This window comes from Glutamicibacter sp. NPDC127525, assembly GCF_042672105.1.
Lineage (GTDB): Bacteria > Actinomycetota > Actinomycetes > Actinomycetales > Micrococcaceae > Glutamicibacter.
The window spans coordinates 1-229,012 of record NZ_JBHXVN010000003.1 but is presented as its reverse complement, the minus strand read 5'-3'; the positions used below and the strand labels follow the sequence as shown (position 1 = coordinate 229,012).

The 229,012-nt window shown below is 61.4% G+C and carries 214 protein-coding genes and 2 tRNA genes (1 of these 216 cut by a window edge); 144 read left to right on the top strand and 72 right to left on the bottom strand.

From position 1 onward, the window contains the following. Positions 1-184, top strand: the final stretch of a protein-coding gene (locus ACFVHU_RS09115; protein ID WP_388023999.1) for an SLC13 family permease. 1,376 nt of this gene lie to the left of the window's left edge; only the last 184 of its 1,560 coding nucleotides appear in the window; the start codon falls outside the window, past its left edge; its stop codon occupies positions 182-184. A gap of 58 nt (positions 185-242) precedes the next feature. After that, complete coding sequence (locus ACFVHU_RS09110) at positions 243-1,469, top strand: glycerate kinase (protein WP_388023998.1); 1,227 nt, start codon at positions 243-245, stop codon at positions 1,467-1,469. A gap of 44 nt (positions 1,470-1,513) precedes the next feature. Here ACFVHU_RS09110 and ACFVHU_RS09105 read toward each other — a convergent pair whose 3' ends face one another. Beyond that, positions 1,514-1,888, bottom strand: coding sequence for a PH domain-containing protein (locus tag ACFVHU_RS09105; RefSeq protein WP_013348303.1), 375 nt, complete (start codon positions 1,886-1,888; stop codon positions 1,514-1,516). Between the two features lie 136 nt (positions 1,889-2,024). On the opposite strand from ACFVHU_RS09105, the gene ACFVHU_RS09100 reads away from it, so the two are divergent. Then, positions 2,025-2,681, top strand: coding sequence for a DUF6308 family protein (locus tag ACFVHU_RS09100; RefSeq protein ID WP_388023995.1), 657 nt, complete (start codon positions 2,025-2,027; stop codon positions 2,679-2,681). 96 nt (positions 2,682-2,777) lie between these two features. On the opposite strand, the gene ACFVHU_RS09095 is transcribed toward ACFVHU_RS09100, so the two are convergent. The 5 genes from ACFVHU_RS09095 to ACFVHU_RS09075 form a co-directional block, all read right to left on the bottom strand. Beyond that, the gene (locus ACFVHU_RS09095) at positions 2,778-3,215 is read right to left on the bottom strand and encodes a 6,7-dimethyl-8-ribityllumazine synthase (RefSeq protein ID WP_388023994.1); all 438 of its coding nucleotides are present in this window, start codon (positions 3,213-3,215) and stop codon (positions 2,778-2,780) included. Positions 3,216-3,325: 110 nt separating this feature from the next. Further along, positions 3,326-4,348: an LLM class flavin-dependent oxidoreductase gene (locus ACFVHU_RS09090; RefSeq protein WP_388023992.1), complete on the bottom strand. Its 1,023-nt coding sequence runs from the start codon at positions 4,346-4,348 to the stop codon at positions 3,326-3,328. A 55-nt stretch (positions 4,349-4,403) separates the two neighbouring features. Then, complete coding sequence (locus ACFVHU_RS09085) at positions 4,404-5,156, bottom strand: NADPH-dependent F420 reductase (protein ID WP_388024191.1); 753 nt, start codon at positions 5,154-5,156, stop codon at positions 4,404-4,406. A 16-nt stretch (positions 5,157-5,172) separates the two neighbouring features. Continuing rightward, entirely contained in the window at positions 5,173-5,499 is a 327-nt protein-coding gene (locus tag ACFVHU_RS09080) for an ArsR/SmtB family transcription factor (RefSeq protein ID WP_388023990.1), read from the bottom strand. 104 nt (positions 5,500-5,603) lie between these two features. Beyond that, positions 5,604-5,897: a helix-turn-helix transcriptional regulator gene (locus ACFVHU_RS09075; RefSeq protein WP_388023988.1), complete on the bottom strand. Its 294-nt coding sequence runs from the start codon at positions 5,895-5,897 to the stop codon at positions 5,604-5,606. Positions 5,898-5,943: 46 nt separating this feature from the next. Here ACFVHU_RS09075 and map point away from each other — a divergent pair, with 46 nt between their 5' ends. Next, the gene (map, locus tag ACFVHU_RS09070; RefSeq protein ID WP_388023986.1) at positions 5,944-6,720 is read left to right on the top strand and encodes a type I methionyl aminopeptidase; all 777 of its coding nucleotides are present in this window, start codon (positions 5,944-5,946) and stop codon (positions 6,718-6,720) included. Between the two features lie 27 nt (positions 6,721-6,747). Here the strand turns inward: map and bioB are convergent, their stop codons facing one another. From bioB to ACFVHU_RS09045, 5 genes are all read right to left on the bottom strand, one after another. After that, positions 6,748-7,980, bottom strand: a complete 1,233-nt coding sequence (bioB, locus tag ACFVHU_RS09065) for a biotin synthase BioB (RefSeq protein ID WP_388023984.1) — start codon at positions 7,978-7,980, stop codon at positions 6,748-6,750. 181 nt (positions 7,981-8,161) lie between these two features. Beyond that, positions 8,162-8,929, bottom strand: a complete 768-nt coding sequence (locus ACFVHU_RS09060) for an ABC transporter permease (protein ID WP_388023982.1) — start codon at positions 8,927-8,929, stop codon at positions 8,162-8,164. Next, positions 8,926-9,717 carry an ABC transporter ATP-binding protein gene (locus tag ACFVHU_RS09055; RefSeq protein WP_388023981.1) on the bottom strand — a complete coding sequence of 264 codons (792 nt, stop codon included), beginning with the start codon at positions 9,715-9,717 and terminating at the stop codon, positions 8,926-8,928. Before ACFVHU_RS09055 ends, ACFVHU_RS09060 begins: the two co-directional genes overlap by 4 nt. Position 9,718: 1 nt before the next feature. Then, complete coding sequence (locus tag ACFVHU_RS09050; protein ID WP_388023980.1) at positions 9,719-10,090, bottom strand: DUF1048 domain-containing protein; 372 nt, start codon at positions 10,088-10,090, stop codon at positions 9,719-9,721. Between the two features lie 2 nt (positions 10,091-10,092). After that, positions 10,093-10,437, bottom strand: a complete 345-nt coding sequence (locus tag ACFVHU_RS09045; RefSeq protein ID WP_105661795.1) for a PadR family transcriptional regulator — start codon at positions 10,435-10,437, stop codon at positions 10,093-10,095. Between the two features lie 208 nt (positions 10,438-10,645). On the opposite strand from ACFVHU_RS09045, the gene ACFVHU_RS09040 reads away from it, so the two are divergent. Continuing rightward, a complete protein-coding gene (locus ACFVHU_RS09040; RefSeq protein WP_332486647.1) occupies positions 10,646-11,293 on the top strand; it encodes a maleylpyruvate isomerase family mycothiol-dependent enzyme in 648 nt (215 codons plus the stop codon). A 54-nt stretch (positions 11,294-11,347) separates the two neighbouring features. On the opposite strand, the gene ACFVHU_RS09035 is transcribed toward ACFVHU_RS09040, so the two are convergent. From ACFVHU_RS09035 to ACFVHU_RS09025, 3 genes are read right to left on the bottom strand one after another with little or no spacing between them, the layout of a single operon-like run. After that, positions 11,348-13,696 (bottom strand): GNAT family N-acetyltransferase, encoded by a 2,349-nt coding sequence (locus tag ACFVHU_RS09035; RefSeq protein ID WP_388023979.1) that lies wholly within the window; start codon positions 13,694-13,696, stop codon positions 11,348-11,350. Between the two features lie 10 nt (positions 13,697-13,706). After that, a complete protein-coding gene (locus ACFVHU_RS09030; protein WP_388023978.1) occupies positions 13,707-15,053 on the bottom strand; it encodes a lysine N(6)-hydroxylase/L-ornithine N(5)-oxygenase family protein in 1,347 nt (448 codons plus the stop codon). Beyond that, positions 15,050-16,543: a pyridoxal phosphate-dependent decarboxylase family protein gene (locus ACFVHU_RS09025; protein ID WP_388023977.1), complete on the bottom strand. Its 1,494-nt coding sequence runs from the start codon at positions 16,541-16,543 to the stop codon at positions 15,050-15,052. The genes ACFVHU_RS09030 and ACFVHU_RS09025 overlap by 4 nt, the downstream gene beginning before the upstream one ends. A 353-nt stretch (positions 16,544-16,896) precedes the next feature. Here ACFVHU_RS09025 and ACFVHU_RS09020 point away from each other — a divergent pair, with 353 nt between their 5' ends. The 7 genes from ACFVHU_RS09020 to ACFVHU_RS08990 all read left to right on the top strand — a co-directional run bounded on the left by ACFVHU_RS09020 (position 16,897) and on the right by ACFVHU_RS08990 (position 23,013). Continuing rightward, positions 16,897-18,150, top strand: a complete 1,254-nt coding sequence (locus ACFVHU_RS09020; protein ID WP_388023975.1) for an MFS transporter — start codon at positions 16,897-16,899, stop codon at positions 18,148-18,150. 42 nt (positions 18,151-18,192) lie between these two features. Further along, entirely contained in the window at positions 18,193-19,266 is a 1,074-nt protein-coding gene (locus ACFVHU_RS09015) for a glycosyltransferase family 4 protein (protein ID WP_388023974.1), read from the top strand. Between the two features lie 139 nt (positions 19,267-19,405). Then, positions 19,406-19,481, top strand: a tRNA-Asn gene (locus tag ACFVHU_RS09010). 273 nt (positions 19,482-19,754) lie between these two features. After that, entirely contained in the window at positions 19,755-20,600 is an 846-nt protein-coding gene (locus ACFVHU_RS09005; protein WP_181149034.1) for a phage holin family protein, read from the top strand. A gap of 86 nt (positions 20,601-20,686) precedes the next feature. Then, a complete protein-coding gene (locus ACFVHU_RS09000; protein WP_388023973.1) occupies positions 20,687-21,598 on the top strand; it encodes a DMT family transporter in 912 nt (303 codons plus the stop codon). Positions 21,599-21,649: 51 nt separating this feature from the next. Beyond that, complete coding sequence (locus tag ACFVHU_RS08995) at positions 21,650-22,837, top strand: glycosyltransferase (protein WP_388023972.1); 1,188 nt, start codon at positions 21,650-21,652, stop codon at positions 22,835-22,837. A gap of 99 nt (positions 22,838-22,936) precedes the next feature. Further along, a tRNA-Ile gene (locus ACFVHU_RS08990) sits at positions 22,937-23,013 on the top strand. A gap of 251 nt (positions 23,014-23,264) precedes the next feature. Here the strand turns inward: ACFVHU_RS08990 and ACFVHU_RS08985 are convergent. Continuing rightward, positions 23,265-23,798 carry a M23 family metallopeptidase gene (locus ACFVHU_RS08985; protein ID WP_388023970.1) on the bottom strand — a complete coding sequence of 178 codons (534 nt, stop codon included), beginning with the start codon at positions 23,796-23,798 and terminating at the stop codon, positions 23,265-23,267. A 396-nt stretch (positions 23,799-24,194) separates the two neighbouring features. On the opposite strand from ACFVHU_RS08985, the gene rpsB reads away from it, so the two are divergent. The 6 genes from rpsB to ACFVHU_RS08955 all read left to right on the top strand — a co-directional run bounded on the left by rpsB (position 24,195) and on the right by ACFVHU_RS08955 (position 29,869). Beyond that, on the top strand, positions 24,195-25,046 hold the full coding sequence (gene rpsB, locus ACFVHU_RS08980) for a 30S ribosomal protein S2 (RefSeq protein WP_105661810.1): 852 nt from the start codon (positions 24,195-24,197) through the stop codon (positions 25,044-25,046). Between the two features lie 145 nt (positions 25,047-25,191). After that, entirely contained in the window at positions 25,192-26,028 is an 837-nt protein-coding gene (gene tsf, locus ACFVHU_RS08975) for a translation elongation factor Ts (protein WP_105657303.1), read from the top strand. Positions 26,029-26,232: 204 nt separating this feature from the next. Then, positions 26,233-26,955, top strand: coding sequence for a UMP kinase (gene pyrH, locus ACFVHU_RS08970; RefSeq protein WP_105657240.1), 723 nt, complete (start codon positions 26,233-26,235; stop codon positions 26,953-26,955). A gap of 78 nt (positions 26,956-27,033) precedes the next feature. Beyond that, complete coding sequence (frr, locus tag ACFVHU_RS08965) at positions 27,034-27,591, top strand: ribosome recycling factor (protein ID WP_105657241.1); 558 nt, start codon at positions 27,034-27,036, stop codon at positions 27,589-27,591. Then, positions 27,591-29,147: a phosphatidate cytidylyltransferase gene (locus ACFVHU_RS08960; RefSeq protein ID WP_388023968.1), complete on the top strand. Its 1,557-nt coding sequence runs from the start codon at positions 27,591-27,593 to the stop codon at positions 29,145-29,147. Before frr ends, ACFVHU_RS08960 begins: the two co-directional genes overlap by 1 nt. A 149-nt stretch (positions 29,148-29,296) precedes the next feature. Then, entirely contained in the window at positions 29,297-29,869 is a 573-nt protein-coding gene (locus ACFVHU_RS08955; RefSeq protein WP_105657242.1) for a DivIVA domain-containing protein, read from the top strand. Positions 29,870-29,973: 104 nt separating this feature from the next. On the opposite strand, the gene ACFVHU_RS08950 is transcribed toward ACFVHU_RS08955, so the two are convergent. After that, positions 29,974-30,477: a MarR family winged helix-turn-helix transcriptional regulator gene (locus ACFVHU_RS08950; protein WP_105657243.1), complete on the bottom strand. Its 504-nt coding sequence runs from the start codon at positions 30,475-30,477 to the stop codon at positions 29,974-29,976. 39 nt (positions 30,478-30,516) lie between these two features. Here ACFVHU_RS08950 and ACFVHU_RS08945 point away from each other — a divergent pair, with 39 nt between their 5' ends. Then, entirely contained in the window at positions 30,517-31,467 is a 951-nt protein-coding gene (locus tag ACFVHU_RS08945) for a DMT family transporter (RefSeq protein ID WP_388023967.1), read from the top strand. Here the strand turns inward: ACFVHU_RS08945 and ACFVHU_RS08940 are convergent. The 4 genes from ACFVHU_RS08940 to ACFVHU_RS08925 all read right to left on the bottom strand — a co-directional run bounded on the left by ACFVHU_RS08940 (position 31,464) and on the right by ACFVHU_RS08925 (position 35,284). Beyond that, a complete protein-coding gene (locus ACFVHU_RS08940) occupies positions 31,464-32,939 on the bottom strand; it encodes a cation acetate symporter (RefSeq protein ID WP_388023966.1) in 1,476 nt (491 codons plus the stop codon). The genes ACFVHU_RS08945 and ACFVHU_RS08940 overlap by 4 nt on opposite strands. Then, positions 32,932-33,231, bottom strand: a complete 300-nt coding sequence (locus tag ACFVHU_RS08935) for a hypothetical protein (RefSeq protein WP_286172046.1) — start codon at positions 33,229-33,231, stop codon at positions 32,932-32,934. The genes ACFVHU_RS08940 and ACFVHU_RS08935 overlap by 8 nt, the downstream gene beginning before the upstream one ends. A 125-nt stretch (positions 33,232-33,356) precedes the next feature. Next, the gene (locus tag ACFVHU_RS08930) at positions 33,357-34,073 is read right to left on the bottom strand and encodes a LytTR family DNA-binding domain-containing protein (protein WP_105657247.1); all 717 of its coding nucleotides are present in this window, start codon (positions 34,071-34,073) and stop codon (positions 33,357-33,359) included. Positions 34,074-34,102: 29 nt separating this feature from the next. Beyond that, positions 34,103-35,284: a sensor histidine kinase gene (locus ACFVHU_RS08925; RefSeq protein ID WP_105657305.1), complete on the bottom strand. Its 1,182-nt coding sequence runs from the start codon at positions 35,282-35,284 to the stop codon at positions 34,103-34,105. 197 nt (positions 35,285-35,481) lie between these two features. On the opposite strand from ACFVHU_RS08925, the gene ACFVHU_RS08920 reads away from it, so the two are divergent. Further along, a complete protein-coding gene (locus ACFVHU_RS08920; protein WP_105657248.1) occupies positions 35,482-35,826 on the top strand; it encodes a DUF485 domain-containing protein in 345 nt (114 codons plus the stop codon). Next, entirely contained in the window at positions 35,827-37,452 is a 1,626-nt protein-coding gene (locus tag ACFVHU_RS08915; protein WP_133833001.1) for a cation acetate symporter, read from the top strand. It begins immediately after the preceding gene. A gap of 85 nt (positions 37,453-37,537) precedes the next feature. Here ACFVHU_RS08915 and ACFVHU_RS08910 read toward each other — a convergent pair whose 3' ends face one another. Continuing rightward, complete coding sequence (locus tag ACFVHU_RS08910; protein WP_388023964.1) at positions 37,538-38,011, bottom strand: Lrp/AsnC family transcriptional regulator; 474 nt, start codon at positions 38,009-38,011, stop codon at positions 37,538-37,540. Positions 38,012-38,161: 150 nt separating this feature from the next. On the opposite strand from ACFVHU_RS08910, the gene pdhA reads away from it, so the two are divergent. From pdhA to ACFVHU_RS08855, 11 genes are all read left to right on the top strand, one after another. Beyond that, on the top strand, positions 38,162-39,277 hold the full coding sequence (pdhA, locus tag ACFVHU_RS08905; RefSeq protein WP_105661813.1) for a pyruvate dehydrogenase (acetyl-transferring) E1 component subunit alpha: 1,116 nt from the start codon (positions 38,162-38,164) through the stop codon (positions 39,275-39,277). 14 nt (positions 39,278-39,291) lie between these two features. Next, positions 39,292-40,281 carry an alpha-ketoacid dehydrogenase subunit beta gene (locus ACFVHU_RS08900; protein WP_105657306.1) on the top strand — a complete coding sequence of 330 codons (990 nt, stop codon included), beginning with the start codon at positions 39,292-39,294 and terminating at the stop codon, positions 40,279-40,281. Beyond that, on the top strand, positions 40,281-41,630 hold the full coding sequence (locus tag ACFVHU_RS08895) for a dihydrolipoamide acetyltransferase family protein (RefSeq protein ID WP_105657252.1): 1,350 nt from the start codon (positions 40,281-40,283) through the stop codon (positions 41,628-41,630). The genes ACFVHU_RS08900 and ACFVHU_RS08895 overlap by 1 nt, the downstream gene beginning before the upstream one ends. A gap of 196 nt (positions 41,631-41,826) precedes the next feature. Further along, a complete protein-coding gene (locus ACFVHU_RS08890) occupies positions 41,827-43,458 on the top strand; it encodes an ABC transporter substrate-binding protein (RefSeq protein ID WP_105661815.1) in 1,632 nt (543 codons plus the stop codon). 190 nt (positions 43,459-43,648) lie between these two features. Then, positions 43,649-44,575, top strand: a complete 927-nt coding sequence (locus tag ACFVHU_RS08885) for an ABC transporter permease (RefSeq protein ID WP_105661816.1) — start codon at positions 43,649-43,651, stop codon at positions 44,573-44,575. Then, a complete protein-coding gene (locus tag ACFVHU_RS08880; protein WP_286134595.1) occupies positions 44,568-45,590 on the top strand; it encodes an ABC transporter permease in 1,023 nt (340 codons plus the stop codon). The genes ACFVHU_RS08885 and ACFVHU_RS08880 overlap by 8 nt, the downstream gene beginning before the upstream one ends. Positions 45,591-45,593: 3 nt before the next feature. Beyond that, on the top strand, positions 45,594-47,237 hold the full coding sequence (locus tag ACFVHU_RS08875) for an ABC transporter ATP-binding protein (RefSeq protein WP_105657255.1): 1,644 nt from the start codon (positions 45,594-45,596) through the stop codon (positions 47,235-47,237). 437 nt (positions 47,238-47,674) lie between these two features. Beyond that, positions 47,675-49,483, top strand: a complete 1,809-nt coding sequence (locus ACFVHU_RS08870) for an ABC transporter family substrate-binding protein (protein ID WP_105661817.1) — start codon at positions 47,675-47,677, stop codon at positions 49,481-49,483. Between the two features lie 141 nt (positions 49,484-49,624). Beyond that, complete coding sequence (locus ACFVHU_RS08865; RefSeq protein WP_105661818.1) at positions 49,625-51,142, top strand: ABC transporter permease; 1,518 nt, start codon at positions 49,625-49,627, stop codon at positions 51,140-51,142. Between the two features lie 51 nt (positions 51,143-51,193). Beyond that, positions 51,194-52,264 (top strand): ABC transporter permease, encoded by a 1,071-nt coding sequence (locus ACFVHU_RS08860; protein ID WP_105657258.1) that lies wholly within the window; start codon positions 51,194-51,196, stop codon positions 52,262-52,264. Continuing rightward, a complete protein-coding gene (locus ACFVHU_RS08855; RefSeq protein ID WP_388023962.1) occupies positions 52,261-53,958 on the top strand; it encodes an ABC transporter ATP-binding protein in 1,698 nt (565 codons plus the stop codon). Before ACFVHU_RS08860 ends, ACFVHU_RS08855 begins: the two co-directional genes overlap by 4 nt. A gap of 445 nt (positions 53,959-54,403) precedes the next feature. On the opposite strand, the gene ACFVHU_RS08850 is transcribed toward ACFVHU_RS08855, so the two are convergent. Continuing rightward, positions 54,404-54,865, bottom strand: coding sequence for a GNAT family N-acetyltransferase (locus ACFVHU_RS08850; RefSeq protein ID WP_105657260.1), 462 nt, complete (start codon positions 54,863-54,865; stop codon positions 54,404-54,406). A 69-nt stretch (positions 54,866-54,934) separates the two neighbouring features. Next, positions 54,935-55,555 (bottom strand): TetR/AcrR family transcriptional regulator, encoded by a 621-nt coding sequence (locus ACFVHU_RS08845; RefSeq protein ID WP_105657261.1) that lies wholly within the window; start codon positions 55,553-55,555, stop codon positions 54,935-54,937. Between the two features lie 237 nt (positions 55,556-55,792). On the opposite strand from ACFVHU_RS08845, the gene ACFVHU_RS08840 reads away from it, so the two are divergent. From ACFVHU_RS08840 to ACFVHU_RS08770, 15 genes are all read left to right on the top strand, one after another. Continuing rightward, positions 55,793-56,947, top strand: coding sequence for an acyl-CoA dehydrogenase family protein (locus tag ACFVHU_RS08840; RefSeq protein WP_105661820.1), 1,155 nt, complete (start codon positions 55,793-55,795; stop codon positions 56,945-56,947). A 76-nt stretch (positions 56,948-57,023) separates the two neighbouring features. Beyond that, positions 57,024-58,247: a 1-deoxy-D-xylulose-5-phosphate reductoisomerase gene (gene dxr / locus ACFVHU_RS08835; protein WP_388023961.1), complete on the top strand. Its 1,224-nt coding sequence runs from the start codon at positions 57,024-57,026 to the stop codon at positions 58,245-58,247. Further along, complete coding sequence (locus tag ACFVHU_RS08830; RefSeq protein WP_105661822.1) at positions 58,244-59,593, top strand: RIP metalloprotease; 1,350 nt, start codon at positions 58,244-58,246, stop codon at positions 59,591-59,593. Before dxr ends, ACFVHU_RS08830 begins: the two co-directional genes overlap by 4 nt. 23 nt (positions 59,594-59,616) lie before the next feature. Next, positions 59,617-59,916 carry a YciI family protein gene (locus ACFVHU_RS08825; RefSeq protein ID WP_105657265.1) on the top strand — a complete coding sequence of 100 codons (300 nt, stop codon included), beginning with the start codon at positions 59,617-59,619 and terminating at the stop codon, positions 59,914-59,916. 114 nt (positions 59,917-60,030) lie between these two features. Beyond that, on the top strand, positions 60,031-60,453 hold the full coding sequence (gene arfB, locus ACFVHU_RS08820) for an alternative ribosome rescue aminoacyl-tRNA hydrolase ArfB (protein WP_388024189.1): 423 nt from the start codon (positions 60,031-60,033) through the stop codon (positions 60,451-60,453). Between the two features lie 121 nt (positions 60,454-60,574). Continuing rightward, the gene (locus ACFVHU_RS08815; RefSeq protein ID WP_388023959.1) at positions 60,575-61,129 is read left to right on the top strand and encodes an NAD(P)H-dependent oxidoreductase; all 555 of its coding nucleotides are present in this window, start codon (positions 60,575-60,577) and stop codon (positions 61,127-61,129) included. A 139-nt stretch (positions 61,130-61,268) separates the two neighbouring features. Beyond that, positions 61,269-62,435 (top strand): flavodoxin-dependent (E)-4-hydroxy-3-methylbut-2-enyl-diphosphate synthase, encoded by a 1,167-nt coding sequence (gene ispG / locus ACFVHU_RS08810; protein ID WP_105657267.1) that lies wholly within the window; start codon positions 61,269-61,271, stop codon positions 62,433-62,435. Between the two features lie 37 nt (positions 62,436-62,472). Beyond that, positions 62,473-63,285, top strand: coding sequence for a GNAT family N-acetyltransferase (locus ACFVHU_RS08805; protein WP_332502584.1), 813 nt, complete (start codon positions 62,473-62,475; stop codon positions 63,283-63,285). A 516-nt stretch (positions 63,286-63,801) separates the two neighbouring features. After that, positions 63,802-64,596: a hypothetical protein gene (locus ACFVHU_RS08800; RefSeq protein WP_332486590.1), complete on the top strand. Its 795-nt coding sequence runs from the start codon at positions 63,802-63,804 to the stop codon at positions 64,594-64,596. Between the two features lie 51 nt (positions 64,597-64,647). Next, entirely contained in the window at positions 64,648-65,388 is a 741-nt protein-coding gene (locus ACFVHU_RS08795) for a hypothetical protein (RefSeq protein WP_332486588.1), read from the top strand. Positions 65,389-65,757: 369 nt separating this feature from the next. Further along, complete coding sequence (locus tag ACFVHU_RS08790) at positions 65,758-66,498, top strand: hypothetical protein (protein WP_105657272.1); 741 nt, start codon at positions 65,758-65,760, stop codon at positions 66,496-66,498. Positions 66,499-66,610: 112 nt separating this feature from the next. Beyond that, positions 66,611-67,780, top strand: coding sequence for a GAF domain-containing protein (locus tag ACFVHU_RS08785; protein ID WP_388023956.1), 1,170 nt, complete (start codon positions 66,611-66,613; stop codon positions 67,778-67,780). Positions 67,781-67,904: 124 nt separating this feature from the next. Continuing rightward, the gene (locus tag ACFVHU_RS08780) at positions 67,905-69,695 is read left to right on the top strand and encodes an NAD(P)/FAD-dependent oxidoreductase (protein WP_105657274.1); all 1,791 of its coding nucleotides are present in this window, start codon (positions 67,905-67,907) and stop codon (positions 69,693-69,695) included. Positions 69,696-70,300: 605 nt separating this feature from the next. Next, a complete protein-coding gene (locus ACFVHU_RS08775) occupies positions 70,301-72,088 on the top strand; it encodes a proline--tRNA ligase (RefSeq protein WP_388023954.1) in 1,788 nt (595 codons plus the stop codon). Positions 72,089-72,125: 37 nt separating this feature from the next. Continuing rightward, complete coding sequence (locus ACFVHU_RS08770; RefSeq protein ID WP_181148826.1) at positions 72,126-72,938, top strand: TSUP family transporter; 813 nt, start codon at positions 72,126-72,128, stop codon at positions 72,936-72,938. A gap of 5 nt (positions 72,939-72,943) precedes the next feature. Here ACFVHU_RS08770 and ACFVHU_RS08765 read toward each other — a convergent pair whose 3' ends face one another. Continuing rightward, on the bottom strand, positions 72,944-73,375 hold the full coding sequence (locus ACFVHU_RS08765; RefSeq protein ID WP_388023952.1) for a hypothetical protein: 432 nt from the start codon (positions 73,373-73,375) through the stop codon (positions 72,944-72,946). A 465-nt stretch (positions 73,376-73,840) separates the two neighbouring features. Continuing rightward, positions 73,841-74,914, bottom strand: coding sequence for a hypothetical protein (locus tag ACFVHU_RS08760; RefSeq protein WP_388023951.1), 1,074 nt, complete (start codon positions 74,912-74,914; stop codon positions 73,841-73,843). A gap of 175 nt (positions 74,915-75,089) precedes the next feature. Between ACFVHU_RS08760 and rimP the strand changes: the two genes are divergently transcribed. The 6 genes from rimP (at position 75,090) to ACFVHU_RS08730 (ending at position 81,418) form a co-directional block, all read left to right on the top strand. Continuing rightward, positions 75,090-75,656, top strand: a complete 567-nt coding sequence (gene rimP, locus ACFVHU_RS08755) for a ribosome maturation factor RimP (RefSeq protein ID WP_105657278.1) — start codon at positions 75,090-75,092, stop codon at positions 75,654-75,656. A 2-nt stretch (positions 75,657-75,658) separates the two neighbouring features. Next, positions 75,659-76,642: a transcription termination factor NusA gene (nusA, locus tag ACFVHU_RS08750; RefSeq protein ID WP_105661830.1), complete on the top strand. Its 984-nt coding sequence runs from the start codon at positions 75,659-75,661 to the stop codon at positions 76,640-76,642. A 141-nt stretch (positions 76,643-76,783) separates the two neighbouring features. After that, positions 76,784-77,104: a YlxR family protein gene (locus tag ACFVHU_RS08745; RefSeq protein WP_105657280.1), complete on the top strand. Its 321-nt coding sequence runs from the start codon at positions 76,784-76,786 to the stop codon at positions 77,102-77,104. A 176-nt stretch (positions 77,105-77,280) separates the two neighbouring features. Beyond that, a complete protein-coding gene (gene infB / locus ACFVHU_RS08740) occupies positions 77,281-80,247 on the top strand; it encodes a translation initiation factor IF-2 (protein WP_332594938.1) in 2,967 nt (988 codons plus the stop codon). A gap of 101 nt (positions 80,248-80,348) precedes the next feature. Next, a complete protein-coding gene (gene rbfA / locus ACFVHU_RS08735) occupies positions 80,349-80,783 on the top strand; it encodes a 30S ribosome-binding factor RbfA (protein ID WP_105657282.1) in 435 nt (144 codons plus the stop codon). Positions 80,784-80,971: 188 nt separating this feature from the next. Continuing rightward, a complete protein-coding gene (locus ACFVHU_RS08730; RefSeq protein ID WP_332727082.1) occupies positions 80,972-81,418 on the top strand; it encodes a YdeI/OmpD-associated family protein in 447 nt (148 codons plus the stop codon). Between the two features lie 114 nt (positions 81,419-81,532). Here ACFVHU_RS08730 and ACFVHU_RS08725 read toward each other — a convergent pair whose 3' ends face one another. From ACFVHU_RS08725 to ACFVHU_RS08710, 4 genes are all read right to left on the bottom strand, one after another. Then, on the bottom strand, positions 81,533-83,017 hold the full coding sequence (locus tag ACFVHU_RS08725) for a molybdopterin-dependent oxidoreductase (RefSeq protein ID WP_105661832.1): 1,485 nt from the start codon (positions 83,015-83,017) through the stop codon (positions 81,533-81,535). 199 nt (positions 83,018-83,216) lie between these two features. Beyond that, positions 83,217-84,059 carry an anti-sigma factor domain-containing protein gene (locus ACFVHU_RS08720; protein ID WP_105657284.1) on the bottom strand — a complete coding sequence of 281 codons (843 nt, stop codon included), beginning with the start codon at positions 84,057-84,059 and terminating at the stop codon, positions 83,217-83,219. Beyond that, a complete protein-coding gene (gene sigK / locus ACFVHU_RS08715; RefSeq protein WP_286134161.1) occupies positions 84,059-84,640 on the bottom strand; it encodes an ECF RNA polymerase sigma factor SigK in 582 nt (193 codons plus the stop codon). Before sigK ends, ACFVHU_RS08720 begins: the two co-directional genes overlap by 1 nt. A gap of 171 nt (positions 84,641-84,811) precedes the next feature. Then, positions 84,812-85,474, bottom strand: coding sequence for a fasciclin domain-containing protein (locus ACFVHU_RS08710; protein WP_105657286.1), 663 nt, complete (start codon positions 85,472-85,474; stop codon positions 84,812-84,814). Positions 85,475-85,753: 279 nt separating this feature from the next. Between ACFVHU_RS08710 and truB the strand changes: the two genes are divergently transcribed. From truB to ACFVHU_RS08675, 7 genes are all read left to right on the top strand, one after another. After that, positions 85,754-86,677: a tRNA pseudouridine(55) synthase TruB gene (gene truB / locus ACFVHU_RS08705; protein WP_105661834.1), complete on the top strand. Its 924-nt coding sequence runs from the start codon at positions 85,754-85,756 to the stop codon at positions 86,675-86,677. A 17-nt stretch (positions 86,678-86,694) separates the two neighbouring features. After that, on the top strand, positions 86,695-87,057 hold the full coding sequence (locus ACFVHU_RS08700) for a hypothetical protein (RefSeq protein WP_105657288.1): 363 nt from the start codon (positions 86,695-86,697) through the stop codon (positions 87,055-87,057). A gap of 10 nt (positions 87,058-87,067) precedes the next feature. Then, complete coding sequence (locus ACFVHU_RS08695) at positions 87,068-87,535, top strand: hypothetical protein (RefSeq protein ID WP_181148828.1); 468 nt, start codon at positions 87,068-87,070, stop codon at positions 87,533-87,535. 64 nt (positions 87,536-87,599) lie between these two features. Beyond that, positions 87,600-88,553, top strand: a complete 954-nt coding sequence (locus ACFVHU_RS08690) for a bifunctional riboflavin kinase/FAD synthetase (protein ID WP_105657289.1) — start codon at positions 87,600-87,602, stop codon at positions 88,551-88,553. Between the two features lie 5 nt (positions 88,554-88,558). After that, positions 88,559-89,344, top strand: coding sequence for a class I SAM-dependent methyltransferase (locus ACFVHU_RS08685; protein ID WP_388023948.1), 786 nt, complete (start codon positions 88,559-88,561; stop codon positions 89,342-89,344). Between the two features lie 107 nt (positions 89,345-89,451). Then, complete coding sequence (gene rpsO / locus ACFVHU_RS08680) at positions 89,452-89,721, top strand: 30S ribosomal protein S15 (RefSeq protein WP_013348393.1); 270 nt, start codon at positions 89,452-89,454, stop codon at positions 89,719-89,721. Between the two features lie 446 nt (positions 89,722-90,167). Beyond that, positions 90,168-90,662: a hypothetical protein gene (locus ACFVHU_RS08675; protein ID WP_388023947.1), complete on the top strand. Its 495-nt coding sequence runs from the start codon at positions 90,168-90,170 to the stop codon at positions 90,660-90,662. Between the two features lie 190 nt (positions 90,663-90,852). On the opposite strand, the gene ACFVHU_RS08670 is transcribed toward ACFVHU_RS08675, so the two are convergent. After that, the gene (locus tag ACFVHU_RS08670) at positions 90,853-91,584 is read right to left on the bottom strand and encodes a type 1 glutamine amidotransferase domain-containing protein (protein WP_388023946.1); all 732 of its coding nucleotides are present in this window, start codon (positions 91,582-91,584) and stop codon (positions 90,853-90,855) included. 304 nt (positions 91,585-91,888) lie between these two features. On the opposite strand from ACFVHU_RS08670, the gene ACFVHU_RS08665 reads away from it, so the two are divergent. Beyond that, positions 91,889-93,559 carry an amidohydrolase gene (locus ACFVHU_RS08665; RefSeq protein WP_388023945.1) on the top strand — a complete coding sequence of 557 codons (1,671 nt, stop codon included), beginning with the start codon at positions 91,889-91,891 and terminating at the stop codon, positions 93,557-93,559. A gap of 96 nt (positions 93,560-93,655) precedes the next feature. After that, a complete protein-coding gene (locus ACFVHU_RS08660; RefSeq protein ID WP_388023944.1) occupies positions 93,656-94,876 on the top strand; it encodes an MFS transporter in 1,221 nt (406 codons plus the stop codon). 206 nt (positions 94,877-95,082) lie between these two features. Here the strand turns inward: ACFVHU_RS08660 and phnE are convergent, their stop codons facing one another. Genes phnE through ACFVHU_RS08640 form a run of 4 tightly spaced genes read right to left on the bottom strand, consistent with a single transcriptional unit; the run spans position 95,083 to position 98,883 of the window. Next, a complete protein-coding gene (gene phnE / locus ACFVHU_RS08655) occupies positions 95,083-95,958 on the bottom strand; it encodes a phosphonate ABC transporter, permease protein PhnE (protein WP_388023943.1) in 876 nt (291 codons plus the stop codon). Further along, positions 95,955-96,731, bottom strand: coding sequence for a phosphonate ABC transporter ATP-binding protein (locus ACFVHU_RS08650; RefSeq protein WP_388023941.1), 777 nt, complete (start codon positions 96,729-96,731; stop codon positions 95,955-95,957). The genes phnE and ACFVHU_RS08650 overlap by 4 nt, the downstream gene beginning before the upstream one ends. 2 nt (positions 96,732-96,733) lie before the next feature. Further along, a complete protein-coding gene (locus tag ACFVHU_RS08645; protein ID WP_388023940.1) occupies positions 96,734-97,654 on the bottom strand; it encodes a phosphate/phosphite/phosphonate ABC transporter substrate-binding protein in 921 nt (306 codons plus the stop codon). A 29-nt stretch (positions 97,655-97,683) separates the two neighbouring features. Next, a complete protein-coding gene (locus ACFVHU_RS08640) occupies positions 97,684-98,883 on the bottom strand; it encodes a TIGR03364 family FAD-dependent oxidoreductase (protein WP_388023939.1) in 1,200 nt (399 codons plus the stop codon). 168 nt (positions 98,884-99,051) lie between these two features. Between ACFVHU_RS08640 and ACFVHU_RS08635 the strand changes: the two genes are divergently transcribed. From ACFVHU_RS08635 to ACFVHU_RS08625, 3 genes are all read left to right on the top strand, one after another. Further along, entirely contained in the window at positions 99,052-99,810 is a 759-nt protein-coding gene (locus ACFVHU_RS08635; protein ID WP_388024187.1) for a GntR family transcriptional regulator, read from the top strand. Positions 99,811-99,838: 28 nt separating this feature from the next. Next, the gene (locus ACFVHU_RS08630) at positions 99,839-100,531 is read left to right on the top strand and encodes a phosphonatase-like hydrolase (RefSeq protein WP_388023937.1); all 693 of its coding nucleotides are present in this window, start codon (positions 99,839-99,841) and stop codon (positions 100,529-100,531) included. Positions 100,532-100,640: 109 nt separating this feature from the next. Next, complete coding sequence (locus ACFVHU_RS08625; RefSeq protein WP_332730822.1) at positions 100,641-101,738, top strand: alanine--glyoxylate aminotransferase family protein; 1,098 nt, start codon at positions 100,641-100,643, stop codon at positions 101,736-101,738. A gap of 89 nt (positions 101,739-101,827) precedes the next feature. Here ACFVHU_RS08625 and ACFVHU_RS08620 read toward each other — a convergent pair whose 3' ends face one another. Then, positions 101,828-102,844, bottom strand: a complete 1,017-nt coding sequence (locus ACFVHU_RS08620; protein WP_388023936.1) for a S66 peptidase family protein — start codon at positions 102,842-102,844, stop codon at positions 101,828-101,830. Between the two features lie 179 nt (positions 102,845-103,023). On the opposite strand from ACFVHU_RS08620, the gene ACFVHU_RS08615 reads away from it, so the two are divergent. Further along, complete coding sequence (locus tag ACFVHU_RS08615) at positions 103,024-103,422, top strand: DUF4282 domain-containing protein (RefSeq protein WP_105661845.1); 399 nt, start codon at positions 103,024-103,026, stop codon at positions 103,420-103,422. Between the two features lie 69 nt (positions 103,423-103,491). Here ACFVHU_RS08615 and ACFVHU_RS08610 read toward each other — a convergent pair whose 3' ends face one another. From ACFVHU_RS08610 to ACFVHU_RS08595, 4 genes are read right to left on the bottom strand one after another with little or no spacing between them, the layout of a single operon-like run. After that, a complete protein-coding gene (locus ACFVHU_RS08610) occupies positions 103,492-103,893 on the bottom strand; it encodes a universal stress protein (RefSeq protein ID WP_105658224.1) in 402 nt (133 codons plus the stop codon). Further along, positions 103,890-105,476, bottom strand: a complete 1,587-nt coding sequence (locus tag ACFVHU_RS08605) for a tripartite tricarboxylate transporter permease (protein WP_286134293.1) — start codon at positions 105,474-105,476, stop codon at positions 103,890-103,892. Before ACFVHU_RS08605 ends, ACFVHU_RS08610 begins: the two co-directional genes overlap by 4 nt. A gap of 21 nt (positions 105,477-105,497) precedes the next feature. After that, entirely contained in the window at positions 105,498-106,001 is a 504-nt protein-coding gene (locus ACFVHU_RS08600; protein ID WP_105658222.1) for a tripartite tricarboxylate transporter TctB family protein, read from the bottom strand. After that, the gene (locus ACFVHU_RS08595) at positions 105,998-107,011 is read right to left on the bottom strand and encodes a tripartite tricarboxylate transporter substrate binding protein (protein ID WP_105661846.1); all 1,014 of its coding nucleotides are present in this window, start codon (positions 107,009-107,011) and stop codon (positions 105,998-106,000) included. The genes ACFVHU_RS08600 and ACFVHU_RS08595 overlap by 4 nt, the downstream gene beginning before the upstream one ends. Before the next feature lie 229 nt (positions 107,012-107,240). Here ACFVHU_RS08595 and ACFVHU_RS08590 point away from each other — a divergent pair, with 229 nt between their 5' ends. Both ACFVHU_RS08590 and ACFVHU_RS08585 read left to right on the top strand, forming a co-directional pair. Further along, positions 107,241-108,851 carry an ATP-binding protein gene (locus ACFVHU_RS08590; protein WP_388024186.1) on the top strand — a complete coding sequence of 537 codons (1,611 nt, stop codon included), beginning with the start codon at positions 107,241-107,243 and terminating at the stop codon, positions 108,849-108,851. Between the two features lie 10 nt (positions 108,852-108,861). After that, positions 108,862-109,536, top strand: coding sequence for a response regulator (locus ACFVHU_RS08585; RefSeq protein WP_102598037.1), 675 nt, complete (start codon positions 108,862-108,864; stop codon positions 109,534-109,536). Positions 109,537-109,585: 49 nt separating this feature from the next. Here the strand turns inward: ACFVHU_RS08585 and ACFVHU_RS08580 are convergent, their stop codons facing one another. The 4 genes from ACFVHU_RS08580 to ACFVHU_RS08565 form a co-directional block, all read right to left on the bottom strand. Beyond that, positions 109,586-110,446, bottom strand: a complete 861-nt coding sequence (locus tag ACFVHU_RS08580; protein ID WP_105661923.1) for a prephenate dehydratase — start codon at positions 110,444-110,446, stop codon at positions 109,586-109,588. Between the two features lie 125 nt (positions 110,447-110,571). Then, positions 110,572-111,579, bottom strand: a complete 1,008-nt coding sequence (locus ACFVHU_RS08575; protein WP_332728085.1) for an NAD-dependent epimerase/dehydratase family protein — start codon at positions 111,577-111,579, stop codon at positions 110,572-110,574. After that, complete coding sequence (locus ACFVHU_RS08570; protein WP_388023935.1) at positions 111,576-114,164, bottom strand: alpha/beta fold hydrolase; 2,589 nt, start codon at positions 114,162-114,164, stop codon at positions 111,576-111,578. The genes ACFVHU_RS08575 and ACFVHU_RS08570 overlap by 4 nt, the downstream gene beginning before the upstream one ends. After that, positions 114,161-115,186 carry a 3-oxoacyl-ACP synthase III gene (locus tag ACFVHU_RS08565; RefSeq protein ID WP_013348415.1) on the bottom strand — a complete coding sequence of 342 codons (1,026 nt, stop codon included), beginning with the start codon at positions 115,184-115,186 and terminating at the stop codon, positions 114,161-114,163. The genes ACFVHU_RS08570 and ACFVHU_RS08565 overlap by 4 nt, the downstream gene beginning before the upstream one ends. A gap of 417 nt (positions 115,187-115,603) precedes the next feature. Between ACFVHU_RS08565 and ACFVHU_RS08560 the strand changes: the two genes are divergently transcribed. Further along, positions 115,604-116,923, top strand: a complete 1,320-nt coding sequence (locus ACFVHU_RS08560; RefSeq protein ID WP_388023933.1) for a YjiH family protein — start codon at positions 115,604-115,606, stop codon at positions 116,921-116,923. A gap of 825 nt (positions 116,924-117,748) precedes the next feature. Beyond that, positions 117,749-118,723 (top strand): ADP-ribosylglycohydrolase family protein, encoded by a 975-nt coding sequence (locus ACFVHU_RS08555; RefSeq protein ID WP_388023932.1) that lies wholly within the window; start codon positions 117,749-117,751, stop codon positions 118,721-118,723. Positions 118,724-118,745: 22 nt separating this feature from the next. Here ACFVHU_RS08555 and ACFVHU_RS08550 read toward each other — a convergent pair whose 3' ends face one another. Beyond that, a complete protein-coding gene (locus ACFVHU_RS08550) occupies positions 118,746-119,057 on the bottom strand; it encodes a DUF1883 domain-containing protein (protein WP_166650648.1) in 312 nt (103 codons plus the stop codon). 473 nt (positions 119,058-119,530) lie between these two features. On the opposite strand from ACFVHU_RS08550, the gene ACFVHU_RS08545 reads away from it, so the two are divergent. Beyond that, positions 119,531-120,133 carry a hypothetical protein gene (locus ACFVHU_RS08545; protein WP_388023931.1) on the top strand — a complete coding sequence of 201 codons (603 nt, stop codon included), beginning with the start codon at positions 119,531-119,533 and terminating at the stop codon, positions 120,131-120,133. Between the two features lie 95 nt (positions 120,134-120,228). Here the strand turns inward: ACFVHU_RS08545 and ACFVHU_RS08540 are convergent, their stop codons facing one another. Continuing rightward, positions 120,229-121,272, bottom strand: coding sequence for an NAD(P)-dependent alcohol dehydrogenase (locus tag ACFVHU_RS08540; RefSeq protein WP_133832979.1), 1,044 nt, complete (start codon positions 121,270-121,272; stop codon positions 120,229-120,231). 558 nt (positions 121,273-121,830) lie between these two features. Here ACFVHU_RS08540 and ACFVHU_RS08535 point away from each other — a divergent pair. Both ACFVHU_RS08535 and ACFVHU_RS08530 read left to right on the top strand, forming a co-directional pair. After that, positions 121,831-124,062, top strand: coding sequence for a polyribonucleotide nucleotidyltransferase (locus ACFVHU_RS08535; protein WP_332731277.1), 2,232 nt, complete (start codon positions 121,831-121,833; stop codon positions 124,060-124,062). Between the two features lie 620 nt (positions 124,063-124,682). After that, entirely contained in the window at positions 124,683-125,564 is an 882-nt protein-coding gene (locus tag ACFVHU_RS08530) for a PaaX family transcriptional regulator C-terminal domain-containing protein (protein WP_332502873.1), read from the top strand. Here the strand turns inward: ACFVHU_RS08530 and ACFVHU_RS08525 are convergent. Further along, positions 125,541-126,284, bottom strand: a complete 744-nt coding sequence (locus tag ACFVHU_RS08525; RefSeq protein WP_332595228.1) for an alpha/beta hydrolase — start codon at positions 126,282-126,284, stop codon at positions 125,541-125,543. The two genes, ACFVHU_RS08530 and ACFVHU_RS08525, sit on opposite strands and share 24 nt — an antisense overlap. Positions 126,285-126,357: 73 nt before the next feature. Further along, a complete protein-coding gene (locus tag ACFVHU_RS08520; protein WP_105658208.1) occupies positions 126,358-126,846 on the bottom strand; it encodes a cupin domain-containing protein in 489 nt (162 codons plus the stop codon). 227 nt (positions 126,847-127,073) lie between these two features. Here ACFVHU_RS08520 and ACFVHU_RS08515 point away from each other — a divergent pair, with 227 nt between their 5' ends. Beyond that, complete coding sequence (locus ACFVHU_RS08515) at positions 127,074-128,108, top strand: MBL fold metallo-hydrolase (RefSeq protein ID WP_388023929.1); 1,035 nt, start codon at positions 127,074-127,076, stop codon at positions 128,106-128,108. Beyond that, entirely contained in the window at positions 128,105-129,580 is a 1,476-nt protein-coding gene (locus ACFVHU_RS08510) for an MFS transporter (RefSeq protein WP_388023928.1), read from the top strand. Before ACFVHU_RS08515 ends, ACFVHU_RS08510 begins: the two co-directional genes overlap by 4 nt. Before the next feature lie 391 nt (positions 129,581-129,971). On the opposite strand, the gene ACFVHU_RS08505 is transcribed toward ACFVHU_RS08510, so the two are convergent. Beyond that, on the bottom strand, positions 129,972-131,315 hold the full coding sequence (locus ACFVHU_RS08505) for an aromatic acid/H+ symport family MFS transporter (RefSeq protein WP_332489234.1): 1,344 nt from the start codon (positions 131,313-131,315) through the stop codon (positions 129,972-129,974). A gap of 113 nt (positions 131,316-131,428) precedes the next feature. On the opposite strand from ACFVHU_RS08505, the gene ACFVHU_RS08500 reads away from it, so the two are divergent. From ACFVHU_RS08500 to ACFVHU_RS08490, 3 genes are all read left to right on the top strand, one after another. Beyond that, entirely contained in the window at positions 131,429-131,908 is a 480-nt protein-coding gene (locus ACFVHU_RS08500; protein WP_388023927.1) for an acyl-CoA thioesterase, read from the top strand. A 209-nt stretch (positions 131,909-132,117) separates the two neighbouring features. Then, positions 132,118-132,933, top strand: a complete 816-nt coding sequence (locus tag ACFVHU_RS08495; protein WP_105658204.1) for a cyclase family protein — start codon at positions 132,118-132,120, stop codon at positions 132,931-132,933. Beyond that, positions 132,930-134,582, top strand: a complete 1,653-nt coding sequence (locus ACFVHU_RS08490) for a thiamine pyrophosphate-binding protein (RefSeq protein WP_105661852.1) — start codon at positions 132,930-132,932, stop codon at positions 134,580-134,582. The genes ACFVHU_RS08495 and ACFVHU_RS08490 overlap by 4 nt, the downstream gene beginning before the upstream one ends. Here ACFVHU_RS08490 and ACFVHU_RS08485 read toward each other — a convergent pair. From ACFVHU_RS08485 to ACFVHU_RS08460, 6 genes are all read right to left on the bottom strand, one after another. Next, entirely contained in the window at positions 134,579-135,916 is a 1,338-nt protein-coding gene (locus tag ACFVHU_RS08485; RefSeq protein WP_388024184.1) for an amino acid permease, read from the bottom strand. The two genes, ACFVHU_RS08490 and ACFVHU_RS08485, sit on opposite strands and share 4 nt — an antisense overlap. Before the next feature lie 256 nt (positions 135,917-136,172). Then, entirely contained in the window at positions 136,173-138,569 is a 2,397-nt protein-coding gene (locus tag ACFVHU_RS08480; RefSeq protein ID WP_388023925.1) for a bifunctional salicylyl-CoA 5-hydroxylase/oxidoreductase, read from the bottom strand. A gap of 63 nt (positions 138,570-138,632) precedes the next feature. After that, on the bottom strand, positions 138,633-140,264 hold the full coding sequence (locus ACFVHU_RS08475; RefSeq protein WP_388023924.1) for an AMP-binding protein: 1,632 nt from the start codon (positions 140,262-140,264) through the stop codon (positions 138,633-138,635). 34 nt (positions 140,265-140,298) lie between these two features. After that, the gene (locus tag ACFVHU_RS08470) at positions 140,299-141,189 is read right to left on the bottom strand and encodes an acyl-CoA thioesterase II (protein WP_105661855.1); all 891 of its coding nucleotides are present in this window, start codon (positions 141,187-141,189) and stop codon (positions 140,299-140,301) included. Then, a complete protein-coding gene (locus ACFVHU_RS08465) occupies positions 141,186-141,668 on the bottom strand; it encodes a cupin domain-containing protein (protein ID WP_388023923.1) in 483 nt (160 codons plus the stop codon). Before ACFVHU_RS08465 ends, ACFVHU_RS08470 begins: the two co-directional genes overlap by 4 nt. Positions 141,669-141,709: 41 nt before the next feature. After that, complete coding sequence (locus tag ACFVHU_RS08460) at positions 141,710-142,570, bottom strand: fumarylacetoacetate hydrolase family protein (protein ID WP_388023921.1); 861 nt, start codon at positions 142,568-142,570, stop codon at positions 141,710-141,712. 145 nt (positions 142,571-142,715) lie between these two features. On the opposite strand from ACFVHU_RS08460, the gene ACFVHU_RS08455 reads away from it, so the two are divergent. Continuing rightward, positions 142,716-143,135: a RidA family protein gene (locus tag ACFVHU_RS08455; protein WP_105661857.1), complete on the top strand. Its 420-nt coding sequence runs from the start codon at positions 142,716-142,718 to the stop codon at positions 143,133-143,135. Between the two features lie 73 nt (positions 143,136-143,208). On the opposite strand, the gene ACFVHU_RS08450 is transcribed toward ACFVHU_RS08455, so the two are convergent. After that, positions 143,209-144,081, bottom strand: coding sequence for a PaaX family transcriptional regulator C-terminal domain-containing protein (locus tag ACFVHU_RS08450; protein ID WP_388023919.1), 873 nt, complete (start codon positions 144,079-144,081; stop codon positions 143,209-143,211). A gap of 74 nt (positions 144,082-144,155) precedes the next feature. Next, positions 144,156-144,716: a purine-nucleoside phosphorylase gene (locus tag ACFVHU_RS08445; protein WP_332499029.1), complete on the bottom strand. Its 561-nt coding sequence runs from the start codon at positions 144,714-144,716 to the stop codon at positions 144,156-144,158. Positions 144,717-144,837: 121 nt separating this feature from the next. On the opposite strand from ACFVHU_RS08445, the gene ACFVHU_RS08440 reads away from it, so the two are divergent. The 3 genes from ACFVHU_RS08440 to ACFVHU_RS08430 all read left to right on the top strand — a co-directional run bounded on the left by ACFVHU_RS08440 (position 144,838) and on the right by ACFVHU_RS08430 (position 147,400). Next, positions 144,838-145,329, top strand: coding sequence for an S-ribosylhomocysteine lyase (locus ACFVHU_RS08440; RefSeq protein WP_105661860.1), 492 nt, complete (start codon positions 144,838-144,840; stop codon positions 145,327-145,329). A gap of 28 nt (positions 145,330-145,357) precedes the next feature. Further along, the gene (locus tag ACFVHU_RS08435) at positions 145,358-145,852 is read left to right on the top strand and encodes a hypothetical protein (protein WP_146112930.1); all 495 of its coding nucleotides are present in this window, start codon (positions 145,358-145,360) and stop codon (positions 145,850-145,852) included. Positions 145,853-146,029: 177 nt separating this feature from the next. Then, a complete protein-coding gene (locus tag ACFVHU_RS08430; RefSeq protein WP_332487865.1) occupies positions 146,030-147,400 on the top strand; it encodes a pitrilysin family protein in 1,371 nt (456 codons plus the stop codon). 70 nt (positions 147,401-147,470) lie between these two features. On the opposite strand, the gene ACFVHU_RS08425 is transcribed toward ACFVHU_RS08430, so the two are convergent. Both ACFVHU_RS08425 and ACFVHU_RS08420 read right to left on the bottom strand, forming a co-directional pair. After that, positions 147,471-148,181, bottom strand: coding sequence for an alpha/beta fold hydrolase (locus tag ACFVHU_RS08425; RefSeq protein ID WP_388023918.1), 711 nt, complete (start codon positions 148,179-148,181; stop codon positions 147,471-147,473). Positions 148,182-148,296: 115 nt separating this feature from the next. Next, positions 148,297-148,707 carry a hypothetical protein gene (locus ACFVHU_RS08420; RefSeq protein WP_388023917.1) on the bottom strand — a complete coding sequence of 137 codons (411 nt, stop codon included), beginning with the start codon at positions 148,705-148,707 and terminating at the stop codon, positions 148,297-148,299. A 195-nt stretch (positions 148,708-148,902) separates the two neighbouring features. Between ACFVHU_RS08420 and dapB the strand changes: the two genes are divergently transcribed. Further along, positions 148,903-149,661: a 4-hydroxy-tetrahydrodipicolinate reductase gene (gene dapB, locus ACFVHU_RS08415; RefSeq protein ID WP_105658191.1), complete on the top strand. Its 759-nt coding sequence runs from the start codon at positions 148,903-148,905 to the stop codon at positions 149,659-149,661. Further along, a complete protein-coding gene (locus tag ACFVHU_RS08410; protein ID WP_133832973.1) occupies positions 149,658-150,110 on the top strand; it encodes a tetratricopeptide repeat protein in 453 nt (150 codons plus the stop codon). Before dapB ends, ACFVHU_RS08410 begins: the two co-directional genes overlap by 4 nt. A gap of 57 nt (positions 150,111-150,167) precedes the next feature. Here ACFVHU_RS08410 and ACFVHU_RS08405 read toward each other — a convergent pair whose 3' ends face one another. Next, on the bottom strand, positions 150,168-151,340 hold the full coding sequence (locus tag ACFVHU_RS08405) for a heparan-alpha-glucosaminide N-acetyltransferase domain-containing protein (RefSeq protein ID WP_388023915.1): 1,173 nt from the start codon (positions 151,338-151,340) through the stop codon (positions 150,168-150,170). A gap of 67 nt (positions 151,341-151,407) precedes the next feature. On the opposite strand from ACFVHU_RS08405, the gene dapA reads away from it, so the two are divergent. After that, on the top strand, positions 151,408-152,319 hold the full coding sequence (gene dapA, locus ACFVHU_RS08400) for a 4-hydroxy-tetrahydrodipicolinate synthase (protein WP_332499033.1): 912 nt from the start codon (positions 151,408-151,410) through the stop codon (positions 152,317-152,319). 19 nt (positions 152,320-152,338) lie between these two features. Next, positions 152,339-154,045, top strand: a complete 1,707-nt coding sequence (locus ACFVHU_RS08395) for a ribonuclease J (RefSeq protein ID WP_105658187.1) — start codon at positions 152,339-152,341, stop codon at positions 154,043-154,045. 90 nt (positions 154,046-154,135) lie between these two features. On the opposite strand, the gene ACFVHU_RS08390 is transcribed toward ACFVHU_RS08395, so the two are convergent. Next, positions 154,136-154,426 (bottom strand): hypothetical protein, encoded by a 291-nt coding sequence (locus tag ACFVHU_RS08390; protein ID WP_388023913.1) that lies wholly within the window; start codon positions 154,424-154,426, stop codon positions 154,136-154,138. Between the two features lie 221 nt (positions 154,427-154,647). Here ACFVHU_RS08390 and ACFVHU_RS08385 point away from each other — a divergent pair, with 221 nt between their 5' ends. From ACFVHU_RS08385 to ACFVHU_RS08285, 21 genes are all read left to right on the top strand, one after another. Further along, positions 154,648-155,475, top strand: coding sequence for an ABC transporter ATP-binding protein (locus tag ACFVHU_RS08385; protein ID WP_105658185.1), 828 nt, complete (start codon positions 154,648-154,650; stop codon positions 155,473-155,475). Next, positions 155,472-156,158: an ABC transporter permease subunit gene (locus ACFVHU_RS08380; protein WP_332731422.1), complete on the top strand. Its 687-nt coding sequence runs from the start codon at positions 155,472-155,474 to the stop codon at positions 156,156-156,158. Before ACFVHU_RS08385 ends, ACFVHU_RS08380 begins: the two co-directional genes overlap by 4 nt. Further along, positions 156,155-156,889: an ABC transporter permease gene (locus tag ACFVHU_RS08375; RefSeq protein WP_388023910.1), complete on the top strand. Its 735-nt coding sequence runs from the start codon at positions 156,155-156,157 to the stop codon at positions 156,887-156,889. Before ACFVHU_RS08380 ends, ACFVHU_RS08375 begins: the two co-directional genes overlap by 4 nt. Continuing rightward, positions 156,886-157,788, top strand: a complete 903-nt coding sequence (locus ACFVHU_RS08370) for an ABC transporter substrate-binding protein (protein ID WP_388023907.1) — start codon at positions 156,886-156,888, stop codon at positions 157,786-157,788. Before ACFVHU_RS08375 ends, ACFVHU_RS08370 begins: the two co-directional genes overlap by 4 nt. Before the next feature lie 236 nt (positions 157,789-158,024). After that, on the top strand, positions 158,025-159,044 hold the full coding sequence (locus ACFVHU_RS08365; RefSeq protein ID WP_105658181.1) for an ABC transporter substrate-binding protein: 1,020 nt from the start codon (positions 158,025-158,027) through the stop codon (positions 159,042-159,044). Next, complete coding sequence (locus tag ACFVHU_RS08360) at positions 159,044-159,958, top strand: hypothetical protein (RefSeq protein WP_388023904.1); 915 nt, start codon at positions 159,044-159,046, stop codon at positions 159,956-159,958. Before ACFVHU_RS08365 ends, ACFVHU_RS08360 begins: the two co-directional genes overlap by 1 nt. Next, positions 159,951-160,784 (top strand): class I SAM-dependent methyltransferase, encoded by an 834-nt coding sequence (locus ACFVHU_RS08355; RefSeq protein ID WP_105658179.1) that lies wholly within the window; start codon positions 159,951-159,953, stop codon positions 160,782-160,784. The genes ACFVHU_RS08360 and ACFVHU_RS08355 overlap by 8 nt, the downstream gene beginning before the upstream one ends. Positions 160,785-160,787: 3 nt before the next feature. Next, the gene (locus ACFVHU_RS08350) at positions 160,788-162,083 is read left to right on the top strand and encodes an opine metallophore biosynthesis dehydrogenase (protein ID WP_332727689.1); all 1,296 of its coding nucleotides are present in this window, start codon (positions 160,788-160,790) and stop codon (positions 162,081-162,083) included. Further along, positions 162,080-163,333, top strand: a complete 1,254-nt coding sequence (locus ACFVHU_RS08345) for an MFS transporter (RefSeq protein WP_388023901.1) — start codon at positions 162,080-162,082, stop codon at positions 163,331-163,333. Before ACFVHU_RS08350 ends, ACFVHU_RS08345 begins: the two co-directional genes overlap by 4 nt. Continuing rightward, positions 163,330-164,436 carry a FecCD family ABC transporter permease gene (locus tag ACFVHU_RS08340; protein ID WP_388023899.1) on the top strand — a complete coding sequence of 369 codons (1,107 nt, stop codon included), beginning with the start codon at positions 163,330-163,332 and terminating at the stop codon, positions 164,434-164,436. The genes ACFVHU_RS08345 and ACFVHU_RS08340 overlap by 4 nt, the downstream gene beginning before the upstream one ends. 30 nt (positions 164,437-164,466) lie before the next feature. Further along, on the top strand, positions 164,467-165,264 hold the full coding sequence (locus ACFVHU_RS08335; RefSeq protein ID WP_388023896.1) for an ABC transporter ATP-binding protein: 798 nt from the start codon (positions 164,467-164,469) through the stop codon (positions 165,262-165,264). 78 nt (positions 165,265-165,342) lie between these two features. Then, positions 165,343-166,746, top strand: a complete 1,404-nt coding sequence (gene mtr, locus ACFVHU_RS08330; protein ID WP_388023894.1) for a mycothione reductase — start codon at positions 165,343-165,345, stop codon at positions 166,744-166,746. 95 nt (positions 166,747-166,841) lie between these two features. Further along, positions 166,842-167,303: a hypothetical protein gene (locus ACFVHU_RS08325; protein WP_388023892.1), complete on the top strand. Its 462-nt coding sequence runs from the start codon at positions 166,842-166,844 to the stop codon at positions 167,301-167,303. Between the two features lie 135 nt (positions 167,304-167,438). Further along, a complete protein-coding gene (locus ACFVHU_RS08320) occupies positions 167,439-167,690 on the top strand; it encodes a hypothetical protein (protein WP_105658172.1) in 252 nt (83 codons plus the stop codon). A gap of 97 nt (positions 167,691-167,787) precedes the next feature. After that, on the top strand, positions 167,788-170,778 hold the full coding sequence (locus ACFVHU_RS08315; protein ID WP_388023889.1) for a DNA translocase FtsK 4TM domain-containing protein: 2,991 nt from the start codon (positions 167,788-167,790) through the stop codon (positions 170,776-170,778). A gap of 5 nt (positions 170,779-170,783) precedes the next feature. Beyond that, a complete protein-coding gene (pgsA, locus tag ACFVHU_RS08310; protein WP_388023887.1) occupies positions 170,784-171,386 on the top strand; it encodes a CDP-diacylglycerol--glycerol-3-phosphate 3-phosphatidyltransferase in 603 nt (200 codons plus the stop codon). A gap of 10 nt (positions 171,387-171,396) precedes the next feature. Then, positions 171,397-171,879 carry a CinA family protein gene (locus ACFVHU_RS08305; RefSeq protein WP_105661877.1) on the top strand — a complete coding sequence of 161 codons (483 nt, stop codon included), beginning with the start codon at positions 171,397-171,399 and terminating at the stop codon, positions 171,877-171,879. 196 nt (positions 171,880-172,075) lie between these two features. Next, entirely contained in the window at positions 172,076-172,489 is a 414-nt protein-coding gene (locus tag ACFVHU_RS08300) for a helix-turn-helix domain-containing protein (RefSeq protein ID WP_105658240.1), read from the top strand. Between the two features lie 111 nt (positions 172,490-172,600). Further along, positions 172,601-172,825, top strand: coding sequence for a DUF3046 domain-containing protein (locus ACFVHU_RS08295; RefSeq protein ID WP_105658168.1), 225 nt, complete (start codon positions 172,601-172,603; stop codon positions 172,823-172,825). Positions 172,826-173,066: 241 nt separating this feature from the next. Next, entirely contained in the window at positions 173,067-174,119 is a 1,053-nt protein-coding gene (gene recA / locus ACFVHU_RS08290; protein WP_105658167.1) for a recombinase RecA, read from the top strand. A 131-nt stretch (positions 174,120-174,250) separates the two neighbouring features. Then, positions 174,251-175,006 (top strand): regulatory protein RecX, encoded by a 756-nt coding sequence (locus tag ACFVHU_RS08285; RefSeq protein WP_181148895.1) that lies wholly within the window; start codon positions 174,251-174,253, stop codon positions 175,004-175,006. Here ACFVHU_RS08285 and ACFVHU_RS08280 read toward each other — a convergent pair. Then, the gene (locus ACFVHU_RS08280; RefSeq protein WP_133832956.1) at positions 175,000-175,308 is read right to left on the bottom strand and encodes a hypothetical protein; all 309 of its coding nucleotides are present in this window, start codon (positions 175,306-175,308) and stop codon (positions 175,000-175,002) included. The genes ACFVHU_RS08285 and ACFVHU_RS08280 overlap by 7 nt on opposite strands. 174 nt (positions 175,309-175,482) lie before the next feature. Between ACFVHU_RS08280 and miaB the strand changes: the two genes are divergently transcribed. The 3 genes from miaB to dapF are packed head-to-tail and all read left to right on the top strand — an operon-like array spanning position 175,483 to position 178,887. After that, the gene (gene miaB / locus ACFVHU_RS08275; RefSeq protein WP_105658164.1) at positions 175,483-177,012 is read left to right on the top strand and encodes a tRNA (N6-isopentenyl adenosine(37)-C2)-methylthiotransferase MiaB; all 1,530 of its coding nucleotides are present in this window, start codon (positions 175,483-175,485) and stop codon (positions 177,010-177,012) included. Between the two features lie 4 nt (positions 177,013-177,016). Beyond that, positions 177,017-177,919, top strand: coding sequence for a tRNA (adenosine(37)-N6)-dimethylallyltransferase MiaA (gene miaA / locus ACFVHU_RS08270; RefSeq protein WP_133832954.1), 903 nt, complete (start codon positions 177,017-177,019; stop codon positions 177,917-177,919). 32 nt (positions 177,920-177,951) lie between these two features. Beyond that, a complete protein-coding gene (gene dapF, locus ACFVHU_RS08265) occupies positions 177,952-178,887 on the top strand; it encodes a diaminopimelate epimerase (protein ID WP_133832953.1) in 936 nt (311 codons plus the stop codon). A gap of 69 nt (positions 178,888-178,956) precedes the next feature. Here dapF and ACFVHU_RS08260 read toward each other — a convergent pair whose 3' ends face one another. Then, positions 178,957-179,562 carry a class I SAM-dependent methyltransferase gene (locus tag ACFVHU_RS08260; RefSeq protein ID WP_105658161.1) on the bottom strand — a complete coding sequence of 202 codons (606 nt, stop codon included), beginning with the start codon at positions 179,560-179,562 and terminating at the stop codon, positions 178,957-178,959. 326 nt (positions 179,563-179,888) lie between these two features. Here ACFVHU_RS08260 and hflX point away from each other — a divergent pair, with 326 nt between their 5' ends. From hflX to ACFVHU_RS08245, 3 genes are all read left to right on the top strand, one after another. Then, positions 179,889-181,550 carry a GTPase HflX gene (gene hflX / locus ACFVHU_RS08255; protein WP_388023879.1) on the top strand — a complete coding sequence of 554 codons (1,662 nt, stop codon included), beginning with the start codon at positions 179,889-179,891 and terminating at the stop codon, positions 181,548-181,550. Further along, complete coding sequence (locus ACFVHU_RS08250; protein ID WP_388023877.1) at positions 181,543-183,540, top strand: ATP-dependent DNA helicase; 1,998 nt, start codon at positions 181,543-181,545, stop codon at positions 183,538-183,540. Before hflX ends, ACFVHU_RS08250 begins: the two co-directional genes overlap by 8 nt. 105 nt (positions 183,541-183,645) lie before the next feature. Beyond that, positions 183,646-184,725, top strand: a complete 1,080-nt coding sequence (locus tag ACFVHU_RS08245) for a glycoside hydrolase family 76 protein (RefSeq protein WP_388023874.1) — start codon at positions 183,646-183,648, stop codon at positions 184,723-184,725. Positions 184,726-184,781: 56 nt separating this feature from the next. On the opposite strand, the gene lexA is transcribed toward ACFVHU_RS08245, so the two are convergent. After that, positions 184,782-185,501, bottom strand: a complete 720-nt coding sequence (gene lexA / locus ACFVHU_RS08240; protein WP_388023871.1) for a transcriptional repressor LexA — start codon at positions 185,499-185,501, stop codon at positions 184,782-184,784. Between the two features lie 258 nt (positions 185,502-185,759). Between lexA and ACFVHU_RS08235 the strand changes: the two genes are divergently transcribed. From ACFVHU_RS08235 to ACFVHU_RS08200, 8 genes are all read left to right on the top strand, one after another. Beyond that, complete coding sequence (locus ACFVHU_RS08235; protein ID WP_388023869.1) at positions 185,760-186,113, top strand: LysM peptidoglycan-binding domain-containing protein; 354 nt, start codon at positions 185,760-185,762, stop codon at positions 186,111-186,113. 81 nt (positions 186,114-186,194) lie between these two features. Next, entirely contained in the window at positions 186,195-187,301 is a 1,107-nt protein-coding gene (locus ACFVHU_RS08230; protein WP_388023867.1) for a histidinol-phosphate transaminase, read from the top strand. Between the two features lie 22 nt (positions 187,302-187,323). Beyond that, positions 187,324-187,944, top strand: coding sequence for an imidazoleglycerol-phosphate dehydratase HisB (gene hisB, locus ACFVHU_RS08225; protein ID WP_013348471.1), 621 nt, complete (start codon positions 187,324-187,326; stop codon positions 187,942-187,944). After that, the gene (hisH, locus tag ACFVHU_RS08220; protein ID WP_105658154.1) at positions 187,945-188,580 is read left to right on the top strand and encodes an imidazole glycerol phosphate synthase subunit HisH; all 636 of its coding nucleotides are present in this window, start codon (positions 187,945-187,947) and stop codon (positions 188,578-188,580) included. Positions 188,581-188,582: 2 nt separating this feature from the next. Beyond that, positions 188,583-188,732 (top strand): hypothetical protein, encoded by a 150-nt coding sequence (locus tag ACFVHU_RS08215; protein ID WP_166650645.1) that lies wholly within the window; start codon positions 188,583-188,585, stop codon positions 188,730-188,732. A 27-nt stretch (positions 188,733-188,759) separates the two neighbouring features. Next, entirely contained in the window at positions 188,760-189,497 is a 738-nt protein-coding gene (gene priA / locus ACFVHU_RS08210; protein ID WP_105658153.1) for a bifunctional 1-(5-phosphoribosyl)-5-((5-phosphoribosylamino)methylideneamino)imidazole-4-carboxamide isomerase/phosphoribosylanthranilate isomerase PriA, read from the top strand. A 221-nt stretch (positions 189,498-189,718) separates the two neighbouring features. Beyond that, a complete protein-coding gene (locus ACFVHU_RS08205; protein WP_105658152.1) occupies positions 189,719-190,600 on the top strand; it encodes an SseB family protein in 882 nt (293 codons plus the stop codon). Positions 190,601-190,641: 41 nt separating this feature from the next. Further along, positions 190,642-191,979 carry an MFS transporter gene (locus tag ACFVHU_RS08200; protein WP_388023862.1) on the top strand — a complete coding sequence of 446 codons (1,338 nt, stop codon included), beginning with the start codon at positions 190,642-190,644 and terminating at the stop codon, positions 191,977-191,979. On the opposite strand, the gene ACFVHU_RS08195 is transcribed toward ACFVHU_RS08200, so the two are convergent. Then, complete coding sequence (locus ACFVHU_RS08195) at positions 191,976-192,521, bottom strand: GNAT family N-acetyltransferase (RefSeq protein WP_388023859.1); 546 nt, start codon at positions 192,519-192,521, stop codon at positions 191,976-191,978. The two genes, ACFVHU_RS08200 and ACFVHU_RS08195, sit on opposite strands and share 4 nt — an antisense overlap. Before the next feature lie 104 nt (positions 192,522-192,625). After that, a complete protein-coding gene (locus ACFVHU_RS08190) occupies positions 192,626-192,991 on the bottom strand; it encodes a DUF1844 domain-containing protein (RefSeq protein ID WP_013348478.1) in 366 nt (121 codons plus the stop codon). 330 nt (positions 192,992-193,321) lie between these two features. On the opposite strand from ACFVHU_RS08190, the gene infC reads away from it, so the two are divergent. From infC to ACFVHU_RS08145, 9 genes are all read left to right on the top strand, one after another. Beyond that, positions 193,322-193,972: a translation initiation factor IF-3 gene (gene infC / locus ACFVHU_RS08185; RefSeq protein WP_388023856.1), complete on the top strand. Its 651-nt coding sequence runs from the start codon at positions 193,322-193,324 to the stop codon at positions 193,970-193,972. 165 nt (positions 193,973-194,137) lie between these two features. Next, positions 194,138-194,332, top strand: a complete 195-nt coding sequence (gene rpmI, locus ACFVHU_RS08180) for a 50S ribosomal protein L35 (protein ID WP_013348480.1) — start codon at positions 194,138-194,140, stop codon at positions 194,330-194,332. Positions 194,333-194,436: 104 nt separating this feature from the next. Further along, complete coding sequence (rplT, locus tag ACFVHU_RS08175) at positions 194,437-195,087, top strand: 50S ribosomal protein L20 (protein ID WP_105658148.1); 651 nt, start codon at positions 194,437-194,439, stop codon at positions 195,085-195,087. Between the two features lie 111 nt (positions 195,088-195,198). Further along, the gene (locus ACFVHU_RS08170; protein WP_388023852.1) at positions 195,199-196,113 is read left to right on the top strand and encodes a TrmH family RNA methyltransferase; all 915 of its coding nucleotides are present in this window, start codon (positions 195,199-195,201) and stop codon (positions 196,111-196,113) included. Further along, positions 196,103-196,543, top strand: coding sequence for a (deoxy)nucleoside triphosphate pyrophosphohydrolase (locus tag ACFVHU_RS08165; RefSeq protein ID WP_105658146.1), 441 nt, complete (start codon positions 196,103-196,105; stop codon positions 196,541-196,543). Before ACFVHU_RS08170 ends, ACFVHU_RS08165 begins: the two co-directional genes overlap by 11 nt. Positions 196,544-196,615: 72 nt before the next feature. Further along, on the top strand, positions 196,616-197,257 hold the full coding sequence (locus ACFVHU_RS08160; RefSeq protein WP_388023849.1) for an LppM family (lipo)protein: 642 nt from the start codon (positions 196,616-196,618) through the stop codon (positions 197,255-197,257). Between the two features lie 142 nt (positions 197,258-197,399). Next, positions 197,400-198,479: a phenylalanine--tRNA ligase subunit alpha gene (gene pheS / locus ACFVHU_RS08155; protein WP_105661889.1), complete on the top strand. Its 1,080-nt coding sequence runs from the start codon at positions 197,400-197,402 to the stop codon at positions 198,477-198,479. Positions 198,480-198,482: 3 nt separating this feature from the next. Then, positions 198,483-201,026: a phenylalanine--tRNA ligase subunit beta gene (gene pheT / locus ACFVHU_RS08150; RefSeq protein ID WP_388023845.1), complete on the top strand. Its 2,544-nt coding sequence runs from the start codon at positions 198,483-198,485 to the stop codon at positions 201,024-201,026. Positions 201,027-201,178: 152 nt separating this feature from the next. After that, a complete protein-coding gene (locus ACFVHU_RS08145; protein ID WP_388023843.1) occupies positions 201,179-201,388 on the top strand; it encodes a hypothetical protein in 210 nt (69 codons plus the stop codon). On the opposite strand, the gene ACFVHU_RS08140 is transcribed toward ACFVHU_RS08145, so the two are convergent. Both ACFVHU_RS08140 and ACFVHU_RS08135 read right to left on the bottom strand, forming a co-directional pair. After that, positions 201,385-201,867: a GNAT family N-acetyltransferase gene (locus tag ACFVHU_RS08140; protein ID WP_388023841.1), complete on the bottom strand. Its 483-nt coding sequence runs from the start codon at positions 201,865-201,867 to the stop codon at positions 201,385-201,387. The two genes, ACFVHU_RS08145 and ACFVHU_RS08140, sit on opposite strands and share 4 nt — an antisense overlap. 207 nt (positions 201,868-202,074) lie before the next feature. After that, positions 202,075-202,596: a phosphoribosyltransferase gene (locus ACFVHU_RS08135; protein WP_105658140.1), complete on the bottom strand. Its 522-nt coding sequence runs from the start codon at positions 202,594-202,596 to the stop codon at positions 202,075-202,077. A 294-nt stretch (positions 202,597-202,890) separates the two neighbouring features. Between ACFVHU_RS08135 and ACFVHU_RS08130 the strand changes: the two genes are divergently transcribed. Further along, on the top strand, positions 202,891-204,405 hold the full coding sequence (locus tag ACFVHU_RS08130; protein ID WP_388023838.1) for a DUF5129 domain-containing protein: 1,515 nt from the start codon (positions 202,891-202,893) through the stop codon (positions 204,403-204,405). Then, positions 204,405-205,085 (top strand): 4'-phosphopantetheinyl transferase, encoded by a 681-nt coding sequence (locus tag ACFVHU_RS08125; protein ID WP_105658138.1) that lies wholly within the window; start codon positions 204,405-204,407, stop codon positions 205,083-205,085. The genes ACFVHU_RS08130 and ACFVHU_RS08125 overlap by 1 nt, the downstream gene beginning before the upstream one ends. A 22-nt stretch (positions 205,086-205,107) precedes the next feature. Here the strand turns inward: ACFVHU_RS08125 and ppk2 are convergent, their stop codons facing one another. The 4 genes from ppk2 to ACFVHU_RS08105 all read right to left on the bottom strand — a co-directional run bounded on the left by ppk2 (position 205,108) and on the right by ACFVHU_RS08105 (position 212,631). Beyond that, positions 205,108-206,004: a polyphosphate kinase 2 gene (gene ppk2, locus ACFVHU_RS08120; protein ID WP_105658137.1), complete on the bottom strand. Its 897-nt coding sequence runs from the start codon at positions 206,002-206,004 to the stop codon at positions 205,108-205,110. Between the two features lie 131 nt (positions 206,005-206,135). Further along, positions 206,136-207,437 (bottom strand): M1 family metallopeptidase, encoded by a 1,302-nt coding sequence (locus ACFVHU_RS08115; protein WP_388023835.1) that lies wholly within the window; start codon positions 207,435-207,437, stop codon positions 206,136-206,138. Positions 207,438-207,450: 13 nt separating this feature from the next. Further along, positions 207,451-211,386 carry a Pls/PosA family non-ribosomal peptide synthetase gene (locus ACFVHU_RS08110; RefSeq protein WP_388023833.1) on the bottom strand — a complete coding sequence of 1,312 codons (3,936 nt, stop codon included), beginning with the start codon at positions 211,384-211,386 and terminating at the stop codon, positions 207,451-207,453. A 276-nt stretch (positions 211,387-211,662) separates the two neighbouring features. After that, the gene (locus ACFVHU_RS08105; RefSeq protein ID WP_181148893.1) at positions 211,663-212,631 is read right to left on the bottom strand and encodes a quinone oxidoreductase; all 969 of its coding nucleotides are present in this window, start codon (positions 212,629-212,631) and stop codon (positions 211,663-211,665) included. A gap of 181 nt (positions 212,632-212,812) precedes the next feature. Here ACFVHU_RS08105 and argC point away from each other — a divergent pair, with 181 nt between their 5' ends. From argC to ACFVHU_RS08070, 7 genes are all read left to right on the top strand, one after another. Further along, entirely contained in the window at positions 212,813-213,844 is a 1,032-nt protein-coding gene (gene argC, locus ACFVHU_RS08100; RefSeq protein WP_388023830.1) for an N-acetyl-gamma-glutamyl-phosphate reductase, read from the top strand. After that, positions 213,841-215,055 carry a bifunctional glutamate N-acetyltransferase/amino-acid acetyltransferase ArgJ gene (gene argJ / locus ACFVHU_RS08095; RefSeq protein ID WP_388023828.1) on the top strand — a complete coding sequence of 405 codons (1,215 nt, stop codon included), beginning with the start codon at positions 213,841-213,843 and terminating at the stop codon, positions 215,053-215,055. The genes argC and argJ overlap by 4 nt, the downstream gene beginning before the upstream one ends. A 21-nt stretch (positions 215,056-215,076) precedes the next feature. Then, entirely contained in the window at positions 215,077-216,012 is a 936-nt protein-coding gene (gene argB, locus ACFVHU_RS08090; RefSeq protein ID WP_105658132.1) for an acetylglutamate kinase, read from the top strand. Next, positions 216,009-217,268: an acetylornithine transaminase gene (locus ACFVHU_RS08085; protein WP_388023825.1), complete on the top strand. Its 1,260-nt coding sequence runs from the start codon at positions 216,009-216,011 to the stop codon at positions 217,266-217,268. Before argB ends, ACFVHU_RS08085 begins: the two co-directional genes overlap by 4 nt. A 52-nt stretch (positions 217,269-217,320) precedes the next feature. After that, a complete protein-coding gene (gene argF, locus ACFVHU_RS08080; RefSeq protein WP_388023822.1) occupies positions 217,321-218,280 on the top strand; it encodes an ornithine carbamoyltransferase in 960 nt (319 codons plus the stop codon). 1 nt (position 218,281) lies between these two features. After that, entirely contained in the window at positions 218,282-218,785 is a 504-nt protein-coding gene (locus ACFVHU_RS08075; RefSeq protein ID WP_105658129.1) for an arginine repressor, read from the top strand. Positions 218,786-218,884: 99 nt separating this feature from the next. After that, the gene (locus tag ACFVHU_RS08070; RefSeq protein ID WP_388023820.1) at positions 218,885-220,738 is read left to right on the top strand and encodes an HNH endonuclease signature motif containing protein; all 1,854 of its coding nucleotides are present in this window, start codon (positions 218,885-218,887) and stop codon (positions 220,736-220,738) included. A gap of 80 nt (positions 220,739-220,818) precedes the next feature. Here ACFVHU_RS08070 and ACFVHU_RS08065 read toward each other — a convergent pair whose 3' ends face one another. Then, positions 220,819-221,370: a macro domain-containing protein gene (locus ACFVHU_RS08065; RefSeq protein WP_105661899.1), complete on the bottom strand. Its 552-nt coding sequence runs from the start codon at positions 221,368-221,370 to the stop codon at positions 220,819-220,821. A 252-nt stretch (positions 221,371-221,622) separates the two neighbouring features. Here ACFVHU_RS08065 and argH point away from each other — a divergent pair, with 252 nt between their 5' ends. The 5 genes from argH (at position 221,623) to tyrS (ending at position 228,584) form a co-directional block, all read left to right on the top strand. Next, positions 221,623-223,038, top strand: coding sequence for an argininosuccinate lyase (argH, locus tag ACFVHU_RS08060; protein WP_105658126.1), 1,416 nt, complete (start codon positions 221,623-221,625; stop codon positions 223,036-223,038). Between the two features lie 119 nt (positions 223,039-223,157). After that, on the top strand, positions 223,158-223,898 hold the full coding sequence (locus ACFVHU_RS08055) for a maleylpyruvate isomerase family mycothiol-dependent enzyme (RefSeq protein ID WP_388023815.1): 741 nt from the start codon (positions 223,158-223,160) through the stop codon (positions 223,896-223,898). 105 nt (positions 223,899-224,003) lie between these two features. Next, complete coding sequence (locus ACFVHU_RS08050) at positions 224,004-224,543, top strand: adenine phosphoribosyltransferase (RefSeq protein ID WP_388023813.1); 540 nt, start codon at positions 224,004-224,006, stop codon at positions 224,541-224,543. A 248-nt stretch (positions 224,544-224,791) separates the two neighbouring features. Then, positions 224,792-227,074: a HelD family protein gene (locus tag ACFVHU_RS08045; RefSeq protein WP_388023810.1), complete on the top strand. Its 2,283-nt coding sequence runs from the start codon at positions 224,792-224,794 to the stop codon at positions 227,072-227,074. A gap of 190 nt (positions 227,075-227,264) precedes the next feature. Beyond that, positions 227,265-228,584: a tyrosine--tRNA ligase gene (gene tyrS / locus ACFVHU_RS08040; protein ID WP_105658122.1), complete on the top strand. Its 1,320-nt coding sequence runs from the start codon at positions 227,265-227,267 to the stop codon at positions 228,582-228,584. The last annotated feature ends 428 nt before the right edge of the window (positions 228,585-229,012 follow it).

Genomic DNA, 229,012 nt, shown 5'->3' with positions numbered 1-229,012 from the left:
CTGCCACACACTGACCAGCAGCGCGAAGCCGGTGAACCTGTTCTCCGAGATCGAGGGCATCGAAACCTATAAGCCGGCAGACCTGCTGCGCCTGAGCGCGGTGCTCGGACCGCTCATGGTCCTGCTGGTCCTGGTCTTCGCCTTCTGGATCTGGCCGGCTATGGGACTGCCGCTGTTCCTCTGAACCACCTCGTAGCTTCACATCTCATCGCATTCATCCTCACTGAAAAGGACAACGAATCATGGCACACGCACTTCCACAACGCATCCTGGTAGCCCCTTCCGGATTCAAGGAATCCCTCGACGCGGCGGCAGTCGCGGCGGCCATCGGCGCCGGGGTTCGCCGGGCCTTGCCCGGAGCCACGGTCAAGGCAGTGCCCATCGCCGATGGCGGCGAAGGCACCGCAGAAACCCTGGCGTGCGCTACCGGCGGCCACCTGGTGCCAATGGCAGTCACCGGTCCGGTCGGCCAGCAAGTCGAGTCCCACTACGCCATGCTCGGTGGCGAAGCGGCCGGAACGGCAGTCGTCGAAATGGCCGCCGCTGCGGGCCTGCGGCTGGTTCCCCGCGACCAGCGGGATCCGGGAACCACCACCAGCTACGGTGTGGGCGAGCTGATCGCGGCCGCCATTGATGCCGGGGCCTCCAAGATCCTCGTGGGCTGCGGCGACTCGGGTACCTCGGATGGCGGCATGGGGGCATTGCAGGCGCTGGGTGCACGAATCCTTGATGCCAACGGCCATGAGGTCAAGGCCGGCGGCAACTACCTCGGATCGGTGGACCGGTTGGATCTGTCCGGCCTGCACCCGGCCCTGGCTGCCGGGAATGTCCGGATCACCATGGCGCTGAACCCGCACAATGTGCTGACCGGCCCACGCGGAGTGGCCCGCATTTTCGGTCCGCAGAAGGGGGCAACTCCGGAACAGGTCGAAATCATGTCAGCAGGTTTCGAACGCTGGGCCTCGATCCTGCGCCGCGATGCGCTGGAGTCCTCGCGCTCCACGGATTTCGCTTTGGCCCCGGGGACGGGTGCTTCGGGCGGGCTGGGCGCTGGCTTGGCGGCGGTGGGGGCGGTGCTCTTGCCTCGCTTCGAGGCGATCCTGGACTCGGGCTTGGCCGGCATCGATCTGGACTCGATGCTGCGCGGAGCGGATCTGGTCATCACCGCAGAAGGCGCCATCGACTTCCAGACGCCCAAGGGAAAGGTGCCTGCGGAGGTAGCGCGGCGCGCGGCGCTGCATGGGGTGCCGGTAGTGGCTCTGGCAGGAACTCTGGGCCGCGGCTGCCGAGACGTGCACGATATCGGAATTGACGCCATTGCCTCGATCATGCCCATCCCGATGACGCTGCAAGAAGCAGTGGATGACGGGGAGCGGCTGCTGATCGAAGCGGCCGAACGCTTCATGCGCACCATCATCCTGGGTGCATCAATGGCAGCAGCCCGGCTCAGCCCGCGCGAGGCCTGGTAGCAGCCAGCGGTCTCGCCCTGAATAGGAACAGGCGTGCTGTCTTGCTAGAGCACGTAGGAGGCGATGAGCTGAGAGAGGGCCCGGACATCAACTTTGCCCTTGAACTCCAGACGAACTTTGCCCAACCCGCTGAACCACAGGTCCAGCTCCGCATCCAGATCGAAGGTTCCAGCTGTTTCAACGGAGAACGACTGGACTTTCGAATACGGTAACGAGGTGTAATCCCGCTTTTTGCCGGTCATGCCTTGCACATTGACGGCGATGAGTCGCTTGTTGCTGAAGACCACGTAGTCGCGTGCACCCTTGAAAGCGCTTAGTAGCTCTTCGCCAGTGACCATCATGGGTACGATCTCCGGTGCGACTTGTGAAAGGTCCCATGGGCCCAATTTGAAGACAGAGGAATTATTGAAATCAATCATGTAAAGAGCGTACGAAGAATGAGGGACAAATAGGCGACGACTAATTTCCCGAATCGTGGCTGAGAGCCCAACTTGTCGGTACTTTCAGGTACGGTGAAATAATCAAATCTTCAACCAATAATGGGGGTCAGCGTAAATGCAACTTCGATCAAAAGTAGACTTCAGCACTGCGGTAGAAGATGTAAGGGACTATTTCGGGACCATGGGAAACGGTCGGCCCAAGTATTCTGGATCGCGCTTTGAAACTCTGGGTGAAGGTGTCGATACTGATCCACATCGAATCACTGCGACCGACTTGGTGGCGGTATCGATGCTCTCCGTTGACGTGCCAGCGCAGGCTTCCTTGGGAATCCTCGAAACGCTAGCCGAGCAAATCAGCGAATTGCTGTCCCAGATTCCGCAGGACTTGAAGTTTGAGAATTTGACACCAGAATCATTCGAGAAATATCTCGCTGAGGGATCGCCTGCGGATAAATTGTGGTCGCTTCTACGGCAACATGAAGACCCTTGGAAGGTTGGCCAAACCATGGCAAGCAAGATCATGGCTCGCAAGCGGCCGGACTTGATTCCGGTTTACGATTCGGTTGTCGAAGCAGTTGCCGGGATCAAAGGCAGTGGAGAACAGTGGATCGTTTGGTACTCCGCCTTCCACGACGGTTCTTCCGAGGCCGCGGAATTTGTAGACAAGCTCGGAGCGATCAGGGCTGAGGCTGGCCAACCTCACTTGTCGTTATTACGAGTTTTGGATATTGCATTATGGAAGCAAGGAAAGCGCGAAATAAGGCATTCGTAGATCGCGCCTAGGGCTTGGCCCAGAATCGGCTCAGGCGTGCTGCCTTGACCGTTGACAACGGCGTTCAAGGCAGCACGCCTGTTTTTCGCGTATTCCCTAGAGCTCGATAGCCGCCACGGCCTGAACCGCGCGTGCCGCCTCGGCGCCCTTCTTCAGGAAATGCTCGAAGTAGAAGCCCTGGTGCTCATCATTCGAGTGGAAGTGGTGCGGGGTCAGGCTGACCGAGAAAGTAGGTACATCGGTATCCAGCTGGACCCGCATCAAGCCGTCCACTACCGCCTGGGCAACGAAGTCGTGGCGGTAGATGCCGCCGTCAACCACGAGGGCTGCGGCTACCACTGCATCGTACTTGCCGGTCTTCGCCAGGCGCTGGGCCTGCAACGGCATTTCGTAGGCGCCGGGTGCGCTGACGACATTGATGGTGTATTCCTGCCCGGAAGAATCCATCTCGGCCTTGAAGCCGGCCAGGGCCTGATCGACGATATCCGCATGCCAGCTGGCCTTGATGAAGGCGACGTTCAATGGCTTGCTCATGAGTTGCTCCCTGATTCTGCGTGCAAATGTCTAAGTCTTTTGATCTACCCTAGTGGCGTGGGTCTCAATGGAATAAATGGGGAAGGGATCCGCGTAACGAATGAGCCGGTTCAGCGCCAGCCCATCAGCGGGGCCACGTGCTTGAGCACTGATTCGATGACGTGGGCGTTGTAGTCCACGCCCAACTGGTTTGGAACGGTGAGAAGGAGCGTATCCGCCGCGGCGACGGCTTCGTCTTCGGCCAGCTTCTTGGCCAGTTCATCTGGTTCCCCGGCATAGGACTTGCCGAAGACCGCACGGGTCTTCTCATCGATGTTGCCGATCTGGTCCGAGCTGTAGCGGTCGCGGCCGAAATACTGCCAGTCGCGCTCATCGGTCAGTGCGAAGATGCTTCGGCTCACCGAGACGCGCGGTTCGCGTGAGTGGCCGGCTTCCTTCCACGCATCGCGGTAAAGCTGGATCTGCTCGGCCTGCTGGACGTGGAAGGGCTTGCCCGATTCATCGTCCTTGAGCGTGGAGCTCTGCAGGTTCATGCCCAGCTTCGCGGCCCACACTGCAGTGGCATTGGATCCGGAACCCCACCAGATGCGTTCGCGCAAGGTGTCCGAATGCGGCTCGATGCGCAGCAGGCCCGGGGGATTGGGGAACATCGGGTTCGGGCTAGGCTCGGCGAAGCCTTCCCCGGAAAGCACCTCGAGCAGGCGCTCGGTATGCCGGCGGCCCAAATCGGCATCCGATTCGCCCTCGCGCGGCTCGAAGCCGAAGTGGCGCCAGCCGTCAATGACCTGCTCGGGCGAACCACGGCTGATGCCCAGCTGCAGGCGGCGATTGGAAATCAGGTCGGCGGAGCCTGCATCCTCAGCCATGTACAGCGGGTTCTCGTAGCGCATGTCGATGACGCCGGTACCGATCTCGATGCGGCTGGTTCGCGCGCCGATGGCAGCCAGCAGCGGGAACGGGGAGGCGTATTGCTGGGCGAAGTGGTGCACGCGGAAATAGGCGCCGTCCGCGCCGAGCTCCTCGGCGGCGACCGCCAGATCGATGGCCTGCAGCAGGGCATCGGAGGCGGTGCGGGTGCCTGATTGCGGGTGGTCGGTCCAGTGGCCGAAGGACAAAAATCCGATGTTCTTCATGCTTGAGGCAACAAGTAGTCTCGAATGGTTATTCCAGTCCTAGCCTCGTGGTCTGCTAGAACTGGCGGGCGGCGACGTCGGCTCGATGCGCAGTGGCGAGCGCCTCTTCGAGCTGCGCGATAGTCACTGGCTGACCGCGATCGGCAAGGTGCGCGGAGTAGAAATTAGCGGGATCCTGGGCGTAGACGTGAGTGTAGCCACCGGATTCGGGCTCGGCGCGCCACGAATCAGCCAAGGTTCCGGCATTAACCGTGTCGAAGCCCAACGCTTGGACAAGTTCCAGCACTTCGGTCTTGGCAGCAAGGTCATCGCCATATATTGGCAACGCGGTCCTCGGAGCTGAATTGACCAGAAGCGGGATGTGATGCGCCACGATGTTGTTGAAGGCTTTGGTGATGCGGGCGCCGGGAAGGAGCGATGCTTCCAACTGCGCAGTAGTGGACTTCAAGGAATCGAGAACTTCTATGCGCCCGTCGCGGGATGGGTAGTAGTTGCCGGTGGATAGGACCGTCTTGTTGGCAAGCACCTGGGTTGGAAGGTCCGAATAAGCCGACAGCGGGATGGCCAACACGACGATATCGCCATATTCAGCGGCTTCAGCAACGGTTGCCGCGTGCGCGTTGTCGCCGAGTTCTTCCACCACGTCGGCGAGCGAGGCGGTGCCGCGTGAGTTCGCGATGGCCACGGTGGCGCCAGCGGCCACAGCTAGGCGAGCAATGGCCTGGCCGATATTTCCGCTACCGATAATCCCGATCTTGGTTGTGCTCATGGGTTGCTCCGAATTCTTATCTTGTGGTCGATGAGGTATCTAAGGGTGAAGAATTTTATGTGGTGCGGGCAAGTTCCTGGCGAACCGTATCCATGAGTCCAGGGAATCGATGATCCAGTTCTTCGGTGCGCAACCAGTTGCGGTGCCGGGTGCCATCAACCTCTTGCCTGATCAAGCCGGATTCCCTGAGGATGCGCCAGTGCCGGGTGAGTGCCGACTTTGAGACACCAAAGTCCGAGCTGCTGCACGCGCCACCGGGGGTTGCGCCAATGTGAGCGATGATGGCGCGCCTGACCGGATCGGCCAGAGCGGCCATGATATCGAATAGGTCCATTTCCTCTTCGGAGGGAATGGTTAGAGGTCGAGTGAGGCGGCTTGCCACGTTCATTTCCTTAACTCCGAAAGGCGTGCATGTACGCAAAAAAGTGTACATACTAGTTATGTACGCGTCAACATGTACATGCAGAAGGGATTAGGCCCTGCGAATTAGCGGTGCGATAGCTGTGAGGGGTGAAGTGCTGGAGAGCCGCAGGTTTTCTGCGAGTTGATGGTTGACCAGATCTCATCGAGCGATAGGCTCAGCGCGGCCGCGACGGCGGCGATGGTGGAAAAAGCGGGAGTGGAGACGCGGCCGGTTTCGATTTTCCGCAGGGTTTCGGGGGAGAGGCCGGCTTGGCTCGCGACGTCGAGGATTGTTCGTTCGCCGCGTGCCTGCCGAAGCAGCGCGCCGAGGTTCTTGCCCTGTTCGATTTCCCGGGCGGTAAGCGGCAGTCTAACCATAATGAGACCATTATACCGGTATTAAAATACCGGTATAGTAATTGGAATGATTGAGATTCTCACAGCCAGCGAAGTAGAACGCGCCCGCGAGACCGGACGCCTTGTCGGAAACATCCTCAATACGCTCAAGCACCGCGTGCAGGTCGGCACCAATCTCTTGGAAATCGACGCCTGGACCAAGGAAATGATCGAGGAGGCCGGCGCAGTGTCCTGCTACGTCGACTACGCCCCGTCCTTCGGCAGCGGCCCCTTCGGCCATTACATCTGCACGGGAGTCAACGATGCGGTGCTCCATGGACTGCCTCGCGACTACCAGCTGGCCGATGGCGACCTGCTCACCCTGGATCTGGCTGTCACCTTGAAAGGCATCGCCTCCGACGCGGCGATCAGCTTCATTGTCGGCACGGCTGCGCGTGCAGAAGACCTGAAAATGATCGAGACCACGCAGCGCGCCCTGGCCGCCGCCATCGCCGAGGCGCGTCTCGGAGCCAAGATCGGCGACCTGTCCTTCGCCATCGGGTCGGTGCTGACCGCCGAAGGGTACAAGGTCAACATGGAATTCGGCGGCCACGGCATCGGCAGCACCATGCATCAGGATCCTCACGTATCCAACGACGGCCGCCGCGGACGCGGGTACACGCTGCGTCCCGGTCTTCTGCTGGCCATCGAACCGTGGGTCATGGCCGATACCAGCAAGCTGGTGACCGACCGCGATAGCTGGACCCTGCGCAGCGCCACCGGCTGCCGCACCGCGCACACCGAGCACACCATTGCCATCACCGAAACTGGCGCGGAGATTCTCACCCTGCCCACCGACCTCTAGGCATAGGCAAAGGCCGCATGGTCGCGATCAGGCGTTCGGGCTTTCCCCGGTCCCGGCACCGCGGCGGCGGAGCACCGGTTCGGCCGTGCCGGTGCCGCAGCCCGAGGAGGCGCTGCCGCAGGCCGGGGAAGCAACGGAGGTGCAGCACGATCCGCTGCACCCGCTGGCCCCGGCGTTGCCCGCATCCTCCGGCTGGCGCGAAGCGTGGCCGGCGGCTTCGCGCAGCGTCCTGGCCAGCTGCGCCGGGTCCTGGCCTTCTTGGCCCAGCACCACGAACCCCGCGTCGGCAATCATCGCCAGGTCGGCTTTCGCGTCCTGGCCTTCGCTGGTCAGGTAGTCGCCGAGGAACAGCGAATTGGCCACTTCCAGGGCGTTGGCCTGCAAGGAACGCAGGTGCATTTCGCGTCCGCCGGCCATCCGGATCTCCTTGTCCGGGCAGGCTAATCGCACTACGGCCAGGATCCGCAGGCACGCGCGCGGGGTCAGGTTCCAGGTGCCTTCCAGCGGGGTGCCGTCGAAAGGCATCAAGAAGTTCACCGGAATGGAATCGGCCTCCAGCGCGCGCAAGGCGAAGATCGCCTCGACCAGCTGCTCAGGAGTTTCGCCCAGTCCAACGATGAGCCCCGAGCAGGGGGAGAGGCCGGCGGACCTGGACTGCTGGACGGTGGAGACGCGCTCGGCGAAGCTGTGGGTGCTGCAGATTTCCGGGTAGAGGGACTCGGCCGTATTCAGGTTGTGGTTGTAGGCGTCGGCGCCGGCCTCCTTGAGCCGCTGGGCCTGCCCCTGCTTCAGGATACCGATGCAGGCGCAGACCTCGACCTGCGGATGCTCTTCCTTGAGTGCGCCGATCATGGCCGCGACGCGTTCCACATCGCGGTCTGTGGGCCCCTTGCCGGAGGCGACCATGCAGACCCGCGAGGCGCCGCCGGCGATGCCCAGTCCTGCCTGGCGCACCGCTTCGCCGGGCTTGAGCCAGGTGTATTTCAGGATTTCGGCCTTGGAACCCAGGCGCTGGGAACAGTAGGTGCAGTCCTCGGGGCACAAGCCGGACTTCAGGTTGACCAGGTAGTTGACCTTCACGGTGTTGCCGAAATGCTTGCGCCGCAGCACCCCGGCCGCACTAACCAGCGCCGACGTCTGCGCGTCGCTGGTGGCCAGCAGCTCGAGGGCCTCTGCTGCGGTGAGCTGGTGGCCAGCGGAGATGCGTGCGGCCAGCTCGGTGAAACCTGCGGTGTCGGTGCGCTGCGCGGGGATGCTCATGGGTTCCTTCGCCTGGTTGGATGGCTGCCTGCCAAGGTGCAGCCATTCTTGAACGGTGTTCAATTGCTGGCACCAATGTACACGAAAAGCCCCCGACTTGAACAATGTTCAAGTCGGGGGGCTTGCGCTGCTTTCCATGGCAGTTGCAGACGACGCGCGTCCCGTGCCGCGCGCCCGCCGCTCAGCTGGAGGTCTTGCTCCGGTAGATCCGCGTGGCCAGCGCCCAAGCCAGGATCAAGATGCCTGCCAGCCAGGCCAGGGCGATCCAGAGCTCGGAACCCACGGGTTCTTGCGACAGCAGGGCGCGCAGCGAATCGACGATGGCAGTGATCGGCTGGTGCTCGGCGAACCAGGCCACCGGCCCGGGCATTGACTCAGTGGGAACGAACGCCGAGGAGATGAAGGGCAGGAAGATCAGCGGGTAGCTGAAGGCGCTGGCGCCATCCACCGATTTCGCGCTCAAGCCGGCAAGCACCGCTACCCAGGTCAGACTCAGGGTCACCAGGCACAGCAGCGCGAGCACGGCGATCCACGCTGCCATGGAGGCGGAGGAGCGGAAGCCCATGGCCAGGGCGACCCCCAGTACCAGCGCCAGGGACAGGAGGTTCGCCGCCAACGAGGTCGCCACATGGCTCCAGAGCACGCTGGAGCGGGAGATCGGCATGGAGCGCAGGCGCTGCACCAGCCCATCGCGCAGGTCCAGGAACAGCCGGTAGGAGGTGTAGGCGACCCCGGAGGCGATGGTGATGACCAAGATCCCGGGCAGCAGGTAGTTGATATACGGCCCGGTGGCGCTGGTGCCGATGGCCCCGCCGAAGACGTAGTTGAACAGCAGCATCATGGCCACCGGGGTGATGGCCGTGGTGATGATGGTGTCGGGGCTGCGGACAACGTGGCGCATCGAGCGCCCGGTGAGGATTCCGGTTTCCTGCAGTGCCGCGATGCTCATGGCTTGCTCCCTTCGGTTCGCTGGTGGTGGCCGATCAGTTCCAGGAAGATCTCCTCCAGGCTCGGCCGCTTGGCCACCAGCTCGGTGGTGGCCGGCGGCAGCAGGGCCTGGAGCTCGGCCAACGTGCCCTGGTGGATGATGGTGCCCTCGTGGAGGATAGCGATTTGATCGGCCAGGTGCTCTGCTTCATCCAGGTACTGGGTGGTGAGCAGGATCGTGGTGCCGGACTCGGCCAAGTCGCGGATCACTTGCCAGGTCTCGCGGCGCGATTGGGGATCCAGTCCCGTGGTCGGCTCATCGAGCAGGAGCACCGGCGGGTTACCGGCCAGTCCCATGGCGATATCGAGGCGCCTGCGCATCCCGCCGGAGTAGGTTCCTGCGGGCCGGTCCGCTGCGTCGCAGAGGTTGAAGCGCTCCAGCAAGCCGTTGGCGATGGACCGCGGATTCTCCAAGCGGAGCAGCCGCGCGATCAGCAGCAAGTTTTCGCGCCCGGTCAGGACCTCGTCCACTGCGGCGAATTGCCCGGTCAGGCCCAGCGACCGGCGGACCTGGGCCGGGTTCTCGCGCACTGCAGCTCCGCAGACCCGGGCGGTTCCCGCATCGGCGGGAAGGAGGGTGGCCAGGATCCGCACGAGCGTCGTCTTGCCGGCGCCATTGGAACCGAGCAAGGCGAAGATGCTGCCAGGCTGCACGGTGAAGTCCAGTCCGCGCAGCACGGGCAGCTTCTTGAATGACTTGACCAGTCCGGTGACCTCGATGGCCGGTTCCGGGGCCAATGCGGTATTCATGTCATTGCTCCTTCGATTCGTTCTCTGCTTCGGAAATGGTGTCGGCCAGGCGGGTGCGTTCCTTGTCGGTCCAGCGCTTGCCCCCGTAGGCATGGGCGAAGTCATCGGCGAATTCCGCCGGGTCCTGGCCAAGCAGTTCGCGCAGCGCGGTGCCGTTGGCGGCTGCTCCTTCGAAGAGGTCGGCCAGGTCCGAATACATGGAGATCATCGTTTCGGCGTCGGTGATCCCGCTCTGGTTCAGCAGGTAGCGCTGCACTCCTGCAGCGGCCTTGGCATAGGGCTGGGGCAGGGCCTTGAGGCGTGCCATGCTTTGCTTGTACTGCTTCTTCTGCTCCAGTGAGCCGGTGAAAGCTTCAATCCATTTGGCGACCATGATCAGTGCCCTTTCTGCGGGGTGCTCGGGTGGGGGAGGTTGTTGATGCGGGAGACGAGCAGGTTCCAGGTGGTCCAGAAGTCGTCGAGCTGCTGCTTGCCGCTGGGGTTGAGGGTGAAGACCTTGCGGGGAGGCCCTTTTTCGGACGGGACTTTCTCCACCGAGACGAGGCCTTTCTGCTCGATGCGCACCAGCAGCGCGTAGATCGTTCCCTCGGCCAGATCGGTGAAGCCGCGTTCGCGCAGTTCCGTGGTGATCTCGTATCCGTAGGCCGGGCGTTCGGCCAGGATCGCCAGGACGATCCCTTCCAAGGTGCCTTTGAGCATCTCGGTCATCTGTGTGGCCATGCTGCACCCCTCTCTACTTAGTGTCATTGAGTACAAGTAGATAGTAGAACTAAGTAGCGGTATTTAGCAATACTTAGTACCAAGATTTTCCAGATATTTTTCGTGGCTTTGGAGAACCGTCATTTGACCAGTGGCAAGATGGCACAACCGGAAATCCGGTATGCTCCTGGAAGCTGAGCCGGTACTGGATCTATGGGGATGAGGCGCCATGAAGGATGCGAGATGGCATTGGGAGCTGGTCCATGCCGAGCGTGCGCGGTTGGCAGGATTGCTGGGCAGCTTGGCTCCGGAGCAGTGGAACGCCCCATCGCTATGCGCGAACTGGCAGATCCGCGATGTGGCGGCGCACCTGGCGGCCGCCGGATCCACTTCGACCGCCCGCTGGCTGGTGAATATGGCTCGTTCCGGATTCAATGCCGACCGGCACAACGAGCGGCTGCTGCGCCCGCAGCTCGGGGACGGCGCCCGGCAAACGCTGGATAATTTCAATCGTTCTGCCAGCAAGTCCATTGCCCCGCTGAACTCGGTGGCCGGTTTGCTGGGCGAAGTGGTAGTGCACGGTCAGGACATCGTCCAGGCACTCGATCTGATCCTGCGGCCTGAACCCACGGCACTGCGAGCGGTGGCAGGATTCTTCGCCTCCAAGGACTTCGCAGTCAATAGCAGCACCCTGGTCAAGGGGTTGCGGATGTCGGCGGTGGACGACGCTTTCAGTTGCGGGAACGGTCCCGAGGTGCGTGGCGAACTGCTGGATCTGGTCCTGGCGATGGCCGGAAGGGAACAGGTCCTCCCGCGGCTTCAGGGCGCAGGGGTCGGCGAGCTGGCACGCAGGATCACGGCACAGCCGCGGAAATAGCAAGCATCGCGCCGCACGATGACTGTACGGCGCGATGCTGGGGAAGCCGGCAAATCAGCCAGCGGGAATGAGGGCGGTGGCCAGCGGGTTCTCCAGATCGCCTGCGTAGAGCAGGCCTCCGGACTGGTCGGCGAGATCCAGCATCTGCTGGTTGTTGCGCAACTGCAGGCGGTTCAAGCACGACAGCGGGAAGCTCTGCGCGAAAAGTCCCAGCTGATCAAAGCGTTCAGCGAACTGCGGATGCTGCCCGCGATAATCCAGCAGCCGTTGAACTACGGTCTGCCAGAAATCTGCTTCGGAAAGCAGTTCTTCGGCATCCAGCAGCGGCGCGAGGAAGCGGAAGAACGAATCAAAGACATCCGTGAAGACCGACAAAACCGGATCTCCACCGGTGCGTACCCGGCGAATCTCCTCCGGGAGTTCCACCCGGTCCGAGAGCACGGCAATCTCTTCGCCCAGATCCTTGAGCAGGACCTTCTTCACAGCACCGTTCTCAAGCACCATGATCACGTTTTCGCCATGCGGCATGAACACCAAATCATAGGCAGCCAGGCAATGCACCAGCGGAATGAGGTAGGCATCGAGGTAACGGCTTAGCCAGTCGGCCGGTGCTAGCCCGCTGCGGCGAATGAGGGCGCCGGCAAAGGACCTGCCGGACGCATCGACATGCAATAGGCTGGCCATCGTAGCCAACTTTTCTTCCGGGCCCAGCAGGCTGATCGGGGACTCCCGCCACAGCGCAGCCAGCATCTTCCGCTGCGGATCGCTCTTGCCGGTGGCTGCTTCGAACTGCGGGTTGCGGTAGCCTACGGCCGCAATTTCACGCAGCAGGGCGACCGGCTGGATCGAGAGCACCGGGTCCTTTGCGAACAGCTCGCCCAACCACTGGTTGATCGCGGGAGTCACCTTCATGTACTCGGCACTGAGCCCGCGCATGAACCCCATATTCAAGATCGACATTGCCGTCTTGACGTAGTGTCGTTCCGGGTTGGACAGGTTGAAGAAGGTGCGGATCGACTGCTGCGCCTGGTACTCGTCAACGCTGGTGCCCAGCCAGATCAATTGCTTGCGGGCAATATCATTGGCGAACGTGATCGACAGGCGGTTCTCCCATTGCCAAGGGTGCACCGGAATGAAGATGTAGTCCCCGGCTGCATAGCCGGTGCCGAACAAGGAGGCCTCCAGGGCCGCATCCAAGCGCTGGCGCTCGGCTGGATCCAGCTCGGCGGCCAGCAGCCCTTCGTAATCCAGCGAATCCACGGCGTCGAATTGTGCTCGGGACTTGTGGGCGGCAGCCCAGCCAAGGTGCAGGGCGGAACCGGTTTCGGGGGCGTACCTCAGGTAGTCGGTGCGCCCGATGCCCATTCTTCCGTTGTTGGCTATGAAGCACGGGTGGCCCTCGGTCATGGAAGATTCGATGAGCTGGAAGGACTGTGCGGCTGTGCCGTCGAACCGGGCCAGCTGTGCTGAATTATGGGTTGCATGAACCTGCTTGTAGCAGTGGCTGGCCAGCGTGGATGAGAGCTCTTCAAGGTAGGTGGGCAGCTGCACCGGGGAAAGCGTGAGTTCCTGGCAGAAGTGGGTGATGAACTCAATGGCGTCCACCTCTGCCTGCTGCCAGCTGCCGTCAACGAAGTGGTGGTGTTCCACGGACTGCGGTGAAACCAACCAGTGGTTCAGCTGGTACCGCTGGGCGCTGAAGCTGTAGCGGTGGCCATCCTTCTGGACTGAGTAGCGGTTTTCTCCATGGCCGGCAGGCTCCAGGAGGCGCTCATGCGAAAATTCGCCTAGGGCTTTGGCCAAGACATGGCGATTGGCGATGTCCCAACGTGCAGGGGAGAGGAATGAGGATTCCAAGCCGCGGCCGGTAGCGGTTTCGAAGTCCTGGCGAGTGCAGATGGACAGAAGTGCCTGCTTGATTGAGCCGTCTGCTTCGGAGAGCTCCACTGGACGTACCGGGCGGAAGCCAACTCGGGCATTCAGGGCATGGATGGCTTTGTTGCGCAGGTCAGGTTCCACGATGATTCGTTCGGTTCCGGGCAGGGCGAAAGCCTGGACCATGGCCGAGGAGAGAGCTTCGAGGGTGAACCCAGGCTGCGGCTCGGTGGCTGCCGGAGCCAGGAAGTGCAGTCCACGGTCGCCGCGGACGCAGTTGTATGCATCGGCCAGGGGCGATGCTGCGGGGTCGTAGAGCTCGACAAGGAATTTCTCGTCCCCTGATGCGTCGATGCCGAAGAGGACTTCGTAGCCTGGGGTGCCAAGCAATGTGCGGTATTCTGCTTCGATTTCCTTTTCGGTTGCGTTGGCCATGCCCCAGAAGGAGGCACGCGCGGTGGCAATCCACGAATGCAGCAGCGCAGTATCCCCGGGCAACGTCACGGAACGGAAAGTGTAGTTGGTCATCGGAAGTTCCTTAGGCTCGTGCGCTGGCAGTGGCGGAAGTGGGCAAGCCGCTGAGTTCGGCGGCGCCGAATCGCTGGAAAGCGATCCGTCGCTCGATCGGGTAGACCTCGCGTCCAGCCAAGCGGTTGATAATTACTGAATTGCGGTAGGCTCCCATGCCCAGATCCGGAGCGGTGAAGCCGTGGGTGTGCAGTTCAGCGTTCTGCACGAAGATGTCCTGGTCCAACCCGATGGAATATTCGCGATCTACATTGAAGCGGCCATCGGGAAGGTAATCGATGCGTTGGCTGATGCCTTGCAAGAAGTCCGGAGTGCCTGCGCGGTAGCCGGTTGCCATGACAAGGTGGTCGGCGAGGAATTCCAGGTCTTCACCGGTGCGTTCATGGCGCAAGCTGATGGCCAGGTGATCCGTGTCAGCGCCGATGCTCGTGGCCGCGCAGCCGGTACGCAGGTGCACATTCGCTGCGCCATTGACGCTTCGCTGGTAGAGCTCTTCGTGGATTTCGTTGATCAAGTCCGCGTTGATCCCCTTGTAGAGCCCCTTTTGCTCTGCTGACAGGACATCCCGCTGATCCATGGGCAGGGCATGGAAGTGGTCGATGTATTCCGGAGATGTCATCTCCAAAGTGAGCTTGGTGTATTCCAGCGGGAAGTAGCGTTCTGAACGCGTTGCCCACACCAGATGATCCTCTTCTGGCAAGCTGCGCAGAAGATCCAAGAAGATTTCTGCGGCGCTCTGGCCGCTGCCGAGCACAGCAGTTACTTTCGGGCCGGAACCTGCGGTCCGGGAGGATAGGAGTTTCTCGCGGTGGAAGGCGTAGTCGCTTGAGTGCACCACGTTGCCGGTGGCTTGTGCTTCCGTGGTGAGAACCGGCGGCAGATAAGGCTGGGATCCGGTGCCCAGCACCAACTTGTCTGCGGTGAATCGGGTCAGTCCTGCGGCAGTGAGCACCGACAACAGGTAGACCCCGTCGTGGTATTCGGCTTCGAGCACCCGGTGCCCGAATCGTACGCTTTGAATATTTTCTGCGGCCCACGCCAGGTAGTTGGAATACTCCTCGCGCAGCGCGTAGAAGTCTTCGCGGATATAGAACGGGTAAAGCCGCTGTTTTTCCTTGAGATAGTTCAAGAACGAATGCTTGCTGGTCGGGTTCGCCATGGTCACCAGATCTGCCATGAAGGGAACCTGGAGATGGGTTCCGGGAAGCATCATGCCAGGGTGCCAGACGAACTTCTCTCCGGCTTCCAGAACTGCAACGTGCAGATCATCCAATCCATCGGCCGAGGCGGCAAAACCCAGATTGAAAGGGCCAGCGCCAATAGCGATGACGTCAAAGTGCTCGGTAGGTTCAATCATTTCTTCTCTCCAAGGGTGCGTTCGGCCAAGATTCCGGAACCAATCCGGCAGATAGCGTCGAGGATCTCGCTGATATCGGCCAGGGTCGTATTCGGATTGAGCAGCGTCAGTTTCAGCAGGCGTTTGCCTTTGACTGTGGTGGCGGCGATCATCGCTTCGCCGCTGGCATAGAGGCGTTGGCGGATCTGGTTGGCCAGGGCATTGTGCTCGTCCAGTTCCAATGGGTGCTGTGGATCTTCAAAGGAGAAGACCAGCGTGCTCAGCTGCACGTCGGCTGCCATCCGTAGCTGGGCGCGCATGGCAACTTCCTGTTGAGCGTCCTCTGCCAAGGCGATGACCTGGTCGAACATGGCACCCAAACGGCTGGCACCCAAAGAGCGCAACGTGACCCACAGCTTCAGCGCATCGAAGCGCCGTGTGGTCTGCAGGGACTTCGAGACCTGGTTGGGGGTGGACTCGGCCTCCGCACGCGGGTTCAGGTACTCGGCATAGTGGGCGATGGATTCCATGGAGGCCGCCGAGCGGACCACCAGGGCGCTGGAGCCGATGGGCTGGAAGAAGGACTTGTGGTAATCCACGGTGACCGAGTCGGCCAATTCAATGCCGTCCAGCCGGTGGCGGTGGGAGTTGGAGACGAGCAGGCCGCAACCGTATGCGGCATCCACATGGAACCACGCGCCTACTTCTGTGGCGATAGCACGTAGCTGGGGCAACGGATCGATGGCCCCGAAGTCGGTATTCCCGCTGGTGGCGGAGATGGCCATGGGCACCAATCCGGCGGCGAGGTCTGCGTCCAGGCGCACGCGCAATGCATGCGCATCCATGCGGTGCTGGGCGTCTGTAGGGATCGCCACGGCCGCGTCGTAGCCCAGACCAAGGAGCATCGCGGCGTTGCGAATCGAGAAGTGCGCATCTTCCGAGCAATAGATCCGCAGATTAGCCAGCCGTTCAGGCAAGGTGCCCCGCAGCTTTGCGGTAGCGGTGTTTCGTGCGATCAGCATGGCCTGAAGGTTGGATTGAGTTCCGCCAGAGGTAAAGATTCCGTCGGCCTGCCCGGTCCCGAAGCCGATCAGATCGGCGGTGAAATCGATGAGCTTGCGCTCGATCAGTGTTGCTCCAGCGCTCTGGTCAAAAGTGTCCATCGAGGTGTTGATGCTCGTGACGAAGTTCTCGGCGACCACCGCAGGGATCACGACGGGGCAGTTCAAGTGCGCCGCGTACTTCGGATCGTGGAAGTAGACCGCGTCGTTGAAATACAACTCATTCAGCTCGGTGAACGAGTCCTGGGTTGAACCCAATGGACTATGCAGGTCGACCAGGTCGATGCGTTCCTGCAACTGCTGCGGAGTCGGTCCGGTCGTCGGCGCGTTCACCGATGCCAATCGGTGGGCCACGCGTGAAATGGCTTCACGCGACTCGTTTTCGTAGACACGGGCGGTGTCTGCGCAGAGCAACGAATCATCGTAGATCGGCAGTGGTAGATCAGGCATTTGCAGGGTAGACAGTGAGGCACCCAAAAGCATGCTCCTCAGATAGAGACAATCAATAGTTGGTCAGGCTCACCTAACAAGAATCTATTAACATCACACTTCAATTAGTTAATGCAAGCCGAGTAATTCACTCTCTCCGCCAGGAGAAAAGTTTCTACATTTTCCTGCGGGTGGCGCCCGGCTGTGATAAGTTACCCGCTGACCTGCATCTGAGCGAGGCTGAAGCTGGACCGCTGCGGGGTTGAAGTGGAGAGAACTTCTCGACTTCCAATGTCCCGGAATTATCACTAATCGTTTGATTGCACTTTCAAGCTAGAACTGTATGATCAAACAGTTAGAGCAAGGGAGGGCAAGTGGCCACGGTAAGCCCAGGAAAAGTCCAGCGATCCCAGCGTCTGCTCCTCGGGTCGAACGCAACGGACGCGGCAGGACGCTCACTTTCTGATATCACGATTGATCTGCTGTTCGTGGGTACCCTTGGCGCAACTGCCATGCAGATGGGAGTGCTCAATGCGCTTGGTTCCCTTTCCTTTGTGCTCGCGAGCATCCCCGCGGGCCATTTGGTCGACAAGTATTCCGCGTTGCGGGTCCTGCGCATCGGTCTCGGGTCCAAGCTTTTCCTGCTGGGGTGCCTAGCGGCGCTGTCCTTCGCCGAGGAGCTAACGATCCCGCTGGGGATGCTGTTGTGCGCATTGCTCGGCTTCTGCAATGTTTTTTCCGAAACGTCCCAAACCACTGCCGTTCCGCAGCTCATCGGAGATGAGCCTGAAGTCCGAGCGGCGAGCATCAGCAAGCTGATCGCCTCGCTGGGAGCTGCGGACCAGTCAATGACCGTGATTGTCCCGGCCTTGGCGGGAACCGGCTTCGCGCTGTGGGGAGCGCCAGCGCTGCTGAGCATCTCGGCGGCTCTGGGCCTGCTGGCAATGCTGATGGCGCTGCAGGTGCGTTCCTATCGCCTGTCGCAAGGCCCTGGCCGCCGCCCCGGGCCGTCGACCGAAAAGGGCGGCATCCTGGCTGGCCTCAGGTATCTGGCCCGGCACCGCCTGCTCTTGGCAATTACCGTTGCAGTGATGTTCTCCAACTTGGGGCTGGCCATCGGGTCATCGGTAGAAGCGATCTTCATTATCAACGAGCTCGGCTTTGGCGAATTCGGGTACGGCCTTTTCGCCTCGGTGAGTGGCGTTGGCGGGCTAATTGGAGCTGCTATCGCAGGAACGCTGGCTGGAAAATTCGCTCCGGCAACCTTGCTGATCTACACCGGTTCGATGCAGGCAGTTTTGGCGGGCTGCGTATTGGGCGCGGCTTATGCAACCGAAATGTGGTCCATGGTGCTGCTGGGAATTTTCGCGCTGGGATGGGGAATCGTCGTGCTGCTCTTCAATATTGCTGCCTCGTCCTGGATTGTGCAGATCGTTCCGGAGCAGCTGCTGGGCCGAGTCTTAAGCGCACGCCGGTTATTCACCTTTGGAGTAGTTCCCGTTGGCGGATTAGTTGGTGGGGCAATGGCCAGCGCGTGGGGGATTACCGCTGGACTGCTTGCCTGGGTCGTTGCCGCAACCCTCTCAGTTATTAGCTACCTAGTGATGCGCGGCCCGGCAAGCCGTTAGGCTGGAAGGCATACGCACCACGAAGTAAAGGCAACCGCGCACGTGAAACTCGTTATCGACGCTCGATACACCCGCATCACCCACCATGATGGCATTAGCCGGTATACCGCCGGGTTGATCGAGGCCGCCAGCAAGCTTGCCGAGGTCACGATGCTGGTCAACGACACCAGGCAGCTGGCAATGCTCCCCGATGTTCCGTATCTGAAGATTTCCGGGCCCACGAGCGTGCTCGAGCCATTCGTCGCCCTGCAGATCAACAAGCTCAAGCCGGATGTCGTGTTCTCGCCCATGCAGACCATCGGATCGTTGGGGCGGAAATATCCCTTGGTCCTGACCTTGCATGATTTGATCTACTACTCGCATCCGCATGCACCGAAGTTCCTGCCTGCTCCGATTCGCGCTGGATGGTACTTGTTCCATCAGGTCTACTGGCCGCAGCGGATGCTCCTGAATCGTGCCGACGCGGTGGCTACCGTTTCCAACACCACAGCCGAACTCATGCGCAGGCATCGACTGACCAAGAAGCATATTGGACTGGTGTTCAACGCCCCCACCGGAAATTTTGCTCGTCGAGACCAAGCGAAGCGCCCAAAGAAGACCTTGGTCTATATGGGTTCCTTCATGGAATACAAGAACGTCGAGACACTCATCCGCGGCATGGCGCACCTGCCGGACTATGAGCTGCACCTGCTAAGCGGGATCAACGAGCAACGTCATGCTGAATTATCCAAGCTCATCCCCTCGCAATCCACAGTGGTATTCCACCGCGGTGTCAGCGATGAGGAATACGAACAGCTGCTCAGCGAATGCACTGCCTTGGTAACCCTTTCGCGAGAAGAAGGCTACGGGCTTCCCCTGGTCGAAGCGATGAGCATGGGAACTCCGGTGATTGCCACCGATATGCCGATTTTCAGGGAAGTCGCGGATGACGCCGCGCTGTATGCTTCGGCAGATGATGCACAAGGCTTCGCGGACCAAGTACGCACTTTGGATGAGCAGGCTACCTGGAGACAGTATTCGCAACGCGCCGTGGAACGAGCCGGGCACTACTCATGGGAACAATCAGCCCAGCAGCTGCTGGATTTGGCCAGATATGCGGCAGATCACAGAAAATAGTTTGCTGCTGCCTGGTGGATAAGCATCCGATCTCGCCCGGAAAATGGCGGAAATTCGGGGCAGGGAACGCATGCTCCGCAACGGGAACTTCCGATTTGAAAACCGCACTTGGCCAGTGCTAAAGTATTACTCGTTGCATTCCTCCATAGCTCAATTGGCAGAGCATTCGACTGTTAATCGAAGGGTTACTGGTTCAAGTCCAGTTGGAGGAGCCAAAGAAACCTCCCAGCTCCGCAAGTAGCTGGGAGGTTTTGTTTTACCCAAAAGCGGTCGTTGCCATGCGCAAATTCGAAGTGAAAACCCAGCAACACCCGAACCTCCTATAACCACAGGTGATTAGACGATAGACTTTCGAATCGTTAACAGTTACACCCACAGCATGAGATAAAGGCAGTGGGTTTTACGCCTGAAGACTGAGTCGTATGCGGCAACCGGGGTGTTAGCGTTTGATGTACCGGTTGCTGAGCGATCGAGAATATGGAGAAACCATGTCTGAAGCTGAATCGACGCAAGCTGACGAAAGCCTTAAGTCGAGTGTCAAGAGTGCTAAGACGCAGGTTGATGGTCTCAAGGAGCTTGTTCCACAACAGCTCTCGGACGAGATCAAACTCGCGACTACGGTACTCAAAGGCAAGGGAATCAGCATTGGCATGGCGGCGGCGCTCGCCGGAGCTGCACTGCTCGTAGTGTTGCTCTTCGTCATTGCTGTTGTCGTTACCCTGGTCAATGTATTGGCTCTCTGGTTGCCCGGTTGGGCAGCCGCATTGATCGTTGCAGGATTCTTCTTGCTGGTTGCTGCCATCTTGGGATTGGTTGGATATGCCAAGGTCAAGAAGGCACTGCCGCTGAAACCGGAAGCAGCTATTCGCGGACTCCGCCACGACTTGGGCGTGCTCAAGGACGGCAGCGCCTTCGATGTCAGCACTCTTGATGAGCCGCTGAAGAAGAAGTCGGCTGAGGATGACGAGAAGGCTGAAAAGAAGAAGGAACCGAAGCCTCCGGCACCAAGTGCCGATGAGCTGATCCTTCGCACCAAGCGTCGCCGCCGCCAGATCCAGGCTCTGCGTGACAACCTGGGCGAGAGCGTGCAAGCGCCACTGGCCAAGATCGACAAGATTCGTTCCTTCACCCAGGGAGCTGGGGAAAAGTTCTCCGGAGCAGCCGCCAAGGCGAAGGGATTCGTTCGCCCTTCCTCGTCTTCGTCTTCCGAAGACCAATCGGAGGCTGACAGAGCCGGCTCAAACCGCTTAGAGCAGGCACGACCGTATATCGTGATGGCAGGTTCCGGGCTGGCGCTGATGGCTGTAGTCCGCGCATTGTTCAAGCGCTCCTAGGTCTTTCGCCGACGGGGCCAGGCATTAGCCGTACCAAGCGTGCGCGTGCCCCGTCGTATGAAAACTTAGGCTAGAAAGGCACTGACATGGTTTGGATCGCTATTGCAGCGGCACTATGCAGTGCCTTTTGTCTTGCCTTTGGAGCGCACTTCCAATCGCAGGCAGTCCGCAGTGCTGTTGGCGGTCTGGACCTGACAATTAAGAATGTCGGGAAGCTGGCCCGCAACAAACGCTGGATGAGCGGACTGGGGCTGATGGCTCTTGGCATGGCCTTGAATGTTTTCGCGCTAGCCAGCGCGCCCTTGACGGTGGTGCAGCCAATTGGTGCCATTGCATTGGTGATCACTGCGATGGTCAATGCCAAGGAAACCGACCTGACGATGAATCGTCCCACCGTATTGGCGATCATCAGCTGCATGGTGGGTTCGGTTGGCTTCGTGCTTCTGGCCGTCACTGCCACTAGCAGCAACCAGGAGGTAAACGACTACGAAGCGCACTTGATTGAAATGATCTTGGCGGTAGTCGTTGCCATCGTGGGATTGGCCACCATCTTCTTCCACAAGAAGCTCGGTGCGTTCTTCTTCATCCTCGGTGCTGGCGTCCTATTCGGATTCGTCGCCGTACTGGTTCGAACCATTGCAATCGCCGTGATGAATATCGGCGACGGCAGCTTTATCCAGCTGCCTTGGCTGGCTGGCCTAGCGGTAGTTGTAGCTGGCCTTCTCGGCTCATATTTTGTGCAAAAGGCCTACTCAAAGGGACCTCCTGACCTTGTCATCGCAGGGTTGACGGTGATTGACCCGATAATTGGCATTGCCATTGGAATCGGCATCCTCGGGGAGCTGCGTCCTGATGTTCCGGTACTGGTCACCGTACTGATGCTGGTGGCTGCTGGTTTGGCTATCGTCGGTGTGACCGCACTATCCAGGCATCACCCGGACGTAATTGAACGCCGGAACCAGACTGAAGCAGAAAAATCCATGCCTGATTCCAAATAGACTGAAGCTGCAGATTTTAATAGAAACTACAACGCGTGTGAACGCCGAAGGATGCTCGTGGCCAAGGAAAAACCGCTGACCATCGTCATTGCTGCTGACACTTATCCGCCAGACGTCAACGGTGCAGCGATGTTTTGCTACCGGTTGGCTACTGCGATGCATGCACGCGGCCACCGGGTGCATGTGCTGGCGGCCCGTGGAGATAAGGGCAAGACCTACACCGAGATCCGTGATGAAGCAATTGTGCATCGTCTGGAATCGCATTCGGTACCTACCCACGAGTACTTCCGCATCGTGTTCCCGTGGGAAGTCAATCGGCAGATCAGCAAGCTGCTCTCGGATATCAAGCCCGATGTAGTCCACGCCCAGAGCCACTATATGATTGGCCAGCGCACGATCGGATGGGCTCGCAAGAACAAGGTTCGTTCCATCGCCACGAACCACTTCATGCCGGAAAACCTTGACCCATTCCTGCCTTTCCCGCAGTGGTTCAAGCGAATTGTCGCGCAGAATTCGTGGAGAGACATGGGGAAGATCTTTGGGCGGGCAGACGCCGTCACGACCCCGACTCCACTGGCGGCCAAGGCAATGCGTGAGCGTGCCAAACTGAACCGGGTGCTTCCGCTGTCTAACGGGATCGAGATCGGCAACTACGAGCTGGCGGCCGGGGAAGAAATCATTAAAAACGAGTTCCCCACGATCTTGTTCGCAGGCCGTCTTGCCGTTGAGAAGAACATCAATGAACTCATCGAAGCATTGCCTTTGATGAGCCAGGTGCCTGATGCCATCATTGAAATTGTGGGCGGGGGAGAGCAACGCGCTCACTTGGAGAAGATCGCCGACGAATTGCAGCTGCGAGACCGTGTCCGTTTCCTCGGGCATGTAAGTGATGAACAACTGCGCCAGGCCTACCTGCGTTGCGATGTGTTCTGCCAACCAGGCACCGCCGAACTGCAGTCATTGGTAACCCTGGAAGCACTCTCGGCTTCCAAACCCGTCGTTCTGGCCAACGCGATGGCCCTGCCGCACCTGGTAGACGAAGGCATCAATGGTTACATGTTCACGCCGGGAGACCGGCAGGATCTGGCCAACAAGCTAGACCAGGTTCTGGCCCTGGATGAGCAGCGCCGTGCCAAGATGGGTGAAGCCGGGCACGAAAAGGTGAAGAACCACGCGCAGGAAAAGACGATGAACTCCTTCGAAGCCCTTTACCGCGGCCACGAAGTTTCCACCCATTAATAGGTTCATCGTCATCGGGTGCGTCAAATCGGTGTTTCGGCTAGTGATGCCCTAGAATATTTCGAGTGTGGTTACACCGCTTCGGCGATGGGCCCATGTGGGGAGTTAGCTCAGTTGGTTAGAGCAGGGGACTCATAATCCCTTGGTCATGGGTTCAAGTCCCATACTCCCTACCAAACAAGATCGTCCAGCAGCTTATGCAAAATAAGCCGCTGGACGATTTTTCGTTCCGGGGTATGGAAACTGGAAGAAGCCAGTTCCCGGCCCATTGCGCGGTACCAACTTGCAACTCTCATGGCAGTCCAAGGAACAGGCTGCGCGGCTGGGCACGATCTCGCCAGGGGCAAGAACACGCAGAGGATCCGGTCTACAAGACCCGCGACAGTAACCGTGGCTCTTCATGGTGCACCGCCGGGAGATTTCACGGTCATTCGTGCAGCGGCAAGAGAATTGATGGACGCATGTCGCGGATCAGCAACACCGGGTCAATGTATTCTCCTTCGAGCCGCACGCCCCAGTGAATGCATCGGCCCGAGCAGTGCGCCCCGGTTGCTACCTGTCCCACCTTCGCGCCAGCCTCGACCCAATCGCCCACCGAGACTCCGGCGGCTACCGGTTCGATGCTGGTCTTGAATCCGGAACCGTGGTCGATGACCAGCACGGGTCGATCCACGATCACTGAAGCGAAGGCGACTTGGCCGCGCTGGGGCGCGAAGACCGAGTCTCCGGAGCTGGCAACCAAATCCACGCCGCGATGACCGGGAAGCCAATTCTCCTCCGGCTTATCGAAGGGCTCCAGAATTTCCGGTTCGCCAGCTAGTGGCCAACGCCAGCCGTTGCCGGCGGCGAGTGCAGCTTGTGCTTGGACTGGTTGTGGCGCCGCAGTCAGGGGCGAGGCCGGAGGACCACTGAAGGCCAGCAGCAAAACCTGCAGCCCGGCGACTAGATACTTGGATTTCATCCTCTCAGGCTGGACCCAATAGCCGGATCTTGAGCAGTTGGAAGAGCGAATTGTGGGCAAGCGAATGGGCTGCAGATCACCGATATCGCCGTGTAAAGCGTTGAGTTCTCTGTAGTACACTTGAAACAGCAGTGTCCTGTCACAGGTGTGTCCAAAACTGGGTGCGTCGGGCAGGGGATTGACTTCGCGTATGAGTATCCACAGCTTCATGAGCTGTGGCCTGAGGTTCCAGTGGTCCGAGAGAATCGGTGGACCGAAGGCGAGATGCCAAGCATCTATCGGTATTCATGCTAGGGCGGATATCCACAATGGCTATCTGCATCAACCCGAACAAACAAGAGCAGTTACCGCGGGCGCATGCGCGCCCGGTCCGCCACTGCTGAAAGGAGTTGCGACATGCCAGTCGTAACCATGCGAGAGCTGCTTGACAGCGGCGTCCACTTCGGCCACCAGACCCGTCGCTGGAACCCAAAGATGAAGCGCTTCATTTTCACCGAGCGCAACGGCATCTACATCATCGACCTGCAGCAGTCGCTGTCGTTCATCGACCGCGCTTACGAGTTCGTCAAGCAGACCGTTGCCCACGGCGGCACCGTACTGTTCGTCGGTACCAAGAAGCAGGCTCAGGAATCGATCGCCGAGCAGGCTAACCGCGTTGGCCAGCCATACGTGAACCAGCGTTGGCTCGGCGGTATGCTGACCAACTTCCAGACCGTCTCCAAGCGCGTTCAGCGCATGAAGGAACTGGAAGAGATCAACTTCGAGGACGTTGCTGGCTCCGGTCACACCAAGAAGGAACTGCTGCTGCTGAAGCGCGAGCTGACCAAGCTGCAGAACAACCTCGGTGGTATCCGTAACCTGACCCGCACCCCTTCCGCTATCTGGATCGTTGACACCAAGAAGGAACACTTGGCTATCGACGAAGCACAGAAGCTGGGCATCCCAGTTGTGGCCATCCTGGACACCAACTGCGATCCGGACGAAGTTACCTACCCAATCCCAGGCAACGACGACGCAATCCGCTCCGTCAACCTGCTGACCCGCGTTGTTGCTGACGCTGTGGCCGAAGGCCTCATCGCCAAGAACAACAAGGCTGCCGGCAAGACCGAGGGTGCTGCTGAGCCAATGGCTGAGTGGGAGCGCGAGCTGCTTGAGGGCGAGAAGGCCAAGGCCGAAGCTCCAGCTGCAGAAGCTGCAACTGAAGCACCAGCTGCAGACGATGCAACTGAGGCACCAGAAGCCAAGTAGTCACCTCGGTGACTCCAGAAGTTTGCCTGGGCGCACTAGCGTGTAGCTCGGGATGAACTTCACCAAGTCTTGTGGGACGGGCCGGAAATCCGACCCGTCCCATAAGCAAAATAAACTTGAAACTCCTAGCTGAATGGGATTGCACGTGGCAAACTACACCGCTGCTGATATCAAGGCACTGCGCGAGCGCACTGGCGCCGGCATGATGGACGTTAAGAAGGCACTGGACGAGGCTAACGGCGACGCCGAGAAGGCCATCGAGATCATCCGCGTCAAGGGCCTGAAGGGCGCTACCAAGCGCGAAGGCCGTTCGACCGCTGAAGGCCTGGTTGCTGCCAAGGTTGAAGGCAACGTCGGCGTCATGATCGAGATCAACTGCGAGACCGACTTCGTTGCCAAGAACGAGAAGTTCATCGCACTGGCCAACAAGGTCCTGGATGCCGCTGTGGCTTCCGGTGCTGCAGATGCAGAAGCACTGCTGGCTTACGAGCTGGACGGCAAGACCGTTGGCGACATCGTTATCGAAGAGGGCGCAATCCTCGGCGAGAAGGTTGTTGTACGCCGTGTTGCACGCATCGAGGGTGCCAAGGTTGCTTCGTACCTGCACAAGACCAGCAAGGACCTGCCAGCTCAGGTTGGCGTTCTGATGGCTGTTGACGCTGACAGCGAAGCTGCCGCAACCGTCGCACACGACGTTGCTGTCCACACCGCTGCAATGGCTCCTACCTTCCTGTCCCGCGAGGAGGTTCCAGCTGACAAGGTTGCCGACGAGCGCCGCATCGCAGACGAAACCGCTCGCGCGGAGGGCAAGCCAGAAGCTGCACTCACCAAGATCGTTGAAGGCCGCCTGACCGGTTTCTTCAAGGAAATCGTCTTGGTTGACCAGGCTTTCGCCAAGGACGCAAAGAAGTCCGTAGGCAAGGTCTTCGAAGAAGCTGGCACCAAGCCAGTTGCCTTCGCACGCTTCCGCGTTGGTGCCTAAGCTTTTACAGCTCTAAGCATTAGCCGTACGCATTAAGCGAACCGCGTTCAGGGCAACCTGAGTGCACAAGATCAAAGGGAGGTGAGCACCGAGAGAAAACTCGGTGACTCGCCTCCCTTTTCTTGAGCCCGGATCTCACGATAGCTTGGGATCTGGGAAGTAATACCCCCAGCTTGATTCCGACCTCCAGGAGTAAGACACCTCATGCCAAGCACCCCAGAAACCAAACGACGCCGCGTACTGCTCAAGCTCTCCGGTGAAGTATTCGGCGGCGGCAAGATCGGCGTTGACCCGGATACCGTTCGCGGCATCGCCAAGCAGATCGCTGAAACCGTAGGCGAAGTAGAGGTCGCAATCGTGGTTGGCGGCGGCAATTTCTTCCGCGGCGCAGAACTCTCGGCCTCCGGCATGGACCGCTCGCGCGCAGACTACATGGGCATGCTTGGCACCGTCATGAACTGCCTGGCACTGCAGGACTTCCTGGAACAATGCGGCGTCGAAACCCGCGTCCAGTCGGCCATCGCCATGGCCCAGGTCGCAGAAAACTACATCCCACGCCGTGCCATCCGCCACATGGAAAAGGACCGCGTTGTCATCTTCGGCGCTGGCGCAGGCCTGCCGTACTTCTCCACCGACACCGTGGCCGCGCAGCGTGCCCTGGAAGTCGATGCTGACGAAGTTCTGATGGCCAAGTCGGGCGTCGATGGCGTGTACACCGCGGATCCGAAGAAGGATCCGACCGCCAAGAAGCTGGAGACCTTGACCTACAGCGACGCGCTGGTCAACGACATCCGCGTGATGGACCAGACCGCCATGACCATGTGCCAGGACAACAAGCTCAATATGCTGGTCTTCGGCATGGAAGGCGAAGGAAACGTGGCCGCGGCAATTCGCGGCGAGCGGATTGGCACCACCGTCACCGTCTAATCGGTGATCGTGGCTTAGGATTGAAGTAGATTTAATTTCCCGTAGCGGAAACACAGATGAAGTACTTGAGGAGTACCGGTGATTGACGAAACGCTGGCGGAAACCGCCGAAAAAATGGAACGCACCATTGAGGCCGCCAAGGAGGACTTCGCGACGATCCGTACCGGTCGCGCCCACCCAGGCATGTACTCGAAGGTCATGGTGGACTACTACGGTTCCCCGACCCCACTGCAGCAGTTGGCTTCCTTCGCAGTGCCAGAAGCACGCACCATCACCATCACCCCATTCGATGTGACCGCTATGCGCGCAATCGAAAAAGCTCTGGGCGATCCAGAAGTTGGGGCAAACCCATCTTCGGACGGAAAGATGATCCGCGTTGTCCTTCCAGTGCTGACCGAAGAACGCCGCAAGGAATACGTCAAGCTGGCCAAGGCCAAGGGTGAGGACGCCCGCGTTGCGCTGCGTAACCACCGCCGCAAGGCCAAGGACTCCATCGACAAGTTGGTCAAGGATGGCGAAATTGGCGAGGACGAGGGCACCCGTGCGGAAAAGGACCTCGACGCGCTGACCAAGAAGCACGTTGACGCAGTTGACGAGATCTTGAAGAAAAAAGAAGCAGAGCTGCTGGAAGTCTAATGCCAGGCTCGACAGACAACACTGAGGGCAACGCTTCGGCGGTGCCCTCAGTGGCATCCGGAGAATCCCAGCCCCTGACCCGACGTGAAGCTCGTGCCCAGCGCGAGGCTGCCGCCAAGGGGAAAAAACGCGGTTTCATGAAGAACCGCGCGGCTAGGGAAACTCCAGAACCTGCCACTGGAATCCAAGAACCGGTCACGACTGAACCGGCCAATCCGGTAGCTGCTCCAATGGCCACGCCAGCACTGGCACCAGCCGTGGAGCAAGTTGCCGGCACCGATGGCGTTTTGCCGACCCCTCAGCCAGAGGCTGGCGCGAACCCGGCAGCCGAGGTTTCCCCAGGCAAGGATGCAGCCGCTACGGCTGATACCGGGCAAGCGAAAGAGCGTGCCAAGGCAGCCTTCATGGCCGATACGTCCAAGCCAGTGACGGCTCCGGGGCCGGTAGCTGCCCAGCAGGCCGGACCAGCCGAGGAACCGGCTGAGCCCGTAGAACCGGCGGAACCCGGCAAAGCCAAGATCTTAGCGGCCCCAGCTGCCCAGGGTGGTATGCCAGCGAAGGGCGAAGCGACCAAACCGGACGCCGAATCAGCGGCGCAGAATCCAGCGCCTGCCGAGGGCAAGGTGCCTGCTCCACCGGTTTCCGACTCCACGGACCTGGCCGAGACCGGCCAGCCCGACGCGGCAGAAGCAGACATCCCTGCCGAGCTGTTGATAGGAACCCCGGAGCCGAAGAAATCGCGCGCCGGACGCAACCTGCCCGCGGCAATCGGCGTAGGCTTGCTGATGCTCGGCGTCGTCCTCGTTGGCCTGATGTGGTCGCAGCCATTGTTGGTCATCGCGCTGATTGCCCTCAGCGGCATTGGCTGCTGGGAAGTTGCGAGAGCTACCACTCACGCCAAGACCGCGGTGCCTCAATTGCCGTTGTACCTGTCCTCGGTCTTGCTGCCGGTCAGTGCCATTTGGGGCGGGGTGGAAGCCCTTGGATTCAGCTACATTGCCTGTATCCTCATCGCTTTGCTCTTCCGGCTCATGGAAGGACTCAAGGGTGCTGTGGCCTCGGTGATGAGCAGCGTGTTCATCATCAGCTGGGTGCCGCTGCTGCTTTCCTTCGCCCTGCTGATTCTTGATTCCGAGAATGGCCAATGGCTCATTGCCACGCTTTTGCTGCTCGCGGTCGCCAACGACACCTTCGGCTACATCGTGGGTGTGCTAATAGGCAAGCATCCGATGGCGCCAAAGATTTCTCCGAAAAAGTCCTGGGAGGGCTTCGCCGGATCAATGATTGGTTCGATGGCTATTGGTGCTTGCGCAATGCACTTCTGGCTGGAAATGCCATGGTGGACGGGCGTCATCTTGGCGTTCTTCACCACCATTGCCGCGACCACTGGCGACTTCGCGGAATCCATGGTCAAACGTGAACTGGGCATCAAGGACATGAGCAACTTGCTGCCGGGCCATGGCGGAATCATGGATCGCTTGGACTCGATATTGTTTGTCATTCCTCTGGGCTACGTGATTTCGCATGTGTTGGCCTGGAGCGTCGAAGTCTTCTGACCGGTCCCGCCAGCGGGTGTGATCCTCTACTGGAATGCACTGGCTGGTGTGGCCATTAAGCCAACTATTGGCCCAAGCCAATAGAATATGAGGGGTATCGCCTTACCGGGGTACCCAACTGATATCTCTCTAGAGAAAAAGGAACTGTCGTGTCGCAGCAGCAAGATGCTCCGTTTTCCCGCGTACCGGACTCGGAATTCGGCTACAACGCAAAGCAAGTTGATGCATTCCTGAGCCGTGCCCGCGCCACCTTCAACGGTGGAGGAAACGACGACAGTGTGGTCACCAGCCACCTGATCCGCCGCACCACTTTTGCGCCGCAGAAGGGCGGGTACCAGGCCCGCGAAGTCGATGGTGCGCTGGACCGCTTGGAAGATGTCTTTGCCAAGCGCGAGCGCGACGACTTGATTGCCCATCAGGGCGAGGAGGTCTGGCTGCAGCAGGTAGGCCGCCTGGCCGCGATCCTGCGTGGCCGCCTGCACCGTGCCAAGGGTGAGCGTTTCCGTCGCCCGTCGCGTTCCAACGCGTCGAGCTACAACATCGAAGATGTCGATCGCCTATGCGATCAGCTCATCGACTATTTCGAGAACGACGTGCCCATGGCCGTTGACACCGTACGCCGCGTGGAATTCCGCTCTTCGCAGGGAACCGATGGCTACGAGGAATCGCAGGTCGATGCATTCCTTGACCGCGTGGTCGAGCTGATGGCTTCGATCGACTAGCAGCTGTCTCCAGCGCAAACGCATTGCCGCGCAGGGCAGTGGGAAATTCTTCCCGCTGCCCTGCGCGGCTTTTTGCATTCTTGGCGACGCGCTGGCCGATAAGGCTAGGGCCGGGTCTGTTCATAGTGGGCCAACCAGTTTCGCAGCATTTCTTCGAGCGCAGGACGATCAGCGGGGGCCAGCTGGTCCACGAGGCGCTTTTCGTTGCGCATGTGGGCGGTAAACGCTTCATCGATTTTCTTCTTGCCGCTAGCCGTCAAGGAGATGCGGCGCCCACGCCTGTCATCACCGGATAGCGCGCGGGTGACCCAGCCGTTGCTGACCAGCTTGTCGAGCCGCTTGGTCATGGCTCCGGTGGTCACCATCGTCTGCTGTGCCAGCTCGCCGGGGGCCAGGGAGTGGGGTTCTCCTGCCCGCCGCAAGGCCGCGAGCACATCGAATTCAGCTTCGGTCAGCCCATGCTCTGCATAAACCGTGCAGAGCTCCTCGGTCAGGTAATTAGCCAAGCGATGCAGCCGGCCGATGATTCCCTGGGGCGCTGGGTCGAGATCCGGCCGTTGTTCTGCCCACTGCTGTTGAATGCGCGATACGTGGTCGTTTTGCTCCATGCCTTTATTATATCTTCCAAGGAAGCTAAAGTATCTTCCATGGAAGATATTTTGAATTCCGCGGGGCACCGGCTTCGAACGCTGGGCTGGGTAGCACTGACCGCGATAGCCCCGATCGCGTGGGGCTCCAATTACTATGTCACCAAGGAATTTCTTCCCGACGGCTCAGCGCTCTGGGGTGCGGCGATCCGCGCATTGCCGGCGGGCTTGGTGTTGCTGGGGCTAGCCAGGAAACTCCCGCAGGGCAGCTGGTGGTGGAAATCCGCGGTTCTGGGCGTGCTGAATATCGGTGCCTTCTTTGCCCTGATCTACGTGGTGGCGCAACTTTTGCCATCGGGTGTCGCTGCTACGACCATGGCGATTTCTGCCGGTGTGCTCATGCTGTTCGCATGGCTATTGCTCGGTGAACGTCCTGCACGTTGGCCTTTGGTTGGGGCCCTCTTGGGCTTCGTCGGCGTGGGCATCATGGTATTCGATGCACAGGCCGGCATCGATATCCTGGGGATCGTCTTGTCGCTGGTAGCAATGGTCCTATCCAGTGCCGGGTTCATCTTGACCAAACGATGGTCTGAAGGGATGCCGATTATCCGTGTCACCGCGTGGCAGCTGGTGGCCGGAGGGGCAGTACTGGTCCCCTGCGCGCTGTTCGTGCATGGAGCACCCCCTGCGCTTGACCTGCAGGCGATGGCGGGCTTCGGCTATGTCAGCCTCATTGCCACCGCGGCTGCCTATCTTGCCTGGTTCACCGGGCTGCGCCATCTCCCTGCATCGTCAGTTGGCCTCATTGGCCTGCTCAATCCAGTGACAGGGGTCCTGCTGGGAACATTGCTGGCAGCGGAAAGCCTCGGCCTCAAAAGCCTCATCGGAATGGGCTTGGTTCTCGGCGGAGTCCTTCTGGGGCTGGCCAAGGGATCCCGGCGCAGATCAGCTTCGGCGCGCGAAGCATCTGGCCGCGACGCGCCTGCCGGAGAATCCGTGGAGACTGGCTAGAACTTCGCCCGCCAGTCCGGGACATGGAGCAACGCCATGACGCGTTCAACGTTGGCGGGCACGCTCCGCTTGGTGCTGCGCGATACGAAGATCATCACCATGAAGGCCAAGGGAACGCTCCACGCCGCAGGCTGGCGCAAGAGGTGGATCCAGATCTCATCTTCTTGGGGCAGGAAGGCACCGGTCATCAAGGCCAGTCCGCAGGAGATGCCGCCAGCCAGCAGGCCGGCAACAGCACCTCGTGCGGTCAGCGAACGCCACCAGATGCCCAAGAGCAGCAGCGGGCAGATCGTGGATGCAGTGAAGGCGAAGACGTTGCCAATGGCGCCCGCCAAGGCCAATGAATTGGTCACCACCGCGACCAGGACGGGCAGGGCGGTGGCCAGCACGGTAGAGATCCTGAAGCCCCGCACGGTACCCGAGAAGAATTCCTGGGACAGCGCGCCAGCCAGGGATACCACCAAACCGGAGGTGGTGGAGAGGAAAGCAGCGAATGCGCCACCGACGACAATTGCGGTCAAGGCGTCGCCCAGGAATCCGTCGAAGAGGCGTCCGGGCAAGAGCAGGATGGTGGCATCGGTTTCATTGGTGGCACCGAGCTCCGGGGTGTAGAGCAAGCCCAGCACGCCCAAAGTCGTCGGCAAGAGGTAGAACGCGGAGAGCAGGCACAGCACAATCACCGTGGTGGTACGCGCAGCCTGGCCTGTGGGGTTCGTGTAGAAGCGCACCAGCACATGCGGCAACCCCAGGGTGCCAAAGAGCAAGGCCAAGATGATGGATACCGTCTCGTAGAGGTTCATCGCGTTCACGGACTCCAGCTGCGCATACAGCGCCTGGGCATGCCCGGATGCCGAATGCTCGGGGATGGCCCGCCCCAGCAGGAAGATCGTGGGAATAACCAAGGCCGCCAGCTTGAACCAGTACTGGAAGGCCTGGACGAAGGTCACCGAGCGCATCCCGCCGGAAAGCACCGTCACGCAGACAACCGCGGCAACAATGACCGGACCGGCCCAACTCGGGAATCCGGTAGCGATGGATAGGGTCAGGGCTGCTCCGTGCATTTGCGGAACGATATAGAGCCAGCAGATCACCACCACCAGGTAGGTGGTGATTTTCCGCAGCATCGGCGAGCCTTCGAAACGGATCTGCGCGAAATCGGGAATTGTGTATGCCCGGGAACGTCGCAGGGGAGCGGCAACAAACAGGAGCAGCATCAAGTAGCCTGCGGTGTAGCCGATCGGGAACCACAAACCTGATTGCCCAGAGAGCACAATCAGTCCGGCAACGCCCAGGAACGAAGCCGCCGACAGGTATTCGCCGCCAATAGCAGAGGCATTCCACCACGGGCGTACGGTGCGTGAAGCTACGTAGAAGTCGGAAGTTGTACGGGACAGGCGCAGGCCGTGGAAGGCAATCAGCATGGTGGTGAGGCAAACGATCACCAGGGAGGAAACGGACAGCAGGCTAGCCACGGCTGATGCTCCGATACCGTTCTTCATTGCGTCCCGCGGCCCTGTTGTAGAGCATTCCGGCCACGATGATCAGTGGATACATGCCGATGCCCAAAACCCACCATGGCAGGGGCAGGCCCAGCAGATGGATGTCCTCGAAGACCGGCCAAAAGACGAGCAATGCACTGATGCCTACCAGCATCGCCAGCAGGCCCGCCGCCACGGCACAGGCCAGCCGCAGCTGGGAGCGGATCAGCTGGCGAACATAGAATTCTTCTGCTGTGTGCTCGGGACGGTCGGGGGAGACAGTCAAGGATGCATCCTGCGGAGCCTGGACACGCACGCGTTTTGGACGCTGCTCAGCGAACCGTCCGGGCATGAGGGGCTCTCGCCGGCTGTTGTCTTGGGGAAGTTGCTCCACGGAAGGCCAGCAGCTTCCTACAGCGGGCGGACGCGGTTGGCAGCCAAGCGTTCCCGCAGGTATGGCAACGCGCGACGAGAAATCGGAAGTTCGGTGCTGTTGACCAGCACAGCGGCCTTGCCGGTCTGCAAGCGAACGGTTTCGATCTTATCCATGCACACCAGGTAGGAACGGTGGATCCGAACGAAACCGGACTCGCCCCACTGCTGTTCCAGATCGTTGAGCGGAACCCGGATGAGATAGCTCGAATCCTTGGTGTGCAGCCGGGCGTAGTCTCCCTGGGCTTGAACGTAGGCGATATCCGCCCGAGGGATCAGCTTGGTGATGCCTCCCTGGTCCACGGTGATCATTTCCGGCTTGGCAGGGGTCTCCTCGACCAGCTCGCAGATGCGGCGAACGGATTCGGCCAGGCGCTGCGGGCGAATGGGCTTGAGCACGTAGTCGATGGCGGCCAACTCGAATGCTTGCAGCGCTTGATCTTCATCGGCGGTGACAAAAACAATCAGTGGGGGATTGGTGAACCGGGAGATGACGCGGGCAATGTCCAGGCCTGACAAAGCCGGCATGTGGATATCGAGGAAAAGTGCGTCGACAGTATTTTCCTCCAGCGCCTTCAGCGCCGCGGCACCAGAGGTGGCGCGGTGAATTTTCCCGATGCGGGAATCCTGGCTGAGCAGAAAAGCGATTTCTTCTACCGCTGGAAGTTCATCATCGGCGACCACCACGTTAATCATGCGAAAATTCTACCGTTTATTGGATTTTTCTATGCATCTGAAGTGATCGTGTTGGGCGGACGGAACTTCGGGACACGCAAAGTGATCAGCGTTCCGGCCCCCGGCGCGGTCTCCACCACCAGTCCATTGGAATTGCCGTAGAGCTGGCGCATGCGCAGGTCGACGTTGCGCAGGCCTACGTGCATATTCGGGGTATCGCCAGCTAGCACACTGGACAGCTGCTCGGGATCCATGCCCATGCCGTCATCTTCCACGCTGATGACTGCGTGCATTCCGTCTTCGGTCGCCGTGATGGAGATGACTCCGCCATCTGGCCGGGCTTCGAGTCCATGGCGTACCGCGTTTTCAACCAGCGGCTGCAAGGCCAGGAAGGGAATTTGCGTGGGCAGCACCTCGGGAGCGATCTGCAAGGAGACCTTGATGCGCTCACCGAAACGGGCCTTTTCCAGCAACAGGTAGCGGTCAATCGCTTCCAGTTCTTCGGCCAGGGTGGTGAATTCACCGCGGCGGCGGAAAGAGTACCGGGTGAAGTCGGCGAATTCTATGACCAGCTCACGGGCTCGAGCGGGATCAGTATTGATGAACGAGGCGATCGCATTCAGCGAGTTGTAGATGAAGTGCGGGGAGATCTGAGCGCGCAAGGCACGCATCTGCGCTTCGAGCAGCATGGCCTTGGATTCATCGAGCTGGGCGGTGGAAACTTGCGCGGATACAAAGACCGCTACCTCGGAAACTGCCCGAACGAAGCTGGCGCCGGCCCTGCGTGATAGCGCGGTCACCGTTCCCACGCTTTGATCTCCTACGGTGATCGGCGCGGACACGAAGTCCATGCCGGAGGAACGTTCTACCTGGGTTTTGCCGGTTGCCAGCGCGCTTTTGGAAACCTTGGAGGCTGCTTCTTCGAGTTCCGCGGTGAAATCGGCCCCTGCATCGGTGGCCAGCACATGGGTGGTGTCGCTGATCAGCAATACCTGGCAGTTCAAGAGCCTGCGCAGCGCCTTGGCGCTTTTGGCCGCCCCGTCCTCAGTCAGGCCGCGCTCCAAATGGGGAACCGCAACGGACATGTGGTGCAACGTCTTGTAGGTGGCTTCCTCGACGTCGGTACCCATTTCCTTGGTGGAGCGGGAAATCCTGAAACCGATGTAGCCGACAAGAGCGATTCCGACCATCGCAATGGCGACGATCAGGGTGACTTGCAGCGCTGGAGACATGTATCCCATCTTAGGGCCCTGCCTGATCTGCCGACCGTTCAGCGCGCCATGCTGCGCCGTTGGGCGCAGAAAGCAGTCCGTTGAGCCACGAGCTGTGCAAGCCCCCTAGTCGCCAACGGGTTTATCGCCAATAGTGAACTTAGTCACAAAACCGATGTGCGCCCAGTCACATCATCAACTCGCTCAAGGAGGGCATCATGAGTGCCAACCCGGAACACGGCGTCGCTGCTGACGTTGATTTCGTCAAGGAGAGCCAATCCGAGGAATTCCAGGAACTGCGAAAGACCCACCGCAGTTTTGTTTTCCCGATGGCAGTCTTCTTCCTCGTCTGGTATTTCGCCTATGTGCTGCTAGCCGACTACTTCCATGACTTCATGTCCATCAAGGTTCTCGGCAATATCAACATGGGTATTGTTCTCGGGTTGCTGCAGTTCGTGTCGACCTTCGCGATCACCGCGGCCTACGTCAGTTTCTCGAATAAGAAGCTCGACCCCAAGGCAACCAAGATCCGTGAACGCCTAGAGAGCGAGGGAGTGAACTAAATGAACCAGCTCAGCATCCTGGCCCAGGCCGCGGGAGAGTCGACCCAGGTCGGCAACCCCTTGGTCAATATCGCCATCTTCCTGGCCTTCGTGGGCGTCACCATGGTGATCGTGCTCCGCGCCTCCAAGAACAACAAGACCGCTGCGGATTACTATGCAGGCGGCCGTTCCTTCACGGGAACGCAGAACGGCACCGCAATTGCCGGTGACTACCTCTCGGCAGCCTCCTTCCTGGGCATCGTTGGCGCTATCGCCATCCAGGGCTACGACGGCTTCCTCTACTCGATCGGCTTCCTGGTTGCTTGGCTGGTTGCCTTGCTGCTGGTTGCGGAGCTGCTGCGCAACACCGGCAAATTCACCATGGCCGATGTGCTGTCCTTCCGGCTCAAGCAGCGTCCGGTGCGCATCGCCGCGGCCATCTCCACGCTGGCAGTGTGCGTCTTCTACCTGCTGGCGCAGATGGCTGGCGCCGGCGCGCTGGTTTCCCTGTTGCTGGGTATTGACGAGAAGCTGGGACAGTCGCTGGTGATCGTTATCGTTGGCGCATTGATGATCCTCTATGTGCTGGTTGGCGGCATGAAGGGCACCACCTGGGTGCAGATCATCAAGGCCTGCCTGCTGATCGCCGGCGCGCTGATCATGACCGTGTGGACGCTGGCCATGTTCGGCTTCAACTTCTCCGACCTGCTGGGCAAGGCAGCTGAAGTAGCCGGCAACCCCGAGATCCTGAATCCGGGCATGAAGTACGGTGTTTCTGAAACTGCCAAGCTGGACTTCATCTCGCTGGCCCTGGCCTTGGTGCTTGGCACCGCCGGCCTGCCGCACGTGCTGATGCGCTTCTACACCGTTCCTACCGCGAAGGAAGCCCGCAAGTCCGTCGTCTGGGCTATCTGGCTGATCGGCGCCTTCTACCTGTTCACCCTGGTGCTGGGCTTCGGCGCCGGTGCACTGATTGGCCCGGATCGAATCCAGGCGGCTCCAGGCGGCGTGAACTCTGCGGCACCGCTGCTGGCCTACGAATTGGGCGGCACAGTGCTGCTGGGCCTGATCTCTGCAGTGGCCTTCGCAACCATCCTTGCTGTGGTGGCGGGCTTGACCATCACCGCGGCGGCATCCTTCGCCCATGACGTGTACGCGTCGGTGATTGCCAAGGGCAAGTCCACTCCAGAGAAGGAAATGAAGATTGCCCGCCGCACGGTCTTGGTTATCGGAGTCTTCGCTATCGCTGGCGGCATCGGTGCCCAGGGGCAGAACGTGGCCTTCCTGGTGGCATTGGCCTTCGCGGTGGCCGCTTCGGCTAACCTGCCAACCATCTTGTACTCGCTGTTCTGGAAGGGCTTCAAGACCCGCGGCGCAGTGTGGTCCATGTACGGCGGCCTGGGTTCGGCTTTGCTGCTGATCATCTTCTCGCCAGTGTTCTCGGGCTCGGAGACCGCAATGATCCCAAGCATCGATATGGTGATCTTCCCGCTGGCTAACCCGGGTATCGTCTCCATTCCGCTGGCCTTCTTCCTAGGCTGGCTGGGCTCGGTTACCGACAAGCGTTTCGAGGACATTACCAAGCAGGCGGAAATGGAAGTTCGTTCGCTGACCGGTGTCGGTGCCGAGAAGGCAGTCGACCACTAAGGCGAAGAATACATAAAACGCAATAGCGAAGTTCCGGGAACCAGCCAGCAGGCTGGTTCCCGGAACTTTTTTGCTGCCCTGAGTGCTACGCGTTGTCGGCTAGCGAGTGCTGAAGCAAAGCGGTGGTGCGATAGGGGACGAGCTCGGCCATGGATAGTGCCGAGTCGGCACGATTCACTCCGTCTATATGCAGCAGCTGTCCATGGACCCGAAACAGCTCCTCGGCGTCTTTGGCCGCTACCCGCACCAAGATGTCGGCAGAGCCGGTGAGCCCGTGTGCTTCAAGCACCTCGGGGATGGCTTCGAGCTTGGCGGCGATGTCCCCGAGATGGCGTTGCTCAACATGCAGCTCGACAAAGGAAAGCAGCCCGTAGCCCAGCACTTCGGGCGGGATGCGGCGGTCAATGGAATCAAGAACTTCATTCTCCAGGCGGGTCATCCGCGTCTGCACGGTATTTCGCCCGAGGTTCAAAGCCGTGGCGATAGCCGAGCCGGTGCGCTTGGCTGCGGTCGAGAGGGCCAGCAGGATGCGCCGGTCGGTAGTGTCCAGAAGTTGCATAATGTGCACGTTAGCACTGACCGGTTCTCATAAACAGTGCGTTTTGCTCTAATTCCAAAAACACCATTGTGCATCCTGCCTTGCGTGAGTAGCATCACATTAAGCGGTGTTTGTGAATGAAAACCCGCAACCGACTACGTGAGAGTAAGGATGCCGATCGTGTCCACACAGCACATTGACGTAGCCGCCGGATGCCTACCCACGCATCAGCTGCTGAACGTCGACGGGAAACGAATCCCGGACGAAGAACTTGACCATTATCTGAAGGACCTCAAAGAAGCGGACCTTGCAGATTTCCTTCGCGACATGGTGGTCCTGCGCCGCATGGACAATGAAGCCACCGCATTGCAGCGCCAGGGCCAGCTAGGACTCTGGGCCCCGTTGCTCGGCCAGGAAGCCGCACAAATCGGCTCGGTCCGCGCCACCGAAGCGGATGACTTCATTTTCCCTTCCTACCGCGAGCATGGCGTCGCATGGGCCAGGGGAGTGAAAGCAGAAGATCTGCTCAGCGTGTGGCGCGGGGCCCAGGCCAGCGGCTGGGATCCGAATGAAGTCAATATTGCTTGCCAGCAGATTGTCATTGGCTCCCAGGCTTTGCACGCAGCCGGATACGGAATGGGAATCAAATTCGACGGGGGCAAGCAAGTTTCTGTGGCCTACTTTGGCGATGGCGCCACCAGCCAGGGCGACGTGAGCGAAGCCATGGTCTTCGCCGCCAGCTACCAGGCGCCAGTGCTGTTCTTCTGCCAGAACAACCAGTGGGCCATTTCCGAACCAGTCCACCTGCAAAGCCGCACCCAGATTGCCGACCGTGCCCACGGCTTCGGGCTGAAGACCTGGCGGGTGGATGGCAATGACATCCTTGCAGTCTACGCAGCCACCAAGGCCGCCCTGAATCACGCGCGCAACGGCCTGGGCCCAACCTTCATTGAAGCGGTCACCTATCGCATGGGGTCGCACACCACCGCCGATGATCCAACCCGCTACCGCAAGAGCGAGCAGCTCGAAGAGTGGAAAGCCAAGGACCCTATCGACCGCCTGGTGAAGTACCTGCATGAGATGGGTGCCGATGTGCAGTCCTACGAGCAGCGTGCCCAGAACGCAGCCGATGATCTGGCCGCGAAGCTTCGCGCCGCGATCACCACCATGGAGGACCCCAAGGTGGAAGAGCTGTTCACCAATGTATATGCCGAGAAGCACGAACCAACCGAACGCGCAGCCAAGAACTATCTGGACTACTTGGCAGATTTTGAAGGTGGAGAGTAACTGTGGCAACCACCATGCTCAAGGCGCTGAACAAGTCGCTGCACGATGCCCTGGACGAGGACGAGAAAGTCATCCTGCTCGGTGAAGACATCGGAACCCTCGGGGGCGTCTTCCGGGTCACCGATGGCCTGAAATCCAAATTCGGCGAGCACCGCGTCGTCGATACCCCGCTGGCAGAATCCGGCATTGTCGGCAGCGCCATCGGCCTGGCCTACCGAGGCTATCGCCCAGTAGTGGAGATCCAGTTTGACGGCTTCACCTACCCGGCCTTTGACCAGCTAGTATCCCAGCTGGCTAAATTGCATTACCGTTCCCGGGGCCGTGTGAAGATGCCGGTGACAGTTCGAATTCCCTACGGCGGAGGAATCGGTTCACCGGAGCACCACTCCGAATCGCCGGAAGCATATTTCGCCCACACCGCCGGTCTGCGCGTCTTCGCGCCTTCAAGTGTCGAAGATGCCTATAGCATGTTGCGCCAGGCCATCGATTGCGATGATCCGGTCATCTTCTTCGAGCCGAAGCGCCGCTACCACGAGAAAAGCACAGCTGAACTTCTGGCTCCAACGCCAGACGGATCGCCAAAGGCCAAGATCATCCGACCCGGTGAAGATGTCACCGTGGTCGGCTATGGCCCGACCACCTACACCTTGGTGGATGCGGCCAAGGCCGCAGAAGATGAAGGCACCAGTCTGGAGGTCATCGACCTGCGCACCTTGGATCCGTTGGATATCGACACCGTGGCCGAATCCGTCAAGCGCACCGGCAAGCTGGTTGTAGTCCATGAAGCCAGCCGCACCAGCGGTATCGGTGCAGAAATCTGTGCCGAAATCACCGAGCGCTGCTTCGACTATCTGGAGCACGCCCCATTGCGCGTCACCGGATTCGATATTCCGTATCCGCCATCGCGGCTCGAAAGCCACCACCTGCCCGATTTGGATCGAGTGATGCACGCGGTCGATACCGTGATGCGCCACAACGAGGCAACCGAAGGAGCTGCCAAGTGATGACCGCCCACACATTCAAACTCCCGGACCTCGGCGAAGGGCTCACCGAGTCCGAGGTGCTGAATTGGAAAATCAAGGTTGGCGAGCATGTTGCGCTCAACCAGATCATTGCCGAAGTTGAAACCGCCAAGGCAGTGGTTGAACTGCCCTCGCCGTATGCCGGCTTCGTTCAGGCTCTGCATGCCACCGAAGGTGAAACAGTACAGGTTGGCGGTCCGCTGGTCACTTTTGATCAGGAGCCAGGCGCTTCCGGCGGGCAGCCGCCAGCAGCAGGTCCCGGAAATCATGGGGAAAGTGCGGCCGTCGAGCGCACCCCAACCCTCGTTGGCTACGGTGCCCCGGCAGACACCGGCAACCGTCCAACGCGAAAAGCTCGTGGCTCCCGCAACGGGGGAGCGGCGCAATTGGCGGAACCAGTTGCATCCGCACCGGATGCCGCGCCGGCCAGTCCTGAGCGCGAACAACATGAGACGACTCGATGCACACCGCCCGTACGCAAGCTGGCACGCGATCATGGAGTCGATATTTCGGCGCTCGCCGGCAGCGGCGAGGGTGGGCTGGTGCTGCGTAGGGATGTTCAGCAGGCCATCGATTCCGTAGGTACCAGCACCTCATCGGCAAGGGGAAATGAGCCAGCGTCCTCGCCGGATGTGGACCGCCATGTGAAGATCACCGCCGTCCGCAGAGCCACAGCCAAAGCGATGGTGCAGTCGGCGTTTACTGCACCGCATGCCACCGAGTTCCTCACTATTGACGTCACCGAATCCATGGCGTTGGTGGAAAGAATGCGTTCGCATCGCTTGCTGAAGGACCGGAAACTCAACATCACAACGTTGGCGGCGCTCGTGGTGACGAGATTGCTGAAGACTTATCCTGCGCTGAACTCGACGTGGGATGAAAAGGCTGACGAAATCATTGAGTTCGGGTCAGTGAATCTGGGCATGGCTGTGGCAAGTGACCGCGGCTTGCTGGTTCCGGTGCTGAAAAATGCCCAAGCCAAGACGTTGCCCGTATTGGCAACTGAACTCAGCGAGATTATTCTCCAGGGCCGCGAAGGAACGTTGTCACCAGCCCAATTGACCGGTGGCACATTCTCCATTACCAATGTGGGGGTTTTCGGCGTGGATGCCGGGACCCCGATTCTACCTCCGGGGCAGGCTGGAATCCTGGCATTAGGCCAAGTGAAACGAAGGCCTTGGGAATACCAAGACCAAGTTGCCCTTCGCCATACCATGACTTTGGCTTTGTCCTTCGATCACAGAGTGGTTGACGGCAAGGAAGCAAGCGAGTTCCTCGCAGGTGTCGGCTCGGTATTGGAAGACCCCGGAATGATGAATATTTTTATTTGAGCTTAAATAAAAACTGACCCGGCTGAAGTTATTTCAGTCGGGTGAGTAACCCGATTTCAAGCATTGCTTTCATGACTATTCATTGGTTGTTTCGCAATGTTTGATGTAATCTCATTCACTACGTGCTATAGCTCACGCTTGCCTGCACGGCTCTGCGAAATGCAGAAGCAGCAACGATCTGTTGAGGAGAAATAGGATGCGATACTCGCACGCATCTAAGGCTGTCGTTTTATCTGCAGCCTTGGCGCTGACCCTGTCCGCTTGTGGCGGCGGTTCAAATGAAACCGCCGGTGGCGAAGGTGACGGCTCGTACGTCGTCACCGCAAACACCACCGAACCGCAGAATGGCCTTCTGCCGGCTAACACCAACGAAGTTGGCGGCGGCCGCGTAATGGACCTGATCTTCACCGGTTTGGTCAGCTATGACGCAAAGGGCGCTCCGGTCAATGAACTCGCTGAGTCCATCGAAACCGAAGACTCCCAGAACTACACCATCAAGCTGAAGGCCGGACATACCTTCTCGGATGGTTCCCCAGTAACTGCTGCTTCGTTCGTGGATGCCTGGAACTTCGGCGCCGCGGCAAAGAACGCACAGCTGAACTCGTACTTCTTCGAATCCATCAAGGGCTTCGATGAGGTCAACAAGGAAGGCTCCAAGAAGGAAGAGATGGAAGGCCTGAAGGTAGTGGATGACACCACCTTCACCGTCGAGCTGTCCCAGCCTGAGTCCGACTTCCCGCTGCGCTTGGGCTACACGGCGTTCATGCCGTTGCCTGAAGCGGCCTTCGAAGATCCAAAGGCCTTTGGCGAAAAGCCAATCGGCAACGGCCCATACACGTTGACCGAGTGGAACCACGATGTGAACCTGAAGCTGGACGTCAACGAGAGCTACGACGGTCCACGCAAGGCGGCTAACGCCGGCATCGACTTCAAGGTCTACCAGTCCACCGACTCGGCGTACAGCGATCTGCAGTCCAACAACTTGGACGTCCTCGACCAGATCCCGCCAAGCCAGCTGGCTTCCTACGAGTCTGACCTGGGCGATCGTTCAGTCAACTCGCCATATGCCGGCAACGCAACCATCACCATCCCGGGCTACCTGGACCACTTCAAGCAGGACGAAGAGGGCAACCTGCGCCGTGCCGCGATCTCCCGTGCCATTGACCGCCAGCTGATCATCGACAAGGTGTACCAGGGTGGCAAGGTCAAGGCCGATGACTTCACCGCACCAGTGCTCGAAGGCTACAGCGCCGACGTTCCAGGCAGCGAAGTCCTCGACTTCGACGGGGCTGAAGCCAAGAAGCTGTGGGAACAGGCTGATGAAATCAGTAAGTGGGAGTCCGGCGATGAATTCTCTGTCGGCTACAACGTTGATGGCGCGGGCAACAAGGAATACGTCGAAGCTGTCGTCAACCAGCTGAAGAGCAACCTGGGCATCAACGCAGTGGCTCAGCCATTCTCTTCATTCAAGGAATTGCGCGAGAAGGTCACCAGCTACAAGATGACCGGTGCATTCCGTACCGGTTGGCAGGCCGACTACCCGTCGCTGTACAACTTCCTTGGTCCACTATTTGGCACCGGGGCCGGTTCGAATGACGGCAAGTACTCCAGCAAGGAATTCGATGACAAGCTGGCCGAAGGCCTGTCTGCCACGGATCCGGCCGAGGGTGCAAAGATCTTCAACGAAGCACAGGAGATCCTGTTCAAGGATTTGCCGGCCATCCCTCTGTGGTACCAAGCAGTCCAGGGTGGTTGGAGCGAAAACGTTGATAACGTCGAGTTCGGGTGGAACGGTGTTCCTATGTACCAGCAAATCACTGGCAAATAAGTTTCCTTCAGCATTTGGCCTAATCAGAGCGAATAGAAGCTGAAAACTCGTCAAGGGAGATCCGAGCAGCTCAGGGTCTCCCTTTGGCGTGTCCGTCCTGCCTCGCAAAAATAAACGTCGAGATATTTATCGACGGAAAGAGGATGAAAATGGCCCTGTGCCCTCATGTGTCTCGAGGTGAGATGCAAGCATGTTAAGTTTTACCCTGAAGCGAATCGTGCAGCTGATTCCGGTGTTCATCGGAGCTACGCTGCTGGTGTACTTCCTGGTTTTCGCAACACCGGGTAACCCCATCGCCGCACTTTCCGGTGGCAAGCCAATGAGCCCCGCTACCGAAGCGGCCCTGACCGCACAATACAACTTGGATAAGCCTTTCTGGGTCCAATATGGCCTGTACCTGAAGAATCTGGTGACCTTGGATCTGGGAACCTCGTTCTCCGGCCAGGAAGTTCGAGACTTGCTGGCTCGGGCCTTCCCGGTCACCGCACGCCTGGCGATCCTCGCGTTGTTGATCGAATCTGTCTTCGGCATCATCTTCGGAGTCATCGCCGGCATGCGCAAGGGCAAATTGTTCGACTCGACCGTCCTGATCGCATCGCTGCTGGTCATCGCAGTTCCAACCTTCGTACTGGGCTTCCTGCTCCAGTACGTGGTCGGAGTCAAGCTCGAATGGGCAAAGCCAACCGTTTCCGGTTCGGCAACCTGGGGCGAACTGATCCTGCCGGCCTTGGTCCTGGGACTCGTTTCTCTGGCTTACGTTTTGCGACTGACGCGTACCTCCATCATTGAGAACAAAACCGCTGACTATGTGCGCACCGCAACTGCCAAGGGCCTGAGCCGCAACCGCGTTGTCACCGTGCACATCTTGCGCAACTCGCTGATTCCAGTCGTGACCTACCTTGGCGCCGACTTGGGCGCACTCATGGGCGGCGCCATTGTTACCGAGGGTATCTTCAATGTCCCCGGTGTCGGCCACTTGCTCTACCAGGCAATCCAGAAGGGCGAAACCCCGACGGTGGTTGCCGTTGTAGGCGTCTTGGTGATCGTCTTCGTGATCGCCAACCTGATCGTGGATATGCTGTACGCACTGCTTGACCCAAGGATCCGTTATGCCTGAGAACCAGAACTTTAATCCCGAAGACGGCCTTCCCATCCGAAACACCCGTGCCGGCAAAGTTTCCAAGTACAAAATTGAGCACTACGTGGCCCCATTGGAGGAGACTCCGCTGCAGGCGGTGGATTCTGTCAAGGAAACCGGCAAGCCATTGTCCATGTGGGCTGAAGCATGGCGTTCACTGCGCAAGCAGCCGCTGTTCATCATCTCCACGCTTCTGATCATCGCCGTCATGGTTGTAGCTGCGTTCCCGCAGCTGTTCACGTCCATTGATCCGACTGGCAACCAGGCATGCTTACTGGAAAATTCCAATGAGCCAGCACGCCAGGGACATATCATGGGCTTCAACCTGCAGGGTTGCGACATCTACGCCCGTACGATCTACGGCACGCGTGCTTCGCTGCTCGTAGGCGTATTCACTACCCTCATCGTGGTGCTGCTCGGCGGTGCCATTGGCGCGCTGGCAGGCTACTACGGCGGCTGGATCGACACCATCCTGGCTCGTCTGGGCGATATCTTCTTCGCGCTGCCGCTGATCCTCGGAGCCATCATCGTGATGCAGCTTCCTGCCTTCCGTGAAAACCGAAGCGTTTGGACGGTTATCATCACCCTTGCGATCTTCGGCTGGCCGCAGCTGGCACGCATTACCCGCGGCGCAGTGATCGAGGCCCGCAACGCGGACTTCGTGAAGGCCTCGCGCGCGTTGGGCCTGTCCAAGTTCAGCGCTTTGGTCAAGCACGTCATCCCGAACTCGTTGGCACCGATCATTGTTGTTGCCACGGTGAACCTCGGCGTATACATCGTTGCCGAGGCCACGCTGTCCTTCCTGGGCGTCGGGCTTCCGCCAGACGTCATGAGCTGGGGCAACGATATTTCCTCCGCACGTACCCAGCTGCGCAATAACCCGACCATGCTGATGTGGCCAGCACTGTTCCTTTCGGTAACGGTATTGAGCTTCATCATGCTCGGCGATGCAGTGCGCGACGCACTGGATCCGAAGGCCCGGAAGGGAGCCTAAGCAATGACTCAGAGTGCAACTCCCAAGCCTCTGCTGGAAGTCAAGGACCTGGCGATCACTTTCTCCACTCCTGACGGTCCAGTGCACGCAGTGCGCGACGCCAACTTCACCGTGATGCCCGGGGAAACCGTGGCCATCGTGGGCGAGTCCGGTTCCGGCAAGTCAACTTCGGCACTGGCTGCTATCGGCCTGTTGGCCGGCAACGGCAAGGTCTCATCCGGCCAGATTCTTTTTGACGGCGAGGACATCGCCCAAGCGAGCGAAAAGCGATTCGTAGAGCTGCGCGGCAACCATATTGGCATGGTTCCGCAGGATCCGATGTCCAACTTGAACCCGGTCTGGAAGATCGGGTTCCAGGTCAAGGAAACCCTGAAAGCCAACGGCTTGGCGGGGGATAACCCGAACAAGCGTGTAGCCCAGGTCTTGGCCGATGCAGGTTTGCCCGATCCGGAGACGCGTGCGAGGCAGTACCCGCACGAATTCTCCGGTGGCATGCGTCAGCGTGCGCTGATCGCCATTGGCCTGGCCTGCCGCCCGCGCCTGCTGATTGCCGATGAGCCAACCAGCGCACTGGACGTCACCGTGCAGCAGCAGATCCTGGACCATCTGGACACCATGACCAGTGAACTGGGCACCGCCGTGCTGCTGATTACCCACGACCTGGGCTTGGCAGCAGAGCGTGCCGAGAAGGTCGTCGTGATGTACAAGGGGCGTGTCGTCGAATATGGCCCAGCGCTGGAGATTCTGCGCAACCCCAAGCACCCGTACACCCAGCGCCTGATCAACTCGGCTCCATCGTTGTCAGCACAGCGTGGAGACAAGCACGAGGCGATTGTTGATGAGGTAATTCCGGGCAAGGCCGAGCCGCTGCTGAAGGTCAGCAACCTGACGAAGGTCTTCGATATCCGCAAGGGGTTCGGCAAGAAGGAGAAGTTCACCGCGGTGGACAACGTGTCCTTCGAGATCCCCAAGGGCACCACCACCGCCGTGGTAGGCGAGTCCGGTTCCGGCAAGTCCACCATCGCCCAGATGGTGCTCAACCTGTTGGACAAGACCGAGGGCGAGATCATCTTTGATGGCGAACAGATTGGCAACCTGAGCGAGAAGCACTTGTTCAAGTACCGCCGACGTGTCCAGCCGATTTTCCAGGATCCGTACGGATCCTTGGATCCGATGTACTCGATATTCCGAACCATCGAAGAACCACTGCGCATTCACGGTATTGGTAACGCGGCATCACGGGAGAAGAAGGTCAAGGAACTGCTGGATCAGGTTTCCATGCCGGCATCCACCATGCACCGCTTCCCGAACGAGCTGTCCGGCGGACAGCGCCAGCGCATCGCGATCGCGCGTGCTCTGGCCTTGCAGCCGGAAATGATCGTTTGCGATGAGGCTGTTTCGGCGTTGGACGTGCTGGTGCAGGCCCAGGTGCTTGAGCTGCTTGATGAGCTGCAACGCGAAATGGGCCTTACCTACCTGTTCATTACCCACGACCTGGCTGTAGTCCGCCAGATCGCGGACAACGTATGCGTGATGGAACACGGAAAGATCGTCGAACAGGGAACGACGGACGAGATTTTCGATGCGCCAAAGAGTGCATATACCCGCAACCTGCTGGCTGCGATCCCTGGAGCTTCGCTGATCTAGCAGCTCGGAAATCCGCTGAATGGGACGGTGAAACCGTAAGGTTTCACCGTCCCATTCTGCGCTTAACCTGAGCTCAAGCAACGTCATATTCAACGAATATTTCAGATTTAATCAATCTGAAACAAACGTTGCAAAAATGTTATAAATCACTCCGCGAGTCAACATGCACGAAACAGTTGCCCGATTGATTTTTCCCAATCTGAAAGAAATCCTTGAAATCTCGGGGATGTGAGCTGGATCTCGTAAACCCGCGGGTAACAAGCGCGTTGCGAATGACTCTCAGGGGGAGGACTGCAGCAATATCTGAAGCGCTTCTTTCTATATCCAAGCCAGAAAATTCGGGTTAGTCTATTGCTCAATGGACTGATCATGTGATCTGGTCCACATTGGATCCCCCGATCCAGCACTCGTATCGTTCAAGAACTCAAGGAGGCGAAATGCGGTTTCAGCGCGTTTCGAAAGCAGTAGCTGTAGGCGCAGCACTGGCCCTGGCCCTTTCGGCTTGTGCACCAGGCGGCGGAGACACAGGCGCCGATGCATCAAAGGATGCTGGCGCAGGTGGCGGCAACGGTTCGGCAGAAGCAGCAAACAGCGGCAAAGCCGATCTGGGTGATATCAAGACTGCCGAAGACAATATCAACGTCACCGTAGGTGCCCCGGAATTCCTGAGCTACAACGGCTTTACTCCGAACACCTATTCCACCTACAACTCGGCCATCGTGGACCGGATGTTCGCTGGGTTCAGCTACTTCGGTACTGACGGCACGCTGTACCCCAACGAGGCCTTGGGCAGCTATGAGAAGGTGAGCGACGATCCGCTCACCATCAAGTACACCATCAATGAAGAAGCCAAATGGTCCGATGGCACGCCGATCACCGTAGCCGACTCCGTGCTGGCATGGGCAGTGCAGAACCTGAACCTCAACGAAGGTTCCAAGGACAAGCCGCTGTTCAACTCGGTCTCAGTTGATCTCGGCGACACTGTTCCAGCTGGTCCGCAGGGCGACTGGGATGGCAAGGAATTCACTGTTGAATTCGCCGAGCCTGATCCGGACTGGGCCCTCCAGTCCTGGATGCTCCACCCAGCACATGTGGTGGCCGAAGAGTCGGGCATGAGCACCGAAGAGCTCGTCAAAGCCATTCTCGCTGGGGAATCCGACAAGCTGAAGAAGGCTGCCGATTTCTGGAACGAAGGCTGGATGACTGACCCGGGCAAGCTGCCCGATGAGAAGATCTCGCCTGTATCCGGCCCCTACAAGCTGGGCAGCTGGAAAGCTGGAGAGTCCGTAACCCTGGTTGCCAATGAGAACTACTATGGCCCCGCGCCTGCAACCAAGGAACTGACCTTCCGCTTCCTTGAAGACGCAAGCATGGTCCAGGCATTGCAGAATAAGGACGTTGACGTCATTAACCCGCAGCCCACCGTTGATACGCTCGCGCAGCTGGAGAATCTTGGCGACGCTGTAGCAATCCAGAAGGGCGACACCCTGACCTGGGAGCACCTTGACTTCAACTTCGCCAAGGGCAACGAAATGACCAATCTGGAACTGCGCAAGGCCTTTGCCATGTGTGTTCCACGTCAGCAGATTGTTGACAACCTGATCAAGCCGCTGAACCCCGACGCCATCGTGATGAACTCCCGCGAAGTCTTCCCGTTCCAGGATAACTACCAGGAAGTAGTGGACGCATCCTACGACGGCCGCTATGACCAGGTGGATATCGAAGGCGCCAAGAAGATCCTTGAAGAGCAGGACGCTGTGGGTACCGAAGTACGCATCGGCTACTCGGCACCTAACGAACGCCGCGCCAACCAGGTCTCGGCCATCAAGTCCTCCTGCGATGAAGCGGGCTTCAAGATCGAGGACACCGGTTCGGCTGACTTCTTCTCGCCAAACGGTGCGCAAGACCGTGGCGACTACGAAGTAGCACTGTTCGCTTGGGCAGGTTCCGGCCAGATCAGTTCCGGCCAGAACATCTACGCCACCGGCAAGCCGCAGAACTTCGGCCAGTACTCGAACGCTGAAGTCGATGCAGCATGGGCGACCCTGGCAAGCTCGCTGGACCCGGCTGTCCATGCCGAGCAGACCAAGAAGATCGAGAAGCTGTTGTGGGATGACCTGTTCGGCATCCCGGTATTCGCCCACCCAGGCTTGAGCGCCTCGGGTTCGGATATCCAGAATGTCCGTCACACCGCAACGCAGGACCAGATCGTCTGGAACGCCGAGCAGTGGGTACGTGCTGAGTAATTGCCCCTAGGCAACGTACTTGCACAATGTGAGTGAGCACATGTGGGGCCCGATCAAAAATCGGGCCCCGCAGTGTGTTCAAAGGTCCCCAACCTCAAGGGCCGGCTCACTTCCGTGAGATGAAAGTAGGACATTAGAACCGTGTGGAAATTTATCGCCAAGAGACTAGGCTCAGCACTTGCCGTGCTGTTCGCCGCATCGCTCTTGCTCTACGTACTGGTAATCAATTCAGGTGACCCGCTCAAGGACCTCCGCGAAAGCAACGCGGATAACCGCGAGTACTTGATGGCCCAGCGTGTGGAATACATGAACCTGGATGCACCCTGGTACGGACGCTACTGGGACTGGCTGACCGGCGCCAGCAAATGCCTGATTGGCCAATGCGACCTGGGACAGAATATCAACGGCGTAGAGGTCTCCGGCTTGCTGGCCAACGCCGCATCGTCCACCTTGCGGCTGGTAGTGCTCGCTACGGTGATCGCCGCGGTTCTGGGTATCGCCATTGGCGTTTTGACTGCAATCCGCCAGTACTCCGGCCTGGATTACATCGTTACCTTCATGACCTTCCTCTTCTTCTCGCTTCCCGTCTTCTGGGCAGCTGTGCTGCTCAAGGAGTACCTGGCAATCAGCTACAACGACTGGCTGGCGGATCCGCAGATATCCCTGGGGTCATCCATAGCCATAGGCATCGTCGTCGGACTCGTCCTGCAGATGTTCCTCGGGGGCTCCTTGAAGCGCCGTGGCATCACCTTCATAGCTGCCGCTGTTTTCGTCCCGCTGGTGCTGCAGTACAGCATTTGGCTGAATTTCTACCGCTACCCGCAAATGGGCCCCGCAATCATCATCGTGCTGACGGCACTCGTGGCCTTGAGCGCCACTGCCATGAGCGTTGGCCTGAAGGAAAAGCGCGTGCTGTACCCGGCGCTGATTACCGTCGTACTGGTCTTGGCCATGTACTACGCGACCTTCTACATGCTGCTGGAACCAAACGCATGGATCCTCTTGTTCGGACTGGTCCTCGCGGTAGCGATTCCGGCAGTAGTCGGGCGCTTCATGGGCGGCCGCTTGCGCAAAGCAGCGATGTCCGTCTCCGTAGCCACCGGTGTTGTCGGTGCAGGATTGACCGTTGTCGATCACATGTTCCGCGCTTGGCCTGGTTTCCTGGACGTCAAGGGACGCCCCATCGCGACCATCGGGTCGTCCACTGCTAACCTCGAAGGCGGTTTCTGGGATCACTTCCTGGATAACGGCACCCAGTTGCTGATGCCGACCATCCTGCTTGCAGTGATTTCTTTGGCTAGCTATTCGCGCTACACGCGTTCTTCCATGCTCGAAGTGCAGCGCCAGGACTACATTCGCACCGCCCGTTCCAAGGGATTGAGCGAACGCACCGTGATTTTCCGGCACGCGTTCCGCAACGCGATGATCCCCATCGCCACCATTGCAGCCTTCGACTTCGCCGGCCTGATCGGCGGTGCCGTGATCACCGAGCGCGTCTTCGGCTGGAAGGGCATGGGCGAAATGTTCGCAACCGGCCTGGATCATGTCGACCCGGCACCTGTGATGGCGTTCTTCCTGGTTACCGGTACCGCCGCAATCATTTTCAACTTGCTGGCGGATATCGTTTACGCCCTGCTTGACCCACGAATCCGAGTCTAGGAGGCATGGACCAATGAACATCCTTCATGCCTGCAACCCTAAGGACCAGCGATGAGCACCCCGAACAAGAACTTGAACGAGAACGAGCCGCAGAACCTGAATTCCGTGGCCGAGGTGGAAGACGCCAAGCTGGCCCAAATCCACGAAAAGCCGAAGAGCCAGGGACGCATTGTTCTCGAGCGCTTCGTCAGCCACAAGCCGGCGATGATTTCCGCGGTGATCCTGGTCGTCATCACCGTTTTCGCTTTCAGCTCCATTGGCTGGGGACCGATCCCCGGCTGGTGGGGACAGAACTTCTACCACGCTGGTGCCGTTGTGGATGGCGGCAAACCGACCTTGAGCCTGGTCCCCGCCTGGCTCGGCGGCGAAGGCATCCGCATCGGAGAGCACCCCTTCGGGCAGGACTCGGTCGGCAAGGACTACTTCGCCCTGGTCATGAACGGCACGCAGAAGTCCATCATTATCGGCGTTGTGGTTGGCTTGGTCGCCACTGTCCTGGGAACCGTCATCGGTGCTGTTGCCGGCTACTTCCGCGGATGGGTCGACGAAATCCTGATGCGCATCACTGACCTGTTCATCGTGATCCCATTGCTGGTCCTGGCCGCTGTTCTGGGCAAGATGGCTGGTGCATCCACCGGTTCCATCATCATCCTGGCCCTCGTGCTCGGCCTGGTGACCTGGACCGGCTTGGCCCGACTGGTGCGCGGTGAAATCCTTTCGCTGCGCGAACGCGAATACGTTGCTGCCGCCCAGGCCATGGGTTCGAAGACCAGCCGCGTGATCTTCAAGCACCTGATCCCCAACACCATGGGTGTGATCATCGTGAACGCAACCTTCGCGATCGCTGGCGCGATCCTGCTGGAGTCCTCGCTGTCCTACCTGGGCTTCGGCGTGAAGGCTCCAGAATCCTCGCTGGGCCTGCTGATCAGCCAGTACCAGAACGCCTTCACCACCCGCCCGTATTTGTTCTGGTGGCCAGGCATGATCATCGTTACCATCGCCCTGTCGGTGAACTTCTTGGGTGACGGCTTGCGCGATGCGTTCGACCCGCGCCAAATCGGAAAGAAGCGCCGCCGCCGCGCCGGCCTGTTCGCCCTTCCAACCCGCAAGGAGAAGCCATGAGCCACGCAGCACCAATGAACGAACAAGGCTCAGACGGCTACGCGCTGAGCTTCACCGACCTCAACGTCGTCTTTGCCACCGGTGGTGCAGACGTCCACGCAGTCAAGGGCTTGTCCTTGACCGTCCGCCCCGGGCAGGTCGTGGCGCTGGTTGGCGAGTCCGGTTCCGGCAAGTCCGTCACCTCAACTGCGGCGATGGGCCTGCTGCCGGAAAACGCCAATGTCTCAGGTGCCGCCAAGGTCGGCAACGTCAACGTGGTTGGCCTGGACGAAGGCAAGCTGCGCAAGATGCGTGCCACCGACATCGCGATGGTCTTCCAGGAGCCCATGACTGCGCTGAACCCGGTGCTGACCATTGAGCGGCAGTTGACTGAAGCGCTGGAACTGCACGACATCGCCTATGGCAAGGAAGCAACCGACCGGGCCATCGAGCTGCTGGACATGGTGGGCATCCCGGATCCCGCCAAGCGCGTCAAGCAGTACCCGCACCAGTTTTCCGGCGGCCAGCGCCAGCGTATCGTCATTGCCATGGCGATATCCTGCGATCCCAAGGTGATCATCGCCGATGAGCCAACCACCGCACTGGATGTAACGGTGCAGGCAGAAATTCTCGATCTGCTGCGCGAGCTCAAGGATCGACTGAATACCGGCATCTTGCTGATCACCCACAACATGGGTGTTGTCGCGGATATGGCCGATGAAGTGGCCGTGATGTTCCAGGGCAACCTCGTCGAGACCGGCACCGTGGAGCAAGTTCTGCTGCGCCCGGAACATCCATACACCCAGCGTCTGCTGGCCGCGGTACCGCGCTTGTCTGCTCCGGCTGTTACTACTGCGAGGCCCCCGCACAGCTCCGAAACTGCGCCTCCAGGACGCGAGCTGGTGCTGGAAGCCAAGGACCTCGTGCTGGAATACGACATGCGGGGAAAGATCTTCCGCGCCGTGGAAGAGGTGAGCTTCGATATTGCCAAGGGCGAAGTCCTAGGCATTGTGGGCGAGTCCGGCTCTGGCAAATCCACCATCGCCAAGGCGGTGCTCGGCTTGTTGCCTGTGGCTAGCGGCAGCTTGTCGGTCCAGGGCCATGATCTGCCGAAACTTTCCCCGAAGGAAGCCCGTGCGGTTCGCAAGAGAATCGGCGTCATCTTCCAGGACCCGGCAGCATCCTTGAACCCGCGTTTCCCTATTGGCGATTGCATCACCGAACCAATGGTGGTTCACAAGGTTGGCAGCAAAGCAGGGCGCATCAAGCGTGCTGAAGAACTGCTCGATGCGGTGAAGCTGCCGCGCAACGTGATCAACCGATACCCCCACGAGCTCTCAGGCGGCCAGCGTCAACGTGTTTGCATTGCTCGCGCGTTGACCTTGAACCCCGAGCTGCTGATTGCCGATGAGCCAACTAGTGCTTTGGATGTTTCGGTTCAGGCAGTCGTATTGGAAATGCTGCAGGACCTGCAACGGGACTTCAACTTCGCGTGCCTCTTTGTCAGCCATGATCTGGCTGTCGTTGACATGCTGGCTGATGCGGTCGTAGTGATGCAGTCAGGCAGGGCGGTTGAGCAGGGCATGGTGGATACCGTGCTGCATGCCCCAACGCACGACTACACCAAACGCCTGTTGGCCGCGGCTCCGGTGCCGGATCCGCATGAGCAGGCAGTACGCCGTGAGGCTTGGCGCTTGCTGAACAGCACGAAGTAGATGCTGAGCTGAACGACGAATAAGGGGGCTCGTTTCCAGATCTTTAACTGGAAGCGGGCCCCTTCCGTCTGCCCGGGAGAGCTGGACATGGCGAAAGCCGATTCCCCGGATCCGGCCTCGGTCCGGGAAAGCGATACAAGTACTTGCGGGCCTACGAGCAGGTGCTGGGCGGCGGAACTTGGACCAGCTGAACGAGAGGGAATGCCTCGGGCTCAACACTCATCGCTGCAGGAATCACAGGATGACCCGCACTGGCGTTCTTGCACGGATCGTGCAGCAGAAAACCAGCTCGGGCGGAACCCGCAGACGCCTGCCTGGGGCTTTGCGCCGGGCGCGGGACGATGCTGATCCAGGAAAGGACCAAGGGAACCTCGGCGGTAGAGGCCCGTTAATAGGCAAAAGCTGGCTCTCTGCCGAGAGCCAGCTTTTGCCTATCTTTTGGAATCTAGTCCAGCTGCATGACGTTTTCGGTAACGACCTCTGCGCGGGCGTTGGAGAAGATCTGCTCGGTGCCAACGGTCTTGAACCCTCGGCGTTCCAGGACCTTGATGGAACCTAGATTGTCCTGGACCACATGCGCGGTCAATGGGCGCTTGGTGTATTCGGCGAGGAAGGTGTCTACCGCGCTGGTGGTCAGTCCCTTGCCCCAGTACTTGGTCGAAGTCCAGAAATTGATCTCTGGTACTTCGCCGTCGAAGACCAGAATGGATCCAACGACTTCGCCCTCATGCTCGATGGTGCGAACCAGAACATTCGGATCGTTCAGAATCGAGTTCCAGTGGTGGTCGAATACCGCGCGGTCGGCTGGGTTACGCGCTTGATAAGCGGCCATGAGGTTCGCCTCGGGTTCTTGCTGATGAGCGAAGAATGCGTCCAAGTCGGAAGGGCGGACTTCTCGTAGCTGCACGATAAAGGCCTTTCAATCGTGTGGGTCAGCGTGCCGGTATTGGCACACCAGTGAACAATGGCTTGAAACCTACACTACCGGGGAAGTGAGTGCGGCGAGTGCCATGTTGGACAATAACGGCTTCAGGCCGGACTTTTTAGTCCTCGGCGAGTGGGCGGAATGAGCAGTCGAGTTCAGCAAGCCGAAGACGGCGTGCGCGCGGAATCTGTGCGACTGCTTGCTTCCGGTGGGATGCAATTTGGCCAGTTCCGTAGTCCAAAGCCCGATATAGGAGTTCTGGAGTTTGCGGACTAATGCCAGTTCGGCCTTCGGGAGCGATTTCAAATCACGGTCCTGGACCTGCAAAATGTCCGGGCGGGACAGCGAGAAGTCAGTGTGGAAATCAACCAGACGCGAAAGCACCTCCAGGGGAGTGCCGCCGGCTTCCGTGGCCGTGCAGCCCCCGGCATAGATATCTTTGGACATATCTACTAGCAGAGCGATAAGCACTGCCTGCTTGCCGGCGAAATGCCGGTACACGGCCGGACCGGATATGCCGCAGGCAGCGCCCAGATCCTCCAGCGAAACACCCGCGTAGCCATTCAAGGCGAACAGTCGAGTGGCTTCGCGCAAGAGTGCTTCTCGTCGTTCAGCTTTGGCGCGCTCACGCTCTGTTGGTTCATTGAGCGACTGGTATTTGCTCGCCAACACAATCAACTCCTTACGTTTGCCAAGCCTCGGTCTGGACAAGTGTGACCGCTGCCACTAATGTCAAAAATGTAGCTGTTTACCCACCCGTAGGCAGCAACCAGTTAATAAATATTAACCATACGCGTCGCGGCGTGTGCTTCCAAGAAACTCACGCACCTGGCGCAGAACATGACCGCCACCGGTTTATGCACATCCCGCAGCCGATGCCGGTTCGTCCCTCAACGAAGAGAGAGCCTGATGATTGATCTCGAACTCGACGACCAGTATCAAGACCTGGTCGACATGGTCCGCGAATTCGCCCAGGAAGTCGTAGCCCCGCAGAGCGCGCAGAACGATGCCAACCATGCGTTCCCCTATGACATCGTCAAGCAAATGGGGCAGATGGGTCTCTTCGGGCTGCCAGTCTCCGAAGAATACGGCGGTTCCGGCGGCGACTACTTCCACCTCGCGCTGGCGCTCGAAGAACTGGGCAAGGTAGACCAGTCGGTAGCCATCACTCTCGAAGCCGGCGTCTCCCTGGGCGCGATGCCGATCTACCGCTTTGGCGGCGAGGGCCAGAAGCAGAAGTGGCTGCCAGCCCTGGCCGCCGGCGAACGCTTGGCCGGTTTTGGCCTGACCGAACCCGGTGCAGGCTCCGACGCCTCAGCTTCCTTGACCAAAGCGAAACTGGAAAATGGCGAATGGGTTATCGATGGCGCCAAAGAATTCATAACCAACTCCGGTACCGACATCACTTCCCTCGTCACGGCCACCGCTGTCACCGGTGTCGACGAAGCAACCGGCAAGAAGGAAATCTCGGCAATCATCGTGCCGACGGGAACCGAAGGATTCACCGCGGAGAAGGCCTACGACAAGGTGGGTTGGCGTGCCAGTGACACCCATCCGCTGAGCTTCAGCAGCGTGCGAGTTCCGGAGGAGAACCTGCTTGGCGAGCGCGGACGCGGATACGCCTACTTCTTGGAAATTCTCGATGAGGGACGTATCGCCATCGCGGCGTTGGCCACCGGAGCCGCCCAGGGTTGCCTCGATGAGGCGGTGAAGTATGCCAAGACACGGACTTCCTTCGGCCAGGCCATCGGCCAGTACCAGGGCATCTCCTTCATGATCGCTCGCATGGCTTCGCGCGCCCACACGGCCCGTCTGGCCTACTACGCGGCGGCGGCGAAGATGCTCGCCGGCAAGGACTTCAAGATCGAAGCCGCGCATGCCAAGCTGATTGCCAGCGAAGCGGCGATGGATAACGCCCGTGATGCTACCCAGATCTTTGGCGGCTACGGATTCATGAATGAGTCATTGGTTGCACGGCACTACCGCGATTCGAAGATCCTGGAAATCGGCGAAGGAACCACGCAGGTCCAGCAGATGCTCATTGCCCGCAGCTTAGGTCTCTGATTCTTGCCAGAGGGGGCGCTGCATCCTGATTTTGGGGTGTGGCGCTCTTTGGGCGCTCACAGTAAAACGAACCATAATGGGTAGGGTGAGCTCCCAGAAAACTTTCATTCCAGCCGGACATCCCCGTCGCGTCAGCCTGATCGGTTCCACCGGTTCCATCGGCACGCAGGGACTGGACGTCATCGAAAACGCATCCGGACAATTCTCCGTGGCAGCGCTGTCCGGTGGGTACAACCTTGAATTACTGGCTCGCCAGGCAATTAAGCACCGCCCTGCGCTCGTTGGCAGCGCCGTGGAATCCAAGGAGGAGCTTGCAGCGGCCATTAAGCGAGCCGCAGAAGATGCATCGGTAACCGGATACACTCCCGAGCTGGTGGCCGGCGCGCATGCGGTAACCGAGGTTGCCGCTTTCGCCGAGGCCGACGTGGTGCTCAATGGCATCACCGGTGCCATTGGCCTAGCCCCGACCATTGCTGCCTTGGAAGCCGGCCACCTGCTGGCACTGGCCAATAAGGAATCCCTGATCATCGGAGGCCAGGTAGTCAAGCGGATCGCGGCACCAGGCCAGATCTCGCCCGTTGATTCCGAGCACTCCGCCCTCGCCCAGGCCCTGCGCTCTGGCGCGCCCGAGGAAGTGGCCAAGCTGCTGGTGACTGCCTCTGGCGGTCCATTCTTCGGCTACAGCCATGAGCAGCTGCGTGATGTCACCCCCGCCCAGGCGCTGGCTCATCCAACCTGGGACATGGGACGCATGGTCACCACCAACTCGGCCACCATGGTCAACAAGGCTTTGGAAGTCATCGAAGCCCACCTGCTGTTCGACGTGCCACTGGAAAAGATCGAGCCTGTGGTGCATCGCCAGTCAATCATTCACTCGATGGTGGAGTTCATCGACGGTTCGGTGATCGCCCAGGCATCGCCGCCGGATATGCGCCTGCCGATCGCTTTGGGCATTAATTGGCCGCATCGGGTTGCCGGTGCCGCGAAGGCTTGCGATTTCTCCACCGCAGCAAGCTGGACCTTCGAACCACTGGATGAGGAGGTCTTCAGCGCTGTAAAGCTTGCCAAGCAGGCCGCAGCGTCGTCGGGAACGCATATGGCTGTCTATAACGCCGCCAACGAAATTGCAGTGGATGCCTTCCATGATGGAAAGATCCGCTTCACCGACATCGTTGAGACCGTGGAACGGGCCTTGGACGAGTACACCCCGATGAGCGCAGCGCTATCGGTCGAAACAGTGCTGGAAACAGACCGCTGGGCCCGCGCCCATGCAACGAAGATCATCGAGGCCAAAGCATGAGTGCATTGCTGTTCATCGGCGGCGTCCTATTCATGGTGGTAGCCGTCGGGCTGTCCATTGCGCTGCATGAAATCGGGCACCTGGTACCCGCGAAACTGTTCAAGCTGCGCGTTCCGCAGTACATGATCGGTTTCGGCAAAACGCTGGTTTCCTTCAAGCGTGGCGAAACGCAATACGGCATCAAGGCCCTGCCCCTGGGCGGCTACATCTCGATGGTGGGCATGTACCCGCCACGCGACCAGGTCGTCTCGGATGCTTCCGGGAAGAAGCCGAATCTCTTCCAGAAGGTCTTCGGACAGATGGTGGATGACGCACGCTCGCAGGCCAACGAGAACGTGCTGCCCAGCGATGAAGGCCGGCTGTTCTACCAGCTGCCGATCTACAAGCGCGTCATCATCATGCTCGGTGGCCCAATCATGAACCTGGTCATCGGGTTCGTGGTGATCGGCATCGTGCTGACCAGCTTCGGCCAGGCTACGCCAACCACCACAGTCTCCGAGGTGTACCAGTGCATTGCCAGCGCACAGAACGCAGAGCAGGCCGAATGCACCGACAAGGATGTCCCAGCGCCGGCTTACGAGGCAGGCCTCCTGCCAGGGGACACGATCACCGCCGTAAACGGCACCGCTGTTGCGGAAGCTGAATGGAATAAGCTCACCGATGTCATCCGCGATCATCCAGGAGAACCCATCACCCTGGACTATGCCCGCGACGGGCAGATTCGCACCACCGAGCTGACTCCGTACCTGACCGAACGCCCGGCGACCGACGAAAATGGCTACGTGCTGCTCGATGAGCAGGGCGAATACATCATGACCAAGGTCGGTTTCGTCGGGATGGGCTCCTTGCAGCGGGACCTGACCCAGCCGCTGAGCGCGGTTCCCGGCGTGATCGGGGATCAGTTGCTGAGAATTGGCGATGTCATCCTGCACCTGCCCCAGCGCATGGTGGATGTCGCCCAAGCTGCTTTTGGCAGCGAGGAACGCGACCCGAATGGGCCGGTGTCCATCGTGGGCGTTGGGCGCATTGCCGGAGAGATCAGCGCGGAGGATTCCATCTCGGTAGCTGACAAATTCGCAACCTTGCTGTCATTGGTGGGCGGTTTGAACTTGGCCCTGTTCGCCTTCAACCTGATCCCGCTGCTGCCGCTGGATGGCGGCCACGTGGTGGGCGCGCTGTATGAGGGGCTGAAGCGCACAGTTGCCAGGATCTTCAGGATCAAGAAAGTACGGCCTGTGGACACGGTCAAGCTTTTGCCGCTGACTTATGTCGTGGTGGTAGCGATGCTGGTCATGGGCGGGCTCTTAATATATGCGGATATCTTCAAGCCGATACAGCTGTTCTAAGCAGGGAGAAATATGCTGTAGGCATGACTGTTTTTGCTGTTGAATACGCGTACGCCGAGAACTCCACCGAGCTGCGCAATGAACACCGTCCAGCACACCGCCAGTACCTTTGCGGCTTCCTCGGCGAAGGTGCGGTACGCCTTCTTGCTTCGGGGCCGACCCCGGTCAACGACGGCGCGCTGTTGATCTTCGCGGCAGAATCGCAAGCTGCGCTGGACGAAGTGCTTTCCAATGATCCTTTCCAGAAGGTTGGCGGAATCGGCGCGGCCACCGTCACCGAATGGAACCCGGTAATTGGCCTGCTGGAGGATTTCGCGTCCTAGGCGATAGGTACCTTGCACCAGCCTCCGCTGTTCTTTTCCGAGAACAGCGGAGGCTGCCTGCATTAAACAGCTCGGATGGCGCAGACTGGTAGGGGAGAGGAAGTGGAAAACATCATGTATGTGCAGATCACGTCAACGCTGGCGATCCCTGCAGCCGAGCTGAACTGGCATTTCTCCCGTTCCTCGGGCCCCGGCGGGCAGCATGTGAATACCTCGGACTCACGGGTGGAACTCACCTGGGTAATTGGCGCTTCGCGGGCCTTGTCCGACTGGCAGCGTCAGCGCTTGCTGGCGAAGCTCGGACCTCGCTTGGTGGCCGGGGCCATCGTCGTGACTGCTTCCGAAGAGCGATCGCAATGGCGCAACCGCCAGCTCGCCCAAGAGAAGTTGGGGCGCATCGTGGAAAAAGCGCTGGCGCCGGATGCACCGGCACGCAAGGCAACGAAACCTACCCGCGGTTCTCACCGGCGCAGGCTGAGTGCCAAAGCTACTCGCTCAGCCACCAAGCAACTTCGCCGCAAACCAGGGATGGACTGATCCCAGCGATCAGCTACTGTGCTTCATGTCACTTTGCTGCACGGAATGGTTGGGGTGGGGAAACGGTTGAAAGTAGGTGAAGCGTCAGCTTTCTATTATTTTGCCTTTAGGAGAACACCCTATGACCACCAAGGTCCTCACCCTCGTCGGTTCCCTGCGCAACGGTTCGACCAACCAGCAGCTGGCCGAAGCCACTTCGCACAACGCACCTGAAGGCATGGAAGTTTCCGTGTTCAGCGGCTTGGAGAACATTCCTTTCTACAACGAGGACCACGACGTGGAAGGTGGCGTTCCTGCCGCCGCCCAGGCCCTGCGCGACGCAGCCGGTGACGCCGATGCGCTGATGCTGGTCACTCCTGAGTACAACGGCACCATGCCAGCTGTCCTGAAGAACGCCATTGACTGGCTGTCCCGCCCCTTCGGTGCCGGTGCGCTCAAGGACATGCCAACCGTGGTCGTTGGCACCGCTTTCGGACAGTACGGTGGCGTCTGGGCGCAGGACGAAGCGCGCAAGGCACTGAACATCGCCGGCGCCAACGTGCTGGAAAACGTCAAGCTGGCTATCCCTGACTCGGTAGTACGCTTCGCTGAACTGCACCCGAAGGATGACGCTGAAGTTGTCGAGCAGGTCTCTGGCGTGCTGAGCAGCATCAAGGAAATCGCCGAAGCCAACTAGGTTTTCACGATCCCCGGAAGCTCAATAGTGCAAGAAAGGCCACGGTAACCGTGGCCTTTCTCGCATGAGTACCCGCTCACCGCGATACGGTGACATACTTGGACTAGAGAAATACCCACAATCTATTCGGAGGCGTCCATTGACTTCGGTCAGCCTAGGCATGCCGGCAGGCCCACCGCCGGTACTCGCACCACGTCGCAAGACTCGCCAGTTCCAGGTTGGATCCGTAGGTGTCGGCTCCGACTCGCCGATTTCGGTTCAGTCGATGACTACCACCAAGACCCACGACATCAACGCCACCTTGCAGCAGATTGCCGAGCTGACCGCTGCCGGCTGCGACATCGTGCGTGTGGCCTGCCCAACGGATAAGGATGCGGAAGCGCTGAAGATCATTGCGATGAAGTCGCAGATCCCGGTGATCGCCGATATCCACTTCCAGCCAAAGTACGTCTACGCTGCCATCGAAGCAGGCTGTGGCGCGGTGCGCGTGAACCCCGGCAATATCCGCCAGTTCGATGACCAGGTCAAGGAAATCGCGCAGGCCGCCAAGGACCACGGCACCTCCATTCGCATCGGCGTCAATGCTGGCTCGCTGGATCGCCGCTTGCTGCAGAAGTACGGCAAGGCCACCCCTGAAGCGCTGGTTGAATCAGCTGTTTGGGAAGCTTCCCTGTTTGAAGAGCATGGATTCCATGACTTCAAGATCTCGGTAAAGCACAACGACCCTGTGATCATGGTCCGTGCCTACGAGATGCTGGCCGAACGCGGGGACTGGCCACTGCACCTGGGCGTGACCGAAGCCGGTCCAGCATTCCAGGGCACCATCAAGTCCGCCACCGCTTTCGGTGCACTGCTCTCCAAGGGCATTGGCGACACCATTCGCGTATCGCTGTCCGCTCCACCGGTAGAAGAGGTGAAGGTCGGCAACCAGATTCTGGAATCGCTGAACCTGCGCCCCCGCAAGCTGGACATCGTTTCTTGCCCGTCCTGCGGTCGTGCCCAGGTGGATGTTTACACCTTGGCCGAGCAGGTTACCGCTGGGCTCGAAGGCATGAAGGCTCCATTGCGCGTGGCAGTAATGGGCTGCGTTGTCAACGGACCGGGCGAAGCCCGCGACGCTGACCTCGGCGTTGCCTCCGGCAATGGCAAGGGGCAGATCTTCGTTAAGGGCGAAGTCATCAAAACCGTCCCGGAAGATCAAATTGTTGAGACTTTGATTGAAGAAGCCAACCGTTTGGCAGCAGAAATGGGACTGGACAATGACGAGAATCCTTCCTCGGGTTCTCCCATGGTCTCCGTCAGCTAGAACTAGCCGCCGGAGCGTCGAGGGAGAGCCGCGCATCTTGGGCCGTCGTGATACGACAGCCCTCATTGAGCTGCTCGATCGCGACCCCGTCGCCAATATATTCACCCGTTCGCAGGTGAGCATCCACCGGTCAGCAGTCCCAGACGGGTTTGCGCACATCGTTGGCTTGGACGGCAGCGAAGGTCTTGAATCGGCATGCTGGGTGGGCGCTAATATGGCGCCCACCGCCATGCCGGAGTCCGATGCCCAGAAGTACGCCATGCATGCCATCGATTCCCGACAGCGATTCGCCTCGGTATTCGGACCGGCAGAAACAGTTCTGGCCATGCATGACGTCTTGCGGGATGGTCCGCAAGAAATTTTTGATGTCCGGGAAAATCAGCCATTAATGGCCATCACCCAAATCCCGGAGGGAATTCGCCGCAACCGGATTCGGCCGGCTCAGGTTCAGGAATTCGACCTAGTCCTGCCTGCCAGCGCTGCCATGTTCGAAGAAGAACTTGGATATTCGCCGTTGGAAAACGGGGGAAGCTTCTACCGCAACCGTGTACGCCAGTTAATTCGTGAGGGGCACACGCTCATGGACTGCGACCAGCGCGGCAACGTGATTTTCAAGGCTGATTTAGGTACCGTCACCGACGAAGTAGTGCAAATCCAAGGTGTTTGGGTGAACCCGATGTATCGCGGCCAAGGCTTGGCTGCCGGCTACATGGCCTCCACGGTGGACTACGCGATGCAGTTCGCTCCTGTAGTGAGCCTGTACGTCAACGACTACAACACCGCTGCAATCAAGACTTATCAGCGCATCGGCTTTGAACAGGTCGGCACCTTCGCAACGATCCTGTTCTGAACAGCAGTGGCACGGGCAACGTGGAAATCAACCGGTTCTGCTCTTGAGCCACCTGCAGCTACTTCGCCAGAAACAATTCCGCCTTACCGCGGATCTGGCTGGCTGCAAAGAATCCCGCAGGTGAAGGCGAAAACGAAGTTGATTGCGGATCCCGGTTCATCGTCAGTTGTGCAACGTTCTCATGACTAATACGGCGCTATAACGGGCCATTCGGTATTCACGGTAGTCAGTGCTCCAGCTGCGCGGCCAATGAAGCCCGAGCATCGACAAATAAAGTCGCATGAACGACTGTTGCTGGAAGTTGAGCTTATCGCCGCGACCCACTTAGCCGCTATGAGTCCCCATTACCTGCTTTTCCTTTGTATCGCTGGCGAAGCTCGAGTGGCGGGAAACCTGTTTAGCATCCTTTGAGGACTTTCGCTTAGCTGCGGCAAACATCCATTTCTCCGGTTAATGGAGAGCAATCCATTCGCTTAATGACCCGGCAAGGGAAACGGGACCCAGGTGCTATGCAACTTGGGCTATTTCTTCTTCCGCTCAACGCGGGAGCAACAATGCCCATCGAATGATCATCAGTCTTCTAGACTCGAAAGTGTAAAAGTGATGGTGATGGGAAAATTTGTGGTTCAAGCCATTGGTACTAAAGCGTATTTGGGTGCTGCTACGTGCGCAGCAGTACTCCTCATTGGTGGGTGCAGTTCGCCAGAAGTCGAAACCGGTGCCTCGACGGTCGCCCCAGTCCAGCTCGACGACGGACAGCTGGAAAATCTGCTTGAGGATTTCGCCAAAGACGAAGAAAACTCCCAAGTCATCAACGACAAACAGCTACGCAAGAGCATTCCGCAAGCACAGGAGTGGATAGAGAACGTCCAAGTGAATCCCAGTAAATGCGGAGTTACCTTTGCTGAGCCGGTCGCAGATCAATTGCAGAGCGCCACGATGGGCGCCATCGAATTCGAGGACAGCTACCTAACTGTTGCAATCTACAAAGACCCTGAAGTTTTGCAAGCGCAATGGGTTGCCAAAACTGAGGCCAATGCTGATTGCTCGCGTTACACAGTCAAATTAGGCAATGAGACTCGCGCTTACCACATTGCAAAGCAGCCTATTGATTCTGCTGCAGGATTGGCCGACGGGTATGTAATTACCAGCAGTGATGGGTCGTCCACCAAACAGCAGCTCATCATTCGCTCCGCTAATTCGAACGTCCTGCTCGGCATTCAGCGTTCCACTTCTGCCGCGAACACCGCGAACGAAGTTGAAGAAGCATCCGGGATCCTCCAAGAACTCATGAACCGACTTACCCAGTAGTTCATTTCAAGACGCCATCGGTCTTCCGGTGGCAATTACGGAAAGCTATAGATGACTAAGCGTTTAGCCCTCTGGGCATTGCCATTGGCCACGACCATGATGCTGGCTGGATGTTCTTCGAATTCCGCGACAGAACCAGCGGAAACGGCTGTTTCGACGGCCCCGGCGGAAAGCAAGAAGACTTCTGCCTCGGGTGATGTGCTCAGTGCGGAGCAGGTAGAGTCCATTGCTTCCAAGCTTTTGGAAGGCGACAACGCAGTCCAGATAGTTGGCAATGAGCAGATGCAGAAGCAACTGGAAGTTGCCAAGAACGCTGAAACTCCCAGCGGAATCAAGCCGGAAAAGTGTGCCGAGATGAATGCCAAGTATTCAGTTACCGACTTGACGGCATCGGTATCCGCAACGGCGACCAGTTCCTCCGAATCCGTCGGCAAAGTCGTGCAGGTCTTCTCGTTGACCGACGAGGCCACCCGCAAGAACGTATCGGAGGCATTGACGCTGGATGATCTGGAGGGATGTGAAAAGGCCACTGTTGAGCTGGGCGGCGAGGAAATCGAAACTCAACGCCAGATCCTGCCGCTGGACGTCGAAGCGGATCAATCGTTGACCATGTCCACCCAGATGGATGCGGGTGGCGGACAGCTACTGACCTCGGTCGTTGTGCAGGCTCTGCAAGATGGCAATTTCGTGCTGGTTACCCTGCAGACCGGTTCGCAGCAACCAGCTGAACTGGCCGCACAGGCAGTGGAGCTGGCAGATCGGGCGTTCGCCGAAATCGAGGCGGCTCAGTAGCCGAACGGGCGGGGTATCCGTTTTATGGACTCTCCAACATCAGTTGGCCTTGCACCGAGGAGTGCAGAGCTCGTGGTTTAGCAGCCAACATGCCTTTTCCTCGAAGCAGCGTACCTCCGAGTCATATTAGCCCCCTTGGCAGATGAACGATAAATCAACTGCTGGGACCTTGTTTCTGTGCGGTGCCTGCCGATTTCTCTTTGACTGGTGCTTTTCCTGGCAACGGGTGGCAAGCGACCAACCCTTGACCATTCAAGTGAACTTTGGACTCTATTCCATTCGCTGCAACACTCTCTCATAGTCCTTTTATTTCCAACACATTGTGAAATACTGTGGATGGCTTATCATCACCAACGTGAGGAAATCACCATGAAGAAGCGTTCACTCTGGGTGCTGCCTGTAGCAGTTGCCCTTGCCTTGACCGGTTGCAGCTCGAATTCAGGGACCGAGGGCGCTGCTGGCTCTTCGGAGGCCCCTCAGGAGCAGGAAAGCGCGGGGGTGCCAGCGCTGACTGCTGAGCAAGCCGCTGCAGTTGCCAAAACCTTGGGTGGAGACGGACCTAATGTGCAGGTTCTGGATAGCGATGCACTTAGCGGCTCTTTGGAAAGCGCCAAGGGCCTGATCGATCAGATGGAGATCGAACCTGCGAAGTGCGCCGAGTTCGTCTCGCAGCAGGGGACCCAGGACCTGGACGGCGTCAACATGGCCGCAGCGATCGTCGTTGGCGAAACAGGCGAGAGCAACAGCTACTCCGTCGCTGGCTACGAGGATACTGCCAAGCTGGATGCAATCAAGGACATGGTAGATGCCAAGGACCTGCAGGGCTGCGAGGACTTCTCGATGAGTGTTGCGGGCCAGAAAGTTTCTGCCTCGGCCAAGATCCTGGATGCTGAATCCGATGCGGACAAGACCATCGTAACCCACACTGCCATGACCATGAATGGCGAAGAGGTCCCAGGTGGTTCTTACCAGATTCAGGGCGTAGTAGGTGAAAATGTTGTGGCCGTTTCCCGCACCCAAACTGGCGAACAAGCTGATGGCGAGGCTGTGAAAGCACTCGTTGAGGAACTGAACAAGGCAGTTGAAGAGGTTAAGGCCACGGCCAAGTAGGCCTCCTTCAGCCGTTGAAGGCTCTTCTGGTTCCAAGGGAATCAGAAGAGCCTTCACTTCTTTGCGCGGCAAATGCTTCCCAATGATGCGCGAGTCATGGCATTCTCAATGGATGACCCTGGAACACGGTGCGCCACGCAAATCCATCGAGGCTGCCTTGACTGCGGGCGAGGATCCGACGCGCAAAGCCCGAAGCTTGAAGTCCCTGCATCAGCTCTGGGCCGAAGGTGCGTGCATCCCTGAAGTGGTTCGGCCAGTGGTGGCGCGTTCATGGTCCAGGGCCGGCAAGCTTGGAACAGATATCGTTCCCTTGGATACGTCTGAAATACGCGAGCGCAGGCAGGCCAACGAAGAACTCAACGGACTGGTCGAGCTCTTCAAGGAGCGTTTGCTCTCCTTGGCCACCCAGGCGGGAAACCAGCTGGTCATCTCCGACGGACAAGGATTCGTGCTCTGGGTGCTCGGGCCCTCTGCGGTACGCCGCCGAAGTGACGGCATCGGATTTGTCGCCGGTGCACGCTGGCGCGAAAGCGACGTGGGCACTAATGGGATCGGCGCGGCAATGGCTGAGCGTGCCCCGGTGCAGATTTTCGGCCCGGAGCATGCCCGGGAGGAACAGCACAACTGGGTCTGCACATCGGCGCCGGTCATGAATCCTGCCACCTCGGCGCTGATTGGCACGATCACGCTGGCAGGCTCGTTCCGCACGGCGCATCCGCACTCCTTGGCTCTGGTCTCATCCGTGGCCCGAGAAGCAGAATTATTCCTGCAAACCGAGCATGAATTGAAAATGCAGACGCTCCAGCTTTCCACCCAACTGCCCGAAGGCGAGTACGTCCTAGTTGACGTGCAAGGCTCCATAGCCGCCGCCCAAGGCTACAGTGTTGGATCCAAGCTCAATTTGCCGATGTCCATGGAAGAAGGGCGGAACTGGATTTCCGGGCTGGGATCAATTGATGCGCGGCGGACACCGGGAGGCTGGCTGCTGCAAAGGGCAGAAGGCCAGGTGAGCCTCCAGCTGTACGCAGGAGCTTCACTGCAGGCTATTGTCCATTCGCCCGGTGGGGCGACGCGCATCAACTTGAGCGCGAAGCATTGGCAGATCCTTGAGCTGCTGGCTGCGAACCCTCACGGAGTGAGCTCAGGGCAGTTGGCGAGCCTGTGGCCTGCGGATACGCCGAACGTCACCATCCGCGCCGAAATATCCCGCTTGCGTTCCAAGCTGCGTGGCCTGATCGCCTCACGTCCCTACCGGATCGTGGTCCCGGTGAGCAGCCACTAGCAATCCCGGAGCAGCTGCAACCTATTGCAACGCTTTTCTTTTGTGACGCAGATCATATTCTTTCATTAGTCGCGGAGGGCCCGAATGGCCATCCATTGAATCCCGATGAAGAGATGAGACGCAAATGACTGACAATGATTGCTTGTTGCAAGCCCGGAGCTGGTTCCATTCCTTGCAGATAGCGTTGGAAGCGGGTGACGCGCCAGCAGCTGTGCAGCTATTTTCGGAGGAGTGCTACTGGCGGGATCTGGCCTCGATGACATGGAACCTTCACACAAGCGAGGGCCGTGACGGGATCGAGAAGATGCTGCTTGGCGTTGAACGAGGCGCGTGGCCGCGGAACATCGAAGTCACCAGCGCACAAGAGGCTGACGGCGTCATTGAAGCCTGGTACACGTTCGAGAACGACGCATTCAATGGGCTTGGATTACTCCGCTTGCGCGATGGGAAGGCCTGGACCCTGCTGAGCACCGCGCAGGGCCTGCGCAAATTCCCCGAACCTGCTGGTCCGCGCCGCGAACTGGGCGCCGAGCACGGCGTAGCGATGAGCAAGGAAAACTGGCTTGATCGACGTACCGCGCAGCAGCAGTCCCTGGGGATCACCGACCAGCCCTACACGCTGATTGTCGGCGGCGGCCAAGGCGGCATAGGCTTGGCCGCTCGGCTCAAGCGCATGGGTGTTCCTGCCCTGGTCATCGATAGGCATCCGCGTCCCGGTGACCAATGGCGTTCGCGCTACCATTCCTTGGCGCTGCACGATCCGGTCTGGTATGACCATATGCCCTACATTGATTTCCCCGACCACTGGCCGGTGTTCACGCCCAAGGACAAGATGGGGGATTGGCTGGAAAGCTACACCAAGCTCATGGAGCTGGACTATTGGTCACTGACTGAAGCGACCAGCGCCCGGCAGGATCCGGAAGGAGAGGGGTGGATCGTCGAGGTAGAACGCGACGGAGTACCGTTGACCCTGCGTCCCACCCAGCTGGTGCTGGCCACCGGCATGTCCGGTATTCCGAACATTCCCCAGTACCCGGGAGCCGAGATCTTCAAAGGCGAGCAGAACCATTCCTCCAAGCATCCAGGCGGCGAACGGTACGCGGGCAAGAACGTCGTGGTTATCGGCGCCAACAACTCCGCACACGATATCTGCGCGGATCTGGTGCAAAACGGGGCCAAGCCGACTATGGTCCAACGTTCCAGCACGCATATCGTGCGCTCCGAATCGCTGATGAAGCATGTGCTGGGCGGACTGTACTCGGAAGAAGCCCTCGCTGCCGGCATAGACCACAACAAGGCAGACCTGATCTTCGCCTCCATCCCGTACAAAGTCCTCCCGGAATTCCATAAGCCGGTCTTCGAGAAAATCCAGCAGGAAGATGCGCACTTCTACAAGTCGCTGGCGGATGCGGGATTCGAGCTGGACTTCGGCGACGACGGTTCAGGGCTGTTCCTCAAGTACCTGCGCCGTGGCTCGGGGTACTACATCAACATCGGTGCCAGCGAGCTGGTGGCCGACGGATCGATTGCTTTGGCCCATGGCGAGGTATCGCACTTGACCGAAGAATCGGTGGTGCTGGCCGATGGCACTCGGCTGCCGGCGGATGCGGTGGTCTACGCCACCGGTTACGGCTCGATGAACGGATGGGCGGCGAAGCTCATCTCCCAGGAAGTCGCGGATGAAGTCGGAAAATGCTGGGGCCTGGGGTCGGGGACCGCCAAGGATCCGGGTCCATGGCAGGGGGAACTGCGCAATATGTGGAAGCCCACCAAGGTCAAGAACCTCTGGTTCCACGGAGGCAACCTGCACCAGTCCAGGCATTATTCGAAGTATCTGGGCTTGCAGCTCAAGGCACGGTACGAGGGCATCGGAACTCCGGTGTATGCGCTCGCCGAAACCTATCATCAATCCTGATATATCCGTTTCCCTGCCCGTGAATCGGTTTCCCGGACCCGGAGCAAGCGCTGTATGGCGCTTCCTCCGGGTCACCCGCGCGTCTGCCACGTGGCGGTTTTCGGGCCTTATCCGGACGTTTCGTTGAACTGCAACGGCCTGGAAATCGCACAACGAATTGAACGGAAAGCCGGATGAACCATGATTCCCACGCTCCTGGCACCTGCGCAGTTTATGAATCTGCGCAGACCGCGGATGCCGCAACAACGCCGGTGCACCGGCCTGCGCGCCGCAGCCGACCCAGCAGCACCATGCTTCCGCGTAAGCCTCGCCATGGGTGCTGGCAAGTACAAATCGGCGGGGAACTGGCACCCGACTGGGATGTCCTTTGCTGGCAGCGACTCAACGAGACAGAACCCTGCAGCGCCCACCATCTATCCAGAGGCCCGTATCCGGCCCCGGGCACGCAACACGATTCCGCGCAAGCCCTTGAATTTATTGGGAAGTGGCCGAAAGCTGTAGCATTGATTAAGGCCAATTTTGCGGCCAAAACCCATTTGATTTTGCATAGCTAGTCGGCATCCGAAAATATTTCTGAAGTCGACGGACGGAAAAGGACACCCCGAGTGGTTTTGAAGCTTTCCACTACCTTCTTGCGCACCTTGCGTGAAGATCCGGTTGACGCCGAAGTCGCCAGCCACAAGTTGTTGGTACGCGCCGGTTACATCCGTCGTGCGGCCCCGGGCATCTACACCTGGTTGCCGTTGGGTTTGAAGGTCCTTGCGCGCGTTGAAGCTATTGTTCGCGAGGAAATGAACGCTATCGGCGGCCAGGAAGTCCACTTCCCAGCGCTGCTGCCACGTGAACCTTACGAACAGACCGGCCGTTGGACCGAATACGGCGATGGCCTGTTCCGTCTCAAGGACCGCAAAGATGCAGACTACCTTTTGGCACCGACCCATGAGGAAATGTTCACGCTGCTGGTGAAGGATCTGTACAACTCGTACAAGGATCTTCCGGTCTACCTGTACCAGATCCAGAACAAGTACCGCGACGAAGCACGTCCACGCGCGGGCCTGCTGCGTGGCCGCGAATTCATCATGAAGGATTCGTACTCCTTCAACATCGATGATGAAGGCCTGGACGAAGCCTACATGGCTCACCGCGGCGCCTACCTGAAGATTTTCGAGCGCCTGGGTCTGGAAGTTATTCCGGTCTTCGCGCAGGCTGGTGCCATGGGCGGCTCCAAGTCCGAGGAATTCCTGCATCCAACAGCTATTGGCGAGGATACCTTCGTCCGTTCGGCCGGCGGTTACGCAGCCAACGTGGAAGCTGTCACCACCGTAGTGCCAGCGTCCATCGATTACGCCAACGCACCTGCGTTCGAAGTTGTCGATACCCCGGATACCCCGACCATCGAGACGCTGGTTGCCGCGGCCAACGAGCTGCGCCCACGCGAGTCCGGTGTTTGGGAAGCCAAGGACACCCTGAAAAACGTTGTCCTGGCGGTGACCGATCCAGAAGGCAACCGCCAGTTGGTAGTCATCGGTGTTCCAGGCGACCGCCAGGTGGACCTGAAGCGTGTCGAAGCTACCGTGGGTGCCCCGCTGGGCGTCATCGGCGAGGTCCAGGTTGAAGCCGCTAGCGGTGAAGACTTGGCCAAGCACCCGGAATTGATTGCCGGCTACATCGGCCCAGGCAACGGCCTGGATCAGGCTGTTCTGGGTACCGAAGGCACCAGCGGCATCACTTACCTGGTTGATCCTCGCGTAGTATCCGGTACCTCGTGGATCACCGGCGCCAACGAAAAGGGCAAGCACGTTTTCGGCTTGGTGGCCGAGCGCGACTTCGGCTTTGACGGCACCATCGAGTCGGTCAACGTGCTAGAGGGCGACCCGGCACCGGACGGCTCGGGCCCATTGCGCACCGAACGCGGTATCGAAATGGGTCATATCTTCCAGCTTGGCCGCAAGTACGCTGAGGCTCTGGATCTGCGGGTCCTGGACCAGAACGGCAAGCTGAAGGTTGTCACCATGGGCTCCTACGGCATTGGCGTCACCCGTGCGGTAGCAGCACTGGCCGAGGCTTACCATGACGAAAACGGTCTGGCATGGCCAAAGCAGGTTGCTCCAGCCGACGTCCACATGGTCGTTACCGGCAAGGGCCCAGAGCTGCTTGAGGCTGCTGAGAAGTTGGCCGCAGAACTAGAATCGGCCGGTTTGGAAGTTATCTTGGATGACCGTCCAAAGGTGTCCGCGGGCGTGAAGTTCTCGGATGCAGAACTGATCGGCATTCCAACCATCGTTGTTGTGGGCCGTGGACTTGCTGAGGGCGTAGTTGAGGTCAAGGATCGTGCCACCGGCGAACGCCGCGATGTCAAGGTCGAGGACGTTGTCGCTGAGCTGAGCGCCTAAAAGGCTGTAGCCAATAACTGAATAGGGGAGTAGCGCGGTGCAAGAGTTCTTGGAATTGCTGTCCGTCAACGGTGAACCCGTCTCCTTCTGGCCCCTGGTGTTGCTGCTTCTTGCAGCTTTGGGCGCTGGATGGATTGACGCGGTAGTTGGCGGTGGCGGCCTGATTCAATTGCCCGCGCTGCTTCTTTTCCCCGGCATCACGCCGGTGCAGGCGCTGGCCACGAATAAGCTGGGCTCAATCTTCGGAACGGCTACCAGCGCGGTGACGTACTACCGGCGCACCAGCCCGGATTTGAAGACCGCTATTCCGATGGCATTGACTGCCATGCTCGGTGCCTTCGGCGGAGCTGCGCTGGCCACAATTCTTCCCTCTGGAGCCATTCAGCCCATCATTATCGCAGCGCTCATTGCGGTGCTGCTGTTCACGATCCTGAAGCCCAAAGCCGGGGAGCTGTCGCGCCTGCGCTACGCCGGGCATGGGCATTATCTTCGAGCCATCCTGATTGGGCTGCTGATTGGCGGCTACGACGGGATGATCGGTCCCGGGACTGGATCGTTCTTGATCATCGCCATGGTGACAGTGCTGGGTTACAACTTCTTGCAGTCCTCCGCCAAGGCGAAGATCGTTAACCTTTGCACCAACGCAGGTGCTCTGCTGCTCTTCATCCCCACGGGGCACGTTCTAGTCGCATTAGGCCTGGCCATGGGCGTGATGAATATGCTCGGAGGCTATCTCGGGGCGCGCATGGCGATCTCAAAGGGCAGCGCCTTTATTCGCATTGTTTTCGTGATCGTCGTTTCGGCACTGATCATCAAGCTCGGCTCGGACCTGATCCTCGCCGGCAAGTGATAGCTTTAGCGGCCGCTAGCCGCTGATGTGTCGATTGGCGGGTATCCGGCGTAGTGCTGGACATGCTGGGGTTCAATGGCATGGACCATGGAACTGGTCGCCATTTGCGCGATCCTGAAAGTCAAGAAGCTGGAACCCATTGCAGTTTTGTAGAGTTGGGAAACCGTAGTGTGGCTTTCCAGCGGATCTACAACCTGCAACGCTGTGCAACCGATGGATACATACAGGAACCACAAATCGTTGTTCGCCGGATCGAGAGTAGCGATCAGCGCTGGCGGCTGGTGCGCGGCCACGAGCGACATGACGTCGTTGACTGTTTCCTCAGATTGCGCAATGACAATAGGCATGCCCTGGACCCAACCATGTGAACTGAGTTGCGCCCGACCTTGCCTTGAACCGATCACTTCGCTGACCAGTTCTGCTGTCTTCGAACGCATGAATTGACCTGACATTACCCAACCTCCAATTGACGACCTAGCCACAAGTTGTTAGTTCCCCAATAAGTGGAAGAAAGCGGAGAATTCCGCTCCGTGTTATTGGAGCCAAATTCCGTATCTCAAGCACTTGTTATTCACGATAGCCCCTTTCGGCGCGAATATCGAGAGCCAGTGAATAGGAACGAGATTCATATATCTTTGGAGTCATTCCATGGCGGAGGAAATGGTGGTCGTTGATAAATTGGTTTCGAGTCATACCGCGCAAAACCCGCATGCCATATGCGGGTTAGATCTTATAGTGCGGATGGAAATTACGGATCATCCGTGAATTTTAGTGCGCCTCGCGCTGTTTTGGCTCTACCCGAACCCGTGCTCTATTTCGACTCAGGGCAATTAGCAGTCGTGATTATTTCGTGATAATTCAACGAAACGTGAAATACGGCTAAATTCTAGCTGAATCCAAAACTATTTGCCGACTTCGCCAGTCTCCAAGATGCGGTATTCCTCATTCGATCCCTGCTGGCCATTGAGAGTCTGGAAAGCGACGGCGGAAATTTTTGCGCCGGCTGCACCATCACTAACGCCCGCTGCTACGACCAATGCATCAGCAAAATCCCCTTCGGCTTCCGCGGATAGGGCAGCCAGGTCTTCGAGGCCGCCTTCGGGTAGCGCATAGGCGGGTTCACGCAGGTCTGCGCACTGTTCGTCAACGGTCGCACGCAGGCCGCGAAGCTGGCGTCCCAGCTCGCTGCGTCGAGCTTCGACGGCTTCCTTGGCGCTGTCGGCACCACGTGCAGCCGTGAGCTGCAGAAGGAAATCTAGTGCATAGCCGCGGTCCAGGGCCCGGGCGACGGCCGTTGGTTCGATGTTCTGCGCTTCGGTGATTTCCTTCGCGGGGTCCAGCAGCTCCTCATTAGGCAGGCAGGCTACTGGCTGGTCTTTCTGCTCTTCTTCACCCGAGACTGCACTCAGTGGCAAGGCTAAGTCCACATCACGCTCTTCTCCCAAAGATGCAACAGCGCTGCGGGCGTCCAGGTTGATCTGGAAAGCAATCTGGGCCAGCTTCGAATCCCTGGACAGCGATGGTTCTGCAAAGGCAGGCATCGCTGACGATGCGTCGGCGACATTCGTGGCAAGCGCAACCAGCGCGTCGGGGGAGAAGGTTTGCGGCAATGCCGCAGGCTCTTGGTCGTCGAAGCGCAATTCACCGAGCACCGCTGACCCCTGCGACAAGGAAGTCGCCAATGCGGATAGCCTCGAAGCGTTATCCTCGGGTGCCAGCTGGGCCAAGGCATGGGCCTGAGATGCCAGGTCTGCCAGCTTTGCTCCGTATTCCCACATCATGCGGGCATCGGCGCTGGCCTCATTGACCTGTTCGGGCAGGCCCCGCTCCACCAGGGCGCCTCGGAAGATGGTGCTGCCAATGCCCCACGTCACGGCAAGGGCAACTGCACCAGCCAGTACCGGAGCAATCCAGCCTGGAGCGCGGCGTACTTGCCTGTCGGTGCGACGGGCGGAATGGGGCGATTTTTCAGTCATAGCGTTTCGATCATGCCATGATCAATGCAGGTAAAGAGGGCAATAGCGGTGTCGAGCGCCACGATGGATAGAAAATGGGCGTGAGTTCCTTCACCTGTGCCCGTTTAGATGTTCTCAATGAGCGGAACGCAATATAGGCTTAACGGACAACATCGAATAGCGTGGGAGGATATCCATGACCGGAATGCCGGCCGATACCGAACAGGAAGCGCAGCGTCTGACTGCATTGCTCTCCAAGGAAGTAGAATCCCACGGGCTTCTCCTGGAGGAAGTCGCCTTGCGTCCCTCCGGCAAGCAGATGATCGTGCAGATCATCGTCGACAAGGCCGACGGTCACGAAACGCTGACTCTCGATGAACTTGGTGAAGTTACCACCACCATCTCCAACGCTCTGGACAAGGACGCCGTCTACGCATCGTCGGCTCCTTACGAACTCGAAGTCAGTTCCCCAGGACTCTCCCGCCCATTGACTGCCCAGCGCCACTGGATCCGCGCCCTCAACCGCATGGTCAAGATTTCGCTGGCCGACGGCACGAAGCTTCGCGGGCGCCTGCTTGAGGTCAACGACGGCGACGTGTTGATTGCTGAGCACCGCGAGCCGGCCAAGAAGGGCATGAAGGTCAAGGTGCTCGATCCTGCGGCCTATGCCTTCGAAAATATCCGTAAAGCTGTTGTCGATCCAGAGCTGAACTTCGATGACGCACTATTTGACACTGCCGATACTGAAGATTTGGAGGGCTAAGCGTGGATATCGATCTGAATGCGCTGCGCATCCTGGAAAAAGACCGCGACATCCCAATGGATGTTTTGATTCCGACCATCGAGTCGGCACTGCTGCTGGCTTACAACAAGACCGAAGGCGCCATGCCTGGCGCCCGCGCGCACATTGAGCGCAGCAACGGCCATGTGGCGATCCTGGTAGAGGACCGCGACAACGCCGGCGTGCTGCTGGGCGAATTCGACGACACCCCGCACGGTTTCGGCCGCATCGCCGCCTCCACCGCCCGCCAGGTAATCATGCAGCGCCTGCGTGAAGCTGAAGATGCGCAGGTTGTCGGCGAGTTCGCAGCCCGCGTTGGCACCCTGATCTCCGGCGTCATCCAGCAGGGCTACTCCTCGCATATGGTGCAGGTCAAGATCGGTGATCTGGAAGCGCTGCTGCCACCAGTTGAGCAGTCCCCAGGCGAGAAGTACCAGCACGGAAACCGCCTGCGCGCCTACGTTGTTTCCGCTGAGCGCGGCAACAAGGGCCCAGCCGTTACCCTGTCCCGTTCCCACCCGAACCTGGTTCGCCTGCTGTTCGAAATGGAAGTTCCAGAAATCGCTGACGGCACCGTCACGGTCGAGGCACTGGCTCGTGAAGCTGGCCACCGTACCAAGATTGCTGTGCGCGCAACCAAGGCCGGTGTCAACGCCAAGGGCGCTTGCATCGGTGAAATGGGAACCCGCGTGCGCGCCGTGATGAACGAACTGAACGACGAGAAGATCGACATCGTTGACTACAACGAGGATCCAGCGAAGTTCATCGCCGCGGCCCTGTCTCCATCGAAGGTCGTCTCGGTAGAGATCCTGGACGAAGCCGAACGCCGTGCTCGCGTGGTTGTTCCCGACTCCCAGCTCTCGCTGGCAATCGGCAAGGAAGGCCAGAACGCTCGCCTTGCTGCCAAGTTGACCGGCTGGCGCATTGACATCCTGGCTGCCTCGGGCGGCAAGGAACCGCAGCTCTAAGCAGCTGCGGGAAATAATTCCAGTTCAGCGTGTTGGAAGCCTAGCTGCGTGTGAGCCACAACTCATGCGTGCTATGGCGTCCAAACGCGCTAGACTAGTAGATGGCTCGTAATAACTAGGGAAGGTGGCGACGGCGCTCGCATGAAGCTGCATCAGCAACGCACGTGCATTGGCTGTCGAACCGTAACCAGTAAAAATGAGCTGCTCCGTTGGGTCCTGAAAGACGGTACACCGCTGCATGCGGTGAGTTTGGATCAACAGGGTTCCGCTTCCGGGCGGGGCACTTGGACCCACGGGACCGAAAAGTGTGTGCAGCAAGCGGTGCAGCGCCGGGCGTTCGCGCGGGCCTTCAGGTCTGCGGTAGACGATTCGCAGGTGCTGCAGGAATTCACTGCATACGAAGATCAGCTGGCAAGCAACCAGCTATCTGGCAAACATGATGAAAGCGGGTCAGAAATCTGATGGCAACCCGATGAGTCGGCAATGCTGAGCGCACAACGATGAACAATCAGTTCTGCGTGATCCACCGTGCGACGGAAGAATTTCACGAATTACACAGCTGATCTGCCAGACCGCTGATCTAAAGATTTATCTTTTGATACCGGGGTTTGAGCAGATCACATCGACACAGGAGAGATGTGGCTAAACCCCGCGTTCACGAGCTCGCTAAAGAGCTCGGAATCACTTCAAAAGAAGCACTAACCAAGTTGCAGGACATGGGCGAATTCGTTCGCTCGGCATCCTCGACCGTTGAACCGCCAGTAGCGCGCAAGCTGCGCGACGCATTCCCAGGTTCCAACGGTGCCGCTAAGCCAGCAGCTGCTGCCAAGCCAGCCGCCGCCAAGCCAGCGACCCCTGGAGCACCGAAGTCGGCTTCCAAGCCGGCTGCTACCCCAGGTGCCTCGGCCCCGAAGCCAGGCGTTAAGCCAGCTGCGGCAGCTCCGGCTCCTGCAGCCCCAGCCGCACCTGCGGCGCCTGCAGCTCCGGTCGCGAAGGCAACCCCTGGCGCTCCATTGCCAGGTGCAGCCCCGGCACCGAAGCCAGGTGCCAAGCCAGCTCCGAAGCCAGGCGCTCCACGCCCAGGCAACAGCCCGTTCTCTTCCCAGCAGGGTATGCGCGGCGCTGAGTCCGGCGAACGCCGTGGTGGCGGCAACCGCGAAGGCGGTCGTGCCCCACGTCCAGGCGCACCTCGTCCGGGCGGTCCACGCCCAGGCAACAACCCGTTCTCCTCGCAGCAGGGTATGCGCGGCGAAGGCGGCCAGGGCGGTCCTCGCCCACCACGCGACGGCCAGCGCGGTCCACGCCCAGCAGGTGCCGGCGGTCCACGTCCGGCTCGTGACGGCCAGGGCGGTCCACGTCCGGCGCGTGACGGCCAGCGCGGTCCACGTCCAGCAGGTGCCGGCGGTCCACGCCCAGCAGGCCAGGGCGCTCCACGCCCAGCCGGCGCAGGTGGCCCACGCCCAGCAGGTGCCGGCGGTCCACGCCCAGGTGCTGGCGCAGGTACCACTGCAACCCCGCGCATGATGCCTAACCGCACCGATCGTCCAGCGCCAGCAGGCGGCGGACGTCCAGGTGCAGGTGCCGGCGGCCGCGGTCGCCCAGGTGGCGGCAGCGGTGGCGGCAGCGGTACCGGTGGCGGCTTCCGCCCAGGTGCACCACGCGGTCGCGGTGGCGTTGGCGGTGCTTTCGGCAAGGGAGGCGCCGGTCGCGGCAAGCAGCGCAAGTCCAAGCGCGCAAAGCGCCAGGAATTGGAGCAGATGAGTGCTCCGTCATTGGGCGGCGTGAATGTTCCACGCGGCAACGGCGACACCGAGATCCGTCTGCGCCGCGGCGCGTCGATCACCGACTTCGCCGACAAGATTGGCGCGAACCCAGCAGCACTGGTGACCGTACTGTTCCACCTCGGTGAAATGGCTACCGCCACCCAGTCGCTGGATGAGGCAACCTTCGAGGTACTCGGCGAAGAGCTGGGCTACAAGGTGCTTGTCGTCTCCCCTGAGGACGAAGACAAGGAACTGCTCGAAGGCTTCGGCCTGGACCTGGACGCCGAACTTGAGGCTGAAGGCGAAGACGTGCTTGAAGAGCGCGCCCCAGTCATCACCATCATGGGCCACGTCGACCACGGTAAGACCCGACTGCTGGATGCTATCCGCAAGTCGAACGTTATCGAGGGCGAGCATGGCGGCATCACCCAGCACATCGGTGCGTACCAGATCAACCACATCCATGAGGGCCGCGATCGCGCAATGACCTTCATCGATACCCCGGGCCACGAGGCGTTCACCGCCATGCGTGCCCGTGGTGCCGAGGTCACTGACGTGGCCGTGCTGGTTGTCGCCGCGGATGACGGCGTCATGCCGCAGACCGTGGAAGCACTGAACCACGCACAGGCTGCCGGCGTGCCGATCATCGTCGCTGTGAACAAGATCGATAAGGAAGGCGCCAACCCTGACAAGGTCATGGGCCAGCTGACCGAATACGGTTTGGTTCCAGAAGAATACGGTGGCGACACCATGTTCGTGAAGGTTTCGGCACTGCAGAAGCAGGGCATCGACGAGCTGCTGGACGCTGTCCTGCTGACCTCGGACGTGCTTGAGCTCAAGGCCAACCCGGACAAGTCCGCTCGTGGCGTGGCCATTGAAGCGAACCTGGATAAGGGCCGCGGTTCGGTTGTTACCGTCCTGGTCCAGTCCGGTACCCTCTGTGTTGGCGACACCATGGTGGTGGGCACCGCCCACGGCCGCGTGCGTGCAATGTTCAACGAGAACGGCGAAAACCTCGACGTGGCACTGCCATCGCGTCCGGTACAGGTCCTGGGCATGTCCTCGGTCCCGCGTGCTGGCGACGGCTTCCTGATCACCGAAGACGAGCGCACCGCCCGCCAGATCGCTGACAAGCGCGAAACCGCAGAGCGCAACGCAATGCTGGCCAAGCGCCGCAAGCGCATCACCTTGGAAGACTTCGACAAGGCTGTTGCCGATGGCAAGATCGATACCCTGAACCTGATCCTCAAGGGTGACGCTTCCGGTGCTGTTGAAGCACTGGAAGACTCGCTGATGAAGATCGAGGTCGGCGACGATGTGCAGCTGCGCGTGATCCACCGCGGTGTCGGTGCGATCACCCAGAACGACGTCAACTTGGCAACCGTGGACAACGCCATCATCATTGGCTTCAACGTCCGCCCAGCCGAGCGCGTGGCAGAACTGGCCGACAAGGAGGGCGTCGACATGCGCTTCTACTCGGTCATCTACTCCGCTATCGACGACATCGAGAATGCGCTCAAGGGCATGCTCAAGCCGGAGTTCGAAGAAGTGGCCCTCGGCACCGCCGAGATCCGCATGGTCTTCCGCTCCTCGAAGTTCGGCAACATTGCCGGTTCGATCATCCGCTCGGGCACCATCAAGCGCAACACCAAGGCTCGCCTGGTACGCGACGGCAACGTCGTGGGCGACAACCTGAACATCGATTCGCTGCGCCGCGAAAAGGACGATGTCACCGAGGTCCGCGAGGGCTTCGAATGCGGTATCGGCCTGGGGTCGTTCAACGACATCAAGGAAGGCGACATCATCGAGACCTTCGAGATGCGCGAAAAGCCACGCGACTAATTGCCGACAAGCAATTAGCAGCGTGACTCACTGATTCGTGGGCGTTTGACCGATAAGCTTTGGTCAAGCGCCCACGAGTTTTGAACCATTAGGAGAAAACCATGGCTGATTCAGCCCGCGCCGCACGCCTGGCTAAGCGCGTACAGGTCCTCATGGCCCAGTCGCTGCGCAACGTCATCAAGGACGAGCGCATTGACAACGTCACCGTGACCGACGCTCGCGTCACCAACGACCTGCAGCACGCTACGGTGTACTACACCGTCTTTGGCGATGACGAGATGAAGAAGGACATCGCTACCATGCTGGAAAAGCGTGGCGGTGCCCTGCGCAAGGAATTGGGCCGCAATCTGACCATCCGCCTGACCCCGACGCTGGCATTCGTCGCCGACGAAATCCCCGAGGGTGCCTCGCACCTGGAGGAATTGCTGGCCAAGGCCCGCGAGAAGGACGCCGAGGTTGCAGCTCTGCGCGAAGGCAAGGACTTCGCCGGAGACCAGGACCCGTACAAGAAGGACGAGGACGCCGAAGAAGCCTAAGGGCTTCTGGGCTTCATCCTGACTGGAGCAACGCCCCGGCCAGCACGCATTGCGTGCTGGCCGGGGCGTTATGCGTTGGCCTCGATTACCCTCACAGCGAAGCGCGAATCCCTGCCGAAGGCTGGTCGCCGGGAAGATGGTGGGATAGCGTGATCAGAAACCGCCGGATCCGACCAAAGGTGCAGCACATGCCAGAATTCACCACAACATTGAGCGCAACCGGCGGGAACAACGTGGGCATCGTGGTTCCCGATGGCATCGTGCTCGGATTCGGCCGCGGCAAGCGCGTGCCGGTCATCGTGTGCATTGACGGGGACTACACGTACCGGAACAGCATTTCTTCCATGCACGGGCAGTTCCTCATTTCCTTCAGCTCCGAGACCCGTGCTGCCACGGGCAAGGGTGCGGGCGATGAAATCAGCGTGAAACTCGAACTGGACGAGGAACCGCGCACCGTCGAAATCCCCGAACCGCTGGCCGTGCTGCTCTCCGCCGAGCCCGAGCTGCTGGACGCCTGGAACAAGCTGTCCTACAGCAAGCAGCGCGGCCACGTGGACCCCATCGTGGCTGCCCGCGGCGAGGACACCAGGACGCGCCGGGTCGAGAAGGTCATCAAGACGCTGCGCAGCCACTAGCCTGCCGGGGCCATGCCCGCTGAGCCAGGAGCTAAGCCAAAGGCGGCGCCCAACAGGCCAGCCAGCCCCGGTCGCAGTCGGCAGTAGTGTGAACAACCCACCGGTGCCCCGGAGCTACTGCACGGTGAATTGCAGGCGCTGCCAGCCGCTGGCGCCATTGGGCACCGGGTTGGCTTTCTCGCTGGTCTGCAGCTTGCCCTGTGCATCATAGGCGCGGACGGTTGCCGAGTGCGTTCCGGGTGCTGCGTCCTTCCATACGAAGCGCCACTGCCGCCAGGTATCCAACGAGGCTTCGGTCGCCAGTTGGGCATCTGCCCACGGTCCGTCATCGATCTGCACCTGCACACGCGAAATGCCCCGGGTCTGCGCCCATGCAGTTCCGCCCAAGACGACTTCTCCGGCAGGCACCTGGGCGAACGGGCGAGGGGTATCGATGCGGGAAGACATCTTGATTGGACCGCGTTCGGACCAGCCGCGAGTAGTCCAGTAGGCCGCCTTGTCCTGGAACCGCGTCACTTCCAAATCGACCACCCATTTGGTGGCCGACACGTAGCCGTAGAGACCTGGCACCACCATGCGCACCGGGAAACCATGCTCGAAAGGCAGCGGCTCGCCGTTCATGCCGATGGCCAGCAAAGCCATCCGGTCGTCGGTGAGCGCTTGGAGCGGGGTGGAGGCGCTGAAACCGTCATGCGAAGTCGAAAGCACCATATCCGCGCCGGCCTGCGGAACCGCGCGCTCCAGCAGCTTACGCAGCGGGTAGCCCAGCCATTTCGCGTTGCCTACCAGATCGCCGCCGACGGGATTGGACACACAAGTGAGCGTCAGATAGGTTTCCACGAGTTCTTCGCCCAGCAGTTCGTCGAAGTTCACGGTGAATTCCTTCTCCACCATGCCGTGCACGCGCAGCGACCACTGGTTCGGGTCGATCTGCGGCACCGAAAGCGCGGTATCGATGCGGTAGAAATCCTGGTTGGGAGTCACGAAGCGGGGCATGTCCGCTACTTCTACCTGCACCCCTTCGGGCAGGGGTTCCGCCTTGGTCCGGGCCGCAGGCAGGCGCAAGGCCTTGCGTGCGGCGGCGGCCATATTCCGCGATGCCGACAGCGAGGTGGAAACACCGGTGGAGACGGCCGCGGCGGCCAGGGACAGGGCTGCGCCTATCAAGAACTTCCTGCGGCTTGGACCCGTCGCGGTGGCGCCCTCGTCCTGCCTAGGGGCCGCGGCCGCAGCCAGCCGGGTCAGCCACTGCAGAAGCCCTATACCGGCGATCGCGCCCAGTACCGTCGGGATGATATCCAGCAGGCTGGTGGAAGCACGAGCGGCCACGGCACTGGAGAGCAGCACGGCCAAGCCGATGATGGCCGTGCAGGCCAGCGCAAAACTTCGCTTGGCGATCAGGCCGATCATCGCCGCCAGGACTGCGGCGGCTGCACCGATGGAAATGAATAACGCCAACTTGTCATTGGTCCCGAAGGTCGCGATGGCGAAGTCCTTGAGCCATGGGGGAGTCAGGTCGATGATGGCTGAACCCAGCGCGAAAAACGGCGAGGATGCATTGTTGAAAAATGCCGAGGCGAATTGGGCCACGGCAAACATGATTGCGGCCGAGCAAATTCCAGCCACCGCGTGGAATACGAGTTTACTGCTGCTGCGCTTCTGCCAAATGCCCACTGCCACTCACCTCATGCGTTGCGGTCCATGTTCCCCTGCAGAATGCAGGGGGAACAACTTCTCACAGTGTTTTCGGAACGGGCAGCATTGCGGATTGGAACAGGCTACAAGAACTTCCGCACGCTCACAGCGATTGGACCATGATGGGGTCTGTTGTCGGAGCCGGGGAGCCGGTGGCCGGCTCGACCGTGATCCCGAAGTGGGTGATGCCCTTCATTGGATCCGAAACCATGATCATGCCGTTGGCATCGCCGCCGGTGAGCATTCCCGCAGGAACCGCCCCTTCTGCCGAGATCAGCCACAGCTCGTAGCCCTTGTCGCTGGACAAGGCTGGCATGCCCGAGGTGGACACCGCCATCAGGCCTTCGTCGGCAGAATAGGACAGCGTGATTCGCGCGCCGTCGTCCAGTGTCTGCGTTTTCGACTTGGCATCTGGGGCAGCCAGGATGCGGCTGAGCTCTTCTTGATGCGAGGCCATGGCGGCCATCTGGCTTTCCAGCTCGCGCTGCTGGGAATTCTGGTTGATGGCCAAGCCGCCCAGAGCCACCGCTGCGAGCAGCAGGACGCCGGCGGCCAAGGCGAAGAAGCGCTGCGGGCCGCGTTCTGCGCCAGCTTGCGGGGCCTGGTGCGTTGCAGCGGTTTCGGTTTCCCGTTCAGCAGGAGCAGCTGGTTCAGCAGGAGCTATTGGGTCCTGTGCCTGGGCGCCGTCGTGATCGAGGGCCGTCTCCTGCACAGGTGCCAATTGCTCGGTAGTGCGGATAGCGGCCATGATGTTGTTCTTCAGCCGGGCCGGAGGATTGACCGGTTGCGCTGACAAGCCGAGCAGTCCAGCAGTTTCCTGCAGGGCATCCAGTTCCCGGCGTGCCTGGGCAGAGTCGGGACCCCCATGCTGGAGGGCTTCGCGTTCCTTGTCTTCCAGAGCATCCAGGGCGAAGCTGTCGGTCAGCTCGTTCTCGTGCTTGTCCATTACGCCGCTCCCATCAGTTCTCGAAGTTTGCCCATTCCATCGCGTATTCGCGTTTTCGCGGTTCCCACCGGTATTTTCAGCAGCTCTGCGACTTCCGTGTGGGTGTATCCGCCGAAGTAGGCCAGGTGTATCGCCTCGCGTTGCGGGGCGGTGAGCCGCTGCAGGGCTTGGGCTACGCGCATGGTCTCGTCGTGCAAGATGGCATTCTCTTCCACGTCGTCGTAGCTGTCCTGGAATTCCTTGATTCCAACGCGCAAATCCCGGTCCTGGCTCGCTTGGCTTGCTCGCACCCGGTCGACGGCCCGGCGGTGGGCAATAGTCAGCAGCCATGATGCTGCCGTGCCACGCGCCGGATCAAAGCGCCTTGCCTGTTGCCACGCTTCGACAAACACTTCCTGGGTGACTTCTTCGCTCTGTGCATTATCGCGAAGCACCCGCAGCACGAGTCCGAAGACCCGTGAAGCCATGGCATCATAGAGCGATTCGAAGGCAGATTCATCTCCCAGCGCGACCTGTTGCAGCAGGACGTCTGGCGTTTTCACGGAATCGTCTTCCATGGCATCGAGTCTATTGGAACTCATGAATCCTAGGGTCTCATGCATCTGTGGCTAAGCGGCTATCTGCTGTGGCGTGGCGTTTTGCGAAAAGATCCGTCCAAGGGAACCAGGTTCCCGTTGCACCGGCGAAGGTGATGCCTGGAAGGTATTCCATGCACCACCTTCATGCCAGCGGCTTTGATGATTCTGGCGATACTACTTCTTTGCCGGTGGCATCAGGACGGTGTCCACCAGGTACACGGTTGCGTTGGCGGTCTGCACGCCGCCGCAGATGACCGAAGCCCCGTTGACTTCCAGATCGTCGCCGCTACCGGTGACTTCCACCTCTTCGCCCTGGACCGTTGCGTGGGTTCCGGGAAGATCATCTGGTGCAATCTGGCCGGAAACGACGTGGTAGGTCAGGATGCTGGTCAGGGTGTCGGCATCCTTGGCAACTGCGGACAGGTCATCCTTCGGGATTGCCGCGAAGGCGTCGTCAACCGGTGCGAAGACGGTGAATTCGCCGCCATTGAGGGTATCGACGAGATCGACATCAGGATTCAGCTCACCGGAGACTGCAGAAGTCAGGGTGGTCAGCAGCGGGTTGTTCGAGGCAGCGACGGCCACTGGATCCTGGGCCATTCCGGCTACCGAGCCATCACCGGTCGGGACTGCTTCGGCGTAGGCCGCGCAACCCTTGCCCACAAGATTGCTTGCTGGATCCATTGCCGATTCGCTGGCCATGGGCGAGCTGCTTTCCGAGGCGGACGCCGTGGGCGATTCCATGGTTTCCGAACCGGTCGAGCAGGCGCTCAGTCCCATGGCGGCGACTGCGATGAGCCCGAATGCTCCAGCGACTTTGCTGTATGTGCGCTTCATGATTTTCTCCTTGCTTCGCCGCGACTGATGTCGTCGGTCCTTTTCCTGTCCGTGCGGATCAGGTTGTCAATGAGCATTCGGGGCAGGTTGCCCGACGGATTGGATTCTCTTGGAAATTTTTTTTCGTCTTGCTGGCAGGCCGTGAAGCTGCCGGATCCGCGGGCTGGCGGGCCCTGTCCCGGAGCATTGCCGGCTCATGGAAATAGGCTGCAAGTGGGATCTGCCACGCTTGGAACCAGCGACAGCCTTATTCTCCGCACAAGCCATATACTGGAAGGCGTGAGTAAAGCCGGGCAGAACACGCAAGAGCAGGCCTCAGGCCTCGTATTAGTCGACAAAGAGCAGGGAATGACCTCCCATGATGTGGTCGGTCGCATCCGCAGACTTGCAGGGACTCGGAAAGTCGGCCACGCCGGCACCCTGGACCCCATGGCCACCGGCGTGCTGGTTATCGGCGTGAACAAGGCAACCCGGCTGCTGACCTACATCGTCGGCCACGACAAGACCTACACCGCCACCATCCGGCTGGGGCAGAACACCGTCACGGACGATGCCGAAGGCGAAATCATTTCCGAGCGCATCGCCGCGGCGGTCAGCGACGAAGACATCGAGCGCGAGATCGCCCAGCTGCGCGGAGACATCGAGCAGATCCCGAGCTCGGTCTCGGCCATCAAGGTCGATGGCAAGCGTTCCTACGCTCGCGTGCGCGCTGGCGAACAGGTAGAACTCAAGGCCCGCCCGGTCACCATTTCGCGGTTCGAGATCCATGAGGTGCGCCGCGAAAACGGCGGCAAGATCCTCGACGTCGACGTCACGGTATCGTGCTCTTCTGGAACCTACATCCGGGCGTTGGCCCGCGACCTGGGCGAAGCATTGAACGTTGGCGGGCACCTGACGGCGCTGCGCCGTACCGAGGTGGGCCCATACAAGATCGAGCTCACCCGCACCCTGGAGCAGCTGGCCGGGGAATTCGAGATTCTCCCAATTGAAAAGGCTGCTGCCGCGCTGTTCCCGAACCGCACGGTCAGCGTCGACGAAGCCGTGGAATTGTCTTTCGGCCGCACCATCCCCGCCTCGCATCTGGGCATGGACATTGCCGAAGGCCAGACCGTTGCGGCTTTCGCTCCCAATGGCGTGCTGGTCGCACTGCTGGAAGACAAGGGCGACAAGGCGCGTACGGCCTTGGTCTTCACCGCTAAGTAATCCCGAAAGGAACTGGCTTGATTGCCGTCAATGGATTCTTCATCGCCGGAGCGGTGGTCTGCGCACTGGCATTGCTGGTGGCAGTTATCGCAACCGCTATCCGCAAGCACCCGGATGACTGGGCGCTGATCGGTGCGGTGGCCACCGAGCTTTTCCTGATTGCCTACGGCATCGCGGCCGCGATCCGCCAGGTCGGGGGAAATGCGGTGCAAGGCGACCCGGTGGAATTCTGGGGCTACTTCATCACAGCGCTGATCATGCCGCCGGTGGCCTTCTTCTGGGCGATCAGCGAGAAGAGCCGTTGGTCCAACGCCGTGCTGGCCGCGTCGGCCGCCGTCACCTTCGTAATGGTGTTCCGCATGGAACAGATCTGGCAGTAGGAGTACTCACATGGGTGAAAAGCCGCGAAATTCGCGAATCATGCAGGCCGCTCAGGCGCGCAGCACCAATAAGGCCCCCAAGCCAAGCCGGTCCACCGGACTGGGCCGGGTGATCATTGCCGTGTACGGCATCCTCGCCCTGGCGGCGAGCGTGCGCGCGGTGTACCAGATCATGAGCAAATTCGACGAAGCGCCGATCGCCTACAGCCTGTCGCTGTTTTCTGGCCTGGTCTATATCCTTGCCACATTCTCGCTGTCTTCAGCCAAGCGTGGTGCCTGGCTGGTTTCGCTCTGGGCGGTAGCCGTTGAATTGGCAGGCGTGATCGTGGTCGGCATCTTGTCGCTGACCCACCCCGAAGACTTCGCCCATCCGTCGGTGTGGAGCGGTTTCGGCGAAGGATACGGCTACGTTCCACTGGTGCTGCCGATTGTCGGCTTGTGGTGGCTGTACCGTAACCGTAATGAGCGTCACGCCTAAAGACGTGCAAGAATTACCACGGTGGGTTTTCCATCCACCGCAGCAGAATTTCTGAAGGAGCAAAGTGCACTATTGGAAGGGCTTGGATGCCGTCCCCGCGGATATGGCTCCCACTGTCGTGACCATTGGCAACTTTGATGGTGTCCACCTGGGCCATTGCGAGGTGCTGGATGCAGCTGTCGCGCAGGCCAAAGCACGCTCGGCTCAATCGGTAGCGATCACTTTCGACCCGCACCCGGCGCTGGTGCACCGTCCCGATGATGCTCCTGAATTGATCATGGGTCTGGCTGACCGCGTGGACACCTTGGCCAGCGTTGGCCTGGATGCCACGCTGATGATCCACTACACCCTGGAATTCGCGGACCAGAGCGCTGAAGAGTTCGTTCGCTCCATCATCGTAGAGAAGCTGAATGCCGTGGCCGTTGTGGTCGGGCATGATGTGCGTTTTGGCCGCGGCAATTCCGGGGACTTCAGCTACATGCAGGAACTGGGCACCAAATACGGTTTTGAAGTCATAGGTGTCGAAGACGTAGGGGACAAGCGCCGCTTGTCCTCGACCTGGGTCCGTGAAGAACTAGCCGCCGGCAATGTCGAAGCTGCCGCCGCGATCCTCGGCCGGCCGCATCGCATGCGCGGAGAAGTAGTCCATGGCCATGCCCGTGGACGCGAGCTGGGATTTCCCACCGCGAATCTGGACACCGAAGCCACCGGCATCATCCCCGCCGATGGGGTCTATGCCGGCTGGGTGATCGACGAGGCCGAGGTGCGTTGGCCAGCAGCAATTTCCGTCGGGTCGAACCCCACCTTCGATGGCGTCTCCCGAGTGGTTGAAGCCCACGTGATTGACCGCCCCGAAGAAGGCGTGGAAGATTTCGATCTGTACGGACAGCAGATTGTCGTTGAGTTCATTTCCCACCTGCGTCCGATGGTTGCCTACCGCGGCATCGAAGCCCTCATTGAGCAGATGACCGAGGACGTTGACCAGGCCCGTGCGGTGCTGGCTATAGAACGCCACTAGGAATCATGGCTGAGATACCATCATTGCCGCAGCGGGCCTTCGTCGTGGGCGCCCAGCGCCGCGATGAATTAGCTTCCGCTTTCCAAGCCGATGCCGAAAGCTACGACAAGATCCGTCCTTCCTATCCGCAGGAAGCCTTGGAATTCACGCTGCAGCACCGACCGGTGATTGCCATTGACATCGGCTGCGGTTCGGGGATCTTCACCGAACAGCTCATCCGTGCAGGCCTGGAAGTCAGGGCCGTAGACCCATCGGCAGAAATGCTCTCGGTCCTGTCCAAGCGGCTGCCGGCGATCGAGGTAACCTGCGCCGCAGGTGAAGCGACCGGCTTGGAGGCCGATAGCGCTGGCCTGGTGACCTATGCCCAGGCATGGCACTGGGTGGACCACCCTCAAGCCAGTGCCGAAGCGGCCCGATTGCTCCATGATGGCGGTTGGCTCACCCTGCTGTGGAATCAGCTGGATGTCGCCATTCCCTGGGTTCACCGCTTGGCACGCATCATGCATGCCGGCGATGTGCACCGGCCGGAGCTGGAGCCGCCGTTGGGACCCCAGTTCCAGAAGCCGGAGCATGGCATCTGGCATTGGTCCATGGAACTGGATTTCCACGAGATCGTCGAGCTGACCAAATCCCGCAGCTACTACCGCAAGTCTTCAGAGACTACCCGCGCCAAGGTGGAAGCGAATTTGGCCTGGTATTGGCAGGAGCATCTGGGGCACGAGCAGGACGCAAAGGTGCAGGTGCCCTATCTCACCCATGCCTGGAGGTCCCGCCGGCGCACCCGTCGGTGATATGATTGACGATGGTTCTCGCTGCAGTCCGCGGTTGCGAGTTTCCGCCGTGAGCGTCTCGACGTTCGCACCGACTTATGAACGCGGTCCAACTCTAGGAGTTTGTTATGGCATTGGATGCCACTATCAAGAACGAAATCATCAAGGCTTACGCTACCCACGAGGGTGACACCGGTTCGCCTGAGGTTCAGATTGCCGTCATGTCCCGCCGTATTTCGGACCTGACCGAGCACCTGAAGATGCACAAGCATGATCACCACACCCGCCGTGGCCTGATGGCTCTGGTTGGTCGTCGTCGTCGTATGCTCGGCTACCTGAAGAACACCGACATCGAGCGTTACCGTTCGCTGATCGAGCGTCTGGGCCTGCGCAAGTAGTCCTCTGCTTCAGAGCAAGAAAATCCCCGTCTCCGCTTCAGGAGACGGGGATTTTTCTATTCTCTTACCGCTCAGGGCTCCTCGGCTTCAGCGAGGCCTCGTGCCTACGTAAAAATGCGTTGCGGCAATGGAATGCTGTAGTTTCAGTTCTCTCATTCACGGGTTCGACGTTGGCCAAAGCCCCATAAGCGGTAAGGCGGCCGTTGGACTCGAAATCAGTGGCGGAGGCAAGAAGGGGTACATGTGGCACTACCACCCCAACAAGCGGACCCCTAACGTTCAACTCTTCTACGGAAACCCGACCCAGGGAAGAACCTGCACGAAGCATTGGTGCCGCCAGCTACTGTTGGCGGCACCAATCGTGTTTGAATTGAGGAACTATGGCTGACTACCAAGAACTCCTGCAAGCTGCTCGTGCGCACTACGGGGTTTGCGCTGCTCCACGCGTGTCAGAAGCTGCAGCACTGATCACCACGTTGGGTGGCAAAACATTCGATTACGCCAGATTTGCCGACGATCTCATCGATGAATACGTGGACCCAACGCACGTAGTTGCAGCCTACGACATTTCCGACCCAGAGCTCCTCGCTTCCCGGTCCTTGCCTGTTGAACGCGAAATGATGGAATGGCCTCCCGAGGACGACGAAGACTGCTACGACTGCGAGTTCACTGAAGAAGAGTCACAGTGGAACACGATTCAGGAAGAACTCAGCGGCATGAGACGAGCAATCGTATTACTAGAGCATGCTGAAGGAAACCCAGAAGCAGTAGGCAACTTCCGTGTAGTGGGATTCGCCCAGTGGCTTCGTGAAACCCTCTGGGCCGCTATAGGAGTGGTCCCAAGGGATCCTGGAGGACCAGACCCGAGAGCCACTCTGTACGAGATGGCTTTCGCTTTGGACGGGCGACCAGGATGCGAACCAAACCCGCTCAGCCGATGACGCGTTCACTCCGAGACACCTTTCGGGCTGCACTCATCACCAGCCACGACTTCGGCAAGGGGTGCATTGCGTTGGTCGGAGTACGGACTGCGTCATATAAAGGCCAGTAGAAGTCAAAAACGCTTGGATCCGCGAAGCTACACGGATCCAAGCGTCCTTTATGAGATTTCGGGCTGGGTTACGACTTAGCTCATTGTGCCTCGGCCTCGGACTCGGCGGCTGCGGCTTCAGCGGCCTTCTCCTGGTGGATCACTTCGGCCAAGAGTTTTTCCATTTCCTTGGCGACACCTGCGGCGGAAGCTGGGTTCTGTCCGGTGACCAGGCGTTCGGAGACTTGTACATTCTCTTCGAAGTTATCGGCGGCGATATGCGTGGCGCCTTGCTCGGTGAGCTTGTCGGCCAGGAAGAACGGAATGATCTTGTCCTTGCCTACGGCCACTTCTTCATCGTTGGTGAATGCTGCAACGGTTTTGCCACTTAAGAGTTTCAAACCATGATGCAGCTCGACATCGAGCAGACCGGCCGGGCCGTGGCAGACTGCACCGACAACGCCGCCCTTGTTGTAGATAGCGCCGACCAGCTTTTGCAGACCCTCATTATTGGGGAAGTCCCACATGGTGCCGTGGCCTCCCACGAGGTACACCGCGTCGTACTGTTCGGGATCGACGACTTCAACCCTTGCAGTGTTGTACAGGCCGGCACGGGTCGTTTCGTCCTGGGTGAACTGGACCTGGACCGGGTCGTCCTGATCCACTGTGTCGCGCGGGGGCTGTCCGCCCTTAATGGAAGCGAAGTCGACGAAGTGCCCGGAATCCCGGAACACCTTCCATGGATGTGCTGCCTCGGCGACGTTGTATCCGGTAGGTTCCCTGTCATCACCGATTTCGGAAACGCTGGTCAGGACCATGAGGATTTTCTTCAAGGTGTGCTCCTTTCGCATTCGTCCTTCCACCCTTGTACAACAGGCAGGCTGCCGCAAGGGCGATGCGCAAGTTGCCAGTTTGCTTTCCGGAATCGTGCTCCAGAAGGAGAACAAATGGGACGTGGCTCCTATTTCTAGCCCCGGAGCGAGTTTGGCGTGCGTTGCCAACTAAGCATGCGCTTAAAGCCAACACCCTCGGGGCGGACTTTGCGAGAATGAATGCACCGGCCGGGATATGCCGTGCATCACTTCTTGGACCTTGGAGAGTCATCCCGGATTGGTATCTTTCGAAAGGATTGCACTCGTGAACACCGCCCCTAGCCTGCTCTTGGTCAACGGCACCATCCATACGCTGGATCCGCATGAACGCATAGTCAATGCGATGGCCGTCCGCGCAGGAAAGATTGTCGCGCTCGGAGAGGATGCGCTGGCGCTGCGTGGGCCGGAAATGGAAATTATCGATCTGGACGGGGCCACGATCATGCCCGGGCTGATGGACGTGCACAATCATCACATGCTTGCCGGGCAGATGGACCTGTTCGAGCTCAACGTTCCGCCAACCCTCAACCTGGACGAGTTCCTGGAGGCAGTCGCAGTCTGGTCGGATAAGCTGGCTGCGGACCAGTGGGTCATCGGTGGCAGCTGGGGTTCGGGCCTGTTGAGCGAAATCAATACGCCCCAGGCACTGGCGCGGCTGGACCAGGCCACCGGCGGCCGGCCGGCATTGCTCAAGGATGATGCCAAGCACAACCGATGGGTGAACAGCCGTGCTTTGGAGCTTGCGGGCATCACCGGCGCGACCCCTCACCCCGAAGGCGGGGAAATCATGCGGGATGCCGAAGGCCGAGCCACCGGCGTGCTGCTGGAAGCCGGCGGGGTCATTGTCGAACAGGTCCGCGAATCAATGAGCCCCACGCCGACTTGGCAGTTGGCCGAAGCGGCATCGCGGGGCATGGAAATACTGCATTCTTACGGCATCACCGGTTTCCAGGACGCTGCCGCCTCCTTGCAACTCATGCAGGCCTTGAAAGAACTCGATGAATCCGGGAATCTGCACGCCTGGGTGGTTTCCAGCATGCAGGCCAATGACTTCATTTTCGGGACCCATCCGCTGGGCGAGGGGATCATTGCCGAGCGCGAGCAAACCAGGTCAACTCATCACCGCCCGGATTTCATCAAGATCTTCCTTGATGGCGTTCCGCCGGCAGGGACCGGAGCCTTCATCGAACCGTATCTGGAGGGTGCGGGATTCCCTGAATGCCATTGCGGCAACACCACCATGCCTCCAGAAGAACTCGCGGGCTGGCTGATGAGCACGGCGCGGCGGGGCATTTCCGCGAAGATCCACTGCACCGGCGATGCCTCGGTGCGCCTGGTCCTGGACACAGTCCAGAAGGTGCGCGAGGCAGGTCTGGGCGAGCCGAAATACCATATCGCCCACGGCCAGTTCATTCACCCGGACGACCTGCCGCGCTTTGCAGAACTGGGAGTCACCGCGGATATCTCGCCGTCATTGTGGTTCCCCGGGGTGATTACCGAAGCCATGAAACTCGTCCTTCCCGCCGAGCGGGCATCCAAGATGCACCCGAACAAGACCTTGCTGGCCACCGGGGCGCTGGTTGCCGGCGGCTCGGACTGGCCGGTGAGCGTTTCCCCGAACGCCTGGGAGGGAATCTACGGTCTGGTCACCCGCAAGGATCCTACCGGAGCTTTCCCCGGAACGCTCTGGGAAGAAGAAGCCGTGACCTTGGCTGATGCCTTGCGCATCTACACGATCAATTGCGCCAAGGCGATGGGACTGGGTGACCTGACCGGGTCGCTGGAAATCGGCAAGTCCGCCGACTTCATCATGCTCTCGGCAGACCCATTTGAGGTGCAACTCGAAGAGCTGCCGCAGATCACTGCGCAGCAGACCTGGTTCAGCGGACAAAAGGTCTACGACCGACTCGGATCCTCGAGCGTGCCGGTGCGCTAATCGCGTGCCCGGCACGTTGTTCTCAGCCGGCCAGGGTATCGGCCGGAGCATCCATTATTTACCCGCGGCAACTCGCCGCTGTCTCGAAGGAAAGCCATGGACTCGATACTGGCTGGCGCGCACACAAAAACGGGCGGCGAGCGCGGAACCTACTTCTACATCGGTGCCTACAGCGCGGTGCTGTACATGGTGCTGCTGACCGCACCGGTGATCGCCTCCAAGCTGGTGGCGCAATTCGACCTGACGGCCACCCAAGTAGGCGGGCTGCTGTCCATGGAGCTCGGGGCCTTCAGCTTGGCGACTATCCCAGCCTATCTGTGGCTCAAGCGCGTCAACCTCGTGACGGCAACTCGTGTCTTCACGCTGGTTGCCGTGGCCGGAAATGTGGTCTCGGGCTTTGCCGACAACTACGCGCTCTTGGCGGTGTGCCGCATTGTGACGTCCCTGGCTGCTGGCTCGATCACCGTGGTGATCCTGAGCTTGAGCGGCAGGAGCGCGAACCCAGGACGGGCCTACGGGTTATTCGTTGCGGCCCAGCTGGTCATGGGCGCCGTGATTCTGGCGCTCTTCCCTGTGCTCTTCGCGGATTCCGCGGTGTCTGCGATCTACTGGACCATGGCTGGGCTAGCCCTGTGCTGCATGGCGGTTGCGCACCGCATCGATGGCAACGTGCTGTTGGGAAGCGCCGCTGACCCGGCTGCCGATAGTGCCAACTATGGGCACCGGCCAGCCCCGAGATCCAAGGCGTTTCTGGCCCTGGCGGCGGTAATGCTTTTCTACGTAGCGTTGAGCGGGGTGTGGTCGTTCATGGGGCAATTCGCGGCGGCCGCGCAGATCAATTTGGGTACGACGAGCCTGATTCTCGCTGTTGCGACAGTCCCGGGAATTGCTTCGTCCTTGCTGGCCACATTCCTGGGCGACCATCCGCGCCGCCCGCTGTTCCTCATTCTCGGTTATCTGGCGATGCTGCTGTCCATCGGTTTGCTGTTCGGGTTGAGCGGAGCCGTGCAGTTCGCGGCCGCGGCGATCATCTTCAAATTCTCCTGGACCTTCATCCTGCCCTACTTGCTGTCCACGGTCTCCGACCTGGACTCCAGCGGCCACCTGATGAATTCCACGAACTTGATGATCGGCATCGGGTTCGCGCTTGGACCAGTTCTGGGCGGCATGCTCATCGAGGCTGCCAGCGGCTTTGGGGTGCTTCTCGCCGCCTGCAGTGTCGGAGTGCTGCTGTCCATGACCTGCGTGGTTCTCGTCCAGGGCCGCAACCAGCACGGCTTGCCCCAGCGCGTCGTTCCAATGGGAATTCCTGAATAGCAGTGCACGGCCCGCCACCGGCACATACCAACCAGTGGAAATCAACGACTTTCCAGGACCTGCGCCGCGGGTAAAGGTGCCGAGGCATCTTCAGGGACCACAACGATTCGCCCAGGTCGCCATGAAGCCCCAGCCGGTGTCCTCGATCCTGCGAGGATCACGGACACCCGCTGGGGCCCAGGCGCGCTTTTCCGATTGGCGAGGCGCTAGACTGCCAGCTTGCGGCGGATGAATCCGGAAGCCTGGTCAACGACGATGATCAGAATCAGCACGATGATGATGTGCGTAAGCATCGTATCGAACTGGAACGACTTGATCGCCTGGTTGATGAGCAAGCCGATGCCGCCAGCACCGACCAGGCCCAGGACCAGTGACGAACGGACGTTGACGTCGAAGCGGTACAAGAGCAAGCCAACGAACTGCGGGATCACCAGCGGCAGGGCGCCATGGGTAAGTTGCTGAACCCGTGATGCGCCGGTGGTGGACAGCGCTTCTTGCGGGCCCTGATCGGTTTCTTCCAGGGACTCGGCCCAGAGCTTTCCCATCACTCCCGTGTTGTGGCAGATCAGCGCCAGCACACCTGCGAAGGGACCCAAGCCCACGGCGGTGACGAAGATGAGCGCAAAGACGATATCCGGTACCGCGCGGAAGAAGGACAAGATGCTGCGTGCTGCTTGGTAGGCCAGCGGATGCGGCGTCGTGGTGCGGCATGCGAGCACAGCGAGCACCAAGGCCGTAGGAATGGAGAAGGTCGTACCCAGCAAGCCGATCCACAAGGTGACCAGCGTTGCCTCCAAGCCAGGAAGTATGACTTTGTTCCAGCTCAGATCCGGCGGGAATGCGTCGCTGATGAATCGTGCCATCCCGCGCCAGCCATCCACGAGCAGCGCCGGATCAAAATCAGTTCCCGCGATGGCCAGCAGATGAAGGGCGGCAATCACTGCAACTGCGGTAATCCAAAGGGTACGCCGGGCGGCCTTGTGCGGGTCCCTGGGCAGTGCAGGGGCGGATTTTCCAGCGATCATTTGCGAAGTGCTTTCCACTGCCTGCTCCTTGATGCGAGTCCGGGTATGGAGGCTCATGCTGCAATCCTCTCGGGAGAGTAGAGAACGTCCAGGAAGTCGTCGCCGAGATTCTGGACCGGACCGTTGAAGGCGATACGTCCATGCAGCAACCCGATCGCCCGGTCTGCGTAGCGTTGCGCAAGCTCTGGCTGGTGCAGAACCGCGGCGACTGCAAGGTTTTCGTCGTGCGCCAAGGTAGCGAGCAATTCCATGATGTTCTCGGCCGCATGCGGGTCCAGGGCGGAAACCGGCTCATCGGCAAGCAGCACCGACGCGCGCTGGCACAGGGCCCTGGCGACGGCTACGCGCTGCTGCTGTCCGCCAGAAAGGCGCCCGACCTTGTCCAGGGCGCGATCGGCCATGCCAACCCGGTCCAGGCAGGCCATTGCTTCTTCCCGCAGTTCGCGGGAGAAGAAAGCGGGGGAGAATGAGGCCAAGCCGGTGACACGGGCCAGGGCGCCTGCGCAGACATTGTCCAGTGCTGTGCGGCGGGGCACCAGATGGATCTTCTGGAACACCATGGCTGCCCGGGATCGCGCACGGGCTAGAGCGCGGCCTTGGAGATCGGCCAGGTGGATGCCATCCAATTCGATGCTTCCCGAATCCGGCGTTGTCAGTCCCGCGACGCACTTGAGGGTGGTGGATTTTCCGGAACCGTTGGCACCCAGAAAGGCCACGAGCTCGCCGCGGTTGACGGTGAAATCGACATCATCAAGCACGCGGCGCTGGTTGAAGGACTTGGCCAGGGACTTCACTGAGAGGGCCGGACGGGCCAATTGCGTGGTGTCCATGGTTAGATATCGTCCTCGGTGAGGCCCATTTCGGAAGCCAGGTCGAACAGCGGGCCGTAGGTTTCCTTGGTGACTTCCAGCAATGGGCCCGGAGGGGTCACATCCAGGAAAGCTCCTACCTGGGCGATATCTTCCTCCGGCAGGTTCAGCAGCGCGTGCTTAACGGCTTTCTTCAATTCCGGGTCGGCATCGGCGCTGATGGTGATCGGGTCATTCGGGATGGGTTCCGAGGTCCAGATCTGGCGGTAGTCTTCCGGGTTGAAGGTACCTTCTTCTTCGGCAACTGCCTGGGTCTGCGAGTTGAGCTGGGCGGCGTCGACAGTTCCGTTAGCCAGGGCCAGCAGTGCTTCAGGATGCCCGCCTGCGTAGTTCAAGTTGACTTCCGACTCGGCAATGCCGGCAGTCTTCAGCGCGTAGCGCGGCAGGACATCTCCGGAGGTCGAGCCCACGCCGCCCAGTGCGAAGTCCTTTCCGCGCAGGTCTTCGAGGGTCTTGATTTCTGAATCCTTCGCAACCCAGATGCCACCGGTGTAGGTGCTGAGCTCGCCTCGGGCGGTCCCGAAGGACACTAGCGGTTCAGCGCCGGCCTGCTGGCTGGCGAACACGTATCCCACGGGACCGAACTGGCCAAGATCCAGTTTTCCATTGCGCATTGCCAGTACCTCTGCGGCGTAGTCCTCGACAACTTGGACCTCGACTTCGCATCCGAGCTCGCGCTCCAATGCGTCGGCGAGCACGCCGTACGCCGGTTCGAGCTTGGCTGGTGCCTCGTAGGGCTCGATGCCGAAATTGATGGGCCCATCGGCGCAGAACGCGGGGGCCGCGGAGTTAGCTTGCTCATCTGCCTGGGCGGACCCGCAAGCGGTGAGGGCCAGCAGCCCCAGCGAGACGGCAGAGAATTTACATGCCTGAGAGATCTTCATGGTTTGCTCCAATGCGTGGTGTAGTTAAGCTAGGCGGTGATCGACGAAGCCATGGCCGGCTTGGCGAGGTCTTTGATGTTCTTGTCGGCCAGGCCGAAGGACAGGGTCATTCCGACTCCGGCGGTAACGGAGACTACGGTAATGGCGTTGGCGGCATTGCGGATGAGCAAGGGGCCGATAGCGCTGGAGGCATAGATTCCTTGCCAGCGTTCAATGACTTTCAGCTCGATGCCACTCATGTAGCCCCCGATAGCCGAGAGCAATGTTTGCGAGGTCGCTTCCTTGAGGAAGGGGGGTTGGGTTGCGGCGTAGCTGTGCGAATCTCCCATGAGCAGGGTGCCGTCAGGCCTTTGGGTGAACATGACATTCGCCTGGATATCCAGCAGCTCCGGGTGCTCGGCGAGAACTTCAGCCTGCAGGGCCTTGGCTGCTGGCACTTCGGTGAAGGCCTCGTAGCGCAGCATGGAAGTGGCGGTGAGGACGGCCGGCTTCAATTCCAGGTCTTCGGAAGCTTCTGCGCGGAGCATCTGCAGCGCGCACCGGGTGATCTGGTGCTCCTGCGCGATCTGCGGGAAGAGGTAGTCCACGTCGTGTCCGACGCAAACGAAAACCTGGTCGGCCTCGAAGGCGCCGCGATTAGTTTGCACGCTGGCCCGGCGATGCCGGCCGGCACCGAATCCCAAGGCGCTGGTGCTGAACTGGACGCTGCCAGCAACATGGGCGTTGACCCACTGGGCCAGCTTGGCCACCGTGGTTCGCGGGTCGACACGCAGGTCATCACGCAGGAACGCGCCGCCGAGAAATCCTTCGGTGCTTTCGCGTCCAAGCTGTTCTGCGATGTCCTGCGCGTTGAGCATCTCGACCTGCCCGGTTTCGCGGCGCGCAGACAGTTCGCGCAGGACCTGCAATTCCGTTTCTGTCGAGGCCACCACGACAGCTCCCGATTCAACGGCCCAGAAGCCAGCGCGTTCAGCGTAGTCAAGCCACAAGGGACGTCCTGACTGCGCCAGATCGTAGAGTTCGCCGGACTGCGCGGTGATGCAGCAGTGGCCGAAGTTGCGGACCGATGCGCCGATGGCCTCATGGTCACGATCAATGACGATTACCGAGAAGCCGGCGTCCAGGGCTCGCGCGGCATGGGCCATGCCGACAATGCCGGCTCCGATCACCAGCACATCTGCGTGGTTGGCGACTGGCTGGGTCTGTGGGAAATTTTTTTCGTTGCTCACGACAGTGATCATCCATGCTTGGGATGAGCGGATTCAACCCGAAATGGCACTTGTTTGAACAAGTTCGCCTAGAGTTCAGAATGGGGTCCGACTATTCACTTTCAGTTCACTGGAACGTCTTGTGAATCGCTGATTTCGCGATAAAACCACTTGTATGATCAAGAGGTGATGGAGAACAAGAAGCAACCCAAGTACCAAGCCCTCACCACCTGGTTGCGGCAGGAAATAGCGGCTGGCACATGGCACGAAGGAGATGTCCTGCCCAGCGAGGCAGAGCTCTGTGCCCGCACCAGTGCCTCGCGTGGCACGGTCCGGCATGCGCTCGCCCAGTTGCGTTCGGAGGGCCTCATTGCGGGGGGACAAGGCAAGCCGCCAATCGTGGCGCAACAGGTGCAATCCCAATCGTTTACCACCTTCATGTCCTTTACCGATTGGGCGCGCTCCATCGGATTGGAGGCTGGCCAGGAAACGCGGGAATTGGCGCAGCGCCCGGCCGATGCCCTCGTGGCCGAGCAGCTCGAACTCGAAGAAGGTGCCAAGGTGGTGCAGATCCTGCGCCTGCGCTTTCTCGATGGGAGCCCGGCGATGCTGGAGCGGACTAGCTTTACCCAAGAAGTCGGCCGGCTGCTCTTCGAATTCGATGCGGATGACGGTTCGATTTTCGAGTACTTGCGGGAGCAAGGCGTAGACCTCTACCGAGGCAAGCACACCATCGACGCGGTGGCGGCCGATGAACTGGACGCGCAGCTGCTGGGTGTCCGGCTCGGCGCCCCGCTCTTGCGCGAACGGCGCGTGACTTCCTCCAAATCAGGGCAGAAACTTGAGTACTCCGACGATCGGTATTTGCCGGATCTGGCCAATTTCACCATTGAAAACACCAGCGAGCATCGCCCCTCATTGAGCCGTGTGCGAAGCCTTGCTGTCTGAACAGGAAAACACGATGAAAAGAGAAGACATGTTTGAACTCATTGCCTGCGATATGGCTGGAACGACCATTGACGAGCATGCCGATGTGTACCGGGCTCTGGAAAATGCGGTGTGCGAATTCGGTGTTGAGGTCAAGGAGGAGGATCTGCAGCATTGGATGGGCGCCGAGAAGAAGGAAGCGATCAAAGCGCTGATTGAACTTGGCGGAGCTGTTGCCAGCGATGAGCAGGTGCAAGTGCAGTTTGATCGTTTCCGCCATTTGCTGCTGGGGTACTACCGGGAGAATCCGCCCGTCGCTTTGCCAGGTGTCGTGGAAGCGCTGGAACGCTTGGCTGCCAGCGGCAAGAAGATCGCGTTGACAACGGGGTTCTCGCGCGATGTTGCCGATATTATCCTCGATGGCTTGGGCTGGAAGGTCGGTCCTGGCGAACTTCTCGACGCAGTGGTTGCCGGTGATGAAGCCGCAGCGGGACGCCCTGCGCCGTACATGATTCATCGAGCCATGGAGTTGACGGGAATTCGCGATGTAGCCAAGGTTGTTGCCGCAGGCGACACCGCCAACGACCTGCTGGCCGCGCATCACGCGGGAGTGCATGGGATCGGTGTGCTGACCGGGAAGCTGGGCCGCGAAGAGCTGGACCGGTTCCCTCATGCCGCCATCCTCGAATCCGTGGCGGAGCTGCCGGATTATCTCAAGGCGATCGAGCCCGCGGCCGTGTAGTTCGACCCGAGTAATTTTGCAATGCGGAAGATATGTTTCGTTTCGGGTTGGGATGCGGGATATGCTGAGCTCTAGTTGGAACATCCCATTGAGATGAAAGAGAGTCGTCATGAGCAAGACTGTTCTTCAGCGCCACCTGTTCGGACCGGGTCCATGTAACCCGTATCCCGAGGCAACGGCAGCACTCGGCCTTCCGCTGCTGGGCCATCTGGATCCGGAGTTCATTGCACGCATGGATCGCGTTGCTGATGGCTTGCGTACTCTCTGGGGAACCGGAAACTCCCGTACCTTGCCTTTGAGCGCCACGGGCTCAGCTGGCATGGAAGCCGCTTTCGTCAACACCATCAACCCAGGCGACGTAGCGGTCATCGCGATCAACGGCTTATTCGGCGAGCGCATGTGCGAAGTTGCCGCGCGCGCTGGCGCTGAAGTAGTCCGCGTCGAGCATGAATACGGCACGCCGATCGATGCCGAACGCGTTGCCGCGGCGCACCCGAACCCAACCGTCATTGCCGGCGTGCATGCTGAAACCAGTACCGGAGTTGTTTCCGATATAGCCGCGCTGGGCGCAATCAAGGGCGATGCACTGCTGATCACCGATGCGGTGACCTCCATTGGCGGCATGCCGGTGCTGGCTGATGAATGGGGGATTGACGTTGGCTATGCCGGCACGCAGAAATGCCTCGGCGTGGCTCCGGGATTGGCACCATTTACCATTTCAGACCGTGCTTTCGAGCGCCGCGTCCAGAAGCCCCAATCCTGGTATCTGGATCTGGGCTTGCTCGGCGGCTACGCCACAGGTTCCACCGGGGGCCAACGCACCTACCACCACACCGCACCGGTCTCGATGGTCGCATCGCTGGAAGCCGGCATCGACCGCATCCTGGCTGAGGGCCTGGACGCGGTCACCGCCCGCCATCAGGAAGCGGGAGGCTTGCTGCAAGATGGCTTGCAGGAAATGGGCCTGGAGCTATTCGCCCAGGAGGGGTACCGCCTGCCGCAGCTGACGACGGTCTACGTTCCTGAAGGCGTTGATTCGGCGAAGGTCCGTGGATACCTGCTCGACCGCTTCAATATTGAAATCGGCGGCGGTGTCGGCAAGTACGCGAGCACCGTATGGCGCGTCGGCATGATGGGCCCCAACGCTAATCCGGGTTCGGTGGCGCTGCTGCTGGCTGCGCTGAAGGAAGCGATCGACAAGGCCTAAGCCCGTGAGGGCCGTGGCCTACTGAGCGCAAAGCAAGGCGGGGCCAACCAGGAGATGGAATGGTCCCGCTTTTTGCTGTGGCCCTTGGGCTAGCCCAGCTGGTCTTGTGAATGCGCAAAGTGCAGCTGCACCGAATCGTCACCGGTCGAAAGCCTGGCGTAGCCGCCAATCGGCAAGGTGAACATCGGGGAAGTGTGGCCGAAATCGAGGTTGGCCACAACCGGGATGCGCTGCAGGATCGGGTGCTTTGCGATGACTTGCTCCAGCAGGCTACGGGTGATGCCGGATTGCCGCTGGAAACGCCCAATGGCCAGCCCGGTCAGGCCAGCGGCGCTAGGGGACTGCAGGAAAGAGGCGAGCTTCCGGGCGATTTCGTGGATGTCTTCGGAGGAGTCTTCCTCGATGAAGAGCATCGCCCCGTGCAAGGATGGCATGAATTCGCCGCCCTGCAACAAATGCAGCGTGCCCAGATTCCCTCCAATCACCGTGCCCGTGGCCGCTCCTTGATTCAGGATCCACGGTCCGCCGGATGCCTGGACGGACCTGTTGTCTTGATCCATGAACCACAAATCGTCGGTGAATTCGCTGGCGTGCTCGATGGTCCACGCGTGCTCGTGGGTTGCGGTCCGGAACCACTGTCCGGTTGGTTCAAAATGATCACGCATGCCGAAGCTGGACCAATGCGCGCCGACATAGGTAACGAGGCCGGTCTTGGCATGCACGGCGTTTGCCAGCGCCGTGAAATCCGAGTAGCCGCAGAAGACCTTGGGATTGGCGGCAATGAGATCCCAATCGAGGTAGGGGAGCAGCTCGTTTGCATTGAAGCCGCCAATGACCGAGATGATTCCGGCGACAGATGGATCGGCAAATGCGGCGTGCAGATCGGCCACGCGCGACGGGATCGGCGAGCTGTCGAAGTCATCGTTCTCGTCTACGTGATCGCCGAATTCCTGCTTGAACCCCATGGCCTCGAAGCGTTCAGTGATCCACTTCGTATTGTCGAATTCCATCACGAAGGCGCGGGAGCACGATGGCGCGATGGCCCTGATGGTGTCTCCGGATTGCAATCGGGCTGGGACGATGGTCGGCTTCTCATGGCTTGTCATGCAATCAGTCTAGGGTCTGGCTTGGCAGGGGATAATAACCCGCACGCAGTCGCAGGCGACTAGTTGGCGAAATTTTCGCAACAAATGAAGATATTCCGCTCCAGCTACTGGGAGAATACTGCGAAATTCGATAACGTGGGCGGGACAGCGCAATTTCTCTAAAGAAAGAAGCAAATAAGGTGAAGTCCCTCTTCGACTTGGAATTCAAGCAATTCATCACGCCATCGATCATCAAGATCGTTTACATCCTGATCATGGTCCTGTTGGCGATCGGCTACCTCGGAATCGTGATTTCCGGGTTCATGGCTGATGCAATGCTCGGCTTCCTCATGCTCCTGATCGTGGGTCCTTTGGTGTCCCTGGTCTATTTGGTCCTGGTCCGTGCAGGACTCGAATCCTTGCTGGCACAGATCCGCACGGCAGAGAACACCACTGAACTCGTTCGTCTGGCCGGTGGCATCCCGCCGGCAGAAGGCGGCTACCGCCCGCACCCGGGTAATCCTCCTGCACCCCAGCAGCCGCAGGATCCAACCGCCAATGGCGGCGGCACTCCGCCAGCCAACCCTTACCAGAAGTAAGTCCAACGGCCAATGGCCCGCACCCGTGGTGCGGGCCATCGGCCGTTGTTGAGCGAACAGCGTGCAGAACTACCAGTCGCTGGACGCTTTGAGCGACAGCACCGGGCAGGAGGCCTGGAGCAGAATCCTTTGCGCGTTGCTCCCCATGAGGAACTTGCCCATTGCCGTCCGCTTGCGCAGGCCGATCACGATCAGCTCGGCTCGTTGGGCCTGGGCTATATGCAGGATCTGGTCTGCCGCATCGGCACCCTGGGTGTGGCGCTCAATCCAGAAATCGATGCCGGCATCAGAAAGGCGGGCTTCCAGCTCGTGGTACTGCTTCGCGTCAATGAGCCTGTCGTCAACGAGCTGATCGCCCTTCGAAGAGTTCACTACGATCAATCGCACCTCGCTGCGCCTGGCTTCGAGAATGGCTCGTTCCAAGGCGGCTTCGCCTTCTGGCGAGGGAATATAGCCCACTACGATCGTCATGATTCATTCCTTTCAGCAGCCTTGCTGTTCTCATTTCCGTGGCCAGGCTTCGCCTGTTCCGGCTCGGGGCCGCCAGCTGCATCGTCGCCCAGCAGGGCCTCGGCGGCGGCAGACGCTGTCCCGCGTTTGCGCCGAATAACGGAGATCAGCACTGGCAGCAGGAGCAGGACGGCGATGAGCACGTAGATGCCCACGGCCAGCGGCTCGCTCCAGAGACCTGAGACTTCACCAGCAGAAAGCTGGAAGGTCTTGCGCAGCTGTTCCTCGGCCATGGGGCCGATGATGACACCAAGGATCAGCGGAAGCACTGGCAGGCCGAAGCGGCGCAAGGCAAAGCCCAACAAACCGATCAGCAGCAGCAGCCAGAGATCAGCTACCTGCATGTTCACCGAGAAGGCGCCCAGCGTTGCGAAGAACAAGATGCCTGCGTACAGGTAGGGGCGCGGGATCTTCAGCAGCTTCGCCCACAGCGGCGCTAACGGCAGGTTGATCAGCAGCAGCAACGTGTTGCCAATGAACAAGCTGGCAATCAGGGCCCACACCAGGTCTGGTTCATTCTCGAAGAGCAGCGGACCGGGCTGGATGCCCTTCATGGTCAAGAACGCCAGCATCACCGCAGCGGTGGCATTGGTGGGCAAGCCCAAGGCGAGCATTGGAGTCAGGGTGCCAGCGGCAGAGGCATTGTTCGCGGCCTCCGGGCCGGCAACGCCCTCAATGGCGCCGTGGCCGAACTCCTCAGGATGCTTGGACAGCTTCTTTTCCGTGACGTAGGACAGGAAGGTCGGAACTTCGGCACCGCCGGCAGGCAGCGCGCCGAAGGGGAACCCAAAGGCGGTACCGCGAAGCCAGGGCTTCCACGAACGCTTCCAATCTTCCTTGCCCATCCACGGGGCACCCACCGGAATGGTGCGGGCCGGGCTGGTGCGCAAGTGCGCGGCAATCCACAGCGCCTCGCCAATGGCGAAGATCGCCACGGCGACCACCACGATGTCCATGCCGTCCACCAGGGGCGCGAAGCCGAAAGTCAGTCGCTGCTGCCCGGAGACCGGGTCCATGCCGACCAAGCCAATGGCCAAGCCCAAGCCCAGGGAAGCGAACCCGCGGATCTTGGAAGAGCCCAAGACTGCGGTGACAGTTACCAAAGCGAGGACCATGATGGCGAAGTAGCTCGGTGCGCCAAGGCTCACCGCGAACTTCACGACGATCGGGGCGACGGTCACCAGCAGCGCGGTACCGATGGTTCCTGCAACGAAGGATCCAATGGCCGCGGTGGCCAAGGCCTGTGCCGCACGGCCGGCCTTGGCCATCTTGTGGCCTTCGATGGCTGTGATGACTGTTGCCGATTCCCCCGGGGTGTTGAGCAGGATCGAGGTGGTTGACCCGCCATACATCCCGCCGTAGTAGATGCCGGCGAACATGATCAGTGCGCTGGAAGTTTCCATGCCGAAGGTCAATGGCAGCAGCAGTGCCACAGCCATGGCCGGGCCGATGCCCGGGAGCACTCCTACAGCGGTTCCCAGGATGACACCGGCGAAAGCGAAGAGCAGGTTAATCGGGGTCAGCGCCGCGGCGAAGCCGCCCATCAATAAGTCCAGAGTTTCCAATTAGAGCACCCCCGAGAGGATTCCGGCCGGAAGCTTGATGCCCAGGCCCAGATAGAAGCCGTAGAACGAACCAAGCGCCAAGGCAAGTGAAATAACCAAGGTCAATACCCAGCGCCGCGCACCCAGGCAGGTAGCCGCGCCGAAGAACATGATGGTTCCCGAGATGACCCAGCCAGCCCAATTCACGATCAGCAGGTTCAGCACGAAGATGCCGATCAGCGGGAGCAGGACCTTCCAATCCGAAGGCTGGCTCAGGTCCACGTCTTCGCCTTCTTCGCCCGCAGCAAGGTTGCCACGCATGACGGTGATGGCCAAGGCAATGGACGAAAGAATGAGAATGCCCGAGACGACGTAGGGCAGGGCCTTGGGACCTACAACGTCTGCCTGGGAGTACGTCACATGAAGCTGCGACGCGTCAACAAACACGATGATTCCGACGATAAGAAGAAACGCGGCGAACAGGAGTTCGACGCGTTTCTTCTTTGCGGTGGCTACTTCGCTCACGCCAGGCCCAGGGTCTTCAGGACGCTGGCAACGCGCTCGTCCTGGTCGGTGAGGAAGGCGGAGAATTCGTCGCCGGTCATGAAGGCGTCGCTCCAGCCGTTGGTCGCCAGAGCTTCCTTCCACTCGGCCGAATCATGCATTTCGGTGACCAGGTTGACCCACTTGGCCTTGTCCTCTTCGGAAATCTCAGGTGGAGCCACCAGACCGCGCCAGTTGGAGAACACCAGATCAATATCCGATTCCTTCAGGGTCGGGGCATCTACGCCTTCCAGGCGCTCTTCGCCGCTGGTGGCCAGTACGCGAACAGAGCCCTCTTCGATCTGCTGCATGTACTCGCCGGCACCGGAGGCAGCGAAGGCCAGCTTGTTGCCCAGGATGGCCGGCAGCAAGTCGCCGCCGCCATCGTACGATACGAAGTTCACGTCCTTGGGATCAATGCCCACGGCTTCGGCCAGCTGCATTGGCAGCAGATGGTCCGGGCCGCCAGGGGAGGAGCCGCCGCCGACCGAGAGCTTGCTTGGGTCGTCCTTCCAGGCCTTGACCAAGTCGTCAATGCTCTTGTACGGAGAATCCTTGGAAACCATGATCGCTCCGGGCTCTTCGATGAGCTTGGCAATCGGGGTGGTATCGGTCAGCTTGGAGTCGGTTTCGTTGGTGTAGCTTGCACCCACCACGCCCAGGCCCATGAGCATGGCCAGATCGCCATTGCCCTTCTCATTGACAATGCGGGCCAAGCCGACGGTGCCGCCGGCACCGGCAAGGTTGAAGACTTCCGGGTTGCTGGCCAGCGATGCGTCATCCATGACCTTGGCGGCAACACGGGCAGTGGTGTCGTAGCCGCCGCCTGGGGTGTTTGGCACCATGATGCGGAGGTTCGCGATGGGGCCCTTGGACTCTGCGGCGTCAGTGCTGGAAGACTCTGATGTCACGCCGCAGCCAGTGGCGGTCAGGGCCAGTGCAGCGGCAGCTGCCAGCGCGCTCAGCGCACGGAACGACTTGAACGGTTTCATGGGGATTCAGCCTCTTTGCTTTCATCGGGGTTGCGAGTGATACCAACTTACGTGCCATCGTGAGCCGGGTCACTCTTGCGTACTCAAAGAAAATACTGTTCATTGTGTAACCGGAAATTGTGATCTGAACCATTCGAATCTTCGGTAAGGTAGCACAGTGCCCGGATGCAGGTGCCAGCAAGGACCTGCCGGGTACAACGTGGATTTCTGGAATATTGGGGGCGAGGCAATGGGTGCCGTGCGTTTCTGGCTCGCTAATCTGTACACGCGCCGCAAGCTGACCCTTGCAGGGCAGTACCTGATACTGCAATTGCTCATTATCGCGGTGGTGCTGGCAGGGGTCATCACGGTATCGCTGACCCAGGCCACCAACAACTTCGAAAAAATCGAGGGGCGCCGCAGCCTCTCGGCCGCCGAATCGCTGGCTGCGAACCCCCTGCTGCGCGTGCTCCTGCCCGAGGCGGAGCCGGAAATGGGTTCGGCGTTGCCTGCCATGGGCGAATCGGTGCGCAGCACCTCGGGTCTCCAATTCGTGACCGTTGCCGATCCCCGGGGAACGGTCATCACCTCCAGCTATCCGGATGAAGTCGGAACCTCGATACTGCACCCTGAATCCGCCGTCACCGAAGGCCGCGGATGGACCGGGGAAATCTGGCGCAATGGCAACCATGTATTGATTGCGCAGGTTCCGGTGCTGGATGACGAGGGGAAGATGGTCGGCATCGTCAGCGCCGGCCAAAGCTATCCCAGCACCGGTGAGATGATCCAGGAGATCGCTCCCAACGCCTTGTTCACCCTGGTCATTTCCCTGCTGCTGGGGACCGCCGGCTCAGTCTTGCTGGCCCGCCGGGTCAAGCACCAGACCCGTGGGCTTGAACCCAGGGAAATTGCAGAGCTTTTCGAGCATCGCGAAGCCCTGCTGCACGGAGTCAAAGAGGGAATCATCTCGGTGTCGCCGGATAGCCGGGTGATGCTGGCCAATGATGTCGCCATCGAGCTGCTCCAGCTGCCCAGTCACTGCGTGGGCAGGACCCTGGACGAATTGGATGTTGTTCCGCAGGTGCGCCATGCACTGACCACCAGCCAAGAGTTGCCCGACCGGCAATTCCTTGTCGGCGAGCGGGTATTGGTCTTCAACCGGATGCCGGTCAAGACCGCCAGGCGGGATTTGGGATCGGTCACCACCTTCCGCGACAAGACCGAACTGACCCTGTTGGAACAAGAACTTGGAGACAGCAAGGCCACCGCCGACATGCTCAGGGCGCAGACCCATGAATTCGCCAACCAGCTGCACGCAATTTCCGGGTTGATCCAGCTCGGGGAATACGACGAGGTCGTGGGCTTCATCGATGGCGTGAGCTTCAGCCGGAGCAAGATCTTCGAGGACGTCTCCGCGTGCATCGCCGAACCCACGATTGCCGCGTTGCTGATTGCCAAGTCCAGCGTGGCCGCCGAGCGAGGGGTGCACCTGAAGATGGCGCCTAGCTCAACCTTGGGCAGGTGCGAGGACCAGCTGGCGCGGGATCTGACCACCGTGATCGGCAATCTCGTCGATAACGCGATGGACGCGGCCGCTTCGGCTGCCAATCCGGAAATCCAGGTCGGGATCGAGGAAACCAGCGAGCTGGTGCGAATCACCGTGAGGGACAATGGAGAAGGCATCGCGGAAGATGCCATGGACGAGATCTTCACCCAAGGTTTCTCCACCAAGGACAGCGCGGTTTCCGGCGGCAGGGGCTTTGGCCTTGCCATCAGCCGCCTGGTTTGCCGCCGCCGCGGTGGAGAGCTGGCCGCGGCCAATGCACAAGGTGCCCGGTTTACCGCCACGCTCAGGAAGTAGGAAGCAAGAAGTGATCAAAGTACTGGTGATCGACGATGACTTCATGGTCGCCAAGGTGCACGCTGGATTCGTCAACAGCGAACCGGGGTTCACCGTGGTCGGCGTGGCGCACTCCGCCGGTGACGCGATCAAGGCCGCCGGCGCGCTATCGCCGGATCTCATCTTGCTCGATATCCATTTGCCGGACATGAACGGCCTGGACCTCTTGCAGCGCCTGCGCGAAGTCCAGCCGGAGCTCGATGTCCTGGTGATCAGCGCGGCGCGGGAAATGGATACCGTGCGCCGCGCGCTTCGTGGCGGCATCGTCCACTATCTGATGAAGCCCTTCTCGCGGGATGACCTGCGCGAACGGCTGGAGCACTACGCGAAGGCCTACCAGCCGCTGGGCGAAGCAGCGGACCAGGAATTGCAGCAGGCCGATGTGAACATGCTCTTCGGGCTCGGCGGACAAAAGCGCCGGCCTCTTCCCAAAGGCTGCAGCGCCGAAACCATGGAACTGGTTGAGAGCATCGTCAAGGAAGCTGCCGAACCCATATCGGCCACCGAAACCGCGCAGAAGCTGGGCACGTCCCGGGTGAGCGCTCGCCGGTATCTGGAATACCTGGCAGAGGAAAACCTGGCTCAGGTGAACCTGCGCTACGGGGGAGTCGGCAGGCCCGAACGCCGCTACTCATGGAGGGGGTAGTGGCAGCGGATCGTCCAGCCGCCCCCGGACGCAGAAAGCCGGGGCAGGCCTAGACGAAAGCTGCCGAACCCCGTTGGCGATGCTCGCTGGCCGCGTACGTGCCGAGGATCTTGATTTCCCAGGTGAAGAATTCCAGTTCTTCCAACGCCAAGCGCACAGGAAGGTCTTCGGGGTGGCCCTCGATGTCGACCATGAAGGTGGTAGCGGCGAAGGACGAACCGACCATGTAGCTTTCCATGCGGGTGAGATTCACGCCGTTCGTGGCAAATCCGCCTAATGCCTTGTATAGCGCGCTAGGCACGTTGCGCGCCTGGAACACCAAAGTGGTAATCACCGAGTCGGGGAGCTGGGAACGGTGCGGCAGTTCGTGCCTGCGGGCGAGCACTACGAAGCGGGTCGTGTTCGTCTGGTCGTCCTCGACACCGGAAGCCAGCACCTCCAAGCCGTAGAGTTCGGCCGCCATGGGCGGAGCGAGCGAGAGCTTGGCAGGATCGTTCCATTCGCGCACTTCGCGGGCCGAACCTGCAGTATCACCGGCAATCACCGGGGTCAGGCCGTGCTGGCGTATGACCTTGCGGCACTGGCCCAGCGCATGGATGTGGCTGTGCACCTCGGCCGCATCCGCGATGGTGCTGCCAGGCAGTCCGAGAAGGTCGAAGCGGATCCGCAGGTAGTGCTCGCCGACAATGTGCAGTTCCGACTCGGGGAGCAGGACATGGATATCGGCAACGCGACCGGCAATGGAGTTCTCTATCGGAATCATCGCCAGCTCCGCTTCACCGTTTTCCACCATGGCGAACGCGTCCTCGAAGCTGGCACAAGGCACGGCTTCCATGTCCGGGAAACGTTGCATGCAGGCCATATTCGAGTTGGAGCCGGCTTCGCCCTGGTATGAAATCTTCTTGCTCATTGAATCAAGATATCCCAGCGCAATGGCTGGGCAGGAATCCACGAAAGCAGATGACGCCAAGACGCACGGACTGCTGCCAAGGCAACTGCGCGCGCTCCAAAAACGGCGGCTGCCTTCCCGGCCAACTAGTTCTGGTAGTGATCCGCCAGCTTCTCCAGGCCCTCGTCAATGCCTACCGCAGGTTTCCAGTCCAGGACTTCATGGGTTTCGCGCTGGTCGAACCAATGCGCGGTAGACAGCTGCTCGGCCAGGAAACGGGTCATCGGCGGCTCATCATGAACCAAGTTGCGCGAACCGGCTGCCAACCACAACTTCTCGATCACCGAACCGGCCGCACGGGCCAGCCAGCCCGGAACGTTGAGCTTCGGAGCCGGGGCGCCGCCCGCCTTGCAGATGCCGGCGATCAGCTCGCCCACCGGCCGAGGTTCGCCATTGGTGACCACCAGGGCTCGCCCGTGGGCGTGGTCCATGCGTTCCAGGCCGCGGACAATCGCCGCAGCGGCATTGTCGATATAGGTGGTGTCGATCAGCGCTGCGCCCTGGTCCAGCAGGGGCAGCCGTCCGGCCTTGGCCCGCTGGATGACGCGTTCCACCAGCTGGGTATCGCCGGGCCCCCACACAACGTGCGGGCGGATGGCGGTGACGCGAAGTGCTGGCGAATCGGCGCCCAGGGCATTGAGCTCGGCCGCTGCCTTGGAGCGTGCATAGAATCCATGCGCCTTGGCCGGATCGGCCTCGCCAGCACCGGCGCCCGCCAGCGAATCGCCGAAGTGCGCCACGGAAGGGGAAGAGACGAACACGAAATCCTTGATTCCTGCGCGCTTGGATGCTTCGAGCAGATTGCTGGTTCCCGCGATATTGGTGGCGGCGAAGTCTTCCCATGCACCGGTGAAGGAGACCTTGGCTGCCAGGTGGATGACCGCGTCCATGGACTCCACGGCCGCGGCGACAGCCTGCGGATCCGTGAGCGAGCCGCGGACTTCATCAGTGGCTGATGCCGAGCTGCCGCGCTGGAAGGTGCGCACATGGTGGCCCTTGTCGCGCAATAGCTGGGCTACAGCGCCACCCAGCATGCCGCTGGCTCCGGTGACCAGAACGCGACGGGCAGCGTCTTCATTTTTCGATGGGCTCACGGATTGCGGATCCTTCCACCTGCGAGGGTCGCGGCAGCCCAGTGGGCGAGCGCGGCCCGGTCAATCTTGGAGTTGTGCCGGATATCGGTGGGCAGGCTTGGGACTACCAGGACCGCTGCCACCTCGGTGCCGGTGGCCGCGACCGCGGCGCGAACCTGGCGGGCCAGATCGCTGGCGGCCGGACCGGATTTGCGGGCCGCGGGCACCGTTTCCATGACGACCACCGCGGCCTGGGTTCCGTCAGGTCCCACGCCGACCAGCGCGGCACGGCCAGCGCCAGCAACCGACTCGACAGCATGTTCGGCGGCTACCGGGGTAATCGCGCCCTTGGCGGTGCGCAGCACGTGGCCAAGGCGTCCTTCGACCCACAGGCGTCCGGCCTCATCCAGGTGCCCGACATCGCCGGTGCGATGCCAGCCGGGGATGGAGACGCTGAGCTGTTCGGTGATCCACAGCCGGTCGTAGCGGTCCTTGACATGCGGGGCGCGGACCAGGATTTCGCCGGTGGCATTCGGGGTGTATTCCGGCTTGTCTCCGGCCAAGCCCAGGGCGTCAATCGGTGCGATGGCAACGGTGGCTCCGGCGACAGCGGTGCCCACGCACACGCCATTGCCCGCTCCGGCAGCGCGGATGCCGGCCAAGTCGATATCGGTGACCGGCAAGGCCTCGGTCATGCCGTACGGGGTGTGGACCCGGGCATTGGGAACCAGATCCTGCACCTTGGCCAGCAGATGCTCGGGAATCGGGGCGCCGGCGGACAGCATCAGCGAGACGCCTTCCAAGGTTTCCCGCTGAGCCTGGTTCAGCGCATCCTGGGTTTTCAGGACATTAGCCAGCGCGGCGGGGGAGGCGAAGACGGTGGTTGCATCCACTGCGAGGGCGGCATCTGCCAACGCGGCGGCAGTCAAGGTCCGCGGTGCGGTGACGTCCATGTCCGGGGTGACCGAGGTGGCACCCAAAGCAGGGCCCAGCAGCGCGAACGGCGCGAAGCCTGCCACCAGCGCAGAGCCGGCCTTGAGGTTGTATGTTTCACGCAGGGTATCGCGCATGGCGGCCAGTTCGCGATGCGTGTACACCACTCCCTTGGCCGGACCGGTGGAGCCGGAGGTGAACAGGACCGCCGCATCGGCATCCGGATCGGATGGCTCGAAAACCCGGGACCCGGAAGCGGCCTGGCTGCCGGCTTCATAGAGCTCGGGCAGGGTATGGGCTACCCCCAGCAGCTTGCGCTTCGCAGCAGGCAGGTCTCCAGCGGCAATCCTGGTTCCCGGCCAGCCGAACAGCCGCGCACCGGTGAGCGCACGGTCGATGCCAATCAGGTAGCTCGGGCCAGCACCCTTGATGGCTCGGCCCATGCCCTTGGTGCCAAGGCCGGCATCGGCCACCACAATGACCGCCCCCAGACGCAGGCAGGCGTAGATCAGGGTGGTCAGTTCAATTCCCGGTGGAACCAGCAGGTTCACCCGGTCGCCGGCCTCCACTCCGATCTGCCGCAACCCTGCGGCCAGGGCATTCACGCGCTGGCCGAGTTCGGCCCAGGACAGCGATCGCGCAGGATTGATGTCCACCACCGCGGCCGATTGGTCCTCGGTGCGCGAATCGAGTTCGGCAAGCATCGGACGGTATTCGCCCAGGGATTGGGCACGCGAGGTGTTCTTGGAACTCTTCTCGCCGGCAAGCCACTGGAAGATCGGGGTGGCAATATCGTTGTCTTCGCCCACCAAATGGCTGGAGCCTTCAAAGCGGTGAACCTGAGCGTGGGGCAGGCGCGACATCAAATCGCGCAGGTAGCGGTCGGAGAAGACCGGGTCCTTGGGTCCCCAGAGCATCAGGGCCGGGACCTTCAAGGAGCGCACTGCTTCCGAGATCTCGTCCAAGGCCGGACGACTTGGGTGATCCTGGGAGAACGGGATATCGGCGACAAAGTTGGCTACGCCCTCGCGCTTTTCAGCGTTGGTGTACGGGGCCATGAAGGCCTTGCGGATATCCGGGGCCAAGGCCGGCTGCGCCAACGAGTGGGTTACCTGCAAGAAGGCAGGGGAAGTCTTGGTGCCCCAACCGTGCACCGCGGGATGGGACGCGAGTTTCAGCGCGGCGGGAAGCTCGAAGCCTGCAGGGTGGATTGCGGTGTTGGTCAACACCACGTTCTCCAGCTGGTCCGGGTGGGAAACGGCCCAGCCCAGGGAGATGATGCCGCCCCAGTCATGGCCCACGGTGGTGATTTTGCCGGTTAGCCCCAACGCGCCAGTCAGATCACCGAGATCGTTGACGCGGTCGGCCAGGCGGCGGAACTTGCCGCTGCGCTCGGAGAAGCCCATGTCCAGCTGGTCCACTGCCACCACTCGCCACGGCAGCCCGTGCTCGGACACGTGGTTCAGCAGGCTGCGCCAGAGGTAGGACCAGGTGGGGTTGCCGTGCACGCAGAGCAAGGTGCCGGCCGGCTCAATTCCGCGTTGCTGCAGTTCGTCGTTGTTATCCAGGACGTGCCACCGGTGCCTAGTGCCCGGGGTGTCCACCTGCGAAGTGGACGGTACTTCCAGATACTTCGAATAAATGGCATCTACACCGGGGAAAAGCTCGGTCACCAGGCAATCTCCATCATCGCGGTGTTCAGGCCGGAACCCACACCCATGCACAGCACCCGGTCGCCCTTCTTCAGCGAGTCGGCTTCTTGGGACAAGGTCATGGGCAGGGAAGCGGGTCCGACGTTGCCCCACTTGGAGAAAGTGATTGGCACGCGGTCCTTGACCAGGCCGACGGCCTTGATAATGGCATTGGTGTAGGACTTGGAAACCTGATGGGTCACGTAGCGGTCCATGGACTTCCAGTTCCATCCGGATTGGTGGGCTTCATCCCAGGCATCCACGACCAGTTCGAGGCCGTTATCCAGCAAGCCCTTCGTGTCCGTGTACATGCCCGAGGGTCCGCCGACACACAGCTCGTGGTGCTCGGTGCCGGCACGCGATACGCCGCCGACGATGCGGTGCGCTTCCGGGTGCGCATCCGCGGGGCCAATGACCGCAGCGGCGGCGCCGGAACCCAGGGTCAGCGTGGCGAATTCACGCATGTAGTCATCGCGCGTGGAAGTTTCAGCGTTCAGCCGCTGGAAAGTGGTTTCCTGGGTTGGCTTGGCGTCTTCGCCCGCAACAATCAGGGCGTACTTGATCTGGCCGGAGTCGATCATGTTCGCTGCCAGGCTCATGCCGTTGACGAAGCCGAGGCAGGCGTTGGCCACGTCGAAATTCATGGCGGAGGATGGCAAGCCCAAGCCGTTGTGCACCTTGGAGGCCACCGACGGCTCCAAGTTGCGGCGGGTGACCGAAGTGTTGATCAGCAGGCCGATTTCGCTGGCATCGACACCGGCCTGGGCCAGCGCCTTCTTGCCGGCAAGAATTGCAGCGTCGTCGAATTCAACGCCATCGGACCACCAGCGGCGTTCCTTGACCCCGGAAACTCGTTCCAGAAGCTTCTTGGACAGGCGAAGGCGTTTCAGGCTAGGAGCAAGGCGCTCGTCGAATTCTGCAGAGCTCACCACCTCGGGTGCGAGGACGCTGTTCACTGATAAAAGCGCAACGTTGTGGTGCTTAAAGGTGGCATTGCCGTTCAAAATGGTGCCTTCGTTTCTGCTGGACTATCTATGTGCTGCGTGCTGCATTGAAACGTCGTGGCCGATGGGTGTGCGCCATCGGTTGCGTATGTGTTCTCCCTAGGTTATTCCCTGCATGACGCCAAGACCTATTTGAGCGCGTGTTTTCAGCCGAAAGCTGGAATTAGTACCTATGCAGACTATATCGATCCTACAGACTAGTCCTATGAGAATCACGGCAAGTGGGGGCGATCGTTCTGTGGGCCTGCTTTCATCTGCGCAGCCACAGGAAGCGCGCAGTAACACTCATCTGCGCGAAGTCTGAAACTCCGGACAAGAAAAGCGATCCCCGTCACATTGCTGGGCCCGAGTCGCGTTATATGGATATCGCATCAAATCACGCTAATGCCCTCGCCCTCATCGACAAGGCGGTATCCAATGACAACTTCAAGCGTTGAAACGCAAAGCACGTTTCCGGTCGTTCTGCGATTCGTGATCTATAGCCTTACCGGTATCTTGTTCTTCTTCCTCCCCATCACCATCAACGGCAAGAGCACCATCCCGCTGGATCACTTGGTGACGTGGATTCAAACTGCCGCGGCACCGGTCGTTCCGTACATTATCTTGCTGATGCTCATCTGCGGGACAGTTATTCCCTTCATTACCGGAGGATGGAAGGCATCCAAGGTACGTGGCATATTCGCATTCCTGAACATCTTCGGGCTGGCTGTCGGCTGCTCGCTGCTCTTCAACTTTGCCCCGGCATGGCTCAGCGATCCGGACATGGGTCCTTTTCTGCTGGACAAATTGGTCATTCCCGTTGGCTTGATCGTTCCAGTAGGTGCCATCTTCTTGGCCTTGCTAGTTGGCTACGGGCTGATGGAGTTCCTTGGTGTCTTCTGCCAACCGGTCATGCGACCAATTTGGCGCACCCCAGGACGTTCGGCCGTGGATGCCGTGGCGTCCTTCGTGGGAAGCTACTCGCTGGGCCTGCTGATCACCGACCGCATGTACCGTGGCGGCCGCTATACGGGTCGCGAAGCTGCCATCATCGCTACCGGTTTTTCCACGGTATCAGCCAGCTTCATGGTTATTGTTGCCAAGGCACTGGACCTGATGGACCACTGGAGCCTGTACTTCTGGCTGTCGCTGGTAGTCACCTTTGCGGTGACCGCCATTTCGGTGCGCATTCCGCCTTTGAGCCGGATTCCAGACACGACGTATCTGGGCATGGAACATGACAAGGAAAAACTGGTCACGGGCAATCGTGCACGCGTTGCCTGGAGCGAAGCCATGGGAGCCTCGCGGCGAGCGCCATCGCTGCTCAAGAATGTCGGCGCCAACGTATGGGATGGGCTGAAAATGGCCATGGCAATTTTGCCGTCCATTCTCTCTGTCGGATTGCTCGGACTGGTGGTTGCCCGCTTCACTCCAGTTTTCGACTGGCTAGGCTACCTGTTTGTCCCATTTGCCTGGATCGTCGGGCTGGATGACCCGTTGCTGGCTGGCAAGGCTTCGGCTACCGGCATTGCTGAAATGTTCCTTCCCGCAACCCTCATTGCGGGACACGAATCCATCGAGCTGCGCATGGTGATCGCCATCGTTTGCGTCTCTGCAATCATCTTCTTTTCAGCATTGGTGCCATGCGTCCTGGCGACGCAGATTCCGCTGAACATCCCGCAGATGGTAGCTATCTGGTTCGTGCGCGTTGTCCTGACCATCCTCATCGCGACACCAATCGTGCGCATGCTGCTATAGGCCGGCTGCGCTGGCGCACGGCAGCTTGCGAAACCAATGGGTTGAACCGAGTGATGCTTTCCGATTCGACGCGACCACGCCATGTCGCGGCACTGTTGCAGCTTTGCGATTCCTGAATGCCGTTGCAAGGCGGAGACGATCCGTCGTTGAATGGTCGAACCGATACGACGGAAAGCAGGTTCCAATGAATCACTTACACGAATCAGGTGCTCCGATGCAGGGTGATCCGAGTATTCCCGACCAGCCAGAACCGCCAGCGCAACCGCCGACACCAGATGCTCCGCCAAGCCCGGCGCAGCCGGACGTACCACCAAGCCCTTCGCATCCGGATGGGCCGATCCCGCCCCCGGGCCCGCAGGATCCCACTGAGCCGGTGCCGGGGCACCCAACTGACCCCACGACTCCGCCACCGCCTGCATTCGCCTAGGCGCAACGACCGAGGCTGGCGACATCCAATGCCCTGCAGGAACCTGGTTCCTGCAGGCATTGGCCATAACTGCAAGAAGTTGGGTCAAACGCCTATCGAGATCAAGGAGATCTGCCTCCGCTCGGCGATGCCCGTGAGCGCGCTTGCAGCAAGCCGGGACAGCGACGAAGCCAACCGGGTGAGCTATTTACCGAAGTCGGGATCGCAGGTAGAAGCGGAACGGTTATCGTGACTGCATCAATGTCCTCGTTCGCTATTCCGGGCGACGACGCAAGGACGCAAATCAACCGTGGGAACGCTACCGGGGCCGCTCAGGTAGCTCTACTGTCGCCGCGCATCGTTACAGTGGATCCAAGCAGTATTACTCTGCATTGGCGACCACCCTGTGAAAGGCGCAAATGGCACATTCAGTACAGGTGAAAGATCGAATTCGTGGAGTCCTGACCGGGATGGCTGCCGGAGATGCCCTGGGCGCGGGCTACGAATTCAACGCACCGTTGCCCGAATCCGCCAAAATCTCGATGATTGGTGGCGGGTTGGGCGATTTTGCGCCCGGGGAGTGGACCGACGACACCTCAATGGCCATAGTCGTTGCCCAGGGCCTGCTGGATTCCAACGGCAAGCTTGATGGTGCCGCGAGCAACTACATGGTTCGGGAATGGGCCAAATGGGCCACGAACGCACCGGACGTCGGCAACCAGACGCGGGCAGTCCTTGCCCACGCCCAGCATGTTGCGTCTGCTGACGGAAGAGCCGAGCCGACCGCTGATGATGCGCTAGCTGGTTCTGAACAGATTCACCGGAGAACTGGCCGCTCCGGCGGGAACGGCAGTCTCATGCGCACAGCGCCCGTGGCGCTGGCTTATCTGTCTGAACCGCCTGCTGCCGCATTCGAAGCTGCGGCAGCTATCAGCAAGCTAACCCATTTTGATGATGAAGCCGCTGAGGCCTGCGGGCTTTGGACAGTAGCCATTCACCACGCTGTGCGCACCGGCGCACTAGATATTCGCAGTGGTCTTGCGATGCTTGAACCAGAACGCGCACAAGCATGGGAGCAGCGCATCCACCAGGCCGAAAACCATCGACCTCGGGACTTCACAAATAACGGTTGGGTCGTTGAAGCGTTCCAAGGTGCATGGAGCGCGATCGCCACCGCCGAACCGGAAGACGGGAACGCTCGCTTGGTTCCGGTGCTGGAAGCGGCTGTTCGCGGAGGCGTGGATACCGACACCGTGGCAGCCATCGCCGGATCGCTCATTGGCGCAGCTTCCGGGTTCTCGAGTGTTCCGGCGCAGTGGGTGGATATGGTCCACGGTTGGCCCGGAATGAGGATGCAACAGCTTGTCGATATTTCGAGTGAGCTCGCGGGCTAAGTTCTCCTGCGGGATCTTGCTTCTAGTCCCGGGCTGGTCGTCGAGCTTCCAGCTTCTGTGGCAGCACGATGCTGACTTCGTGGCGCACCCCACGCGCACCGAGGCCAGTCAGATCAATCGCTAGAAACCAGGGTCCGGAATGGGGCACCTTGATTCGGTATGGAGCACGGCGTGCCAGTCCACCGTATGCTTCGAATTCTTCTCCGTCCTGGAATGCCGCGAAATTTTCCGGATCCATCAACCGCAGATGAGCCGGTCCACTGAGAGTCACTACCAAGATGCTTCCCCGCTCAATGAAATCCCAATAATGTTCAGCAAAATTAGGCTCCGCCAATGCCAGCCTCCTCGATCCCAGGTGATCCGCCGAGCAGCGGACCCAGACCCATTAACTCAAATTCAGGCCAGTGTCGCCAACGCACCCAAGGCAAGAGCACTGTACCGGTTCGGGCATTTGCAACGGCAAAGCTGCAGGAGTCTGGAGAACGAGGCCTTCTGGTCTTTGGGGTGCGTCGCGTTGCCACCTCAACCGATGCCAGATCCGCGATCGCAAGAGGGCTAGTGGCAATTACCATTCGAGCTGCCGGCAGGTGGCATGAGCCGATCGCTGCATTGGACGAGCCGGAAGCCATCGGCTATTGGGTCCCGGATACCGGGGCAAGGAAGCAATATGACGACTCGAACGATTCGATCTCAACCGGATTGACGTGCTAGGCGGCAATTAATCCGCTGCTCGCGATAGCGTACCTAAGTGGGATGAAGCAACGCACAACTTGGGTCATGGCGGCCCAGAGCAATGAGGCAAAGTTCATGGATTTACTGACGGGCATTGGCCTGGAACAACTGCGAATGTGGATTTGGATTCTGGTCATTGGTTTCGCCGTGGCGGCGGGGCTATGGCGGCGGCGCCAGCTAGTGGCAGTCGCCCTGGCCTCGGTGCTCTTATTCGCCGCTGCCAGCGCCGGTGCCGGGATCTATATCCTTAAGCGGCCAGGTGATCCGCGATGGACCATGGGCGAGCCTCCGGTGAATGCCCCTGATCTTTCCGGAATACCAGTTGTGGGCAAGCAACTGGCTCCCGTGGAATCTGCATTGGAATCGATTGCCGGGGGAGTGAATTCCTTCTGGGAATTCAATCAGGCCCTGCCGGTGGCCCTCGACTTCTTTGAACGCAGCGGCTGGGCCCTGCTCGCGGCCATTCCGCTGATCATCGTCATGATGATCAAGACTTTCAGGGCTGCCAGCCGCCGCAGGCAGGAACTGAAGAACCTCAGTGGTGCCGTGGCGCAACTCCAATCCGAGCTTGCCGCGATCAAGGGGAATTTGTCTGAGCAGGGCACTGCGGCCGAGGCTCCAGAACAGGGCAGCCAACGGGAGAACGCAGGCACTCGTAGATCGCGCCGGGGCGAATGAACGTTAATTAGCCAGACGCGAAACGGCGCCGGATCTGTCCTGCACTGCTGGACAAGACCGGCACCGTTCTCTGCGACCCGAGTGAGCTGGGGTAACTAGGCCAACGTCGCGGTATCGATTACGAAGCGGTAGCGGACATCGGATGCCAGCACGCGCTCGTAAGCCTCATTGATCTGCGTGGCACCGATGACCTCGATCTCTGCGCCAATGCCATGCTGGGCACAGAAATCCAGCATCTCCTGGGTTTCCTCGATGCCGCCGATCTGCGAACCTGCGAAGGAACGGCGTCCCCCGATCAGTGCGAAGGCATTGACAGGCAACGGTTCTGCCGGAGCACCAACGTTGACCATGGTGCCGTTCACGCGCAGCAGTCCGAGGTAGGCACTGACGTCGATGGAAGCGCTGACGGTGTTGATGATCAGGTCGAACTTCTTCTGCAGATCCTTGAAGGTGTTCTCATCGCTGGTGGCCCGGTAGTCGGTTGCGCCCAGCTTCAGTCCATCATCCTTCTTCTTCAGCGACTGCGACAGAACGGTGACCTCAGCGCCCATGGCACTGGCGATCTTGACCGCCATGTGGCCCAGGCCGCCGAGTCCCACGACGGCAATCTTCTTGCCCGGCCCTGCACCCCAGTGCCTCAGCGGGGAGAAGGTGGTGATGCCGGCGCAAAGCAGCGGCGCGGCAACATCCAGGTCGATGCCTTCAGGAATGTTCAGGGCGAAGTTCTCGGTAACCACGACATGCGTGGCGTAGCCACCTTGGGTCATGCTGCCATCACGGTCACGAGCACCGTAGGTACCAACACTCTGCTCGCAGAATTGCTGGTCTCCGGCAAGGCAGTTCTCGCATTCCATGCAGGAATTGACCATGCAGCCCACGCCAACGCGGTCGCCCACCTTGTGCTTGGTTACCTCTGGCCCGACTTCGGCAACGATGCCGGCAATTTCGTGGCCCGGGACCAGCGGATAGTTCTGGTTTCCCCATTCTCCGCGCACCGTGTGGATGTCGGAGTGGCAGATGCCGGAGAACTTGATATCAATCAAGACATCGTGCGGACCTACTGCACGACGTTCAATCTGCGTCGGAATGAGTCCATCAGTCGCAGAGTGCGCTGCGTATGCATTGACCATAGTTGCCATCAGGTTTTTCCTTTGTCTTGCGGGTTGCGACTGGAAATGTTCTGGACTGCGGCGATTGCCGCGGTCCGTCAGGGCAAAGCCCATGGAGAACAACAATCGACAGGCTATGAATAATCCCGGCTGGAGAAAATTTCCTTCCGCAGTTTTCCCTGCCTAAATGAGGATCAACGCGCACCGTGCTGGTTGCGCCCGGGGATAGCCAGGGCAGCAGCGCCGCATGATCTTCGCTGGTTGCCCAGGCTGCAAGGCCGCTCTCAAACGATGAATGGCAGCGACGCAAGTGGCTGGCACGCGCCTATCGCCCAAGAACTGCGTCTTTTGCCAATTCCCGGTAGGCTAGTACCTGGGTCTGCATGTTCTATGCGGGCCCCGAAAGAAAATAACTCCCAGGGCTGACTGACCGTTGGTCCCGACCGCCAGTTTCGCGGTCCTCGGTAGTGACTTTCGCTAGGGCAAATATGCGCCCCAGCGCGGGTCTCGATCGAAGACCAGATCTGGGTAGGGCCACACGGTTCGCTCATCCACCACGTGGGAGCGATCGAAAGGAGCACCCCCTTAATGGAGGGTCCAGAAATCCAATTCGCCGAAGCACAGATCGACAACGGTCGCTACGGCACCCGCACCATTCGCTTCGAAACCGGCCGCATTGCCAAGCAGGCTGCAGGTTCGGCAATGGTCTACATCGATGACGAGACCGCACTGCTCTCGGCAACTACCGCTGGCAAGCACCCACGCGAAGGCTTCGACTTCTTCCCACTGACCGTGGACGTTGAAGAGCGCATGTACGCAGCCGGCCGCATCCCAGGCAGCTTCTTCCGCCGCGAAGGCCGCCCATCGACCGAAGCCATCCTGGCTTGCCGCCTGATGGACCGCCCACTGCGCCCAGCCTTCGTCAAGGGCCTGCGCAACGAGGTCCAGGTTGTCGTCACCGTGCTGTCCATCGAGCCAGATGAGCTGTACGACGTCGTAGCGATCAACGCTTCGTCGATGTCCACCCAGCTTTCGGGTCTGCCATTCTCCGGCCCAATCGGCGGCGTTCGCGTTGCACTGGTTGATGACGGAAACGGCGCACAGTGGGTTGCCTTCCCACGCCACTCCGAGCTGAAGAACGCTGTCTTCAACATGGTTGTTGCCGGCCGTATCGCTGGCGACGACGTTGCCATCATGATGGTGGAAGCTGAAGCTACCGACAACGCTTGGGAACTGATCAAGGAACGCGGCGTCCAGGCTCCAACCGAAGAGGTTGTCGCTGAGGGCCTTGAGGCTGCGAAGCCATTCATCAAGGTCCTGTGCGAGGCCCAGGCCGACCTGGCTGCTCGCGCTGCCAAGGAAACCGTTGAATTCCCAGTCTTCCGCGATTACGAAGAAGATGCCTTCGCCGCTGTCGAGGCTGCTGCTTCGACCCGCCTGACGGAGATCTACACCATCGCTGACAAGCAGGAGCGCGACAACGCTGCCAGCGCATACAAGGAAGAGATCGTTGCATCGCTGGCTGGCGAAGGCAACGCTTTCGCAGGCCGCGAGGGTGAAATCTCCAAGGCATTCGGCGCTGTTACCAAGCACATCGTGCGCCAGCGCATCCTGACCGACCAGATCCGCATCGACGGCCGCGGCCTTGCTGACATCCGCCAGCTCTCCGCCGAGGTCGAGGTTCTGCCTCGCGTTCACGGTTCGGCAATCTTCGAGCGTGGCGAAACCCAGATCATGGGCGTCACCACCTTGAACATGCTGAAGATGGAACAGCAGATCGACTCGCTGTCGCCGGTGAAGACCAAGCGCTACATGCACAACTACAACTTCCCTCCATACTCGACCGGTGAAACCGGCCGTGTTGGTTCGCCTAAGCGCCGCGAAATCGGCCACGGCGCACTGGCTGAGCGCGCACTGGTTCCAGTGCTGCCTAGCCGCGAGGAATTCCCATACGCAATCCGCCAGGTCTCCGAGGCTTTGGGCTCCAACGGCTCGACCTCCATGGGCTCGGTTTGCGCATCGACCCTGTCGCTGCTGAACGCTGGCGTGCCGCTGAAGGCTGCTGTTGCAGGCATCGCCATGGGCCTGGTTTCGGACACCGTAGACGGCGAAACCCGTTACGCTGCCCTGACCGATATCCTCGGTGCCGAAGATGCCATGGGCGACATGGACTTCAAGGTTGCAGGTACCTCCGAGTTCGTTACCGCGATCCAGCTGGACACCAAGCTGGATGGTATTCCGGCATCGGTTCTGGCTGCCGCGCTGACCCAGGCTCGCGAAGCACGCCTGCACATCCTGAACGTTCTGAACCAGGCTATCGACGCCCCGGATGAACTGAACGTCAACGCTCCACGAATCATCTCCGTGAAGATTCCAGTGGACAAGATCGGCGAGGTCATCGGCCCTAAGGGCAAGATGATCAACCAGATCCAGGAAGACACCGGCGCTGACATCTCGATCGAAGATGACGGCACCGTGCTGATCGGCGCAACCAACGGCGAGTCCGCTGAAGCTGCCCGCTCGGCCATCAACGCTATTGCCAACCCTCAGGTTCCTGAGGTCGGCGAGCGTTACCTGGGTACCGTCGTGAAGCTGACCACCTTCGGTGCGTTCGTTTCGCTGACCCCGGGCAAGGACGGCCTGCTGCACATCTCCGAGTTGCGCAAGATCAACGATGGCAAGCGTGTCGAGGACGTCGAAGACGTCGTCGGCGTTGGCCAGAAGCTGCAGGTGGAGATCACCAAGATTGATGACCGCGGCAAGCTGTCGCTGGCTCCAGTCGTCGAGGAAGAAGCTGAAGAAGCAGTTGCTGCTGAGTAGTCTTTAGATTCTTGCTGAAAACCCCGATTCGCTTGGCGAATCGGGGTTTTTGCTTATTCTTGCCCGGGAGCAGGTTCCTGCCAAAGTCTTTGGAGGTCCTGCCTGGAGGCATGACCTGATGACGCAGCCAATTGAACTCTCATAGATCTTCTCCAAGTTCCAAAGCGGGTGCCGCTTGGCGGAGAGAACCTATCGCGGGGGCTCACGCTTCCAATTCAAGAAGCATCTGCAGTGCCTCGCGAGAAATTGTGCGCAAGGCATTTCCACTGCGCCGCGCTGCCCTTTCGGACGACCTCAGTGGAGTTTCTCAGGCGCTAGCTGCCAGCCTGATACCCAGTACCTTGCGGGCCGCAGCTAGCGCCGGACAACACGTGCTGTACCCCATTGCCGCTTTCCAGCCACGTTGGCTTTGGGCGGAGGCAAGCACTGACCTTAACCAGATAAAACCATCTGGGTCAGATGGACTGCGGAGAGTTGAACCAGCGGTCCTAGTGTACAGAGTGTACTCGTCCCGGTTCGCTCAGGCGCAGAGCCGCAGGCGGGAAGGCGCTGATACCCCTGATTCGATCGCTGGCCACCTAGGATAGGAACGAGGAATAGAAAAAGTAGCCGTAGCGCAAATGAAGGACGTTGAACCAGTGGATATCGGGGGAACGAAACTGCAGCACCAGAATCTGCTGGTGACGCTGTACGGCCTGTATGGCGAACCGGCCAATGGCTCTTTCCCTGTTTCTATCATCGTCGAGATGTTCGATGCCTTGGGAATCAAGTCGCAAGCAATCCGCTCCACCATTTCACGGTTGAAAAGCCGCGGCGTGCTCATTAACGAACGCGCAGGGAACGAATCCCAGTACCAGCTCTCCGCCGAGGTTATGGACAGCTTCCGGAAGGACGACCAACGGATCTTTGCTCCTTCGCGTTCAACCTCCGGGGACTCCTTGGTGCTGGCTATTTTTTCCGTACCCGAGAGCGAGCGGAATCGCCGGTACGAACTGCGCACCGAGCTGGCTAGCTTAGGGTTCGGGATGGTCTCCGGAGGAGTGGCTGTGGGGCCGCATCTGGCATTCGAGCAGGCTAAGGTCCGCTTGGATGCGCGAGGATTGTCCAAGTACGTCGAGTTCTTCAAGGCTGACTACATGTCCCCTGCCGATATCCGGGACAAGGTTGCCCAATGGTGGGATCTTGAAGCACTGGACCAGCAGTACACCGACTTCCTCCAGTTGTATGTCGGACGCTTAGGAACGTGGCAGCAACGGCTAGCTGATCCCGTCGAGTCAGCCGAGCAGCGCTCGGAACTGGAGCGGGCGGCTTTCGCCTTCTATATTCCGATGCTTACGCGCTGGCGGCGTTTCCCTTATCGGGATCCGAATTTGCCCTTCGAATACCTGCCTGATGGGTGGAAAGCTCCGCAGGCCAAGAAGACCTTCCTGGCGTTGCACGCGCTGTTGTCCCCGCATGCGGAGCTATACGCGAGTCGGCTACTCGGCTCGCGCGTCGACTAGTACCTGCCGCATCCAGGTCTGCACGGCCTGCCAATGATGCTGCTGCGGGTCGATGATTTCAAAGTGGTCCAGCGACCGGTGGATCATTTGTTCCGGCAGAACGTGTCCGGCCAGGGAATCCAGGTATTCCCGCGTGTGCTCCAGCGGTACCCGGTCGTCGTTGAACCCGTGGACCAAGAGCGTTGGCACCGAAGGCGGTGGGGCCTGGATTGGCGAAGCATCGTGGTAGATTACCGGAATCCCGGCCGGAGAATCGCCGAAATATTCCATTGCTGCACCATCGCCGAGGGATTCTGCATGCACCTTGGAAGCATCGGTGACTGGAGCGAGGCCTACCACGGCATCGGCGAAATTGGAGTTCAGCAGCGCCAATTGACCGCCGACCGAATGTCCGATAAGAATAGCTGCCTCGGATTGGCCCTGGTATCGCAACGTGCTGCGCACGAGCTGGATTGCCGCGGCCACATCGAAAGATGGGGTGGGCCACGGGTGGTCCGGACCGCGCCGGTATTCCACGTTGGCCACGCTCCAGCCAGAGCGCAGCAAATCGTCAGCCATCGGTTGCATCACGCTGGCGGTGATCCGCTGGCGCCAGTAGCCGCCGTGGACCAGGACCGCAGTGCCCAGGGAAGGCTGTTTGAACGGGTGCGCCAGGATGAAATGCTGGTCGGGATGATCCCCGTACTTGAGCAACTCGGACTCTCGCGTATTTTGCGGCACTGCGCTTTTTCCTTCCATCCTGCGGCGGCCGGCAGGAGTAACCCTGCCGGCCACGTAGTAATTTCTGCCAATGCTAGTCTGCGCCGGGTACGGATCCCGGTGGCAGGAAGTCCACGTCACGCAGTGCTGAGAGGCGGACAACTTCCTCCGGGTCAGACAAGTTGTGAAGCTCATCGAAGAGCGTGGACAGTTGTCCCGAAGGGCTTACCCAAAAGAGCGATTTGCCCGGTGCGCCATCCTTGACGTAGTAGGCGTGAGGAAGTCCCATGGGCATGCGGACGGTATCGCCAGGCCCGGCCTTGAACCATTCGCCGTCCAGGTACAGGGTGTAAGTGCCTTCCATTATGTAAATGTGCTCATCTTGCTTAGGGTGCACGTGCGGAGGCACACCGGTTCCAGTGGGATCAAGGGAAAGCCATGCAAAGCTGCTGGAACTCTCGACCTTGGAGAGATAGGTGTGGCCGAGGACATTCCACGTCTTGTTGCCCATTGATTCACTGGCCAAAGTTATGCCCTTGGGCAGATCGCCCAGAATGATTTCTTGGCCTTGCTGCTGTTCCATGATGACTCCTTTACGGGTAGATGGCTGGTGCGTCCAGCATGGCATGAATCACATTAGATATGCAATAGGTCTTGCGATCGCAAAATTCGGTGTATATGATTTCTATCACTTCGGCCTATGCTGCCGGACTCTTCACTACCCTCGCAATTCACGCATCGCGGTCCAAGGGACCCGTTGCTGCACTCTACGAGTAAGGCACCAATGTGAATACCACTCAGGTAAAAGGAATGAGCGTCTACACGCTTGGCACCGGAGGCGGCCCGATCGTTTCCAGTTCCCGTGCTGGCACCAGCACGGCGATTAGGGTCGATGGGGCAACCTACGTGATTGACTGCGGCATGGGAAGCATCCGCAATTACCGGTCGCATGCCGAATGGGGCGAATTGCGCGCGGTGCTGCTGACCCATCACCACTCGGACCACATCTACGATCTCGGCGCCTATCTGGTGACCGGGTGGCAGGTCCCGGGGGAGTCTTTCGCCCGGCCTATCCAAGTTTTCGGCCCTGGACGTCCCAATCGCATCCCCGCCCTTGGCCCGGAGCACGAGCAGCAGATCGCTTCGCGCGTCGCCGAGCGGGAAATGACCAGCACCGAAGAAATCGTCGATGCGCTGCTGGACAAGGTCTTCTCCTCCGACGTGTTGATCCGCATGGCCGATGAAGGCCGCGACGAACCCCACGAATGGATCCAGTCGCAGAACATCCAGATCCCCGAGGCATCCGGGGCCTGCGCGGTTGAAAACCGCCACCCGGAAATGGAGCCCTTTGAGATCTACCGAGATGAGCTGGTGGCGATCTCCGCGATTCTGGTCGACCACCGCTTATGCTTCCCGGCATTCGCCTACCGGATCGACTCGCGCTACGGTTCCGTCGTTGTCTCCGGAGACACCGCCTACTCCGAGAACTGCATCAGGCTCGCCCGCGGAGCTGACTTGCTGCTGCATGAGGTCATCGACCTGCCTGGCATCCTGGCGACATTCCCGGACGGCCCGACGCGCGATGGCATCGAAGTGCATTTGCGTGAATCGCACACGCCGTACAGCGAGGTGGGCAAGGTCGCCGCGAAAGCCGAAGTCGGCGCGCTGGTGCTGCATCACATCGTTCCCAACACCCCCGGTGCCGCTGATCTGGAAGCTATGCTGGAGACCGCACGCGGTGATTTCGCGGGGAATGTATCCATCGCCGAGGACAATGACGTCTTCAGCATCGGCCCGGCGGCGCTGGAACTCTCCGCGGCCGATTCCAAGGGGAGCTTGGTATGAGTACGACACAGAATCTCGCGGACCACACCTTGCGTGCGGCCATTGCCAACGGCAAAATGAACCGGCGCGCCTGGATGGTGACCGGCATGCTGGTACTCTTCCAGATCGTGAACTTCGCCGACAAAGCTGTCCTGGGGCTCGTGGCTGATCCCGCCATGCGCGAACTCGGGTTGACTGCCGGTCAGTTCGGCTTCATCGGCAGCGCCTTCTTCTTCCTCTTCGCCATTGTCGGCGTTATTGTCGGCTTCCTGGCCGGAAAGGTATCCACCCGCTGGATCTTGCTGACCATGGGCATTGCCTGGGCAGTCCTGCAGTTCCCGATGCTCTTCGGCGGAGGCGCGGCAATCCTGCTGGTCACACGCATCCTGCTGGGTGGAGCCGAGGGGCCGGCGACCCCCATTTCGCTGCAGCATGCCCACGGCTGGTTCAATGCGAAGGAACGTGGGCTGCCCAGCAGCGTCATCGCTGCCGGTTCAACCCTGGGGCCGATCCTCGCGGCTCCTGCCCTTGCATGGATCATCGCCAACCCGGCCCTGGGCTGGCGCTGGGCCTTCGGTTTCCTGGGGATCTTCGGGCTGCTCTGGAGCGTAGCGTGGCTGCTTCTGGGCCGCGACGGCCCGTACAGCCATTCCACGGCGGGCAAGGCACAGGCGAAAGCCGGTGCCATCTCGTTGGCGGAGGACCAGCAGCAGGCTGGGCAGAAACCGGAACCGGTCGCCGAATTCGACCTGCAGGGCAAGGGGAGCATTGCGGATTCCTCCGATCTGCTGAAAATCGTGCCGATTCGACGAGTCCTGGGCTCGTGGATGTTCGTGGCAGCGGTGCTCGCAGGTGCCGGCTGCTTCTGGGCGCAGGGTTTCTTGACCACGTGGTCCCCGAAATATCTGGCATCCGTCGTTGCCCTGACACCGGAAATGATCGGTTTGGTCTCCACCTTCCCCTGGGTGATCGGCGCTATCGCGCTGCTGGTTTTGGGCTTCGGCTCCCGCTACTTGATGAAGCGCGGCGTGACGGTTCGCTGGGCCATGGGCGCCCTGTTCGGCGCAACGTTGCTGATTTCCGGGGTCTGCTTCTCGATCCTGCCCTTCCTCTCCGGCTACGCCGCCGTGGCGATGCTGACTCTCGGTGCCGGTACGGCAATGATCTATCCCTTGGCTCCCACGGCAATCGCCTTCAGCGTCTGCTCCAGGCAGCGCGCGGCCCTCATGGCCACGCTCACTGGACTGGCTTCGGTGGGCGGCGTGGTCGCTCCCGCAATGGTCGGTGGCCTGATGGACAGCGCGGGCTATATTCCCAGCCCTAAGGGCGTGGCTGACTCGGCGGAGATGGCCGAGTTGCTGGCTCAGGGCATGAATGCCTCATTCGGGATGATCGGAATCTACCTGGTTGTTGTTGGCATCTTCTGCGTCTTGATGCTCAATCCGGACCGGACAGCGCGCAAGCTGCAGACCAGCTTCACGTTCACCGGCTAGCCAAGATCGCCCCGGATCGAGCTGCAGGATCCCATCGGCCAAGTCGCAACGGCCGATGGGATTCTGCTGCACATGGCGATCCGCGGCCTAGCTCCTATGGATGCCGGTGGGAGTGATGGCGCAGGAAGCATGGCCGCACTCAGGGCAGGCATTCATGGAATGCGCTGCAATGCCTGCATGGCTGTTTCGCCTTTTGGAAAATCCCTTTGCATTCCACCCGGCCATCGTTTCCCCGGTGCCAGCGCACTTGCATTTCGCAAGTGCGATCTTGCCGGCAAGCGGACCCTTGGCAGGCCTGGGGGTGCTGGAAAAGGATAAAACCGTGGCACACCGCTGTGCGCGGTGTGCCACGGTTCAGGACGTTCGTGCTGGAAGGTGCGCAGAGCCAGGGCTAATCGGACGCGAAGGCCTGCTTGGCCTTGGCAGATCGGGCAGCATCTGGTTTGATGCGTGGTGGAATCATCGCCACGGAAATGGCGGCGACTACGCCGACGATGGCGAAGAATACGAAATTGAACTCGAAGCTGATGCCCGAAGCCGCGATCCAGCCGCCGATGATGGGGCCGGAGATGGCGCCGATGCGGGCGAAGGACAATGCCCAGCCCGTGGCCGTGCCGCGCTGCGCGGCCGGGTAGTAATCGGCAATGTATCCGGTGAGAACCAGCGACGTGGAAATCGAGCCGATGCCGGCGAAGGCCACGAAGAACAGATTGACCAGCATAGTATTGGGGAACATCAGCAGGAGGATGCCTCCCGCACCGAGCAGGTAGAAAATCACCAGAATGGTCTTCTGCCCGTACTTGTCGGCGAGGAAGCCCAGGGCCAGTCCGCCGGCGGCTGAGGCGAGGGAGAAGACCAGCAGGAATGTTAGCGAGGAACCGAGGTTGTACCCTGCGCTGCGCATGATCTGCGGCAGCCAGGTATTCAAGCCGTAGACCAGGACCATGCCGCAGAATAGCGAGATCCAGAAGAAGATGGTTGATCGCAAGTACGTTGCGGAGAACATGGAAGCCATGACCTGGCGCCAGGGGGCCTTGCCGGTGCGAACCGGTGGCGCCACGGGCTCGTAATCGGGGATGCTGTGCCGGGCGGCCAGTGCTTTGGCTTCGCTGATCCGGCCCTTGGATACCAGATATTCAAGGGATTCGGGAAGCATCCAGGCAACTAAGGGAAGTAGAACTACAGGTAATGCGCCCACCGCGATAACCCCGCGCCAACCTATCGCGGGCAGAAGCGACATAGCGACCAAGGCAGCGGCGACGATTCCCAGGGAATAGCCTGAGTACATGATGCCGTAGTTAAGTGAGCGTTTCTTGGGTGGCGAATACTCGATGGTCAGCGCGGCGGCCACCGGGATGATGCCGCCCATACCCAGTCCGCCGATCAGCCTGAAGAGGCCGAATATCTCGGGAGTAGGAGCTAGCGCGGCACCGGCTTGGGTGATTGTGAAGACTAGCATGGCCAGCAGGAGCATGCGCTTACGGCCGATGATGTCGCTGAGCGTGCCGATGAACAGTGCGCCGAAGAGCATGCCCACCAACGCGTAGGCTCCGAGGCCGCCGAGCTCCATGGGACTCAGCGACCATTCCTTGTATTCGGCCAATGCCGGGAGCACTGCACCGAGCACGCCGACGTCGTAGCCTTCGGCCAGGATGGCCAGCCAGCAGGCGAAGAGCACCATTGAAGTGGTTCGTTTGGGGATTTTCCAATCCGCGGCTGCGGGGGATTTCGGCATTTGTTCAATCTCCTTGTGTGGGTAGGGCGGAGTTCTTGGAACACCAATAGGATTATCACGTTAAAGTGACGTGCGTTACAATAGCTATACACTTTTTAATTAGGGGGATCTTGATGCCTGCATTCGCGGGAATGGACGAATCCGGGCAGTTGTTGCAGCAGCTCGCCGCAGACTTCATCGCGTCGGGAATCGCAGGAACGGCGTTGGAGCGAACCATTGAATGGGTTGATACCGATGCTGCGGGGCATCATCATAATTCAGCCATCTTGCGCTTCGTCGAGGCGGCCGAAGCCAAACTGTTTCGCGAGGCTGGCGCGGAGTCCTACTTCGCCATCTCGCCACGAGTCCGCCATGAGGTCGACTATCGGGCCAAGCTGTATTTCGGCCAAGCGGTGACCACCGCGATTCGCGTGGAGAAGGTCGGGGCCAGTTCGATGTCATTCGGATTCAAGGTCTGGGGGAGTGCGCACCAAGGGCGCGGGTTCGCGCTGGCCGCTGAAGGCCGTTTCGTGACAGTGTGCGTTCCAGTTGGCGGTGAGTCATCTGCCCCCTGGCCCCGTGAAATCCTCGCTGGCATTGATGCTGGTTCCTGAGCGCGGCACCGCGCTCCGTGCGAGCTGGTGGATATATGTGCGAGCCAGGTTTGCGGAACTAGGTCTTCGCCCCTGGTTCTCCTTCGGGTGACCTGTTGGCTAGCAGAGGTGGTGCTGGTAGATTGAAGCTAATTCCGCGAATGTGACGACCGTCAGGATCTCTCTATCGTCGGAATGTGTCCTGGACCGTCTCTGCCCAAGGAGAAACAATGCCTGCTGCCGAAGAAACTTGCACGAGCGCGATATTGTCCGCTCTGGCCTCCGGGACTGTCCAAGTTCATGACCTGACTGCCCCGCTGTCGGACAGGACTCCAACCTTAGTACTGCCCGATCCGTTCTCGAACCTCATTGATTTCAGTCTCGAAGAGGTCTCGGCCTACAACGAGCCCGGACCATACTGGAAGCACCACAATATCCATACTGGTGAGCACATCGGAACGCATATAGATGCGCCGATCCACTGGATTTCGGGACGAGGAGGCAAGGACGTGTCGCAGATTGATCCGCAACGCCTGGTAGGTCCGGCCGTCGTGTTGGACTTCAGATCCTTAGCAGCAGATGATCCGGATGTTCTCATCGATGTGCACCATTTGGAAACGTGGCAATCGGAATATGGGCGGTTTCCTTCCAACGCGTGGCTGCTTTTCCGCACCGGATGGGAGCAATACGGTGATGACAAGACAGCTTTCCTGAATGTCGATGCCACCGGATCGCATACTCCCGGGTTTACTGCGGAGTGCGCCAGATACATTGCCGAGAAGCTGGACATTTCCGGCATCGGCGTGGAAACGGTGGGGATCGATTCCGGCAATGCCGGAGCACTGGAGCCGCCATTCCCCATGCATTACTTCCTGCTCGGTGCAGACAAATACGGGATCACCTCGCTGAAGAACTTGGACAAGCTGCCCGTGTTCGGAGCGATGCTAGTGGTTGCCCCTCTGCCCATAGTTGGCGGTACCGGCGCACCGACCCGGGTGCTGGCATTAGCGCCCCAAAACACCAAGAAAATGGAGGCACAATCGTGAACGTTGCTGAACTGGTCGGCAAGACGCTGGCAAACTTGGGCGTAGGGCACGCTTTCGGCGTGGTGGGAAGCGGGAACTTCGATGTCACGAATGCACTGATTGCCAACGGGGTGCCATATACCGCAGCGCGGCATGAGGGCGGCGCAGCAACGATGGCCGATGCCTACTCACGGACCAGCGGCCAGATCGGCGTGGTCTCGGTGCACCAGGGGTGCGGCCTGACCAACGCGGCCACCGGCATTGGAGAAGCCGCCAAGTCACGCACCCCGATGATCGTGCTGGCCGCCGAAGCCGCCCCGAGCGCCGTGTATTCGAACTTCGCCATGGACCAGGGCTCCTTCTCAACCTCCGTCTACGCCGTCTCCGAACGAATCCACAGCGCCCGCACGGCAGTGGCCGATACAGTTCGCGCCTACCGCAGAGCAGTGAACGACCGGCGGACGGTTGTACTGAACCTGCCATTGAACATCCAAGGGCTCGAAGCTCCGGAATCCCCGGTGGCAGCCGAGGTGGTTCCGGCGGAGCCGGTCCGCCCCTCGCGTGCCGCGGTGCGAGCGCTGGCGGTATTGATCGAAAATGCCCGGCGCCCGGTGTTCGTCGCAGGGCGCGGCGGACGCGGGGCCAAGGCCGAAATCCTGGCGCTGGCCCGGCACAGCGGGGCGCTGGTGGCGACCTCGGCGGTGGCCAAGGGCCTGTTCAACGACGAGGAATTCAGTCTCGGGATCTCCGGCGGGTTCTCGTCGCCGCTGGCCGCCGAGTTGATTGCTGGAGCAGATCTGATTGTGGGCTTTGGCTGCGCGCTGAACATGTGGACCATGCGCCACGGACGGCTCATTTCCGAGGGCACCAAGGTAGTGCAGGTGGACCTGGAAGAGTCCGCCCTGGGGGCGAACCGGCGCATCGACTTGGGCGTGATCGGCGACTCGGCGCAAAGCGCACGCGATGCGCTGGAATATCTTGAAACGCAGAAGATGCCGGCGCGCGAAGGCTACCGCACCTCCGCGGTGAGCCAGCAGATCGCCGAGGGGGCCAACTGGAGCCAGGTAGCCTACCGGGACCTGTCCACAGACGACCGCATCGATCCGCGAACTCTGACCAAGTCGCTGGATGAGCTGCTGCCGGCCGAGCGCATCGTCAGCGTGGACTCGGGCAACTTCATGGGATACCCGAGCCAGTTTCTCGCCGTTCCAGACGAGCACGGTTTCTGCTTTACCCAGGCGTTCCAGGCGATCGGCCTGGGGCTCTACACGGCCATCGGAGCGGCTTTGGCGCAGCCCGGGCGCTTGCCGGTGCTCGGCACCGGAGACGGCGGATTCCACATGGCCATCGCCGAACTGGATACCGCGGTTCGGCTGAAGCTGCCAATGGTGTGCATCGTCTACAACGATGCCGCCTACGGGGCGGAGGTACATCATTTCGGCGATACGGGTACGGCACCGAATATGGACTCGGTGACCTTCCCTGACACCGATTTCGCAGCCATCGGCCGCGGTTTCGGAGCCGATGGCATCACGGTGCGCAAGCTGGAGGATCTTGACGCGGTAGCCAGCTGGCTCGGCTCGGATCCCACGGGGCCGCTGGTCATCGACGCGAAAATCGCTTCGGACGGCGGTGCGTGGTGGCTAGCGGAGGCATTCAAGGGGCACTAGCCCAGCCCTGGAACCGCGATTGCTGGTGGGTGGCCCCGGTGCGGCGCATGGTGCGCTGCGCCGGGGCTCGCTTGCACCTTCAAGGCGTCGCTGATCTTTTCAGGCTCGCGCGGCTGGCTTGAGCCGCCAGTCTCCTCATTCCCGGTGCCTGGACCTGCCTGTGCCAGCTTCATGCGCTTGCGCATCAGGAAGTACAGGGCAGAGACGGTCAAGGCGAAGGGAATGCCGAACAGCAACGTCATGGAGAATTGCTCGGTGAACAAGGTCGTGACCAGCAACGCGGCCATCAGCTGCGCCCCGGCCGCGGATCCAGCGGGATAGTACGGCAGGCGGTATTTAAGCGGTGCTGCACTGCGCCGATGGGAACGGCGGAAGAACAAGTGCGTGATGAAGATCAGCATCCAGGCCATCATTGCGCCGAACATCGACAGCGCCATCATTATTGTGAAACCGGATTCTGGATTCGATGCGTAGATGATGGCGGCCACGGCGATTCCGCCAGCCGAGAGCAGCAGGGCGTTGACCGGCGCGCCGTTCTTCTTCAACTTACCCAAGCTGCTCGGAGCCTGCCCGCCGCGGGATAGAGAGAACATCATTCGCGTGGAGATGTACAGCTGCGAGTTCATGGCGGAGAGCGCGGCGATGATGACCACGAAATGGAGAGTGGAATCGGCAAACGGAATGCCGATCACCTGCATCACCGTGACGAACGGGCTGTCGCCTTCGAGGATGTCGCTGACCGGTGCGATGGCAAGGATCAGCGACAGGGTCAGGATGCAGAAGAGGAAGAGCCTGAACAAGGTCACCTTGAAGGCCTTCTTCGCTGCGACTTCGGGATCTTTTGCCTCACCGGCTGCGACGGCGATCATTTCGATGCTCAGGTAGGAGAAGATCGCCACGACAACGGCAAACCAGACACCTTGGGCCCCGCCCATGAAGAATCCGGATTCCGCGGTGTAGTTCTGGAATCCGAAATCATTGCCCCTCTGGCCGAAGACCAGATAGGCAGCAAGCAGGATGAACGCGGCAATAGCGAATTCCTTGGTGGCGGAGAACCAGTATTCCAGTGTGCCGAAGGCTTTGACATTGAACATATTCACCCCGATCAGCAAGGCCGATAGGCCGATGATCCACACCACTGCGGGCAAATCCGGGAACCACATTCGCATGCAGCCGCCCACCGCCGTGATTTCGGTGCCTACGGCCAGTACGAGGCAGGACCAGTACAGGTATTTGAGCAGGAACCCGGTGAATGGGTTGATGTAGTGCTCGGCGAAGGCGCCGAAGGAGCCGGTCGTCGGGTGCTCCAGGATCATCTCGGCCAACGCCCCCATGAGCAGCACGGCGATCTACCCGCCGATGGCGCCGCCAAGCGCAATCATGCTCAGCTGGCGCGAAGTTAGCTCCTTCGACAGGCCGGCTTCTCGCTGTGCGATTTGATCCAGGGAAGATTTCATTGAATTATCCAAAGGTGGTTTGGTGGCCGATTTGGGATCCGAGCCGAGCCGCCAAGCGGTTCCCGTGCCCGGCAAAAAGCCGCAGGATCGGCAGCCCAAACTGGGCCGCCAATCCTGCGGCTGGCAGCAACAGCTAAGCGCTGGTTACCAAATTGGAGGTTTCGGATTTCCTGGCCGGAATCCAGCGCAGGTGCGTTTGTTCCTGCTCCTCGGCTTCCCGAACCAGCGAGAGCCGCGGGCGGACCGCGTCGGTGCGGGCGGCGGGCGGCTTGCGGCGTCCGGCCTTGAAAGGCAGCGGCCAGGTGGCGCCGTCACCGGTATAGTCCTGCTCGGCGGCTGCCTGCAAGGTCCACTGCGGGTTGTACAGGTGGGTGCGTCCCAGCGCCACCAGATCCGCGCGGCCTGCCAGCAGGATCGAGTTCACGTCGTCGTAGGAGGACACCGCACCCACCGCGATCACCGAGACCCCTGCCTCGGCGGCGACCTGGTTGCGGATCCTGTCGGCGAATGGCGTCTGGTAGCTGCGCCCGAAAGCCGGCTTCTCGTCCTTCACGATCTGCCCCGACGAGACATCGATGAACTGGGCGCCGTGGGCGATGAAGGCCCGGGCGATGTCCACGGCATCTTCTTCGGTATTCCCGCCTGGCGACCAGTCGGTAGCCGAGATGCGCACGCCGATGGTCTTGCTTGCCGGCCATGCTTCGCGGACCGCATCCAGGACCTCAAGCGGGTAGCGCAGCCGGTTCTCCAAGCCTCCGCCGTATTCGTCGGTGCGCTGATTGGACAGCGGCGAAAGGAAGGAAGAGAGCAAGTAGCCGTGGGCCATATGCACTTCCAGCACGTCGAATCCTGCCTCATCGGCGCGGCGTGCCGCGGCGGCGAACTGCTCGCGCACCTCGTCCATCTGCGCACGGTCCATTTCCACCGGCACATGGCAGCCTTCGCCATAGGGCAGTGCGCTGGGAGCGAGCACATCCCAGTTGCCTTCTTGCAGCGGCTGGTCGATGCCTTCCCACATCAGCTTCGTCGAACCCTTGCGACCCGAGTGGCCGAGCTGGGCGCCGATCTTGGCGTTCGAATTTCCGTGCACGTAGTCGGTCACGCGCTTCCAGGCAGCGGCCTGCTCATCGGTGTACAGGCCAGTGCAGCCCGGGGTGATGCGGCCGATATCGGAAACGCAGACCATTTCGGTCATCACCAGCCCGGCCCCTCCCATGGCCTTGGAGCCCAGATGGACCAGGTGGAAGTCCCCGGGCACCCCGTCGGTGGCCGAGTACATGTCCATGGACGAAACCACCACGCGGTTGGCCAGCTCGGTGTTGCCGAGCCTATGCGGCTGGAACATCGCCGGTGCAACGGAAGGCGAAGCGTTGAGCCGGGCGAAGTTCTCATCGACCTGCTGAGCGAATCCGGTATCCCGCAGCTTCAGGTTCTCGTAGGTGATGCGCCGGGAGCGGGTGAGCAAGTTGAAGCAGAACTGCACCGGGTCCTGGTCCTTGTACTGCCCGATGTTCTCGAACCATTCCAGCGAGGCCTGGGCCGCGCGCTGGGTGGATTCGACCACTGGGCGGCGCTCGGTCTCGTAGGCGGCCAGCGCCGAATCAACCTCGGCATGCTCATGCAGGCAGGCAGCCAGGGCCAGAGCGTCCTCCATGGCCAGCTTGGTGCCCGAGCCGATGGAGAAGTGGGCAGTGTGCGCGGCATCGCCCAGCAGGACGATGTTCCCATGGCGCCAGTTCTCGTTGCGCACCGTGGTGAAGTTGATCCACTTGGAGTTGTTAGTCAGCACCTGGTATCCGGCCAGTTCCTCGGCGAAGATCCCGGCCACCTTGTCCACCGACTTCTGGTCGCTCACGCCCGGGCCGAAGACCTCGTCCTCGGTCTCGTCGAATCCGGCCGCACGCCAGACGTCTTCGTGCATTTCCACGATGAAGGTCGAACCCTCGTCCGAGTACGGGTAGCCGTGGATCTGCATGGTTCCGGCATCGGTTTCCTTGACAAAGAACTTGAAGGCCTCGAAGACCTGGTCGGTGCCCAGCCACATGTACTTCGAGGTCCGCGGATCAAGGGAGGGCTTGAAGGAGTCCGCGTACTTGGTTCGCACCGCGGAGTTCAGCCCGTCAGCGGCCAGCACCAGGTCGTACTCGTCCGCCAGCTGCTCCACATCCGGGGCAACGGTGGAGAAGCGCACATCCACGCCCAGTTCGATGCAGCGGCGCTGCAGCAGCTGGAGCAGTTCCTTGCGGCTCATGGCCGCGAAGCCCTGGCCGCCCACGGTGTGCATCTGGCCGCGGAAGTGGATGTCGATATCGCTCCAGCGGGCGAAGCGCCGGGACATGTATTCGGCCACCACCGGATCGGCGTTGCCGATGCCGCCCAGGGTCTCATCGGAGAACACCACGCCGAAGCCGAAGGTGTCCGATGCGGCATTGCGTTCCCACACGGTGACATCGTGGTTCTCATCCAGCTGCTTCATCAGAGCCGCGAAGTACAGGCCGCCAGGGCCGCCGCCGATAACTGCAATCTTCATGGTGTGTCCTTTCATCAGCCCCGGAGGGCGATTGGGCCGGGGCCCGAAAAATATCTGGGGAGTTTATGCGACCGGGGAGCCGTTGAAGGCCTCGCGCAGCTTGAAATGCTGCAGCTTGCCGCTGGGATTTCGAGGCAGCTCGGTGACAAAGCGGATTTCCCGCGGGTACTTGTACGGGGCAATCGTGGCTTTGACGAAGTCCTGCAATTCCTTGGCCTTCGCCTCATCGGCTTCGGCGCCTTCGACCAGAACCACGAACGCGCAGACGATTGATCCGCGGTTCGGATCCGGGCGGGCGACCACCGCGTTTTCCAGCACATCGGGATGCTGGTCCAGGGCTTGCTCGACTTCCGGGCCGCCGATGTTATATCCGGAAGAGACGATCATGTTGTCGCTGCGCGCCTGGTAGGTGAAGAAACCGTCCTCGTCCCGGGAGAAGATGTCCCCGGTGATGTTCCAGCCGCTTTCGACGTAATTGCGCTGCCTCGGGTCATCGAGATAGCGGCAGCCGGTCGGCCCGATAACCGCCAGGCGCCCCGGCTCGTTGGCCGCGGCTTCGTTGCCCTCGGCATCCAGCACCGTGGCGCGGAAACCGGGAATGGCCTTGCCTGTGGTTCCCGGCTTGATGTCCTTGCCGGCGGCGGAGACGAACACGTGCAGCATTTCGGTGGAACCGATGCCGTTGACCAGTTCCAGCCCGGTTGCCTCCCTGACATGGTGCCAGGTGTCGGCAGGCAGGTGCTCGCCGGCGGAGACCGCCACGCGCAGGGGCCTGAGCAGGTCGGCCTTGCCGTTCTTCAAGATGGCCCGGTAGGCGGTGGGGGCGGTGAACAGGATGGTTGCCCCGGCCGCGTGGGACTGCTCGGCCAACTGCACCGGGGTGGCGCGTTCGGTCAGCAGCGAGCTGGCGCCGAAGCGGAAGGGGAAGACCACTAGCCCGCCCAGTCCGAAGGTGAAAGCCAGCGGCGGGGAACCGGCGAAGACATCGTCCTTGGTGGGTTCCAGGATGTAGCGGGCAAAAGTGTCCGCATTGGCCAGGATGTCCCGGTGGAAATGCATGGTGATCTTAGGGACGCCAGTGGTTCCCGAAGTCGGTCCCAGCAATGCCACATCATCTGCGGCTGTGGCCACCGCGGTGAATTCGCCGGATTTGCCTGCTGCCTGCTGGGCCAGATCGTCGCGGGACGTGCCGCCGTAGCTGATCACAGGGTAGCTGCCGCCGCTGGCCTTGAGTGCGTCCTCGGCGAAGCGGTGGTCGGTGATTAGCGCCACCGGGCCGGTCAGCGTGGCCAGCTTGGAGATTTCCGCAGCGCGCAGGGCAGCCATCGTGGTGACCACAACACCGCCGGCCTTGATCACTCCGAGCCAGCAGGCCACCAGCCATGCGTTGTTCGGACCGCGCAGCATTACCCGGTTGCCCGGCACCAGGCCATAGTCCTCGACCAGCACCTGGGCTACCTGATTGGCCCGCTTGAGCAGCTGCCCGTAGCTCAGGCTGGTGCCATCGGGGGCCAGCAGCGCCGTGCGCTGGGCGCCGAACTTCTCGACGGACTGGTCGATCAGCACTTCGGCGGCATTGAGCCGGTCCGGGTACTGCAGCTCGGGCAAGGTGAATTCCAGCGTCGGCCACAATTCGGGGGATGGAAGATGGTCGCGGGTAAAGCTATCGACATGTGCAGAAGGTGAAAGTTCCATAAGGCAACTCCGTTGGCAGGTTCGGTGGGAAGTCCTAGTTGGCGTTCCGCCCGGGGCGGATCATTCCTTCTTGGGCTACGGTGGCCAGCAGCTTGCCATCGCGGGCATAGAAGCGCCCGATGGCCAGTCCGCGGTTGTCCTGGCTCGAAATGGCTTCCTGAGCGTAAAGCACCCAGTCGTCCATGCGCCCCTCGCGATGGAACCACATGGAATGGTCCAAGCTGGCGGTCACCAGGCCCTCATCGCCCCAGCTCAGCCCGAGGCCGCGCATGATCGGCTCCAGGATGGTGTAATCGCAGACATAGGCCAAGGCCGCCTTCTGAATCACCGCATCATCGGGCAGCGGTGAGAAGGCCCGGATCCAGACCGCTTGGCTGCCGGACTTTTCGCGCTCGCCGGGAAGGTAGATGGCTTCGGGAACATGGCGCATGTCGAAGCTGCGGCCGCCGGCCCAGTACTTGGCGGCGTCGCCCTCCACGCCCTGCAGGGCCTCGGCGGCGCTGGCCAGGGACTGCGGATCCAGATCCAGCGAAGCGCCGGGGGCATCGAGCGCGAATTCGGCCCCGTCTTCCGGAACGTGGAAAGAGCCTAGCGCGCAGTAGACCGGCTTGCCGTTCTGGAAGGCGCGCACCTGGCGGGTGGAATAGCCGCGGCCATCGCGCAGGTGCTCCACCTCGTAGCGGACCGGCTGGTGCATATCCACTGGCCGCAGGAAGTAGGAGTGCATGGAGTGCAGGCTGCGGTCGGCACCCACCGACTTCATCAGCGAAAGGGCACCCTGGGCAACCATGTCGCCACCGTAGGCCTTGGGCCAGGGCACGTACTGAGGGATGGCGGTGAACGCCTGGTCGAAGACCTCCGCAGCGCATTCGGTCAGGTTGATGGCATCCAGGAAGACCTGGGCGGACAATGCTGTGGTGCTCATGCTCGGCGGTATCCTTCCAAGGTTTCGTCAGCGACATCAGCGAGATTGACCACGATATTCTCCGGGGTCCGGGCAGTGAGCCACACCAGCTCCTCGGTGACCGACATGTTGGCCTCGACATGGGGCATGAACGGTGGGACGAAGACCCAGTCGCCGGCCTTCATGTCGGCGTACTGCTCGTAGTTCTCGCCGAAGTAGATCCGGCCGTGGCCACGCAGCACGTAGCCGCCGGTTTCCGCTTCACCATGGTGGTGGGGGAGGGAACGGTAGCCAGGGACATTGGAGACCTGGCCGAACCAGATCTTGGTGGCGGGCGTGTGCTGGATGCTGACGCCCGAGACGCGGATGCAGTCCCCGGACTGGGCGGTGTTGGCGTCCTCGGATCCTGCGCGGGTGACTACGGGGACTACCTGGCCGTTTTCGGAGGCATAGATCGAATTGTCGCCTTCGGTGCGGTAGGTCATGGGTGCTTCGGTCATGGTGTGCTCCTTCAATTTCGATAGCGGGATGTTGCTGCAGGTCATTGGGATAGGGCCGGACTGTTGACCCGGAGCCGGAATCTGTTGGACAGGATGCCGATGCCCGGGATCTCGGTTTCGATCCGGTCCCCGTCGGCGAGGAAACGCGGTGGGGCCATGCCCATGCCGACTCCGCCGGGGGTTCCGGTCAGCACGATGTCCCCGGCACGCAAGGTGGTGAATTCGGAAATATAGCTGACCAGCCGCGCCGCGGAGAACACCAGCGTCGAGGTATTGCCGCGTTGGACTTCCTGGCCATTGATGCGGCAAATGACTTCCGCCCCGGCAACCGGGTCGATCTCATCTGCCGTGGCCAGCACAGGGCCTAGGGGAGTAGTGCCGTCGAAGGCCTTGCCCTGGAACCACTGCAAGGTCCGGCGCTGCCAGTCGCGCATCGAGATGTCGTTGGCTACCGTGTACCCGGCAATTGCGGACTGGGCTTCCTCCAGGGATGCCGAGGATGCATCTGATCCGAGCACCACTGCCAGTTCGGCTTCCCAATCCACATTGGATGAGGAAGCACTGCATATCTCGGCATCGGGATCAGCCAGGGTATCGGCGTACTTGGCGAACAGCGTGGGGTAATCAGGCAGTTCTCGTCCCATTTCCAGGATGTGATCGCTGTAGTTCAGCCCGCAGCAGATCACCTTGGCGGGCGCTGGCAGCGGATTAAGCTGTCGGGCCTGCTCCGCGGGGATAAGATCGCCTGCGGTACTGGATTCCAGGGCTTCGGAGGCGATTGCTTTCCAGTCCTGGTGCTTGAGGAACTCGCTGAGATCGCCAGCTGGCAGGGGCAGATATCCCTGATCGGTCTGGATTGCCGCCAGGCTCTTCCCGCCGGCGTGGATCGTTGCGAGTTTCATGTGTGGATTCCCTTTGTCAGTTGGGTGAAAAGCTATGTGTCGACTTTTTTACCGCCGTCACGTAAACTCAATGTAGCACGCATCACAAAGATGGCGCTAGAGCCAATTGGGGCAAATTTCATGCACCCGGTACAAGGAGTAGGAAATGACTGAAACCAAGTTGCACCGCAACGAGACAATCAACCCCGCATCCATGGCGAAGCCCTCTGGCTATGCCCACGGAGTCAAGGCGGGGGATACGGTCTACCTCGGCGGGCAAACCGCTCTGGACAAGGATATGAAGATCGTGCCCGGCGGCATCGTGGAACAGTTCAAGCAGGCATTCTCCAACGTGCTGACCACCTTGGTTGAAGCCGGGGGCCGCCCAGAGGACCTGACCAGCGTGACCATTTACTTGACCGATGTGGATGATTACATGGCCCATGGCAGGGAAATCGGGCGCCTTTGGCGCGAGATGGCCGGTTCGGAATATCCTGCGATGGCAGGGATCGGGGTAAGCCGGCTTTGGCAGCAGGAAGCCTTGATTGAAATCCAGGGCGTGGCTGTCATCCAGGACCGCAACTAGTCCCTGGATGCGGAACAGGGCTGCGAAACCAATTGGTTTCGCAGCCCTGTTCCTATCGGTCGAGGCGCAAAGATCAGCGTTGCTCGCCGATCACCCGCTGTACATGGCGCGAAGCCAGTGGCGACAGCAGCGTATGCAGGTCCTTGAACAGCGCTTCAGCCTTCAACGCGTTCCAATCCTCCGGGAGCAGCTCGGCCGGCAACCCGGGATCGGAATAGGGGAATCGGCGCCACTGGGTAAGCAGGACCAGATGGTCCGCGAAGCCCTGGGCATCGATCTCAGGGCTGTGCTGCGTGGCGGCGCGTTCCTTCCAGAATTCCAACCGTCCCTGGTTCTCCTTCAGGAATTCGGAGTACATAGCTTCCAGGGTCCCTAAATCCCACCAGGAATCCAGGTTCTCGCGCAGCTGCGCGCCGCCGATGTGCTCGGCCAGGAAGAACTCGAAGTACTTGTCCAGGCCGTGCCGGGCGAAGTAGGCCAAGGCAGGATCCTTGGCATGTTCCGGTGCAATCCAGAGCCCCGGGACCACCGAACCGAAACCCATGCGCACCAGGGAGGAACGGATCTTGTGCCGGATGTTGCGCTGGGTTTCGGGGACCGTGAAGGTTGCCAGCAGCCAGCGGTCTTCGGCCGTTGCGCGGCGTGGATGGAAAATCCGCTCGTCGCCTTCGGCAAAGGTGGTCAGCACCGATTCGGACAACGAGTATCCGTTGCGACCGCGGACTTGCACGCTGTCGATGATGCCGCGCTTCTTCAATCGGGAAATCGAGGAACGAGTGCCTGCAGGCTCGACTCCCACGTCCTGCATCAGGGATATGATTGCCGCCACCTGCAAGGCGCCGCCGTGCTGGCGGGCATGCATGCCGAAAAGCGAAACGATCAGCTGGTGGTGGCGGGGCATGGAGAGCTCTGCTGCACCGACGTGTGGTTTTGCCTGTGCTGTCATGGAACAATCTCCGTTCGCTGCTGGTGTTTCAATTCTAGAGCTAACCTTCGGTGGAAGGTCCCGGCGGCAGTCTGCTACCCCAGGTGCTTGTCGTAGAACTCGCGCAGCTGGACGCTCTTCTGCTTGGCGATATCATCCCATTCGTCGATCGACGCCGAATCATCCGCGTAATCGGAAGGGATCTTGAAGATCTGCAGCGGCACGTTGAAGCGTTGGCAGATGCTTGCGTAGGCGTAGCCTTCCATATCGACCAACGAAGCGCCCAAGGACTTGATGTGGATACGCTGCTCATCATTCGAGACGAACACGTCGCCGGTAGCCATGGTGACCTGGAAATCAGGAAGCAGGATGGCGCCGGTAGGGTCCACATCTGCCGATGGCAGCGGGAAATCATGCTGGATCAGTTTGGTGATCTGGTAAATAGTGTCCAAGCTCGGGCGGTCTTCACCGGCATGGCCAACAACTCCAGCGGTGCCAAGCACGACGACGTTTTTGATGTTGCCTTCAGCAAGCGCGCCAGCCAAGGCTACCGACGCGTTGACCTTGCCAACACCAGAAATCAGGTGCTCGACATCTGCAAAGGCTACGGCTTCGTCTGCATGCGCAAAGACGAGCAAGGACTTCTGGTCCGACATGAACTTCCCCTCTAAAGAAATCAGTTCGGGGATTGCTGCCCCGAACGTCCTAAGAAGTCTATCGGTTACCTCCTTCGATAAGCTCTCGATTCGCCAGACGGTGAGCAGATAGACTTTGCATATGAGTGATATTGAACTTGCTGAAGTTGAAAGCTTTGCACTGGACCACACCAAGGTCAAGGCGCCGTATGTGCGCAAAATCGGGGTGGAGCACGGTCCCAAGGGAGACGCCATCTCCAACTACGACATCCGTTTAGTGCAGCCGAACCACGGTGAGATTCCAACGGCAGGTTTGCACACCATCGAGCACACCATGGCTGGTCTGCTGCGTACCCGCATCGATGGCCTGATCGATTTCTCCCCATTTGGCTGCCGCACCGGCTTCCATATGATCTTGTGGGGCGAGCCGACACCGGAGGTCGTCGCCGCTGCGATCAAGAGCTCGCTGGAAGATATCGCGGAGAAGGTTACCTGGGAAGATGTTCCAGGAACCGAAGCCGTAAGCTGTGGCAACTACCGCGACCATTCCCTGCACTCTGCTCGCGAGTGGGCCAAGGTCGTCTTGGAGCAGGGCATCAGCCTTGATGCGTTCGATCGTTCCAAGCTTGCCTGAGCAATAGCTTGAGATCTGGAAATCCCGTGTGTTCCGTTTGGAACGTGCGGGATTTTCTTGCTTTGTTGTCCCTTCGCCGAAAGGAAATGATGGCCGCCGATTCGCCAACTTGCAGGATCCCGTCGGTAGCATGGAGACTATGCGCAGAGTTCACTTCTTAGCTGCAGCACTGCGCGCCGTGGCATTAGCTATCAGCGGATGCGAGAATTTCGATGCGGCTAGGACATCTAATATCGGCGAGGAATGCCAGTCGGCAATTCAAAAGCAGAACGAAGCCTGGTCTGATCATGAAACGCCGCAAATTAAGATTAGCGAAGCAGAGAAAATGGCGCTCAATGCTTGCAAGAACCTCGATGAGTGGAGCACTGCCGTCTCCTATAATCCCGGATCAATGGGATATCCGGAATTGAGCACAGAAAATGCAGCGAACACTGTTTATCTAGCCTGCGCTTCAAGTGACCCAGGACGGCAGACCCCAGTGTGCGCTGACGCCGAGAAACGCGGATATCTCGACGCAACTTAGCCCACCAACCGAGCTAGTGAGTATTGCCGCAGTCGCGGTCCGATCGCGTAATTTCCCAGAATGTGATGGCTCCGTCACCACTGAGCTATTGCTTTCAAACCGCGGTTCTATGGGAGAATGAAAGACAGTGTACTTAGCTTGAAATGGCTATTCTCGACGACTTAAGGACGTATATTCGTGGCCATGATTCCATTGCCGTTGCATTCGGTGGAGACCACGCAGTTTTCTCCGATTGACCCGGCGGACCCGACGTTGGTCCACCGAGGCGAAGGCGGCTCTGAAGTCCGGCGCAGCATCCTGCCCGGTGGCGTACGAGTCCTGACAGAAGCGATGCCCGGACAGCGGTCCACCACAGTGGGCTTCTGGGTACCGGTCGGTTCTCGCGACGAGGAATCAGGGCACTTCGGCTCCACGCACTTCCTGGAGCACCTGCTGTTCAAGGGCACTGCCAAGCGCACTGCCTTGGAAATCGCCCAGTCCTTCGATGCCGTGGGCGGCGAATCAAACGCAGCCACCGCCAAGGAATCGACCTGCTATTACGCCCGCGTCCTGGACACGGAGCTGCCAATGGCCCTTGAGGTCATCGCCGACATGGTTACCTCTGCAGTTATCGACCCGCAGGAATTGGAACAGGAACGCGGGGTGATCATCGAAGAGCTGGCCATGGATGCAGATGACGCGATGGATGTCGCCCACGAGCGGTTCGTTGCCAATGTCTTGGGCGATCACCCATTGGGACGTCCCATTGGAGGAACTCCTGAAGAGATCATGGAGATCTCCCGCGAGGCAGTCATGGAGCACTATCGTGCGCACTACCGCCCAAGCGAGTTGATTGTTACTGCCGCCGGATCCCTGGAGCACGACAAGCTGTGCGAGCTGCTTCTCAAGGCGCTGACCGAAGCAGGCTGGGAACTGGACCCGATGGCTGTGCCAGAACCACGCCGCATGGGTGAACCAGCGCAGATCACTTCGAAGGCCGGGCTGGAAGTAATCAACCGTCCGGGCGAGCAAGCCAACATCATCATGGGATGCTCCGGCATCACCGGACATGATGACCGCCGTCAGGTTCTCGCAGTGCTGAACGCTGTTCTCGGCGGCGGCATGAGCTCAAGGTTGTTCCAGGAAATTCGCGAGAAGCGTGGACTGGTGTACTCGACCTACTCCTTCTCCGCCGCCTACACCGATGCCGGCTACTTTGGCATGTACGCGGGATGCGCCCCGGCTAAGGCTGCTCAGGTTATCGGGCTGCTGGGGGCCGAGCTTGATCGGTTGGCCAAGGACGGCATCACCGAAACTGAATTGGCGCAGGCCAAGGGCCAGCTATCTGGTGGAACGGTGCTGGCACTGGAGGATCCAGGAAGCCGCATGTCCCGTTTGGGCCGGGCAGAAATGATTACCGGAGAATTCCAGGACATCGACGAAGCACTGTCTCGCGTCAATGCCGTCACGGCCCAGGAAGTTCAGGATCTGGCCCAGGAACTGGCCTCCAAGGATCGAGTGATCACCGTGGTGGGACCGTTTGAAAGTGAAGCCGACTTAGGCCTCTAGAGCTGGATGCCGTGCCCCTGGAATCGAATCTGAGGATTTCGATTCTAGGGGCATCGCCGTTTTCTCTGGGTCATGCCGCGGCATCTACTAGCGCTGCAAGCTCGGGCGCATGAGAGAAATTGAAGCCATGCGCACCATGACGCATGACGGTGAGCTTGGCTTGCGGTGTTCTTGCGACCAGGCGAAGACCGAACTCGGGTGGAGACAGCGGATCCCGGGTGCCGCACACGACATCAATCGGACACTGGACCGTACGGAGCAAATCAACGGTGGAGTAGTCCAGCATCTGGGCGCAGCTTTTGGCCCACCACGGGATGCCGCAGCGCAGGTAATCCACCAGCAAAATCGCCTTCACCGAGTTCAACTCGTGCGGGAAATCTTCAAAGAGCCGACGTGCCTGCCTGAAGAGCGTCGCTTCACGGTCGTTGACCGCAGGAGCCGCAATGACCAGGCGCTTGACCAGATCCGGCCACGCGCGAGCTAGCTCAATGGAAACCTGCGCGCCCATGGAATGCCCGAGGACGATAGCGTTCTCAACCTTCAGCTCGCGCAACGCCAATGCTACTTCGTGCGCGAAACGCGGTACGGTCACCGGGCGGCCATCATCCAGATTCTTGCCGTGGCCTGGAAGCTCGGGAACGATCACTCGATACTTCTTAGCCAAGATGTTGGCCAGCGGAGTGAAATAGCGGCTGGATGCTCCGAGACCATGAATCAGCACCACGTCGGGGCCATGGCCCGCGACACGAACCGAAAGCCTGGTCCTGAGGGATTCGGGCAATTGCCCAAAATAATCGTGGCGCACGCCAGCCTTTCATCGTGCGAAAAGTGCGCACACACTATCGGTAGGGAAAATCGGCACGCTCACCTGAAATGGCGAGACAGGCAAATAGGAATTAACCGCCCGCCCCGGTCGAATGCTGGGTAATAGCGGAACGAAGGTCTTCCGGGAAGAGCTCCTTCACGCCTTCCTCGTACTTGGAACCGTCATCTGGACGGCGCAGTTCCTGCCCGTCAATGCGGAATGGGAAGGCATCTGCCTGGGCAGCGGTGTCCGCCGAGTCCTGGCTATCGGGTGCGCAAGTAGCCCAGCCGTAGGTAGTGGAGTCCTCGATACGGAAAACCTCAACCTGGCAAGTCGGCGAATCGATGACCGTTCCCTGTTCTTGGACGACATCAATAATAGTTGCTCGCTCGTCATCGGAGAGGGTAATCGGTTCATCGCCTGAACCGCAGGAAGTGATTGCAAAGGCCGCGACAAGCGTTGCGCCGATGCCGAAACCAAAGCGCTTAATTTTATGACCCATGGCCCTGCTTACTACTTGGAGACTCCTGACACATATTTTTCCCCTATTTGCTAGGCAAAACAAGTTGGGCTGGCCGTAGGGAGCAAGCAGAAGCAAATATCTGGGAACTCGCCTCAGGGTATTCGCTGCAAAACTCGCGTGGGATCACGTAATCGTTGGCAAGGCAGGTGCCTGCAGGGCGATAGGCTTAAGCCCATGAGTGCACAGATCAAGGTGGCCGTGCTCGGCGCGGCCGGACGAATGGGCTCGGAAGCGGTCAAGGCCGTAACTGAGGCTGCAGACATGGAATTGGTAGCAAGCTTGGGAAGAGGCGACGATTTGTCGCAGATCCTTGAAGCCGGAGCAACGCACATCGTTGACCTTTCTGTGCCGGCATCCACCGAGGCCAATGTGCATTTTGCCGTCGAGAACGGGCTTCATGCAGTGGTTGGCACCACTGGCTGGGATGATGATCGCCGCGCGAATTTGGAAGGGCTGCTGGGCAAGCATCCGCAGGCAGGTGTGCTGATTGCGCCCAACTTCGCCCTGGGCTCGGTGCTCGCCAGCGCTTTCGCGGCTACGGCCGCCAAGTACTTCGAATCCGTAGAGATCATTGAGCTGCACCATCCGAATAAAGTGGACGCGCCTAGCGGCACCGCGGTGCGTACCGCTGAACTGATCGCGAAGTCGCGTGAAGCCGCTGGAGTCCCCGCGAGCCCGGACGCTACCGAGACCCAGCTCGATGGCGCCCGTGGCGCAGTCGTCGATGGAATCAACGTTCATTCGGTACGCCTGCGCGGCCTCGTAGCCCACCAGGAAGTGCTCTTTGGCGGCCCGGGGGAGCAGTTCACCTTGCGCCATGATTCCTTCGACCGTGCCTCGTTCATGCCAGGCGTTCTCCTGGGCCTGCGTACTGTTGGCTCCCGCCCGGGCCTGACCTATGGCCTTGATGGCTTCCTGGAGCTGGGCCAGTGAAAACGAAACTTTGGGTAGGCGGCATTCTGCTGCTGTTCGCGCTGTACATTGGAATGACCTTCACCCAGGCGATCCGTCTGCTAAAAACCGGGGAACTGGTCGCGCAGGTCATGGGCATTGCAATCCTGGTTATTCCTGCACTGTGCGTCTGGATCCTCATTCGCGAGGTGCTCTTCGGGCTGCGCACTGAGAAAATGGGCAAGTCCTTGGCCGCCTCAGGTGAGCTGCCAGAGGATCTTCCCCGCATGCCGTCGGGACGTTTCCTCCGTTCGGCCGCCGACGCTGATTTCCCTATCCATCAGCAGGATGTGGAAGAGAACCCGGAATCATGGAAATCCTGGTACCGTCTGGCACTGGCGTATGAAGCCTGCGGTGACAAGCCGCGCGCCCGCAAATCCATGCGTACTGCGATCGAATTCTGGCGAGCAGACCAGAAGGTCAGCCAGTAATTGCATAAAACAGCATCCTGTTGATGGCCCGGACTCACGAGAATCCGGGTCATCGCTCTAGAACTTGCCCTTCGTTTCGGGGGTGCTGTCAGCTCCGCTAAACACCCGGACGCCATATTCCAAAGGGCCAGAGGCCTTGCTGAAGCCAAGCCAAATTCCGAAGACGGCCGTCGTTGCACAGAGAACCCACCAAATGGCCATTGGGTCCAAGTGCTCTTTCAGCGCCGGCAGCAAGATAATGTGCCCTGCATACAGGGTCAGCGGGGCCCGGCCGGCGCCAGCCAGAATCCGGCCGAGCGCACCCAGACGACCAATGATCAGCTGGAGCAGGCCGATGATAGCGACAGCGCAGGCGGCGTTGTGCAGCGTTGAGAGCGAAGAATTGCTGTGACCGGTCGGCAGCCAGAGATAGGCTGGATTGTCCAGGAATGGATCCAGGTTGGCGCCCGGCAAACGCCCGGTGGTGATCATTGTGGGAACGAGGGATACCTCCAGGCCCAGTTCACGGGCTATGAGCCCGGCATTTTGCATGCTCACCGAATGGCCCACCCATTGGGTTGCCGCCGCGATAATCGAACCGCCCAATGCAAGCAGACTCGCGGTCCTCGTGCTGTGCAGGTTGCATCTTGCAATGGCTATTCCAAGAAGGCCGAAACCGAACCAGACCATCAATGGGTAGTATCCGGTGACCGTTAGATCCTTGAGGAGCAGTTGCGGGGTGAGAATGTCGCCGAAGCTCGGATTATGGCCCAGCGAGTCCGCAATCCAGTTGCTGGCAAGCGGTCGCCAAAGAACCGGCATAAGCAGCAGCCAAAGGGCCGAGACTACCCAAATGGTTATTCTCGACAGCTTCAGCGCTAGTGGAAGCAATAGAAACAGTAGCCCATAGTGGACAAGAATGACCGCGATGGCTTCATTTACTGACCCAATTGCCATTCCGAGCACGGCAATAATTAATGCTCTCAGCACAAGGACTGAGTAAACCTTAGGGTGGGAAAAGCCCTTTCGAGCCAAGGATTTCGAGAGCAGAACCAGGGATAAACCCGCGAGCACCATGAACAGGACAGATGCTCGGCCGGAGGAGAAAGTCCCGGTAAATGTTGGGGAGTAGGCGGGTGCGCCGCTGGTTTCATAGAGCGCGAAAACGTGCGCGGAGAACATCCCGAGGATGGCGGCAAGCCGTGCCGCGTCCACGCCCAGCAACCGCTGGGAACTACCCAAATCGTTCATGGAATCATCGCACCACGAATTGCGCGGGGGATGCCATTGCAACATGCGCGAGTGTAGATTTAATGCCATGGCTACAAGTGCAATTGATAATCAGGCATACCCGTTCGGTACCGTGCTGACCGCTATGGTCACACCCTTCGATGAAGCGGGTGAAGTCGATTACGCGATGGCTGCCAAACTGGCAACGAAGCTGGTTGATGATGGCTGCGACGGACTGGTCGTCACCGGCACCACCGGCGAGACCTCGACCCTGACCGATGAAGAGAACATCGAGATGTTCCGTACCGTCGCCAAGGCGGTGGGGGACCGTGCCGCAGTGCTGGCCGGTTCCACTACCAACGACACCCGCCACTCCATTAAGCTCTCGCTGGCTGCCAAGGAAGCGGGCGTAGACGGTGTGCTGTTGACCACCCCCTACTACAACAAGCCAAGCCAGGCTGGCGTCATAGCCCACGTCAAGGCCATCGCCGAAGCCGTTGAACTGCCCATCATGCTCTACGACATCCCGGGACGCACCGGCATCGCGCTGGCGTCCGAGACCATCATTGAACTGTCCAGGATTCCTCAGGTCATTGCGCTGAAGGACGCCAAGGCGGATTACCAGTCCACCACCACCGTGCTGGCCACAACCGATCTGCACGTGTACTCCGGCGACGATGGGCTGACTTTGCCGCTGATGGCAGCAGGTGCTGTCGGCGTGGTTTCGGTCACCGCTCACGTTGCGGCCGCTAAGTACCGTACGCTTGTTAATGCAATGCATGCAGGAGATCTGGCGACTGCACGCACCACACACTTTGAGCTGGACGCGATCCAGCGCGGCATCATGGGCCACATTCAGGGCGCCGTGGCCGCAAAATATGGACTTCACTGGCAGGGTGTCCTGCCGAACACCGTCGTCCGACTGCCGCTGTTGGCACCGTCGGACGCAGAGCTCGATGCCATCCGCGCGGACCTACGTGAAGGTGGATGGGATCTGTAACGAAAGGGACTAACCACATATGACTGAGAGTTCAGTAGGCAAGGCTGACGCTGCGCGTATGCAGACTCCGGCGAAGCTGAAGAAGGGAACAATGCGAATTGTTCCCCTCGGCGGCTTGGGCGAGGTCGGTCGAAACATGACCGTTTTCGAACTCAACGGGAAACTGTTGATCATCGACTGCGGCGTGCTCTTCCCCGAGGAGCACCAGCCTGGCGTGGATCTGATCCTGCCAGACTTCTCCTACATCAAGGACCGCTTGGACGACGTGGTGGGCCTCGTGCTGACCCACGGCCACGAGGACCACATCGGTGCTGTTCCGTACCTGTTGCGCCTGCGCGAAGACATCCCTTTGTACGGGTCGAAGCTGACCCTGGCCTTCGTCGAAGCAAAGCTGGCAGAACACCGCATCAAGGCCAACACCAATATCGTGGTGGAGGGCGAGATCGCGCAGGTTGGCAACTTCGAATGCGAGTTCGTAGCTGTGAACCACTCGATCCCGGATGCCTTGGCAGTATTCCTGCGCACCGAAGCCGGTACCGTGCTGCACACCGGCGACTTCAAGATGGACCAGCTGCCACTTGACGGCCGCATCACCGACCTGCGCCACTTCGCGCGCCTGGGCGAGGAAGGCGTGGACTTGTTCCTGCCTGACTCCACCAACGCCGAAGTTCCGGGCTTCACCGTTGCCGAACGCGAAATCGGCCCGGTACTCGAGGCCAAGTTCGCGCGCGCCCGCCGCCGCATCATCGTCGCTTCGTTCTCCTCGCACGTCCACCGCGTGCAGCAGGTTCTGGACGCCGCAGCGGTGCACGGCCGCAAGGTGGCCTTCATCGGCCGCTCGATGGTGCGCAATATGGGCATCGCCGAACGCTTGGGCTACCTCGAAGTGCCACAGGGCGTCCTGGTCGACCTGAAGCAGATCGATTCGCTGCCAGACCACAAGGTCGTGCTGATGTCCACCGGTTCGCAGGGCGAGCCGATGGCTGCACTGTCCCGCATGGCCAACGGCGAGCACAAGGTCCAGATCAACCCGGGCGACACCGTCATCCTGGCCTCCAGCCTGATCCCGGGCAACGAGAACTCGGTCTTCCGCGTGATCAACGGCCTGATGCGCTTGGGCGCCGAGGTCATCCACAAGGGCATGGCCAAGGTCCACGTTTCCGGTCACGCATCGGCTGGCGAATTGCTCTACTGCTACAACATCCTGCGCCCGAAGAACGTGCTTCCGGTGCACGGCGAAACCCGCCACCTGATTGCCAACGGCCGCCTGGCCGCGCAGGCCGGTGTCCCGGAGGACAACGTGCTGCTGGCAGACGACGGCTCGGTCATCGACATGAAGGACGGCGTTGCAAAGCTCGTTGGCCAGGTCGAATGCGGCTACGTCTACGTTGACGGTTCCAAGGTCGGCACCATCACCGATGATGACCTGAAGGACCGCGTCACCCTGGGTGAAGAAGGCTTCATCTCGGTCATCACCGTGATCAACCGCCAGAACGGCACGATCATCTCCGGCCCGGACATCCACGCACGTGGTGTAGCCGAAGAGGACTCGGTCTTCAACGAGATCAAGCCGAAGATCGCAGCTGCGATTATGGAAGCGGTGGGCAACAACCCGAACCACTCCACGCACCAGCTGCAGCAGATCACGCGCCGCGTGATCGGCTCGTGGGTATCGCGCAAGCTGCGTCGCCGCCCAATGATCGTTCCTGTAGTGCTCGAAGCCTAGGCTTCCAAAAATATTGCCTCGAACCAAATAAGGTTCGAGGCAATATTTTTATGGGAAATCAAGCGCAAGGCATGCACCACAGCTCAAGCGTCAGCCAAAGAAGCCCAGGTATGCAGGACTTGGCGAGTCATCGAGCTCGATTGCCGGGGCGGGACTTTGCGGCAGGATTTGCCCTGTTTGCGCGTCTACTACGACGACCGAATCCCACTGGTCCATATCGATCTGCTCCAGCACCTCGCCGGTGCCGGCTTCCATGGACACTGAGCTGTCCCAATCACCGGATGGGGCGACGTCTTGCTGGCCAGCGAGTGCCGGTGATGAGAGTGCCAGGGCGCCAACGATTAAGGTTGCTGTCGCGATGCCAATTGAGCGTATGCGCAAGGTCTTCTCCAAATGCAGTAAAGATGATTTTCACTGACTCTACCGATGTTCCCGAAGGAAACCGGGAACCACCACGCAGCCTGAAACTGGCTATTTCCCGGACATCTGGTGCTGTCACAGCACTTTTAAGGCAGAATTGGGCTCAACGCCAGCTCAAGGAGACGAAATATGCCCGGGCATCACCCAATGGGTTGGATCGAAGCCGCTGTGGAGGAATGTGCATGATTGAGTTCGATAACGTTTCCAAGCACTATCCGGATGGCACCGTTGCCGTCAAGGATTTCAGCCTGCAAATTCCGGCACACCGCACCACAGTCTTCGTAGGTTCCTCAGGCTGCGGCAAGACAACATTGCTGCGGATGATCAACCGCATGGTTGATCCGAGCAGCGGTACGCTCCGTATCGACGGCGAGGACATCGCCAGCAAGCCGGCGGTGGGCCTGCGCCGCAGCATCGGCTACGTGATGCAGAACTCCGGCCTGCTGCCTCATTTCACTGTCGCACAGAACATTGCGACCGTGCCGAGGCTCATGGGTGAAACGAGCAAGGCATCACGAGCGCGTGCCTTGGAACTGATGGGCACGGTTGGGCTGGCCGGCTCCATGGCCGACAGGTATCCGCATCAGCTCTCTGGAGGCCAGCAGCAACGCGTTGGCGTGGCACGCGGGCTGGCCGCCGATCCGAACATCCTGCTCATGGACGAGCCCTTCGGCGCCGTGGACCCTATCGTTCGCGCCGAGCTGCAAGAAGAATTGCTTCGTCTCCAAAGAGAACTCGATAAGACCATTGTTTTTGTCACCCACGATATTGATGAAGCCTTCCTCCTGGGGGACCAGGTGGTAATTCTGGCGGCGGGCGCACAGAAGCTCCAGGTCGGCAGCCCCAGCGAGATCATTGAAAATCCGGCCAATGATTTTGTCGCCTCCTTCATTGGCGCGCAGCGTGGGGCACGGGCGCTGAGCTTGAAGCAGACCGAGCACGGAACCGTCCTGGTTGATGCGCAAGGCCGGACTCAAGGCAAGCTCGTCGAGGATGGGTCAGTCCAGTGAACTGGGTCCTGGAAAATCTCGGACTCATTGGTTCGCTATCGCTGGAGCACCTGCGCCAGTCCCTGATAGCAATCATTCTCGGATTCATTCTGTCGATTCCGCTGGGTTGGGTGGCCTGGCGCTACAAACTGGTGCGCGGACCGGTCGTGAGCATCACCGGATTGCTCTACACGATCCCTTCGCTGGCTCTGCTGATGATCCTGCCCGTACTCACCGGGATGAGCGCGATCAGCGAAGCCAATCTCATTCTCGCCTTGGCGATCTACGCGATAGCGATCATGGTGCGCAGCGTGGTCGATGGGCTGAACTCGGTGGACCCGGCAACCAGGTCGGCCGCAACTGCCATGGGCTACGGATCGGCACGCCGCTTCTTCGCTGTCGACCTTCCCTTGGCCGGTCCCGTAGTTCTGGCTGGTCTGCGAGTGACAGCGGTCAGCACCATCTCGCTGGCAACCGTCGGCATCCTGGTCGGGGTAACCAACTTGGGCTACCTGTTCACCAACGGTCTGCAGCGTCGCATCATTGAAGAAGTCCTGGCGGGGATCATCGCGGTGGCAGCGATCGCGTTGCTCGTTGACCTGTTGTTGCTCCTGGCCGGCCGTTGGCTGATGCCTTGGGCTGCAACGAGCACCAGGCAAAAACGAACTGCAGCGCAGCCATCCACGCAGAAGGTGTCCTCATGAATCTGATTTCCGATGCGCTGGCGTGGATCTTCGTTCCCGAGCAGTGGCAGGGCGATGGGGGACTGGCTAGCTTGCTGGGGCAGCACTTGCTGTTCACCGTGCTTGCTGTGCTGATTGCTAGCGCGATTGCCATCCCTGCGGGATGGGCCATTGGGCATACGGGGCGAGGAAGGGAATTGGCCGTCGGGCTGGCCGGCGTTGCGCGTGCGGTGCCATCCTTCGGACTGCTGATTCTGCTGGTGCTGCTTCTGGGAGTTCTGCACAAGCCAGAAGCGGCCATGCTGACCTTCGTCGTGCTGGCAATTCCATCACTGCTGGCCGGAGCCTATACCGGCTTCGAAGCAATTGACCGCAAGACCATCGATGCTGCCCGGGCCATGGGGATGACCGAATGGCAGATCCTCGTCAAAGTCGAGATCCCACTGGGACTTGCGCTGCTCGTAGGCGGGATCCGCTCCGCCGTTCTTCAAGTAGTCGCCACCGTTACTGTTGCCGCCTACGTAAATCTCGGCGGCCTGGGACTGCCCATCATCACCGGTCTGAACCTGCGGCGCTTCGACATGGTCCTGGGCGGCGCCTTGATGGTTGCCGCGCTGGCCTTGGTGCTGGATTTGGCATTTGCCATCGCGCAGAAAGCGGCTGTACCCCACGGGCTGGGCGTGCCCTCGAAGAAGAAGAAAACTTACCAAGATACCGATGACTCAATCACCCGCGAAAGGGAAATGTCATGAGAACCAAGAAGATATTGTCCACGAGTGCTCTCGTGCTGGCCGGAAGCCTCGCACTCGCTGGATGCTCCGGTGCGGATCCGTTGGCCACCGAAAGCGATGCCACCCGGGAGGGTGGGGAAGCGATCGTTGTCGGTTCGCAGGCCTACTATTCCAATGAAATCGTTGCTGAGATCTATGCCCAGTCGCTTGAGGGAGCCGGCATGGAAGTGGAACGGAAATTCAGCATCGGGCAGCGCGATGCCTACATGCCCCAGCTGGAAGACGGCAGTATTGATGTCTTCCCTGAATACACCGGCAACCTGCTGCAGTTCTACAAGGAAGACACCGAAGCACGCTCCGCCGATGAGGTGTACAGCGAGCTGAAGGAATCCTTGCCGGAATCATTGGCCGTGCTCGAAGCCGCGCCAGCTTCGGATCAGGACTCCTACACGGTGACCAAGGAATTCGCTGAAGCCAATAATCTTGCGAGCATCGAGGATTTGGCCGGCATTTCCGAACCCTTGACCGTGGGCGGCCCGCCTGAATTGGCGCAACGCCCCTATGGACCCAAGGGCTTGGAGAGCGCATATGGCGTCAAGGCCGAATTCTCGGCAACTGGCGACACGACCGTTGAAGACCTGGCCGCCGGCACGGTGAATGTCGCCAACGTCTTTACCGCGGATCCGCGGATCCAGACGGAGGACTTGGTAGTCCTTGAAGACCCGAAGTCGCTATTCCTGGCATCGAATGTGGTGCCATTGGTGGCCGCTGATCAATCCGGGGAATTGGCAGAAGTCCTGAATCCGGTCAGCGAAAAACTGACAGCGCAGGTTCTGGTGGACCTCAACGTGCAGAGCACCGTGGACAAGAAGTCTGCCGCCGACATCGCTTCGGCATGGCTGACTTCCGAGGGGCTGTAGCCCGGCAAGCCAGCATAAGAACATAGCTTCACCGCAGCCGCACCGCCCACGCAATGACGGGCAGTGCGGCTGCTTTTCCTTGTCCGGAAACGGCAGCGGCTTGGCTGAGGGGTATTCCGTTGCTTGCTCGTTTTGACAATTGATAATGATTCTCATTAGTGTTTAGCTCTGTTGGCAGAGGAGCTCGCCGGAACTCGGCGGCCGAGGCCTGCCCGCCATGAATGGAGCACTGATAGATGAAAAAACTCAATCCCTGGAAGTTGGCCGTGCCGGTTGCCATCCTGGTCCTGGCCACCGGATGCAGCGCGCCAGCCGGATCTGCCAGCGGTGCACCGCAGGGCACCGGCGCCAAGAGCATTTCCCTGGACAGCTGCGGAAGGCAGGTCGTCTTCGACAAGGCGCCGGACAGCGTTCTTGCAGTTGGCTCGGAAGCCCCGGCCCTGCTGTCTGCCGCTGGAGCGGGAGACAAGCTCACGCACTACGCAGGCAGCTGGCAGGTGCCTTTCGACGAAGAAACCATGGCGGCAGTGCGCAACGCGGAGCGGATTACCGAGGACTCGCATGATGTCTCCTACGAAATGATCCTGGACTCGGGAGCAGACGTGGTGATCGGCACCGATATCGCTGCTGGAATCGATCTCGACTCGTTGGCTGAACGCCTGGAAAGCGCCGGAGTGAAGATGCTGACCGTCAGTGGATATTGCGCCGGATTCGAGGATCGATCCACCGGCGGGCTGAGCGGCTTCGACCAGATCTACAAGGACGTCCAGTCCTACGGCCAGCTCTTCGGCACCGAGCAGGCGGCCGAGGACTCCGTGCAGCAGATGCGAGCACGCGTCGAGCAAGCCGCGCGCAGCGTCAAGCAGGAAAGCCAGCAGCGCGGGATGCCGCTGTACGTGCCCACCGCAGGCACCTTGGGATCCTACGGCCATGAATCGCTGGTTGCCGAGCAGATGGAACTGCTTGGCCTTCAGAACGTCTTCAACGACGTGCCCAAGCGCTACTTCGAGCCCTCCACCGAAGAACTCGTGAACAGCGGCGCCGACAAGGTCTTCGCCATGTACCTGCCGACAGGCTCCTCGAACTTGGAAACCGACCAGCAGGTCATCGAGGCGCTGCGCGACCGCCCCGAATTGGCCGGATTGCCCGCCATCGAGCAGGACAGCGCCATCGTGCCGCTGAACTACTACTATTCCTCGCCCGGTCCGCTGGCAGTGGACGGGGTCGAGCTGATCGCCGACCGGCTGGCCCGTTGATGAGCCAGCCAGCGGCGCTGCGCCGGCAAGCGGCCTCATCGCGCCGCGTGGCCCGCCCGGGGCACGGACGCGGCCCCAACCGCGGCCTGGTCCGGGGCGCCACCCCCGTGGAATTCGTCAAGCTCAGTCCGGCATCGAATACCACCGTGCTGGTGACCAGCCGGCACCCGGCGGCGCACTACCGCAGTATCGCTGACCGGCTGCTGCGCGCCGAGCATGTGCACGCCGAGCAAGTCGGGTTCATCCTGCCTCCCAGCTCGCCCCGGGCCCAGGCCCGGCTGCACATGGCCGGTGGCGAATTCTGCGCCAATGCCGCGATGTCGCTGGCCGCGCTGCAGGCCGCGCGCCGCGCCCGCAGCGGCCCGCTTGAGCTGCTGATCGAAGCCTCCGGCGCCGCGCAGCTGCTGGGCTGCCGGGTCGAGCCGGCCGGTGCCGCCTACCGCTGCCAGCTGAAGATGCCCTGGCCGCTGCGCATCGACCCGTACCCGTTCCCGGGCGTCGCCGGCGCCGGGCTGCTGCGCTACGCCGATGCGGTGCATCTGGTCGCCGAATGCGACGTCTCGGATCCCCAGCTGCGCGGGCATGCGCAGCAGCTGGCCCTGGATCTGGGCGCCAGCGAAGCGGTGTCCGTCGTGGGCATCATGCTCTACGATCCGGACCGCGGGCAACTGGCCCCGCTGGTCAGCGTCCCGGCACTGGACAGCCTCATCTGGGAGGGCAGCTGCGGCTCGGGAAGCGCCGCGCTGGGCGCCTACCTGGCAACGAAAGCCGGCGCTCCGGTCAATGCCAGCGTGAAACAGCCCGGAGGCACCGTGCAGGTGCACGCCGATGGCAGCCGCGCCAAGGCCACCGCGCTGCAGATCAGCACCGAAGTAAGCATCGTGGCCGAAGGGACTGCATATATCCATGACTGAAACACCACTGGCCACCCAGGCCGCCGCCGCCGGCCTGGCCGGCGTGCTGCACGGCTACCTCGGACGGTTCGCCGAAGCCGCCCGAGACTATGACGGATCGACGCGGCACGCGGCGGCGCTCGAAGAGCTGCTGGCCGGCTATGCGCAGCTGGTCACCGACCCGGCCAATGAACCGGGCTATGCCCAGATGGCCGCCACCGACCAGGGCACGGCGCTGGTGGCGGCGCTGCGCACCGAATCGGCGCGCTGCGTCGCAGTCATCGAGAAGTACCGGGCGCTGCGCCTGCTCGAAGGCCGCAGCGGAGCCGAGGGCTACTTCGCCAACATCGAATCGTGCATCGCCGGGGAATTCGGCGCCGTCGCCCCGGACTCCAGCTCCAAGGTGCTGCTGGTCGGTTCGGGTTCCTTCCCGATGACCCTGCTGAACCTGGCCTCGCGCACCGGGGCCAGCGCCGTGGGGATCGACATCGATCCCGAAGCGCTGGAGCTGGGCCGCCGGGTCGTGGCGCAGCTGGGGCAGGGCCTGGACATCGGCCTGCAGGGCGATCAAATCCACCAGCTGGACTTCCTGCCGCAGGCCACGCACATCGTCTTCAGCTCCACGGTGGCCGTGAAATACGAGCTGCTGCACCAGCTGCACGCGCGCACCCGGCAGGACGTGGTGGTCGCAATGCGCTTCGGCGACGGGCTGAAGTCGCTGTTCAACTACCCGATGCAACCAGTGGACCCCCGGCGGTGGCAGCTGGACGGAACGATCCGCCAGCCCGGGCAGGTCTTCGACATCGCGCTGTACACCAAGGCGCGCACGAGAACGGAAAGCAATTAGCCCATGGATGAACTGGGAAATATCCTCATTGCCGGAACCGGACCGGTTGCGGTGCAAAGCGCCGTGCTGCTCGGGGCGCTGCCCGGGGAACTGGGCATTGCCGGGCGCGCCTCGCAGCGCTGCGCCGCCTTCTTCGACGCGCTGGAGGCCAACGCCGGCACCGCCCGCGTCCAGGTGCAAAACCCCTCCCATGCCGCACTGGCCGGGCAGGTGCGCATCGAGCACCGCTACCGCGGCTACCAGCAGGTGCGCGGCGGCTGGGACACCCTGGTACTGGCGGCCACCGCCGACGCCTACCTGCCGGTGCTGCGCGAACTGCCGCCGGGGGTGCTCGCATCGCTGGCGCGGATCGTGCTGCTCTCGCCCACGCTGGGCTCGGCGGCACTGGTGCGCGAATTCGCCCGCCGCAGCGGCGCCGACCCGGAAATCATCAGCTTCTCCAGCTATCTGGGGGACACCCGGCAGGTGGAGGGGACCGGCGGAGCGCTGGTGCTGACCGCCGGCGCCAAGGCCCGCATCTACGCCGGCTCCACTGGCGGGGCCACGCCCGCGCTGCAGCGGCTGCGTGCGGTGCATGCCGCGGCCGGCACCGAAGTGCAGCTGGCGGGATCGCCGGTTGAAGCCGAGGCGCGGAACATGTCGCTGTACGTGCATCCGGCCCTGTTCTTCAACGAGCTGGCGCTGCGCGCGGTCTTCGCTCCCGCCCCGCCCGTCCAGTACGTCTACAAGCTCTATCCCGAAGGCCCGGTCACCCCGGCGCTGATCCACTCCATGGCCGAGGCCTGGCGGGAACTGTCGGCCATCACCGCCGCACTGGGCGGCCAGCCGGTCAACCTGCTGGCCTTCATGCTCGATGACGGGTATCCGGTGCACCCCCAGAGTATCGACCCGGGGAAAGCGGCCAGCTTCGAGCAGCTGCCGGCCATCGAGCAGGAGTACCTGCTCTACGTGCGCTACGCCTCGCTGCTCATCGACCCCTTCTCGCAACCCGACGCGCAGGGCCGCTACTTCGACTTCTCGGCCATCGCCTTCCGCCCGGTCTTCCGCAATGACCAGGGCCAGTGGGATGTGCCGCGGATGCCCAAGGAAGACTACTACCGCACCAGGATCATCGCCGGCCTGGCCCGGGAACTGGCCGTGGCCTGCCCGATGATCGACGCGCTGCTCGCCGCCTACGAAGACGCCCTGGTGCAAGCGGCCTCGGCCCGGGAGGGCCAGGGCTGCTCGCCGGCCTTCGCGGTGCAGGATTTCGCCGAGGACCTGGCCATGATCAGCGCCGGAATCGGGAGTGCGGCATGAGCCAGCCAGAAGTCGAAACAGCGCAGCAGCTGCCCAGCGAACGGCGCATCATCGCCGAGATCTGGCCGGCGCTGCTGGCCTCGGCGCTGGGCCTTTTGCCCTTCACGGTGCTGAGCACCTTCCTGGTGCCCATCGCCGACTGGGCCGGGGCCGGCTATGCCGAAACCGGCACCCTGCGCGGGCTGGCCGGCGTCGGCGCGGTGCTCGCCGGGGTTGCGCTGGCCCCGCTGATCGGGCGCATCGCCCCGGGCACCGTGGCCGCCGCGGCGCTGGGGCTGATGGGCGCCGCCGCCATCGCGGGGACCTTCTCGGGCCTGGCGGCACTGGCAGTTTTCTGCCTGGCCACCGGGGTGTCCAACGCGCTGCTCTACCCGGCGCTGTCCACCGCGGCCGCGGACCGCTTCGGCACCACCCCGGCCGCGGGCCGGGCAGCCACCTTGGTGATGACGGCCCAGACTCTGGCCTCCACGATCGGCGCGCCGCTGCTGGTGCTGCCGGCGATGTTCTGGGGCTGGCAGGGAAACCTGGTCGCCATCGCCGCCATCAGCATCGCCCTGATCCCGGCGGTGCTGCGCTACGGCCGCCGCGGCGCCGGGCACTGCGCGGCAGACCCGGCTCCGGCTCCAGCCCGGCTGGGCTACCTGGCTGCCTTCCGCACCCTGGCCGGCGTGCCCGGAGCCCGGGCGCTGCTGCTGGTCTCCTTCGGCCGCGCCGGCGCCTTCATGGGGCACCTGGCCTTCCTGGCCCCGCTGTACGCGGAGAAGTTCGCGCTGACCGCCAGCTGGTTCGCGTTCATCTGGTCGGTCAGCGGCGGGGCCTTCTTCCTGGGGCACCTGCTGGCCGGGCGGGTGCTCAACGCCGGGGATTCGCAGCGGCGCACCCGTGCGGTGATGGTTTTCAGCCTGGGCATTTCGCTGGTGGCGCTGTTCGGCGTCTACCTGTCGCCGGTGCTGCCGCTGGCGGTGGCCGGCACGGCGCTGCTTTCGGCTAGCCACGCGGTGGTCGCGGCCGCCGTGATGAGCCTGCTGGTGAGCCGTTGCACGCAGGTGCGCGGCACCGCGCTGAGCCTGAACGCGGCCGGCATGTCCCTGGGCTTGTTCCTGGGCACAGCGGCCTCCGGAGCGGCGCTGGCCGCCGCCGGATACCTGGCCGCCGCTGCCGTGCTTGGCGCATTGACCCTGATTGCGCTGGCTGCGGCACTGAGCCTGCGCACCGATTCCATTGGCGTAACCCCGGAAAGGCAGCCATGACCCCGTTGGAACCTATCGTGCGAGAACCCCGGGAACCGCTGGCCTGCGCCGGCGATGACCTGGACCATGACCGGCGGGCCCGGCACACGTGGCTGTGGATCGCCGGGCTGCTGGCCGTGCTGCTGGCCACCTTGCCGGTGGCCGTAGGGCTCGGCCCGGTGTCCATCGAGCCGGGCACCGTGCTGCAGATCCTCAAGGCGCATCTGTCCGGGATATCCGCACCTGGCGCGTTCAGCGCCTCGGACCAGTCCATCGTCCTGCTGCTGCGCGTGCCGCGGGTGCTGCTGGGTGCCGCCGTCGGGGCCGGGCTGGCCCTGGCCGGGGTGGCGCTGCAGGCGCTGACCCGCAACATCCTGGCCGAGCCCTACCTGCTGGGCGTGACCTCCGGGGCCTCCACGCTCTCGGCGGCCGCGATCCTCTTTGGCGCCACGGCCGGCATCGGCACGGCCTCGCTGGCGACGAGCGCCTTTGCCGGCGCGCTGGCCGCCGGGATCTTCGTCTACCTGCTGGCGCGGGTCGGTTCGGAGATGACGTCCACCCGGCTGGTGCTGGCCGGGGTGTCCGTGGGCTATGTGCTCCACGCGCTCACCTCGCTGCTGATCTTCGCTTCGGATGACCCCAATGCGGGCCGTTCGGTGCTCTTCTGGACGCTGGGTTCATTGGCGCAGGCGACCGGGCAATCGGCAATGATCACCTGGATCGTGGTGCTCGGGACCGCCACGCTGCTGGCCTATTGGTCGCGGCCGCTGGACGCGCTGGCCATTGGCGATGGCACTGCGCAAGCGCTGGGAATATCTCCGGCGAAGCTGCGTGCGGCCGTCATGGTGGTGACCGCGGTGTGCGTGGGCGCGCTGGTTGCGTCCTCCGGCGGCATCGGATTCGTCGGGCTGGTGATTCCGCACGTAGCCCGGCTGTGCGTCGGTGCCACGCACCGCACCCTGATTCCGGTAGCCGCCCTGCTCGGCGCGATCTTCCTGGTCTGGGCCGATGTGCTGGCCCGGACGGCGATGGCGCCGCAGGAATTGCCGCTGGGAATCGTCACCGCATTGCTCGGCGCCCCGCTGCTGTTCGCGCTGGTTCGCAAGCTCAATGCGGCCCAATAGGAACCAAGGACCTGGAAGAAGGGAAGAACCATGATTACTGCTACAGATATTTCGGTGGGCTATGGCGGAAAGCTGGTCATTGAATCGGCGGGGCTGCAGGCGGGTCCCGGGGAAGTGGTGGGGCTGATCGGCCCCAACGGCAGCGGCAAGTCCACCCTGCTGCGCACGCTCTATGCGGCGCTGCGGCCCACGGCAGGGCTGGTGCTCGTGGACGAGCGCCCGGTCAGCGGACTGCGCGGCAACGAACTGGCCCGCAGGATTGCCGTCGTGGCCCAGGAAACGCCCACCGAGCTGCCGGTCAGTGTCGCCGAAATGGTGCTCCTGGGCAGGGTTGCGCACCGCAAGGCGCTGGCCGCCTTTGCCCGCGAGGACCACCAGGCGGTTGCTTCGGCACTGTCCCGGGTCGGCGCCCGGCATTTGGCCGACCGCCGCTACTCGACCCTGTCCGGCGGCGAGAAGCAGCGCGTGCTGGTTGCCCGGACACTGGCCCAGCAGGCCGAGCACCTGCTTCTGGACGAACCCACCAACCACCTGGATATCCGCTACCAGCATGAGCTGCTGCGCATGGTCGGGGAACTGGGAACCACCACGGTGGTGGTGCTGCACGATTTGAATCTGGCCGCCCGCTACTGCAGCAAGCTGGTCATGCTGGCCAACGGCGGGGTCATCGCTGCGGGCACGCCCCAGGAGGTGCTGGACCCTGGGCTGCTTCTGCAGGTCTACGGGATCCACGCGGAGCAGGTGGTGGTGAACGGCATCGTGCAACTGGTCTTCAGCCTGGCCGATGAGCCCAAGGTGCAACATAGTGGCACTCCAGTGCCCGGATGATAGCCTGCCCGGTAGGCAAGCATTGGCCAAGCGCCTGCCTGCCGGGCCCCAGCATTGACCGTGAAAGGTACCCCTGCCATGACGAATTCCGCCGCAATCGAGGCTGACAAGCACTACGATCTGATCATCCTCGGCACCGGTTCGGGCAACTCCATCCCCGGTCCGGAATTCGATGGAAAATCCATTGCCATCATCGAGAAGGGCGCTTTCGGCGGTACCTGCCTGAATGTCGGCTGCATCCCCACCAAGATGTATGTCTACGCCGCAGACGTCGCCCTGGAAACCAGGCAAGCGGCAAGGCTCGGAATCGATGCCCAGGTCAATTCCGTGGACTGGCCAGGCATCGTGAGCAGGGTCTTCGATAAGCGCATCGATCCCATTGCCCAGGGCGGCGAAGACTACCGCCGTGGCGGGCAGACACCGAATATCGATGTCTACGACCAGCACGCGCGTTTTGTCGGCGAGCGCACGCTGCGTACCGGGCAGGGAGCAGAAACCAAGACCATCAGCGCGGACCAGATTGTCCTTGCCGCCGGGTCGCGCCCGTTTATTCCGCAGGAAATCATCGATTCGGGCGTGGCCTTCCACACCAACGAAGACATCATGCGCTTGGCCCGCCAGCCCAAGTCCATCGTGATCATCGGCGGCGGCTACATTGCCATGGAGTTCGCCCACGTTTTCGAAGCACTGGGCACCAAGGTCACCATCCTGGCCCGCTCCGAACTCATGCGCCAGCTGGATGCCGATCTGCGCGAGCCATTCAACCAGATGGCCGCAGAACGCTATGACGTTCGCAAGGGCAGGACCGTGATCAGTGCCGTGCAGGAGCCCGACGGGGTAGCACTGACCCTGGATGACGGCTCCACCGCCAGTGCAGAAGTGCTGCTCGTGGCCACGGGGCGCATCCCCAACGGCGACCAGCTGGATCTGGACCGTGCGGGCATCGACTCCGAGGACGGACGGGTCAGCGTGGACGAATACGGCCGTTCGACGTCTGCCGAGGGCATCTGGGCGCTGGGCGACATTTCCTCGCCATTCTTGCTCAAGCATGTGGCCAACGCGGAAATGCGCGCGGTGCGCCACAACCTGCTGAACCCGCAGAACATGAAGAAGATGCCGCATGAGCACGTGCCGGCGGCGGTCTTCACCCACCCGCAGATCGCCTACGTCGGAATGACCGAGGAAGAAGCCCGCGAGGCCGGGCATGCCATTACCGCCAAGGTGCAGAAGTACGGGGATGTGGCCTACGGCTGGGCGATGGAAGACAGCACCGGTATCGCAAAGCTCATCGCTGATAGGGAAACCGGCAAGCTGCTGGGCGCGCACTACATGGGCCCGCAGGCGTCAACGCTGATCCAGCAGATGATTACGGTCATGGCCTTCGGACTGGATGTGCGCGAGGTCGCCACGCAGCAGTACTGGATCCACCCGGCCTTGCCGGAGGTCACCGAGAACGCATTGCTCGGCCTGGACTTCTCCTAGCGGCGGTTTTTCGGACCGGCGGCGAACGGATGATAGCTGGCAGCAGAACCCGAAAGGCAGTAGCAAATAGCGCCTGTTCGTCCTAGGGTGGAGCCATGAATGGGAAAACTTCAAGGACCGTGGCCTCGATGACCCGAAGCATGTTCGCGATCGCTGCCGGGGCAGGCATGGTCCTGGGGATGCTGGCGGTGCTCTGGATGTTCTGGCCGATCCGCGGGGACGGCTATGGCGGCAGCCTGGGCGATCTGGGCCTCCCGCTGGCATACGGCGCGGTTGCCGGAGTGCTGATGGGGCTTGTCTGCTGCAGCGGTGCGTATGCGGCCATTGAAATCCAGGCCATGGGGAACCAGCCGGCCACGGCAGCCAGGCAATCGGCCGCTGCCGGAATCGGCGCGGTCCTCGCGGCACTGCTTCCGGCGTTGGCCATAGCCGCGCTGGGCCTGGGCGAAATCGATCCGGCCCCGTTCCTAGGCACGGCCCTGGGGTTCCTGGCAGTGTGCTTTGCCTCGGGCTTCGCTATCCTGGCTGGGCTCAACCGCTGCGCGGCCCGCGGCTGAGGCCATCCGGGCTCCGCGGCCAGGCGCTGGCTGGATCTTGGCTGGACGCCGCTGGCAGTGCAGGGCGTGCTGTGGCACCTTGGGAAGCGGGCGCTTGGCCCAAGCGCCGGGGACGAAAGCAGACCAGGAGTGCAAATGAAGTTCAAGAGCCATCTCGCCGCATGCGCCGTGGCCGGCCTGCTGGCCGGGGCGGTGGGGCTGGCCGGAATTCCGGGGGCCCACGCCAGCGGCACGACCTACACCCAAGAGGTCTCCAGCGCCGCTACCTGCGCCATGATGGAAACCGCCACGGTGGATGCCTTCAAGGCGTCCGGGTACGAAGTCGGCAGCCACGCCTGCCTGGAAGGCAATGGCCGCTACACCTTGGTGATCGAGTACTCGCAATAGTTCCCGGGCGCCACGTGACGATTATCTAGCTGCTGGCGCACCCCGTGCAGACGTGTAAATTCGGGGCGCATCCAGCCGGGGGCGATACCCTTGGAGTATGGCCCCACGTACCCAGTCTCAGGGGACGAAGAAGACCGCGGCGCGCAAACCCAAGGCGCCTGGCTCCTCGTCCTCCAAGAAAACGCCCGAGAACCCGGATGCGGAACTCGCCCTGCCGCTGCGCGCAATACGCAGCGTGTGGATGGGCATTGCCCGGATCTTCGGCGGCGCATTCCGCCGCATCGGCGGAACCGTCAAGCCTGACTACGAGCTGCGCCGCGACGGCACCGGACTGTTCCTCGCGCTGATCTCGATGATCGTCGCGATCATCGAATGGTGGGGCCTGCGCGATGCGGGCTGGTTCGGCACCGGCGTGCACGCGGTCGCCGGCGGCACCCTGGGCTTCATGGCCGTGCTGCTGCCGGTGATCTTGTTCATCGGCGCCTTCCGGCTCTTCCGCTACCCGGAGGCGGTCACCGCGAACAACCGCATCGGCATCGGCCTGCTGATCATGACGCTCTCCGGCTCGTCCATCGCCTCGCTGGCCAACGGCTCGCCAGCGGTCTCCGACGATTTCCAGGCGCTCTGGAATGCCGGCGGCATGGCCGGTTCCATCCTGGGCACCCCGCTGGGCCTGCTGATCTCGGTCCCGGGCGCCATGGCCGTGTTCATCTTCCTGGTGGTCATGTCCATCCTGATCGTCACCGCCACGCCATTTACGCAGATCCCTTCGCGCGTGCGTTCGGGCTACAACCGCCTGCTCGGCCAGGACCCGGACGCACCCCGTGCCGCCCGCCCCACGGCCGCAGTGGAACTTGATCCAGCCGGCGAGGACCATGACCAGTCCTACCTCTACCCGCAGGACGAGGCTCCGGCCCCCGCTGCCAGGAAGAAGAAGCCCGGCTTCTTCGAACGCCGGGCCGCGGCCGCCCGCAAGGTCAACGAGGTCTACGACGTGGACGGCGGCGAGCACGCTGAACGCCCCGGCGATGTCGCCTACGACAAGGCGGTCATCGGCCAGGATGATCCTGCCGAGCAGTCCACCGGCGCGATGCCTGCCGTCAACCGCAACTCCGGCAAGATCTTCGACGCCGACGAGGCCGCCACCCAGGCCATCGCCCGCCCGGACTTCGAGTCCGCCGCCGCCCCGGCCCAGGAAGACACCGCCACGGTGGCCATCCCGAAGCCCTCCGGTCCTCCGCCCGGGGTCAAGCGCCCGACCAAGGCCGAATCCGAGATGGCCGAGATCATGGCCAATATCGGGCTGAAGGCCGAACCCGAGGCCACCACCTCCGCGATGGACCAGGTCTCCTCGCGCGCCGCCGGGCTCGCCGCATCCCCGCAGGCCCCGATCCCCGCGCGCAGCGAGCAGCTGCAGCTGTCCGGGGATGTCACCTACACCCTGCCCGAGGAGCACTACCTTCCTGCCGGCCCGCCGGCCAAGGAAGCCTCCGAGGCCAACCAGGTGGTAGTCGATGCGCTGACCAACACCCTGCAGCAGTTCAAGGTCGACGCGAAGGTCACCGGGTTCTCCCGCGGGCCCACGGTGACCCGCTACGAGATCGAGCTGGCTCCGGGCACCAAGGTGGAGAAGGTCACCGCGCTGTCCAAGAACATCTCCTATGCGGTGGCTTCCTCGGATGTGCGCATCCTCTCGCCGATTCCGGGCAAGTCAGCCATCGGCATCGAGATCCCGAACACCGACAAGGAAGTCGTGGCGCTGGGCGATGTGCTGCGCAGCTCCAATGCCCGCAAGACCGAGCACCCGATGGTGATGGGCGTGGGCAAGGACGTGGAAGGCGGCTTCGTCGTGGCCAACCTGGCCAAGATGCCGCACCTGCTGGTGGCAGGCGCCACCGGCGCGGGCAAGTCCTCGTTCGTGAACTCGATGATCACCTCGATCCTGATGCGCTCCACCCCGGACGAGGTGCGCATGGTCATGGTCGACCCCAAGCGCGTGGAGCTGACCGCCTACGAAGGCGTGCCGCACCTGATCACCCCGATCATCACCAACCCGAAGAAGGCCGCCGAGGCACTGGGCTGGGTGGTCCGCGAAATGGACACCCGCTACGACGATCTGGCCAACTTCGGTTTCAAGCACATCGACGACTTCAACAAGGCGGTCAAGGCCGGCAAGGTGCACCCTCCGGAGGGTTCCAAGCGCGTGCTCAAGCCCTACCCGTACCTGCTGGTGATCGTCGATGAGCTCGCCGACTTGATGATGGTCGCCCCGCGCGATGTCGAAGAGTCGATCGTGCGCATCACCCAGCTGGCGCGTGCCGCCGGCATCCACCTGGTGCTGGCCACCCAGCGCCCCTCGGTGGATGTGGTCACCGGCTTGATCAAGGCCAACGTGCCCTCGCGCATGGCCTTCGCGACCTCATCGGTCACCGACTCCCGTGTGGTCCTGGACCAGCCCGGGGCCGAGAAGCTGCTGGGCCAAGGCGACGCCCTGTTCCTGCCGATGGGCACCTCCAAGCCGATGCGCGTGCAGGGCGCCTGGGTGACCGAATCCGAAATCCACCGCGTGGTCGAGCACGTCAAGAGCCAGCTGAAGCCCGAGTACCGGGAAGACGTGATCCCGGCTGCCGAGAAGAAGAAGCAGATCGATGAGGACATCGGAGACGATCTGGATCTGCTGCTGCAGGCTACCGAGCTCGTGGTCACCAGCCAGTTCGGCTCCACCTCGATGCTGCAGCGCAAGCTGCGCGTGGGCTTCGCCAAGGCCGGACGCCTGATGGACCTGATGGAATCGCGGGGCGTGGTCGGCCCTTCCGAGGGCTCCAAGGCCCGCGATGTGCTGATCCAGCCCGATGACCTGCCCATGGTCCTGGCCGCGATGCGCGGCGATGACCCGGCGACCAGCACCCCGTCGGCCACCGAGGCCGCGCTGGTGGCCGAAGCCAACGTGAACCACGCCGAGCCGGTCACCGACTATGCCGAGGACCTGGTTGCCAAGGATCTGGAAGATCGCCCGCAAGCCGTCGACTACTTCGATGGCTCCGACGAACCTGGCGAAGACGCCTGGGACCTGACAGGAAGAAACTGAAACCCATGAGCGAGCAAGCTGGCCGCAGTGCCCAGCCACCGGTACCGACGCTGAATATCGCCAACGTGCTCACTACCATCCGCATCATCATGGTGCCTTTCTTCGTCTGGTCCCTGATGGCCGATAACCACGAGCAAGGCCTGTGGCGCTGGGTCGCGCTGGGACTTTTCGTGGTGGCCATGTACACCGACAAGCTCGACGGGGACCTGGCGCGCAGCCGCGGGCTGGTCACCAACTTCGGCAAGATCGCGGACCCGATCGCCGACAAGCTGCTCACCGGTTCGGCGCTGGTTTGCTTCTCGATCCTGGCCGAGCTGCCTTGGTGGGTCACCATCGTGATCCTGGCGCGCGAATGGGGCATCACCTTGCTGCGCGTGGTGGTCATCCGCTACGGCGTGATTGCCGCGAATATGGGCGGCAAGATCAAGACCGTGTTGCAGGCCATCGTGATCGGCCTGTACCTGCTGCCCTACACCCACACCGTTGACTGGCTGGGCACCGTGGCGTGGTACCTGATGCTGCTGACCCTGGCCGTCACCGTGGTCACCGGACTGGAATACCTGGTCAAGGCCGGCCAGCTGGCAGCCGCGGCCAAGAAGCAGAAGTAGGGCCGGCACCATGAAGCCCCAGGCACCCGAGGTGATCGCCAAGGCCATTGAAGGCGATGTGCAGCTGGCTACGGCCGAATCGCTGACCGCTGGCATGATTGCCGCGCGCCTGGCCGAGGTGCCCGGCGCCTCGGCGGTGCTGCGCGGGGGAGTTGTCAGCTATTCCTCGGCGGTGAAGTCATCGCTGCTGGGCGTCGACGAGATGCTGCTTGCCTCCAACGGATCGGTGGATCCCGAGGTTGCCCGGCAGATGGCCGTAGGGGCGCAGCGTGCCTGCGGTGCAGACGCGGCGATTTCTGCAACCGGGGTCGCTGGACCGGACCCGCACGATGGCAAGGCGGTGGGAACCGTGTATATTGGGTGGGCCATGGGCGCTGACTCGGGATCCGAAGTCCACCACTTCGTGGGAGACCGGGCACAGATCCGCGAGCAGAGCACCTTGGCGGCACTTCACCAGTTCGCTGCCATCTTGGATAAAGCTTCTTCACAGTAAGACGCGAAATACTCTTCTTCCCGAGATGTTACGCAAAAATCACGGCATATGTGGCGTAGGTCGCATTTAAGTGATTAGGGTGAATGTACGGGAACAAAATCGTATGACCTGTCGTTGTACGAATTGCAGGGCCGCAAGGATGGCCCCCGTATTTGATTAGATCTTCGAGATGGACCTAGGAGCAGAGGCTAAATTCATGGTCAAGCAACCCGTAACTGTCAATGGTGTCGTCCGTTGGCGCGATATGGGAGAAGCCCATATGGTCCAGCCCGAGAAGGAGGAGCACAAAATGGTAGTACTCCGTCATGAAATCGGCGATGTTCTGCGCGACGTCCGTCAGCGCCAGGGACGTACCCTTCGCGAGGTTTCGCATAGCGCACGTGTTTCCCTTGGCTACCTGTCCGAGGTTGAGCGTGGCCAGAAGGAAGCCTCTTCGGAGCTGCTCTCCTCGATCTGCGTGGCGCTGGAAATCCCGTTGTCCCTGATGCTCCGTGAAGTATCCGAGCGCGTTGCCCTGGCAGAGGGCATTGCTATCCCGGATACCGTCCCTACGGATATGGCCAACGAGTTTGCGGCCAAGAGCGGCAACAAGCCATTGGCCTCGGTCTAGAACCAAATTTTTTAGGGCTACCGCCACTCAGTAATCGAGACTGCCGGCAGCCGTGCAAGGAGCCTGCGCGAAATGCGTGGGCTCCTTGCCTATGCGTGGGAGAATAACTAGGTGAAAATCAGCGATTTCTGGCGCAACATGGAAAACGAGTTCGGCGCGCGGTACTCCCACGTGCTGGCCGATTCCATGGCCCTTACCGAACTTGGCAGCCTTACCGCCGCGCAGGCGCTGGACAAGGGCATCAAGCCCAAGCAGATTTGGGAAGCCCTGTGCAAGGCGCAAGACATTCCGGCCGAACGCTGGCTTGGCGTGGATATCGAGCCGAAGGAATCGTAGCGACTCCGTTCGAAAGTCCCGGCACTGGATCTTCGAACATGCCGTGTTGAATTTCGAACACCTGTTCGGATAGGGTTATCCTAGAAGCAACGCAGGAAACTGCACCAAGAACTTAAGCACTGAGACTGTCCACACTTGAGGGCTATCGGAGTCCAAAGTGTCGGTGGGCAAGCATACTGTCTATTGCAGGACAAAATTCATGAGCAAGTACGTAGCAGGCTTGCAAGAGCAAAGGTGAACCATGGCAGCAAAAAATGATCGGGAAAAGGCGCTAGAGGCTGTCCTGGGCCAAATCGACAAGGCCTACGGCAAGGGCTCGGTCATGCGCCTGGGCGATGAAACCCGTGCACCCATTGAAGTAATTCCTACCGGTTCGGTTGCCTTGGATGTCGCCCTTGGCATTGGCGGCCTGCCACGCGGCCGCGTGGTTGAAATCTACGGCCCTGAGTCCTCGGGTAAAACCACGGTTGCCCTGCATGCAGTCGCCAGCGCGCAGAAGGCCGGCGGCGTTGCGGCTTTCATCGATGCTGAGCACGCGCTTGATCCGGAATACGCCAAGAAGCTGGGCGTCGACACCGACGCACTGCTGGTCTCCCAGCCGGATACCGGCGAGCAGGCTCTGGAAATCATGGATATGCTCGTGGGCTCCGGCGCGCTGGATATCATCGTCATCGACTCCGTGGCAGCGCTGGTTCCACGTGCCGAAATCGAAGGCGAAATGGGTGACAGCCATGTCGGCCTGCAGGCCCGCTTGATGTCCCAGGCTCTGCGCAAGATCACCGGCCGCCTCTCGGCCTCGAAGACTACCGCAATCTTCATCAACCAGCTGCGTGAAAAGATTGGCGTCTTCTTCGGCAGCCCGGAAACCACCACTGGCGGCAAGGCGCTGAAGTTCTACGCTTCGGTCCGCATCGACATCCGCCGCATTGAGACCCTGAAAGAGGGCACCAATGCGGTCGGCAACCGCACCCGCTGCAAGGTCGTCAAGAACAAGATGGCTCCTCCTTTCAAGCAGGCTGAATTCGACATCCTGTACGGCCACGGCATCTCCCGCGAAGGTTCGCTCATCGATATGGGTGTCGAGCATAACCTGGTCAAGAAGTCCGGTGCCTGGTTCACCTACGACGGGGACCAGCTGGGCCAGGGCAAGGAAAACGCCCGCCGCTTCCTGCGCGACAACCCGGATCTGGCCGACGAACTCGAGCGCCAGATCTTGCAGAAGCTCGGCGTTCTGCCACAGGAAGAAGTTGAAGAAGACGAGACCGAACTGCGAGTCGTCGAGGGCGATAAGTAGTGGCCCCAGGCTTCCAGCGACGTAGCGTCCGACCCGGAAAGAATTCCGGGTCGGACGCTACGTCCGTTTCCAAAGAGTTCCAGGGGGATCCCGAGGACATGCCGGACTGGGCAAAACCCAGCCCGGAAGAAGTGGAAGCACAAGCGGCTGAGGAATCAGCTAGGCGGGAACGCGCCGCCCGGCGCGCCGCAACCCCAGCCATGCCAGCGGGCAGCACCTCCCGCACCATTGCCAGCTTCCCGGAGGAATCCAGGAAACCGGGCAGTGTTGAAGAGCTGCGTGCGGCGATGGAACAGATTGTTGCCGCGCCCGCACCGGCCAAACCCTCGAAGCAGGAACGCCGCGAAGCACGCGAAGCGAGAAAAGCGGCGCGCGAAGCCGGGGAGCCCGAAGAGCTCAGCGATGACCAGTGGCGGGAAAAGGCGCGTGGCATTTTGCTGCGCCAGCTCACAGCCAGCGACAAGACCGCGAAACAGCTCAAGGACAAGCTTCTTGACAACCAATGCCCTGAGGATATCGCTGATGAAGTCATCGACCGGTATGCCGAGATCAATCTCGTTGATGATGAACGCTTTGCGAAGTCGTGGGTAGTTGCCCGCGCGCGCTCGCGCGGTTTGGCCCGTGGGGCGATCAAGCGCGAGCTGCGCACCAAGGGCGTAGACGATGAACTGGCCGCTGAAGCGCTTGAGCAGATTGATGATGAGGCCGAGGAGCAGCGGGCCCGTGAACTGGTTCGCGCGAAACTGCGCCCGGAATCCATGGGCGCAGATCGGGATAGGGCATTACGCCGACTAGTAGGGATGCTGGGGCGTAAAGGCTACAACGGCGGCTTGGCCTTCAAGGTCGCGCGCGAAGAATGGGAAGAGCGCTTCGGTAGCCGCTACTGATTGCGCTTCGGATCCTGGGCAGGTGCTTTGCTGCGGCGTCCAAGCCAATCGTCAATGCCCTGGTATGCCCACAGGATCAAGGCGGCGATCCCGGCAAGCACCGAGCCAACACCGATATTGAACAGCAGGTCATCGGTCTCGTGGTCCATCGGCGGGAGGAGGCCGATGGCGATCGGGATGGCGAAAAGGAAAAGTGCGGATATTCCGGCCATCCAGATATGGAAGACCTTCATGCCGCGTGACAAGCGCAATGGGCGGGATTTCTCGGGTTCCGGTTGTGGGCGGGGTGAATGGTTTTCCACGGAAATCTCTCTCATAGGCCGAATTGGCTAGTTGATAGTCTAATTCAATCCTAACCCTTCCGAGGGAAGCGGTGAATCCGGCGATTAGCGGGCACGCGCTGCGAACAGCACGCCGGAGCGCGTCCCAAGGTCACCTGTATTTCAGCAGTACCCAATCTTCGGTAATCTTGAAGAGTGACTGAGCAACATACCTTGAGCAACATCGGCAGTGGAGAACTACCCCGTACCTATGAAGTACGTACCTTCGGCTGCCAAATGAACGTGCACGATTCCGAGCGGCTCTCCGGTCTCCTGGAAGATGCGGGCCTAAGCCGCAAATCCGAAGAGCTGGCCGAAGAAGCAGCCGACGTCGTCGTCTTCAATACCTGCGCAGTGCGTGAAAACGCAGACAACAAGCTCTACGGGCATCTGGGCCTGCTGAAGAACCTGAAGGCCGAACGCCCCAATATGCAAATTGCCGTCGGCGGGTGCCTTGCCCAGAAGGACCGGGACACCATCGTCAAGAAAGCCCCATGGGTAGACGTGGTGTTCGGCACGCACAATATCGGTTCGTTGCCTACGCTGCTGGCCCGCTCGCGCCACAACCAGGAGGCGCAACTGGAGATCCTGGAATCACTGGATGTCTTCCCATCCACCTTGCCGACTCGACGCGAATCCGTGTACGCAGGCTGGGTCTCCATTTCCGTGGGTTGCAACAATACCTGCACCTTCTGCATCGTCCCATCCTTGCGCGGCAAGGAGCGCGATCGCCGCCCGGGCGAGATCCTCGCCGAAATCCAGGCCCTGGTCGATGATGGGGCCATCGAAGTGACCCTGCTGGGCCAGAACGTGAATTCCTACGGCGTGGAATTCGGAGACCGCTTGGCCTTCGGCAAGTTGCTGCGCGCTTGCGGCGAAATAGAAGGACTCGAACGCGTGCGCTTCACCAGCCCGCACCCAGCGGCCTTCACCGATGACGTCATCGATGCCATGGCCGAGACCCCGAACGTGATGCCGCAGCTGCATATGCCGCTGCAGTCCGGCTCGGACAGGGTGCTCAAGGAAATGCGCCGCTCCTACCGGTCCAAGAAATTCCTGGGCATCCTGGAAAAGGTTCGCGAACGCATCCCGCATGCGGCAATCACCACCGACATCATCGTTGGCTTCCCGGGCGAAACCGAAGAGGACTTCCAAGCCACCCTCGACGTGGTTGAAGCGTCGCGATTCTCCTCGGCATTCACCTTCCAGTATTCCAAGCGGCCGGGAACACCGGCAGCCGAACTTGAAGACCAGCTGCCCAAGGCCGTGGTCCAGGAACGCTACGAGCGACTGACCGCGCTCCAGGACCGCATTGCCAAGGAAGAGAATGCGAAGCAGCTGGGCCGTACCGTAGAAGTGATGGCCACCGAGCAGTCCGGACGCAAGTCCGGGGAAACCCGGCGCCTGTCCGGACGCTCGCAGGACCAGCGCCTGGTGCACTTCTCTGTGCCTGACGGAGCCCAAGCCCCGCGCCCAGGCGATCTGGTCACCCTGCCTATTACCGAAGTGGCATCATTCCACCTGATTTCCGATCCCACCGCTGACCAGTACTCCCTGCGCCGTTCGCGTGCCGGGGATGCCTGGGACCGTGCCCAAGCCGAAAGCTGCGGGGTACCTTCCCCAGCTGCGAACGGTTCCATCGGCCGCACGAGCTTGGGCATGCCAACCTTGAAAGTGCGTAGCTAAGTACATGACCAATTCGAACCTGCCGGTCATCGCCATCGTCGGCCCCACCGGCACCGGCAAGTCAGATTTGGCTATTGCCCTGGCCCGGGAACTGGGCGGGGAAATCGTCAATTCAGATGCCCTGCAGTTCTACCGCGGCATGGATATCGGCACCGCGAAGCTGCCGGTGGATGAACGTGGCGGCATCGAGCATCATTTGCTCGACACCATGGCCATCACCGAGGAAGCGTCCGTCGCGGCCTTCCAAGCCCAAGCCCGCGACCACTTCGCCCGAATCCAGGCCCGCGGCAAGATTCCGGTGATGGTCGGCGGCTCTGGACTGTATGTACGCGCAGCACTTGACGTCATCGATTTCCCGCCGACGGATCCCGGGGTCAGGAAACGGCTGGAGGCTGAGGTCGAGGCCGAAGGCGACGGACCCCTGCGCCGCCGATTGGCCGAGGTGGACCCGGTGTCAGCTGGGCGCAACCTGGATTTGCGCCGCGCGATCCGGGCCCTTGAAGTCTACGAGATTTCCGGGCGGGCCTTCAGCTCCTTCATGCCGCAACGCGAGTATGCCGCACCGGCAATCCAGATCGGTTTGAACTATGACCGGCATGCATTGCACGAAGCCCTGGAGGCCCGCGTGCACAAGATGGATGCCATGGGATTAGCCGAAGAAGTCGCAGGACTTCTTGAACAAGGATTACGCGAAGGCAAGACCGCTTCGCGTGCCATCGGGTACCAGCAGTACATTGACTACTTGGATGCGCTGATCACCCGAGCCGAAGCCATCGACCAGACGATCATCGCCACGCGCAAGTTCGCGCGACGGCAGATCACCTGGTTCAATGCAGACCAGCGGGTCAACTGGCTGAACCCGATCGAACCGGGACTGCTGGAAAAAACGCTGAAGATCATTGGCTAGCCAACATACGCAGGAAAACTCTAGGAGCATTGATGTACCGCACCGAACTAGGACAGCTGGCTGGACAACATTTTGCCAAGGGCCACGCTACCGGCAACGACTTCGTACTGGTTGCAGACCCTGAAGCAAAGCTCGACATCACCCCCGAACAGGTAGCGGCCCTATGCCATCGCCGCTTCGGCATTGGCGGCGACGGGCTCATCCGTGCCGTGCCAACCTCCAAGGTTCCGGGATACGAAGAGCAGTTCCTGGAGAACCCCAAGGCCTACTGGTTCATGGATTACCGGAACAACGACGGTTCCATCGCCGAAATGTGCGGCAATGGCGTGCGTGCCTTCGCGCACTACCTGATTGCCGAGGGGCTGGTGAGCCTCCAGGTGGGGCAAAGCTTCCAAATCGGCAGCCGTGCAGGGGTCAAGGAAATTACCCGCCTGGTCGATGGCTACGCAGTGAACCTGGGTCCTTGGGGCCTGATCTTCGAGCAGGACGCGGCCGAAAAATCCGTGGACTCCATGGTCAAGCCGCGTGGCTGGGAACAGGCCCTGCCGGCCTTGAGCATCACCATGGGCAATCCGCACACCGTTGTGGCGTTGCCCGATGCCCGAATGCTCGAAGAATTGGACCTGTTCCAGGCACCAGAGGTATCTCCCGTTCCTGCCCACGGCACCAACGTGGAATTCGTGGTTCCATCCGAACCGCTGATTGAAGAAGACGGAGTTGCCCAGGTCCAGATGCGCGTCCATGAACGCGGGGTAGGCGAGACCCTCTCTTGCGGTACCGGTGCCTGCGCGGCTGCAGCTGCCGTACGCTACTGGGCGCGCAGCACCGCGCTGATCAACCAGTGGGCTGTTGCGGTGCCAGGCGGCGTGGTCGGCGTTGAATTCCGCGGCAATGCAAGCGGCGGAGAAGATACGATCCTCAGCGGCCCCGCGGATCTGGTGGCGCGCGGGATCCTCGGTGCGCAGTAGAACTGATCCGGTTCTTCGCAGAACCGCAGATTGGCTCGGCTAGCGGATCTGCGGTTTGCCTTCGGTCCTCTAGGCCGGGCGCGCTACCTTCAGCACGCGGAAGGCCTTGGCGGTCGCTTCGCGGGTGATCTTCCACTCCGAGGGAAGCTGCTCAACCAGCCACTTCTGCAACGAGTCACTGCCAAGGTTCTTCTGCACCACCATCCAGGCCTCGCCGCCCGGGGCCAAACGCGGCAACCACAGCATCAGCAGCTCATGCAGGGCATCCTTGCCGATGCGAATGGGCGGGTTGGACCAGATGGTGTCGAATTCCAGGTTCGGATCCACGGATTCAGGAGTGCCGACAACAACGTTGGACAAGCCCAACGCCGTGGCGTTCAAGCGGGCCAGATCGATGGAACGCTCATTGACGTCGACGCCGTAGACCTCGGACTGCGGGGACTGCTCGGCAGCGGCCAAGGTGATGGGCCCCCAGCCGCACCCGATATCCAGGATGCGTCCGCGAGGGGCCGGCACGTACTGCAGCAATACCGCTGTGCCCTTATCCAGCCCGGCAGGGGAGAAAATGCCGGAGGCCGTCTGCACTTTGCGCAGCGAGCCATTGAGCTCGACTTCGATGGTGCGACGTTCGTCTGCCGAGGCCGGGCTGGCGGTGAAGTAGTGATCCGAGGTCATAGGCAAAGTTTATCGCCCAGTACGGTTACCCCAAAGAACAGGGTCTCCAACGTGAGCAAAGCGATATAGGCACGACACGATATCACTGATAGAGTTTTCCCTATGACTTTCATTTTCGTCTAATACGTAATCCTCTTGGTTACCCGCGATTCCACGAGCTGGCCGTGCACTTCTTGCGCGCCCACCTGCATGAATCAGCAGACAGCAAAGTCATTTCCCCTTCTTGGCAGTTCTTCTTTTTGGAACCCCGCATTCGCCTTTGCTCACCGGTAACCATGCATTCACCTGTCTGCTCATAGACCTTTACTCCTTGCAAAGGACCACGAATGTTTGATGAACCAACCGAAACTGAACGCGCCACGTCGCAAAGTGGGGCCCACCCGCACTATTCTGGAAAGCGAAGTACTTCTAAGGAGACCATGACTAACTCCGAGTCACACGAGCACGATTCGGCATCTATGGATGATGCCCAGATCCAGGCCGCCATCGATCGAATCCTCGCAGCCGACGATGCGCAGAGCCCGCAGGTCCAGCACTTCGGCGAAGAAGAGAGTTCCATCTTCGCCGGGCAAGCCTCTGCACTGAACCGTTTTTCCTCCGGCCTCACCCATTTCGACGGGGACCAGGAAGATTTGGACGACCGCCGTGCGCTGCGCCGCGTCGCAGGCCTGTCCACGGAACTGGAAGACGTCACCGAAGTCGAGTACCGCCAGCTGCGCCTGGAACGCGTCGTGCTGGCTGGCATCTGGAGCGACGGGACCGTCACCGACGCCGAGAATTCCCTGCGTGAGCTCGCCGCTTTGGCAGAGACCGCCGGCTCGGAGGTCCTGGACGGGCTGGTGCAGCGCCGCAGCAAGCCGGACCCATCGACTTTCCTCGGCTCGGGCAAGGCTGAAGAGCTGCGCGGAATTGTTGCTTCCACTGGCGCCGATACCGTGGTTGTCGATGCAGAGCTGGCTCCTTCGCAGCGTCGCGCCTTGGAGGATATCGTCAAGGTCAAGGTGATCGACCGCACCAGCCTGATCCTGGATATCTTTGCGCAGCATGCCCAGTCGCGAGAGGGCAAGGCGCAGGTTGAACTGGCCCAGCTCGAATACCTGCTGCCGCGCCTTCGCGGTTGGGGAGAATCGATGTCCCGCCAGGCCGGTGGCCGCGTTGGTGCCGCCGGTGGCGGTATCGGTTCGCGTGGACCGGGTGAAACCAAGATTGAAATGGACCGCCGCCGCATTCGCGACCGCATGGCGAAGCTGCGCCGCGAGATCAAGGCCATGAAGCCTGCGCGCGAAGCCAAGCGTGCCAACCGCAAGCGCAATGAGGTTCCGGCCGTAGCCATTGCCGGCTACACCAACGCTGGCAAGTCATCGCTGCTTAACCGACTGACCAACGCCGGTGTGCTGGTGGAGAACGCGCTGTTCGCTACCCTGGACCCGACCGTTCGCCAATCGGCGACCGAAGACGGGCTGACCTACACCCTGGCCGATACCGTGGGATTCGTTTCCAACCTTCCGACCCAGCTGGTGGAAGCCTTCCGTTCCACTTTGGAGGAAATCGCCGATTCGGATCTCATCCTGCACGTCGTTGACGGGTCCCATCCGGATCCCGAAGGGCAGATCCAGGCCGTGCGCACCGTGCTCGGCGAAGTCGACGCGTTGAACATCCCAGAGATCATCGTGGTGAATAAGGCTGATGTGGCTGATCCGTTCGTTATCGAACGCATCCGCAACAAGGAATCCAACACTGTGGTTGTCTCTGCGCATACCGGTGAAGGCATCCAGGAGCTGCTGGAAAAGATCAGTTCCTCGATTCCACGCCCCGGAGTCCAGCTTGAGGTACTCATTCCCTACAACCGGGGGGATTTGATCGCCAAGCTGCACCAGAGCGAATCCGAGATCCTGGAAAGCGAACACCTGGAGGAGGGCACCCGGCTGATCGTCAAGGTGCGCGATTCCTTTGCTGCAGAGTTGGAGACCTTCAACCTTCATGGATAAGCAAGAGCAGGCCCTGGGGCTCCTGGAGGCCGCGGTCACTTCCATGGGCGGCGCCATGCGCACCGGCCAGCAGGAAATGGTCAAGCACGTGGTCAGCGCGTTGGAAGACGAAAAGCATTTGCTGGTGCAGGCCGGTACCGGAACGGGCAAGTCCATGGGCTACCTGATTCCGGCACTGGCCCACGCGCAAACCAGCGCCAAGCCAGTGATCGTCTCCACCGCGACATTGGCGCTGCAATCGCAGATTGTCGGCCGTGACGTACCGCGATTACTCGACTCGCTCAAGGGCAAGCTCTCGCGCCCGATGGATGTCGCGCTGCTCAAGGGGCGCTCGAACTACCTGTGCCAGTACAAGCTCGGCGGCGGATACCCGGATGACGAAGGCACTCTTTTTTCCATGGACGAGCCGGCAATACCTGCCGGCACCACTTACTCGCCGCTGGCTAGCGAAGTATTGAAACTGCGTGAATGGGCCGAAGAGACCGACACGGGTGACCGCGATGAACTGGTGCCCGGGGTTAGTGACAAGGCTTGGAAGCAGGTCTCGGTTTCGGCCATGGAGTGCCTCGGCTCGCAGAAGTGCCCGATGGCGGACGAATGCTTCTCGGAAATGGCGCGTGCCCGTGCCGCCGAGTCCGACGTGGTCATTACGAACCATGCGTTGCTGGCGGTTTCGGCCTTCGAGGGGCTTTCGGTTCTCCCGGACTTCGAAGTCGCGATCATCGATGAGGCCCACGAACTGCAAGATCGCGTGACCAGCTCGGTTTCGGGCGCGCTCTCCTCGCGCATGGTGCTTACCGCCGCTGGCGGTGCCAAGCGCCATTGCGGTATCAATGCGGATGAGATGGTCAAGGCCGCAAACCGCCTGGAAAAGTCGTTGACCGGGTTGCCGACAGGCTTGCTGGAACATGGTCTGCGCGAAGACATGGGCATTGCCCTGAACGACATCGTGGAGCAGGCCCGGCTGGCTCTGGCGCTGTCCAAGCCCGAAGCCAATGCACCGGCCGATGGCGGCCGCCAGACTGCCCGCTCCCAGCTGCAGGCAGTGATGGATGATGCGATTCGCATGCTCGAATCCGAAGAACGCCGCGAGGTCCTGTACACCACCCGTCCGCGGGAGTTTGTCGAAGGCCGGGGCTACGTCGAGGCCGATGAGAGCCAGCCTGCAACCTTGAACGTGGCACCGTTGTCGGTGGCCGGCAAGTTGCGCGAGGGCCTCTTCGACGGGCGCACGGTCGTATTGACCAGCGCCACCTTGGCCATTGGCTCGCAGTTCGACTCGGTAGCAGGCTCCTTGGGCCTGATGGGCGCCGGCGCTCCATCATGGACCGGCGTAGATGTTGGCAGCCCTTTCGATTACCCCAAGCAGGGCATCCTCTACGTGGCCAAGCACCTGCCCAAGCCAGGACGCCAACTGGCGGCGGAGACGCTGGATGAGATCGAGGATCTCATCAAGGCCTCCGGTGGCGGCGCCTTGGCGCTGTTCACTTCCAAGCGTTCCGCCGAGGAAGCGGCAAGCATCTTGCGCGAGCGCCTGGACGTGGAAATCTTGTGCCAGGGTGAAGCCAGCATGAAGTCGCTGGTCGAACAGTTCAGCAGCGAACGCGACACCTGCCTGTTTGGAACCATGACCTTGTGGCAGGGCGTGGACGTGCCAGGCGATTCTTGCCGGCTGGTCATCATCGACAAGATTCCTTTCCCGCGCCCGGATGATCCTATCTCCAAGGCCCGTTCCGAGGACGTGGCCAAGCATGGCGGAAATGGCTTCATGCAGGTTGCCGCCACCCATGCGGCGATTCGCCTGGCCCAGGGTGCTGGGCGCTTGATTCGTTCGGTCGGGGATAAGGGCGTTGTGGCGATCCTTGATTCGCGCATGGCCACGGCGCGGTATGGCAGCTTCTTGAAAGCTACCCTGCCTCCGATGTGGCCGACTGTCGATAAGAAGGTCATCACTGGTGTTCTCAAGCGATTGAACCCGGGCGGGAAATAGCCGCAACCAGAATATGAACTTGAGCTGTCCTTCGGGACAGCTCAAGTTCTTTAACCGGTACCAGCATGATGCTTCCAGATGCACTAAGGTCTGTGACAAGAACTGATGAAGCTCGAATCGGAAGGCACCATGGAGTCCATGCAGGATTTGGCGCACCAAGCCGCGATCGACACCCACCAGCGGTTCGGGCATCGCCTCATGGGGTTGCCCGGAACGTGGATTGGACAGAGCTACAGCAGAGCGCATCGGTTGCGCGACGGAAGCATGCTCAGCAATCTCAATGGTTTCGCGCACCCGCTTGCGGAGTGGAACTATTGGTGGCAGGCGCACTATCTGGATGCCATCATCGATGAGGGCCGATCGTACTGGGACGAAGGCAACGAACACCGGGCGCGCGAAGCGCTTGCCCGGGCCAACGGCCTATTGCGCGGCATTCGAATTCGAAACTTCGGGATCTTGCCCAACTACTTCTTCGACGACATGGCTTGGCTTGCCCTGGCCAGCGGCCGCCTGTCAAAGTTCACGCAGCTGGCGACGGGGCACAAGAGCCGTCCTGCCGAGGCGGCAGTTCGGACGCTGGGACGGCAGCTCCATGCCGGCATGGATGGGGTGCTGGACGGCGGCCTGTACTGGTCCAGAAAGCGGGATTTCAAGAACACGCCAGCCAACGCGCCGGCGGCACTGTTCTTTGCCCGTACCGGGGAGAAAGAGACCGCGCGAGAGCTTCTCCAGTGGCTGGAAAAGAATCTGTTCAGCGTGGAGCGAGGACTGTATCTGGACGGACTTCGGTTGACCACGCAGGGACACGCCGTGGAACCAGCGGTCTACACCTATAACCAGGGCCTGGTGCTCGGGGCATTGCTTGAGCTTGGCGAGCCTGCTGATCTGGCTCACGCTAAAGTACTGATCGATGCCACCACGAAATCGCTGTCAACTGCTGCCGGGGTCCTCTCGTTCAACAGCGGGGGAGACGGCAACCTGTTCGCGGGGATACTCTGCCGATATCTGGCCCTCGCCGGTAATGATGTCCGCTTGGAAGCCCGGAGCCGGGAGCAGGCCAGGAGGCTGGTCATGGCAACGGCGCGCCATCTGGCTGACCAGGAACCACGCCGGCTTTCGGCGGCAATCCAACGCTGGATGATCTTCTCGGCGGCCGCTCAATTCGAGTTGAACGCCGGCCAATAGCGGGTTAAACGAGAATTGCGCTGGTGCCAAGCACCAGCGCAATGACCGTACGTATTCTAGAGCGAGCGCATCACCGAGACGACGCGTCCCATGATCGTTGCGGCATCACCCAAAATTGGTTCGTAGCGCGAGTTCTGCGGAAGCAGCCAGATATGCCCGTCACGCTGCCGGAAAGTCTTTACCGTGGCTTCTTCATCGAGCAGGGCAGCTACGATGTCGCCGTTGTCCGCCGTCTGCTGGCGGCGGACAACTACCCAGTCGCCATCGCAAATCGCAGCGTCAACCATTGAATCGCCGGAAACCTTGAGCATGAACAGTTCGCCGTGGCCTACGAGCTGACGAGGCAACGAGAAAACATCTTCGACGGACTGTTCGGCAAGGATCGGACCGCCGGCAGCGATACGGCCAACCAGGGGAACCATGGTGGTGTCAGCGGAAGTGCTCAATTCAATGATCTTGGCGTCTTCGCTGGCATCTGGCTCGACCGGCTTCGAAACTTCGGCCTTCTCGGCGTCTTCGGCCAGCTGCAGAGGCAGCAGGATTTCCATTGCGCGCGGACGGCGTGGATCTCGACGGATATAGCCGAGCTTTTCCAGCTGGCTCAGCTGGTGGGTGACGCTCGAAAGGCTCTTGAGCCCCACTGCGTCACCAATCTCACGCATCGATGGTGGATAACCGTTCTTGCCGATTGACCGCTGGATCGTCTCCAGGATCTTCTTTTGGCGAATCGTCAGCGAACGTGCATTCGATCGGGGAGTGCGTTGTGAAGCTGACATGAGATTTTGCCTTCCCTAGCAATCATTCGAAAGTTCGTAAGCCCAAACTGTCGGCGCTAGATGGTGAGATGTTTTCATTGCTCGTCTACTTCGAAATCTTAGTAGATAAGCGAGCTTCTTTCAAAGATTTGTTCGAAAACTTCTGGACAAGTTCCGCAAACCTCTGTTAGAACAGATATACGAGGTTCGAACAAGTTTTCGAATCTGCGCTTTCGAATACAAATTCGCATCACTTGAATTTCTTGAGGAGACAAAGTCATGGCAACCGTCGCACTTGACTCAAATCAGACCCAGGCACCACTGAAGATCCGCATCAACCGTCGCGGATGGGCCGTGCTTGTGGGTATGCCCATTTTCGCACTCACCATCGCCGCAGCTTTCTTCATCTCCATGTTTGCCTCTGACGCGCATGCCGCAGCCGATACTCCTGTTGGAGTCGGAACCGTTGATGTCACCGTTATTCCAGGGGATACGCTGTGGAGCCTGGCCCGGGATTACGCCACCGGTTACGAAGTCACCTCGGCAGTGGGCCACATCGCCGAACTCAATGCCCTGACCGGCAGCGAAATCCAGGTTGGCGAAACCTTGTCGATTCCGGTCCTTGCCGGCTAGCTTCCCCAGCCTGCTTCGAGTTTGTTACCTGTGGCCGTAGCGGATTCACCGGCAGGCGCGCTGCGCACGTAGACTTGATGCGTGAATGACCGCAGTGAACTTTTGAGGCAGCTGCCCTTGCGTGAGAATCTCCGCGGGCTATCCCCTTATGGCGCACCACAAATTGACGTGCCCATCCAGCTGAACGTCAACGAGAACACCCATCCGTTGCCACCGACAGTCGTCGATGCCATTGCACAAGAGGTGGCCAAGGCGGCGGCAACGTTGAACCGGTATCCGGACCGCGAGTTCACCGAGCTTCGCGAACTCCTAGCCGATTACCTCGGCCACTCGCTCACCAAGGACAATATCTGGGCCGCTAACGGTTCCAATGAAATCCTGCAGCAAATCCTGCAAGCCTTTGGCGGCCCCGGCCGTGCCGTGATGAGCTTCGGCCCAACCTACTCCATGTACCCGCTGCTTGCCAGTGGTACTGACACGAAATATATCGCCGGTGAACGCGCCGCAGATTTCACGTTGTCCGCCGATTCCGCAGCCGCACAGGTTCGCGAGCACAAGCCGAACATCGTTTTCCTCTGCTCTCCGAATAACCCCACCGGCACGGCCCTTGGCCTGGACGTCATCACCGCGGTATATGAAGCCATGAGCGAGCATAACGGCATGGTGATCGTGGATGAGGCGTACGCCGAGTTCTCCTTGGCCAGCACCACCTCGGCGCTGAGCCTGCTCGAAGGCCGCCAGCGGCTGATTGTCTCGCGCACCATGTCCAAGGCTTTCGGCCTGGCCGGTGCGCGCGTAGGCTACCTGGCCGCTGCGCCAGAAGTCACCGATGCCATCCGCTTGGTGCGACTGCCGTACCACCTGTCGGCAGTGACCCAGGCAACCGCCATCGCGGCCTTGAAGAACATCGAGTTGCTGTTGGCCCAGGTCGAGGACATCAAGTCCCAGCGGGACCGCATCGTCGCGCGCCTGAAGGAACTTGGCCTCAAGCCATCGGTCTCCGACTCCAACTTCGTCTTCTTCGGTGGCGTCGAAGACCCCCACAAGATTTGGGAAGGCCTGTTGGAAGCCGGCATCATCATCCGCGACAATGGAATCCCGGGAACCTTGCGTGTTACGGCAGGAACCGAATCGGAAACCACAGCCTTCTTGGAACGACTTGCCGAACTGCTCGGCTCGCAGAAGTAATCAAAGACAAGCGAAGGAAGACATGTCTGCCGAATTGATTGGCGCACGTCGCGCCCGCATGGAACGCGTGACCAGCGAATCGTCAGTATTCGTTGAACTGGACCTCGATGGCACCGGTGTCTCTGAGATCAGCACCTCGGTGCCGTTCTACGACCACATGCTGACTGCGCTATCCAAGCATTCGCTCATCGATCTCACCGTGCGTGCCACCGGCGATACCCACATCGACGTTCACCACACCGTCGAGGACACCGCGATCACCATTGGAGAAGTACTGCGCGTGGCACTGGGCAACAAGGCCGGCATCCGCCGCTTCGGCACCTCCTACGCTCCACTGGACGAAGCTCTGTCCCGTTCGGTAGTCGATGTGTCGGGCCGGCCATACCTCGTGCACTCCGGCGAGCCTGCGGGCCAGGAATACCACCTGATCGGTGGTCACTTCACCGGTTCGATGACCCGTCACGTCTTCGAAGCCATCACTTTCCACGCACAGATCTGTGCTCACATCGAGGTGCTCTCGGGTCGCGACCCGCACCACATCGTTGAAGCGCAGTTCAAGTCCTTCGCGCGCGCATTGCGCGAAGCGGTAGAGCGCGATGAGCGCATGGGCGACAAGATCCCATCCACGAAGGGTGCACTGTAAGTGGAAAAGAAAACAGTAGTTGTCCTGGATTATGGTTCCGGCAACGTCCGCTCCGCTGTGCGCGCTTTGGAAGCCGCCGGCGCCGAAGTGGAACTGACCGCAGATCCGAAGAAGATCGTGGCCGCCGACGGCCTGGTAGTCCCCGGTGTTGGCGCCTACGCCTCGGTCATGGAGCAGCTGGCCAAAACCGGTTCCCTGCGCTGGATCGGTCGCCGCATTGCCGGGGGCCTGCCGGTTTTGGGTATCTGCGTGGGACACCAGGTCTTCTTTGAAGAAGGCGTGGAACACGGTGTGAAAACCGAAGGCATTGGCGAATGGCCGGGCAAGGTTGAACGCCTGCAGTCAGATGTCATCCCGCACATGGGCTGGAACACGGTACGCCCGCCGGAGGGATCCAAGCTGTTCGCCGGCATCGAGGGTGAACGATTCTACTTCGTGCACTCCTATGCTGTTCAGAAGTGGGAATTCGACGTAACGCAGCCAGCGATGACCCCGCCACAGGTGACCTGGTCGACGCACGGAACGCCCTTCGTGGCCGCCGTCGAGAACGGCCCGCTATCGGCAGTGCAGTTCCACCCGGAGAAGTCCGGGGACGCTGGAGCGCAACTGCTTCGCAATTGGTTGGGGACGCTCTAGGCATGTGGACCCTTATTCTGGGCGTTGTCGGGGCCTTCCTGATTGGCGGAGCCATTTCGCTGAAGAGCCAGAAGGCCCATATCTCATGGATCATCGCGCTGTGGGTACTTGCAGGCCTGAGCCTGATCGCAGCCTGGTCCTTGACCTACTAATCACATTACTTCTTCACTAAGGACATCATGAGCGAGCAACCAATCCTCGAACTTTTGCCTGCAGTAGATATCGCTGGCGGACAGGCAGTGCGCCTGGTCCAGGGCGAAGCCGGTTCCGAGACCGGATACGGCGACCCGCTGGAAGCTGCGCTCTCCTGGCAGAATGCCGGCGCTGAATGGCTGCACCTGGTCGACCTGGACGCAGCCTTTGACCGTGGCAGCAATGTTGAGATTGTCCAGCGCATTGCCAAGGAACTGGATATCAAGGTCGAGCTCTCCGGCGGTATCCGCGATGACGCTTCACTTGACCGGGCCCTGGAATTCGGTGCTACCCGCGTCAACCTCGGAACCGCCGCGCTGGAGAACCCGGAATGGACCAAGCAGGCCATTGCCCGCCACGGTGACAAGATCGCCGTGGGCATGGACGTGCGCGGAACCACCTTGTCCGGCCACGGCTGGACCAAGGACGGAGGCGACCTGTGGGATGTTCTGGCCCGCCTCGAAGATGCCGGATGCGCCCGTTACGTCGTCACCGACGTGACCAAGGACGGCACCCTGCGCGGACCGAACGTTGAATTATTGCGCGAAATCGCTGCCAAGACCAGCAAGCCGATTGTCGCCTCGGGCGGCATCTCCTCGCTCGAAGACCTCCGGGTCTTGCGCGAGCTGGTTCCAGAAGGCATCGAAGGAGCCATCATGGGCAAGGCGCTGTACTCGGGCCAATTCACCTTGCAAGAAGCGCTCGATGTAGCAGGTCGCCGCTAGGCCCCATGCTGCAGCAGGGAAAGACGATTCAGAAGCTCGCGCTTTTGAATCGTCTTTTTTTATTCGTGAAAGCGGATCCCGGTCTTTCCCTCCTCGGGCCCGCGACTGCGCGCAGGTGCTGGGAAAGAAATCTGAAATCATCGGATAGGGGTGTCCAAGCTCATGACTGCAGTTTTGAAACTTCCCTCCAACAACCCCGAAACCACCGATAGCATGGAGCTATGAGTACCGAGCAACCTGAATCTGCACCCAAACGCCACCTGCCGGGACATATTGTCGCTGCACTGGCGCAGGCAGGCTCTAGCACCGACTCTGCCGGTCAGGACTGGGAAGGCCGGGACCTGAGCGGTGAAGGCAACCCCCTGCATAATTTCGACAAGGACGACGGCAAGGCCGACGCCAACGTCGTTGCCGCACTGGCGGCCTTGCGCGATGGCAGCGCAGGGGAGGGCGAGGTGCATAAATCCTTGTCCGAGGCACGCGTTTTCGTTGCGGTGGTAGCCCAGCTCGGCGAAGAAGCCATGACGGAACACGGCTTCGCATCCGACAAGGAAGCCGATATGGCGCTGGTGAAAATCAAGGCTCCAGATGGCCGCATGGCCCTGCCGATCTTCACGACCGTCGAACGATTGCAGGCTTGGCACAAGGAAGCTCGACCAGTGGCGGTTTACGCCCCGCGGGCGGCCCTCTCGGCAGTCAGCGAGGAATGCCAGCTGCTGGTACTCGATCCCGGAAGCGAATTCACCTTCGTGCTTCGACGACCGGGGGTCTGGAACCTGGCCAAGCAGATCGACTGGATTCCGAGTTATCAGAACCAGCAGATCGCCAACCTGGTGCAGGATGCAACCGAAGGCTTTGGCCAGTTGCAGACCGTCAAGGTTGCCCCGGGCAGGGGAGTCGGCTCACGCAGCAAGGACGGGCAAGTGGTCCTTGGCGGAGGTCCCGGACCGGAACTGAACTTGCAGTTTGTTTTTGCTCCCGGAACGAGCGAGAACGACGCTCGCGAGACGACTCGCGCAATCCACGGACGTTTGTCCCAAAACACCGAATTCGCTGAAGCAGTGGATTCCCTCGAACTCAGTTTGCACAGCGCGCCGAACTAAACCGGCGGGCTCCTTTCGACCAGACAAGGAACTTTCCGGGCATGAAAAGCTATTGGCAGATTTTGCGTCAACCGCAGATCTCACTTTTGTTGCTGATTGGCATGATTGCCCGACTTCCGCACTCCGCATTGAGCATGCTGCTGCTCCTGCATCTGGTGAACAACCTCGGCCAATCCTGGGTTTCGGCCGGTCTGGTCACGGCCGTCATGACCTTGGGCATCGCCATTGGCGCCCCGTGGCGCGGTGCCCGCGTAGATGTCTGGGGATTGCGCCGCGCGATGATCCCATCGGTGATCGTCGAAACACTCGTCTGGTGCACGGTGCCGCATGTTCCACTGGCCTGGGTGTACCCGCTGGCCTTCATCGGCGGACTCTTCGCGCTACCGGTCTTCTCAGTGGTGCGTACCGCGCTGGGCATCATGACCACCGGCGAACAACGCCGTACCGCCTTCGCCTTGGATGCCACCGCCACCGAACTGGTGTTCATCGTCGGACCTGCAAGCGCCGGCATTGTCGCCACCCAGATCAGCAGCGTCATTGGATTGAGCGTCATCGGCGTGACCTCGACGGTTGCCGGGTTGGCGCTGATGATCCTGAATCCGCCAACGCGCAGCGATGATCCCAAGGCGATCGCCTCGCGGGCCAACGTGCACGAGGAACGCTTGGGGGCGGAGGCCAGCTTCATTGCGGCCGCGCCGATGGGTGTACCCGAAGTCGAGGGCGAGCTGATCGCAGCCGGCATGAAGTCTGCCCGCGCCCGCATCAAGCAGCGTGGCCGCAACTTCAAGAACCGTTTCAACTGGGTCAGCGCTTCGGTCCTGGCAGTATTCATTGCCGCGGCCGGAGCAGGCATGCTGCTCACCGGCACAGAAGTGGCCATCGTGGCCGAATTGGACGCGTCGGCGCAGAGCCACCAGCTGGGTCTGGTGTTCTTCTTCTGGTGCGGAGCTTCGCTGGTCGGCGGCCTGATCTACGGGTCGATGAAGCGGGTTATTTCTCCACTGGTGCTGCTGCTGAGCATGGCCGTGCTGACGATCCCCATGTACTTCGCGTGGGATACCTGGTCATTGGCGCTGTTCTCCGCACTCCCCGGCTTCCTGTGCGCGCCGACGCTGTCGGCGGCCTCTGAGTGGCTCACCGATTTGGTGGCCGAAAAGCGTCGCGGCGAAGCCATGGGCTGGTATGGCTCCGCGATGACCGCTGGCACCGCGTTGGGATCGCCGATCACCGGCATATTCGTCGACAACCTCGGACCCGCCCCGGCCTTCCTTGGCATCGGCGCCATGGCTGCAGTGGTCGTGGTGATTGCCTTGATTGCGCAGCAGATCCGCCGCCGCGTTCGCCGCGCCCGCCGCCGTCGCCTGGAAACGATCGCCTAGGCTGGTGGAGCTGCCCTGAGCCGCGAGTACATGTACATGTCCCTGCGTGCGGTGCCCACCTGTTCCCAGCTGCGCAGCAAGCCTTCACGCTGGAAGCCGCACGCTTCAGCGGCCCGCCACGACCCCTCGTTCCACGGCTCCACGTAGAGCTCGATCCGGTCGATTCCCGGATGCTCCAATGCCCAGGCGCCGAGCGCTGCCAACGCGTGCTTGGCAATGCCGCGCCTGCGGTGCTCCGGTGCGATCCAGTATCCGATGCTGGCCCTGCCGTGGTCGGCATTGCGCAGCCACAAGCCGATTTGCCCAACGGCACGATCCGTGGCCGTTTCGGCTATGGCAAACGAATACCCGCTGCCCTCGGCCACCCGGCGGTGCTGGCGCGCGATGAATGCCGCATAGCCGGCTTCAGTTCCTTGCGCCGGGACCGTGGTGATTTGCGTAATGTAGGGGTCCGTGGAGGCCTGCCTCACGGCAGGAATGTCGCTGGGCTGGAAGGGGCGGAGCCGGAAAGCACCGGCGTCGATCACTGGTTGTTCGAGCATCTGCATGATTCCAACCTAGCTTGGTGATCCAAACAACAAATGGACCCGTTTCCCTGGGGAAACGAGTCCATGATGTTAATCTCTTAAAATTCAGCCAATATTACCTAGTTGACCGGTCCGGTGAACTTCTCGCCCGGGCCCTTGCCTGGTGCATCCGGGATGATTGAAGCTTCGCGGAAGGCCAGCTGCAGGCTGCGCAGGCCGTCACGCAAAGGCGCTGCGTGCTGCGAGCCGATCTCGGGCGCACCGGCGGTGACTAGGCCTGCCAGTGCGGTGATCAGCTTGCGGGCCTCATCGAGATCCTTCAGCTCATTGGCATCTTCGCCCTCTGCAAGTCCGCACTTGACTGCTGCTGCACTCATCAGGTGGACGGCGGCCGTGGTGATGATTTCAACGGCTGCAACTTCTGCGATATCGCGCACCTGCTGGTCGACAGCGTGCTGGTGCGAGTTGGTGTCTTCGTTAGTCATACTGCTAAGCTTGTCACAGACCGACTCGATGCCGGTACTTCTCGCAGTTCTCCAGCTAGCACTGGATGAGGGATTCGTACTAGTATTGAGCCATGCAAGTGGAGGCCAACTCCCACCCGCTGTCGCCGTTTCCAGGCTTCCGGGTATTTCGGCAGGATTGCAGCAATGCATTCCCCAAGCGCTTACGCAGGAGCAATCCCGTGTTCGGCTTTGTCGTTCTTTTTGGCCTTCGCCTGCAATCGCAGACGGGGGCCTTCTTTGTTTGCGGTCATGGATTACGAATTTCAGGAGTGACACATCAGCGATCCACGCATTAATGAGCGCATTCGCGTGCCAGAGGTACGTCTCGTCGGCCCTAATGGCGAGCAGGTAGGCATCGTCCGTATCGAGGACGCGCTTCGTCTTGCTCTCGAGTCCGATCTGGACTTGGTCGAGGTGGCACCCAGCGCCAAGCCTCCAGTGTGCAAATTGATGGATTTCGGCAAGTACAAGTACGAAGCCGCTGTCAAGGCTCGCGAAGCTCGTAAGAACCAGACCAACACGGTCTTGAAGGAAGTCCGCTTCCGCCTGAAGATCGACACCCACGACTACGAGACCAAGGTCGGCCACGCACTGCGCTTCCTGGGCGCCGGCGACAAGGTCAAGGCCATGATCCAGTTCCGTGGTCGTGAGCAGCAGCGTCCAGAGATGGGCATTCGCTTGCTTGAAAAGTTTGCAGCAGACGTCGCCGAAGTTGGAATCATTGAATCCAGCCCGCGCATCGATGGCCGAAACATGGTCATGGTTGTTGGTCCGCTGAAGAACAAGGCAGAGGCTCGCCGCGAACAGCAGCAGAAGTCGGGTGGCCGCAGCGCGGCCAAGCGCAAGATCCGCACCGACGCTCCGGCTGAGACCGAGGGCCAGAATGTCGCAGCTTCCATGGATGATGAAGCCCGCGCCAAGTTGGAGCAGGCACGTCAGGCAGCTGAAGGCGACGCCTAGCCAAGCCTGTTGGGCTTTCGAGCCCGTCACCGTTCACGGTGAAGGATCTTCTTCCGGGAAGGTCCAACTACAAGAGAACAACAGCGGTCACCTTTATCGGGGCCCGCTTCGGATGATCCCCACCCGGTGCTTTACCGGGTGGAGCACGTAAGGAGAACGGCAGCTATGCCGAAGTTCAAGACTCACAGTGGCGCCAAGAAGCGCTTCAAGCTCACCGGTAGCGGTAAGCTCGCTCGCCAGCAGGCCAACCGTCGCCACTACCTGGAGCACAAGTCCTCGCGCGTTACCCGTCGCCTGGCTTCTGACCAGATCGTCGCTAAGGCCGATGTAAAGACCATCAAGCGGATGCTGGGCCTCTAAGCTCTCCCTTTCGCAATACGGGGAAGCAATACCCCACCACCCATAGATTTCACCCATCCCGCAAAATCGCGGGCACTGGGGAACTGACTTGAAGGAGTACACACGTGGCACGTGTGAAGCGGGCAGTAAACGCCCACAAGAAGCGTCGCGTCGTTCTGGAACGCGCAAAGGGTTACCGCGGTCAGCGTTCGCGCCTGTACCGTAAGGCCAAGGAGCAGCTGCTCCACTCGTTCGTTTACAGCTTCAACGACCGCCGTAAGCGCAAGGGCGACTTCCGCCGCCTGTGGATCCAGCGCATCAACGCTGCATCCCGCGCCAACGGCATGACCTACAACCGTCTGATCCAGGGCCTGAAGGCTGCTCAGATCGAGGTTGACCGTCGTATGCTCGCAGAGCTGGCTGTTTCGGACTCGAACGCTTTCGCTACCCTGGTAAAGCTTGCCAAGGATGCACTTCCAGCTGACGTCAACGCCCCAAAGGCTGCCGCTGCTGAGGTTGCTGCACCCAAGGCTGCCAAGGCTCCAAAGGCTGCTGCCAAGTCCGTCGAGGGCGAAGGCGTAGTCAAGGCCGTTGAAGGCGAAGACGCACCTGAGGGCTTCATCATCAAGGGCAACGCTGGCTCGAACAAGTACCACGTTCCAGGCTCGACCTGGTACGACCAGACCGAAGCCGAGTTCTGGTTCAACTCCATCGAAGCTGCCAAGGCTGCAGGCTTCGAACCAGCTGGCGGCGAATCCCGTCAGCAGATGAAGTAAATCTCTTCTCCCTTTGAGCTGAGGCTCAGGTAGGACAGATCACACCGAAGGGTGGGTCCCGCGCACAGCGCGGACCCGCCCTTTGCGTGTTTCTACCGGTATTCTCGAGACATGAGCAGTTTTCCTCCAGAAGTGATGTCCAATCCACGCGCCGAACGAGTCAAGGCCATCGCGCGTCTGGCCAGGAGCAAGGGACGCGAAGCCACCGGCGAATACCTCGTCGAGGGCCCGCAGGCGGTACGAGAAGCACTCAAGGCCCATCTGGAGGACGATAACCTGGTCCAGGGCGTCTATGTTGTCGGCGGCTTTCTCGAGAGCCACGAAGAATTCGTGCAGCTGCTCGATAGCGCCAAGGTCCCAACCCGCATCGTCACCGGCGAAGTGCTGCACGCCATGGCTGACACCCAGACCCCGCAGGGCATCCTTGCCGTCGTCGCCATGTCCCAGCCGCAGCTGAGCGAGGTGCTGGACACCAAGCCGAAGCTGATCGCCGTGCTCTGCCGCATCCAGGACCCGGGCAATGCCGGCACCATCCTGCGTGCCGCCGATGCCGCCGGAGCCGATGCGGTGATCCTGACCAAGGGCAGCGTGGATATCTACAACCCGAAGGCCGTGCGCTCCACCGCCGGCTCGCTGTTCCACGTACCGGTGCTGAACAACATCGAATTCGACCACCTGGTCGCCGCCGCGAAGACCACCGGAAGCCAGATCCTGGCCGCCGACGGCTATGCGGCGCACAACCTGGACACCCTGCAGGATGCCGCCGTGCTGCGTGCAAGCCAGCCAGGCACCGAAGCGCCAGAAGGACAGCCGGTGCTGGAAGCGCCAACCCTGTGGCTGTTCGGCAATGAAGGCCAGGGGCTGGAGGAGCACGAGAAGGACGCCGCCGACTACCGCGTGGCCGTGCCGCTCTACGGTGTTGCCGAATCCCTGAACGTGGGTACCGCATCCACCGTCTGCCTGTACGCTTCGGCCCGCGCCCAGCGCTCAGCGAATCGGAGCGCACTGGACTCCCATGGCAGCTGAACTCAAGCAAATTGTTGCCGTGGCCATCGTCGATGACCTGGCCCGGCCCACCAGGCTCCTGGCCGCGCGCCGCAACCGCCCTCAAGCCCTTGCCGGGCTCTGGGAATTCCCCGGTGGAAAAGTCGAACCCGGCGAGAGCGAAGTCCAGGCCGTGCACCGCGAGCTGCGCGAGGAACTCGGGGTGCAGATGCGTCTTGGCGCGCCCATCCCAGGCCCGCATCCCCAAGGGTGGCAGCTGAACGAGAAGGCCGCCATGCGCATGTGGTTCGCCCAGATCACCGAGGGCGAGCCAGCGACCCTGGACGGGCATGACCAGCTGGCCTGGCTGGAACTCGATGACTCGCTGTCCGCCGTCGTCCCGTGGATTCCGGCCGATGCGCCGATCGTGGCGGCATGCCTGGCCCAGGCACGTGCCGGGGCGCAGCACTAAACACCCGTAAGCTTGTTACCGCGCCAACTTCTGGCACTGTGCCTATAGCCGATATTTTGAGGAGCACTTTTCGTGAAGCGATTTATGAGCGTTATCGCTCTGGCCTTCGCCGCCGTCCTAGCCCTTTCTGGTTGCGTCAACATGAACGCAGAAGTCGACGTCTTGGGCAAAGACAAGGTCGCCGGGGCCATGCAGTTGACCCTGCACAAGTCGACGCTCAATGGCGTCAGCTTTGAAGAAGTCCTCGAGAGCCAGATCGACATCGAAATGATGGAACAGCAGCTGGGGGACCAGTGGAGCTACAGCAACATCGATGATGGCGAAAACGTCGGCCTGCGCTTTGAAACCACCAGCCCGATGACCTACGTCCAGCTGGCTGACGCATTCCGCGTCTTCGGATTCGAGATCAACCTGGGCGATGACGGGAAGGAATACTCCTTCTCGATGCCGGGCGACAAAGCCACCGTGGATTCTTCCTTCACCGAAGCGAACCTGCACGTCACCTTCCCCGGCGCAGTCACCTCGCACACCCCGGGTACCGTTGAGCACCACACCGTCACCTTCGACATGATCAAGGGCGCCGCCGCCTACCAAGCCACCGCCAAGGTCGACCACACCATGTTCTACTCCGCAGTATTCGGCGGGGCGCTGCTGGTTTTGACCTTCGTCTTCGTTGCCGCTTTCGCGCCAAAGGGTGCCAAGGAATCGCATTAATGAGCAGCAATCCTGCTTCAAGGTAAGAAGCTTCACGCCAAGGGCCCGTCATCGGTGAAACGATCACGGGCCCTTAGCCATAGAATGGAAGCAAAGTGTTCTACGCGTAAGTACAAGATAAGAGTAAGGATCGATCGATCCCATGTCTGATCAGACAACTGAACAAGCTCCTGTCGGGGAGTCCAATGTTCCGCACCCAACCGATGAAGCCGGCATCCAGGGCGCGGTAGACGCCGCCCTGGCAGCCATCCAGGCCGCTGGCGACCTGAACGAGCTGAAGGAAGCGCGCCTGGCCCACACCGGCGAGAAGTCCGCGCTGTCCCTGGCCAACCGCCAGATCGGCAAGCTGGACAAGACCCAGAAGGCTGTTGCCGGCAAGCTGGTCGGCGGTGCCCGCGGACGGGTCAACAAGGCCCTGGCTGCCCGCACCACCGTGCTCGAAGAAGCCGAAGCCGCCCGCATCCTGGTCGAAGAAACCGTGGATGTCACCGCCGCCGCCCGCCGCCGCAGCGTTGGCGCCCGCCACCCGCTTTCGGTCCTGCAGGACCGTGTATCCGACATCTTCGTCGGCATGGGCTGGGAAATCGCCGAGGGCCCGGAAGTCGAATCCGAATGGTTCAACTTCGACGCGCTGAACTTCAAGCCGGATCATCCTGCCCGCGAAATGCAGGACACCTTCTTCGTGGAGCCTGCCGACGCGCACCTGGTGCTGCGTACCCACACCTCCCCGGTGCAGGTCCGCTCGATGCTCGAGCGCGATGTGCCGGTCTACGTGCTGTGCCCTGGGCGCACCTTCCGCACCGATGAGCTCGATGCCACCCACACCCCGGTTTTCCACCAGTTCGAAGGCCTGGCCGTGGACAAGGGCCTGACCATGGCCGACCTGCGCGGCACCCTGGAGCACTTCGCCCGGCAGATGTTCGGTGCCGAAGCGCAGATCCGTCTGCGCCCTGCCTACTTCCCGTTCACCGAGCCATCGGCAGAGCTGGACATCTGGCACCCAGGTGCCAAGGGCGGACCGCGCTGGATCGAGTGGGGTGGCTGCGGCATGATCAACCCGAACGTGCTGCGCGCAGCTGGCATTGATCCCGAAGAGTACTCCGGCTTCGCCTTCGGCATGGGCATCGAGCGCACGCTCATGTTCCGCAACGATGTCCCAGACATGCACGACATGATCGAGGGCGACATCCGTTTCAGCCAGCACTTCGGGATGGAGATCTAAGCAATGCGTATTCCACTATCTTGGCTGCGCGAGTACGCGCAGGTACCAGCCGACGCATCGGCTGAAGACGTCATGGCAGACCTGGTCAAGGTCGGCCTCGAAGAAGAAGATGTCCACCGTCCAAGCGATGAGCTCTCGGGCCCCATCGTGGTCGGCCAGGTGATTTCCCTGGAAAAGGAAGTTGCCTCCAATGGCAAGACCATCAACTGGTGCCAGGTTCGCGTGGTTCCAGAAGGCGCCGAGCAGACCCTGACCGGCAAGGGCATCGACCCCTCGGGCGTGCAGGGGATCGTGTGCGGTGCGCACAACTTCGTGGAAGGCGACAAGGTCCTTGTCACCCTGCCCGGCGCCGTGCTGCCAGGGGACTTCAAGATCTCGCCGCGCAAGACCTACGGCCACACCTCGGCGGGCATGATCGCTTCCTCCCGCGAGCTGGGCATCGGCGAAGACCACGACGGCATCATGGTCCTGTCCAAGCTGGGCCTGGACCCGGAACTGGGCACCGACGTCTTCGAGCTCTTCGGCCTGGATGACCAGGCGGCGGAGATCAACGTGACCCCGGACCGCGGCTACTGCTTCTCGATCCGCGGCGTAGCGCGCGAATACGCGCTGGCCACCGGCACCTCCTTCACCGATCCCGCATCGATCGTGACCGTTTCGGAAACCACCGAAGCCGGCCATGAAGTAGTGCTCCGCGACGAAGCGCCGATCTACGGCGTACCGGGCTGCACCCGCTTCGTGACCCGCGAGGTCACCGGCATCAACCCGAGCCTCCCGACCCCGCGCTGGATGGCTTCGCGCCTGCAGCTGGCCGGCATGCGCTCGATCTCGCTGGTAGTCGATATCTCCAACTACGTCATGCTGGAACTCGGCGCTCCACTGCACTTCTACGATGCTGACAAGCTGGCCGGTGCGATTACCGTGCGCCGCGCCAACGCCGGCGAAAAGCTGGTGACCTTGGATGCCAAGGAACGCGAGCTGTCGGTCGAGGACCTGCTGATCACCGATGAGTCCGGCGCCATTGGCATTGCCGGCGTCATGGGCGGCGCGGCCACCGAGGTCTCGGATTCGACCAGCCGCGTGCTGATCGAAGCCGCGCACTTCGACACCGTGTCCATCGGCCGTTCGCGCCGTCGCCACAAGCTGCCTTCCGAAGCCTCCAAGCGCTTCGAGCGCGGCGTGGACCCACGCATCATGCAGATCGCGGCCCAGCGTGCCGTGGACCTGCTGGTGCAGCTGGCCGGCGGCACCGAAACCGCCAAGGCCACCGACGCGGGACAGATTCCTGCCGACACCCAGATCCAGCTGCCGGCAGGTTTCGCTGGAGCCCTGATCGGCGTGGACTACACCGATGAGCAGACCATCACCGCGCTGGAAGGCATCGGCGCGAGCGTTGAGCAGAACGCCGAGGGCTTCCTGGTCACCGCACCAAGCTGGCGCCCGGATTTGGACATCAAGGAAGACCTGGTCGAGGAAGTAGCCCGTGTAGTCGGCTATGACAAGATCCCGGCGACCTTGCCTGTGGCCCCTCCGGGCCGTGGCCTGACCCGCGCCCAGTCCCAGCGCCGCCGCCTGCTGCAGGGCTTGGCAGATGCAGGGCTGACTGAGGTCTTGAACTACCCGTTCGTTTCCGAAGCGCAGAACAGCACCTTTGGTGCTGCGCAATCCGGTACCGAGGTCAAGGCCATTTCGCTGGCCAACCCGATTTCCAAGGAATTCCGCTTCCTGCGCACCTCGCTGCTGCCGGGCTTGCTGGAAACCGCTCGCCGCAACATCGGCCGTGGTTTCCGCGACCTGGCGCTGTATGAAGGAGGCCTCGTCTTCCTGCCAGGTACGCAGCTGGGCTCCTCGGTTCTGCCTCCGCTAGGTGAAAAGCCAAGCGATGAGGTCCTGGCCGAGCTGCTCAACGGCGTCCCTGACCAGCCATGGCACCTGGCCGCGGTTCTCACCGGCCGCGAAGCATCGGCTGCGGCCGGCTTCGCACCGCGTGCTTGGGACTGGGCCGACGCGCTGGATGCGGCGCACTGCGCGGCAGATGTCCTCGGCGTTGAGCTTGAGGTTGCCCAGGGCAGCCACCAGGCCTTCCACCCGGGCCGTGTTGCAGTACTGAAGGTTTCCGGGCAGGTCGTTGGCTACGCCGGTGAACTGCACCCGCAGCTGCTCAAGGACCAGGACCTGCCAGCACGTACCGTGGCCATGGAACTGAATGCTGCCGCACTGATGGCTGCTGCACCTGCAGTGGTTGTTGCCCAGCAGCACCTGTCCGCCCAGCCGCTGGCTACCCAGGACGTGGCCTTGGTTGTCGACCAGGACGTCGTGGCTGGAGATGTGCTTGCCGCCCTTCGCGAAGGCGCCGGTGAACTGCTCGAAGACATCGCGCTGTTCGACGTGTACCAGGGCCAGGGCATCGAAGACGGCAAGAAGTCGTTGGCCTTCGGCCTGAGGTTCCGTGCCGCCGACCGCACCCTGACCGCCGACGAGGCGTCCGAGGCTCGTGCCGCCGCGGTGGCTGCGGCTATCGAGAAGTTCGGCGCTTCCCAGCGCTAGGCTTTTGGCCTGCCAGATGCCCTGCTGCTCTCCTGATGATCGGGAAGCGGCAGGGCATTTTGCTTTGTCGCCATGCCCGGGTTGGACAGGTTGAGGACTACACTTGATCTGGATATCCCGACAATGCGACTAGATGAGGGAAGAGGCTTGAAGTGAAGGGATTGCGTTCATGCGGTGCTGTGCTGCTGGTGTTCTTCCTCGGGATCCTGGCCGTTGCCGTCCTCATCGCGGCAGGCTGGGCAGCGGTGCTGTTTATCCAGCGTGGCGCCGGAACCCACCTCGAAGAACCGGCGACCCCGAGCGCTACGGTCGAGGAAGAAGCACCCGATAGGTTCCGCCCATCGGAAACCTACACGCCCTAGCTGGCTGGCGGCACCGGTACAGTGGGAAGAACCCGTGTCAGCGTTATGAGCCCAGGGCCTTCCTTCGCCTGCGCGATGAACCCGTAACGGGCAAGCACTTTCAGCGAGGCGATATTCGAGGCATCGGCACGAGCGATAAATGCGCTTCGACCGGTTTCCTGCAATTGCGCGAGCCCCTCGCTGACTATTGCCTTCGCCAAGCCTTGGCCCCAGCATTCCGGGGCGATCCAATAGCCGATTTCGGTGGCATGCCTGCGTTCGGTAGCGGTGAAAAGTCCAACCGGAGAATTCTGGCGGCGCGCGATAAACCAGGAGATCTCCGGACTGCTCAGGGCATGTTCCACGCGTTGCGCGGTGTGCTCCGGGCTCCAGGTGCTTCCGTCGCCGACATGGGCCATGACGCGTTCGTCTGCAGCCAGGCGCGCAACGAAATCTGCATCCGCCTCGGTCATTGGCGTTAGCAGCAGTGAAGGACCCATGGGTTCAGCCTATGCGGGAACGAAGCGCGCGCAAACTTGTTTCATTGGCCGTAGTTCTTCTACGAGTCCTTCGGGATGGAAGCCGACTTCACCGGGGACTTTCCGCAATGCCCCGGATTCAGCCTGGACTTGCGCCCGCGGCAGTAGCTTCAAAACAAAAGCAGGGAACGGCGAAAGCTCGCCGTTCCCTGCTGAAATTCAAATACTTTACTTGGCTGCGCCAGCGGTAACTGGTGGCAGATCCGACCATGGGAAGGTAATCCACTTGTCGGTGCGGCGCCATTCGTAATCCGGGACCATGATGGTGCGTGGCTTGGTGTACAGGCAGACGGTCTTGACCTCGGCGCCCCAGGCGGACACCAGATCGACAACCTTTTCAAGGGTGCGGCCGGAGTCGGAGACATCGTCAACGATCAGGATCTTCTTGTCGCGCAGGTGGCCATCGTCCAGCATTGGAGGAAGAACCACTGGCTCCGGCAGGACGGTGCCGATGCCGGTGTAGAACTCCACGTTCAGCGCACCGCAGGCCTTGACGCCCAGAGCGTAGGAAATCGAGCCGGCCAGCAGCAGGCCGCCTCGTGCTACTGCCAGAACGATGTCCGGCTCGAAGCCGTCGTCGACAATGGTCTGTGCCAGTTCGCGGGAAGCTTCACCGAAGGTGTCCCAAGTGAGGATCTCGCGCTCTGGTTCTGAAAGGACGGATGCCCCGGAATCGTCAATGCTAGTCATTCTGCAATTTTAGCCCCGAATTTGGTGCGGTGCTGTCCAGTTCAAACCAATCGATCATTTTTTCCTCCCATGCCCGGAGGATTCCCATCCGTTGATTAGGCATGAATAGGCATGCAATGCACCTGCTTGAGGAATCCATCACTTTTCGGCGAATCCCGGTTGGAACAAGCGCGTTGCGGCCCCAATGCGCCGAAAGCCGTCTTAAGGATGATCGATGCCACACCCCGGCTCGCTAGGATAGGAGAAAGGCCATCAGCCGGAGATAACCTGAAACTCGAAAGAAGGAGACGCATCGTGGGCCCACGAACCCGGAGCATTCGAATAGCCGGTACCGCAGCGGCACTTTCCTTGGGGCTGGCTGGCGCCCTGCCTGCCGCGCAAGCTGCCACCGGTGTGCAGGTCGTTGCCGGGCAGAACCTGGAATCGGTCACCATCGAGGATTCCACCGGCAAGCTCAATGAGCAGCGGCTGCGTGATGCACTGGACGAGCTCGATTTCAACGAGCCCACGGACGTGGCAATCTACGCCCGCAACGGAGAATACTCCGATGACATCAACACCAAGACGCTGGAATACGCCAAGTCATCCCATCCGGAATGGATATCAGGGAAGCCCGAAGACTATGGCGACTACTGGGCCGACGGCCTGTTCATCATCACCTTGTCCATCGAAGGAGAAGGAGATGGACAGATCGGCACGTACTTCGGCGAAGACCGCAAGGTCTCAGAGAGCTCCATGGAGAGCATCCACGAAGCCGGCTACGACGACTTCAATCTATCCCGGTGGACCGACGGCGTCATTGCGGTAGCCGATCAGGCGGCCGTGATCATGAATCGGCCCTGGTACCAGCACCCGGCCTTGTGGATATCCACGGGCGTCGTAGGCCTCGTGGCTGCCATTATCGGCGGCGTCGCACTGCACACTCGGTCAACGCGTCGGAAAACTTTCGCGGAAGAACTGCATCAGGGGACCTTGCACCTGACCAACGTCACGATGGATCTGGAAGAAACCGAATTGGCGGCTCGTACGCTGCCGTCGGCTTCAGGGCATGCAGCCGAGCTGGAGCAGCGCTTCACCAAGTTCATGGCCAAATACCGTGCTTGTTTTGCAGCGCAGCAGGCACTGGAAGACTCGGGCAAGAAGGAGCGGTCCGGCTCCGAAGGCGTTCGCTTCGCCAAGGAATTCCGCGAAACAGCGCAGTCCCTGGACCTGACCGATGACGCCATCATTGCCGCGGCGGCGCTTTATACCCGTTCAGCATCCTGGGAAGAGGCGTGGCATGCACAGACCGAGCCGCTAGAAGAGGACCTCGACGAGATCAGGGAGTTGCTCAACGACGTAGAGCCGGAACTGATGGGCAGCGCGGCCGCCTTGGCTTCCTACCGGGAAATGGCAACCACGCAGCTCGGCGAATTGTCAGTGCAGCTGAAGAAAGAATCGATCACGGTGGATCAAGCGCTCGATGGATTATCGGAGTTGCGTGCCGAATTGACCGAAAAGCTGGATGTCTTCGCCCAAGCTCAAATCGAAGTGTATGCGGAAAGTGCCGAAGAGAAGGCCGACATGCAATCGGCATTGAAGAAATCCCGCTACGAATCCGGGGCATATGACGGCCGTTCCGGCACCATCCTGGACGTTTTGAATCCCGCATCGATGTATTGGCGCGTGGGTGGCTACCACCACGGATATTCCGCGGGCGTCAGCGCAGTGGCTGAGTCGCGTGAAGCAGCGAGCTCGTCGGGCGGAGTCTCCGGCGGATACTCTGGTGGCGGAAGCTTCTCCGGCGCTGGCGGATCTTCGCGCTTCTGATGGAAGGCAACGATATCTTCGCAGAGCTGCTGCCGTCTTCGGTACATGTGGTCCAGTCGCGTACCGAGCTGGAAGACGGCCGATCCTACGGGGAAGAAGAACGGTACATCGCCGAGGCGGTGCCTGAGCGGCAGCAGGAATTCCGTACTGTCCGTGTCTGCGCTCGCCGAGCGCTGGCACAACTGGGCTATGCGGGCGTTGCCTTGGTTCCAGATCAAAAACGGGCACCGATCTGGCCAGCTGGCGTGGTGGGGAGCATGACCCATTGCGCTGGCTTCCGTGCAGCGGCAGTAGCCTCCACCAGCGATATTCGCGGCCTTGGCATCGACGCCGAACTGCATGCTCCGCTGCCGGCAGAAATCCTCGACATCATCTTGCTTCCCGAAGAGCAGGTGATGGCCGCCGAGCTATCGGCGCACCATCCGGGCATCGCCTGGGACCGGCTGATTTTCAGCGCCAAGGAAAGCATCTTCAAGGCGTGGTTCCCACTGACCAGGCAGTGGCTGGATTTCCTGGAATGCGAGATTCGCGTCGATGCGCAGTCCCACCGTTTCCACGCCGGAATCCGGGCTACGGGACCGGTTGCCGCGCAGCATGCTCTCGCATCGATGAGCGGTCGCTGGATCGCCGAAGGACCGCGCGGCCAAGGGCTGCTGGGGACCTGCGTCATCGTTCCCTAGCAGCGGTGCACCGGGAACGGATCTAGAATTCTTCGCCGTGGGTAATCACCTTGGCCGCGCGGCCCACGATTTTCGGATCGGGGGAGCCTACCAGGTGGTGGTCCTTGCCCTTGTACTCGAAAAGGTTCAGCACGTGGCGCATCGCCTGCAACCGGGCGCGCTTCTTGTCGTTGGACTTCACCACGGTCCACGGTGCATGCTCCGTATCGGTCTTGAGGAACATTTCCTTTTTGGCTTGGGTGTACTTTTCCCACTTATCCAGGGACTCGAGATCCATGGGCGAGAGCTTCCACTGGCGCACCGGATCGATGCGGCGGATGGTGAATCGGGTCAGCTGCTCGCTGGCGGACACCGAGAACCAGAACTTCACCAGGTCGATGCCCTCGTCGACGACCATCTTCTCGAAGGCGGGAGTCTGCTCCAGGAAGTGGTCCACCTGGGTTTCGGTGCAAAATCCCATCACGCGTTCGACGCCGGCACGGTTGTACCAGGAGCGGTCGAAGAGCACGATCTCGCCCGCCGAGGGGAAATGCTGCACATAGCGCTGGTAGTACCACTGGGTGGACTCGCGCTCGCTCGGCTTTTCCAAGGCCACCACGCGGGCGCCACGCGGGTTCAGGTGTTCGGTGAAACGCTTGATCGTGCCGCCTTTGCCGGCAGCATCGCGGCCTTCGAAAACGATCATGATCCGGCGGCCATGGGCTTTCGCCCATTTCTGCAGTTTCAGCAGCTCGATCTGCAGTGCCCGCTTTTCAGCCTCGTAGGTGGCGCGATCCAGTTTCTGGAAATACGGGTAGTTCTCCCGCCAGGTATCGACGATGCTTCCATCGGCGCGGACGAGCACCGGATCGTCATCGTCGTTATCGAGGACGGAATAGCCCTGGAAGGCTTCATCGAGCAGGGGGATCTCTACAGTCATGCAATGACCGTAGAGCCATCCGGTGAACAGCTTGTGAACAAATGCTGAACAAGACCAAGCCAGAGGGTTGTTTGTGATGAAGGACAACAGCCCTGCGGACATGGCCGGAACATCATGGCACCGTGCGCCGATCAGGCAGGGAAGGGCGGAAGCGCCTCGGAAAACAGCCATGCGTCCAGGATGTCCTGGATCTCTTCCGCCGGTGCGTAGTGGCCCAATAGGTCAGCGAATTCCTGCGTGCTCACCGTCGAATGCTGATGCGTGGCGGTCCATTGGCGAAGCATCGTGTAGAAGTCCGTTTCGCCCAGCCGCCGCATCAGAGCATACAGGGCCAGCGCTCCGCGCTTGTACACCCGGTCATCGAACATGTCGTGGGGCCCGGGGTCCCCGACCATGATGTCCTGCGGCAAGCCTTCGAGCATGGCCCACGCGTGGCGGGCACGCTCGTCCAACGCCATCACCTGGGCTTTTTCGGAGTACACCCATTCGCTGAAGCAAGCGAAACCCTCGTTGAGCCAGATATCCTTCCAGCGCCCCGGAGTCAGGGAGTTGCCGAACCACTGGTGCGCGAACTCGTGGGCGATCAGGCGCTGGGCTTCCCACTGCAGCGACAAGTGGTTCTTGCCGAAGATGCTCAGGCCCTGGGCTTCGAGCGGGATCTCCAGTTCGTCATCGACCACGACGATCTTGTAGCTCTCGAACGGGTACGGGCCGAATTTCCGCTCGAACAGCTCAGCCATCGCCGTCTGCTTCGCGAACGCGCCGCGCACCGGCACCTCGGTTCCCGGAACCGAGTAGGCCACCAGGTGGCCGCCTTCATCGAAAGGAATCTGGCTATAACGGCCGATCTGCACGGTGGCGAGGTAGCTGGCCATCGGCTCACGCTGCTCGTAGACCCACGTCTCGCGGCTGGCCGAACGGCGATGGTCCACCAGCTGGCCATTGGCCACGACGCGGTAGCCGGCATCCGCCGAGATCTCGAAGCGGTAGCTGGACTTGTGGCTGGGGTGGTCGTTGCACGGGTACCAAGTCGAGGCGCCTACTGGCTGGCCGGAGACCAGGATGCCATCGGTGAGCTCTTCCCAGCCAAGCTCGCCCCACAGCCCGTTTTCTGCCTGCGGGCTGCCGGCATAGCGCAGGTTCAGCTCCACCCGCTCGCCGGCTTTCACCATTGCTGGCAGGGAAACGACCATCCGGTGGTGCTTCTTGGCCACCGGCACCTTGCGCCCCTGGCAGGTGGCCTTGACGATCTTCAATCCGCTGAGGTTCAACGCGACCTCATTGATATCCTCCAAGGCGCGGATGCGCAGCATGGCCCGGCCATCAAGCAGGTTGCTGGCGAGCTTGATGACCAACGACAGGTCATAGTGCTCCACCGTGTACGTCGGGGACCCATGGTGCTTGGTGTACTCATCGAGTATGCGGTGGGGCATCGGCGGGGAATCCTCAGGCTTGTTGGTCAGCCGGTTGCTCGGCTTTGGTCTCGGGTTCGATGTTCCAGCGTACCGCCGGATTACCGCGCCAGTAGGTATTTGCCGGAAGCACCTCGCCGCGCAGCACCAGGCTGGCTGGCCCGGTGGTGGTGCCTTCGGAGATCCGCGCGGCGGGCAGGATGACGCTGTGCGGGCCGAGCGTTGCCCCGGCGCCCAGGGACACCGCGTCGATGGACATGATCCGGTCGTGGAACAGGTGGGTTTGCAGGACACTGCCGCGGTTCACCGTGGCGTGGTCTTCCAATGTCACCAGGTCCGCTTCCGGGAACCAGTAGCTCTCGCACCACACGCCATGGCCGATCTTTGCCCCCTGCGCGCGCAGGAACCAGACCAAGGCCGGGGTGCCCGAAGCCAAACGGGCGAACCATTGGGCGCAGACCAGCTCGGTGAAGGAATCCACCATTTCGGTGCGCCATATGAAGGAACTCCACAATGCGTGCTCGCCCGGGCGAATCACGCCAACCACCAGCCACTTGGCGGCGACCGCCACCAAGGCGGCGACTGCTCCGGCCAGGACCAGCACCGCGCCGGAAAGCAGGATCGCGACCAGCGGGTTGAAGTAGGTGGTCAAGGCGGACAGCGCCCAAAGCACGCCGCCGGCAATTCCGACAGTGGTGAACACCGCGAGGCCACGGGTCAGCTCCCACCCCGCCCGCATCGCCTTGAGCTTCAGGGTTGGGCGGTAGGTCAGATCCGATTCGCCTTCCACGGTGGTGCGGCGCAGCTTGTGCGGGGGCGAGCCGATCCACGAGGTGCCGGCCTTCATCTTCTTCGGCGTGGCCGACAGCACCGCGATCAGCGAGCGCTTGGGCACCCGGCGCCCGGCATGCAGGATGCCGGAGTTGCCCAGGAAGGCCTTCTTGCCCACGCGAACCGGGGCAATGTGCATCCAGCCGCCACCGAGCTCATAGGAAGCAACCATGGTGTCATCGGCCAGGAACGCACCCGAGGAAATGGTGGTCATCTTCGGAATCAGCAGCACCGTGGAGATCTCCACATCGCGGCCCACCTTGGCACCGAGCAGGCGCAGCCAGATCGGGGTGAAGAGCGAGGCGTAGAGCGGGAAGAGCAGGTCGCGGGCGGTATCCAAGACGCGTTCGGTAGCCCAGGCCTGCCAGCCAACGCGGGAAGTGACTGGATGCCACCCCTCTGCCAGGCCGATGGAAAGCAGGCGGACAATGGCGATGGTCAGCACCATGGTGGCCAGGAACCACACGGTGGCGCCCAGCAGCACGGCCGGAATGAACCGCCAGCCGATCCCGGCCAGCGATTGCGCGCTGCCAAGTACCGGGGCTATGGCCAGCAACGCGGCAATCACCGGAAGCCACTGTGCGAGGTTCAACGCCATGGAACCGATGCCGCCCAGAATACGGGGCAGCGCCTTGTGCTCCGGTTCCTGCGTTGGCCACTTCGGCTTGGCCTTGCCTTCGCGCTGCGCCGGCGAACCGGCATAGCGGGAATGGCTGCGGGCCTGGCCGTAGACCGCGGATCCCGCTTCAACGATGGTGTGCGCACCGATAGCTGCCCCGGGGGCCAGGGTGCTGCGGGCGCCGATGGAGGCGTGGGCGCCGATCTCAATGGTGCCCACGTGCAGCTTGTCCCCGTCGATCCAGTAGCCCGAGATATCCACCTCGGGCTCGATGGAGGCTCCGGGGCCGACTCGCAGCATGCCGGTGACCGGTGGCAGGGTGTGCATGGTCGCGGTGCGGTCGATCTGCGCACCGAGCATCCGCGCATACCAAGGCAGCAGCGGAGCGGACGCCAGGGACACCGGATCGACCACATCGGCGATGTGCTGGGCCAGCCAGAGGCGCAGGTGCACCGAACCCGAGCGGGGGTAGGTCCCCGGCTTCAAGTCGCGGAGCAAGAGCTTCGTGGCCGCGATGGACAGGCCCATGCGCCCTACCGGGGTCACGAAGACCAGCCAGAGGCCGGCAAGCACGTACCACGGGGTCGGCAGGTGCGCCTCGAAAACACCGAGGAACACCAGCAACAGGTGTCCGAGCATGAGGTAGGTGAACCAGCGCAGGCCCGAGAGGATGAACAGCGGCCCGGCGGCCAGGGACTGCGCCCATTGGGTTCCCCGCTGGGTGCGTTCGACCGTGCGCGGCTGCGCCGGCGTCGCGGATGGCTGCTGGCCGCCGAGGTATTCGAGCAGTGCGCCAAAACGCGGGTAGTCGTAGAGCTGCGCGACGGTCAGGTCCGGGTAGCGGGCACGCAGTGCCGAAACCAGCTGGGCCGCGGCCAGCGACCCGCCACCGGAAGCGAAGAAATCGGCGTCCAGGCCGGCGGCCGAAGCGCCCAGCGCGCCGCGCCAAGCTTCGGCAAGAAACTGCCCGGTCTCATCGAGTTCGGGCAGGCCGGAGCCCTCGGCAGCCAGTTCGGCGCCCGGCAACGGCCACGGCAGCGCATTGCGGTCCACCTTGCCGCTGGTCTTCATCGGCAGGCTGCCCATCACCGCCAGGATCGGCACCATCGGCGCTGGCAGGTCGGCAAGCAAGCGGGTGCGCGCTGCACCCAGATCATAGTTTTCCGCTGCCTGCAGGTAGCCGACCAGGACCTTGTTGCCGGTGGCGGTCTCGCGTACCGCTACCGCCGCGGAAGAAACTTCGGGAAGCGAGTTGAGCGCGGCGTCGATTTCGCCCAGCTCGATACGCCGTCCGCCGATCTTCACCTGGTCATCCACGCGGCCGATGAAGATCAGCCCCAGCGGGTCATTGATGACCATATCGCCCGAGCGGTAGGCGCGCTCCCAGCCCAAGGTGGGCATCGGCGCGTACTTCTCGGCATCCTTTTCCGGATCCAGGTAGCGGGCCAGTCCCACGCCGCCGATGATCAGCTCCCCGGATTCCCCTTCGGCGACCGGGATCCCCTCGGTATCAACCACCGCCAGATCCCAACCGTCCAGCGGCAGGCCGATGCGTACCGGCACGCTGCCGTCCATGGTGGCGCCGCAGGCTACCACGGTCGCTTCGGTCGGTCCGTAGGTGTTCCAGACTTCGCGGCCTTCGGTGGCTAGCCGCCCGGCCAGTTCCGGCGGGCAGGCCTCGCCGCCGAAAATCAGCAGGCGCACCGAGTCCAGGGCCTGCGCCGGCCACAGCGCCGCCAGGGTGGGCACGGTCGAAACGGCGGTAATGGAACGGGAAATCAGCCACGGGCCCAGGTCCATGCCGCTGCGCACCAGGGCGCGCGGGGCCGGGACCAGGCAGGAGCCGTTGCGCCAGGCGATCCACATTTCCTCGCAGGAGGCATCGAAGGCGACGGACAGTCCGGCGAGCACCCGGTCGGTGGTGTTCAGCGGATCGCCGGGCAGGAACATCTTCGCTTCGGCATCCACGAAGGCCGCTGCCGAACGGTGGGTGACCGCGACGCCCTTGGGCTTGCCGGTGGAACCGGAAGTGAAGATGATCCATGCGTCATCTTCCATTCCAGGCATTCGCGGGTTCGCAAAAGGCTTGGGGCGCTGGCTATCGGCCACGACGGTATCGCGTCCCTTGATGATGCCCGCGACTTCGGCCTCGGTGAACACGGTCTTGGCGCGCTCGTCGGGGTCATCGGCATCGACCGGGACATAGGCGGCCCCAACCCACATGATCGCGAGGATCCATTCATACAGGTGCCGGGTGCCCGATTCAACGCGCACGCCGATGCGGTCGCCGGCGCCTAGGCCCTGGGCATGCAGCCGCCGGGCCTTGTTCTTGACCTCTTCGAGCAGCTCCGCGTAGCTCTCTACGCGTTCGCCGTCGTCAATGGCCGGCGCATCGGGATGAGCCTGGGCGGTGGCCTGCAGGATGTCCATGAGGGTGCGCGCAGCCGGCGCCAGGGTTCCGGAGGGGAACTGGGGTGGATGGATTGGTGCATCCGGCGCTGGAGTTCGTTCGTTGTCCATGCTGATCGGATCCGTCCCTTCACTAAGAGTGCAAGATGGGTCGCTGGGGGAGAGCGTCCCAGAAGTGAAGTGGATCCTGGAGGGGTGGAACGCAAGGGTTCCAGTCACCATTAAAGCGTGTTATGGGTTAAGAGCGGAAAAATTTGATTGAAGTGTCATGCATCTCTCAACTGTTGCGGACCGGCGGCAGCAAGGAGCCGCGGTGGATGCCCGGCATCGCCCCGGTGCTTTCGGGGCAGACGCCGGCATGCCCAGGTTGCCGGTGCCCGGCCATCGCTAGGGAACCAGGATGACCTTGCCGGTGGTGGCGCGCGATTCCAGCGCGGCATGGGCCGCGGCGGCTTCGGCCAGCGGGAATTCGGCGCCGATGCGCACATCGATGTCCCCGGTGGCTACCCAGCCGAAGATATCGCCGAAGCGCCAGTGCAGCTCCTGCTCGGTGGCCAGGAAGTCATCGAGCTTCGGCCGGGTCACGCTCAGCGAACCGCCGGCGTTCAGCCGCTGCAGGTTGAAGTCCGGGACCTGGCCGCTGGCCCCGCCGAAGAGCACCAGGGTGCCGCGCCGGCGCAGGGCTGCCAGCGAGGTCTCGAACGTGTCCTTGCCGATGCCGTCGTAGACCGCGTGCACGCCCGCGCCGCCGGTGACCTGCGCGACGGTGTCCGCCACCTGGTCGTAATCCACCACGTAGTCGGCTCCGGCCGCCTTGGCCAGGTCCTTCTTTTCCTGCGTGGAGGCGGTGGTGATCACGGTGGCGCCCTTGAGCTTGAGCAGCTGGGTGAGGATCAGGCCCACGCCGCCAGCGCCCGCGTAGGTCAAGACGGTATCGCCGGAGCGCACCATGTAGCTCGAATGCACCAGGTAGTGCGCGGTCATGCCCTGCAGCGGCAGCGCGGCGGCGATGCTAAGGTTCACCGCATCGGGCACCTTGCCCGCGCGCTTGGCTTCCACCAGCGCGTACTGGGCGTAGCCCCGGGAGCCGGAGGCGGTGGCCACCCGGTCGCCCACCTGGTAATTCTGCACGCCCTCGCCGATCTGCTCCACCACGCCGGAGAATTCGCTGCCCGGGGTGAAGGGGTAGTCCACCGTGTACACGCCGCTGCGCTGGTAGGTTTCGATGAAGTTCACGCCGGTGGCCGCGACCTTCACCAGCAGCTGGCCCGGGCCCGGGGCAGGGACCGGGATCTGATCCGGGACCAGCCCGCTGGCATCGGTCGGTTCGTGAACCACAATGGCTTGCTGCTGCATAGTGCCGCGCTCCTTAAGCTGCGTGTTTCGATCCCGGCACGCGATGCCGGGACGGTCTCTAGGGCCAGTTTAGGACTTCGGAGCGCTGCGCGGGCACCGTGGGGCGGATGTCGGGTTACGTGACGAATAATTTTATGAATATTTATTAGCCTGCATGAATATTTCGCGGTAGAATCAGGTCATGACGATTTCAGTAGCTGTTTCCGGCGCCAGTGGATACGCCGGTGGCGAGGTCCTGCGCATCCTCGCGGCCCACCCAGAAGTAGAGATTGGCGCGATCACCGCGCATTCGCAGGCCGGGCAGCGGCTCGGCTCGATCGCCCCGCACCTGCATGCGCTCGCCGATCGTGTCCTGCTGGACACCACCGTGGAAAACCTCGCCGGGCATGACGTCGTGTTCCTGGCACTGCCGCACGGCGCATCGGCCGCCGTGGCCGCGGCGCTGCCCGAATCCACCCTGGTCATCGACGCCGGCGCGGACCACCGGCTGGAATCCGCCGAAGCCTGGGAGAAATTCTACGGCTCGGCGCATGCCGGCTTTTGGCCCTACGGCCTGCCCGAACTTCCCGGTGCGCGCGAAAAGCTGGTGGGCACCAAGCGCGTGGCCGTCCCGGGCTGCTACCCGACCGGCGCGCAGCTGGCCCTGGCTCCGGGATTCGCCGCCGGCCTGCTGGAAGCCGACGACGTGGTCATCGTCTCCGCCTCGGGCACCTCGGGTGCCGGCAAGTCGCTGAAGCCCAACCTGCTGGGCAGCGAAACCATGGGCTCGATGAGCACCTACGGGGTGGGCGGGTCCCACCGCCACATCCCGGAAATGGAACAGGGCTTCTCGCAGCTCGCCGGCGAACCGGTCACCGTGTCCTTCACCCCCACCCTGGCCCCGATGCCGCGCGGCATCCTGACCACCGCCACCGCCAAGGCCAAGCCCGAGGTGAGCGAAGCGCAGCTGCGCGAAGCATGGTCCGCGGCCTATGCCGACGAGCTCTTCGTGCACCTGCTGCCCGAGGGCCAATGGCCGACCACCGGGGCGGTGCTGGGATCGAACCACGTCCAGCTGCAGCTGGCCTTCGACACCCACGCCAACCGCGTGATCGTCACCGCCGCACTGGATAATCTCACCAAGGGCACCGCAGGTGCCGCGGTCCAGTCGATGAACATCGCACTGGGACTGGAAGAAAACACCGGATTGCTCATGCAAGGAGTTGCACCGTGAGTCTCGCCTACACCAGCACCCACCCATCCGCTGCCGCCACCGGGGTCACCGCACCGGCAGGCTTCGCCGCCGCCGGCGTCCCGGCAGGCCTGAAGTCCACCGGCAAGAACGACGTGGTCGTGGTCAAGAACCTCGGCCCGCAGTTCACCGCCGCCGGCGTGTTCACCTCCAACCGCGTGGCCGCCGCCCCGGTGCACTGGTCCAAGCAGGTGCTGGCCGATGGCCGCATCGACGCCGTGGTGCTCAACTCCGGCGGGGCCAACGCCTGCACCGGCGCCGAAGGCTTCGCGAACACCCACAAGACCGCCGAATACGCCGCGCAGCTGCTCTCGGTTTCCGCCGGCGACGTGGCCGTGGCGTCCACCGGGCTGATCGGGATGCAGCTGCCCATGGACAAGCTGCTGCCCGGGGTCCAGGCCGCCGCCGGGGCGCTGGCCGACGACCAGAACGCGGCCGATGCGGCCGCCGCGGGCATCATGACCACCGACACCGTGCCGAAGCTGGTTTCCCGCATTGTCGGGGCGCCGGGTTCCGGCCAGGTCATCATCGGCGGCATGGCCAAGGGCGCGGGCATGCTCGCCCCGGCGCTGGCCACCATGCTGGTGGTGCTCACCACCGATGCGGTGCTGACCTCCGCACAGGCCGATGCCGCGCTGCGCGCCGCCACCGCGATGAGCTTCGACCGCGCGGACTCCGATGGCTGCATGTCCACCAACGACACCGTGCTGCTGCTGGCCTCCGGCGCCTCGGGCGCCGCCCCGGACTTGGCCGAGTTCACCGCGGCGCTGACCGACGCCTGCTGCGAGCTGGCCGCGAAGCTGATCGAGGACGCCGAAGGAGCGGAGCACACCATCGCGATCCGCACCTTCAACGCCGCTACCGAGGCCGACGCCCTGGAAGTATCCAAGGCCGTCTCGCGCTCCAACCTGGTCAAGACCGCGGTCTTCGGCAAGGATCCGAACTGGGGCCGGGTGCTCTCCGAGGTCGGCACCACCAAGGCCGCGTTCGAACCCGATGAGCTGAACGTGTCGATCAACTCCGTGATGGTCTGCAAGAACGGCGGGGTGGGCGAGGACCGCAGCCTGGTTTCGCTCGAAGAACGCAACGTGTTGATCGAGATCGACCTGAACGCGGGCACCGAACAAGCCACCGTGCTGACCAACGACCTGACCCACGACTACGTCCACGAGAACTCCGCCTACTCCAGCTAGGCAGAAACTAGGAACACTCCCATGGCCCACACCGCCCGCACCAACCTGGGCATCGCCCAGTCCAAGGCCGAAGCGCTCATCGAGGCGCTGCCCTGGATCCAGCGCTTCGCCGGGACCACGATGGTCATCAAATACGGTGGCAACGCGATGGTCAACGACGATCTGCGCCGCGCCTTCGCCGAGGACATCGTGTTCCTGCGCCACGCCGGGATCAACCCGGTGGTGGTGCACGGCGGGGGACCGCAGATCAACAGGATGCTCGACACCCTCGGGATCGAATCCGAATTCCGCGGCGGGCTGCGGGTGACCACCCCCGAAGCCATGGACGTGGTGCGGATGGTGCTCACCGGCCAGGTGCAGCGCGACCTGGTCGGCCTGATCAACTCGCACGGACCCTACTCGGTGGGCATGTCCGGCGAGGACGGCGCCACCTTGCAGGCAGTGCGCACCGGCACGGTCGTGGACGGCCTGCCCGTGGACCTGGGGCTGGTCGGCGAGGTCACCACCGTGCGCACCGACCAGGTGGACTCGCTGGTGGATGCCGGGATGATCCCGGTCATCTCCACCGTCGCCCCGGAATTCGACGAATCCGGCGAGCCCACCGGAGCGGTGCTGAACGTCAACGCGGATACCGCCGCGGCCGCGCTGGCCACCGCGCTGGGCGCCGCCAAGCTGGTGATCCTCACGGACGTAGAGGGCCTGTACGCCGCCTGGCCGGACAAGTCCTCGCTGATCAGCTCGATCACCAACGACGAGCTGCGCACCATGCTGCCATCGCTGGAATCGGGCATGATCCCGAAAATGGGCGCCTGCCTCAAAGCCGTCGACGGGGGCGTGGGCCAGGCCCACATCGTCGATGGCCGCGCCCCGCACTCGATGCTGCTGGAAATCTTCACCACCGCCGGCGTGGGCACCCAGGTGCTCCCGGCCACCGCACAAAAGAAGGACGCCAAGTGAGCGAGCACGCCGCTGAAACCACCTCCTCCGCCCTGGCTGGAACCGCTGAAGCTGCCGGGCTGGCGCAGCTGTCCTCGGCCGCCCTGGCCGAACGCTACTCCAGCTCCCTGCTCGGCGTCTTCGGCACCCCGCAGCGCGTGCTGGTGCGCGGGGCCGGCTGCCATGTCTGGGACGCCGATGGCAACCAGTACCTGGATCTGCTCGGCGGCATCGCGGTCAACACCCTGGGCCACGGGCACCCGCTGCTGGCTTCCGTGATCAGCAGCCAGCTGTCCACCCTGGGCCATGTCTCGAACTTCTTCACTTCCCCCAGCCAGATCGCGCTGGCCGAGAAGCTGCTGGACATCTCCGCCGCCCCGGCCGGCTCCAAGGTCTTCTTCGCCAACTCCGGCACCGAAGCCAATGAGGCCGCGCTGAAGCTGACCCGGCGCAACGCCGGCACGCCGCAGGCTCCGCGCACCAAGGTGATCGCCCTGGAGCATTCCTTCCACGGCCGCACCTTGGGCGCGCTGTCGCTGACCTACAAGGAAAAGTACCGCGCGCCCTTCGCCCCGCTGCCCGAAAACGTCAGCTGGATCCCGGCCGGGGACATCGACGCGCTGCGTGCCGCGGTGGACGAAACCGTCGCGGCGGTCTTCATCGAGCCGATCCAGGGCGAAGCCGGCGTGAAGATGCTCTCCGCGCAGTACCTGCAGGCCGCCCGCGACATCACCCGCGAAGCCGGCGCCCTGCTGGTCTTCGACGAGGTGCAGACCGGCATGGGCCGCACCGGGGCGTTCTTCGCCTCGGCCCCGGTGATCCCGGACGTGATGACCCTGGCCAAGGGCCTGGGCGGAGGCTTCCCGATCGGGGCGATGATCGTGTTCGGCGAGCAGAACACCGCCTGGCTGGCCCCGGGCGACCACGGCACCACCTTCGGCGGCAACCCGGTGGCCTGCGCCGCCGGCCTGGCCGTCATCCACACCATCGAATCCCAGAACCTGCTGGCCCATGTGCGCGCCACCGGCGACTGGCTGCGCGAGCAGCTGGCAGGCGTCGAGGGCATTGCCGCCGTGCGCGGCGCCGGGCTGCTCACCGCCTTCGAACTGGAATCCGCCAACGCGCCGAAGCTGGTCGCCGCGGCGCTGGATGCCGGATTCATCGTGAACGCCACCGACGAGAAGACCATCCGCCTGGCCCCGCCGCTGGTGATCACCACCGAGCAGCTGGGCACCCTGATCGCGGCCCTGCCGCAGCTGATCAGCGCCGCCAGCTAGCGGCCGGCAGCAACTTCGCGACCACCCCCTGCGACAGCAAAGGACTCACACCATGAGCGCAACCCGCCACTTCCTGACCGACCTGGATTTCACCCCCGACGAGCAGTCCAAGGTGCTGGACCTGGCCGCGGCGATGAAGGCCGACAAGTACGGCTACCAGCCGTTCGCCGGCCCGCAGAGCGTCGCGGTCTTCTTCGACAAGACCTCCACCCGCACCCGCGTGTCCTTCCACGCCGGCATCGCCGAACTCGGCGGCTCGCCGCTGATCATCAACTCCGCCGATTCGCAGCTGGGCCACAAGGAGTCCATCGCCGATTCCGCCAAGGTGCTCGAGCGCATGGTCTCCACCATCGTGTGGCGCACCTTCGCCCAGTCCGGCCTGGAGGAAATGGCCGCGAACTCTTCTGTTCCGGTGATCAACGCGCTATCGGACGACTACCACCCCTGCCAGCTGATCGCCGACCTGCTCACCGTGCGCGAGCACAAGGGCAAGACCGCCGGGCTGACCATGGCCTACCTGGGCGACGCGGCCAACAACATGGCCAACTCCTACCTGCTGGCCGGGGTCACCGCCGGCATGCACGTGCGCATCGCTGGCCCCGAGGGCTACCTGCCCGAGGCCCGCATCATCGAGGCCGCGCAGCAGCGCGCCGCGCTGACCGGGGGATCGGCCACGATCACCACCGATGCCGCCGCCGCGCTGGCCGACGCCGACGTGGTCGTCACCGACACCTGGGTGTCCATGGGCCAGGAAGCCGAGAAGGCCGAACGCCAGCAGCTGTTCACCGGCTACTCGGTGACCGCCGAAGCCATGAAACTGGCCAAGGACGACGCGATCGTGCTGCATTGCCTGCCGGCCTACCGCGGCTACGAGATCGACGCCGAGGTCATCGACGGCCCGCAGTCGGTCGTGTTCGACGAGGCCGAGAACCGCGTCCACGCGCAGAAGGCCGTGATGGCCTGGCTGATGGTCGCCTCCGGCCTGGCCGAAGATCCACGAGTGGAGCTCTAGGATGTCCGCCCAGCCAAGCACCAAAACCGCCCGCCAGGCCCGCATCCGCGCGTTCCTCGGCAACAACTCGGTCAAGTCCCAGGCCGAGCTGCTCGGCCTGCTCAAGGACGACGGGCTGGAAGTCACCCAGGCCACGCTCTCGCGCGACCTGGTGGAAATCGGAGCGGTGCGCATCCGCGACAACTCCGGGCAGCTGATCTACGCGGTGCGCCAGGAAGGCGGGGACCGTTCCCCGAAGACCGCGATCACCCAGGAAGTGCTCGACGCGCGCCTGGCCAAGATCTGCGCCGAGCAGCTGGTCACCGCCGAGGCATCCGGGAATATCGTGGTGCTGCGCACCCCGCCGGGCGCGGCGAACCTGCTGGCCCTGGCCATCGACCACTCGCAGATGCCCTCGATCCTGGGCTGCATCGCGGGGGATGACACCATCATGGTCACCACCCGCGCGGCCGACGGCGGCGCCGAAGTGGCCGCCCGCTTCCTGCAGCTGGCCGAACCGCGCTGACCGGCGCCGCCAGGTGATCGGGCGCTTGCCGCCGCGAACTTTTCCACAGCCCGCGGCGGCTTTGCCATGCCGGTCGAGATGGCGCCCGATGATCGGGGCATGGAACCACTTCAGAGCGCCAGCGCCACGAGCACCGCGGGACCCGCACTGGCCGCCAGCCTGGGGACCGTCGCGCAGCAGCTGGCCAGCGGCACCCCGCTGGACGCCGCCAGCTTGCTGCGCGCCGAAGCTGCGTGCCTGTTGCTGTTCCAGAACCTCTGCGCCCAGGCCTCGGGCTGCGCCGATCCGCGCCTCGCGCTGGCCCACGCCCACTTCGCCGAAGCCTTCAGCCGGCAAGCTTCCCGCACCGTCGTGATGGCGGCAAGCCAGGTGGAGACCAGCGCCGCCCACGCCCTGGACCTCGCCGAATTCGACCACCTGCGCGCGGGCACCACCGATTTCAGCGCCCCTGCGCAATTCGCGCCCGGCCGCACCCTCTACCTCGATGCGGCCACCGTCCTGTCCCAGATGCTGGATGTGAATTATTTCGAGGCCGACCGCCGCGTCAAGGACGCCCATCTGGTCCACGCCCGCAAGGATATCGCCGGCGCTGCCTGCGCCCCGCGTTTCACCCTGCTCGCAGAACACTTCGCCGGCACCCCCGCCCCTGGCACGCCAGTCGCAGATCCGTCCACGGAGGCCTTGCTGTCGCCGGCCGGCTGGGCCCTGCCGGGCCTGCACAGCAGACCGGATCCCCGCGAGGTGCTGAAAACCGCCCGCGCGCTGGACAAGTTCGAACCCGAAGACACCACCTTCGACGGCCTGCCCACCACGGCCACTGCCAAGGCCGCCGACGGCACCTTGCTCGAAGAGCATGCCGCCGCGCACCTGAGGGAAGACCAGATCCGCATCCGGCAGAAGCGCATCAATGGCTTGATCAAGGAGTACAAGGACGCGCACGACCAGGCTCCGACCCCGAAGCTGGGCCTCTTCCGCGGCAAGGTGGTCAACGGGGTCCATGAATTCATCGTCCGTGTCCGGGAGATCGACGCGGAACTCTGGGAATCGCTGATCACGCAGGCCGACAACAAGCGCACCAAGGCCGGCGCCGCCGCCCGCAAGGCCGCAGGCGCCGCCAGCGACAGCACTTCCGGCGATGAGCACGGCGATACCGCAGAGCCGTCTTCCAGCGGACACCCCGGCTCGGAGCCCGACCCCGACCCGGAATTCGACGGCGGCCAGCAAGCGCCTGATGGCAAAGCCGGGTGGGAAGAACCCGCGGAGCACCTCTGGAACAGCGACCAACCTGCTCCGGACTGGGCGGGCGTTGGCCCGCCAGCTCCTGCGGATGATGCCGCGCCAGATCCCGACCCGCCGAACCCGCCGGGCACACCGCTGCCGGGCTTGCCGGCAACTTGTTCGGTGCCCGAACGCCGGCTCAATGCGCTGAACGCAATCCTGCGCAATATCGGCCCCGACAGCCAGGGCAAGCGCATCACCCCCGAAATCGTGGTGCACGCGCGCTTCGAGGATCTCCAGGATCTCGCATCGCTCACCGGCATCAGCGCGCACGGCGTGAGAATTTCCGCGCCCCAGTTGCGCACCATGCTGTGCGAAGCCAAGGTGATCAGCCCGATCTACAACGCGGACGGGGTGATCATGGATATCGGCCGCGACGCCCGGCTCTTCCCGCGCTGGATGAAACTTGCCGCCCGCGACCGGGACGGCGGCTGCCTGGTCCCAGGCTGCACGGCAGACCCGGCACTGATCGAATTCCACCACTTCAAACCGTGGGCCAAGGGCGGCCATACCCGACTCCAGGACTGCTGCCCGCTCTGCGCACTGCACCACACCATGGTCCACAGCGGCTACCTGAAACTGGTCAAGATCAAGGGCCTGCCCCATGTCATCCTGCCCAAGCATCTGGATCCGCAGCAGCTACCGCGGCGCAACACCTATTTCGCCCGCACCTAGCTGCCCGACCTCGCAAAACTGCCGCGCCCTCGACTAGGAGTGCGCGGCAGAATTCGTGCGTTGATGCCATTCGGATCCGATCAGGCGGCAATATCCTCCACGGCATCCAGCGAGAAAGCCCGCTCGAAGGCGGCCTGGACCTCATCAGTATGCGCGACCAGGATGATCTTGTGGATCGGCGAAATATGCTTATTGGTCTCGATCCACCGGCTGATCGCTGCATGCGCGATGCTGGCAACCTGCTCAGGATCCCACCCGAACGCCCCTGCGCCAATCGCCGGGAACGCGACCGAGTGGGCCTCGTGGCGGGCCGCGACATACAGGGAGTTCACGAAGCAGTCATCGAGGATCTTGGGGTTCGGCTTGATCAGCGCCAAGTTGGGGGCCGCGGTGTGGACGACCCACTTGGCATGCAGGTTGCCGGCCTTGGTGACGACGGCAATGCCCGAAGGAATCCCGTCGGGGTAGCGGTTGGCCCGGATTTCCCGGCAGGCGGCCAGCAGGCTGGGACCAGCAGCTGCATGGATCGCGCCGTCGACGCCGCCTCCACCGAGCAGCGAAGGATTGGCCGCATTGACGATGGCATCAACATGAAGGGTGGTGATATCACCCCGGTACAGCTGGATTTCCATTGGGTACCTCCGAAGAACGTTCCGTATCGGCTCTATGATCACACCATACGCCCGGGCGCTGAGTACTGGAAGAGGCAAAACTTAAGGTTTCCTGCGTGTTCCGGAGCCTGGCCAGGCCCCGCAGAGCAGGGCGCAGCGATAAGCATGTGATGCATGAATCGCCGCACCGTTGCATAAATATGAGTTACATTGCATAAAGCTTTGCTAGAGTAGGGTGCAACGTCAATTTTCTCCGGCAGAAAGGAACGGGCCATGGCCTCGTCAACAAATGAAGGATCGCTCTGGGGCGGTCGCTTCTCCGGCGGCCCAGCGGATGCAATGGCAGCGCTGAGCAAGTCCACCCACTTCGACTGGCGCCTGGCCAGCTACGATATTGCCGGATCCCGTGCCCATGCCAAGGTGCTGAACCGCGCGGGCCTGCTCACCGATGCCGAGCTGGCAGACATGATCGCCGCCCTGGACCAGCTCGAAGCCGACGTCATCTCCGAGGCCTATGTCGCAGCGCCAACCGACGAAGACGTCCACGGCTCGCTGGAACGCGGCCTGCTGGAGCGCGCCGGCACCGCCCTGGGCGGTAAGCTGCGCGCCGGCCGGTCGCGCAATGACCAGATCGCCACCCTGGGCCGGATGTTCCTGCGCGACCACGCGCGGATCATCGCCCGCGGCGTGATCGACACCCTTGACGCCATGGTCGAGCAGGCCAAGGCGCACCCCTATGCGCCGATGCCCGGCCGCACCCACCTGCAGCATGCCCAGCCGATCCTGCTCTCGCACCTGCTGCTGGCCTACTCCTGGCCGCTGCTGCGCGATGTGCAGCGCCTGGTCGACTGGGACAAGCGTGCCGCCGTGTCGCCCTATGGTTCCGGTGCGCTGGCCGGCCAGACCCTGGGCCTGGATCCGAACTTCGTCGCCGCCGAGCTGGGCTTCGACTCGGCCGTGCACAACTCGATCGACGGCACCGCCGCCCGCGACGTGTTCGCCGAATTCTCCTGGATCGCGGCCATGATCGGCGTTGACCTCTCGCGCGTCTCGGAGGAGGTCATCCTCTGGGCCACCAAGGAATTCAGCTTCGTGAAGCTGCACGACTCCTTCTCCACCGGCTCCTCGATCATGCCGCAGAAGAAGAACCCCGATATCGCCGAGCTGGCCCGCGGCAAGGCAGGGCGCCTGATCGGCGACCTGACCGGCCTGCTGGCTACCCTCAAGGCCTTGCCGCTGGCCTACAACCGCGACCTGCAGGAAGACAAGGAACCGGTGTTCGACGCCGCGGACACCCTGGAAATCCTGCTGCCGGCGGTCGCCGGAATGATGGGCACCTTGACCTTCAATACCGAGCGCATGGCGGATCTGGCCCCGCAGGGCTTCGCCTTGGCGACCGACATCGCCGAATGGCTGGTCCGCCAGGGCGTGCCGTTCCGCGATGCCCACGAGCTCTCCGGCGCTGCGGTGCAGCTGGCCGAATCGCGCGGCGTGGAACTGTGGGACCTGACTGACGAGGAATACGCCGGCATCTCCGAGCACCTGACCCCGGCGGTGCGCGAGGTGCTCTCCACCGAGGGTTCGCTGAACGCCCGCAACGGCCAGGGCGGCACCGCCCCGAGCGCGGTCGCAGCGCAGCTCGCCGAGTTCGAGCGCCAGCTCGACCAGATCAAGGCCTGGGCCAAGTAGCACCAGGCGGGGCCAAGCGGCCGCCGCGCGGGAAGAATCCTGCCCGGCGGCCGCTTGCGCCTTAACCACGGCTTCGAGCCCTTGCGCATTTGCGCCCGGTTCGCGCTAAAGTGTGATTCATGACTCAACTCCTGGCCCCCGCCGAACTCATCGCGCAGGTCACCACCGCATTGGATGAACTTTCCGTACAGGTGCGGGAGGTTCCCGACACCCAGTACAGCAAGCCCAGTTCGCTGCCGGGCTGGAGCACCGCCCAGCTGATCGCGCATCTGGCCTCCTTCGCGAAGGCCGCCGTGCGCCAGTTCGAGAACGCCGGAGCCCAGCGGCCGCCGCTGATGTACGACGGGGGCGCCGAGGGCCGGATCGAGGCGATCAACATGACCGCGCTGATGCGCCCGGAGTCCCTGCGCGCCTTGGCCGCCGACGCGTTGGCCCAGTTGCGCGCCACCCTGCCTGGTGCCGAAGCCACGTGGGAGCAGCCGGTGGGGTATCGCCCGGGGGCCAAGGCCGCGGACCTGATGTACGCGACCTGGCGAGAGATGCTGATCCACGCCACCGACCTGGACGAATTCCTGCGCCCGGCCGCCAGCTGGCCGCCGGCATTCAGCGCGCATCTGTTCCGGGCGCTCGAAGCCCGCGTTCCGGAAGGAACCCGCCTGGTGCTGCAGCCGCATGGCAAACCCCGGATGGTGCTCGGGGACGGGGCGAAATCGTGGGTGCTCTCGGGCGCCGATTTCGACTTGGCCGCATGGATGGCCGGACGCCCTGCGGCCGGGCCGGTGCAGGTTACCGCGGCCGCCGACGGGGCCGCGGACCCGCAGCTGCTGCCCTGGCCCAGCGATCGCTTGATGAACCGCTAGCCTGGATGGTTAACCGCCGTACCGCATGGACACCGCCCAAAATGTGCTCATGATTATGCACGATCGTGCGGCGTGCGGCGCGCGAAGGGACTAAAATTACTAGGCGTGACTACTTCTGAGAGCATTAGCGACCTGCTGGATCGACTGAGCGAGATCGTGCCCGACTACCCGCAGCCAGGGATCTCCTTCAAGGACCTCACCCCGGTCTTCGCCGACCCGACCGGCCTGCGCCGCATGGTCGACGAGCTGATCGCCCCCTTCGAGGGGCAGTTCGACATCGTCGCGGGCCTCGAAGCCCGCGGTTTCGTGCTGGCGGCGGCCGCCGCCTACGCCTCGGGCAAGGGCATGCTGACCATCCGCAAGGCCGGCAAGCTGCCGCGCGAGGTCTACCGCGACGAGTACACCTTGGAATACGGCACCAGCTGCCTGGAGGTGCACAAGGACGAGATCGCCCCGGGCACCCGCGTGCTGATTCTCGACGACGTGCTGGCCACCGGCGGCACCGTGGGTTCAGCGGTCCGCCTGCTGGAGCAGACCGGTGCCAGGATCGCCGGCGTCGGCGTCGTGCTGGAACTCGATGGCCTCGAAGGACGGGCCAAGCTGCCGGGGCACAAGGTGCTCTCCTTGCAGGTCGTCCACTCCTGAGCCGGGCAGCGCGGTGCCGAAGCGGCAGCCGGGAAGCGGCGCGCAGGTAACAAACCGCCACGCTTCCACGCCGCTGGCGAACAGCCCGGCAGCGGGCCCGGCCAGCGCTTGGCACCGGTGCGCGCGATTACCTGCGCCGGGCCAAAGGCGCGTATCATTATCTGTCCTGTGTTTTTACGTGGGAACCGTTTTACGTAGGGCCCTGTGCTTTGCGCAGGGGCACATTTTGAGCGCGAGGGGAAACTGGATTGACCGATACGATCGAGGCCGATCTGTTAGCTGAATCCGACTATGTGGGCCGCCTGTACGCGCGGCTGGACGAGTTGCGCGCCGAAAAGGTGGAGCAGCTTGAGCGCACCCGGGCCCAGGGGGCGGTGGGCACCTTCCAGAACATGTCCGAACGCGACTCTTTCGCCACCCTCTACGAGGACCGGATTGCCCAGCTCGACGCCGTCGAGGACCGCCTGGTCTTCGGCCGCCTGGATATGGCAGCCAACGGCCAGGGGCAGGAAGCCGGCAACGGCTCATCCTCCGGCACTCCCCGCTACATCGGCCGCATCGGCCTGTCCGACGAGGACCTGAACCGGCTGATGATCGACTGGCGCGCCAGCGAAGCGGCCCCCTTCTACCAGGCGACCGCGCTGAATCCGCGCGGGGTGCGCCGCCGCCGCCACCTGATGCTCAAGGGCCGGACCGTGGCCGGCATCGAGGACGACGTGCTCGACGAGACCTGGCTGGATGAGGGGCACACCCACCACGGCGAGGGCGCGCTGATGGCCGCTTTGCGCGAGAAGCGCACCGGCCGCATGGGCGATATCGTCGGCACCATCCAGGCCGAGCAGGATGCGATCATCCGCGCGCAGCTGCCCGGCGCCGTCGTGGTCCAGGGCGGTCCGGGCACCGGCAAGACCGCCGTCGCCCTGCACCGCGCGGCGTTCCTGCTCTACGAGTACCGCGAACGGCTGAAGAACGCCGGGGTGCTGATCGTCGGCCCGTCCACTTCCTTCATGCGCTACATCGAGCGCGTACTGCCCTCGCTGGGCGAGACCGGCGTGGTCATGTCCTCGGTGGGCGAGCTCTACCACGGCATCCACGCCGTGCCGGAAACCAGCCGCACCGTCGCCCGGCTCAAGGGCCAGCTGTCCATGGCCAGGGTGATCGCCACTGCGGTGCGCAACCGCCAGCGGCTGATTCCGGAAACCCGCACCCTGGTGGTGGAGGGAACCCGCCTGACCCTGACCCCGAAAATGGTCAAGAACGCGCGCGAACGCGCCCGCCACACCCACAAGCCCTACAACGAGGCGCGCGAAACCTTCGTCAAGGTGCTGGTGGGGGACCTGGCCGAACAGCTGCGCCGCAAGCTGGCGGAATCGGCCGGGCAGTCCTCGACCACCGACCGTTCCTACCTGCCCCAGGAAGTGCGCGAATCGCACGATGTGCGCGTGGCGCTGAACCTGTGCTGGATGCCGATGACCCCGCAGCAGCTGGTGGCAGAGTTGTTCGCCACCCCGCACCTTTTGGCCGCCGCGGCCCCGCACCTGAAGGAAACGGACCGCGACGCCCTGTACCGCCGGGCCGGCTCGCCGTTCACCGAGGCCGATGTGCCGCTGCTCGATGAGGCATCCGGGCTGCTCGGCGAGTTCGCCGACCCGCTGGCCGGCACGCACACCGCCCAGTACGAGGCCGACGTGGAAAATGCCAAGGCCGCGCTGCGCAATATGCACACCATGCTGGAAAACGCCGGCATCGACGGTGTGGTCACCGCGGAGCAGGTGGCCGGAGTGAACCAGGAAACTGCGGCCCGGCTCACGGCCGCCGAACGCGCCGTCGCCGATCGCACCTGGGCCTACGGGCACATCGTGGTCGACGAGGCGCAGGAGCTTTCGCCGATGCAGTGGCGCCTGCTGGTTCGCCGCTGCCCGATGAAGTCCTTCACCATCGTGGGCGACATCGCCCAGACCTCGGCCGCCTCGGGCGCCAGCAGCTGGTCCCAGGCCCTGGAGCCGTTCTTCGGTGAGCGCTTCGAGCTCGAAGAGCTGACCGTCAACTACCGCACACCGGCGCAGATCGCCGACGCGGCGGTGCGCGTGGCCCAGGCCGCCGGCCTGCGGATCACCACCCCGCAGGCGGTCCGCGAAGGCGACTGGCCACCGGTGCTGACCAAAACCACCGAGGCCGAAGTCCAGGATGCGGTCCTGGCCGCGCTGGGCGAGGAGCTGGAGTACTCGGCCGGGGGACTGCAGGCGATCATCGTGCCTCAGCAGGATCTGGCCCGCATCCGCGCGGCGGTCCAGGACGTGCATGGCGACCGCGTTGGCGCCGGTTCGGGCGGATTGAGCCAGGACATCGTGGTGATCACCGCGCGCGAGTCCAAGGGCCTGGAATTCGACGGCGTGCTGATCCTGGAACCGGCCGAGCTGGTCGACGAGGTGGACGGCGGCGTGGGCGATTTGTATGTGGCGATGACCCGTACCACCCAGCGCCTGCGCGTGGTCCACACCCGCGAACTGCCTGAAGGCCTGGAAAGCTAGCAGCGCACCGCGGGGTCGGCTATGTGACCAAGGGGCGGGCCGGGGAAGTGGCACGAGCCTGCCACCAAGCGATAACCTTAAACCCATGCGCCGGGAAGGCAACCCCAACTCCCGGTGCGATCACAGGTGCACGCAAGCAGCAACGCGGGCACTCGGGGCAGAACGAAGACAGAAAATGGTCACAGTGAGCATGTCTGATACGAAGCAGAATCCCGTGATTGCGGGACAGAGCAACGACGCATCTTTCGAGAACGTCTGGCAGGAACTCAAGTGGCGCGGCCTGGTGCACGTGTCCACCGACGAAACCGAGCTGGAACGAGCCCTGTCCGAAGAGTCTGTGACCTACTATTGCGGGTTCGATCCGACTGCGCCGTCCCTGCATCTGGGCAACCTGGTGCAGTTGCTGAATATGCGCCGCCTGCAGCTGGCCGGCCACAAGCCGCTGGCCCTGGTTGGCGGTTCCACCGGCCTGATCGGCGACCCGCGCCAAACTGCGGAGCGCACCTTGAACACCAGGGAGACGGTGACCGAGTGGGTCGCCAAGCTCCAGGCGCAGGTTTCCCGCTTCCTCTCCGATGAGGGCGAGAACGCGGTGCAGCTGGTCAACAACCTGGACTGGACGCAGCAGCTGTCGGCCTTGGACTTCTTGCGCGATGTGGGCAAGTACTTCCGTGTGGGCACGATGATCAAGAAGGAGATCGTCGCCGCGCGACTGAACTCCGACGAGGGCATCAGCTACACCGAGTTCTCCTACCAGGTGCTGCAGGGCTACGACTTCCTGGAGCTGAACCGCCAGTACGGCTGCACCCTGCAGACCGGCGGCTCGGACCAGTGGGGCAACCTGACCAGCGGCACCGACCTGATCCGCAAGGTCCAGGGCAACTCGGTGCACGCCTACGGCACCCCGCTGATCACCAACTCCGACGGCACCAAGTTCGGCAAGTCCGAGGGCAACGCCATCTGGCTGGATGCCGAAATGTGCAGCCCGTACACCTTCTACCAGTTCTGGCTGAACACCTCCGACGCGGATGTGATCGACCGCTTGAAGGTATTCACCTTCCTGACCCGCGAGCAGATCGCGGAACTGGCAACCGAAGTTGCAGAGCGCCCGTTCAAGCGCGTCGCCCAGCGCACCTTGGCCTGGGAAGTCACTTCCCTGGTTCACGGTGTGCAGGCTACCGAGCAGGTGATCGCCGCTTCGGCTGCGGTCTTCGGCAATGGCGATCTGGGCGCGATTGATCTTCCTACCTTGGAATCGGTTATCGCGGAGCTGCCTTCGGCGAAGGTTGCTGCGGACGATCTGGGCATTTTGAATGTCCTGGTTGCCTCGGGCCTGAGCAAGTCATTGTCCGAAGCACGCCGTACGGTCACTGAAGGTGGCGCCTACGTCAATAACGGCAAGGTTGGCGGCATCGAAACTGAACTGGCCGAGGCGGACTTCCTGCATGGCCGCTACGCGATCGTGCGCCGCGGCAAGAAGAACATGGCAGTGGCTGAACTGGCCAAGTAGGGCCCAGTAACTACCGCACTACACGAAACCGCCGGAAAAGCTTGTGAACCAAGACACTTTTCCGGCGGTTTTGTTGTACCTAATTATGATAATCCCTAGTCAAGGTAGGATTAGTGGCTGAAATTCGACCCGTAGGCCGATTTTGCGTCGTGGCTGAACCCGTGTAGAGTTTTATCTCGCGCCGCTGATCCGGACAGCCTGAGAGGGTGAAACGGAAACGGCGGGGTGAACAAGACTGAAACGTCGAGTTGACAACGGTCAACTTGGTGGTAGGCTTGTAAAGTTGCTCCGGAGCGAAGCAGTCATCGATGGATTGGTGGTTGTGGTGTCGAGAGTGTTTGTTGTTTGAGAACTCAATAGTGTGCCAAGTTTGTTGATACCGAATATTTTTATTTGGTGAATACATAACATTTGCTTGAGGCATTGCA

What these genes read in the sequence shown, in the direction of transcription:
- ACFVHU_RS09110 (WP_388023998.1), top strand. Translation starts at nt 243, where the DNA reads ATGGCACACGCACTTCCACAACGCATCCTGGTAGCCCCTTCCGGATTC.
- ACFVHU_RS09105 (WP_013348303.1), bottom strand. Translation starts at nt 1,888, where the DNA reads ATGATTGATTTCAATAATTCCTCTGTCTTCAAATTGGGCCCATGGGAC.
- ACFVHU_RS09100 (WP_388023995.1), top strand. Translation starts at nt 2,025, where the DNA reads ATGCAACTTCGATCAAAAGTAGACTTCAGCACTGCGGTAGAAGATGTA.
- ACFVHU_RS09095 (WP_388023994.1), bottom strand. Translation starts at nt 3,215, where the DNA reads ATGAGCAAGCCATTGAACGTCGCCTTCATCAAGGCCAGCTGGCATGCG.
- ACFVHU_RS09090 (WP_388023992.1), bottom strand. Translation starts at nt 4,348, where the DNA reads ATGAAGAACATCGGATTTTTGTCCTTCGGCCACTGGACCGACCACCCG.
- ACFVHU_RS09075 (WP_388023988.1), bottom strand. Translation starts at nt 5,897, where the DNA reads ATGGTTAGACTGCCGCTTACCGCCCGGGAAATCGAACAGGGCAAGAAC.
- map (WP_388023986.1), top strand. Translation starts at nt 5,944, where the DNA reads ATGATTGAGATTCTCACAGCCAGCGAAGTAGAACGCGCCCGCGAGACC.
- bioB (WP_388023984.1), bottom strand. Translation starts at nt 7,980, where the DNA reads ATGAGCATCCCCGCGCAGCGCACCGACACCGCAGGTTTCACCGAGCTG.
- ACFVHU_RS09060 (WP_388023982.1), bottom strand. Translation starts at nt 8,929, where the DNA reads ATGAGCATCGCGGCACTGCAGGAAACCGGAATCCTCACCGGGCGCTCG.
- ACFVHU_RS09055 (WP_388023981.1), bottom strand. Translation starts at nt 9,717, where the DNA reads ATGAATACCGCATTGGCCCCGGAACCGGCCATCGAGGTCACCGGACTG.
- ACFVHU_RS09050 (WP_388023980.1), bottom strand. Translation starts at nt 10,090, where the DNA reads ATGGTCGCCAAATGGATTGAAGCTTTCACCGGCTCACTGGAGCAGAAG.
- ACFVHU_RS09045 (WP_105661795.1), bottom strand. Translation starts at nt 10,437, where the DNA reads ATGGCCACACAGATGACCGAGATGCTCAAAGGCACCTTGGAAGGGATC.
- ACFVHU_RS09040 (WP_332486647.1), top strand. Translation starts at nt 10,646, where the DNA reads ATGAAGGATGCGAGATGGCATTGGGAGCTGGTCCATGCCGAGCGTGCG.
- ACFVHU_RS09035 (WP_388023979.1), bottom strand. Translation starts at nt 13,696, where the DNA reads ATGACCAACTACACTTTCCGTTCCGTGACGTTGCCCGGGGATACTGCG.
- ACFVHU_RS09030 (WP_388023978.1), bottom strand. Translation starts at nt 15,053, where the DNA reads ATGATTGAACCTACCGAGCACTTTGACGTCATCGCTATTGGCGCTGGC.
- ACFVHU_RS09025 (WP_388023977.1), bottom strand. Translation starts at nt 16,543, where the DNA reads ATGCCTGATCTACCACTGCCGATCTACGATGATTCGTTGCTCTGCGCA.
- ACFVHU_RS09005 (WP_181149034.1), top strand. Translation starts at nt 19,755, where the DNA reads ATGTCTGAAGCTGAATCGACGCAAGCTGACGAAAGCCTTAAGTCGAGT.
- ACFVHU_RS09000 (WP_388023973.1), top strand. Translation starts at nt 20,687, where the DNA reads ATGGTTTGGATCGCTATTGCAGCGGCACTATGCAGTGCCTTTTGTCTT.
- ACFVHU_RS08995 (WP_388023972.1), top strand. Translation starts at nt 21,650, where the DNA reads ATGCTCGTGGCCAAGGAAAAACCGCTGACCATCGTCATTGCTGCTGAC.
- ACFVHU_RS08985 (WP_388023970.1), bottom strand. Translation starts at nt 23,798, where the DNA reads ATGAAATCCAAGTATCTAGTCGCCGGGCTGCAGGTTTTGCTGCTGGCC.
- rpsB (WP_105661810.1), top strand. Translation starts at nt 24,195, where the DNA reads ATGCCAGTCGTAACCATGCGAGAGCTGCTTGACAGCGGCGTCCACTTC.
- pyrH (WP_105657240.1), top strand. Translation starts at nt 26,233, where the DNA reads ATGCCAAGCACCCCAGAAACCAAACGACGCCGCGTACTGCTCAAGCTC.
- ACFVHU_RS08960 (WP_388023968.1), top strand. Translation starts at nt 27,591, where the DNA reads ATGCCAGGCTCGACAGACAACACTGAGGGCAACGCTTCGGCGGTGCCC.
- ACFVHU_RS08950 (WP_105657243.1), bottom strand. Translation starts at nt 30,477, where the DNA reads ATGGAGCAAAACGACCACGTATCGCGCATTCAACAGCAGTGGGCAGAA.
- ACFVHU_RS08945 (WP_388023967.1), top strand. Translation starts at nt 30,517, where the DNA reads ATGGAAGATATTTTGAATTCCGCGGGGCACCGGCTTCGAACGCTGGGC.
- ACFVHU_RS08930 (WP_105657247.1), bottom strand. Translation starts at nt 34,073, where the DNA reads ATGATTAACGTGGTGGTCGCCGATGATGAACTTCCAGCGGTAGAAGAA.
- ACFVHU_RS08925 (WP_105657305.1), bottom strand. Translation starts at nt 35,284, where the DNA reads ATGTCTCCAGCGCTGCAAGTCACCCTGATCGTCGCCATTGCGATGGTC.
- ACFVHU_RS08920 (WP_105657248.1), top strand. Translation starts at nt 35,482, where the DNA reads ATGAGTGCCAACCCGGAACACGGCGTCGCTGCTGACGTTGATTTCGTC.
- ACFVHU_RS08915 (WP_133833001.1), top strand. Translation starts at nt 35,827, where the DNA reads ATGAACCAGCTCAGCATCCTGGCCCAGGCCGCGGGAGAGTCGACCCAG.
- ACFVHU_RS08910 (WP_388023964.1), bottom strand. Translation starts at nt 38,011, where the DNA reads ATGCAACTTCTGGACACTACCGACCGGCGCATCCTGCTGGCCCTCTCG.
- pdhA (WP_105661813.1), top strand. Translation starts at nt 38,162, where the DNA reads ATGCCGATCGTGTCCACACAGCACATTGACGTAGCCGCCGGATGCCTA.
- ACFVHU_RS08900 (WP_105657306.1), top strand. Translation starts at nt 39,292, where the DNA reads ATGCTCAAGGCGCTGAACAAGTCGCTGCACGATGCCCTGGACGAGGAC.
- ACFVHU_RS08895 (WP_105657252.1), top strand. Translation starts at nt 40,281, where the DNA reads ATGACCGCCCACACATTCAAACTCCCGGACCTCGGCGAAGGGCTCACC.
- ACFVHU_RS08890 (WP_105661815.1), top strand. Translation starts at nt 41,827, where the DNA reads ATGCGATACTCGCACGCATCTAAGGCTGTCGTTTTATCTGCAGCCTTG.
- ACFVHU_RS08885 (WP_105661816.1), top strand. Translation starts at nt 43,649, where the DNA reads ATGTTAAGTTTTACCCTGAAGCGAATCGTGCAGCTGATTCCGGTGTTC.
- ACFVHU_RS08880 (WP_286134595.1), top strand. Translation starts at nt 44,568, where the DNA reads ATGCCTGAGAACCAGAACTTTAATCCCGAAGACGGCCTTCCCATCCGA.
- ACFVHU_RS08875 (WP_105657255.1), top strand. Translation starts at nt 45,594, where the DNA reads ATGACTCAGAGTGCAACTCCCAAGCCTCTGCTGGAAGTCAAGGACCTG.
- ACFVHU_RS08870 (WP_105661817.1), top strand. Translation starts at nt 47,675, where the DNA reads ATGCGGTTTCAGCGCGTTTCGAAAGCAGTAGCTGTAGGCGCAGCACTG.
- ACFVHU_RS08860 (WP_105657258.1), top strand. Translation starts at nt 51,194, where the DNA reads ATGAGCACCCCGAACAAGAACTTGAACGAGAACGAGCCGCAGAACCTG.
- ACFVHU_RS08855 (WP_388023962.1), top strand. Translation starts at nt 52,261, where the DNA reads ATGAGCCACGCAGCACCAATGAACGAACAAGGCTCAGACGGCTACGCG.
- ACFVHU_RS08840 (WP_105661820.1), top strand. Translation starts at nt 55,793, where the DNA reads ATGATTGATCTCGAACTCGACGACCAGTATCAAGACCTGGTCGACATG.
- dxr (WP_388023961.1), top strand. Translation starts at nt 57,024, where the DNA reads ATGGGTAGGGTGAGCTCCCAGAAAACTTTCATTCCAGCCGGACATCCC.
- ACFVHU_RS08830 (WP_105661822.1), top strand. Translation starts at nt 58,244, where the DNA reads ATGAGTGCATTGCTGTTCATCGGCGGCGTCCTATTCATGGTGGTAGCC.
- ACFVHU_RS08825 (WP_105657265.1), top strand. Translation starts at nt 59,617, where the DNA reads ATGACTGTTTTTGCTGTTGAATACGCGTACGCCGAGAACTCCACCGAG.
- arfB (WP_388024189.1), top strand. Translation starts at nt 60,031, where the DNA reads ATGTATGTGCAGATCACGTCAACGCTGGCGATCCCTGCAGCCGAGCTG.
- ACFVHU_RS08815 (WP_388023959.1), top strand. Translation starts at nt 60,575, where the DNA reads ATGACCACCAAGGTCCTCACCCTCGTCGGTTCCCTGCGCAACGGTTCG.
- ACFVHU_RS08795 (WP_332486588.1), top strand. Translation starts at nt 64,648, where the DNA reads ATGACTAAGCGTTTAGCCCTCTGGGCATTGCCATTGGCCACGACCATG.
- ACFVHU_RS08790 (WP_105657272.1), top strand. Translation starts at nt 65,758, where the DNA reads ATGAAGAAGCGTTCACTCTGGGTGCTGCCTGTAGCAGTTGCCCTTGCC.
- ACFVHU_RS08785 (WP_388023956.1), top strand. Translation starts at nt 66,611, where the DNA reads ATGACCCTGGAACACGGTGCGCCACGCAAATCCATCGAGGCTGCCTTG.
- ACFVHU_RS08780 (WP_105657274.1), top strand. Translation starts at nt 67,905, where the DNA reads ATGACTGACAATGATTGCTTGTTGCAAGCCCGGAGCTGGTTCCATTCC.
- ACFVHU_RS08765 (WP_388023952.1), bottom strand. Translation starts at nt 73,375, where the DNA reads ATGCGTTCGAAGACAGCAGAACTGGTCAGCGAAGTGATCGGTTCAAGG.
- ACFVHU_RS08760 (WP_388023951.1), bottom strand. Translation starts at nt 74,914, where the DNA reads ATGACTGAAAAATCGCCCCATTCCGCCCGTCGCACCGACAGGCAAGTA.
- rimP (WP_105657278.1), top strand. Translation starts at nt 75,090, where the DNA reads ATGACCGGAATGCCGGCCGATACCGAACAGGAAGCGCAGCGTCTGACT.
- ACFVHU_RS08745 (WP_105657280.1), top strand. Translation starts at nt 76,784, where the DNA reads ATGAAGCTGCATCAGCAACGCACGTGCATTGGCTGTCGAACCGTAACC.
- rbfA (WP_105657282.1), top strand. Translation starts at nt 80,349, where the DNA reads ATGGCTGATTCAGCCCGCGCCGCACGCCTGGCTAAGCGCGTACAGGTC.
- ACFVHU_RS08730 (WP_332727082.1), top strand. Translation starts at nt 80,972, where the DNA reads ATGCCAGAATTCACCACAACATTGAGCGCAACCGGCGGGAACAACGTG.
- ACFVHU_RS08725 (WP_105661832.1), bottom strand. Translation starts at nt 83,017, where the DNA reads ATGTTTGCCGTGGCCCAATTCGCCTCGGCATTTTTCAACAATGCATCC.
- ACFVHU_RS08720 (WP_105657284.1), bottom strand. Translation starts at nt 84,059, where the DNA reads ATGGACAAGCACGAGAACGAGCTGACCGACAGCTTCGCCCTGGATGCT.
- sigK (WP_286134161.1), bottom strand. Translation starts at nt 84,640, where the DNA reads ATGAGTTCCAATAGACTCGATGCCATGGAAGACGATTCCGTGAAAACG.
- ACFVHU_RS08710 (WP_105657286.1), bottom strand. Translation starts at nt 85,474, where the DNA reads ATGAAGCGCACATACAGCAAAGTCGCTGGAGCATTCGGGCTCATCGCA.
- ACFVHU_RS08695 (WP_181148828.1), top strand. Translation starts at nt 87,068, where the DNA reads ATGGGTGAAAAGCCGCGAAATTCGCGAATCATGCAGGCCGCTCAGGCG.
- ACFVHU_RS08685 (WP_388023948.1), top strand. Translation starts at nt 88,559, where the DNA reads ATGGCTGAGATACCATCATTGCCGCAGCGGGCCTTCGTCGTGGGCGCC.
- rpsO (WP_013348393.1), top strand. Translation starts at nt 89,452, where the DNA reads ATGGCATTGGATGCCACTATCAAGAACGAAATCATCAAGGCTTACGCT.
- ACFVHU_RS08660 (WP_388023944.1), top strand. Translation starts at nt 93,656, where the DNA reads ATGGACTCGATACTGGCTGGCGCGCACACAAAAACGGGCGGCGAGCGC.
- phnE (WP_388023943.1), bottom strand. Translation starts at nt 95,958, where the DNA reads ATGAGCCTCCATACCCGGACTCGCATCAAGGAGCAGGCAGTGGAAAGC.
- ACFVHU_RS08650 (WP_388023941.1), bottom strand. Translation starts at nt 96,731, where the DNA reads ATGGACACCACGCAATTGGCCCGTCCGGCCCTCTCAGTGAAGTCCCTG.
- ACFVHU_RS08645 (WP_388023940.1), bottom strand. Translation starts at nt 97,654, where the DNA reads ATGAAGATCTCTCAGGCATGTAAATTCTCTGCCGTCTCGCTGGGGCTG.
- ACFVHU_RS08635 (WP_388024187.1), top strand. Translation starts at nt 99,052, where the DNA reads ATGGAGAACAAGAAGCAACCCAAGTACCAAGCCCTCACCACCTGGTTG.
- ACFVHU_RS08630 (WP_388023937.1), top strand. Translation starts at nt 99,839, where the DNA reads ATGTTTGAACTCATTGCCTGCGATATGGCTGGAACGACCATTGACGAG.
- ACFVHU_RS08625 (WP_332730822.1), top strand. Translation starts at nt 100,641, where the DNA reads ATGAGCAAGACTGTTCTTCAGCGCCACCTGTTCGGACCGGGTCCATGT.
- ACFVHU_RS08620 (WP_388023936.1), bottom strand. Translation starts at nt 102,844, where the DNA reads ATGACAAGCCATGAGAAGCCGACCATCGTCCCAGCCCGATTGCAATCC.
- ACFVHU_RS08610 (WP_105658224.1), bottom strand. Translation starts at nt 103,893, where the DNA reads ATGACGATCGTAGTGGGCTATATTCCCTCGCCAGAAGGCGAAGCCGCC.
- ACFVHU_RS08605 (WP_286134293.1), bottom strand. Translation starts at nt 105,476, where the DNA reads ATGGGCGGCTTCGCCGCGGCGCTGACCCCGATTAACCTGCTCTTCGCT.
- ACFVHU_RS08595 (WP_105661846.1), bottom strand. Translation starts at nt 107,011, where the DNA reads ATGAAACCGTTCAAGTCGTTCCGTGCGCTGAGCGCGCTGGCAGCTGCC.
- ACFVHU_RS08590 (WP_388024186.1), top strand. Translation starts at nt 107,241, where the DNA reads ATGGGTGCCGTGCGTTTCTGGCTCGCTAATCTGTACACGCGCCGCAAG.
- ACFVHU_RS08580 (WP_105661923.1), bottom strand. Translation starts at nt 110,446, where the DNA reads ATGAGCAAGAAGATTTCATACCAGGGCGAAGCCGGCTCCAACTCGAAT.
- ACFVHU_RS08560 (WP_388023933.1), top strand. Translation starts at nt 115,604, where the DNA reads ATGACAACTTCAAGCGTTGAAACGCAAAGCACGTTTCCGGTCGTTCTG.
- ACFVHU_RS08555 (WP_388023932.1), top strand. Translation starts at nt 117,749, where the DNA reads ATGGCACATTCAGTACAGGTGAAAGATCGAATTCGTGGAGTCCTGACC.
- ACFVHU_RS08545 (WP_388023931.1), top strand. Translation starts at nt 119,531, where the DNA reads ATGGATTTACTGACGGGCATTGGCCTGGAACAACTGCGAATGTGGATT.
- ACFVHU_RS08540 (WP_133832979.1), bottom strand. Translation starts at nt 121,272, where the DNA reads ATGGCAACTATGGTCAATGCATACGCAGCGCACTCTGCGACTGATGGA.
- ACFVHU_RS08535 (WP_332731277.1), top strand. Translation starts at nt 121,831, where the DNA reads ATGGAGGGTCCAGAAATCCAATTCGCCGAAGCACAGATCGACAACGGT.
- ACFVHU_RS08530 (WP_332502873.1), top strand. Translation starts at nt 124,683, where the DNA reads ATGAAGGACGTTGAACCAGTGGATATCGGGGGAACGAAACTGCAGCAC.
- ACFVHU_RS08520 (WP_105658208.1), bottom strand. Translation starts at nt 126,846, where the DNA reads ATGGAACAGCAGCAAGGCCAAGAAATCATTCTGGGCGATCTGCCCAAG.
- ACFVHU_RS08515 (WP_388023929.1), top strand. Translation starts at nt 127,074, where the DNA reads ATGAGCGTCTACACGCTTGGCACCGGAGGCGGCCCGATCGTTTCCAGT.
- ACFVHU_RS08510 (WP_388023928.1), top strand. Translation starts at nt 128,105, where the DNA reads ATGAGTACGACACAGAATCTCGCGGACCACACCTTGCGTGCGGCCATT.
- ACFVHU_RS08505 (WP_332489234.1), bottom strand. Translation starts at nt 131,315, where the DNA reads ATGCCGAAATCCCCCGCAGCCGCGGATTGGAAAATCCCCAAACGAACC.
- ACFVHU_RS08500 (WP_388023927.1), top strand. Translation starts at nt 131,429, where the DNA reads ATGCCTGCATTCGCGGGAATGGACGAATCCGGGCAGTTGTTGCAGCAG.
- ACFVHU_RS08495 (WP_105658204.1), top strand. Translation starts at nt 132,118, where the DNA reads ATGCCTGCTGCCGAAGAAACTTGCACGAGCGCGATATTGTCCGCTCTG.
- ACFVHU_RS08485 (WP_388024184.1), bottom strand. Translation starts at nt 135,916, where the DNA reads ATGGGGGCGTTGGCCGAGATGATCCTGGAGCACCCGACGACCGGCTCC.
- ACFVHU_RS08480 (WP_388023925.1), bottom strand. Translation starts at nt 138,569, where the DNA reads ATGAAGATTGCAGTTATCGGCGGCGGCCCTGGCGGCCTGTACTTCGCG.
- ACFVHU_RS08475 (WP_388023924.1), bottom strand. Translation starts at nt 140,264, where the DNA reads ATGGAACTTTCACCTTCTGCACATGTCGATAGCTTTACCCGCGACCAT.
- ACFVHU_RS08470 (WP_105661855.1), bottom strand. Translation starts at nt 141,189, where the DNA reads ATGAGCACCACAGCATTGTCCGCCCAGGTCTTCCTGGATGCCATCAAC.
- ACFVHU_RS08465 (WP_388023923.1), bottom strand. Translation starts at nt 141,668, where the DNA reads ATGACCGAAGCACCCATGACCTACCGCACCGAAGGCGACAATTCGATC.
- ACFVHU_RS08460 (WP_388023921.1), bottom strand. Translation starts at nt 142,570, where the DNA reads ATGAAACTCGCAACGATCCACGCCGGCGGGAAGAGCCTGGCGGCAATC.
- ACFVHU_RS08455 (WP_105661857.1), top strand. Translation starts at nt 142,716, where the DNA reads ATGACTGAAACCAAGTTGCACCGCAACGAGACAATCAACCCCGCATCC.
- ACFVHU_RS08450 (WP_388023919.1), bottom strand. Translation starts at nt 144,081, where the DNA reads ATGACAGCACAGGCAAAACCACACGTCGGTGCAGCAGAGCTCTCCATG.
- ACFVHU_RS08445 (WP_332499029.1), bottom strand. Translation starts at nt 144,716, where the DNA reads ATGTCGGACCAGAAGTCCTTGCTCGTCTTTGCGCATGCAGACGAAGCC.
- ACFVHU_RS08440 (WP_105661860.1), top strand. Translation starts at nt 144,838, where the DNA reads ATGAGTGATATTGAACTTGCTGAAGTTGAAAGCTTTGCACTGGACCAC.
- ACFVHU_RS08420 (WP_388023917.1), bottom strand. Translation starts at nt 148,707, where the DNA reads ATGGGTCATAAAATTAAGCGCTTTGGTTTCGGCATCGGCGCAACGCTT.
- dapB (WP_105658191.1), top strand. Translation starts at nt 148,903, where the DNA reads ATGAGTGCACAGATCAAGGTGGCCGTGCTCGGCGCGGCCGGACGAATG.
- ACFVHU_RS08405 (WP_388023915.1), bottom strand. Translation starts at nt 151,340, where the DNA reads ATGAACGATTTGGGTAGTTCCCAGCGGTTGCTGGGCGTGGACGCGGCA.
- dapA (WP_332499033.1), top strand. Translation starts at nt 151,408, where the DNA reads ATGGCTACAAGTGCAATTGATAATCAGGCATACCCGTTCGGTACCGTG.
- ACFVHU_RS08395 (WP_105658187.1), top strand. Translation starts at nt 152,339, where the DNA reads ATGACTGAGAGTTCAGTAGGCAAGGCTGACGCTGCGCGTATGCAGACT.
- ACFVHU_RS08385 (WP_105658185.1), top strand. Translation starts at nt 154,648, where the DNA reads ATGATTGAGTTCGATAACGTTTCCAAGCACTATCCGGATGGCACCGTT.
- ACFVHU_RS08375 (WP_388023910.1), top strand. Translation starts at nt 156,155, where the DNA reads ATGAATCTGATTTCCGATGCGCTGGCGTGGATCTTCGTTCCCGAGCAG.
- ACFVHU_RS08370 (WP_388023907.1), top strand. Translation starts at nt 156,886, where the DNA reads ATGAGAACCAAGAAGATATTGTCCACGAGTGCTCTCGTGCTGGCCGGA.
- ACFVHU_RS08365 (WP_105658181.1), top strand. Translation starts at nt 158,025, where the DNA reads ATGAAAAAACTCAATCCCTGGAAGTTGGCCGTGCCGGTTGCCATCCTG.
- ACFVHU_RS08360 (WP_388023904.1), top strand. Translation starts at nt 159,044, where the DNA reads ATGAGCCAGCCAGCGGCGCTGCGCCGGCAAGCGGCCTCATCGCGCCGC.
- ACFVHU_RS08355 (WP_105658179.1), top strand. Translation starts at nt 159,951, where the DNA reads ATGACTGAAACACCACTGGCCACCCAGGCCGCCGCCGCCGGCCTGGCC.
- ACFVHU_RS08350 (WP_332727689.1), top strand. Translation starts at nt 160,788, where the DNA reads ATGGATGAACTGGGAAATATCCTCATTGCCGGAACCGGACCGGTTGCG.
- ACFVHU_RS08345 (WP_388023901.1), top strand. Translation starts at nt 162,080, where the DNA reads ATGAGCCAGCCAGAAGTCGAAACAGCGCAGCAGCTGCCCAGCGAACGG.
- ACFVHU_RS08340 (WP_388023899.1), top strand. Translation starts at nt 163,330, where the DNA reads ATGACCCCGTTGGAACCTATCGTGCGAGAACCCCGGGAACCGCTGGCC.
- ACFVHU_RS08335 (WP_388023896.1), top strand. Translation starts at nt 164,467, where the DNA reads ATGATTACTGCTACAGATATTTCGGTGGGCTATGGCGGAAAGCTGGTC.
- mtr (WP_388023894.1), top strand. Translation starts at nt 165,343, where the DNA reads ATGACGAATTCCGCCGCAATCGAGGCTGACAAGCACTACGATCTGATC.
- ACFVHU_RS08325 (WP_388023892.1), top strand. Translation starts at nt 166,842, where the DNA reads ATGAATGGGAAAACTTCAAGGACCGTGGCCTCGATGACCCGAAGCATG.
- ACFVHU_RS08320 (WP_105658172.1), top strand. Translation starts at nt 167,439, where the DNA reads ATGAAGTTCAAGAGCCATCTCGCCGCATGCGCCGTGGCCGGCCTGCTG.
- ACFVHU_RS08315 (WP_388023889.1), top strand. Translation starts at nt 167,788, where the DNA reads ATGGCCCCACGTACCCAGTCTCAGGGGACGAAGAAGACCGCGGCGCGC.
- pgsA (WP_388023887.1), top strand. Translation starts at nt 170,784, where the DNA reads ATGAGCGAGCAAGCTGGCCGCAGTGCCCAGCCACCGGTACCGACGCTG.
- ACFVHU_RS08305 (WP_105661877.1), top strand. Translation starts at nt 171,397, where the DNA reads ATGAAGCCCCAGGCACCCGAGGTGATCGCCAAGGCCATTGAAGGCGAT.
- ACFVHU_RS08300 (WP_105658240.1), top strand. Translation starts at nt 172,076, where the DNA reads ATGGTCAAGCAACCCGTAACTGTCAATGGTGTCGTCCGTTGGCGCGAT.
- recA (WP_105658167.1), top strand. Translation starts at nt 173,067, where the DNA reads ATGGCAGCAAAAAATGATCGGGAAAAGGCGCTAGAGGCTGTCCTGGGC.
- miaA (WP_133832954.1), top strand. Translation starts at nt 177,017, where the DNA reads ATGACCAATTCGAACCTGCCGGTCATCGCCATCGTCGGCCCCACCGGC.
- dapF (WP_133832953.1), top strand. Translation starts at nt 177,952, where the DNA reads ATGTACCGCACCGAACTAGGACAGCTGGCTGGACAACATTTTGCCAAG.
- ACFVHU_RS08260 (WP_105658161.1), bottom strand. Translation starts at nt 179,562, where the DNA reads ATGACCTCGGATCACTACTTCACCGCCAGCCCGGCCTCGGCAGACGAA.
- hflX (WP_388023879.1), top strand. Translation starts at nt 179,889, where the DNA reads ATGTTTGATGAACCAACCGAAACTGAACGCGCCACGTCGCAAAGTGGG.
- ACFVHU_RS08250 (WP_388023877.1), top strand. Translation starts at nt 181,543, where the DNA reads ATGGATAAGCAAGAGCAGGCCCTGGGGCTCCTGGAGGCCGCGGTCACT.
- ACFVHU_RS08245 (WP_388023874.1), top strand. Translation starts at nt 183,646, where the DNA reads ATGAAGCTCGAATCGGAAGGCACCATGGAGTCCATGCAGGATTTGGCG.
- lexA (WP_388023871.1), bottom strand. Translation starts at nt 185,501, where the DNA reads ATGTCAGCTTCACAACGCACTCCCCGATCGAATGCACGTTCGCTGACG.
- ACFVHU_RS08235 (WP_388023869.1), top strand. Translation starts at nt 185,760, where the DNA reads ATGGCAACCGTCGCACTTGACTCAAATCAGACCCAGGCACCACTGAAG.
- hisB (WP_013348471.1), top strand. Translation starts at nt 187,324, where the DNA reads ATGTCTGCCGAATTGATTGGCGCACGTCGCGCCCGCATGGAACGCGTG.
- ACFVHU_RS08215 (WP_166650645.1), top strand. Translation starts at nt 188,583, where the DNA reads ATGTGGACCCTTATTCTGGGCGTTGTCGGGGCCTTCCTGATTGGCGGA.
- priA (WP_105658153.1), top strand. Translation starts at nt 188,760, where the DNA reads ATGAGCGAGCAACCAATCCTCGAACTTTTGCCTGCAGTAGATATCGCT.
- ACFVHU_RS08205 (WP_105658152.1), top strand. Translation starts at nt 189,719, where the DNA reads ATGAGTACCGAGCAACCTGAATCTGCACCCAAACGCCACCTGCCGGGA.
- ACFVHU_RS08200 (WP_388023862.1), top strand. Translation starts at nt 190,642, where the DNA reads ATGAAAAGCTATTGGCAGATTTTGCGTCAACCGCAGATCTCACTTTTG.
- ACFVHU_RS08195 (WP_388023859.1), bottom strand. Translation starts at nt 192,521, where the DNA reads ATGCTCGAACAACCAGTGATCGACGCCGGTGCTTTCCGGCTCCGCCCC.
- ACFVHU_RS08190 (WP_013348478.1), bottom strand. Translation starts at nt 192,991, where the DNA reads ATGACTAACGAAGACACCAACTCGCACCAGCACGCTGTCGACCAGCAG.
- rpmI (WP_013348480.1), top strand. Translation starts at nt 194,138, where the DNA reads ATGCCGAAGTTCAAGACTCACAGTGGCGCCAAGAAGCGCTTCAAGCTC.
- ACFVHU_RS08170 (WP_388023852.1), top strand. Translation starts at nt 195,199, where the DNA reads ATGAGCAGTTTTCCTCCAGAAGTGATGTCCAATCCACGCGCCGAACGA.
- ACFVHU_RS08165 (WP_105658146.1), top strand. Translation starts at nt 196,103, where the DNA reads ATGGCAGCTGAACTCAAGCAAATTGTTGCCGTGGCCATCGTCGATGAC.
- pheS (WP_105661889.1), top strand. Translation starts at nt 197,400, where the DNA reads ATGTCTGATCAGACAACTGAACAAGCTCCTGTCGGGGAGTCCAATGTT.
- pheT (WP_388023845.1), top strand. Translation starts at nt 198,483, where the DNA reads ATGCGTATTCCACTATCTTGGCTGCGCGAGTACGCGCAGGTACCAGCC.
- ACFVHU_RS08140 (WP_388023841.1), bottom strand. Translation starts at nt 201,867, where the DNA reads ATGGGTCCTTCACTGCTGCTAACGCCAATGACCGAGGCGGATGCAGAT.
- ACFVHU_RS08135 (WP_105658140.1), bottom strand. Translation starts at nt 202,596, where the DNA reads ATGACTAGCATTGACGATTCCGGGGCATCCGTCCTTTCAGAACCAGAG.
- ACFVHU_RS08125 (WP_105658138.1), top strand. Translation starts at nt 204,405, where the DNA reads ATGGAAGGCAACGATATCTTCGCAGAGCTGCTGCCGTCTTCGGTACAT.
- ppk2 (WP_105658137.1), bottom strand. Translation starts at nt 206,004, where the DNA reads ATGACTGTAGAGATCCCCCTGCTCGATGAAGCCTTCCAGGGCTATTCC.
- ACFVHU_RS08115 (WP_388023835.1), bottom strand. Translation starts at nt 207,437, where the DNA reads ATGCCCCACCGCATACTCGATGAGTACACCAAGCACCATGGGTCCCCG.
- ACFVHU_RS08110 (WP_388023833.1), bottom strand. Translation starts at nt 211,386, where the DNA reads ATGGACAACGAACGAACTCCAGCGCCGGATGCACCAATCCATCCACCC.
- ACFVHU_RS08105 (WP_181148893.1), bottom strand. Translation starts at nt 212,631, where the DNA reads ATGCAGCAGCAAGCCATTGTGGTTCACGAACCGACCGATGCCAGCGGG.
- argC (WP_388023830.1), top strand. Translation starts at nt 212,813, where the DNA reads ATGACGATTTCAGTAGCTGTTTCCGGCGCCAGTGGATACGCCGGTGGC.
- argB (WP_105658132.1), top strand. Translation starts at nt 215,077, where the DNA reads ATGGCCCACACCGCCCGCACCAACCTGGGCATCGCCCAGTCCAAGGCC.
- argF (WP_388023822.1), top strand. Translation starts at nt 217,321, where the DNA reads ATGAGCGCAACCCGCCACTTCCTGACCGACCTGGATTTCACCCCCGAC.
- ACFVHU_RS08075 (WP_105658129.1), top strand. Translation starts at nt 218,282, where the DNA reads ATGTCCGCCCAGCCAAGCACCAAAACCGCCCGCCAGGCCCGCATCCGC.
- ACFVHU_RS08070 (WP_388023820.1), top strand. Translation starts at nt 218,885, where the DNA reads ATGGAACCACTTCAGAGCGCCAGCGCCACGAGCACCGCGGGACCCGCA.
- ACFVHU_RS08065 (WP_105661899.1), bottom strand. Translation starts at nt 221,370, where the DNA reads ATGGAAATCCAGCTGTACCGGGGTGATATCACCACCCTTCATGTTGAT.
- argH (WP_105658126.1), top strand. Translation starts at nt 221,623, where the DNA reads ATGGCCTCGTCAACAAATGAAGGATCGCTCTGGGGCGGTCGCTTCTCC.
- ACFVHU_RS08055 (WP_388023815.1), top strand. Translation starts at nt 223,158, where the DNA reads ATGACTCAACTCCTGGCCCCCGCCGAACTCATCGCGCAGGTCACCACC.
- tyrS (WP_105658122.1), top strand. Translation starts at nt 227,265, where the DNA reads ATGTCTGATACGAAGCAGAATCCCGTGATTGCGGGACAGAGCAACGAC.